The organism is Lacisediminihabitans sp. H27-G8 (assembly GCF_046156175.1).
Classification (GTDB): domain Bacteria; phylum Actinomycetota; class Actinomycetes; order Actinomycetales; family Microbacteriaceae; genus Lacisediminihabitans.
In genome coordinates, this window is sequence record NZ_JAYLVL010000001.1 from 228,267 (window position 1) to 458,952 (window position 230,686).

A 230,686-nucleotide genomic window follows, 5' to 3' on the forward strand; every position below is an offset into this window, starting at 1 on the left:
TCGATGCCGCGCAGGGCGGCCCTGGCCATGAAGGTCTCGGCTGTGCCGGTACGGGAGAGGATGATTCCCGAATCGGTCACCGTCACCGTGGAACGCGCGCGGAATCCGAGGCCAGCGACGGCGACCCGGTTGAGTTCGTCGTCGGCCATGGTCGTGGCGACGTAGAACGCCTCGGCGGTGAACAGTTCGGTGCCGGGATCGGCGGGAACGGCATCCGGTCGGGGCAGATGGGCTTGCCGCTTCTGGCGGCCTCGCCACCCGATCACCATGCCAGCGAGTGCCAGCACGATGACGGCGATCACGATAGCCGTGGAGGTCGTCCTATCCATTGCGGGCTCCCGCCTGGTCGAACGCGCGGGCCGCCGCCGCGACCGCCTCTGCCTCGACCAGTTCGCCGTCGAGCACTGTGGCGTAGCCGCGGTGAACCGTGGTCACGACCCGTCCGGGAAGGGTCGTCGAGAGGTAGGGCGAGTTGAGCCCCTTGCCCCGGAGCTGCGTGGTCTCGAAGACGCGGCTCACGCTCGGATCGTAAAGGGTGAAGGATGCCGGGGCGCCCACCGCGATTCCCCGCTCGTAACCCTCGAGCTGCCCGATCGCCGCCGGCGTGCGGGAGAACACCCTGGCGACATCGGCCCAGTCCAGCAGCCCGGTATCGACGACGGAGGCCTGCACCACACTGAGGGCGGACTCGAGTCCCACCATCCCGAAGGCGGCTGCCTCCCACTCGCAGTCCTTCGCCTCGACCGGGTGCGGCGCGTGGTCGGTCGCGACGATGTCGATGGTGCCGTCGGCGAGCCCCTCGCGCACGGCGCGCACATCCTCGTCCCGGCGCAGCGGGGGGTTCACCTTGTAGCGCGAGTCGTAGCTCGCCACCAGTTGCTCGGTGAGCAGCAGGTGATGCGGTGTGACCTCGGCTGTCACGTCGATGCCCCGCGCCTTCGCCCAGCGCACGACCTCGACCGATCCCGCGGTGGACAGGTGGCACACGTGCAGACGAGCACCCACGTGCTGGGCGAGGAGCACATCGCGGGCGATGATCGCCTCCTCGGCCACGGCCGGCCAGCCGGCCAGCCCCAGTTCGCCGGAGAGCGTGCCCTCGTTCATCTGGGCTCCCTCGGTGAGGCGGGGCTCCTGGGCGTGCTGGGCGATCACTCCCCCGAAGGTCTTCACGTATTCGAGCGCGCGCCGCATCAGCAGCGGGTCGGAGACGCACTTGCCATCGTCGGAGAACACCCGTACGCGGGCGCGGCTGTTCGCCATCGCCCCGATCTCGCTGAGCTGTTGGCCTTCGAGGCCGCGGGTGACGGCACCGATCGGGCGCACCGTCACGTAGCCGTGGCGGTCACCGAGGGACATCACCTGCTCGACGACACCGGCGGTATCGGCGACCGGTGAGGTGTTCGCCATCGCATGAACTGCCGTGAATCCGCCGATCGCGGCAGCGCGCGAGCCGCTCAGCACGGTCTCGCTCTGCTCGAACCCGGGCTCGCGCAAGTGGGTGTGCAGGTCGACGAGGCCGGGGAGGGCGATCAGGCCGGCTCCGTCGATGAGGCGATCCGCCGAGGCGAAGATCGCCCGGCCGAGCTCGGCGATGTGCCCGTCGCGAACCAGGATGTCGGTGCTCGTGCCGTCTACGAGAGTCGCCGCCCTCACCAGGATGGTCTCGGTCATTGCTTTCCTCCCTCGCCGGACAGCGTGAGATAGAGCACGGCCATCCGGATCGACACCCCGTTGGCGACCTGTTCGAGCACGGTGGAGCGCGGCGAGTCGGCGGCGCCCGCCGAGATCTCCAGCCCTCGATTCATCGGTCCGGGATGCATCACCATCGTATCGGCGGCCAGCATGGCGAGCCGCGCGTCGTCGAGGCCCCAGATGCGCGAATACTCCCGCGCACTCGGGAAGTAGGCGGCGTTCATCCGCTCGCCCTGGATGCGCAGCATCATCACCACGTCGGGCCGCGATCGGAGAGCGAGGTCGAGGTCGTAGAGCACGGCGACCGGCCAGTTCTCGACCCCGATCGGCAGCAGGGTGGCTGGCGCGACGAAGGTGACGCTCGCCCCGAGGGCGGTCAGCAGCCAGGCATTCGAGCGCGCGACCCGCGAGTGGAGGATGTCGCCGACGATCGTCACGGTGACCCCGTCGAGATCGCGCCCCCGCGATCCGGTGCCGTGGAGTCGGCGGCGGATCGTGAACGCGTCGAGCAGCGCCTGGGTCGGATGCTCGTGGGTGCCGTCGCCGGCGTTGATCACCGGGGCGTCGATCCAGCCGGAGTCCGCCAGCACCCGCGGGGCCCCGGAAGACCCGTGGCGGATGACGACGGCATCCGCTCCGATCGCGGCGAGAGTCTGCGCGGTGTCCTTGAGGCTCTCCCCCTTCGACACGCTCGATCCCTTTGCGCTGAAGTTGATCACGTCGGCGGAGAGTCGCTTGGCCGCCGCTTCGAACGAGATCCGCGTGCGCGTGGAGTCCTCGAAGAACAGGTTCACCACCGTCTTGCCGCGAAGGGCAGGCAGCTTGCGAACCTCACGGTCCGCGACCTCCGCCATGTCCTCTGCAACGTCGAGGATGGTGATCGCCTCCTCGCGGGACAGGTCGCGCGTGCTCAGCAGATGCCTCATGCGATGGCCTCTTCGATGGAGACGAACTCGTCACCGTCGATCTCCTGCAGATGCACGTTGATGCGCTCATTCTGGGAGGACGGCAGGTTCTTGCCCACGAAATCGGGGCGGATCGGCAGCTCGCGATGACCGCGGTCGATGAGCGTGGCGAGCCTCACGATCGCCGGCCTGCCGATGCCGCCGAGGGCATCGAGTGCGGCACGGATCGTGCGACCGGAATAGAGCACATCGTCGATGAGAACCACCGTCGTCCCGTCGATCCCGCCGGCGGGCACCTGGGTGGGCGAGGGAACACGGGTGGGGTTTCGACCGAGATCGTCGCGGAACATGGTGACATCGAGCGCCCCGGTCGGCACCGGCGTGCCGGAGATGTCGGCGAGCAGCTGGCCGATGCGGGTGGCGAGCACCACTCCACGCGTGGGGATGCCAAGGATGACGAGGTTGTCCGGTCCCCGGTTGGACTCGAGGATCTCGTGGGAGATCCGAGTCAACGCCCGGGTGATGTCAGCGTGCTGCAGCACTGTGCGTGCGGGCAATCCGACCTCCTTCCCCGCCTCTCTGGACGGAATTTAAGGATGGCTATTGGTGACGACTATACCGCGCGCCGCGATCGTCGGCGAAACCGTGGAGTCGCACCAGGCGCGGGCACGGCGCGATTCAGGGGCGGTTCAGGCGCGGGTTTGGGCAATGCGACCCAGCAGGCCGTTCACAAAGCCGGCGGAGTCCTCGGTGCTGAGGGACTTCGCCGCCTCGACGGCCTCGGAGATCGCCACGCTGTCGGGGATCTCGTCGTTGAAGAGCAGCTCCCAGATGCCGATGCGCACGATCGCGCGGTCGGTGACGGGCATCCGGTTGATGGTCCAGCCCTGCGCGTAGGTCTCGATGAGCTCGTCGATCTCGTCGCCGTGCTCGCCGATCCCCTCGACGATGGTGCGGGCGTAGACCCAGGAGTTCCAGCGGTCGGGTTCGCTCTTCGCCCGGTCCGCCTCGAGAGCGATCGCCGCGTTCAGTGAGATCTCGCGGAGGTCTGCGCCGTACAACAGGTCGATCGCGCGCTTTCGCGCCTTGGTTCGGGCTCCCACTAGTTGACGCGACCGAGGTAGCTGCCGTCGCGGGTGTCGACCTTGACCTTCGTGCCCTGCTCGAGGAACAGCGGAACCTGGATCTGGTATCCGGTCTCGACGGTCGCCGGCTTCGTGCCGCCGGTGGAACGGTCGCCCTGAAGGCCGGGCTCCGTGTAGGTGATCTCGAGAGTGACGGATGCCGGCAGCTCGACGTAGAGCGGGTCGCCGTTGTGCAGCGCGATGGTCACGTTCTGGTTCTCGAGCATGAAGTTGGCAGCATCCCCCACCTGCGGAGCGGTGAGGGTGATCTGGTCGTAGTTGCCGACATCCATGAAGACGTAGTTCTCGCCGTCGGCGTAGAGGTACTGGAACTCCGAGCGGTCGACCGTCTCGGTCTCGATCTTCGCTCCCGCGTTGAACGTTCGATCGACGACCTTGCCGCTCATGACGTTCTTCACCTTGGTGCGCACGAAGGCGCCGCCCTTGCCCGGCTTCACGTGCTGGAAGTCGATAACGGTCCAGAGCTGGCCGTCCATGTTGAGAACGACGCCGTTCCTGATGTCAGCGGTTGAGGCCATGACTGTAAATCCGTTCGATCTGGAGATGAGAATATTCAGCGCTCGCGCGCGGGGAAACCAGCTAGTGAGTCTACCGTCTAGCCGAGTTTGCGGTTGATCGCGTCGAGAGCGAGCAGGTAGGAGTCGAATCCGAATCCGGCGATCACCCCCGTCGCGACCCCCGAGATCACGCTGGTGTGGCGGAATTCCTCACGGGCATGGGGGTTGGAGAGGTGTACCTCCACGAGGATCAGGCCGGCCTTGGTCACCAGTGCAGCGGCATCTCGCAGCGCGTAGGAATAGTGCGTGAAGGCGGCCGGATTGAGGATGACCGGGCTCGCCGTGTCCACGGCCTCGTACAGCCAGCCGATCAGTTCGGCCTCGTCGTTGGTCTGCCGCAGGTCGATCGCGTGGCCGGGAGGAGCCTCCCGATCGAGCGCGATTCGCAGGTCCTCGAGGGTTCCGCTGCCGTAGACATCCGGTTCGCGGCTACCGAGACGGCCGAGGTTCGGGCCGTTGAGAACGAGGATGCTGACCATGGCGTCGAGCCTAGCGGTCACGGTCTGGTGCCCGTGGCTGGCTCAGGTGTCGCGCGGGCGAAGCCAGTGAGGCTCCCACAGCGGAGATTCCCCCGTGGACGCGGCGGGTCGGGAGCATGCCGCGGCGTGTCCTCCCCGGCATCCGCCGGTGGACCGGCGCCCCGCAGGCCAGAATGAGGCCATGGGATTTGAACCAGATGGATTCTCGACTTCTTTCGGAGTTCTCTCCGGGCTCGTCGTCGGGGTGGTGATCGTCGGTTTCGTGGTCATCATCGCCCTGACCATCCGCAATGCGGCTCGCGTGCGCAATTCGGGGCACGATCCGCTGAGCCTGCAGACCGACCTGGCCGTGAAGCTGCTCGACAGTGAGGCGCTCACACCGGCGAAATCGCTCGAGAGTCGCCTGCTCGAACTGGATGCGCTGCTCACGAAAGGCGCGATCACCTCGGACGAGCACGCCGCGGCCCGCGCACGGTTGCTCGGCGGCTGAGCGTTCGACCCCGTTCCGGGTCATCGCGCCCACTCCGGGCGGGCGTGCCGGCCCAGAGTGTCCGAACTCGCCCGTTTTGCGGGTGACCACGCAGCCGGGCTGCACCCGAGCCGAGCTACGAGCCGATCTCCTGGTAGGCCGCGAAGAGCAGGCTCTCGTCGGGACCGGTGAGTACCGTCGGCTTGGCGACGTCATCGAGCACGATGAACCGCAACAGCGAGCCACGAGCCTTCTTGTCGCGTTTCATCACGGAGAGCAGCGTCTGCCAGCGTCCCGCGGAGTACGAGATCGGCAGCTGGAGGGACGTGAGGATGCTGCGGTGCCGGTCGACGACGGCATCCGGCAGTCGTCCGGTGAGCCGGGCCAGCTCAGCGGCGTAGACCATGCCGATGGCGACCGCCGCACCGTGCCGCCACTGGAACCGCTCCGCGTACTCGACGGCATGCCCGAGGGTGTGGCCGTAGTTGAGGATCTCGCGCAGTCCGTTCTCTTTGAAGTCCTGCCCCACCACTCGCGCCTTGAGTCCGATCGACAGCTCCACCATGCGACGGAACTCATCGGAGGCGGAGTTCGTGGCGACATCCACGTCTCGTTCGATGATGTCGAGAATCTCCGGCTCACCGATGAAGCCGCATTTGACCACCTCGCCGAACCCGGCGAGGATCTCCATCTGGCTGAGTCCCTGGAGGGTGTCGAGGTCGACGACGACTCCGGCCGGGGCGTGGAACGCCCCCACGAGGTTCTTCCCCTCGTTGGTGTTGATCCCGGTCTTGCCGCCGATGGAGGCATCCACCATCCCGAGCAGTGTCGTCGGCACATTGATCAGGCGGATGCCGCGCAGCCAGGTGGCCGCCACGAAACCCGCGAGGTCGGTGACCGCTCCCCCGCCGAAACCGATCACGACGTCGGTGCGGGTGAAGTCGGACTGGCCCATCACCTGCCAGCAGAATGCGGCGACCTCCACGCGCTTTCCGGTCTCGGCATCCGGAATCTCGGCGAGGAGCACCTCGAAGTCCGCGCTCAGCGTCTCCCGCAGGCGCTCGGCCCGCGCGCCGAGGGTGGCCGGATGCACGATCAGCACCTTCCGCGCGTCCGGACCGATCAGGGCCGGGAGGGAGGAGAGGATGTCGCGACCGACGGTGACCTCATAGGAGTCGACCCCGGGGACGGTGATGGTGGTGGTGGAGCTCATGGTGCCTTCTCTTCTGCGACGTCGGTGGGGGTCTCCTCAGAGATCCAGGTGGCGATCTCGGCCGCGATGTGGTCGATCGGGCGCTCCGAGGTGTCCCAGGTGCGGGTGGCGAGGCGTTCGTAGATCTCGCGCCGGGAAGCGACGAGCTCAGACCAGGTGTCGATTCCGCTGATCAGCGGACGACCGGTGCCGAGGATGCGCGCCGCGACCGCATCGGGACTCACCGTGATGAGCGCGACGCGGTGGGCGAGCAGATCGCGCTGGGTCACCGGGTCGATGATCGCCCCACCGCCGAGCGCGACCACCGCGCGTTCCCCCAAGGCCTTCGTCACCTCTGCGCGCTCGAGGGCCCGGTAGTGCTTCTCGCCGTGTTCGCTGAAAATCTGGGCGATCGGGCCGTTACCCGCCACGATGCGACGGTCGGTGTCGACGAAGGGCGCCCCGAGGATGCGCGCGATCCGCTTGCCGAGCCGCGTCTTACCCGCGGCCGGCGGCCCGATCAAGACGAGATAGGGTCGGCCCGGTTCGGGAGTCCGGTTGATCACGAGCCGAGGAGGAGGTTCGACTCCGGAGTCGTCGAGAGATTGGCCGGGATCGCCGCCAGGTAGCCGTCCCTGTTGCGTTTCGTCTCGGCCACGGAGTCGCCGCCGAACTTCTCGAGCACAGCGTTGGCGAGCACCAGCGCGACCATCGCCTCGGCGACGACGCCGGCGGCCGGAACCGCGCAGACGTCCGAACGCTGGTGATGTGCCTCCCCGGCGGCCGAGGTGGCGACGTCGACGGTTCGAAGAGCGTGCGGCACCGTCGAGATCGGCTTCATGGCCGCTCGAACCCGCAACACCGTTCCCGTGCTCATGCCCCCTTCGGTGCCGCCGGCGCGGTCAGTGGAGCGACTGATGCCGTCCGCGGTCTGGAAGAGCTCGTCATGCGCCTCTGAGCCGCGTCGCGCGGCCGTGAGGAAGCCGTCGCCCAGTTCGACGCCCTTGATCGCCTGGATGCCCATGAGAGCGGCCGCGAGCTGGGAGTCGAGTCGTCGGTCCCAGTGCGTGTAGGAACCAAGGCCCGGCGGCAGGCCGTAGGCCAGTACCTCGACAACGCCGCCGAGAGTGTCGCCGTCTTCGTGCGCGGCGTCGACCTCAGCCACCATCCGCACGGAGGTCTCCGGGTCGAAGCAGCGCAGCGGATCCGCGTCGAGAGCCGCGACATCGGCGAATCCGGGAAGGGCGGAGCCTTCCGGAACGCGCGTCGCGCCGATCGAGAGGGTGTGGGAGACGAGTCGGATCCCGAGCTCGCCCAGGAAGGACCTGGCCACCGCACCGAGCGCGACCCGTGCCGCGGTCTCGCGTGCACTCGCCCGTTCGAGCACGTTCCGCGACTCGTCGAAACCGTACTTCTGCATGCCGACCAGGTCGGCGTGTCCGGGCCTCGGACGGGTGAGCGGCGCCCCGCGGCCCTTCGGCAGCGAATCGAGGTCCACCGGCTCTGCGCTCATCACATCGACCCAGCGCGGCCATTCCGTGTTGCCGATCCGCAGAGCGACGGGGCTGCCCATCGAGAGTCCGAAGCGGATGCCGCCACTGATCGTGAGCGCATCCTGTTCGAACTTCTGTCGGGCGCCTCGGCCATAGCCGAGCGTGCGACGGTGCAGATCCTCCTGGATCGCCGCCATCGAGACCGGCACTCCCGCCGGCAGGCCCTCGAGGATCGCGATCAATTCGGGACCGTGCGATTCCCCTGCGGTCAACCATCGAAGCATAGGAGAATCCTCCCACAGGCGCGGCCGAGTCCCGGTCAGACGCCGACTGCCTCGCGCATCGCCGCAAGCACCGCTGCCTCTCGGGGCAGGATGTGGTCGGGCCGCCCGCCGACGAAGATGCGCACCTGAAGCAGTGCCTGGTTGATGAGCATCTCGATCCCGGGGATCACCCGTCCGCCCGCCTCGAGCCAGCTCGCGGCGAGAGCCGAGGGCCACGGGTCGTAAGCCACGTCGAAGAGCACCGAGGATGCCCGAACGGTGCTGTCGAAGCGATAGTCGTGATGCGCGCCGCCGGGCAGTGTGCTGATCACGGCATCCGGCAGTATGCCGTCATCGACGCCGTCGGGACGGGCGGCGTGCACATCGATACCGAGCTCCTCACCGAGGTCGAACAGCGCGATGAGCTTCGGTGCCGAGCGGGCGGAGACGACGACCCGTCGCGCGCCGAGCTGGGCCACGGCGACGAGGGCGGATGCCGCGGTCGCGCCGGCCCCGAGTATCCGCACGCTGGTGAGGCGCTCAACGCCGGCATCCCGAAAGGCCTCGAGGATGCCGAAGACGTCCGTGTTGAATCCGTGGAGGGAATGACCGTGCACAACCTCGCGGAACAGCACGGTGTTCGCTCCCCCGGTGAGTTCGGCGAAACTGTCGGCATCGGTAAGCAGGGGCATCACGTCGCGTTTGAGTGGCATGGTCAGGGACAGCCCGCGCCAGTCGGCCCCGCAGGCTCCGATGAAGGCGGAGAGCCCGGCGGATGTCACCTCGATGGCCTCATACTCCCAGTCGAGCCCGAGCACCGCATAGGCGGCCCGATGCAGGGCCGGCGACCGGGAATGCGAGATCGGGGATCCCAGCACAGCGAGTCTCGTCAATCGCAGCCCCCTGGATTCGCCTTCAACCAGGCACCGAGCTGCGCGTTCGCGGCCTGGTGCTGGGCGAAGGTGTCGGAGAAAGCGGTCTCTCCGGTCGAGCAGTTGACCACCACGAAGTACAACCAGCTTCCCGGCGTGGGATGCAGGGTCGCGTCGATCGCCTTGTCGCCGGGGTTGGAGATCGGGCCGACCGGCAGACCGGGATTGGCGTAGGTGTTGTAGGGATTGCTCTTGTCGGCGCGCTGGGCGGCAGTGGTCTCGATGCTGGACGACCCGGCCCCGTAGGCCACGGTGGCGTCCGACTGCAGGTTCATCCCCTTGGCGATGCGGTTGTCCCACACCTGCGCCACCTTCGGGAAGTCGGCGACCGGTCCGCCCTCCTTCTGGGTGAGAGCCGCGAGGGTGAGCACGCGATGTCGGTCCGCCGGGGCCACGCCAGCGGCATCCAATCGCTTGAACATCTCCGTCACGAAGACCTGCAGGATCTGGTGCGCCGTCTGGCCGGGCTCCAGGATGTAGGTCGCCGGAAAGAGGTAGCCCTCGAGGCTCGGAGCCGCGGCGGGAAGACCGAAGGACTTGTAGTCAGCGGCAGCGGCCTCCAGCTGCGCCTGGGTGACTCCCGTGCTCTCGCTGAGATTCGCGAGCCGCGCGATGACGCCCTTCACCGTGACGCCCTCGGGAAACGAGACGCGGGTGGAGACCTTATTGGCCGGATCCACGAGTGCCGCGAGTGCCGCCTTTGCGCTCATGTGACTCTTCAGCTGGTAGCTGCCGGGGATGAAAGTCACCGGGGGCTGCTGCACGAGCAGCAGTTTGTAGAACGCGGTCGAGGTCTTCGTGATCCCCTTCGCGGCGAGAGTCTTCGCGACATCCCCGCCGATCTGCCCGTTCTCGATCGTCACGACGACCTTGCCGGTGCCACCACCGGTGTAGTCGATGGGCGGTTCGATCCCGAGCACCTTCTGGATCTGCGGCTGGAAGTTCACCCAGACGGCGGTAGACACGACCCCGAGCACCACAACGATCGAGAGCAGGACCCAGAGCCAGGCGAGGCTGCGTCGGGGCTTCTTGCGCGGTGCGAGACCGTAGTCGTCGACCCGCGCTTGTCGCGAGGAGCGGTCGCGGCGTGCAGCGGGTTGCCGCTGGTCACCGCCGCGCGGCGCTGCCTGTTCGCGGGCCTCCCGACGGCTCCGCGGAGCGGCGGGGGGGACCTCGGCTCCGGTCGGCGAGGGTTGCGACGAGAAGATCTCGTCCCAGCTTGGCTCATCGGCCACGGTTACCGTCCTTCGTGCGGGACGACGACCACACCCGGCAGGCGTCCGCCGGTGCGCTCGGCGTCGAGGGCATGTTGCAAAATTATCACGGCGGCAACCTGGTCGATCACGGGCCGTGAGGTGCGGGAGTTGCGCCCGGATGCCCGCAGCGCGCGCGTCGCCGACACCGTCGAGAGCCGCTCGTCGACCATCCGTACCGGGATGTCGCCGGCCGCGGCCACACGCTGGGCGAAGTCACGGGCATCCTGGGTCGAAGCCGAGTCGCCGCCCGAGAGAGCGAGGGGCAATCCGATCACGATCTCCACCACGGATCGTTCGCTCGCCTCGACCATGATGGCCGCGATGTCACCGTCGCCGCGCGGCACCGTGCTCACCGGGGTGGCGATCATCCCGTTCGGGTCGCTCGATGCGACACCGATGCGCACTTTCCCCACGTCGATGCCGAGACGAACGCCCGTTCGCACCGCTACCTCGGAAGTCCGGCCGCGATGGCGTCGAGGGCGGTCGCGATCTCGGCGAGGTTCGAGCCGCCGCCCTGGGCCAGATCGTCCTTGCCGCCGCCGCCACCACCGAGGATGCCCGCGGCTGTCTTCGCGAGCGCGCCGGCCTTCGCGCCGAGGGCACGTGCCGCCTCGTTCGTCGCGACGATCACCGCTGGCTTGCCCGCGACATCTGCCGCGAGTGCCACGACGGCTGCGTCGCTCCCGAGTCGACTGCGCACCGTGGTGACCAGCAGACGGAGATCGTCGGACGATGTCAGGGCACCGACGTCCGTGATCACGGCGGTCACGGCACCCACTCGGCTCGCCGTGGCGAGCAGTGCGGGCACACGCTCGGTGAGGGCCGCCTGCTCGAACTCGGCGATGCGCTTCTCCGCGCTCTTCAGGCTCGCGAGCAACTCCGAGATGCGGGTCGACACCTGGTCACGCGGCGTCTTGAGGGTAGAAGTCAGCTCATTGACAATCGCGCGCTCGGTTGCGAGATCACGGAATGCCTCGCGACCGACCAGGGACTCGATGCGGCGATTGCTCGACCCGACGGAGGCTTCGCTGATCACGTTGATCAGGCCGATCTCCGCGCTCCGAGCCACGTGAGTGCCGGCGCACAGCTCGAGCGACCAAGGGCCGCCGATCTCGACGACCCGCACCTCCTCGCCGTACTTCTCGCCGAACAGGGCCATGGCACCGAGCGCACGCGCCTCGTCGAGGGGCAGGATCCGGGTCGTCACCTCGAGGTTCTGTCGCACGGCATTGTTGGCGATGTCTTCGATCTCGGTGCGGGTCTCGAGCGAGAGCGGCTTACTCCAGTTGAAGTCGAGACGCATGTACCCCGCGCGGTTGTCGGATCCGGCCTGGTGGGCATCCGGGCCGAGCACCTCCCGCAGGGCAGCGTGGATCAGATGGGTCGCGGAGTGCGCCTGGGTCGCGCCGCGTCGATAATCGCGATCGACGACGCTCGTCGCCGCCTCCCCCACGCCGACCTCACCGCTGCGCACCTGCACCCGGTGACTGACGAGTCCCTTGACCGGCCGCTGCACATCGAGCACTTCGAGATCGAAACCGGTGCCGACGATGCTTCCGGCATCCGCTTCCTGGCCACCGGACTCCGGGTAGAGCGAGGTCTCGGCGAGGATCACCTCGGCGATGTCGCCGGCGACGGCTTTCGGCACCGACACTCCGTCGACGATGAGGCCGAGGATGGTGCTGTCCGTGTCGAGGTGGTCATAGCCGGTGAAGATGGTCTCTCCCTGCGCGCGGAACGCGCTGTACACCGAGAGGTCGGCCAGCAGTGTCTTTTTCGCCTTGGCATCCGCCTTTGCCATGGTGCGCTGCTCGAGCATGAGGGCGTCGAAGGCGTCGCGGTCGACGCTGAGGCCCGCCTCCTCCGCCATCTCGAGGGTGAGGTCGATCGGGAATCCGAAGGTGTCGTGCAACAGGAACGCGGTGTCACCGGCGAGCTGCTTCGATCCGGCCCCCTGCGTCTTCGTCACCGCGAGGTCGAGGATGCTCGTGCCGCTCGCCAGCGTGCGGAGGAAGGTCTCCTCCTCGGCCGTCGCGAGGTTGCGGATGCGGTCGTAATCGGTCTCGACCTCCGGGTAAGCCGCCTTCATCGCATCCTTCGAGGCCGAGAAGAGCTCGGTGAAGGTCGGCGCATCCACGCCGAGCAGACGCATCGACCGCACGGTGCGGCGGAGGAGACGGCGCAGGATGTACCCGCGCCCCTCGTTCGACGGCGTGATGCCGTCGGACATGAGCATGAGCGCGGACCGCACATGGTCGGCGACGATGCGCATGCGCACGTCGTCGTCGTGCACCGCACCGTAGCGACGCCCGGAGAGGGTCGCGGCGAGGTCGAGGACCGGGCGCACCTGGTCGATCTCGTACATGTTCTCGACGCCTTGCTTGAGGAAGGCGACACGCTCGAGGCCCATGCCGGTGTCGATGTTCTTCTTGGGCAGGTCGCCGAGGATCTCGAAGTTCTTGCCAGAGCCTGGTCCGCGCAGGTACTGCATGAAGACCAGGTTCCAGATCTCGACGTAGCGGTCGTCATCCGTCGCCGGCCCCCCGTCGATGCCGTACGCGGGCCCGCGGTCGAAGAAGATCTCGGAGCATGGCCCTGCCGGGCCGGGCTGGCCGGTCGACCAGTAGTTCGTGTCCATGTCGAGCCGCTGGATGCGCTCCTCCGGCAGCCCGGCGATCTTCTTCCAGAGGCCGAATGCCTCGTCGTCGTCCTTGTAGACCGTGACCCAGAGGTCCTTCTCCTGGAACCCGTAGCCGCCATCCGCTTCGGAGCTCGTCAGCAGGTCCCAGGCGTAGGTGATCGCCTGTTCCTTGAAGTAGTCGCCGAAGGAGAAGTTGCCGTTCATCTGGAAGAAGGTGCCGTGCCTGGGCGTCTTGCCCACTTCCTCGATGTCGAGGGTTCGAATGCACTTCTGCACACTCGTGGCGCGGGGATATGGCGGGGGCACCAGTCCGGTGAGGTACGGCACGAACGGCACCATCCCGGCCACCGTGAACAGCAGCGTGGGGTCGTCACTGACGAGGGAGGCGGAGGGGACCACGGTGTGGCCACGCTCGGCGAAGAAGTCGAGCCAACGGCCCCGGATGTCAGCGGTCTGCATGGTGTCCTGAAGTCAGGGCGTGCCCGTCCGGGCCGCCGAGGGTGGTGAGAGAGGTCTGGTTCAGCGGGCGGTGAATTCGGAGAACGCGTCGCCGGCATCGCCGACGGCCGCCCGAAGCTCGGCTTCGCGTTCCTTGTAGCCGTCCACGACGGCGTTCGAGAATTCGTGAGCGCGACTGTCGACGTCTTCGAAGAACCGCTTTCCCTCGGGGGTCTTGTTGATCTGGTGGGCGGCGACGAATCCCAGCCCGACGCCGACGATGAGCCAGAGGATGTTCTTCATGGGTGCTCCCTAGATGAATTGCGGATGCTTCGGGCGCTGCGGATGGATCAGGTCAAGTTTACTTCGCGCGCGATTTCGGCTTCAGTGCACCGAGCGCAACCTTCACCGCTGCCGAGAATCCCGCGAGCTTGATGAGCGGTCCGCCGACCGTCGCCGCCGTCAGGGCGATGAGCGAGGTGATGTTACCGGTGGCCTCCGCGACTCCCTTGGTGATGGTGTCGACCCTGGCGAGTTGCTTATTGGTCTCGGAGATCGTCGTGGTGGCCTCCTCGAGAATCGGGGTGACATTGGTTCCGAGATCACGGATTGCCGTTCCGGCCTCGTCGAAGACGCGGCCGAGCTTCACCAGCGGAATTGCCATGATGCCGACGAGCACCGCGAAGACTCCCGCGGCAATCAGTCCGGCGATATCGCCACCACTCATGGGGTGCACCAATCAGTTGTTTAACGAAGGAGGAGCGGACCATCCGAAGATGATCCGCTCCCACAATACCGGTGGTCGAGTAGGGCGCTCAGCGCCCGTATCGAGACTAGCGAGCCGCGTAGTACTCCACGACGAGCTGAACTTCACAGGTCACGGGAACCTCGGCACGCTTCGGGCGACGCACGAGGCGGGCCTGCAGCTTGTCGATCTCGACCTCGAGGTACGGCGGCGTCTTCGGAAGCACGTCGACGTGACCGCCGGCAGCGGCGACCTGGAACGGCTCCATGCCCTCGCTCTTGGCGTGCACGTGGATGAGCTGTCCCGGCTTGACTCGGAACGACGGACGGTCGACACGCTGGCCGTCGACCAGGATGTGGCGGTGAACGATCATCTGGCGGGCCTGGGCCGTGGTGCGAGCGATGGCGGCACGCACGATGAGGGCGTCGAGACGCATCTCGAGCTGCTCGACCAGGTTCTCACCGGTCAGGCCCGCGGCGCGACGAGCTTCTTCGAACTGGATCTTGAGCTGAGCCTCACGGATGCCGTACTGGGCACGCAGGCGCTGCTTCTCGCGAAGACGAACGGCGTAGTCGCTGTCGGTCTTGCGCTTGGTGCGGCCGTGCTCCCCCGGAGGGTACGGGCGCTTCTCGAGGTACTTGGCGGCCTTCGGCGTGAGCGGGATGCCCAACGCACGCGACAGGCGCGTCTTGCTACGGGTACGTGACTGGGTAGACACGGATTCCTTTCGATTCTCTTCGCCCCATCGATGCGGAACTGCGCCGACAAGGCCCGTGCGTGAGCGCGGACAGATTGGGAAGAGGGTGTGACCCGAGAAATCTCCTCAGGGCCACAGAGAATCCTAACAGAAGACCTGCCGGCCGAGTGGATCCGCGGTCCCGTCACTCCCCGCGGATGATCCGGCGCAGCTTCTCGAGCCGCGCCTTAACTTCCCTCTCGTTGCCGTGCTCGGTGGGGGTGTAGTAGCGGGTGTCACGCAGTTCGTCCGGGAGGTACTGCTGCTGCACGACCCCCAACTCCGAGTCGTGGGAGTATTTGTAGCCCTTGCCGTGCCCGAGCTTCTTCGCCCCGGCGTAATGCGCGTCCCGCAGGTGCTTGGGCACCCGACCGATCTTGCCGGCGCGCACATCGGCGATCGCCGCATCCAGAGCCATGTAGGAGGCGTTGGACTTGGGCGCCGTCGCGAGATAGACGACGGCTTCGGCCAAGGGGATCCGCCCCTCTGGCATGCCGACGTACTGCACCGCGTCGGCAGCCGCCACCGCGATGAGGAGGGCTTGCGGGTCGGCGATCCCGATGTCTTCCGCAGCGCTGATCATCACTCGGCGCGAGATGAACCGCGGATCCTCCCCTGCTTCGATCATTCTGGCGAGATAGTGCAGCGCCGCATCCACATCGGAACCCCGGATCGACTTGATGAAGGCGCTGATCACGTCGTAGTGCTCGTCGCCGTTGCGGTCGTACCGCAGCAGCGCCCGGTCGACGGCCATCGCCACGATGTCTGCGGTCACGACCGGCTTCTCGTCGTCCACGGTGGTCGACGATGCCGACAGCGCTGCGGCCTCGAGGGCCGTGAGGGCGCGCCGGGCATCTCCGGACGCGAGGCGGATGATGAGGGCTCGCGCCTCGTCCTCGAGCACGACCTTGTCGGCGAGCCCGCGCGGATCCACCACGGCGCGGTCCACGAGGGTGGCGAGGTCTTCATCGCTCAGTACCTCGAGGGTCAGCAGCAGCGAACGCGACAGGAGCGGGGAGATCACCGAGAAGGAGGGATTCTCGGTGGTGGCCGCCACCAGGATGACCCATCCGTTTTCCACGCCCGGCAACAGGGCATCCTGTTGCGCCTTGGTGAAACGGTGGATCTCGTCGAGGAAGAGCACTGTCGACACGCCGTACAGGTCGCGTGACGACATGGCCTGCTCCATGACCTCTCGCACATCCTTCACGCCGGCGTTGACGGCCGAGAGCTCCACGAACTTGCGACCGGACGAGTGCGCGATGGCCTGGGCGAGGGTCGTCTTCCCGGTTCCGGGTGGCCCCCAGAGGATGACAGAGGTCGCGCCCTGCTCCCCCGTCTTGTCCGAGGCGAGGCTGACGAGAGGCGAGCCTGGCGTGAGCAGATGGCGCTGGCCCGCGACTTCGTCGAGGCTGCGCGGACGCATCCGCACGGCGAGAGGGGTCGCGCCGGCGCGCAGTCCGATCCGGGCATCCACCATGAAGGCAATGGTAGTTCGCGCCGCCGACCATGATCGGTCGCGGCTGGGCACGCGTCGGCTACAGTGCAGGAGGACATTCCCTGCCGCGACTGCGGCACCGAGCTCGAAGGACCAGCCGTGGCCGCAAGCAAGAACGCCGAGCGGGACGCGCGCGAGGCCCGCGAACGTCTCCGCCGCTACAACGCCCGGCAGTCCGTGCACAGTCTCCAGGTCTCCCGGCGCCGGCGCGACAACGTCGTCGCCATCGTCGGCGTCGTCGTGATCGCAGCCCTCGCCACGCTCACCCAGGTCTTCTACTTCACCGCCGGCCCCGGGATGCCCACGCCGACCGCCTCGGCATCGCCGTCGAGCAGCCCGGCCGCGGGAAAGAACGTTGGCGATGTTCCGGCCAAGACGATCGCGGAGAATCGCACCTGGAAGGGTGACATCAGCCTCAATGATGTGAAGCTGGGAATCTCGCTCGACGGCGCGAAGGCCCCGCAGGCGACTTCGGTCTTCATCGACCTCGCGAAGAAGAACTTCTATACGACGACCGGGGCGTCCTGCCATCGCCTCACGAACGGTGATTCGTTCAAACTCATCCAGTGCGGTTCTGTCGATGGCAAGGGCGCCGGCGATGTGGGCTTCAGCTTCGGACCGCTCGAGAACGTGCCCACCGACGGCGTGTATCCCGCAGGAACCATCGCGATGGCCCGCGGGGACTCCGCCTACTCGCAGAGCAGCCAATTCTTCATCACCTATGCCGACACGAATTTGCCCACCACCACCGGAGGCTACACCATATTCGGAAAGGTCACGAGCGGCCTTCCCGACTTCGTGAGCCGGATCGCCGATGCCGGTGTCACCCCCTCTGCGAGCGGCGCTTCTGATGGCGCTCCCGTCGTTCCGACGAAGATCACGCAACTGACCGTGCAATAGGCTGGTGGTCGGCCATTCCACAGCATGGCCGACAAGCAAAGGTGAGACTTTTGGCGACAGACGAACAGGCTCCATGGGGCCGCGTTGACGAGACCGGCACCGTCTTCGTGCGCGACGGCGAGGGCGAACGCGCGGTGGGACAGTATCCCGACGGCACTGCGGAGGAGGCTCTCGGCTACTTCCAGCGCAAATTCGTCGAGTTGGCGGGCCAGGTGACGCTTCTCGAACAGCGCATCAAGCGCGGCACGGCGGCATCGGATGTCGCGAAGACCATCTCTGCGCTCAAGACCACTGTGGCCTCCGCCAATGCCGTGGGCGACCTGCCCTCTCTCACGAAGCGACTCGACGCGCTGGACGGCGCCGTCAGCGAACTCACCGAGAAGCAGACCGCCGAGACGAAAGCAGCCACCGAGGCGGCTCTCGCCGAACGGGAGGCTCTCGTCGTCGAAGCCGAGAAGCTCGCTGCGCAGGACCCGGCCAAGGCCCAGTGGAAGCAGGTCAGCGCCACCCTCGACGACATCTTCGCGCGCTGGCAGAAGCACCAGGCAGACGGCCCCCGGCTGCCCAAGAACGAGAGCAACGAGCTGTGGAAGCGATTCCGCGCCGCGCGCACCATCATCGAGACGCACCGCAAGGCCTTCTTCGCCGAACTCGATTCCGTGCACAAGGACGCCCGCAACAAGAAGCAGGAGCTCGCCGAGAAGGCGGAGGCCCTCATCCCCAAGGGCCTCGATGGCATCCCGGTCTACCGCACCCTTCTGGACGACTGGAAGGCCGCCGGCCGCGCCGGTAAGAAGTTCGATGATGCCCTGTGGCTGCGCTTCAAGGCGGCCGGAGACGCACTGTATTCGGCGAAGTCCGAGGTCGACGCCAAGGACAACGAGGAATTCAGCGCCAATCTCGAGCTGAAGCTCGCTCTTCTCACCGAGGCCGAGCCGCTCGTGACCGAGACCGATCGGGTGAAAGCGAAAGACGCGCTTCTGTCCATCCAGCGCCAGTGGGATGCCATCGGCAAGGTGCCGCGCGACAAGGTCAAGCCGATCGAGGACCGCTTGCGCAAGGTCGAGACCGCGGTGCGCAAGCTCGACGAGGACCACTGGCAGAAGAGCAATCCCGAGCGGATCGCCCGAGCCGAGGGGCTCGCCGGCCAACTGCAGGATGCCATCGCCAAGCTCGAGGCCGAGCTCGCCGACGCGAAAGCCGGCGGCGACGCCAGGAAGGTCGCGGATGCCGAGGAGGCCCTTGCGGCTCGCAAGGCCTGGCTGAAGGCGATCGGCTAGCGCCCCTCCCTCCGGTCCACGCGCGGGCAGCGACTGTCCACAGATCGGGTTGCGCACCCGATGCGCTCCGATGGCATCCGCAACGATGGCTGGCATGTCCCGCTTGCCGTCCGTACTCTTCCACTCGGATCTCCCCCAGGCAGAACTCCACGCGGCCAAGCTGGACGGTGAGCTCTATCGCGTCGACCAGTGCTTCAGCCCCATCGACGAGATCGAGTCACGCCTTCTGCGGGCGCGCGCCCTGTTCCTGACCATCCCGCCACGACTCATCGTCGAGCAGCGCAGTGCCGCGTGGGTCTACGGCGCGGCCGGATTGCCGACCCGGCACCAATTCTGCGCGGACATCACCGCCCGGGTGCGACCGGCGACCCTGGTTGCGCTGAGCGTTCGTGAGGTGGTGATCGACGACGAGGACCTCGAGCACATCGCGGGACTGGCGGTGACAACGCCGGTGCGCACCGTCGTCGACCTCGCCCGAAACAGCCTCACCTTCGACGACGAAGAACTGGCTGTGATCGGCTCGTTGATGCGGATCGACCGGTTCGGCCTCGAGGAATGCCGCGCCGTTCTCGACCGCCGCCGCAACCTGCCCCACAAGACCCTCGCCGTCGAGAGGATCCGCGAGGCGGCGCGGCGGATCGAGTCGGTTCGACGACCGCGAGAGGGGCTCAGCCCCCGTTGACCCGGTAGACGTCGTAGACCGCGTCGATGCGTCGAACGGCATTGAGCACGGCATCCAGATGCGTCGTGTCACCCATCTCGAAGACGAAGCGACTGAGGGCGAGACGATCACTGGAGGTCGACACCGAAGCCGACAGGATGTTGACATGGCTCTCGGACAGCACCCGGGTCACATCCGAGAGCAGTCCGGCCCGGTCGAGCGCCTCGACCTGGATCTGCACCAGGAAGATGCTCGACGACGTCGGCGCCCATTCCACGTCCACCATGCGCTCGGGCTCGTTGAGGAGCGAGGCGACATTGTGGCAATCGGTCTTGTGCACCGAGACTCCGGAACCCCGGGTGACGAATCCGACGATGTCGTCGCCCGGCACCGGCGTGCAGCACTTCGCGAGCTTCACCAGGATGTCGGGAGCTCCGCGCACGAGCACGCCGGAGTCGCTGTTGCGCAACTGCTTGCTGCGCCCCTTTGTGGGGAACGGGATCTCGGCGTCTTCGGTCTCCGCCTCGGTGTGCAAGGTGCCGAGCACCTTCTCGATCACCGACTGGGTGGAGACGTGTCCCTCCCCCACGGCGGCGTAGAGCGCCGAGATGTCTTCGTAACGCATCTGGGCCGCGACCTCGTTGAACGAGTCCTGGTTCATCAGCTTCTGGAGCGGCAGATTCTGCTTGCGCATGGCGCGCGCGATCGCATCCTTGCCCTGCTCGATCGCCTCGTCGCGCCGCTCCTTGGTGAACCACTGCTTGATCTTGTTCCGCGCGCGGGGACTCTTGACGAAGTTGAGCCAGCCCTGGCTCGGTCCGGCATCCGGGCTCTTCGAGGTGAAGATCTCGACGACATCACCGGAGTTGAGCGTGCTCTCGAGGGGCACCAGCCGGCCATTGACCTTGGAGCCCATGGTGCGGTGACCGACTTCGGTGTGCACGGCATAGGCGAAGTCGACCGGGGTTGCGCCCGCGGGAAGGCCGATGACCTTCCCCTGCGGGGTGAAGACGTAGACCTCCTTCGCGCCGATCTCGAAGCGCAACGAGTCGAGGAATTCGTTGGGGTCGGCGGTCTCGGCCTGCCAGTCGGTGATGTGGGCGAGCCACGCCATGTCGCCGTCGTCGCTCGTCTCGCTCGACGAGCCCTTGCCGTTGACGCGCTCCTTGTACTTCCAGTGCGCCGCGACACCGAACTCCGCGCGCTGGTGCATCTCATCGGTGCGGATCTGGATCTCCACCGCACGGCCCTTCGGCCCGATCACTGTGGTGTGAAGCGATTGGTACAGGTTGAACTTGGGGGTCGCGATGTAGTCCTTGAAGCGACCGGGGATGGGGTTCCACCGCGCGTGGATCGACCCGAGGACCGCATAACAGTCGCGAACCGATCCCACGAGCACCCGGATGCCGACCAGGTCGTAGATCTCGTCGAATTCACGGCCGCGCACGATCATCTTCTGGTAAATCGAGTAGTACTGCTTGGGCCGACCGACGACCTTGCCCTTGATCTTCGAGGCTTTGAGGTCGTCCTTGACCGCGTCGATCACCTGTTGCACGAACTCTTCACGCTGGGGAGTGCGCTGCTTGACCAGGTTCTCGATCTCGATGTACAGCTTCGGGTAGAGCACCGCGAAGGAGAGGTCTTCCAGCTCCCACTTGATGGTCTGGATCCCGAGCCGGTGCGCGAGCGGGGCGTAGATCTCCAGAGTCTCCTGGGCCTTGCGGGTGGCGGACTCCGCCGGCACGAAACCCCAGGTGCGGGCGTTGTGCAGCCGGTCGGCGAGCTTGATGACGAGAACGCGGATGTCCTTGGACATCGCGACGACCATCTTGCGCACGGTCTCCGCCTGCGCGCTGTCGCCGTACTTGAGCTTGTCGAGCTTGGTGACGCCGTCCACCAGCATCGCGATCTCGTCGCCGAAATCCCGTCGCAGCAGGTCGAGCGAATAGTCGGTGTCTTCGACGGTGTCGTGCAACAGGGCGGCCGCAAGGGTCTTGGGGCCGATGCCGAGGTCGGCCAGAATCTGGGCGACCGCGACCGGATGCGTGATGTACGGCTCGCCACTGCGGCGCTTCTGGCCGCGGTGGGCGCGCTCGGCGGCGACGTAGGCGCGCTCGATGATGCTCACGTCGGCTTTCGGATGGTGCATCCGCGCCGTCTTGATCAGGCGGTCGACCGCCCCGGTGGGCTGGGCCTTGGAGAAGATGCGCGGCAGAAGCGTGCGGAGCGAGCCGGTGGCGGGACCGTTCGAACCCGGGGTGGGAGGCGCAGAGGGACCGGATGTCGTCGTATCAACCATCAGCGTTCCTCCTGCAGCAAAACTATCACCGCGCGGATGCTGCACTTCGCAGGTTCGCTCACGGCACGATGCTCCGGCTGCGCGACGGGGTCACTCGACGCGAGCCGCGTCCGTTCCCTCTGAGACCAAGGGTCCATCGGCGGCCGACCACGCGAGCATGCCGCCGGAGACGTTCACCGCATCCACTCCGGACTGAGCCAGCGCGGTCGCCGCACGCTGCGAACGCCCACCGGAGAGGCACACGACGAGCACCTGCTGATCTGTGGGCACTTCCGCGAGGCGCGCTCCGAGTTCTGACAGGGGCACGAGGTGGGCGGATGGCGCGTGGCCGCGGTCCCACTCGTCCTGCTCCCGCACGTCGAGCAACCAGGTGCCGCCTTCGCTCAGCGTGATCGCTTCGCTCGCGGTGACTGACGGTACGGCCATGGTCTGCCCTTTCGATGATTTCGGCTATTTGACGGTGGCGATGCTGGCTTCGCGCACCGCGAGGGTGCGCTTGTCTCGCTTCTTGATGGCTTCCTCACCGCTGCGCAGCTGGGCATACAGCGGTGCGGCGATGAAGATCGTCGAGTAGGTGCCGACGATGATGCCGATGAAGAGGGCGAGCGAGATGTCCTTCAGCGTGCCGGCGCCGAGCACGAACGCGCCGATGAAGAGGATCGAGCCAACGGGCAGGATCGCGACCACCGAGGTGTTGATCGAGCGAACGAGGGTCTGGTTCACCGCGAGGTTGACGGACTCTGCGAAGGTGCGACGCGACTCCGCGCCATCCTCGCCCGTGTTCTCCCGGATCTTGTCGAAGACCACGACGGTGTCGTAGAGCGAATAGCCGAGGATGGTGAGGAAGCCGATCACCGCCGCGGGGGTTACTTCGATATGGAACACCCCGTACACACCGGCGACGATAACCAGGTCATGCAGGAGCGCGGTGATGGCCGCGACCGACATCTTCCACGTGCGGAAGTAGAGCGCCATCACGATCGCCGCGAGAATGACGAAGACGATGAGGCCGGTGAGGGCCTGCTTCGTGATGTCCTGCCCCCAGGTGGCGCCGATGAAGGAGGTCGTCACCTCGGAATCCTTGATGTTATAGGCCTTCGCGAGGGCCTGCTGGATGGCGACACTCTGCGAACTCGTGAGCTGGTCGGTCTGAACGCGCACCGACGAGTCCGTACCCACGAGCGTCACCCGGGGATTGGAACCCGGCTCGACCGCGAGCACGGTGTCCTGGGCGAGGGTCTGTGCCTTGGTCGAATCGAGGCCAGCCGAGCTCGCGATCTGGAACTGGGAGCCGCCGAGGAACTCGATGCCGAAGAGGAATCCACCCCGCAAGATCGGCACGATGATCACGATCAGGATAAGGAGTGCGGAGATCCCGTACCAGATCTTGCGCTTGCCGATGATGTCGTACGAGCGCTTGCCCGTGTAGAGGTCGTTTCCGAACTGCGAGAAGCTGGCCATCAGGAATCCTTCCCGTCGGTTTTCGTAGAGGAAGTGCTCGACCCGGGCTTCTTCGCAGTCGCGGCGGGCTTCTTGGTACCGGGCTTGGTCGCTTCGAGCTCAGCGGCCTTGCGTTCGGCGATGGTCTGGCGCTTCTGTGCCTCTTTGCTGACCGAAGCCTGCTTGATGGCGGACACCGCGGTCGGCTCGCGGAAGGTCGCGCGTCCGCGATAGACCGCGCCGAGCGCGCGCGGGTCGAGTCCGCTGAACCGGTGACCCTCACTGAAGTACTTGCGACGGGAGATCAACTGCAGGATCGGGTGGGTGAAGAGGGCGACCACCACCAGGTCGACGAGGGTCGTGAGGCCGAGTGTCAACGCGAAGCCCTTCACGTTTCCGACCGCGAGGATGAAGAGGATCGCGGCGGCGAGGAAGTTGACGGTGTCCGACGCGATGATCGTGCGGATGGCGCGCTTCCAACCCGCCTCCACCGCCGACTCGAGCGCACGACCGTCTCGCAACTCGTCGCGTATTCGCTCGAAGTAGACGATGAAGGAGTCAGCGGTGATACCGATCGCCACGATGAGACCGGCGACTCCGGCCAGCGACAGTCGATAGCCCTGCCGCCACGAGAGCAGGTCGACGATGAGGAAGGTGATGGTCGCGGCGACGACGAGGGACGCGACAGTCACCAGACCGAGGGTGCGGTACTGCAGCAGCGAGTACAGCACCACGAGCACGAGGCCGATGAGACCGGCGAGCAGTCCGCTCCGCAGCTGGCTGGTACCGAGGGTGGCCGAGATGCTGTCATTGCTCTGCACCTTGAAGCCGATGGGTAGTGCGCCGAACTTGAGCTGGTCCGCCAGGGTCTTGGACGACTCCTGGGTGAATGACCCGGTGATCTGCGGCTTGCCGTTGCTGATCACTGCGTTCGTCGTCGGCGCCGAGATCACGCGACCGTCGAGGACGATGGCGAACTGGTTGCGAACGCCCGTGAGCGCGTTCAACCGTGTCGTCACCTTTGCGAACTCGTCGGTTCCCTTGCCGTTGAAGATGATGTTGACCGCCCACTGGCCGGTGCTGATTCCCTGGCTGTTCGAATTGAGACCGTTGGTCGCATCGGAGATCGTCTCCCCCGCGACCTCGACCGGGCCGAGGATGTACTTGGACTGCTGGCGGCCCGCTTGCGCGACATCGCAGGTGATGAGCGGTTTGTCGGCGGGAGCGACGTTGGTCTTGGCCGCCTCGACCTTGTTGCAGGTGAAGTCGTCGAACTGCTTCTGCAGGGCGGGCGTCACGTAGGACAGATCGCTGCCGTTCGTCGGGCTCGCGGTCGGCGTCGACTGAAGCGGGGCTTCCGAGGCGCCGGGGGTGGGAGTGGGCGTCGGGGTGCCGACCGCACTCGTGGCCGCGGCATCCGAGACCAGCACGGCCCGGAACTCGAGCTTCGCGGAGGATTCGATTCGATTGATGGTGGCCTGGTCCGGGGTGCCCGGAAGGGACACCACGACATTGGACGACCCCTGCGTGTTGATCTCCGACTCTGACACCCCGCTCGCGTCGATGCGCTGGCGGATGATCGCCACGGCCTGGTCGAGCTGCTCGGTCGTGGGATTGGCGGCGCCGTTGGCCACCTGCGGCGTGAGGATGATCTGCGTGCCGCCCTCGAGGTCGAGGGCGAGCTTCGGAAGCCAGGAGCCTCCCGCGAAGATGGCGGCGTACCCGTTGAGGCCCGCGAGCCCCGCAACGATGATCAGCAGCCAGGTCAGCGACCTCAGGGCCTTCTTGACCGGGGTCGTTCTTGCCACGGGAGACTCAGCTTTCTACGCGCGCGACCCGGATCAACGACCGGGCACACAGGAGGCTCGCGCACAGGTCATGCGCGAGCACACATCAGGTTAGTGGTTAGTTGTCGGTCTTCTTGGGTGCTGCCTTGCGCACGGGCTCCGTCGCCTCCGGCTCGACGCGCTCACCGAATTCGGGGTCTCCCACGACGATGGCGTTGTCTTCGTTCAGCTGGACCGAATCGGCAGCGTCATCGCTCTCCGATGCTTCCGGTGTCTCGTCCTCGACGGCCTTGAGGATCGTCTGGCGGTGGATCTTCAGCACCGTGCCCGGAGTCGTCTCGATGAGGGCCATGTTGGTGTCTTCATCGATCGAGAGGATCGTGCCGTAGAGGCCGTAGTTCGTCATGATCTCGACGCCGGGCGCGATCGCCGCCTGGCGGGCGGCGGTCTCCTTCGCACGCTTACGAGAGGTGCGGAACTGGAAGAAGACGAACACCGCGAGCGCGACAGCGATGAGAATGAGTGTGGGATCCATGGGGAAAGAGCCTTTCAGGGGCGTGTTGAGAACACGGGGAGTCTAACCCTGCGCACTGTGACCAGCTTCCGATTATAGGTCATCACCGAACAGCGCCGACTCGACGCGGGGGATGCCGAAGTGCGCCCAGGCCTGCTTCGTCGCGACTCTCCCGCGGGGGGTGCGCGTGATCAGTCCAATACGCACGAGAAACGGTTCGACCACTGATTCGATCGTCTCCGCCTCCTCCCCCACCGACACGGCGAGGGTGTTGAGACCCACCGGTCCACCGTCGAATCGGGTGAGGATGATATCCATCACTGCCCGGTCGAGCCGATCGAGACCGAGGGCGTCGACGTCGTAGAGCTCGAGGGCAGCGTGCACGGCCTCGATGCCTGCCGTGCCGCGCACGAGCGAGTAGTCCCGCACCCTGCGCAACAGCCGGTTCGCGATCCTGGGGGTGCCCCGACAACGGCCGGCGATCTCGGCGAGGGCCTCCCGCTCCATCCGCAGGTCGAGTAGGGATGCCGCGCGGGTGAGCACCTGCTCCAGCTCCGCCTCCGAGTAGAACTCGAGGTGGGCCGTGAATCCGAACCGGTCTCGTAGCGGGTTGGGCAGCATCCCCGAGCGTGTCGTCGCACCGACCAGCGTGAACGGCGCGAGGTCGAGCGGGATGGAGGTCGCTCCCGCTCCCTTGCCCACCATGATGTCGATGCGGAAGTCCTCCATCGCGAGGTAGAGCATCTCCTCCGCGGAGCGCGCCATGCGATGGATCTCGTCGATGAAGAGGATCTCCCCCGGCACGAGTGAGGAGAGCACTGCGGCGAGGTCTCCGGCGTGCTGGATGGCCGGTCCGCTGGACATGCGCAGGGGGCGACCGCTCTCCTCGGCCACGATCATCGCGAGGGTCGTCTTACCGAGCCCGGGTGGACCGGCGAGAAGGATGTGGTCCGGGGTGCGATTCTGCAGGGTCGCCGCCTGCAACAGCAGCTGCAGTTGCGCCCGCACCTTGGCCTGGCCGACGAACTCTGCGAGGGTGCGGGGGCGCAGGGCTCCCTCGAAGGCGAGCTCGGCATCCGACTCCAGGGTCGGCCTCACGATAGCGACGGAGGGATCATCCATCATCGGGTGCCCACCTTCTGCGGGCCGAGCTGGGTGAGCGCGAGTCGAAGGACCGTCGCGACCGATGACGATTCGGCGGCGGATGCTCCGGCTAGCGCGTCATCGACCGCTTGTGCGGCGATCCTCTCCGACCAGCCGAGGCCCACGAGCGCAACGAGCACGCTGTCACCGACGGATGTCGCCGACGGGGCTGTTCTCGCGGCCGGGGACGGGGCGATCTGCATCTTGCCGGCGAGGGAGAGCACGATGAGCTTGGCTGTCTTCGGGCCGATCCCGGAGACCTTGCGGAACGCGGAATCGTCTTCGGTCGCGACGGCGGAGGCCACCTGGCCCGGGGTGAGGACGGCGAGCACCCCCATGGCAGACTTCGGTCCCACGCCCGTGACGCCACGAAGGAGGTCGAAGACCGCTAGTTCATCCGAGTCGACGAAACCGAAAAGGGAGAGATCGTCCTCTCGCACGATGAGAGCGGTGCGCACCAGCGCCTCGACGCCGACCCTCAGGCTGAGGGCGTGCTGGGGGGTCACGGTGACGGCAAGACCGACCCCGCCGACCTCGATGACCGCCGTGGTTCCGGTGACGCCGAGCACTGTGCCGCGCACCGAGGAGATCATGATCCCAGCCTACGTTTGGGGGCCGACTTCGAGGCGGAGCGCTCCGCGGCGAGCCATGTCTCCTGCGCCTTGGTGAGCGATCCGCCGGGAACGGCGACGGTCGCGCCACGCTTCCAGGCATGGCAGATGGCGATGGCGAGGGCATCCGAGGCATCCGCGGGCTTCGGCAGCTCATCCAAACCCAGCACCTTCGCCACCATGGTCGCGACCTGCTTCTTGTCGGCCGAACCGTAGCCCGTTATGGCGGACTTCACCTCCGACGGCGTGTGGAGCCCGACCGCGAGTCCGCGCTTGGCGGCGAGGTGCAGGGCAACCCCGCTGATCTGAGCGACACCCATGACCGTGCTGAGGTTCTGCTGCGCGAAGACCCGTTCGATCGCCACAGCCTGCGGCCTGTGCAGGTCGAGCAGGCGCTCGATCTCGTCGCCGACCAGCAGAAGGCGCTGCTCGAGGGGCAACTCGGTGCCGCTTCGGATCACGACCACGTCGACGAGGGTCGCCCGCCGTGTCGGGGTGACATCGACGATGCCGACGCCGCACCGGGTGAGCCCCGGGTCGATGCCGAGCACGCGGATGGTGGCGCCATTGGGTGCGACCACCGGGGAGCTACTCCTCGTCGTCGAGCTCGGCCTGCACGTCGGCCGGCACGTCGAAGTTGCCGTAGACGTTCTGTACGTCGTCGTTGTCGTCCAAGGCGTCGATGAGGCGATAGATCTTGCGCGCCGTCTCCGCGTCGACCTCGATCGTCACCCCGGGCACGAACTCGACATCGGCGGAGTCGTATTCGATGCCGGCATCCTGCAACGCGGTGCGCGCGGCGACCATGTCGTGCGGTTCGGTGATGATTTCGAAACCGGCGCCACGGTCGTTGACCTCTTCTGCGCCGGCATCGAGCACGGCGGCGAGGATGTCGTCCTCGCTCACGCCATCAGTCTTGGTGACGGAGACGACACCCTTGCGACTGAAGTTGTAGGCGACGCTGCCCGGATCACCCATGGTGCCGCCGTTGCGGGTCATCACGGTGCGCACATCAGCCGCCGCGCGGTTCTTGTTGTCGGTGAGGCACTCGATCAGCAGGGCGACGCCGCCCGCCGCGTAGCCCTCGTACATGATGGTCTGGTAGTCGACGGCTTCGCCGAGCTGGCCCGATCCGCGCTTGACCGCCGAGTCGATGTTCGAGTTCGGTACAGAGGTCTTCTTCGCCTTCTGGATGGCGTCGACGAGCGTCGGGTTGCCGGCGAGGTCTGCACCCCCGAGCTTGGCGGCGACTTCGATGTTCTTGATGAGTTTGGCGAACGACTTGGCACGGCGAGAGTCTTTGATCGCCTTCTGGTGCTTGGTGGTTGCCCATTTGGAGTGGCCTGACATGCTGAACATTCTATCCAGCGCTGGGATGCGGGCCGGGACACTCTTGATCCGGATGCCCAGCGCGCCTAGCCTCGCTGCATGTGCCGAAACATCCACACTCTCCACAATTTCGAGCCTGCCGCCAATGACGACGAAGTTCGGGCCGCGGCGCTGCAATACGTACGCAAGATCAGCGGCTCGACCAAGCCGGCGAAGGTCAACCAGGACGCCTTCGATCTGGCGGTACACGAGATCGCCCACATCACGCAGCACCTGCTCGAGGACCTGGTTGCGACAGCTCCCCCGAAGGATCGCGAGATCGAGGCCGCGAAGGCTCGCGAACGCAACGCGAAGAGGTTCGCGACCGCCTGAGCCGGGGCTCGTCCACGCCAGCAGGGCCACCGCCAGCGCCCTGCGGCCTGCGGCCCTGCGCCCTGCGCCGTGCGCCCTGCACCCAGCGCCCTGCGGCCCTGCGCACTTCGCCCTGCGGCCCCGCGGCCCTGCGCCCCTGCGCACTGCGCCCCGCGGCCCCGCGGCCCTGCGCCCTGCGCCTTGCGCCCCGCGCCACGCGCCTTGCGCCCCGCGCCACGCGCCTTGCGCCCCGCGCGGCGCAGTGGCGCTCCTGCGCAGGTCGCCTGCGTTCCGACATGCGTCACACCGGGCCCTCGCGGACACACCGGGCCGGCGTGCCGGCCCGGTTTGTCCGGAACCGCCCGGATTGGGGGAAACGTGCCTTGCGGACCCGGCGCACCCAAACGCCAACGCCTCCAGCTGGTCCGCGCGCACCCGATCGAGGAAGCACTCGTGAAGCAGGTTGTCGCGTCCGCGTAACCCACGTGCACTCCGCCGAACTGCCATTTTCTGCGCCAAAAGGCGCTCGTTGGGACAGAATCTGGCATCTCGAAGCGTGGTATTTCCCAAAGCGCCGCACAATGCACAGAGCGTGCTGGCTGGGGTTGCGCGCGCCTGCGAAGCCCACCTCGCCCGCCTGCGAAGCCCACCCGCGCTCCTGCGCAGGTCACTCGCACTCCTGCAAGCGCCATCCGCGCTCCTGCGCAGGTCACTCGCGCCGCTGTAAGCGCCACCCGCGCTCCTGCAAGCGTCATTCGCACTCCTGTGCGCGCCATCCGCGCTCCTGCAAGCGCCATCCGCGCGCCTGCAAGGGTCACACCGGGCCGTCGCGGACACACCGGGCCGGCGCGCCGGCCCGCCCCGTCCGAAGCCGCCCGGATTGCCGGGAACCGGCCCTAGCGGACCCCGCGCACCCGATCGAGGAAGTACTCGTGGAAGCGGGTATCGCCCGTCATCTCGGGGTGGAACGAGGTTCCGAGCAGGTTGCCCTGCTCGACCGCCACCACACGACCGTCCTCGAGAGTCGCCAATGCCACGACCGACTCCCCCACCCGCTCGACCACCGGCGCGCGAATGAACACCGCGTTCACCGGCGGATCTCCGAGGACGGGGATCGACAGGTCCGTCTCGAAGGAGTCGCGCTGCGATCCGAAGGCATTCCGACGCACCGAGATGTCGAATCCGCCGAGGCTCTGCTGTCCGGCGATCGCGTCCAGCACCCGGTCGGCGAGCATGATCAGCCCGGCGCAGGTGCCGTAGACCGGCAGGCCCGCACGGATGGCGTCCTTGAGGGGATCCGCGAGTCCGAACATGCGCGACAGCTTGTCCATCACGCTCGACTCGCCGCCCGGGATCACGAGGCCGCCCACTAGGGCGAGCTCTTCCGGGCGGCGGATCGCACGAGCATCCGCTCCGAGCGATTGGAGCACCGCGATGTGTTCGCGGAAATCGCCCTGGAGCGCGAGGACTCCGACTATCGGGGTCTGGCTACCAGCCACGTTCGGCGAGGCGGTGCGGAGCGGGAAGGTCTGACACGTTGATTCCCACCATCGCTTCACCGAGGCCGCGCGATGCGGCCGCCACTACCGAGGGGTCGTCGAAGAAGGTGGTCGCCTTCACGATGGCGGCGGCACGGGCTTCGGGGTTGCCCGACTTGAAGACGCCGGAGCCGACGAAGACGCCGTCGGCGCCGAGCTGCATCATCATCGCGGCATCCGCGGGGGTGGCCACGCCACCGGCGGTGAACAGCACGACCGGGAGCTTGCCGGTGCGAGCGATCTCCAGCACGAGCTCGTAGGGCGCCTGCAGCTCCTTGGCCGCGACGTAGAGCTCGTCGTGGGTCTTCGCCGCGAGGGCGCGAATCTCAGAGGTGATGGTGCGGATGTGCTTCGTGGCCTCGGAGACGTCGCCGGTGCCGGCTTCTCCCTTCGAGCGGATCATCGCGGCGCCCTCGTTGATGCGGCGGAGCGCCTCACCGAGGTTCGTCGCTCCACAGACGAAGGGAACCGTGAACGGCCACTTGTCGATGTGGTTCACGTAGTCCGCCGGCGAAAGCACTTCGGACTCGTCGATGTAATCCACGTTGAGGGTCTGCAGGATCTGCGCCTCGACGAAGTGGCCGATGCGCGCCTTCGCCATGACGGGGATCGAGACCTCGGCGATGATCGAGTCGATGAGGTCGGGATCGCTCATGCGGGCGACTCCACCCTGGGAGCGGATGTCCGCGGGAACGCGCTCGAGCGCCATGACCGCGACGGCCCCGGCGTCCTCTGCGATACGGGCCTGCTCTGCGGTGACGACATCCATGATGACGCCTCCCTTGAGCATCTCGGCGAGCCCGCGCTTCACGCGGCTCGAGCCAAGGTTTTCGGTGCTGCTGCTGCTGGTGGTGATGTCGGTCACTTCTCGCCTCTCTGATACTTCGCAGGTGCCGCGAAGCGACCCCATTCTAAGCCGGGGATACTGAGCGTTGCCGTGGGTTACGGGCGCGGCCAGGCCGCGGCGACCTCGGCGCGCACATCGCCGAGAAGTCGGGGCATGGCTTTGGTGCCCGCGATGATCGGGAAGAAGTTCGAATCCTGCGCCCACCGGGGCACGATGTGCTGGTGGAGGTGTTCGGCGATTCCCGCACCGGCGATGCCGCCCTGGTTCATGCCGATGTTGAATCCATCGCAGTTGGCGGTGGCACGCAACACCCGCATCGCGATCTGGGTGAGTGCCGCCATCTCGGTGACCTCCTCCTCGGTCGCATCGTCATAGCTCGCGACGTGCCGGTACGGGCACACCAAGAGGTGACCGGCGTTGTAGGGGAAGAGGTTGAGAAGCACGAAGCAGGTCTTCCCGCGCGCCACGATGAGGGCCTTCTCGTCGCTCATCGACGGCGCGACGCAGAACGGGCACTCGTCTTTGTGCGGTTGCGGTCCAGCCTTGATGTAGACGAGACGGTGAGGGGTCCACAGTCGTTGGAAGGCGTCGGGGACCGCGGCGAAATCCTCCGCTGACTCGATCTCGATGCCCTCGAATTCCTCGGGGCCGTAGCTGCCGGGCACCTCAGACCTGTGCCCGGGTCGCTATCGCCGTGGTGATCCTCTCGATCGCTTCCGCGATCGGCACGCCGTTGTCCTGGTGGCCGTCCCGATAGCGAAAGCTGACGGCGCCGGCGGCGCGATCCTCTTCACCGGCGATCAGCTGGAACGGCACCTTCAACTTGGTGTGGGTGCGGATCTTCTTCGGCATCCGGTCATTCGAGTCGTCGAGCTCTGCTCGCACTCCGGCCTCCCGCAACTGCCGGATGACGTCACCGAGGTACTCCTCGTACTGCTCCGCCACCGGGATGCCGACCACCTGCACCGGCGACAGCCAGACCGGGAAGGCGCCGGCATAGTGTTCGAGCAGGATGGCGAAGAAGCGTTCGATCGAGCCGAGGAGGGCACGGTGGATCATCACCGGCTGCTGACGGGTGCCATCGGCAGCCGTGTACTCCAGCCCGAAACGTTCCGGCTGGTTGAAGTCGAGCTGCACCGTGGAGAGTTGCCAGGTGCGCCCGATCGCGTCCCGAGCCTGCACGGAGATCTTGGGGCCGTAGAAGGCCGCGCCGCCGTGGTCGATCACGAATTCAAGTCCGGATTCGGTGGCGACCTGGCGGAGGGTCTCCGTCGCGTCGTCCCACGCCTGATCGGTGCCGACGGACTTCTCGGGGTCGCGGGTGGACAGCTCGAGGTAGAAGTCGTCGAGACCGTAGCCGCGCAGGGTCTCGAAGACGAAGTCGAGCTGGCTGGAGATCTCGCCCTTCACCTGCTCCGGCGTGACGTAGATGTGCGCGTCATCCTGGGTGAGTCCGCGCACGCGAGTCAGGCCCGACAGTGTCCCGCTCTTCTCGTAGCGGTAGACGGTGCCGAACTCCGCCAGGCGAAGGGGAAGCTCGCGGTAGCTGCGTCCCCGTGCGCGGAAGATCAGGTTGTGGAACGGGCAGTTCATGGGCTTGAGGTAGTAATCCTGGCCCTGGCGGGTGACGTGACCCTCGTCATCCACCTCTTCGTCGAGATGCATCGCCGGGAACATGCCGTCCTTGTACCACTGCAGGTGCCCGCTGGTCTCGAACAGGCTGCCCTTGGTGATGTGGGGTGAGTAGACCTGCTCGTAGCCGTTGGCGATGAGCCGGTCGCGCATGTAGTTCTCGATCTCGGCCCGGATGATTCCGCCCTTGGGGTGGAACACGGCGAGGCCGGATCCGATCTCCTCGGGGAAGGAGAACAGGTCGAGTTCGGCACCGAGCTTGCGATGATCGCGCTTGGCCGCCTCCTCCTGCCGCGTGAGGTACGCGCGCAGGTCGTCCTTCGTTGCCCAGGCAGTTCCGTAGACGCGCTGGAGTTGCTTGTTCTTCTCGGAGCCTCGCCAGTAGGCCGCGGCGCTCCGTGTCAGGGCGTAGCCATTGCCGATCATGCGGGTGCTCGGCAGGTGCGGACCGCGGCACAGGTCTTTCCAGACCGTCTCCCCGGTTCGCGGGTCGACGTTGTCGTAGATGGTGAGTTCCGCACCGCCGACCTCGACGGCTTCGTTGTCGTCGGTGCCGCCGGCGCCCTCCGTCGGATGCCCCTTGAGACCGATGAGTTCGAGCTTGTATGGCTCGTTCGCGAGCTCGGCCCGAGCTTCCTCCTCGGTGACGACCCGTCGAACGAACCGCTGGCCCGCCTTGATGATGCGTTCCATGACCTTGTCGATGGCCTTGAGGTCTTCCGGGGTCAGCGGGGTCTCGACATCGAAGTCGTAGTAGAAGCCGTCGGTGATGGGCGGCCCGATGCCGAGCTTGGCCTCCGGGTTGATCGACTGAAGCGCCTGAGCGGCCACGTGGGCGGCGGAATGGCGCAGGATGCTGAGCCCGTCCGGGGACGAGAGCAGCACCGGTTCGACGATCTCGCCCTCGCTGACGGATGCCGCGAGATCACGCAGTTCCCCTCCGACCCGCATCGCAACGACCTGGCGATCGGTAAAGAGCTCGAACCCGGTGGTCGCCTCCGCCGCCGTGATCGACTCGAGGATGGGCTCGTTGCCGGCGGGCGAATCTGACACGACGGATGTCTCCTTGGGTTGGACAGAGTCTGCGCCGAGGGGCGCGACAGGGGTGTCTCAACTTTAGCGTCGTGCGGTGGCGGGGCCCGGTCAGCTCAGGAAGATGCGCCGTCCCCGGCTGCGGCGCTTGACGGCCCGGGCTATCGCCGCGGCGATATCCGCCGAAGCGACGGCAGCGAACTCCACCGGCGACGCGATGACGGCGGCGATGCGTTCCGCTCGGGCCGCATCCGGAATCCGCGAGGTGGCCACGAGAACCGTTCCGTTGGACTGATCTCGCACCGGAAACCAGTTCTCGGAGAGATAGACCTCGTCGGGCCACTGGTCTACGAGGTCGTGGTCCACGTGGGTGCGGGCGAGATTGAGCACCGGGAGGTTCCAGGCGCGCGCGAGCACCGATCGCAGCGCTACGGGATCCAGGGCTCCCTGCGAGACGAGCAAAGCGTCGACCGCGGTTCCGGAGAGCGCACTGTCGACCGAAGCCCGGGCGAGTTGCTTCGCCGAAACCAGGCCAGAGGCAACAAGAAGATCCGCAAAAGCGGCGCGCTCGGCGAAGGAGTCGTCGCTTTCCGGGTTCATGTACCCCAGTTTCGCGAAACCTGTACCCAATCGCCATTCCCCACTAGGTGGGACAGAACGACCTGTCATTGTGATGGAGCGTTAAATGCGTAAGGCCCCGAATCGAAATTCAGGGCCAGCGCTCGCTTTGCCGAGACCAGAGCATATCGACGATAACCGCTGTTCAGTACTTCCTGTTCAAGCGGTGTTGGCGGCAGCAGATTGCCCCGATTCCAGTCCCATTTCCGCTTTACAGAAGCAGTTCAGGTCGCACCACTTCGTTTCTGATGATTTTTGCTAGTTCGTCAACGTCGGGGTTGAAACCACTAGTTCGACGTATCTCTTTGCGAACAGCATCAAGTACAGGATCCGTGAGCAGAACGTCCGAGAGGGACTTCGGCGCAGTGGCAGCTTTCCGCTTCCAAAGCTCATCGATCGTTCCCCGCTTCAGAGCTTGCCGATGGAGGTAGAGCAAGCCATCGATCTTCTTCGCGATCGGCTCCTCACCCAAGATGTCGACTTCTAGCGCGAGATGAGTCGCCACCTGTTGACCAGTCTTGGCGTACACGTGATAACCCTGCCAAACCTGCCCATTGGTCAGCATGATCCACTCAAGGCCTTCCTTCACCGCGTAGGTCTCGACCTGGCGAAGGTGCCGAACATTGAGTTTCTGAGCCGCCCGCTTCACCTCGATAAAGGCAACCAACTGCTTATCGATCCGGACACCGTAGTCTGCGAACTCACCCCTGACTGCGAATTCAGTGGTCAAGTCGTCGAACTTGTCGTAACCCAATCCTTCGCAGAGGAAGTCAGTGACCAAAAGCCGGGTGTCGCCTTCATTGGCGTCTCGACTCACGATGTCCTGAAGCGGCTTGCTGAACCTTCGGATTGCCGATCGGATCGAATCCCGCGCATCTTGCTCCCATTTGGGAGCAGTAGATTTTTTTGCAACCGCAGCGTCAGACAACAATTCCTCCTCCGGCGCGCCATCCGCCCCTCGGGCCGAGCCTATCGCCCAACTTTTGATCCCAGTGCTCAAAAGCCGCCCATTGCATTCGACCCATGAAATGCCCATACAAAACAAAACCCCCGAAATCACGAAGATTCCGGGGGTTTTTCTGTGAGCGATACTGGGATCGAACCAGCGACCTCTTCCGTGTCAGGGAAGCGCGCTACCGCTGCGCCAATCGCTCAAACATGTGTGAAGTTATCTTTGCCCTTCGAGGTGGCGACGGGATTTGAACCCGTGTGGACGGCTTTGCAGGCCGCTGCCTCGCCTCTCGGCCACGCCACCGTGCATGACACTTTCGAGTCACATACAGTGAAAACTACTTCACTCGAGCGGATGACGAGATTCGAACTCGCGACCCTCACCTTGGCAAGGTGATGCGCTACCACTGCGCCACATCCGCACTGCTCGCATTTCTGCGTGCGTCCATGACTCTAGCCGATGCCCGGTGTCTCGCCAAACCGTGTGACGGAACGGCGTGGCGTCGTGAACGGTCGCCGGATATGGCAGGATTGGCGAGTCAGGGCGATTGGCGCAGTTGGTAGCGCGCTTCGTTCACACCGAAGAGGTCATCGGTTCGAGTCCGGTATCGCCCACAATATTTCCTGGCCGTGCAACAACGCCTGGCAGCCCGAACCTGCCACGCTCGGGTGCAGTTATCGGTTGCGCTCCGCTGAACTGGGTGAGAACCCCCGGTGAGAACAGCACGGAATCCGGCGCCCGGTCCGTGATCCCCGGCAGTCCCGCTGCGGCAAGCAGGGCGTCGTCGAGTTGGACGAGTTCCGCCGTGAAGAGCGGCCATGCACTGTGTCGATTCGCCTGCACCGCGGTCTTTCCGCCCCGCCCGACGAACAGCCGCCAGCGTGCGGTCAGAAAGTCGGCGAGCGGGTCATCCACCACTGGGACGCCGGATGCCCGGCTCACGATCCTCGTGCTCGGGCCGCCGCCGCCGATGCGCTTGCTCGCATAGCGATACTCCTGCCCCTCGCTTCCGAAGTCAGCGGATGCCCAGTAGTACGGGAGTCCGAAGACCGCGCGTGCGGCGACGACAGCGGCAAGCCGCGATGCTTCGAGGGAGGCGAAGACGACGCCGCGACGACCGAATTCGTCCACCCCGTAGAGGCGCACGTTGACCTCGGTGAAGGTGCCGAAGTACGGGACGGACGGCCCTCCGAAGAATGCCGAGCCGACCATCCGAAACGGAATGAGCCCGACCCAGGAGCTGCCGTCGAAGATGTCGGGAACGATGCCGGGCGGGAGTAGCGGCGCTACGACTGCGGCATCCACTCTCCAGTGCAGGAAGGTGAGATCGGCCCAGAACTGCTGGAGCACCGGGCGCCCCGGAAGAATCGGCGCTGTCTGCGAGATCGACTCCACGAGTGCCAGCTTATGCTTGCCCCATGTCGAGTCTTGCCAGTCGCCTCATGCCCGCCGTCATGACTCTCCGGGGATCGAAGCGGATTTTCTCCTCCGCCGATGCCATGAAGCGCAAACTTGCCCGTCAGGCCGCCGGACGAGCGCCGAATTCGCGCCCCCCGGCTCGACTGGCGAAGACCGTGGACATCCGCGAGCTCAGCATCGACGGCTGGACGGTCTACGAGATCAGTCCGAAGGGAAAGACGCCTCCGCGCCGCGCCCTCTACCTCCACGGCGGATGCTACGTGTTCGAGATCGCCCTCCAGCACTGGCTGTTCGTGGCCAGGCTCGCCGTGGAGACCGACACCCGATTCCTCGTGCCGATCTATCCGCTGGCACCTGCTGAGACTGCTGACACCATCGTGCCGAAGGCCACGGCTCTGGCGTCCGCCCTCATCGACGAGGTCGGCGCGCGTAACACCAGTATTCTGGGCGATTCGGCCGGAGGGGGTATGGCCCTCGCGGTGGCGATGCAACTGCGCGACCGGGGCATCGAGGCCCCCCACAGCACGGTGCTGATCTCACCCTGGCTCGACATCACGGGCACCGATCCGCAGCTCGCGGTGATCGCGCCCCATGACCCGTGGCTCGCAGTGCCCGGTTCGCATTTCGCCGGGGGCGTCTATCGCGGGCCGCTTTCCGAGACGGATCCCCGGGTCAGCCCGATCTACGGAGAGCTCAGTGGGCTCGGCTCGCTCACGATGTTCAGCGGCACCCGGGACATCCTCAATGCGGATGCCACGAGGTTCCTGTCCCTCGCGGATGCCGCGGGGCTCACCGTGGACTACCACGAGGTGCCGGAGATGATCCACGTGTTCCCGATCCTGCCGATCCCCGAAGGCACCGCCGCCCGGGCGGTCGTCGCCCGGTCGATGGTCGACTAGCGAGCGCTAGACCTCCGGCGACGAGTCGGCGGAGTCCGGGGACGGCCATCGGCGGGAGAGCCATCCCAGCACGGCGCCCACCGCTCCCCCACCCGCCACCGCTAGCAGGACGATCGTGAGCTGCCCGAAGGCGAGCTCGGGCTGGCCCGTGTAGATGTAGCCGATATGGGTGCCGAACGCGCCGAGCAGCACCGCGCTGATCGCGGCGCCAAGGGCGAGTGCCGTGGCTGGCCAAGTGCGCACTCGCTGCGGCAGGAGCCCGATGACGGCCCCGACGATCACCCCGATCGCGGCGGCGAGCGGTGCCGTAACGAACGCACAGGCGGGCACCACTGCAGCCATGCCGGCCAGGAGGCCGACGACGATCCCCGATGACGTCGTGCGGCCGAATCGCAGACGCTCGACGAGGGATGCCGAAACGGCAGCCAGCGCGGGCATCACGAGCGCGCTCACCGCGATCACCGGCACCATGTCGTCGGCCGCGAGCTCGAGCCCGACCACCCAGCCCACTCCGGCGATCCAGGCCAGGACCGCGGGGATGAGCACGCGCCATCCACTCATCCGGGCGGGTGCAGGGATCCGTGCGGGTACAGCAGCGACCTGTGCACGCCCGCGAACCAGGGCCGTGCCGAGAGCGACAGCGCCGCCACCGACCAGGGTCGGCACGCCTCCCCCCAGGTCGATCACTCCCAGCTGGGTTCCGAAGGGGTCGAAGCTCGTGGCAAACACCGTCCACGACAGCGGCAGGAAGACGAGCGCGGTGGAGACGGCGGCCAGACCCAGCCTGCGGGGCGTGGAGTGCGACCGCAGAAGCGAGGTCGACAGCGTGGCGAAGAGCGCCCCCAGCGCGGCGAGTGGCCCGATCAGGAGAAGCGGCAGCACCAGCAGCTGCAGGAAGCACGCCAGAGCGACGATTGCGCCTCCGACCCCGGCGATGAGCACGGTGCGGGCCCAATCCACCGCAGCAAAACGGTTCTCGACGACGGCGAGAAGTGCGGTCACGGCGAGGATCGACACGATGGCCAGTGCGCTGAAGCCCAGGCTCACAGCATCCATTCGACGCCTTTCGCATCGGGCGCCCCGGTGGCGTCGTCGCAGCCAAGACTAGGGGCAGCCAAGACCAGGGGCAGCCAAGACCAGGGGCAGCTAAGTCCATGGGCACCCAGAACCACGGGCACACAGAACAGGGCGCCGTCCCGAAGGACGACGCCCTGTTTCTTAGACCGGGTTAGACCGTCTCGAGGGCGTAGCCCTCCTCACCGTGGACGATGGTGTCGACGCCGGCGACCTCATCTTCGTTGGTGATGCGGAAGCCCATGGTCTTCTGGATGACCGTGCCGATGATCCAGGCGAGTCCGAAGGAGTAGATCCCGATTCCGAAACCGGCCAGAGCCTGAACGCCGAGCTGCTTGAAGCTGCCGGTGTCGATGAGGCCGATGCCGCTACCGAAGATGCCGATGTAGAGCGTGCCGAGCAGTCCACCGACGAGGTGGATGCCCACGACATCGAGTGAGTCGTCGAACCCGAGCTTGAACTTCAGGTCGATCGCGAGGGCACAGACGGCGCCGGCGAGGATGCCGAGCACGATCGCCCATCCGGGGGTGAGGATGTTACAGGCCGGGGTGATCGCGACGAGTCCGGCGACCGCACCGGAGGCGGCACCGATCGAGGTGGGCTTACCGTCCTTGACACGCTCGACGATCAGCCAGCCGAGAATAGCGGCGGCGGGGGCGGCGAGGGTGTTGATCCAGGCGATCGCAGCGACGCCGTCGACGGCAGCCTCGGAGCCGGCGTTGAAGCCGAACCAGCCGAACCACAGCAGCGCGGCACCGAGCAGCGTCAGCGGCACGTTGTGTGGCTTGGACATACCCTTCTGGAATCCGACGCGCTTGCCGAGTACGAGTGCGAGCGCGAGACCCGCAGCACCGGCGTTGATGTGCACCGCGGTACCGCCGGCGAAGTCGTTGACTCCGAGGACGTGCGGCGCCCAGCCGTCGGTGAGGTTGAACACCCAGTAGGCGACCGGGAAGTAGACCAGGGTGGCCCAGACTCCGGCGAAGACCATCCACGGGCCGAACTTCGCGCGGTCGGCGATAGCTCCCGAGATGAGGGCGACGGTGATGATGGCGAACGTGGCCTGGAAGCCGGCGAAGGCGAGCCCCGGAAGGTCTCCCGTCATCGCGCCGTCCTTGCCGATGCCCACCAGCTTGCCGAGCCCGAAGAGGCCAGAGGGGTTACCGAGCCAGCCGCTGATGAGCGGCGGCCCGAAGGAGAGGCCGTAGCCGTAGAGCACCCACAGCACGCCGATGAGGCCCATAGCGCCGAAGCTCATCATCATCATGCTGATGACGCTCTTCGCGCGCACCATCCCTCCGTAGAAGAACGCGACCCCGGGGGTCATGATGAGCACGAGAGCCGCTGCTACGAGAAGCCAGAGCGAGTTCAGGTTGGATGTTATGCCGTCAGTCGTGGCATTTGTAAGGACCGACAATGCGACCATGGGTGGGGTTGCCTCTCTCTATAACCGAAGGACTCCCGCGTGGCATTTCGCTCAGGGCCTGGAATCAGGCTGCGATTCGGGATCCGCCTCGGGGATGGGGCAAGTTTGGTGGGCCGATATTTCCACGAGCGTGTCCCCGTGTTTCTCCGTTGTTACGCACTGAGCGTCAATGTAAACATCGTGTTTCCGAAGCCTTAGCGCCGGGATGGAAGGGAGAGAGCCGCCCTCGCGACTCTCCCTCGTAGACTTCTGGAAATCCGATCGGGGGCACGATGACATTTCTCCGGAGCGAGCGCTACGCCGCCTTTCTGCTTCTCGGTGCCGCGATTCTCGGTGTCATCCTCGCCAATTCCGCGCTGGGTCCCGGCTTGCAGGGCCTGCGCGACCAGCATCTGCCCGTGCCCTGGCTCGGCCTGGATCTCTCCGTCGGTCACTGGGTTACTGACGGTCTTCTCGCCGTCTTCTTCTTCCTCGCGGCCATCGAACTCAAGCACGAACTCACCCATGGGGAGCTCGACAGTGCCGGGAAGGCCCTGGTCCCCACCTTCGCCGCGGTCGGAGGCGTCATCGTGCCGGCGGCGATCTTCCTCGTCATGGTTCCGGACCGCGAGCTCTCCCACGGCTGGCCGATCCCCACAGCAACGGACATCGCCTTCGCGCTCGGAGCACTGGCGCTCGTGGGTCGAGCGCTCCCCTCCCGCATCCGCGCCCTTCTGCTGGCTCTCGCGGTGATCGACGACCTGATCGCGATCCTGATCATCGCGTTCTTCTTCACTGACGACCTCCTGCCGCTGCCCCTGATCGCCGCCGTGCCGGTGATCCTGGTCTTCGGTTGGCTGAGCAGGCGAGTGCGATCGGCACCGATCGTCGCCGTGCTGATCATGCTCGGAATCGCCGCCTGGGTGCTGGTGTACCTCTCGGGCATCCACGCCACGATCGCCGGAGTCGCTCTCGGACTCGTCATGGCGGGCAAGAGCGCCGCGCGCACCCGGCACGCGCTCGAGCCCTGGAGCAATGGGATCATCCTTCCGGTGTTCGCCTTCGTCGCCGCACTCGTCGTGCTTCCCACGGTGGGCATCGGCGAACTCAGCCCGGTGTTCTGGGCCATCCTCGTAGCACTGCCGATCGGCAAGCTCGTCGGCATCACCGCCGGGGCCCTCGTGGCCAACCGGCTCGCTTCCGCACGTCACCGCGTGCCCTTCGGCGACATCACCGCGGTGGCCGGCCTCGGTGGCATCGGCTTCACGGTGTCGCTGCTCATGAACGAACTCGCCTATGCGAAGCAGCCCGATGTCGTGGTGGAGGGCACCCTCGCGGTGCTCATCGCCTCCGTCCTCGCGGCGGTCGTCGGCGTTATCCTCACCGCGATCCGCGCGCGGCACTACCGCTCGGTCGACGCGGCCTGACCGGCTGCTCGACAACGGGCGGGGGAAAGCCGGATCAGACCTGCCCGGCGGTCAAGGCGATGAGGCGCGACGCTGCCCGGAGATACTTCTTGCGGTACCCACCGGCGAGCATGTCCTCGTCGAAGACCTGGTCGATCGGGGTGCCGGTCGCGACAATGCGAACCTGGGCGTCGTAGAGACGGTCGACGAAGGCGACGAGGCGCAGGGCATCCGTCTGGTTGGAGAGCGGATGCACGTCGGTCAGCGCGATCGCGTCCACACCGTCGACCATGCGCACATACCGGGACGGATGCACCGTGGAGAGCAGGCGGATCACGGTGTCGAAACCGTCGACCGTCACCACCCCGGACAGCGTGTGGAGCGCGGCCGCGAGGTCGGAGTCGGCGGTGGTGGTGGCATGGCCCTCCATGTCGCGGCGACGATAGTCGAGCCCGTCGATGCGGAGGGTGGTGAAACGTGCGGCCAGCGCATCGATCTCGCGAAGGAAGTCCTGGGCGGCGAACCGCCCCTCGCCGAGCGCGTTGGGAGGGGTGTTCGAGGTCGCGGCGATGCGGGATCCGGAGGCGACGAGCTCCGAGAGCAGTCGCGACATCAACCGGGTGTCCCCCGGGTCGTCGAGTTCGAACTCGTCGATGCAGACGAGGGTCGCTCCCTTCAGCTGCGCGACCGCGCCGGCGTAGCCGAGGGCCCCCACCAGGGCCGTGTACTCGATGAAGGTGCCGAAGTATTTGCGACCGGGTGCGAGGTGCCAGAGGGCCGCGAGAAGGTGGGTCTTGCCGACTCCGAATCCGCCGTCGAGGTACACCCCGGGCAATTCGACCGGAGCCTTGCGCCGGGAAAAGAGACCGCCGCCACCCTTGGCGGAGAATCCGTGGGCGAAGTTCCTGATCGCCGCCACCGCACCGCCCTGCGAGGGATAGTCGCGGTCGGGCCGGTAGGAATCGAGCGTCGCCGTCTCGAACTGGCGCGGAGGCACCAGATGCTGCACCATCTCCGCGGCAGTGATCGAGGAGTCGCGGTCCACGAGGCTGCCTCGGGATATCACCTGTTCGGCGGTCACGTGTCGAAAGGCCCTTACGCTTGCGGAGGAGATGTGTCGAAGTCTTACGGAAACGACATGTCGTTCAGGTCGAGTGCGTAGATTCGATAACGGTCAGTTACGAGCCTAGCTCCCTGTCCACAGGCAAATCGCCGCCCCAGAGGGCGCAAACCGGAGGTACCAGATGACCGTCGCGGTCGACCCATCACCCACGTTCACGGAGTTCGCTCATCCCGGTCGTCTCGTCAGCACCGACTGGCTTCGCGCCAACCTCGGCACGCCGGGCCTCGTCGTCGTCGAATCGGATGAAGACGTGCTGTTGTACGAGACCGGGCACATTCCCGGCTCGGTCAAGATCGACTGGCATACCGACCTCAACGACCCGGTCGAACGCGACTACATCGACGGAGCACGGTTTGCCGCTCTCGTCGGCTCCAAGGGCATCGCTCGTGACAGCACTGTCGTCATCTATGGCGACAAGAACAACTGGTGGGCCGCCTACGCCCTCTGGGTGTTCTCCCTGTTCGGCCACGAAGACGTGCGGCTGCTCGACGGCGGCCGTGCCAAATGGGAGGCCGAGGGCGGAGAGTACGTCACCGAGACCTCGAAACCGACCGCGGTCGACTATCCCGTCGTGGACCGGGATGACTCGGTCATCCGTGCCTATAAGGACGATGTCCTCGCGCACTTCGGCAACCCGCTCATCGACGTGCGTTCACCCGAGGAATTCAGCGGAGAGCGCACCACCGCCCCGGCCTACCCCGAAGAGGGCGCCCTTCGCGCCGGCCACATCCCGAGCGCCCAGAATGTGCCGTGGGGCAAGGCTGTCGCGGAGGACGGCACGTTCCGCGCCCTGCCAGAGCTCGACGCGATCTATCGCACCGGCGCCGGCCTCGCCGACGGCGACGATGTGATCGCATACTGCCGCATCGGCGAACGCTCCGCCCACACCTGGTTCGTGCTCACCCACCTCCTCGGCTTCGAGGGAGTGCGCAACTACGACGGATCCTGGACGGAATGGGGATCGGCGGTTCGGGTACCGATCGTCAGGGGCTCGGAGCCCGGACCGGTGCCGATCCGCTGACAGCCGGCTGCACTCCGGCGGATGGAATACTGGAGTCCTATGACCACCAGCGCACTACCCGAGTCCCTCGCCCAGATCCGCGAGGATTTCCTCGAGCTCGACCAGGCCGATCGGCTCATCCTGTTGCTCGAATTCGCCAATGAACTGCCGGAGCTGCCTCCGCGCTACGCCGACCACCCCGACCTGCTCGAGCGGGTCGTGGAATGCCAGTCGCCCGTGTTCATCTTCGTCGAGGTAGAGGACGGCGGGATCGTGCAGCTGCACGCGACCGCGCCGAAAGAGGCTCCGACGACCCGGGGCTTCGCATCCATCCTCGCCCAGGGGCTCTCGGGACTCACCGCCCAGCAGGTGCTCGATGTGCCCGACGACTTCCCCCACACCATCGGACTCACCGAGGCCGTCAGCCTGCTGCGTATCCGCGGGATGACAGCGATGCTCGCCCGCACCAAGCGCCAGGTGCGCGAGAGGCTCGCCGCGTGATCGTGAGACGGCTGTTCCCGGAGGCCGGCCCGGCGATAGAAATCGAATCGCCGGATGCGCGGGCCAGTCTCGGCGAACTCTATGCGCTCGCGGGAGCCGAAACCCTGCGCATCAACCTCGTCGCGAGCGTCAGCGGCAGTGCCGCCGGCCGGGACGACACCTCGGAGACGCTGACCAATCGAGCGGATCGCAAGATCCTCGGTGTCATCCGGCGCGACAGCGATGTGGTGCTGGTCGGGGCCGCAAGCGTTCGAGCCGAGGGCTACCAACTGCCCCGCACCGCGCCGCTCGCCATCGTCACGAGCACGGGGGATCTCGGTGGGCACCGGCTCACCGTCGCCCCCGACCGGTTCACTCCGCTCGTGCTGTGTCCGGCCGCGGTCGCCGAGACCGCCAAGGCCGCACTGCCCTCGGCGGAAATCGTCGTCGTTCCGGATGCCGCGGGGCGCATGTCCGCCGTCGACATCGTGTCGGCCCTCCGTGCGCGCGGACTGCACCGGATCGTCTGCGAGGGTGGGCCTTCGCTCGCGGCGCAGATGCTCGGGGCCGGTCTCGTCGACGAGCTCTGCCTGTCCACGAGCCCCGCCGTTGGCGGGGTGTCGCTCCCCCTGCTCGGGACCGCCCCCATCGCCCCCCATCGGCTGGAGCTCACGCAGCTGCTCGTGGATGACACCAGCACGCTCTACGCGCGCTGGCGGGTGCTGGACTGAGGGCTCGCTCTACAGCGGCGCCGTGCGCAGCCAGTGGGCGATCGCGTCATTCCAGCGTGCGCGGTCGAAGTTCCACAGCTTCGTGTGGCCGGCGATAGTGAATCGCTCGTAGCTGACGATGTCCGGGCGGGCCGCCGCAAGGGCGAGCGAGGCTGTCGAGGGGATGAATCCGTCGTCATCGCTGTGCATGAGCAGAATGGGCACGTGCAGGTCGGCGGAGCGACGGACGAAGTCGAGCCGGGGCAGGTCGATCGGCACGTGCTGGCCGGTGAGCCGCCCAGCCCACTTGAGCCCCAGCAGCGCGATCACTCCCGTGCGAATCGGGTTCGGCAGTCCGAGCAGCTCGCCCTGGAAGCGCAGCGCAGTGACCCAGTCGATCACCGGCGAGTCCAGCACGATGCCCCGCACGACCCCCGCGAGCTCGGAACGGGTGAGGGTCTGCAGCACCGTCGCCCCTCCCATCGACCAGCCCATGAGCACGACATCCGTTGCACCGTGATCGATTGCGTACCGGAGGGCAGCCTCCACGTCGTGCCACTCCGTGTCGCCGAGGCCATACCGCCCATCCAGGCTCGGCGGGGCGTCCTCGTCGTTGCGGTAGGAGACCAGAAGCGAGGTGTAGCCGGCGGCCCGGAACACCGGGACCGCCCTCAGAGTCTCTTCGCGGCGCACCGCCCGGCCGTGAACCTCGATCACCCAATGCGTGCTCGGTCCCTCCGCCGGCACGAGCCAGGCGGGAGCGAGCCCGAGCTCCGTGGGGATGTCCACATTCTGGAACGGGAAGCCGAGGTCGGCGGGTCCGGTGTAGAACCACCCGCTGAACCGGCCACGACGTGCGTGAGCCAGATCCCCCCGGTCCACCGCGAGCAGTCGGCGGATGACGGTCTCCGGTGTCTCCGCGACGATGTCCCCGACCCGCGCGTGGCCTCCCCCGTCGGCGAAGAAGAGGCTGTACTCGCCCGGAAGGCGGGAATCCGCGGTCGACGACAGCGTGATCAGGTCTCCGGCGCCATCCACCGAGAGGATGCGGGTGTCCTCCGGTCGCCGCTTCGGAGGCGTGACGACCGTGCGCGCGACCACCAGCGTCACGCCGGCCACGGTCAGGGCCGCGATCGACCCAACGGCGCCCAGTGAAGCGACGACGACAGCACGCCACGGAAATGCTTTGACGGCGTGCCTTCGGGAATCTGCCACAGGGGAACTTTAGTCTTCACTCGTGCCCGAAAACGCCGCAGGTCAACCGGAGCCGGCCGCGTTCCGCGCCGCGCTCGATGCAGTCCGCCGGGCTTCGCTCCGTTCGGAGCTCGTGCTCACCGAGATTCCCTCCCCCTGTGGGGATCTCGCGCCGTACAGTGTCGCGCTCGCCGCGGATGTCACCCCGGCCCGGCACAACTCGGACTCCGATCTCGGCACCGGCCGATTCATCCTCCTCTACGACCCCTCCGCCCCCGAAGCGTGGGGCGGCGTATTCCGGGTCGTCTGTTACGCGCAGGCTCCGCTCGAGAGCGACATCGGCCTCGATCCCTTCCTCGCGGATGTCACGTGGTCCTGGCTCGTCGATGCGCTCGAAGCGCGCGGCGCGCAATACACGGCGGAATCGGGCACCGCCACCCGCATCATTTCCACCGGCTTCGGCGAACTCGCCGCGCAGGGGGACGGGGCGCAAATCGAGCTTCGCGCGTCCTGGACTCCCCTCGACGCCCACGACATCACCTCACATGTGGAAGGCTGGGGTGAATTGCTGTGCATGCTGGCGGGACTGCCGCCGGCTGTCGAAGGAGTGAGTGTGCTAGCGGCCCGCAGAGATCGGACGTGAGCGACACCGCAAGAGAACCGGTGTTTCTCGACGGTACGGAGCATCAGGGCCGTGCCGAAGCGCCAGTGAGCGTGCCCGAAGCCGCGCCTCCCGTCGAATCCGACGCCGGAGCCCGGGTCGAACCGGAACAGGCCCCCCACGTCGAAGTGCACGTCATCGAGTCCCGTGAGGAGTATCTCGAAGCCGTTGCGGCCATTGTGGCTGGCCACGGTCCGATCGCCATCGATGCCGAGCGGGCTTCGGGCTTCCGGTACTCCCAGCGCGCGTACCTCATCCAGATCTTCCGCCGCGGTTCCGGCGTCTTCCTCTTCGATCCGCCGGCCATCGGGTCCTTCGCGGAACTCGACGCGGCCATCCGTGACGAGGAATGGATCCTGCACGCCGCGAGCCAGGACCTCGCGTGCCTGCGCGAGGTGGGGCTCGACCCCACCCGCATCTTCGACACAGAGCTCGGCGCTCGCCTCGCCGGCCTCCCCCGGGTCGGGCTCGGCACTGTCGTCGAAGACCTCCTCGGCATCCACCTGGCCAAAGAGCACTCGGCGGCGGACTGGTCGACACGACCACTGCCCCAGTCCTGGCTGGTCTACGCGGCGCTCGATGTCGAGTTGCTCCCCGACCTCAGGGACGCGATGGCCGCCCTCCTCGAGACCGCCGGCAAATCCGACATCGCCGAGCAGGAATTCGAAGCCGTGCTCGCCCGCGAAGCAAAGGTGGTCACCGGTGACGCGTGGCGGCGCCTCTCCGGACTGCACACGGTGCGCGGGGCCCGAAACCTCGCCGTCGCCCGCGAACTCTGGGAGGCCCGCGACGCCTTCGCCCGCGAGATCGACACCGCCCCCGGACGACTCGTTCCGGATGCTTCGCTCATCGCCGCAGCGAAGGCGATGCCGGAGTCCCGCCACGGACTCGCATCCCTGCGCGAATTCAACGGTCGCGCGAGCCGCTCGGAGCTTCCGCGCTGGTGGGCCGCGATCGAAGCAGGACGCGCCACTGAAGATCTGCCCGCGCTCCGGGTCGCGAGCGAGGCGATACCGCCGCCGCGGGTGTGGAGCGACCGGAACCCCGTAGCCGACAAACGGTTGAAGTCCGCTCGCGCCGCGATCGCCGTGGTCTCGGCCGAGGTCGATATCCCCGTCGAGAATCTGCTGACTCCGGAGCTGCTCCGACGTCTCGCCTGGACTCCTCCCGAGCCACTCGAACTCGAAAGCGTCACGTCAGCCCTGGCCGGCTTGGGCGCGCGCGCCTGGCAGGTTGACGCTATCGCACAGGTGATCCTCGATGCCTTTGTCGATGCCAGCCAAACGATCGAACCGGGCGTCGAGACCGCTTCGTAGGAACAGTCAAACGATTCTCGACGCGATTTTCGCCGGTTTAGGCTTTTTCCCGTTACCTATGAGCGAAAAGAGGCACTGTGGCCGAGAGACATGAAGTCGTGTTCGTCGATGGGGTTCGCACCCCGTTCGGACGCGCCGGCGAAAAGGGAATGTACTGGAACACCCGAGCAGACGACCTGGTCGTCAAGGCCATGGTCGGCCTCCTCGAGCGCAACCCCGATGTGCCCCACGACCGGATCGACGAGGTCGCCATCGCCGCGACCACGCAGCAGGGCGATCAGGGCCTGACCCTCGGCCGCACGGCCGCGCTCCTCGCGGGCCTGCCGAAGTCGGTGCCTGGTTTCGCCATCGACCGCATGTGCGCCGGGGCGATGACCTCGGTCACCACGCTGGCCGGAGGCATCGCGTTCGGAGCCTACGACCTCGCCCTCGCTGGCGGCGTCGAGCACATGGGCCGTCATCCGATGGGCTTCGGAGCGGATCCCAACCCACGCTTCCTCTCGGAGAAGCTCGTGAGCGGAGAGGCCCTCAACATGGGCTCCACCGCCGAGCGCATCCACGACCGTTTTCCCCAGCTCACCAAGGAGCGCTCCGACCGCTTCGCCCTGGCGAGCCAGCAGAAGGCGGCCGCGGCCTACGACAATGGCAAGCTGCAGCCCGACCTGATCCCGGTGTCCGTGCGCTCCGAGTCCGGTTGGGGTCTCGCCACCCGCGACGAGGCGCTGCGTCCGGAGACGACCCTCGAGGGGCTCGCCGGACTGAAGACACCGTTCCGCCCGCACGGGCGCGTCACGGCCGGCAATGCGTCCGGTCTGAACGACGGTGCGACCATCAGCCTTCTGGCGAGCGAGTCCGCCGCGAAGGAACTCGGTCTCACCGCGAAGATGAAGCTCGTGAGCTTCGCCTTCGCCGGCGTCGAGCCGGAGATCATGGGCATCGGACCGGTGCCATCCACCGAGAAGGCCCTGAAGAAGGCCGGACTGTCGATCACCGACATCGGCCTCTTCGAGCTGAACGAGGCGTTCGCTGTGCAGGTGCTGTCGCTGCTCGATCACTTCGGCATCGCCGATGACGACCCCCGTGTCAATCAGTGGGGTGGCGCGATCGCCATGGGTCATCCGCTCGCCTCCTCCGGCGTGCGCCTGATGATCCAGCTCGCCGCGCAGTTCAAGGAGCGCCCGGACGTGCGCTACGGCCTGACCGCGATGTGCGTCGGCCTCGGCCAGGGCGGATCCGTCATCTGGGAGAACCCGTACTTCGACGGAAAGAAGAAGAAGAAATGACCGACGTCGCAACGCAGAGCCGTTTCGCTGAACTCATCGCGGCATCCGACGATGAGGTGGTCACCCACTCCTACGTTCGGGACATCCCGATCTCCGGCGGCCGCACTCTCGCCCTCGTCACTCTCGACAACGGGCGTGACCACACCCGTCCCACCACGCTTGGCCCTGTCACGCTGGTCGAGTTCGCGTCGACTCTCGACACGCTGAAGGAACGCGCGTCCCGCGGGGAGATCGCCGGTGTCGCCGTCACCGGAAAGCCCTTCTTCCTCGCTGCCGGCGCCGACCTCTCCAAGGTGGGCGCGATCACGAGCCGGGCCGTCGGAAAGCAGATGGCCGAGCTCGGCCACTACGCCCTCGGCAAGCTGAACGGCATCGGTGTGCCGAGCTTCGTGTTCATCAACGGGCTCGCGCTCGGCGGTGGCCTCGAGATCGGACTCAACGCGGACTACCGCACCGTCGACCGCAACACTCCGGGTGTGGCTCTTCCCGAGGTCTTCCTCGGCATCATCCCCGGCTGGGGTGGGGCCTGGCTGCTGCCGAACCTCATCGGCATCGAGAACGCGCTCAAGGTGGTCATCGAGAACCCCCTGAAGAACAACCGGATGCTCAAGGGGCAAGAGGTCTTCGACCTCGGTATCGCGGATGCCATCTTCGACTCGGTGTCGTTCCTCGAGCACTCCATAGCGTGGGCCGACGGCGTGATCTCCGGAACCACCACCGTGAAGCGCGCGAACACCCCCGGCAAGATCGAACGCGCCGTGAAGTGGGACATCGCCATCGGGGTCGCCACCAAGATGCTCGAGAACCGCATCGGCCGGGTCGCGAAGTCTCCGTACAAGGCTCTCGAGCTGCTCAAGGCTGCGAAGAACACCGACCGGGCCACCGGTTTCGCCGCGGAGGATGAGGCTCTCGCCGAACTCATCTCCGGCGACCAGTTCAAGGCCAGCATTTACGCATTCAACCTGGTGCAGAAGCGCACCAAGCGTCCGGCGGGAGCGCCAGACAAGGCTCTGGCGAAGCCGGTGACCCAGGTCGGTGTGATCGGCGCTGGCCTCATGGCCAGCCAGTTCGCGCTGCTCTTCGTGCGCCGCCTCAAGGTGCCCGTGGTGATCACCGATCTCGACCAGGCACGGGTCGACAAGGGTGTGGCCTACATCCATGACGAGATCGACGCGCTCCTGGGCAAGAAGCGCATCTCGCCGGATGAGGCGAACCGCCTCAAGGCGCTCGTCACCGGTACCACCGACAAGGCCGACTTCGCCGCCTGCGACTGGGTGATCGAGGCCGTTTTCGAGGAGCTCGGAGTCAAGCAGGCCGTCTTCGCCGATGTGGAGCAGTACATCTCCGAGACCGCCGTGCTCGCCACCAACACCTCCTCACTCTCGGTCGAGCAGATCGGTGCCGACCTGAAGCATCCGGAACGCCTCGTGGGCTTCCACTTCTTCAACCCGGTGGCCGTGATGCCTCTCGTGGAGGTCGTCAAGACCCCGCAGACGGATGATGCGACGCTGTCCACCGCGATGGTGACCGCCGCAAAGCTCTTCAAGAACGCGGTGATCACGACGGACACTCCCGGCTTCGTGGTCAACCGCATTCTCGCGAAGGTGCTCGGCGAGGCGATGCACGCGGTCGACACCGGCACTCCGTTCGAGGTCGTCGAGGAGTCGACCAAACCGTTCGGCCTTCCGATGACCCCATTCGAGTTGCTCGAGCTCGTCGGCCTCAAGGTGGGGGCGCACGTGCTCGACACCCACCACGCGGCGTTCCCCGAGCGGTTCTTCGAGAGCGAGAACCTGCACAAACTCGCCGAACTCGGTCACATCTTCGAACGCGATTCCAAGGGGAAGGTCACCGGAATCGACAAGAAGGCACGCGCCATCGTTGCCGGGGGCACGACGCCGATGACGGCTGAGGAACTCCGCACCCGCCTCGAGGACGGTCTGGCGGACGAGGTACACCGCATGCTCGAGAGCCACGTCGTCGAAGCGGCGGAGGACATCGACCTCTGCCTGATCCTCGGCGCGGGTTATCCGTTCCAGATGGGTGGGGTCACTCCGTACCTCGACCGGGTCGGTGCCTCCGAGCGGGTCTTCAACGACACCTTCCATCACCCGGTGTTGCGCGGAGTCTCGTAGCGCCTGCCCTCTGGTTCGAGGTCCCTGCAGCCGTCGGGTGGGTCCGGCGTGGTGGTAATCACGCCGAGCCTCCCCGACGAACGCAGGGTTCCGGAGCACCGAGTCCCGCCGGGGAGACCCCGTGGGTTCGGTGGCTACCGGTTGAGTGGGCTCATGTCGGCGTAGCGATCCCCCACCGGAGCCGCGACGGCATCGAGCACCGCGAGCTGTGCCGTTGACAGCACGAGAGCATCCGCCGCCACATTCTCCTCCAGGTAGGGGATGCGCTTCGTTCCGGGGATCGGCGCGATGTCGTCCCCCTGCGCGAGAAGCCAGGCGAGCGCGACCTGGCCGGGCTTGGCACCCAGTTCCGCAGCCACGGCATCCGCCTGCTCCACGATGCGGATGTTCGCCTCGAGGTTGTCACCCTGGAATCTCGGATTGGATTTGCGGAAGTCGCTGTCTTCGAGCTGGTCGAGAGAGCGGATGGTGCCGGTGAGGAATCCCCGGCCGAGCGGCGAATACGGCACGAAGCCGATGCCCAGCTCCCGCACAACGGGCAGGATCTCGACCTCCACATCGCGCGACCAGAGCGAGTACTCGGTCTGCAGGGCCGTGACCGGATGGACCGCGTGCGCGCGACGGATCGTGTCTGGCGCCGCCTCGGAGAGTCCGTAGCCGCGGATCTTGCCCTCGGCGATGAGCTGCGCCAGCGCGCCGACGGTCTCCTCGACCGGGGTATCCGGATCCATGCGGTGCTGGTAGTAGAGGTCGATGTAATCGGTTCCCAGCCGGGACAGCGAACCTTCGACCGAGAGTCGAATGTTTTCCGCGCTTCCGTCGAGGCCACGGGTGCCATCCCCGCGGTGCAGGATCGTGCCGAACTTGGTGGCGATCACCACCCTGTCCCGGCGCCCGGCGAAGGCCTCACCGAGAAGGGACTCATTCGTGTATGGGCCGTAGATCTCGGCGGTGTCGAAGAAGGTGACGCCGAGGTCGAGTGCCCGATGAATCGTCGCGATTGCGCCGGCGTCGTCCTGGCCTGCGCCGCTGTAGAACGCCGACATGCCCATGCAGCCGAGTCCGATGCGGGAGACCTCGAGTGCGGTGGGGCCGAGGGTGATGTGTTTCATTCCGTGGGGGTCCTTCCCTGGTAGGTCGCGATCTTGAAGTCGATCGCGGCCAGGCTTTCGGTCATCACGGCGAGTTGCGCCGTGACGGAGATCCGGTGCAGGAGCAACAGCTCGAGCCGGTCGGGAACTGTCGATTCGCCCTCGCGGGCGAGATCGACGTATTGGCGCAGCCGGGCGATCGGTAGACCCGTCGAACGGAGCTTGGTGAGGAATCCCACCCAGCGCACGTCCGCGTCGTTGTATCTCCGGTGCGTGGAAGACGCCCGAACGATCGGCCTGAGCATCAGCCCGGCACGCTCGTAAGAGCGCAGTGCGTGCGCCGACAACCCGGTGAGTTCGGCGACCTGGGAGATCGAGTAGCTGGGAGCCGTCAACGTCATAGACCAAGGCTAGAACTTAGAGTGCACTCTCAGTCAAACCCGCGCCTGCTCGAGGGTCAGGAGCGATCCGAACCGAGCGAGCGTTCTTCGTGAGCGTCGTCGGCGAGCGGACGAGCGACCGGGATCTTGCTGCCGAGAACCTGTTCGACGACATCGCGGGCGATCTGCTGCGGTGTCAGGCCGGCCTCTTCGAGAATCTCGGCCCGCGACCCGTGTTCGAGGAATTCGTCGGGTAGGCCGAGTTCGGTGAGAGCGGTGTCGACGCCGGCGGCCCGCAGCTCCTGGCGGATGCGCGTGCCGATTCCTCCGACTCGGATGCCGTCCTCGATGGTCACGACGAGTCGATGCTCGGCAGCCAAGGAGATCACGCTCTTCGGCACGGGTACCACCCACCGTGGATCGACAACGGTTGCGCCGATCCCCTGGTCGGCCAGTCTCTCGGCGACCGCGAGGCCGATCTCCGCCATCGGGCCCACCGTGACGATCAGCACATCCTTGCGGGACGCTTCACTCAGCACCTCGACACCGTCGGGAAGGCGTCGCGCGGCGGCGATCTCGTTGCCGACGCTGCCCTTGGAGAACCGCACGACCGTGGGAGCATCGGTCACCGCGACGGCCTCGCCGAGTTCCTCCCGCAGTCTGGTGGCGTCCCGCGGCGCACTCAGGCGGATGTGCGGCACGACCTGCAGGATCGCCAGGTCCCAGATGCCATGATGACTCGGCCCGTCCGGTCCGGTGACCCCGGCACGATCGAGCACGAAGGTGACGCCTGCCTTGTGCAGCGCGACATCCATCAGGACCTGGTCGAATGCCCGGTTGATGAACGTCGCATACAACGCCACCACGGGATGCAATCCGCCGAAGGCGAGCCCCGCGGCCGAGGTGACCGCATGCTGCTCGGCGATTCCCACGTCGAAGACGCGTTGTGGATACTTCGCGGCGAAGGGCTGAAGGCCGGTGGGTCGCAACATCGCGGCAGTGATTCCGACGATGGTCGGGTTGCTGTCGGCAAGCACCACGAGCTCCTCGGCGAAGACCGAGGTCCAGGACTGCTTGTCCGAGGCTCCGATCGGCTCGCCGGTCTCCGGGTCGATGTGCCCGACAGCATGGAACTGGTCGGCGGCATCGAGCACGGCGGGCTCGAAACCCTTGCCCTTCTGGGTGATCGCGTGCACGATCACCGGGGCGCCGTAGTTCTTGGCCTGGGTGAGGGCCTCCTCCATGGCATGGAGGTCGTGGCCATGGATCGGTCCGATGTACTTGATGTCGAGGTTGGAGTAGAGCGCCTCGTTGTTGGAGAAGCGGCTCAGGAAGCCGTGGGTGCCGCCACGGATGCCCCGGTACAGGGCCCGTCCGGGGCCACCGAAGAGATCGAAGAAGCGGCGACTGGAGGCATAGAGGCTGCGGTAGGAGCGCCGGGTGCGCACGTCGTTGAGGAAGCGCGCCATCCCCCCGATGGTCGGGGCATAGGAGCGCCCGTTGTCGTTGACGACGATCACGAGGTTGCGGGAATTGTCGTCGCTGATGTTGTTGAGGGCTTCCCAGGTCATGCCGCCGGTCAGTGCGCCGTCGCCGACGATCGCGACGACATGACGATCCTTCTGGCCGGTCATCTGGAAGGCACGGGAGATGCCGTCCGCCCAGCTCAGGGAGCTGGAGGCGTGCGACGACTCCACGATGTCGTGGACGGATTCTGACCGCTGCGGATACCCGGCGAGTCCCCCACGCTCACGCAGGCGGCTGAAATCCTGTCGACCGGTGAGAAGTTTGTGCACATAGGACTGGTGCCCGGTGTCGAACACGATCGCATCGTTCGGCGAGTCGAAGACCCGGTGCACCGCCATGGTCAGTTCGACTACACCGAGGTTGGGGCCGAGATGACCACCGGTCTTCGAGACCTCCTTGACCAGGAACTCCCGGATCTCGGCAGCAAGCGCGACGAGTTGCTCCTGCGAGAGCCGGTCCAGGTCTCGGGGTCCATGGATACTCTGCAGAAGGCTCACGACAGCAGCCTAAACCAGCGATCTCAGAACGAACTGGAGGATGCCGCCGTTGCGGTAATAGTCAGCCTCACCGGGAGTATCGATGCGAACCACCGCGTCGAACTCGACGGTCTGCTTGCCCGGCGCGGAATGCTCGGTCGGTGCAGCGGTCACGTGCACCGTCTTCGGCGTGGTTCCCTCGTTCAGCTCTTCGAGCCCCGAGATGTTGACGATCTCGGTGCCGTCGAGTCCGAGGCTCGCCCAGCTCTCCCCGGCGGGGAATTGCAGGGGAACGACCCCCATGCCGATCAGGTTGGACCGGTGAATGCGCTCGAAGCTCTCCACGATGACCGCCTTGACACCGAGAAGGCTCGTGCCCTTCGCTGCCCAGTCCCGCGACGAGCCGGAGCCGTACTCCTTGCCACCGAAGATCACGAGCGGGGTGCCGGCGGACTGGTAGTTCTGGCTCGCGTCGTAGATGAACGCCTGCGGGGCATCCGCCTGGGTGAAGTCACGGGTGAATCCACCCTCCACGTTGTCCAGGAGCTGGTTGCGCAGGCGGATGTTCGCGAAGGTACCGCGGATCATCACCTCGTGGTTGCCGCGGCGCGAACCGTAGGAGTTGAAGTCCTTCCGGTCGACGCCGAGGTCGGCGAGATACTGTCCCGCCGGGCTGTCGGCCTTGATGTTGCCGGCCGGGCTGATGTGGTCGGTCGTGACCGAGTCACCGAGCTTCGCGAGCACACGGGCACCGGTGATGTCGCTCACCGGAGTGGTCTCGAGCGTCATGCCATCGAAGTACGGGGGCTTGCGAACGTAGGTGGACTCGCTGTCCCATTCGAACACCTCGCTGTCCGGCGTCGGGAGTGAGCGCCAGCGCTCGTCACCGTCGAAGACCTCGCCGTATTCCTTGGTGAACATGGCGGTGTCGATGGACGAGTCGATGGTGGACTGCACCTCCGCGGCATCCGGCCAGATGTCCTTCAGGTATACCTCCGCGCCATCGCTCCCCGTGCCGAGCGAGTCGGTCTCGAAGTCGAAGTTCATGGACCCGGCCAGTGCGTAGGCGATGACCAGCGGCGGGCTCGCGAGATAGTTCATCTTCACGTCGGGGCTGATGCGACCCTCGAAGTTGCGGTTGCCCGAGAGCACAGCGGTGACCGCGAGGTCGTTCTTGTTGATCGCGTCGGTGACCTCTTCGATCAGGGGGCCGGTGTTGCCGATGCAGACCGTGCAGCCGTAGCCGACCGTGTAGAAGCCGAGGGCCTCGAGGTCGTCGGTCAGTCCAGCCTTCGCGTAGTAGTCCGTGACCACCTTGGAACCGGGCGCGAGAGTCGTCTTGACCCACGGCTTGGAGGTGAGTCCCCTGCGCACGGCATTGCGGGCCAGGAGGCCGGCCGCGAGCATGACGGAGGGGTTCGAGGTGTTGGTGCAGGAGGTGATCGCCGCGACGGCCACCGCCCCGTGGTCGAGCGTGTAGGCGAGGCCGGACTTGGTGTGGACGTCCGTCGGGCGGGACACCGACGACGGCGCGTGGCTGACGTGGGTGTGACGGTGCTTGTTGAGGTCGTCTTCCGGCTGGTTGCTCGGCGGGTCCGATGCCGGGAACGACTCGGAGATGCCCAGGTCGACCAGGTCGTGCTCGACATCCGCGTAGCTCGTCAGGTCCTTCGCGAACTGGGCCTTGGCCGAGGAGAGCACGACGCGGTCCTGTGGCCGCTTCGGCCCGGCGATCGAGGGCACGACAGTCGTGAGGTCTAGCTCGAGGTATTCGCTGAAGGTGGGCTCGGAGTCGGCGTCGTGCCAGAGCGTCTGGAGCTTGGCATAGGCCTCGACCAGGGCGACCTGCTCCTCGCTGCGGCCGGTGAGGCGAAGGTAGTCCAGAGTGACGTCATCGATCGGGAACATCGCGGCGGTCGAACCGAATTCGGGGCTCATGTTGCCGATGGTGGCGCGGTTGGCCAGCGGTACGGCGGCGACTCCGGCTCCGTAGAACTCGACGAACTTGCCGACCACGCCGTGCTTGCGCAGCTGCTCGGTGATCGTGAGCACCACATCCGTCGCGGTGACGCCGGTGGGGATGACGCCGGTGAGCTTGAAACCGACCACCTTGGGGATGAGCATGGAGACGGGCTGGCCGAGCATGGCCGCCTCGGCCTCGATCCCGCCGACTCCCCAGCCAAGAACACCGAGCCCGTTGACCATCGTGGTGTGCGAGTCGGTGCCGACGCAGGTGTCGGGGTAGGCCTGCAGAACGCCGTCCACCGTGCGAGTCATGGTGACGCGCGCCAGGTACTCGATGTTGACCTGGTGAACGATTCCGGTGCCCGGGGGCACGACCTTGAAGTCGTCGAAGGCGGTCTGGCCCCAGCGAAGGAACTGATAGCGCTCCCCGTTGCGCTCGTATTCGATCTCGACGTTGCGCTCGAGCGCGTTCTCCGAACCGAACAGGTCGGCGATCACGGAGTGGTCGATCACGAGCTCGGCGGGGGCGAGGGGGTTGATCTTCTTCGGGTCTCCCCCGAGGGCGGAGACAGCCTCGCGCATGGTGGCCAGGTCGACGATGCACGGAACACCGGTGAAGTCCTGCATGATCACGCGGGCCGGGGTGAACTGGATCTCGGTGTCGGGTTCGGCGGTGGGAACCCACGAGCCGAGGGCCTCGATCTGCGACTTGGTCACGTTCGCGCCGTCTTCGGTGCGCAGGAGGTTCTCGAGCAGCACCTTGAGGCTGTACGGCAGCTTCTCGTACCCGGGCACCCGATCGACCCGGAAGATCTCGTAGTCAGTAGAACCGACCGTCAGGGTGTCCTTCGAACCGAAGCTGTTGACCTGCGACATTGCGCGACTCCCTTGCTGAGCTGTACGAGGTGTGATCTCTTGACGAGACATCCGCTGTCATCCTGAACCTCGACCGGCGACCATGCCAGCAAGGTAAGCCTAAGTCTCTCCCGGCTCGGACGACAGCTAAAGTATCTTGACGTCAAGATACTTTAGCATGCCGATCAGTCGCTGCTCGGTCGGGATGAGCTCGCATAGACAGCGCGCACGAGAAGCCACGTCACCCACAGCATCCCCGCATAGAGAGGGATGCCGAGAAGCAGTTTCACGCCGGCGAGCCACTCCGCCTCCTTGGCGAGGTAGAGCGGCACTTCGACGGCAAGCCGGAGGGCGAAGAGACCGGCCCACAGCCACGTCGTGAGGTAGAGCACCCGGCGTTTCGCCTTCTGTTCACGCCACTGGGTGGTCTCGTTGGTGAGGAACCCGACGATGACGCCGATGAGTGGCCACCGCACGAGGATGCTGAGGAGAAGCACGCTCAGACTCGCGATGTTGATGATGATGCCCGGGATGAAGTTCGCCTCGGCGCGACCCGAGATGAGGGCGAGGACGGCCGAGATGGCGATGCCCGCGATGCCAGCGAAGGCCTGGGTGATCGGGGTGCGGGTGACCAGCCTGACCACCACGAAGAGCACGGCAAGCGCCACCGGAACCAACACCGACAGTGCCACGTTCTTCGTCGCGGCATAGAGCACGAGGAATGCGAGTCCGGGCAGGATCGACTCGACGAGGCCCCGGACGCCACCCACCGCTTTCAGCAGCGATCCCGCTGTCGGGACTTCGCCCGGGGCGACCTGGCCGAGACCGGTCTTGCGCATCGCATCCGCGAACGCCTCCCGAAAGCCCGGTTCGGGCGCCTTTTCGTCGGCCACCCGGCTAGACGCCCGGTGTCGACGGCATGTCGTCCGCCGGAGCCGCGGTCTTCGGCATGTGGAGGGGGATGAGGTCGCGCGGCGGCATCGGCGTCTTACCGCGCACCACGACGACACTGCGGAAGAGCTCCTCGATCTTCGAGGCAGCCTCCTGGTCGACCGCGCCGTCACCGGCGATCACGCCTCTCAGGAACCAGCGGGGACCGTCGACCCCGATGAATCGTGCCAACCGGGTGGAATCCGGCTGTCCCGGTGTCGTCGCCGGAATCTCCGCGAGCAACTCCGGACCGAAGGGTCCGACCGAGAGGCGGGTCGTGCCGCCCTGCTTCGCGATCTGCTCGGCGATCTGGTCGCGGATCTCGTGCCAGAGACCCGACGTGCGTGGAGCCGCGAAAGGCTGAACCTGCAGGGTGGAACCGGCGTAGTCCAGGCCGACCGCGACCACCCGCTGGCTGCCCTCCTCCACCTCGAGGCGCAACTGCAGGCCCTCGCGCGGGAGGATCTTCACTCCCCCGAGATCGACGTAGGGGCGAACCGGGTTCGCCTCTGATTCGTCGAGCGGTCCCTCGGTCTCCCGATCGGCAGGGGCGGACTTCAGCTGCTCGTCCGGAGCACTCGCCTCGGTGACGTCGCTCGGCTGGATCTCGCCGGAGGGCGGATTGGTGTCGCTCACAGGAGCTCTCCTTGTTGGTCGTGATGGGGTGAATCGCTGTCAGACGTCGCATAGCCGGTCGATCCGAACCCGGATTCGCCGCGGTGGCTGCCCGGGAGGGTTGAGACGGGGATGAATCGCGCCCGGCTCACCGGCATGATCACCAGCTGGGCGATCCGGTCGCCGACCGCGACAGAGTACGGCACCGAGCTGTCGGTATTCAGAAGGGTGACGCTGATCTCCCCGCGGTAGCCGGCATCCACCGTGCCCGGGCTGTTGACGATCGTTATCCCGTGCCGCGACGCGAGCCCGCTGCGGGGCACCACGAAGGCGACGTAGCCGTCGGGTAGCGCAATCGAAACGCCGGTTGCGACTGTCGCGCGCTGGCCTGGATCGAGCTGCACGGCTTCCGCTGCCGTGAGGTCGGCGCCGGCGTCACCAGGATGCGAGTAGCTGGGCACCCGGTCGGCGACGATCAGTACTTCAACGCTTTGAGCCACGTCACGAGGGTAGTGCAGAACGCCCACGGGGTTGGAGCACGGCAAAGTCTGATCGAATAGGGGCTATGACGCAGAACCCGCCAGGCGGACCCTCAACCCTCACGAAGCTCTATAGCGAGCGCATCTGGCCATCGGCCTGGGTATTCGTATCGACGGCTCTGGTCATTCCTGCCAGCCTGCTCGTGTTTCTGCCGATCAACCTCTTCGCCGGGGTGATCGTGGCCATCGTGCTGTACGCCACCGTGGTTCTCGTGCTGGTGGCGACATCCCCCCTCATCGAGGTCTTGCCCGGCGAACTCGTGGCCGGTCGCGCGCGGGTGCCGGTGCACCTCATCGCGGGGGTAACGGCATTCCGGGGCGAGGAAGCGACTCTGCAGCGCGGTCGGTTGCTCGACGCGCGGGCGTGGCTCCTCATCCGCGGCTGGGTCGCCCCGGTCGTGAAGATCGACCTCGCCGATGCGAGCGACCCGACCCCATATTGGATCGTGTCCACTCGCACCCCCGATGCCCTGGTCGCCGCGATCGACACGGCCCGCGCCGTCTAGCTCGGCGCGGACAGGATCAGGCCGCGCACTCCTGGCAGATCGGACCGAGCTTCTCTTCGTGGTCGAGCTGCGAGCGGTGCTTCACGAGGAAGCAGTTGACGCAGGTGAATTCGTCGGCCTGCGGAGGCAGCACAACGACATCGAGGTCGAGGTCTGAGAGGTCTGCACCGGGCAGCTCGAAACCCCCGGGATTGTCGGCGTCATCGACGTCGACCACACCGGACATCTTGTCCGGGACGCGCTCTTTGAGAGCCTCGATCGACTCGGAGTCGTCGTCGGTCTTTCGAGGTGCGTCGTAGTCGGTTGCCATGCCCATCCAGTTCTTGAAAATATCGATTGGTCTCAATCGGCGGCCATAGTTTGCATCATTAGTTTGCGAATAGCAAACCACTGCCAAATGACCGTGAATCCGACTTCTGTGCAACTTGCGGCACGCCCGGGATATTCCCGGGATTTGGGGATGGGGCGTGCGACTCTAGAGGCGAAGAAGTGACCGCGAGAGGCGTTCAGCATGCAAGACCTGAGAGTCATCGGAGTGGAGAACGGCGCACTCCTCGTCGCATCCGACGAAGGTACCAAGTACCGCATCGCCATAGACGAAGTACTGCAGTCCAGACTGCGCCAGGCGATCCCCGACCCGGGATCGGGGCGCAAGCTCGCGCCGCGGGAGATCCAGGCCCACATCCGGTCCGGGATGTCGGCGCAGGACGTGGCGGCCATCACCGGCGTCCCGCTCGACTACATCCAGAAATTCGAGGGACCTGTGCTCGCCGAGCGCGAGTTCGTTGTGAACTCGGCACTCGGCGTGCCCGTGCACACCGCGATGGAGACAGATCCGCTCGGTGGCGGCTCGACCTTCGGCACGGTCATCCGCGAACGGCTCTACGACCTCGGCGCTATCGACGAGCGGTGGGCGAGCTGGAAAGAGGTCGGCGGGGGTTGGGTCGTGAAACTCGCCTTCAGCGCGGAGCAGATCGAGCGGGATGCCCGCTGGCGTTTCGATCCGAAGAAGGCCGCGCTCTCCCCGCTCAACAACGAAGCCATCACGCTCTCCCAGCAGGGGGATGCCTCCGGTGCTCTGGTTCCCCGCCTGCGTGCCGTCGGGGACGAAGAGCGCCAGCCCGATCAGTCCCGTTTCGACAGCGGTGCGTTCACCAGTGAAGAGCTCTCTCAGCAGGAGCCCGGGCGCTCGCGCCTCGAGGCAGTGCCCTACGGACGCCTTGACGATGCGCCGGCCGCCGTATCGGATGCCGCGATCAACCGTGCCCCGGTCGCCGACGAGTCCGAATCGAACCAGACGGCCGACCTCCTCGAGGCCCTGCGCCGCCGCCGTGGCGAACGCGAGTCCGCGGGATTCGGCGATGAGGCGATCGCTGCGGACTCGAAGTCCGCTCATCCCTCGACCGGCACGATCCGTCTCGTGGACATACCCCTTGATGTCTTCGGCGACGAGAACGACGACCGGCCGGGCAACACGGCCCCCCAGCCGAATGTCTTCCAGCCCCGCGCGTCGTCACGCAAGGGAAGGGCTTCCATGCCCAGCTGGGATGAGATCGTCTTCGGGGCGCGCTCGGACGACGACCTGTAACCGTCCTGCAACTCGGTGCCGCGCGAACCCCGGGTCTCGATACGCTCGCCGGCGCTCACCACTCGACCACCGGATGGTCAGCGCGCGAATGCCCCGAAGCGCAGGAGCGGAACGGAGAGCTCGTCAGCCGACCACGACCCGTGCTGTCCCACCATGTTCCGGCCCGTGTTGCCGGTGACCCTCGAGTCGTAATAGGCGATGCCCTTGCGAGCGGCCACGATGATGTCGCCGATGCGCGGTGCCACCTCGGCATCGACCGCGGCGCCGAACCACCCCGAATCGATCGCCTCGGAGCGAGAGACGATCCACGATCGGGGACCCTCGATCTCACGCCAGGCAGCCAGCACCGACGCCCGGAGTGCTTCTGAAGCATCGGGCTCGAAATGGAGTTGCAGCGCCCGCGGCTCCCCCGCGACGAACCGGACGCCGTCGATCAGGCGCGATTCCGAATCGAACAGTACCTGCGAGCTCGCCGGCACGTCGAGCACACCGTGATCTGCGGTCAGGAGCATTCCCTCCCCCGCCCGGAGCGTCGGCGCGAACGCGCGCACCTCGCTGTCGAGCTCCTCGAGGGCCGTCGTCCACTGCGCGGACTGCCAGCCCCAAGCATGACCGGCCTGGTCCAGCTCGGGCACGTACAGGTAGATCAGTCCCCGATCGATCTCGTCGAGAGTACGCCGAGCCTCCTCGAAACGGTCCGACATCGTCGCGCCGCTTCGGTACTCGGCACCGCGCAGCACCGCCCGCGTGAAGCCGGACGATCGATAGCGCTCTGTGCCGATCGCGAAGCTGGGGATGCCGGCATCCCGCGCCTTCTCGAAGAGGGTCGGCACCCGCTGCCAGGTGGCCGGATCCAGCCGGGCATCCCATCCGCTGAGCTGGTTGACGACGCGGTCGTTCGCCGCGTCGAGCACGCTGTAACCGACGAGCCCGTGGACACCCGCCGCTTCGCCGGTGGTGAGGGTTGCCAACGCCGAAGCGGTGGTCGACGGGAACCGCGCGCCGATGATGGACCCGGCAGTGAGCAACGGCGCCAGGGTTCGCGCATGCCCGTGCCGTGCAGTGAGCGCGGATGCTCCGAGCCCGTCGACGAGCAGCACGATCGCCTTCTCCACCGGTGGCAACGTCAAGCGATTCGCCTCATGGGTGATGGCCTGAAGAGAACTTGGCACGACATCGGCAAGGCTAAACCGGTGCGTTTTGGTGGCCGGTAGCATGGGGGCAATCCTATGACTACTCCCGAAATCCCTCCTGCGCAGCCCAGCGGGGAACGCATCGACACCGTCGACGTCTCCACCGAGATGGAGGGGTCGTTCCTCGAGTACGCCTACTCCGTGATCTACTCTCGAGCCCTCCCCGACGCCCGCGACGGGCTCAAGCCGGTTCAGCGCCGAATCCTGTACCAGATGACCGAGATGGGCCTGCGCCCCGACCGCGGTCACGTCAAGTCCGCTCGCGTCACCGGTGAGGTGATGGGCAAGCTGCATCCGCATGGCGACGCGTCGATCTACGATGCGATGGTGCGGCTCGCCCAGAGCTTCATCCTGCGTGTGCCCCTCATCGACGGCCACGGCAACTTCGGCACGCTCGATGACGGCCCGGCGGCCCCCCGCTACACCGAAGCCCGCCTCACCGCCGCCGCGATGGCCATGACGGAGGACCTCGACGAAGACGTCGTGGACTTCGTGCCGAACTACGACAACCAACTGACCCAGCCGGAGGTGCTGCCGTCGGCGTTCCCCAACCTGCTAGTGAACGGGGCCTCCGGCATCGCCGTGGGGATGGCCACGAACATGGCGCCTCACAACCTCATCGAGGTCATCGGCGCGGCCCGTCATCTGATCGCGCATCCGGATGCCTCCCTCGACGACCTGATGTCGTTCGTGCCCGGCCCCGATCTGCCCACCGGCGGAACCATCATCGGGCTCGCCGGCATCCGGGACGCCTACGAGACCGGACGGGGCAGTTTCCGCACCCGCGCACGCGTCGCGGTCGAGAACATCACCGCGCGAAAAGCCGGCCTCATCATCACCGAACTTCCGTACATGGTCGGTGCCGAGAAGGTGATCGAGAAGATCAAGGACGGCGTCAACTCCAAAAAGCTCAACGGCATCTCGGATGTCACCGACCTCACCGACCGCAAGCACGGCCTGCGGCTCGTGGTCGGCATCAAGACCGGCTTCAGCCCCGACGCGGTGCTCGAACAGCTCTTCCGTTTCACGCCGCTCGAAGACTCGTTCAATATCAACAACGTCGCTCTCGTCGACGGTGGCCCGAAGACCCTCGGCCTTCGTGAGCTGTTGCAGGTCTACATCGACCACCGCATCTCGGTGGTCACGCGCCGCAGCCAGTATCGACTCGCGCGCAAGAGGGAACGCCTGCATCTCGTCGAGGGCCTGCTCGTCGCGATTCTCGACATCGACGAGGTGATCCAGGTGATCCGGGCGAGCGATGACACGGAACAGGCCCGCGTGCGCCTGATGGACGTCTTCGACCTCAGCCAGATCCAGGCCGAATACATCCTCGAACTGCGGCTTCGCCGCCTCACCAAGTTCTCCCGCATCGAACTCGAAGCGGAGCGCGACCAGCTGCTCGCCGAAATCGCTGCGCTCGAGCAACTGCTCACCGGTCCGCAGCGGGTGCGTCAGCTGGTCTCCGACGAGCTCGAGGAGGTGGCGGAGCGCTTCGGCACCCCCCGCCGCACCCTGCTCACCGAGGCGCGACCCCCGGTGGGCACGACCGTCGCCGCCCGGGCCGCCGCGGCCGTGCTCGAGATCGCCGACACGCCCTGCCGGGTGTTCCTGTCGACGACCGGTCGGGCCATCCGGGTCGATCTGCGGGATGTCGCCTCCGAGCTGCCGGAGCGTGCAGCCCGACGGACCAAGCACGATGCGATCCTGTCGTCCATCGTCACGACCAGCCGATCGGAGATCGGTGCGGTCACCTCGCTCGGACGGCTCATCCGTCTCACGCCCGTCGACCTTCCCGTCGTTCCCGAGAACTCCATCCAGCTCGCCGCCGGGGTGCGAATCTCCGACTACCTCGCGATCGATGCGAAGAAGGAGCGTGTCCTCGCGCTGGTGTCGCTCACGTCTTCCGACGCGATCGCCATCGGCACCCGGCAGGGCGTAGTGAAGCGGCTCACACCCGGAGACTGGGCGAACCGACCAGAGTTCGAGATCATCTCCCTCAAGCCGGGAGATTCGGTCGTGGGAGCGCGGCAGTCTGCCGACACCGACGAATTGCTCTTTGTGACCTCCGAAGCCCAGCTGCTGCATTTCCCTGCCGCGAGCGTGCGGCCACAGGGCCGTTCCGCCGGCGGAATGGCGGGCATCAACCTCGGCGCAAAGGCCTCGGTCATCTTCTTCGGAGCCGTCGACCCCGGGTCAGACGTCGTCGTCACCACAGTTTCGAGCAGTAGCGCCACGATCGCCGGCATGGAGGCGGGACGCGCGAAGGTCTCCGCCCTGTCCGAATTCCCCGGCAAAGGCCGCGCGACCGGCGGTGTGCGCGCGCATTCGTTCCTCAAGGGCGAAGACCAGCTCGCAGTGGCCTGGGCCGGTATCGCTCCCCCGCTCGCCGTCGGTGCGGATGGCGCGGTGCGCTCTTTGCCCGAGGGGGGAGCCAAGCGCGACGCATCCGGAACCCTGCTCGACGGCCTCGTCGGCTCGATCGGCAGCCCGATCCGCTGAGATCGGCCCCCTCAGCTCGAGCAAGGTCGAGCGTGAGATGCCCGGCGGCCTGCCTCCGCGCCCCCGGGTGACACGCGCCCGAAGGTGCGGGCGCGGGCGTCACTCGCGCTCGCGGGCGCTCGCCTCAGACGTCGATGCGTTCGCGGGACAGTCCGTCGGAACCGGCGATGATGAAGTCCTTGCGCGGGGCCACATCGTTTCCCATGAGCAGCTCGAACACGCGCTCGGCATTCACTGCGTCGGTGATCTGCACTCGCCGCAGGGTGCGGTGGTGCCGGTCCATCGTGGTGGTCGCCAACTGGTCGGCATCCATTTCACCGAGCCCCTTATAGCGCTGGATGGGATCCTGGTAGCGCTTGTTGGTCTTCTTGAGCCCCGCGAGCACGCCATTGAGTTCCTGCTCCGAGTAGGTGTAGATCGTCTCGTTCGGCTTCGTGCCGGGATTCATCACGATCACCCGGTGCAGCGGGGGGACCGCCGCATACACCCGCCCGTCCCTGATCATGTCGGGCATGTAGCGGAAGAACAACGTGAGAAGCAGGGTGCGGATGTGAGCACCGTCGACATCAGCATCGCTCATGATGATCACCTTGCCGTACCGCGCGGTCGCGAGGTCGAAGCTTCGGCCGGAACCGGCACCGATCACCTGGATGATCGAGGCGCATTCGGCGTTCCCCAGCATGTCGGACACCGATGCCTTCTGCACGTTGAGGATCTTGCCGCGGATGGGCAGGAGCGCCTGATACTCGCTGTCACGGGCGAGCTTGGCCGTCCCGAGTGCCGAGTCGCCCTCGACGATGAACAGCTCGCTGTTGGCGACATCCGAGCTCCGGCAGTCCACGAGCTTGGCCGGAAGGGACGAGTTCTCGAGCGCGTTCTTGCGGCGCTGAGTCTCCTTGTGCGCCCGCGCCGAGATGCGGGACTTCATCTCCGCGACGATCTTGTCGAGCACCAGAGCCGACTGGGTCTTGTCGTCGCGCTTGGGTGAACCGAATCTCTCGGCCATGGTCTTGGCCACCACGGCAGCCACGATGTTGCGCACGGCCGGAGTTCCGAGGATCTCCTTGGTCTGCCCTTCGAACTGCGGCTCCGGAAGCCGCACCGTCAAGACCGCCGTGAGCCCCGCGAGGATGTCGTCCTTCTCGATCTTCTCCGTGCTGTTCGCGCCCGTGCCGACCTTGAGCCGGCGCGCATTCTGCTCGACCTGTGAGCGCAGGAACTTGAGCATCCCGGCCTCGAAGCCGGCCTGGTGGGTGCCGCCCTTCGGCGTCGCGATGATGTTCACGTAGCTGCGGAAGACCGTTTCGTAACCCGTGCCCCAGCGCAGCGCGATATCGACTTCGCACTCGCGCTCGAGTTCGGTAGCGACCATGTGCCCCTTGTCGTCGAGCACGGGAACGGTCTCGCTGAAGGTGCCGGTGCCCGACATCCGCCATGTCTCCGTGAGGGCGGTGTCGGGAGCGAGGAAGTCGACGTACTCGCCGATCCCGCCGTCGAAGCGGAAGAGTTCGGTGCTCGGCTCTTCGCCGCGCTCGTCGGTGATGGAAATGCCGAGTCCGCGCACGAGAAACGCAGTCTGTCGGGCGCGGGTCGAGAGCTCGTCGGTCTGGAAGGTTGTGCCCCGGCTGAAGATCTGCGGATCCGCCCAGTACCGGATCCGAGTTCCGGTCACGCCGCGCGCGACCTTGCCCACGACTCTCAGCTCGCTCTTGTTCTCGAACGGGGTGAACACCGCATCGGCCCGCGGGCCGTCCGCAGAGTCCGCGAAGGTCCCCGGCTCCCCCCGGTGGAAAGACATCGCCCAGGTCTTGCCGTCGCGGTCGACTTCGACGTCGAGTCGCTCCGACAGCGCATTGACGACGGATGCCCCCACGCCGTGCAGTCCCCCGGAAGCTGCATACGATCCACTGCCGAATTTGCCGCCGGCGTGGAGCTTCGTGAATACGACCTCGACGCCGGAGAGTCCGGTCTTCGGCTCGATATCGACCGGGATGCCACGCGCGCGGTCCCGAACCTCGACGCTGTTGTCTGAGTGGAGCACAACGCTGATCTCGTCGCCGTTGCCACCGAGCGCTTCGTCGACGGAATTGTCGATGATCTCCCACAGGCAGTGCATGAGCCCACGGGAATCTGTGGATCCGATGTACATTCCTGGGCGCTTCCGCACGGCCTCGAGGCCCTCGAGCACCGAGAGGTGCCGCGCAGAATAGTCCGAACTCGCCACGTAAATCTCCTTCGCGGCGCCGCCGGCATCGCCTGAACGGGAATGGATGCTGGCCGGGCCGGGTTAAACACTAATGACCAACGTCACCGTCCCCGACGTGCGACACCCCCAGCACTGGGTGGTACGCGTTCAGCGAAATACACGGGTTTTGTCGTCACGATGTAACACGCCCGTGTTTGGATAGGGACAACGAATTATTGATAGGAAACCGGAGGAGCAACTCATGACTCAGATTGCACCCACCACGACCGCAGTGAACGAACTCGACTCGAGCCACCAGCTCACTGCCTCGGACCGCTGCGACAGCTGCGGCGCACAGGCGTACATCCGTGTCGCCATCGGTTCCAGCGAACTGCTGTTCTGCGCCCACCACGGCAAGAAGTACCAGGAGAAGCTCGCGACAGTCGCCAGTGACTGGCACGACGAGTCAGACCGACTGCTCCAAGACAACCGCGCCTAAGCGACAACCGCTCCCCCTCTGATTTCAGACAGCGCCCTCGGCTCCGGCCGGGGGCGCTGTGCTGTCTGCGCGGTGCTGTCTGCACGGTGCTGTCTGCACGGTGCTGTCTGCGCTGTGCTGTCTGCGCGTTGCTCCCTGTGCGGTGCCGATAGCGCTGTCCCGACTGCGCTCTGCCGTCCGCGTCGTGCTGACTGCGCCGGTGCCCTCAGCTCGCTCGGCGGGTGGGACTCACTCGAAGAACCGGCGCCGGATTCGCGGACTCAGTCGCGTCACGATCTCTTCGCCGATCGTGCCGAGCTCGTCGGCCCATTCCTGCAGCGTCGGCTCGCCGTCCGCGCCACTGCCGAAGAGCACAGCAGTGTCACCGGGTCGCACCATCGCCTCCCCCGTGTCGACCACGAGGCTGTCGATGTGCACCGCGACGATCTCGTGGAGGCGACCATCGATGGAGAGTTGCAGAACCCCGGCCGCTGCGCTCGGGATGCCGTCACCGAAGCCGATGCCGACGGTCGCGAGTCCGCCACGCACGGCGATCACGGGGGCCGTCAGGGTCATCACCGGTTCCAGCCACAGCGATGACGGAGTGACGCCGCCACCCGGGGAGATGCCGTAGGAGAACGCCCCGATCCGCACCAGGTCGAACCGCGCATCGGCCCTCGCGAACGCGGCTGCGCTCGCCGCGAGATGGCGGACGGCGAAGCGCGCGCCGAGCCCCTCGGCCACGGCGACCGCCGTGGTGAAACGTTCGATGGCGATCGAGTCGTCGTCTTCCGAGGCCTCGGCGATGTGGGTCCAGGCTCCGACGAGCTCGACGCGATCGGACAGTTCGATGGCTCGCGCCACGAGTCCGGGCCATTCGTGGACGCTCGCGCCGTTGCGGTGGAGGCCGGTGTCGATCTTGAGGTGCACCCGCGCTCGCAGGGAGGCGCCAGCATCCGCTATCGCCTCGAGCTGGCCGATCGTCGACACGCCGAGATCCAGTTCGGCTTCGATCGCCGCCGCGTAGTCCTCCCCTGGACCGAGCAGCCAGGTGAACACCGCCACGTCGCGCGGGATGCCGTTCTCGCGCAGTACCAGTCCGGTCTCGATGTCGAGGGAGCCGATCCATCCGAGCCCCGCCTCTACCGCAGCGCGCGCAACCGGCACGAGACCGTGGCCGTAGGCATCCGCCTTGACCACGGCCATCAGCGCGGCCGGTGCGACCCGCTCGCCGAGCCGCGCGAGGTTGCGACGATAGGCAGAGAGATCGACCGTCGCCGTCGGCACCGTCGTCGGATCGGACGACGCCATCAGTACACCCGCGGCAGGTGACTGCCGAACACGGAGACGATCTCGGCAGAAGGACGCCCGAGGCTGCCTGCCCAGTCCCGGACTGCCGGTTCACCCGCACCAGGGTCGCCGAAGACCACGGCTTCGTCGCCGATCGCGGCCGAGTCTTCTCCGAGGTCGAGCACCAGCGCGTTCATGGCAACGCGCCCCACGATGCGCCGCGCCACACCCCCGAGAAGGAGGGATCCCACGTTGCTGGCGATGCGGTCGAGGCCGTCGGCGTAGCCGATGCCGACCAGCGCCAGGTTCGTCCGAACACTCGCTGTCCAGGTGTAGCCATAGGACACGCTCTCGCCCGCATCGATGGTCTTCGTTCCGACGACGAGCGCGCTCACTCGCATCGCCGACCGCAGTTCGGGATCGGACGAGAGGCCGTACAGCGCGACCCCCGCGGAGACGAAGTCGCTGTGCGCGTCGGCGGATGCGGCGAAGTCGAGGTCCCGGACGAAGGCGCCACCGTCCAGGGCGGCGTCGATCACCGCGGTGAGGCCATGCCCATAGGCATCCGCCCTCACATCGGCCACCAGCACTCGAGAACCAGCCCCGCGCGCGAGCACGGCGGCATTGTCACGGATCGCCGAGAGGTCGATGCTCGCGCTATGAATGCGTGAACCGGGCAGCGTCATCACCTCTCGCACCGTAACCAAGGTCCTGGCGAACCTAGATCCTCGAGAATACGTGCTTCGCGTGGGAGATGATCACTTCTCGGGCCCGCGTGGCGTAGAGCTCGAGGCTCTCGTTTCCCGCGGAAGAGGTTGCGGGTAGGCCGCGACGCTCCGTCACCGAGGCGATGATCGCGTCGGTGAGAAGGGGGTTGAGGGGCAGCACGGGGCCGCCGACCTGGGTGCCGATCGCACTACCGTCGAGCACGCCCTCGACAGATCCCTCCCCGTTGCCCGTGCCCGCCTCGAGAATCCCGAGCGGCTTGGCACCGGAATCCAGCGTCCAGCGCGAAGCATTGTCTTCGAAGCCGACGATCTGGCCGAATGGAGAGTCGACGATGACATAGCCGACGGAGCGGGTGGCGACGCGGGTCGCTCTCAGCGGGAGGATGCCGAGCCCCTCGAGGGAACCGCCGTCGAGGAGAGAGATCGAGTGGCCGAGCAGCTCCGCCCCGGAGCCGTAGGCGAAGACCGGTACTCCGCTTTCGCGTAGCGCCCGCAGCCGGTCTCCGTTTGTCAGCAGGTCGGAGTGGATGTTGCGCATCGCCGAGAGCGGACCGTTGCCCACGACGACGAGATCCACGTCCGTCGGCAGTTCGGATTCCACTTCGTGCGCGACAACGGTGACCGAGTGTCCGGCGTGCTCGAGTCGCTTTGTCAATGCCATTACATTGCCGCGATCTCCGGCCACGCCGAGTTCATCCGGGTAGAGCTGCACGATCGTCAGGGCGCTCATCGCTGGTTCTCCAGTTCGAGGAAACCGATCTGCTTGCGCGCGAGCATCATGATCTCGTAGTTCACGATCCAGGTCTTCAACCCGGTCGACGGACGGGGCAGGGCGCGCATGATGTCGATCGCCTTCTTCAGGTCGGGTTCGACCACTCCGATGGTGATCCCTTCGTGTTCGAGGCGCAGCGCGATCTGCCAAGCCTTTGCCCCCGTGATGACATCCACGTGATCCAGAGCGGCGAAGTCGATGTCGTAGATCCAGGAGATATCGGGCGTGCCCTCATCGATGGCCAGGAGCACCTGCTCGGGCGGCTCCGGAAGGGCATCGAGGTTCAGTTGCAGGCTCGCGGCATTCTTGAACATCACGAATTCGACCTGCTCGTTCACGCCATCACGGTTGGTGAAGTCGAGCAGCTCGCCACGCCCGTAGGCCGGCTTCATCGCCGCGAACGCAGCGGCCGAGGATGCCCCGTCGAAGCGCTCTCCGAGGATGACCGCCGCCGTGGCCAGCGCCGCTGCGGCATCGATGGCGTAGTGGAGACCTTTCGCGGGAAGGGTCACGTCGACGCTGGTGCCATCGACGGTGATCGTGGCGCCCGCGCGGTCGGTGGCCACCAACTCGGCCAGGGCTCGATGGGATTCCGCCTGCACCGCCTGGTCGCGGTAGTCCTTCGCATTGAACAGCCCGTGCGGGGCACGCGCGATGACTTCGGCGGAGGCTCCGAAGTAGGTGATGTCGGGCGCGGTAGTCGAATCACCGTCGACGTAGCGGCGGGCGATCTTCGACAGGTACGGATCTTCGCGGTTCGTCACGATGTGCAACCCCGCCTGCTGGGCGGTATCCAGCATCATGTCGGCGACACGCTCGGTCTCGTAAAAGCGATAGAGCTGGTCAACCTGCGTGTTCAGCACGAGCACCGTCGACGGCGGCACGGCCGCGGCGAACTCGAGGGCGAAGGCCTCATCGACCTCCAGCACGCCGATGTCCGCATCCACCCGTCCGAGCACGCTCGACTCCGCGAGGATCGACGACGCGATTCCCTGGGGGAGGTTCGCCCCGGAGGGATTGGTGAACACGGTGAGTCCGTGCCCCCGCAGTACCTCGGTCAGCATGTGGGTGGTCGTGGACTTGCCGTTGCTGCCCAGGACGTAGACGATGCCGTAGCGGAACTGGCCCGTGACATCCCGCAGGAAATGCGGCGCCAGCTTCGTGGTGACGTATCCCGGAAACGCGGATCCGCCGCCGCGCAGCTTTGCCAAGGCGCGCACAGCCTTGCCTGCCACCACGGGAAAGAAGTACCTGAGGCCGCGGAGCCCGTCTGTTTTCTGCTCGCTCACCACGCGGTTTACTCGAGGTAGTCGCGAAGAGACTGCGACCGCGACGGGTGGCGCAGTTTCGCCATCGTCTTCGACTCGATCTGGCGGATGCGCTCGCGCGTCACGCCGAACGTGTCACCGATCTGGTCGAGGGTCTTCGGCATTCCATCGCCGAGGCCGAAACGCATGCGGATCACGCCGGCCTCGCGCTCGGAGAGCGAATCGAGAAGGGACTCGAGCTGCTTCTGGAGCATGGTGAAGCCGACGGCATCCGCCGGCACGACAGCTTCGGTGTCTTCGATGAGGTCACCGAACTCGCTGTCGCCATCCTCGCCGAGCGGGGTGTGCAGCGAGATGGGCTCGCGCCCGTACTTCTGCACCTCGATGACCTTTTCCGGAGTCATGTCGAGCTCGCGGCTCAACTCCTCCGGGGTGGGCTCGCGACCGAGATCCTGCAGCATCTGGCGCTGCACGCGGGCGAGCTTGTTGATGACCTCGACCATGTGCACCGGGATACGGATGGTGCGGGCCTGGTCGGCCATCGCTCGCGTGATCGCCTGGCGGATCCACCAGGTCGCGTAGGTGGAGAACTTGAAGCCCTTGGTGTAGTCGAACTTCTCGACGGCACGGATCAGCCCGAGGTTGCCCTCCTGGATGAGGTCGAGGAACTGCATTCCGCGCCCCGTGTAACGCTTTGCGAGCGAGACGACGAGTCGGAGGTTCGCGCCGAGCAGGTGGCTCTTGGCGCGCTGTCCGTCCTTGGCCACCCAGGTGAGCTCACGTCCGAGCTGCGACTTGAGTTCCGCCGGAGTCATGTCGGCGAGCTTGTCCTCGGCAAAGAGCCCCGCCTCGATGCGCATGGCGAGCTCGACCTCTTCGGCCGCGTTGAGAAGAGCGACCTTTCCGATCTGCTTCAGGTAGTCCTTGACCGGGTCGGCGGTGGCACCGGTGATCGCCGAGGAGTAGACCGGAACTTCGTCTTCGTCGTCGACGAGAGACAACACGAGGGCACCGGAGGGCAGGACCTCTACCGTCTTGTCCTCCTTCTCCTCGTCGGAATCCTCAGCGGTCTCTTCTTTCGCGTCATCGTCCTTGCTGTCATCGACCACGACGACGACTTCCGCCTCGGTGTCGGCCTCGTCGTCGGGGCCGTCTTCCTCATCGGAGTTCGCAGCCTTGGCGCCGCGCTTGGCCGGTGCCTTCTTGGCCGGTGCCTTGGCTGCTGCCGGCGCCTTGGAGGCTGCCGCCTTCTTAGCGGGGGCTGCCTTCTTCACGGGCGTGGACTTCACGGGCGCGGCCGCGGCATCCGAGAGGTCGGCACTGACCCCTTCGGTGACATCGGGTTCCGCTACCGCGGTGGTTTTGGTTCGGGTGGCCATCGGGACACCTTTCACTAGTAGTTCTTCAGGCGTTACACGCCCATCGCTGGTAGAACGACCCTCGCTCGGCACACCATGGTCGCCGGGTTTTTCGGGCAGCACTAAGACCCATGTCAAGTCCTGATCTTTCACGCAGCGGTGCTGCAGAGCAATCACGAGGACCTGAACGGGCCTTACGTCAATTATTGCACGGATTCACAATGACCCTTGCCAACTCGGCCAAATCGCTATATAACGGCCGTCAGTCGGCTCGGTGTCTCCAGAACCTCACCAGTGAAACCCACAATGGGGCCACCGCTATTCCCTCCTCGGCGTGGAGCTTCACCCGGGTCCGCTTCCGCGCGCGCACGAGAAACAGCATCCCCGTGCCGATGACGAGGTACTGCACGAGCAGGGCGATCCGGAAGGAATCCCAGGCGAATACGTCGCCGGCGGCTCCCCCCGTCACGCGCACCGTGTGCTCGATATCCAGCACGAGCCCGATCAAATACATCATCACGAAACTCGCCAGGAAACCGCCGACGTTGACGACACCGTTTGCCGAACCGAGGCTTCGCATCGGGTTGAAGGTGCGGGCGAAGTCGAATCCGATCAGAGATCCGGGCCCGCCGATTCCGAGCACCACCACGAGCGTGACGACCAGCCAGAACGGCGGATGTCCCGGCCAGAGCAGCACTGTCGTCCAGGTGACCCCGATCATCACCACGATGGCGATGACCAGGTTGGACCGCCGAAGGGGGAAGCGTGCGGTGAGGATGCCGAGGATCGGTCCGCTCACGACTCCCGCGACCACGATCAGCGTGAGGAGAGCAGAGGCCGTGCTCGGCGAGTAGCCGAGTCCCGCGGTGAGCAGGGGGAAGCCCCACAGCAGGGAGAAGACCGTGCCGGACGACTGGGTGACGAAGTGCGACCAGAAGCCCAGTTGGGTGCCCGGGCGAGCCAATGACTCCCGCAACTGATGTACCGCGGCGCGCCAGCTCGCGGCCCCACTATCGGGGGCTGTGGCATCAGATAGCGGTCTCGTCGGGTTTCCGTTGGAGAGTAGGACGACCACGAGCACGGAGGCGATGAGGGAGAGCGCCGCCGCCGAAAGGAAAGCGGGTTGCCAGCCCAGCCGGTGCAGGAGAAGCGACAGCGGTATGGCCGAGAGCACCTGGCCGAGTTGGCCGATGTTCCCCGTCCACTGGGACACCTGCGGAAGGATGCGCCCGCGAAACCACGAGGCGAGCAACCGGATGACGGAGATGAAGGTCAGGGCGTCGCCGGCACCGACCAGGATGCGCCCCAGAATCGCGATGCCGATGGATGGGGCGAGGGCGAGGGTGGCCTGCCCGGCGAACATGAGCACGGCGCCAGCCGCGATCAGCACCTTCGGTCCCACCCGGTCGAGGAGCACTCCGGTGGGGATCTGGAGGGCCGCATAGACGATCAACTGCACGACCGCGAGGCTGGACAGCGCGGAGGCCGACACATCGAAGCGATGAGCCGCCTCGATGCCGGACACCCCGAGCGAGGTGCGCTGCATCACGGCGATCACGTACGCGAAGAGTGCGACTCCCCAGATGAGCCAGGAGCGCCGCGAATTCACCTGTCAACTGTAGCTCGGACCGACGAACCGCCCCCAGCGGCTAGCCGGGTGGGCCGCCAGCGAGGACGTCACCGCTCTGGCGGATGGCTCAGAGGGAGAACGGCTCCGGCTCTTCGCCGTTGCGTCGAGCGGCCAGGAAGTTCTCCAGCTCTGCCGCAATCTCATCCGCCGACGGGAGCTCGCCGTCCACATCGGTGAGGGGAGACCGCAACGGGTTGCCCTCCATGTAGGAATCGTGGCGTTCCTCGAGAGTGCCGACCAGTCGCGCGAGCTCGGGGTTCGATTCCACCTGGCTGTCGATCTTGGTCAGGAAGTCCCGGCCCTCTTCGCGGAGGGCATCGGTGGGGAAGATCAGCCCGGTGGCCGCGCTGATCGATTCGAGAGCCTTCACCGCCGCATCCGGAAATTCCGTATCGGCGAGGTAGTGCGGAATGAGCAGGACGAAACCCGCTGTCGGGTGCGTCTGCTGCTGCAACCGGTATTCGACCAAATGGAGGGCGTTCGCCGGCACCTGCGTGCGCGGTTTCCAGATGGACATCGCGTCGATGAGTTCCGTGCGGTTGCCGCTGACGGTCACCCCGATCGGACGGGTGTGCGGAACCGGCATGGGGATCGCATGGACCCAGGTCGTGGTCTTCACCTTGAAACGGGCGATGAGGTGCATCACCGCGTCGCTGAAGCGCTCCCACTGGAAGTCGGGTTCGAATCCGGTGAGGAACAGGAACGGCTGGCCGATCTCATCAGTCGCCAGAGAGAGCGTCAGACGCGGCGGTCGGTAGTCGGCCAGATGATCCTGGTCGAAGTAGATGGTGGGGCGGCGGGCGCGGTAGTCGAGCAGGATGTCGGCGTCGAATGTCGCCACTTCGCGGTGGTCGACGGTGTCGAGCAGGTATTCGCTCAACTGGGTGACGGCGGCTCCGGCATCCGCAAAGCCTGTGAGGCCGGCCACGAGATCGAGCCCCTCCGGCACGTCGATGACGGCCGGATTCAGTTCGTAGAGACCCTCGGGATTTTGCATTGTTTAACTCTAATCGCGGTCGTTACCGCACACTCCCGTCCCGTTGGTGCCGAGAGCGAACAGGCGACGACGACGCCGGCACAGCCCGCTGCCGGTGGCGCGGATACGATGGCGCAATGACCGTGCCCTCTCTCTCCCTTTCCGCCGCCTCCCTTCTCTCGCTCACCGCCGACGTGCTCGTGCTGGGGGTGCGGGCGACGGATGACGGGCCTCTCCTCGCCTCGGATGACGCAGCATTCGCCGACCTCGCGGCGAGCATCGACGGCATCGGAGTCACCGGTGGTGTCGACGAATTGGTGCGGGTGCCGGCGGCGATCGGCAGCGCCCGAAGCATCGCGCTCGTCGGCCTCGGCACGTCGGCGCCCACCGAAGACTCCCTGCGTTACGCAGCCGGAACGGCATCCCGTCGGCTCACCGGCGTGACCTCGCTGGTGATCGCACTGCCGACCCAGTCGTCGGCCGAGGTGCTCGCGGTGCTGGAAGGGGCCGCGATCGGCGCCTATTCCTACACGGCCTACCGGTCATCGACCCTCGAGAAGAGGAAGCTCCCGGCAACGGAGATCACCATCGCCACGGCGATCGCAACCGATGACGAGCTCGTCTCGCGCGCCGCTATCGTGGCGGCTGCCATCCACTCGGTGCGAGATCTCGTCAACGCACCCCCCTCGGACCTCTATCCCGAGAGCTTTGCCGACGCCGTACTCGAGCTCGCCGAAGACCTGCCCGTCGAGGTGGAGGTGCTCGCGGAGGACGAACTCCTCGCCGGAGACTTCGGGGGGATCCTCGGAGTCGGCCAGGGATCCACACGCGGACCGCGACTGGTGAAGATCAGCTACTCCCCCACCACCGCGAGTTCCCACCTCGCTCTTATCGGTAAGGGCATCACCTTCGATACCGGAGGGCTGTCCCTCAAGCCGCCGGCAGGCATGGTGGGGATGAAGTACGACATGGCCGGCGCAGCGACGGTCATGGCTGCGGTCTTCGCCGCGGCACGGCTCGGTCTCGACATCCGTCTCACCGCGTGGTTGTGCCTTGCGGAGAACATGCCGTCGGGATCGGCAATCCGTCCGAACGACGTGCTGCGCATGAAGGGCGGTACCACCGTCGAGGTGCTCAACACCGATGCCGAAGGCCGCCTCGTCATGGCCGATGGTCTCGTCGCCGCGAGCGAGGAGTTCCCGGATGCGATCATCGACGTCGCAACGCTCACCGGTGCCCAGCGCGTCGCGCTCGGCGATCGCTATTCCGGCGTAATGGGTGATGACGCTCTCGTCGGCCGGGTCGCCGCGACAGCCCGCGCCGTCGGCGAGCAGCTCTGGCCGATGCCACTCCCGGGCGAGCTCCGCGCCCTGCTCAAGTCCGATGTCGCGGACATCGCGAACGCAAAGATCGGCAACACCGCCGCGGGCATGCTCCTCGCCGGGGTATTCCTGCAGGAATTCGTCGGTCCGCAGGCGGATTCCACGGCGGGCCGCATCCCCTGGGCTCATATCGACATCGCTGGACCGGCCCACAATGCCGGGGGCGGATACGGATACATCGGCACCGGCCCGAGCGGCGTTGCTGTGCGAACTCTGATCGCGCTGGCTGAGGAGATTTCGCTCGCGTAGTAAGGTCTTTGTGGCCCGAAAATAATCGGGCCACGCGGTCCGTGGCCCGTCAATGGCCGGGACACACGCACACCTCACAAAGAAACCCAAGGGAGTCGCCGGGTGCCTGAGCAGAACTTCGACATCGTCATCCTCGGAGCGGGAAGCGGCGGATACGCCGCAGCGCTGCGAGCAAGCCAACTGGGGTTCTCCGTAGCCCTCGTCGAAAAGGGAAAAGTGGGCGGTACCTGCCTGCACGTGGGGTGTATCCCCACGAAGGCGCTGCTGCACTCGGCCGAAGTCGCCGACGTCACGCGTGAATCCGCGAAGTACGGGGTCACCTCGTCCTTCGAGGGAATCGACATCGCCGCCGTGACCGCATACCGCGAGGGAATCGTCGCGAGCAAATACAAGGGTCTCCAGGGACTGATCAAGGCCCGCGGAATCACCGTGATCGAGGGCGAGGGTCGCCTCACCGCGGCCAACACCGTCACCGTCGGCGAGCACACCCTCGTCGGCAAGAACGTGATTCTCGCCACCGGGTCCTACTCCCGATCGCTCCCGGGCCTCGAAATCGGCGGACGCGTCATCACCTCTGAGCAGGCACTCGAACTCGACTTCGTGCCGAAGAAGGTGCTCGTGCTCGGCGGCGGTGTGATCGGCGTCGAGTTCTCCAGCGTCTGGAAGTCGTGGGGCACAGACGTTCAGATCATCGAAGCGCTGCCGCACCTCGTACCCAATGAGGATGAGTCCATCAGCAAGCAGTTCGAGCGCGCATTCCGCAAGCGCGGCATCAACTTCAGCCTCGGTATCCGCTTCCAGAGCGTCACCCAGAACGACGACGGCGTCGTCGTCACGCTCGAAGACGGACAGACCTTCGAGGCCGAACTCCTGCTCGTCGCCGTCGGCCGTGGACCGGCGACAGCCAACCTCGGATACGAAGAGGTCGGCGTGACGATGGACCGGGGATTCGTCATCACGAACGAACGACTCCTCACGAGCGTTCCGAACGTGTACGCCGTCGGAGACATCGTGCCCGGCCTCCAGCTCGCGCACCGCGGATTCCAGCAGGGCATCTTCGTCGCCGAGGAGATCGCGGGGCTGAACCCGATCGTGATCGAGGACATCAACATCCCGAAGGTCACCTACTCCGACCCGGAGGTCGCGTCCGTGGGACTCTCCGAGGTAAAGGCCCAGGAGAAGTACGGGGCCGACAAGGTCACCACCTACGACTACAACCTCGCCGGAAACGGCAAGAGCCACATCATCGGCACCGCCGGATCGATCAAGGTCGTGCGGGTGAACGACGGCCCGGTCGTCGGAATGCACATGATCGGTGCCCGCGTCGGGGAACTCATCGGGGAGGCCCAGCTCGTCGTGAACTGGGAGGCCTACCCCGAGGACCTCGCGCCGCTGCTCCACGCGCACCCCACGCAGGACGAAGCTCTCGGCGAGGCATTCCTCGCACTGGCCGGAAAACCGCTCCACGCGATGTAGGCGTCGCGCCAAGAGGCGCGTCGTCATCGAACTAAGCTAAACAAACAGAACTGGTCTAAAGGAGCATCACTGATGAGCGAATCCGTCAACCTCCCGGCACTCGGAGAGAGTGTCACCGAGGGCACGGTGACCCGCTGGTTGAAGAACGTGGGCGACCGCGTCGAGGTGGACGAGCCGCTGCTCGAAGTCTCGACCGACAAGGTCGACACGGAGATCCCGTCGCCCATCGCCGGCGTGATCGAAGCCATCCTGGTGGCGGAGGACGAGACCGTCGAGGTCGGCACCCCCCTCGTGACTATCGGAGACGGATCCGGATCATCGGATGCGACCCCGGAGGCACCCGCGGAGGCTGCCCCGGTCGCCGTCACGCCGGCACCGCCGGAGGACGCTCAGCCAGTCTCAGAAGTGCAGCCAGAGCCCGTCGCAGCAGCGGCACCCGAGCAGATCTCGGCTCCGCCGCAGGCACCCGCAGCACCGCAGGCCCCTCCCGCTCCGGAGCCCGCCGCTGCCCAGCCGGCAGAGGCGCCGGCCGCTGAGGCGCCGGCCGCAGAGGTACCTTCCGCCGATGCTCCCGCTCCGGGAGAAGAGGCACCCGCCGCGGCTTCCGCCCCGGCACCTGCCGACGCCGTCGACCCGGCTCCGGCTGTGGAAGCTGCGGCTGTGGAAGCACCGGCTGCGGAAGCACCGGCTCCCGCGCCTGTCGCAGCTCCCGCGCCTGTCGCAGCTCCCGCGCCTGTCGCAGCTCCTGCGCCCGCCGCAGCTCCGGCAACCGCCGCAGCGCCCGCACCCGCGGCTGCTCCCTCGGTGGATGCCAACCCGGGTTACGTCACTCCCCTCGTGCGCAAGCTGGCAAACGAGAAGGGAATCGACCTCTCGACGATCGCCGGCTCCGGAGTCGGCGGACGGATCCGCAAGGAAGACGTGCTCACCGCGACCTCGGCCCTAACGGACTCTGCGGAGGCCCCGGCTGCGGCTGCTCCCGCCGTTGCCGCAGCGGCACTGGAGACCTCCCCCTTGCGTGGCACGAGCGTTCCCATGTCTCGACTCCGCAAGGTCATCGCAGAGCGTGCCGTCATCTCGATGCAGTCCTCTGCGCAGCTCACTTCGGTGGTGGAGGTGGATGTCACCCTCGTCGCGAACTTCCGCGATTCGGTGAAGGCGGAGTTCCTCTCGAAGACCGGCCAGAAGCTGTCCTTCCTGCCGTTCTTCGCGCTCGCCGCAGCGGAAGCCCTCAAGGCGTTCCCGATCATCAACGCCACGATCGACGGCGACACGATCGTCTACCCGCCCCAGGAGAACATCTCGATCGCGGTCGACACCGAGCGCGGGCTTCTGACGCCGGTGATCCGGGATGCCGGGTCTCTCGATCTCGCCGGTCTCGCCGCGCAGATCGCGGACCTCGCCGCCCGCACCCGCGACAACAAGCTGAAGCCCGATGAGCTGGCCGGCGGCACCTTCACGTTGACGAACACCGGTTCACGCGGAGCGTTGTTCGACACCCCGATCGTGTTCCTGCCCCAGTCCGCGATCCTCGGCACCGGAATCGTCGCGAAGAAGCCGGTCGTCGTCTCGAGTGGTGGACTTGACGCGATCGCGATTCGCTCCACGGTCTACCTCGCCCTGTCCTATGACCACCGGATCGTGGATGGTGCGGACGCCGCGCGCTTCCTCGTTGCCGTGAAGAATCGCCTCGAAGGCGGCGACTTCGCCGGAAATCTCGGGTACTGAGAAATCTCGCTTACGGGAGGATCCGGGCCGTAGGGGTCTCTCGCTCTCATTAACCGAGCGCGAGATCCCTGATCCGCCATCCGGCCTCGCTTCTCACCAGCAGAAGCGGGGCCGGATTCTTCGTACTCACTGCAGAACCATCGGTGGCGAGTAGCTGGATGATCGCCGAATCGCCCAGCTGCTGGATGAGGTGCGGGGTGAATCCCTCGAGGGTCGCCTCAGTCGGCAGGCTGCCTCCGTTCTTGAGACGACGGACGAGGTCCCGGTCCGCCTCGATCACCGCTGAGCCCGCCTGGTCGACCGAGTCCAAGCAGGGAACAGATCTCGTCACGAAGCATTTCGACCGCGCGGTGAGAAGCGCGCGGGCGGCGGCGAGGGGGTCCTCCCCCTCGATGGCCGATCTCGCCGGCGCCGGAGACGCGGCGAGAGGGGGCCCGGGTGGCGGCCCGGACACCGTCGGCGCGGGGCGATCCGCTGTGGGCGAATTCGATGCGGGCGCCGGCGCCGGATCCGGCGTGGGCGAGGTCGGCGTGGGCGAGGTCGGTGATGACTGGGAGACCTCCGGTGTCGCCCCCGGTCTCCCTGCCGCGGTCTCGGAATGTGCAGCCGGAATCACAGTCAGGGCGACGACCAGCGCGCCGACCCCGGCTCCCCCGACGATCCAGACGGGAACCCGAACCGGCGCGAGGAGAGTGACCAGTCGCGCTCGCAGCTGCGCCAGCGGGTGGATGTCCGTGACCTCGACGGCACTGGCCCAATTGGGCAGAATCTCCCGGCTCACGGCCAGATCCTCCGCGGGTGCCTCGCTCTGGGGAATCGGACGGACAACCGGACGGATCGACGGCTGCAGCGGCACCGAGACCGGTGACTCCTCGTCGAAGCGGATCGGCAGCGCCGGCGCGAGCGCGAAGAGCAGGTCGATCATCCCCGATAGCGCTTCCTCACCCGGAGGCGGCCCTTCCAGCTCCCGCCGGATCGCGGAAATGGCGGCGGCAGACGCTCCCGGCTCCAGCCGATCGAGCACCGAGCCGACCAGGATTCGAATCCCCTGCCGATCGGCGACCGCGCCAGCATCCTCGTCGAGTTCGGCCGGGGTCATACTCGGAGCATCTCCCTCTGTCGGAAACTCCCCGATGAGCGCGACCGAGCCGAATTTCGCCAGCACCGGAGCGCCACTATCGTCGAACAACACCGACGAAAGCGCTACGTCCCGATGCGCGACTCCGACCCGGTGCAGTTCCTTCACCGCCTCGACGAGGGGCACGAGAATGCTCACCGCCTCCCCCGGTTCGAGGGTGCCACGCAGAGCGAGCAGCCGGCTGAGGGTGCCGGAGTCGAGCCGGGGCAGGATGAGGCACGGTCGGCCATCCGGTCCGGTTGCGAGGTCCTTCAGCTCCAGGAGGTGCCGGGAGGATGCCCGGGCCATAGCCTCTATCTCGCGATCGATGCTCCCATCGTCGGTCTGCGGCCGGTAGATCTTGATCGCCGCGATCCGATCGCCGTCGGGAGGCTCCCGGCTTCCCGCGTGCCCGAGGTGGATCTCCGCGCGCGTCCCCGCACCGAGCTTGCGCACGAGTCGATAGCCGCCGACGGTCTCCATGCTGCGAGTATCGAGCCCAAGAGGCATCCGTTGGCGCGCTTCGGCCCGGGCTGTGGCCAGGTGCCTCCGCTTCGCCAGTGTGAGGGAGCAGAGCCCGACGGTCAGGCCGTATCCTTGTGTCATGGCACGCACCCAGAATTCGGCCCCCAAACCTGCGAAAGAGCCCGGTCGTCTCAAGCAGATGTACCAGGTCTTCCAGATGACCCGTCGCTACGACTCGAACGCGATCTGGTGGTTCCTGCTCGCTTTCCTCGCCCCGATACTCGTCGGCATCGTCGCCGGATTCCTCATCTCCGGTGTCGATAACGTCTTCGGATTCGTGCTGTGGATCATCGCCGGTGTTCTCGGTGGAGTGCTGCTCTTCCTCATCGTGCTCGGGCGCCTCGCGGAGCGCGCTGCCTACTCGCAGATAGAGGGACAGGCGGGTGCCGTCGGCGCTGTGCTCAAGAGCTCCCTCCGCCGCGGCTGGACCGCCAGCGAGATGCCCGTCGCAGTGAGTCCCAAGACCCAGGATGCCGTCTACCGGGCCGTCGGCAACGGCGGTGTCGTGCTGATCGGCGAGGGTCCGAAGAGTCGCACCCAGAAGATGCTTGATGAGGAACGTCGCCGTGTCACCCGCATCCTGCCGAACGTGAGCGTGCACTTCCTGCACGTGGGGCCGGATGCCGATGCGGTGCCGCTGCACAAGCTCGCGGGCCGCATGGCGCGATTCAAGCGCTCGTTGAACAAGTCCGAGATCTACGCGGTGAGCAACCGGCTCGCCTCCCTCGGCAAGAACCAGCTTCCGATCCCCAAGGGCGTCGATCCGATGCGGGCTCGCGCCCCCCGCCCGCGCTAGTCAGCGCTCTTCCCGCAGCGGCGGCAGGCTAGCGCCGCACCAGGACGGTGCCGGCGAGCCGGTCGTGCAGGCCGCGACGATCCCGGTCGGCGATGAGCGCCGGCACGAGCAGGGACAGCAGCACCGTGCGCACGATCGGGCGCCAGACCCCGATCCATCCGGATGCCAGGGGCACGACGCGCATGCCGAGCAGAAGGTGCCCGATGCTGCCGCTGAGCAGCACAAGGAAGACGATCTGCAGCACCGCGAAGACCGCGAGGCTGGCCCAGCGGTCGTAGTTGAAGAACGCGTAGGAGACCAAGGCCCCCAGCGCCACGTCGATGGCGAAGGCCGCGAGACGGCGACCGAACCGGGCGATCGAGCGCGGCCCGGTGGCGGGAAGACCGAAATGCCGGCCGGGCCAATCGCTGGACTGGGCGGATGTTCGGGGCTCTGCCATACCGAAGATCCTACGTTCGTCGGCTCGACGTAACATGCACGAAACAATAGCGACACCGTGGCGAAACTCCCTTCGTCTAGCGTCACAGTTGGCTGCGTTTGCCGCCGTACCCAGTTCCAAACCCCATTGGAGTCAAGTCACATGTTCAGTGATTCTTCAGAGGTGCTCAAGTTCATCAAGGCCGAGAACGTCAAGTTCCTTGATATCCGCTTCACCGATCTCCCCGGTGTGCAGCAGCACTTCAACATCCCCGCCTCGACCGTCGACGAAGAGTTCTTCTCGGTCGGACAGCTCTTCGACGGCTCGTCGATCCGCGGCTTCGCGTCGATTCACGAATCCGACATGCAGCTCATCCCCGACGTGACCACCGCGTACGTCGATCCCTTCCGCGTCGAGAAGACGCTCATCATGATCTTCGACATCTACAACCCGCGAAACGGCGAGATCTACGCCCGCGACCCGCGCCAGGTTGCCAAGAAGGCCGAGAAGTACCTCGCCTCCACAGGAATCGCCGACACCGCATTCTTCGCACCGGAGGCCGAGTTCTACATCTTCGACGACGTGCGTTACGACGTCCGCCAGAACTCCAGCTCCTACTTCGTCGACTCCGAAGAGGGCGCCTGGAACTCGGGCCGCGTCGAAGAGGGCGGCAACCTCGCCAACAAGACGCCGTACAAGGGCGGCTACTTCCCGGTGAGCCCCGTCGACAAGCAGGCCGACCTCCGCGACGACATCAGCCTCAAGCTGATCGACGCCGGACTCATCCTCGAGCGCGCCCACCACGAGGTCGGCACCGGAGGCCAGGCGGAGATCAACTACCGCTTCGACACGATGGTGCACGCGGCCGACGACATCCTCAAGTTCAAGTACATCGTCAAGAACACGGCGCTCGAATGGGGCAAGGTCGCGACCTTCATGCCCAAGCCGCTGTTCGGCGACAACGGATCGGGCATGCACACCCACCAGTCGCTGTGGAGTGACGGCACCCCGCTGTTCTACGACGAGAAGGGCTACGGCGGACTCAGCGACATCGCGCGCTGGTACATCGGCGGACTGCTCAAGCACGCTCCGGCGGTGCTCGCGTTCACGAACCCGACGCTCAACTCCTACCGTCGACTGATCCCCGGATTCGAAGCACCGGTCAACCTGGTCTACTCGGCCGGCAACCGTTCGGCCTCGATCCGCATCCCGATCACGGGCACCAACCCGAAGGCGAAGCGCATCGAGTTCCGTGCACCGGATGCCTCCGGCAACCCGTATCTCGCCTTCGCCGCGCAGCTCATGGCGGGCCTCGACGGCATCAAGAACCGCATCGAGCCGCACGAGCCCGTGGACAAGGACCTGTACGAGCTTCCCCCCGAGGAGGCGAAGAACATCCCGCAGGTTCCCGCGTCCCTCGAGGAGGCCCTGCGCGCACTCGAAGCCGACAACGAGTTCCTCACCGCCGGCAACGTGTTCACGCCCGACCTGATCCAGACCTGGATCTCGTACAAGCGTTCCGCGGAGATCATCCCGGCCGCCCAGCGTCCGACGCCGTTCGAGTACGAGCTGTACTTCAGCGTCTGATCCACCTCTCGACCAAGAGCCGCATCCCTTCGGGGGTGCGGCTCTTCTGGGTTAGCCCGCAAACCAGCCAGTGTCACGATGTCGGCCGTGGTCATCCGCCGCCGAACGGCAGCGGCCCCTCCGTCGCAAACTGCTCAGTCCCGGGGTCTCTTGCGACAGTCATTGACGGATGGGCGGCGCTCGCCACCGCCATCCGCCAGACGTTGCGCCCGCAATGCCGCCTGCCTGACTTTGCGCCCGCAGTGCCGCCCGCCAGACTCTGCTCCCGCCGCGCCGCCAGCCGTCAGAAACTGCTCCGACAGGCGCCCCAAGCAACGATCTCCGACGGGTGAGCGCTCCTGCCTACGGCCGGACGGAGCAAGTCGCCCGGCTCCGGGCACCTCCGGCCGTGATGCGCTCTGCCCGTCGCAAACTGCTCAGCTGCCGGGTCTTCGCGACTGTCATAGACGGCTGAACGGCACTCGAGGGCAGCAGATCCGCGGGATGCGGATGAACGGCACCCAAGAGCACCAGAGCCGGGGAAGACGGATGAGCTGCACCCGAGGGCAGCAGAGCAGAGGAAGCCGAATACTCGGCACCCAGTGATAGGTGGATCAGGGAGGATGCATACGCGACGGCCCACACGACAAAGCCTCCCCGGGCACAGCGCACCACAGTGGACGACCCCGGGAAACGGCAGCAGGGCCACACCGATGCCGGCGCGGCCCTGCTGATCCCCGGATCGCGCGGTTCTAGCGCGCTCCGACGAGTCTTCGGCCCGAGCCGAGTACGAGCGGTGGCGAGTAGGCCAGCAGCGGAGCGGGCGCCGTTCCGAGACCGGTGAGCGTCCAGCCGGCGGTTCGCCATTCATGCGCATCGAGGCAGTTGCGGGCGTCGATGATGACGGGCGTCGTCACGAGATCCACCAGATCGCGCGGATCGGTCTCCTTGAACTCGTTCCACTCCGTGAGAACGAGAAGGGCGTCGGAGTTCGTCGCCGCTTCCGCGATCGACTCGGCGTAGATCAGGGTCGGGAACATCTTCTGCGCCGTCTCGTTCGCTTCGGGATCGTAGACGACCACCTGGGCGCCGCGCAGGTGCAGAGCAGCGGCCACGTTGAGCGCCGGGGAATCGCGCACGTCATCCGTGAGCGGCTTGAAGGCCGCGCCCAGTACACCGATGCGACGGTTGAGCACGGATCCGCCACAGGCCTCGATCGCCATGTCGATCACGCGCTGGCGCTGAGCCATGTTGATCTCGTCCACCTGCTGGAGGAGCGACGCCGCCTTCATAGCACCGAGCTCACTCGAGCGATGGATGAGCGCACGAATGTCCTTCGGCAGGCATCCGCCGCCGAATCCGAGGCCGGCGTTGAGGAACTGCCGTCCGATGCGCACATCGTGGCCGAGGGCATCCGCGAGCACGTTGACGTCGGCTCCCGCTGCATCGCACACCTCAGCGATGGCGTTGATGAAGGAGATCTTGGTGGCGAGGAACGCGTTCGCGCTGACCTTCACCAGTTCCGCCGTCGGCAGGTCGCAGACGATGACCGGGGTACCGGTGGCGATCGGAATGGCGTAGACCTCGCGCATGAGGGCTTCAGAGGCGTCGCTGGTGCCGCCGAGCACGATGCGGTCTGGCGTGAGTGTGTCGTCGACAGCCTTGCCCTCGCGGAGGAACTCGGGGTTCCAGATGATCTCGGTCTCGATGCCCTCCGGCACATGCTCCAGGATCATGTCCCGCAGTGCCTGCCCGGTGCCGACGGGCACCGTCGACTTACCGACGATCAGGCCGTTGTGCGTGAGGTTCTTGGCAACCTGCCTCGTGGCCTCCTGCACGTAGTTGAGGTTCGCCGCATTGCTTCCGCGCTGCTGTGGGGTGCCGACGCAGATGAAGTGGACATCCGACAGCGCCGTGGCCTCGGCGATGTCCGTGGTGAAACGAAGTCGTCCGCTTTCGACATGCTTGCGGATGAGTTCCGGCAGACCGGGCTCGAAGAAGGGAACACGCCCTTCGCTGAGGGCCTGGGCCTTGGCCGGGTCGTTGTCGACACCGATCACTTCGAAGCCCATTTCGGCCATGGCGGCCGCATGCGTCGCACCGAGGTATCCGGTGCCGACGACGCTGATTCGAGGCGCGGTGGTGCGCGAGGCGTTGAGGCTGGTGTCGACGAAGACCTGGTCGACAGGTGTTGCATCTCCGAGCGGGTTCTGCTTCTTCATGATGTCCTCCTGGTGGTGGTGATGGACGCCGTCCGATGGGGATGGTGGCTGGTGGGGTGTGCGGATCACTGGTCGGTTGGTCATTGAGGGCTGAGGTCGAATCGTCCGCCGGGCAGCGCGAGGCCCGCGGTGAAGGCGGCGAGGCTGTCCGGCCTCGAGTCGATCCGCCAGTCGTTGGTTGCCAGCTCCCCCTCGGTGTACGAGGTGACGGCGAGGTTGAACCAGGAGAACCCGATGATGTCCTGGTTCTCCGGCTTCGCCAGCGCCTGGAAGAGGCTCGAGATCCAGGCCGCCTTGTGGCCGCCGACTTCGGATGCCCCGATCTCGGCCAGCAGGATCGGCTTGTCGGTGATCCGCCTCAGTTCCTTGAGGCTCGGGGTGAAGGTGTAGTCGAAGGTGAAGTTGTTGTCCGGCTTGTAGGCGGGGCGCAGGTAGCCGGAGAGTCCAACGACATCCACGTAGGCAGATCCCGGGTAGAGCGAATCGAGGTAGGCCGGGGCCTTGTGCGTCGCCGGGAGGTTGTTGATCACGTTCGGCGCCCAGATCCAGGCGACGAGGCTGTTCGCGCCCTCCTCCTGGAAGATGTCGTGAACGTGTTGCCACATCTTGACGTAGTCCCCGGGGCGGTTGCCGTTGATGGCCGTGCCCTTGGCGTCGTCTTCGGACCACGGATACCAGACGCCGTTCATCTCATGGTCGAGACGGATGCCGAGGGGAAGACCGGAGGCGACGATGTCCTTGGCGTACTGGTGCAGGTACGCGTCGAAGTTGCCCGGCACGCCGGTGGCGGGATCACCGATGATCTTGGGGAGCGAGTAATCCGGTTCCTCGACGGCGTCATTGGCGGCGCCGATCGGACGGGACTCCCACGTGAGGATCGGGAGCGTGTTGCGCTTCCAGGACGCCTTTACGACATCCGCCCGGAACGTCTGGTCCCAACCGCCGAAATAGCCGACCGCATTCGGCTGGCTGCCGATCTTCTTCGCCGTGGCGTCGAAGGATGCGAAGTTGAACGGTGCCTGCTCTGTGTACATGCCGAAGTAGCGGGAGGTCGGGTTGATGATCTCCGCTTTGGACGGTGCGGTCACGACCGCGCCGGCCGCGTTGGTGCTCGACGGTTTGCGGGTGATCGGCTTCGCCCGTGCTGCCATGGTGGTCTTTGCTGCCGCAGCGGCATCCAGGGCGCCCTGGGCGCTGTAGAGCTGCTGCTGGATCGACGCCAACTGGGCCTTCGTCGCGCTGAGGTTGCCCTTGCTTCCGCTCAGCTGCTTCTGGAGGGCGATGACCTGGCTGAGCAGTGAATTGCGCTCGGCAACGATTTTGGCGGTAGCGATGTCCGCCCGAGTGACGGATGCCGCTGCCTGGGTCACCGGGTTGGCCGGCGAGTTCCAGACGATCACACTCGTGGCCACGAGCCCGAGCACGAGGACGGCGGCGCCGGCTGCGGTGAACCGTGCGCGGGTGCTCGAGAGCGCCCACCAGGTTCCCGGTCGACTGAGGTTGCTGCGCTTAAGAAATGACAATGAAATACGCCTCCACAGCGAAGATGGTGAGTCCGATCACGTACGGCCACGCGGCCTTGGGATTGAGGCGCCGGCGGCGCTGGGCCCGAGGCGCTGAAGGCCTGACCCTGGTTCCGATCCGTGGCGATGCCTCGAGCAGCGCCGTCGAGTGGTTGCCGGCCGACATCGGCCCGAATCCGATCGGGGCCTGGTCGGAACCGTGATCGACTCGGGGGCGCTCATCAACCGACAGGGACTCGACGATCGTGTCGTTCGACGATCCGCCCGCATACGCCCCGGCCCGAGTACCCCAGCCGCTGGCGTGACCCATCCGGAAGAAGCCGATGAGTCGGATGGGCATGAGGAACGCGGTCGAGACGATGATGAACACGGGAAGGCGGAAGAAGTCGCTCGGCTTCTCCGAGAGGTGACGCAATTGCCGGATGGCCATGCTGAGCACCGAGGACAACACCATGAGGCCGACGACGAGCGCGATACCGCTCTGGACGCCGTACTCCTTGAGGATGCCCTCATAGAAGTTGTAGCCCTGGCCGGTGAAGCTGCGGAAGATCCAGCCGCCGATGACTCCGGCGAGCAGGAAGGGGAGCACGATGTCCATGACGAAGAACAGGGCGAGCACAGGGGCGTGCCCGAGCATCCAGGGCAGCATCCGCAGGGTGTTGTACTGGCTGCCACGAGCCCAGCGCAGCTGCTGCTTGAAGAGCTTCTTGATCTGGAGCGGAGCATCCGTATAGACCAGCGAGGTGTACTGGTACACGGTGCGGTAGCCCTCCTTGAGCGTGAGGTTGGTGAGGGTGCGGTCGTCGCTGACCTCGAGGAAGACGCCCATGAACTGTTCGCTCATGAAGCGCTCCATGACCCGCACCATGATCGAACGGCGGAACGCGATCGTGCGTCCGGGAAGGCAGCCGACCTGCCCGAGAACACTCTGCGCCGGCATGGAGTACAGGGCGCGGGAGTTCTCCAGCCAGTCCGCCCACCGGGTGATCCAGCTGCGCTCCGGCTCGAGAATCCGCTGGCGCGTCGTCGCGCCTCCGACGGATGCGTCGGCGAACGGCTTCACGAGCTCCGAGAGGGTGTTGTCGGTCCAGACGGTGTCGGAATCGACCAGCACCGTGATGTCGCCGGTGGAAAGCTCCGTGCCGATCTTCACGGCGTTGCGTTTGCCGGGAATCGGGGTGTGGACCCACCGCACCAGGGGCCGGAACTCGTCGGAGATCGCTTCGAGGGTCGGGTTCCGTGCGCCATTGATCACGACGATGATCTCGCCGGGCCGCTGCTCCACCATGCGGCCGAGCACATCACGAAAGAGATCCTCCGGCTCGTCGAGCACGGGAACGATGACGCTGGTCGTTCCGGTGAAGGTTCCGGTGAAGGGTTTGTAGCGGCTGGAGATCACGAGCTTGATCACCCAGAGGGCCCAGATCAGTGCGGAGTAGACCGCGAAGGTGTAAATCTCCGGGTGTCCGTCAATCATGTGACGGATCTGGAGGATGAAGATGAACACGAGATTCCCCGATCGTTTGCGGTGGTGGACTGTCCGCAACATTGAGGAACTGGCGAGCTATTTTTTCGGGGTAGTTGAATTATTGACAGACGTTTCAAGCAGAAGCAAACGGGCAGAACAGGGTCGAAGTGGATATCGCGGTGCCCTCCCTTTTTTGTCACCCGATTCGTGTCAGCACTTCGGCCGACGTGGTGCCTGACCCCCAAACGGTGGACACCGGCCTCGTTTTCGGAACGCCTGGTGCGCGCGGCCAGGGCTCCTCGCGGCGGTATGAAAACAGCAGGTCAAACGCGCTATCGTGCACACTGGCGCGACAAGGAAAACCAGGAAGTCGGCGGCGGGCCCTGCGAGTGCCCGCGCGGGGGGACAGAACGCCCCCTCCCCGAAAGGGGTACAGATATTCGCCGCGACGGGGGACGCTGAAAATCGATGAAATTAGTCCGAACGTTTACCGGTTGGAAACATCCCGGATGCCCGGCGCGAGCCGCGGCGATTCAGCCGGTGGTCGGTCCGGGCACTTTCTCGACGCCGTAAAACCGCTTCTCGAAGACCGCTCGAGCCAGTCGGGTCAGTCGCAGGTAGTCCTCTTCCAGCTGGGTCGCCGAGCCCGGCGGATACTCGAGCAGTCGAGCGACGCCGTCGAGCTGCTGGCGGTCCGTGGGCAGCACATCAGTGGTCCGGGTCATCCAGAGCACCATCGCCGACCGCACCCGGGAGGCGAAGATCCAGGCATCCCGCAACTTCGTGGCATCGCTGGTCGTCACGAACCCCTCGGTGCGGGCGACCTCGAGTGCCGAGAGCGTGGAGGTGGTTCTGAGGCCCGGCACCCTTGCGCCCTTCTGCAACTGGATGAGCTGCACGAACCACTCAACGTCGCTGAGCGAGCCGCGACCGAGCTTGAGATGCCGGGCGGGATCCGCCGCCTGAGGGAGCCGCTCCGACTCGACCCGGGCCTTGATGCGTTTAACCTCCCGCACGTCGTTCTCCGAGATGGAGGGGGGAAAACGCACACCGTCGGCGAGGGACTCGAAATCGGCGAGCAGCGCGGGGTCCCCCACGGCACCACGAGCACGAAGCAGGGCCTGCGCCTCCCAGGTGAGCGACCAGCGGGCGTAGTACGCCCGATAGGAGTCGAGCGATCGAACGACCGGCCCGTTCTTGCCCTCCGGTCGCAGGTCGATATCGAGGTCGAAGGGCAATCGCAGGTCTTCGGTGTGGCGGTTGAGCTCGCTGACGAGTTGCTTTGCCCGCGCGGCGGCCTCCTCGTCCGTGGCACCGGTGGCGCGATACACGAAGAGCACATCGGCGTCGGATCCGAATCCCAGCTCCTGGCCGCCATAGCGTCCCATTGCGACGATTCCGAACTCGATGCCGTCGTCCTTGGGTCGCACGGCGTCGAGTATTCCCGTGAGGAACGCCGTCGTCACGTCGGAGAGGGCCTTGCCGAGCTCCTCCACGTGCACGAGACCGAGGATGGCGCCGATGGCGAGTCGCAGCACTTCACGGCGGCGCAGAGTGCGCAGCGCGAGCGCAGCGGCCGCGATGTCGTCATGCCTCGCGAGGGTGGATGCCGTTTCGTCGAGCAGTGCCGCGAGCGAGCGTGGGGCGAGCTCCTCCTCCCGGTCGAACCAGGCGGCCGCCTCCGGGATGCGCTCGAGCAGCACTCCGACGAATCTGGCGGAGGACAGCACGCTGGTGAGGCGTTTGGCCGCGCCGGAGGAGTCGCGCAGCATTCGCAGGAACCAGTAGGACTCGCCGAGGTCGTCGCTGAGTCGCCGGAAGGCAAGGAGACCGTAGTCGGGGTCGGCGCCGTCAGCGAACCATTGGAGCATCACCGGCAGCAGGTGGCGCTGAATCGCGGCGCGACGAGACACTCCCCCGGTGAGCGCACCGATGTGCGCCAGTGCGCCCTTCGGATCGCGGAATCCGATCGCCGCGAGCCGCGCGACGGCCTGTTCGCTGCTCAATGCGAGGCCCTCATCGGGGAGGGCTGCAACCGCCGAGAGCAAGGGACGATAGAACAACCGCTCGTGGAGGTTTCGAACCTCGTGCTTCGTGCGGTTCCACTGCTCGGTCAGGTCGCCGGCACCGGACGCGATACCGCTCGCGCGGGCGAGGATCCTCACGGCGTCAGGATCGCTCGGCATCAGGTGCGTTCGCCGGAGCTGAACCAGCTGGAGTCGGTGTTCGAGCAACCGGAGAAAACGGTAGTCGCGCGAGAATTCCGCTGCCTCGACGCGCCCGATGTAGCCCTGTTCGGCGAGGGCGACCAGGGCGGGGAGGGTGGCACGTTGGCGAACCAGTTCGTCGGTCTGGCCGTGCACGAGTTGGAGTAGCTGGATGGTGAACTCCACGTCACGCAAGCCGCCCGGCCCCAGCTTGAGCTGGTAGTCGAGTTCGGCGCTCGGGATGTTGTCGGTCACCCGCTCCCGCATGCGCTGCACCCCCTCGACGAAGTTCTCGCGTGAGGCGCTCGACCACACCTTCGGTGCGACCGCGTCGACATAGCGCGCCCCGAGTTCGTCATCCCCGGCAAGGGGCCGGGCCTTGAGGAGCGCCTGGAACTCCCAACTCTTCGCCCAGCGGTCGTAGTAGGCGATGTGGGAGTCGAGGGTGCGCACGAGGGCGCCATCCTTGCCCTCCGGTCGCAGGTTGGCATCCACCTCCCACAGCGCGGGCTCCCGCGAGTAGTCGTGGATGCCCCTCATGGTCGCCATGGCCAGACGGGTCGCGATCTCGACCGCGCGGGAGTCGGTCACCTCATCGGAGCCCTCGGCGACGAAGATCACGTCGACATCGCTCACGTAGTTGAGTTCCCGGGCGCCGGCCTTTCCCATGCCGATGATCGACAGACGGGTCGCCGCGACCTCCCCAGCGGGAAACCGTACGGTGGCGCGCGCCACCAGCAGCGCGGCGTCGAGAGCCGCCGCCGCCAGGTCGGCGAGTGCCGCCGCCACACTGTCGAGACTGTCGAGCGGATGCGCCTGTCCGAGATCCCACGCGGCGAGTTGCGTCACGTGGCGGCGATAACGCACCCGAAGTGCATCCCACGACGCCTCCTCGTTCGTCGCGTCGATCGAGGCGACCGACTCCGCCAGGTCGAGTCGATACGCCTCCGGGGTGAGCGGGCGGGCGAACGGCACCGTAAGCACCGAGAGCTCCTCCGGATGGCGCAACAGGAAGTCCGCGAGACCGGCCGAGGCTCCGAGCACACGGACCAGCCGATCGGCCGCGGAGATATCGCAGAGCACCGCTCTGGTCTCGGTCGGAGCCTGCCGTGCGAGCGTCGTGAGGAAGCGCAGAGCGCTGTCGGGATCCGCGGCATGGGCGAACAGGGGAAGGAGTCCTGTCGCGCTCAGGTCGCCGGCGTCTTCGCCGCCGAGGAGTTCATCCAGCTCGGCGAGCCGCACCACGGCGGGGTCGAGTTCAGCGAACCCGATCCTCGCGAGGTCGGTCAGGATGGATTGTTCGCGCGCCATTGCCGTCGAGTCCTAAACCCCAGATCCGGGATGCCGTTACAGCATCTCCAGGTTGCTCTTGAGCTCGTAGGGGGTGACCTGCGCGCGATACTCGCGCCATTCCTGGCGCTTGTTGAGGAGCACGAAGTTGAAGACCTGCTCGCCGAGGGTTTGAGCCACCAGCTCCGACTCCTCCATGAGTGAGACGGCGTGATCCAGGCTCGCGGGAAGCTGGCTGTAGCCGAGCGCCCGACGCTCGGCATCCGAGAGCTCCCACACGTTGTCTTCGGCTTCGGCGGGGAGCTCGTAGCCCTCTTCGATGCCCTTGAGCCCCGCAGCGAGCAGCAGCGAGAAGGCGAGATACGGGTTCGCCGCAGAGTCGATGGCACGGTACTCCACCCGTGCGCTCTGACCCTTGTTCGGCTTGTACAACGGCACTCGCACGAGGGCGGAGCGGTTGTTGTGCCCCCAGGTAACGAAGCTCGGAGCCTCCCCGAGCTTGTTCTGGGACGATCCGCCCCAGAGCCGCTTGTAGGAGTTGACGAACTGGTTGGTCACAGCAGTGATCTCCGGCGCGTGGCGCAGAAGGCCAGCGATGAAGTGGCGCCCGATCTTGGAGAGCTGGTACTGCCCGGCGCCGTCATAGAACGCGTTTGTATCCCCCTCGAAGAGCGACATGTGAGTGTGCATCCCCGACCCTGGCTCGCCCGAGAGCGGCTTCGGCATGAACGTGGCGTAGACGCCCTGCTCGATGGCCACCTCCTTGATCACGGTGCGGAAGGTCATGATGTTGTCGGCGGTGGTGAGTGCGTCCGCATAGCGGAGGTCGATCTCGTTCTGGCCCGGGCCGGCCTCGTGGTGGCTGAACTCCACCGAGATGCCGAGGTCTTCGAGCATCCGCACCGAACGGCGACGGAAATCGTGCGCTGTGCCTCCCGGCACGTTGTCGAAGTAGCCGGCGCGGTCGACGGGCTGTGGGCCCTCCTCGCCGAACTGCGAGCTCTTGAGCAGGTAGAACTCGATCTCGGGGTGCGTGTAGAAGGTGAATCCCCGCTCCGCTGCGGTCGCGAGCGTGCGCTTCAGCACGTTGCGCGGGTCCGCGACGGCCGGCTGACCATCGGGCGTCATGATGTCGCAGAACATGCGGGCTGTTGGGTCGATCTCTCCACGCCACGGCAGGATCTGGAACGTCGCCGGATCCGGATGCGCGAGCACGTCGGCCTCGTAGGAGCGGGTGAGGCCCTCGATCGCCGAGCCGTCGAATCCGAGGCCCTCGGCGAAGGCGCCCTCGACCTCCGCGGGAGCGATCGCGACGGACTTGAGAGTACCGACGACATCCGTGAACCAGAGGCGGATGAACTTGACGCCGCGTTCTTCGATGGTGCGGAGAACGAAGTCGCGCTGCTTGTCCATGGGCTCCTCTTGTTGCTCGTTCCGGGGCGATTCCTCCCCGGCTATTAGGCTAGTGGCTATGCCCCGACTCCGCTTGGCGCTTGGCCAAACCAACCCCATCGTCGGCGATCTGGTCGGCAATTCCGAACAGATTCTCGACGCCGCCCGTCGCGCCTCAGCCCAGGGGGCAGACCTGCTCGCTGTCGGGGAGATGGCGATCAGCGGCTACCCCATCGAAGACCTTGCGTCGAGGCCGAGCTTCCTCGCCGACTGCCACGACGCGGTGCAGAACCTCGCCAAAGAGTTGCAGGATGCCGGTCTGGGCGATCTCGCCGTGATCGTCGGGCATCCGGATGGCCCCTTCGAGCCGCGTCTGCTCGGCACGAGCAACGCGCCGACCGCGATCGCACAGAACTGCGCGAGCGTGATCCAGCACGGGCACGTGACCGCCCGTTACGCCAAGCACCACCTTCCCAACTACTCGGTGTTCGACGAGTACCGCATCTTCATCCCGGGCGACGAGCTTCTGGTGCTGCGGATCAAGGGTGTGGATGTCGCGGTGATCGTCTGCGAGGACCTCTGGCGCGACGGGGGTCCGGTCGGCCGGGTTCTCGATGCCGACGCCGGTCTGCTCGTGGTGATCAACGCCTCGCCGTTCGAACGTGACAAGGACGAGGTTCGCCTGCCGCTGGTCACCCGTCGGGCGGTCGAGACCAACACCACCGTCGCGTACGTCAATATCGTCGGCGGGCAGGACGACCTGGTCTTCGACGGCGACAGCGTGGTGGTGGATGGCGCGGGTACCATCCTCGCGCGCGCGCCCCAGTTCGCCGAGCACCTGCTCGTCGTCGACCTCGAGGTCTCCCCCGCGGCGGACTTCTCGTCGGCGGCGGGCGCAGAACTCCCCCGAAACGTCAAGCGGGTCACCCTCGCCGACGGACCGGACCAGAAGCCGCCCCTTGATGCGGACCTCGCCACCCTCCCGGATGATCGCGAACAGGTGTGGAACGCCCTCGTGCTCGGCCTCCGCGACTACGTGGGCAAGAACGGCTTCCGCTCGGTGATCCTCGGGTTGTCCGGCGGCATCGACTCCGCGGTCTGCGCGGCGATCGCCGCCGACGCGCTCGGCGCTGACCGGGTCTGGGGCGTCAGCATGCCGAGTCGCTACAGCTCCGACCACTCGCGCTCCGACGCCGACGATCTGGCCGACAACATCGGGTTGCACTACTCGACCGAAGCCATCGCCGACCTCGTGCTGCCGATCGAGACCCAGCTGAAACTCACCGGCACCGCCGCCGAGAACGTGCAGGCGCGCATCCGCGGCATCATCCTGATGGGGCTGTCGAACCTCGATGGCCATCTCGTGCTCACCACGGGAAACAAGACCGAGCTCTCGGTGGGGTACTCCACCATCTACGGCGACTCCGCCGGCGGGTTCGCTCCCATCAAAGACGTGCCGAAGATGCTCGTCTGGGAGTTGGCCCGGTGGCGCAATGATGCCGCGACCGAGCGCGGCGAGGTTCCCCCGATCCCCGCGAATTCGATCGACAAGCCACCGAGTGCCGAGTTGCGTCCCGACCAGACGGACCAGGATTCCCTTCCTCCCTACGAAGTTCTCGACGCCATCCTCGACGCCTACATCACCCGCGCGCTCGGCCGGGAGGATGTCATCGCTCTCGGCTTCGACGAGGAGACCGTCGACTTCGTGACGAAGCTGGTCGACCACTCCGAGTGGAAGCGCCGACAGGGCGCCATCGGCCCCAAGATCAGTCACATGGCCTTCGGTCGCGATCGCCGGCTGCCGATCACGTACCGACCGACCCTCTAGCGGCCCGAGGCTAGGATTGCGCGCATGACCGACCCCACCGCTGCGGCGACCCAGGCGAACCTCAAGAGAGTGCGAACGCGACACTTCCAGAGCGCGAAAGAGAACGGTGTGAAGATCACCGGCCTCACGAGCTACGACCAGCTCACGGCATCCATCTTCGACGCGGCGGGGATCGACTTCCTGCTCGTGGGCGACTCCGCCGGCAACAACGTGCTCGGTTACGAGACCACTCTGCCCGTGACCGTGGAGGACCTCATCCCGCTCACGCGGGCGGTCGCCGGGGCGGTGACCCGGGCCTTCGTCGTCGCCGACATGCCGTTCGGCTCCTACGAGACCGGGCCGGACGAGGCGCTGCACACGGCGTTCCGGTTCATGAAGGAGACGCACGCGCATGCCGTGAAGTTCGAGGGCGGGGTGCGCAGCGCAGAGCAGATCCGCCGCATCGTCTCCGCGGGAATCCCCGTGATGGGTCACATCGGTTTCACCCCCCAGAGCGAGCACGGTCTCGGGGGCCACATCATCCAGGGGCGCGGCGAAGGGGCCGAACAGCTCCTCGCCGACGCCCACGCCGTGGAGGACGCAGGAGCTTTCGCCGTCGTGCTCGAGATGGTGCCCTCCCTCATCGCGAAGCAGGTCACCGAGGAGTTGCGCATCCCCACCATCGGGGTCGGGGCCGGCCCGCATGTGGATGGCCAGCTTCTAGTCTGGACGGACTGGGCCGGCCTCACCGTCGGCCGCATCCCCAAGTTCGTCAAGCGCTATGCGAACCTCAGCGGCGTTCTGACGGATGCCGCGAAGGAATACATCGCGGATGTCGCGGGCGGCGAGTACCCGGCCGCGGAGCACGAGTACACGGACTAGGGGCAACGGCTGCGGGTGCTGGCCAGGGACCCTGGCTGGGATTCCTGGCCGGGGTTGCCAGCTGCGTGCCTGGCAGGGGTGATAAACGGGGACCGTGCCGCGCCACTCGCTCCACTCTCCCTCCGCTACCGCCCTCTTCGCGCCAGTGTGTGACACGCGCGCCCGGAATTCTGGGCGCACGTGTCACCCCCGTGCGCCAGGGGTGCGTCAGTCGTTCTTCGCGTCTTCCTCTGCCCACTTGCGGGCGCGTTCGGCGATGATCTCGGGAGCCCGGGCGGCATCCTCCCGGGTGTCGAACGGTCCGTCCAGCTCCGAAGCAAGCGACTGCTTGCCCTCCTCCACCTCGTGGGTGCGGGTGTTGTAATACCACTGCGTCATGAATGACTCCTTGCTCGCCACTAAAATTACTCCCATGCCCAAGGATTCCAATGGCCACCTGGTTGCGGGGCGCGTCTCTCCCGCTCGTTTCGTGCCGAGGCACATCGTGCGTCCCGAATACGTCTGGAAAGCCGCACCCTCCCGATTCACCGGGTCGGACATCTACGACGCGGAGGCGGTCGGCCGCATCCGCGAATCGGGCCGGATCGCGGCGGATGCGATCGCCCTCGTCGGCGAACACGTGCGAGCCGGAATCACCACAGACGAACTGGATGTCATCGGCCACGACTACATGGTGGCCAACGACTCCTACCCCTCGACTCTCGGCTACCGCGGCTTCCCCAAATCGCTCTGCAGTTCGGTGAACGAGGTGATCTGCCATGGCATCCCCGATGACACCGTGCTCGAAGACGGTGACATCGTGAACATCGACATCACCGCATTCAAGAACGGCGTGCACGGCGACAGCAACCAGACCTTCATCGTCGGTCAGGCGGCACCGCAGGTGGCTGAGCTGGTCGAACGCACGCGCGAGTCGCTCAACAGAGGCATCAAGGCTGTGGCGCCCGGCCGGGAGATCAATGTCATCGGACGCGCCATCGAGTCCTACGCGCGCCGTTTCGACTACGGCGTCGTCAGGGACTTCACCGGCCACGGCGTCGGGGAGGCATTTCACTCCGGCCTGATCATTCCCCACTACGACGCCGCCCCCTCCTATGCCACGGAGATAGAAGTGGGTATGGTCTTCACGATCGAGCCGATGCTCACCCTCGGGGGCATCGAATGGGAGATGTGGGAAGACGACTGGACCGTCGTCACCAAAGACCGCAGCATCACCGCCCAGTTCGAGCACACCATGGTCGTGACCGAGCGCGGCGCGGAAGTACTGACACTCCCCTGAGCTGCTTCCGGCAGAACAATCTATGAAGAGAATGGCAAGATGGCTTCCAAAGCAGTAGGCATCGATATCGGCGGCACCGGCATCAAGGGGGCCATCGTCGACGTCGCGACGGGCAAGCTCCTCAGCGATCGGGTCAAGCTGCCCACTCCGGAGGGCGGAGAGCCGGATGACATCGTCCTGACAGTGCTCGAGGTGCTGAAGAAGCTCGGCTCGCCCGAGAAGAAGCTGCCGATGGGACTGTGCTTTCCCGCCGTCGTGGTGAAGGGGCGCACCCTCTCGGCCGCCAACGTCTCGAAGAAGTGGATCGGCCTCGAAGCGGAGACCCTCTTCGAGAAGGGACTCGACCGCGACATCACCTTCGTGAACGACGCGGATGCGGCGGGCTACGCCGAGGCACTGTACGGGGCCGCGGAGAAGCAGAAGGGCCTCGTGATCCTGACCACACTCGGCACTGGCATCGGAACCGCCCTCATCTACAAGGGAGTGCTCATCCCGAATGCCGAGCTCGGCCACCTGCAGCTCGAGGGGGTCGACTGGGAGACCAGGGCTGCCTACTCGGCGAAGGAACGCGAGAACCTGAGCTGGGAACAGTGGGCCGAACGACTGCAGAAGTACTACGACATGCTCGTGGCTCTCTTCCACCCCGACCTGTTCATCGTAGGTGGTGGGGTGTCGAAGGAGCACAAGGACTTCCTGCCGCTGCTGAAGCTCGACACCCCGATCGTGCCCGCCGTGCTGCGCAACAATGCCGGCATCCTCGGAGCTGCCGCCCTGGCCTCCGGAAAGTAGCTCTCCCAACGACCCGGCGTAAGGCTTCGCCTTCGCGGCGTTAGGGATCCGTTAGTTCCGCGAAGGTGCCACCCCGGCGGGTGTGGAATTCCTGAGTGGCATCGTGTCTATCTGGACGCGATGCCGCTGCGTGCCCCATGGCCGCAGCCTGCGCTCTTTTCGGAGGAATCCATGCTCGATCTCATTTATGTGATCGGCGTTGTCGGCCTGTTCGCCCTCATCGCCCTCGTCGCCCGGGGGGTCGAGAAACTGTGATCTTCTTCACAGTGCTCAGCCTCGTCCTCGGCGTGGCAGCACTCGTCTATCTCGTTTTCGCCCTCGTGAAGCCGGAGCGATTCTGATGAACAACACCTGGCTCTTCATCCTGCAGGCGGCGACCATCGTCCTGGTCCTCGCCCTGATCTACCGCCCCCTGGGCGACTACATGGCTCAGGTCTACTCGACCCCCAAGAACATGCGCGTCGAGCGCGGCTTCTACCGGCTCATCGGCGTCAATCCCGCGTCGGAACAGACTTGGCCGGTCTACCTCCGCAGCGTGCTCGCCTTCTCCGCAATCGGCGTGCTCGCGGTCTACCTGCTCCAACGCATCCAGGAGATCCTGCCCTACTCGCTCGGCTTGCCGGCGGTGGAGCAGTCGCTGGCCTGGAACACCGCCATCTCGTTCGTGACCAATACCAACTGGCAGTCGTACTCGCCAGAGCTCACCATGGGTTACACGGTTCAGCTGGTCGGGCTCGCGGTTCAGAACTTCGTCTCCGCCGCAGTCGGAATCGCCGTGGCCGTCGCCCTCATCCGCGGGCTCGCCTCTCGAAAGTCCACGACGATCGGCAACTTCTGGGTGGATCTCACCCGCGGTGTCGTGCGGATTCTGCTTCCGCTCTCGGTCATCGCCGCCATCGTGTTGATCTTCAGCGGAGTCATCCAGAACTTCGCGGGCTTCCAGCACATCACGACCCTGACCGGAAGCACCCAGACGATCCCGGGTGGTCCGGTGGCGTCACAGGAGGCGATCAAGGAGCTCGGTACGAACGGTGGCGGATTCTTCAACGCCAACTCCTCTCATCCCTTCGAGAACCCCACCGGGTGGTCGAGCCTGTTCGAGATCGTGCTCCTGCTCGCGATTCCGTTCTCCCTCCCCCGCACCTTCGGACGCATGGTGGGCGACAACCGGCAGGGCTACGCGATCCTCTCGGCCATGGGCCTGATCTGGGTCGTCTCGGCGGCCCTGCTCACTCTTCTGGAGAGCGTCGGCAGCGGCACGGCCAGTCAGCTGGCCGGAGGGGCGATGGAGGGCAAGGAGGTGCGATTCGGAATCGTCGGATCGAGCCTATTCGCCACCTCCTCAACGCTCACCTCGACCGGCGCAGTCAACTCCATGCACGACAGCTTCACCTCCCTCGGCGGTGGGCTGATCATGGTGAACATGATGCTCGGCGAGGTGGCTCCCGGCGGAGTGGGATCCGGCCTCTACGGCATCCTCGTGATGGCCATCGTCGCGGTCTTCGTCGCCGGCCTGATGATCGGGCGCACACCCGAATATCTCGGCAAGAAGATCGGTTCGCGCGAAGTGAAACTCGCGAGCATCTACATCCTGATCACGCCGACTCTGGTGCTGGCCGGAACCGCGCTGAGCTTCGCGATACCGGCGGTGCAGAAATCCGTCGTCGGCACCTCGATGGCCAATACCGGGCTGCACGGATACTCGGAAGTGCTCTATGCCTTCACCTCCGCGGCGAACAACAACGGTTCGGCCTTCGCCGGTCTCACCGCGAGCACCCCGTGGTTCGATACGGCTCTCGGAGTGGCGATGCTGCTCGGCAGGTTCCTGCCGATCGTGTTCGTGCTCGCCCTCGCCGGCTCTTTCGCCGCCCAGGACAAGATCCCGACCACCTCCGGCACCCTCCCCACCCATCGGCCGCAGTTCATCGGCCTGCTCGTCGGCACGATCGTCATCGTGTCCGCCCTCACCTACCTCCCCGTACTTGCGCTCGGCCCGCTCGCAGAAGGACTGAAGTAACAATCATGACCACAACCCTCATCACTCCCACCGGTAGCGACTCGCCGTCGCAGAAGCAGGGGCGAAAGCAGGCCTCCGCATTCAGCGCCGGCCAGCTCGTCAAGAGCATCCCGGATGCCCTGCGCAAACTGGATCCGCGCCTCCTGTGGCGCAACCCGGTCATGTTCGTCGTCGAGATCGGCGCCGCCCTCACTACCCTCCTCGCGATCGCAACGCCGTTCCTCGGTGCGTCTGCGCAGACCACGTCCTCCCCGACCTCACTCGCCTTCATCTGGTCGATCGCGGTCTGGCTGTGGCTCACCACTCTGTTCGCCAACATGGCGGAGGCGGTGGCCGAGGGTCGCGGTAAAGCCCAGGCCAAGAGCCTGCGTGACAGCCGCACCAGCACCATGGCCGAGCGGGTGCGTGCCTACGACGAGACCGGTGATCCCGGCGCCGAGCGCGCGGAGTTCGAAAAGATCGCCTCTGCCGAACTCACTCTCGGCGACACCGTCGTTGTCGTCGCGGGAGAGCCGATCCCCGGCGACGGCGACATCATCTGGGGTATCGCCTCGGTGGATGAATCCGCGATAACCGGCGAATCCGCCCCGGTCGTTCGCGAGTCCGGTGGTGACCGCAGCGCGGTCACCGGCGGCACCCGGGTGCTCTCCGACCGCATCGTCGTGCGCATCACGTCGAAGCCGGGCGAGACCTTCGTCGACCGCATGATCAAGCTGGTCGAGGGCGCCTCACGGCAGAAGACTCCCAACGAGATCGCGCTCAACATCCTGCTCGCGAGCCTCACCATCATCTTCGTGGTGGTCGTGCTCATCATCAATCCGATCGCCCAGTACTCGAACGCCTCACAGAGCCTTCCCGTGCTCGTCGCCCTTCTGGTCTGTCTCATCCCGACCACTATCGGTGCCCTGCTCTCCGCGATCGGCATCGCCGGCATGGACCGGCTCGTGCAGCACAACGTGCTCGCCATGTCCGGCCGCGCCGTCGAGGCCGCCGGCGACGTGACGACCCTGCTTCTCGACAAGACCGGCACGATCACCTACGGCAACCGTCGGGCCGCGGAATTCGCGACACTCTCCGGAGTGGACGCCGAGACACTCGCGACGGTCGCGGCAGCCTCGTCTCTCAGCGACCCGACCCCGGAGGGCAAGTCGATCCTCGACCTCGCCACCGAGCAGGGCTTCGCCTACCCGACCACTGTCGACGGCACCGTCGTCCCGTTCACCGCGCAGACCCGCATGAGCGGGGTCGACTACGCCGATGGCAGCCAGGTTCGCAAGGGCGCCGGGTCCATGGTGAGCGCCTGGGTCGCGGAATCAAGCACCCTCACGCCTGCCCAGCAGACTGAACTCGACAGCGTGGTCACGCGCATCTCCGAGGCCGGCGGCACGCCGCTGGTCGTCGCGCGGCGCACCTCCGCGGGTGAGGCATCCGTTCTCGGTGTCGTCTACCTCAAAGACGTCGTGAAGACCGGCCTTGCCGAGCGCTTCGCCGATCTGCGTCGCATGGGCATCCGCACGGTGATGATCACCGGAGACAACCCCCTTACCGCCAAGGCGATTGCAGCAGAGGCCGGGGTCGATGACTTTCTCGCGGAGGCGACCCCGGAAGACAAGATGGAGTTGATCAAGAAGGAGCAGGCCGGCGGCAACCTCGTGGCGATGACCGGGGACGGCACCAACGACGCCCCGGCCCTCGCCCAGGCGGATGTCGGCGTCGCGATGAACACGGGAACCTCCGCGGCCAAAGAGGCGGGCAACATGGTGGATCTCGACTCCGACCCCACCAAGCTCATCGACATCGTGGGCATCGGCAAGCAACTATTGATCACCCGTGGATCGCTCACGACCTTCTCGATCGCGAACGACGTCGCCAAGTACTTCGCCATCATCCCGGCGATGTTCGTGGCGAGCTACCCCGGACTCGCGGCGCTCAACTTCATGCAGCTGCACTCCTCGGCGTCCGCCATCCTCTCCGCCGTCGTCTTCAACGCGCTCATCATCATCGTGTTGATCCCCCTGTCCCTTCGCGGAGTGACCTACCGGCCGGGCAGCGTGTCCAGTGTGCTCGGACGCAACCTGCTCATCTACGGAGTCGGTGGACTGATCGCGCCCTTCATCGGCATCAAGCTGATCGACCTCGTCATCTCCCTCATCCCGGGCTTCTAAGCCCCCCTCGCCGACAAACTAAATCACAAAGGACATATCTCATGAGCCAACTCCGCGGCGCACCCCGCCAATACTGGGTCGCTCTTCGCGCCATGGTGGTCTTCACCATCGCTCTCGGCATCGTCTATCCGCTCGTCATCACGGTGGTCGGCCTTGTCGCTCCGTCGCAGGCGAACGGATCGCTCGCCTCGGTCGACGGCAAGACCGTTGGATCGAGCCTCATCGGCCAGTCCTTCGCCGACAAGAAGGGCAACGCCCTCCCGCAGTGGTTCCAGTCGCGCCCCTCGGCAGCCGGAGACGGCTACGACGGCGGAGCCTCCAGCGGCACCAACCAGGGCACCGAGAGTGAGACACTGATCACGGCGATCAAGGAACGGAAGGCAGCCATTGCGAAGAGCGACGGAGTTGATCCGGCTTCGATCCCGGCCGACGCTCTCACGGCCTCCGCGTCGGGCCTCGACCCGCACATCAGCCCGACCTATGCCCGCGAGCAGATCTCGCGGGTGGCCGCAGCACGCAACCTCTCCGAAGCCCAGGTCACGAAGCTTGTCGACGCTGCGGTCACCGGCCGCGTGCTCGGCTACATCGGCGAACCAACGGTCAACGTGCTCGAGCTCAATATCGCTCTCGCCAAGCTCGACCCGAGCGACTGAGACGGTCGGTTAAGTGACCAGAGGCATCCTGCAGGTCTATCTCGGCGCGGCTCCCGGAGTCGGCAAGACCTTCAGCATGCTCGAGGAGGGGCGGCGACTCCTCGACGCCGACCTCGATGTGGTCGTCGGACTCGTCGAGACGCACGGCCGAGCCGAGACGGCCCGACTCACCGAGGGGCTCGAGCTGTTTCCGCGCCGCAGCGTCGGACATCGCGGGGTGACCCTCGACGAACTCGACCTCGACGGCCTCATCGCCCGCCACCCGGACTGGGCTCTCGTCGATGAACTCGCGCACACGAACGCCCCAGGCAGCGCGCACGAGAAGCGCTGGCAGGACGTGCAGGACCTCCTGGATGCCGGCATCAACGTGATCTCGACGGTGAACATCCAGCACATCGAGTCGCTCAACGACGTGGTTCAGTCCATCACCGGGGTCACCCAGCGCGAGACGATTCCCGACTCCGTGCTGCGATCCGCCGACCAGATAGAGGTGGTGGACCTCACGCCGGAGGCGCTGCGCACCCGACTCGCGGGCGGTCACATCTATCCCGCCGGCACCATCGACGCGGCGCTCAGCAACTATTTCCGCCTCGGCAACCTCACAGCCCTGCGCGAACTCGCCCTCCTCTGGTTGGCGGACGAGGTGGATGTCGCGCTCCAGGCATACCGCAACGAGCACGGCATCCGTGGCAAGTGGGAGGCCCGGGAGCGCGTCGTCGTCGCCCTGCCCGGGGGAACGGAGGGAGAGACCCTCATCCGCCGGGGTGCTCGCATAGCGGCCCGAACAAGCGGAGGGCAGCTGCTGGCCGTCCACGTCTCGAGCTCGGATGGTCTCGCGGAGTCTGATCCCGGGGCTCTCGACACCCAACGCTCCCTCGTCGAACGTCTGGGCGGCACCTATCACCAGGTGATCGGTGACAACACTCCCACGGCTCTTGTGGACTTCGCCCGTGGCGTCAACGCCACCCAGCTCGTCATCGGCGTGAGCCGCCGAAGCCGCCTCACCACCTTCCTCACGGGGCAGGGAATCGGCCAGACCGTCATCCGGGCATCCGGTGACATCGATGTGCACATCGTTTCCCACGCCTCTGCCGGCACTCTGCAGCTGCCGACCACGGGTGGCGCGCTCACGGTGCGCCGCCGAGCCGTGGGCTTCGCCCTCGCCCTGATCGGGCTCCCCCTGCTCACCTGGATCCTCAGCGGGTTCCGAAGTAGCGAGTCCCTCCCCAGCGATGTGCTGGCATTCCAACTGCTCGTGGTGGTGGTGGCGCTCATCGGCGGCATCTGGCCCGCCGTCACGGCGGCGGTGATCGCCGGGCTGCTGCTCGACTTCTTCTTCGTCAACCCGCTCTACACCGTCACGATCGCCGACCCCCTGCACCTTCTCGCCCTGGTGATCTTCCTGGTGATTGCGGTGCTGGTCAGCCTGGTCGTCGACCAGGCCGCAAGCCGCAGCCGGTCAGCGAAACGCTCGGCGGCCGAGGCCGAGACGCTCGCCACCGTCGCCGGCAGCATCATCCGTGGCGAGAACGCCGTCGAAGCCCTGGCCAACCGCATGCTCGAGATCTTCGGCATGGCGAGCGTGATCGTGAGCTACGACGGTGAGCGACTCTTCGAGGCCGGAGCCTCGACGGCCACCGGTGACGAGAAACGTACAGTCGTCGAGCTCGGAGACAACGGCAGCGTCGTGCTCACCGGGCGCGATCTGCAGGCCTCGGACCGGCGCATCCTCAACGCCTTCGTCTCGCAGATCGAGGCCGCGCTGGTGCAGCAGGAACTGCGCACCGCCGCCAGCGGCATCCGCCCGCTCGAGGAGGCCGACCGCCTGCGCACGGCGCTGCTCGCGGCAGTCGGCCATGACCTGCGCACCCCTCTCTCCTCGGCGACCGCGGCGGTGTCGAGCCTTCGGAGCACGGATGTCTCCTGGAGCGACCGTGATCGGGACGACCTGCTGCAGACCGCAGAGGTGTCCCTCCACCGCCTCGCCGACCTGGTCAACGACCTGCTCGACGCCAGCCGGCTTCAGGCCGGAGTGCTGCCGATTTCGTTGGGGAGGGTGGGCCTCGACGAGATCGTGCCCCTCGCCCTCGACGAGCTGAGGGTGCCGCTCGACCGGGTGCGGGTGGATGTCTCTGCCGAACTTCCCGAGGCCCTCTGCGACGCGGTGCTTCTACAGCGCGTGATCGTCAATCTCGTCGCGAATGCCTTGCGCTACTCCCCCGCCGACGCTCCACTCTTCATCACGGCCAGCAGCTTCGGGGAGCGGCTCGAATTGCGCGTGATCGACCGGGGTCCCGGCATCCCGCCGGCGAAACTGGCCGAAGCCTTCCAGCCGTTCCAGCGACTGGGAGACACGGACAACACCACCGGGGTCGGGCTCGGGCTCGCGCTCTCCAATGGATTCATGGAGGCGATGGGAGGCAGCCTCGAGGCAGAGGATACCCCCGGCGGTGGGCTCACAATGGTCGTGACGTTGCCGACGAGTGAGCAGCTCCCGTCCCAGGAGCGCTCGGACGAAATTCCGCTGAGGCAGGAGTCGTGATGCGCATCCTGGTGGTGGACGACGATGCCCAGATCCTCAAAGCGCTGCGTATCAACCTCGCGGCTCGCGGCTACGAGGTATTCCTCGCCCAGTCGGGACCGGATGCCCTTGATGTCGCCGCCCGCGTCAAGCCCGAGCTTGTGGTGCTCGATCTCGGCCTGCCCGGCTTCAGCGGCATTCGGGTGATCGAGGGTTTGCGTGGCTGGACGGAGGTTCCGATCCTCGTCGTGAGCGGACGCACGGATTCCGCCGACAAGGTCGACGCGCTCGATGCGGGGGCGGATGACTACGTCACGAAGCCGTTCGCAATCGACGAGTTGCTCGCCCGCATCCGAGCCCTCAGTCGACGCTCGCCTGCCGAGCCGGAGCAGCCGGTGGTGACATTCGGCGATGTGACGGTGGACCTCGCCGCGCATGCCGTATCGAAAGCCGGCTCCGGGCCGGTGAAGCTCACCCCGACCGAGTGGCACATTCTCGAAGTCCTGGTGCGCAATCCGGATCGCCTGGTGACGAAGCACTTGCTCTTGACCACGGTGTGGGGTCCGGCCTACGAGAAAGAAGATGGCTACCTGCGGCTCTACCTCGGGCAACTTCGCAAGAAGCTGGAGCCGGAGCCCTCGCGCCCGAGGTATCTGCTCACGGAGCCCGGAATGGGCTACCGGTTCGCGCCCGGAGCCTAGCGGTTTCGGTTGGCGCCCGGGCGACACCGACGCTGCGCTGTCACAATCTCCTCCCGCTGTGTGGGCGACCCCGCCGCCGTACGCGTCGCTAGTGACCCCAACTTCGCTGTGAACCGCCATTTAGCTGGGGACGGGGAGCTATATCTAGTTGGCAGTGTCCTGACATACGGCCCGAATCTCATCCGTTGCGGCCCTGGTCGAGAGGCCAGGAACACGTGTCAAGCGCTGGGCCCGACCTGTTCCATTCGACCGCGCACGCGTGGCGCCCCCTGGTCGACCCCGTCGAGGCGCTCACGCTGTCCGCCCCTGCGACACGCTTCGCCGGACTCACCAGAGCGGATGACGCATCGGTCCGCACTATTCCCGGGAGCGCGGCCCGCCACGCTCCCGGGGTCGTGACGGGGTTGCCCGCCAAGTGCATCAGCGCCGCCTCTCGACACGTGCCGCCTCCCCACACGTGCCGAGTCTCAAAAAGTACCGCCGCCCCACACGTGCCACCTCACTGCAGGCGAACGCGCCCGCCCCTCCTTGCCCGCCGAGAGGGATCCACCCAGGGCGGCGGAATGAAGTAGGGGATCCCCTGGCGAACCTCGATCTCCCATCCATCGTTATGCACGAGGTGGTGATGGAACGAACACAGCAGTACCCCGTTGTCGAGATTCGACTTTCCGCCGCGGGTCCACCAGAGGATGTGGTGTGCCTCGGCATACGACGGCGGACACGGGCAGCCGCCTACCGCACACCCGCCGTCTCGCTCCGCGAGAGCGATCTTCTGAGCACGAGTGAAGAGTCGTTTGGCGCGTCCCAGGTCGAGGACCTCGCTCTCTCGGCCCAATACAAGGGGGATGATTTCGGCCTCGGCAGCGAGACGCCGCGCGGCAGAGGCCGAAAGGGACGTTCCTGAGCCGTCGAGTTCGGCGACACCGGTTGCGGTCAGCAGGCAATCGAGACTCATCCGCACAACGAGCGTGAACGCCGGCAAGTCACCGCCCGGAGAATCGCAGGTGGCCGCGTGATGGAACACCTACTCGGCCGCATCCGATCGTAGCTGGGGCAGGATCCGGTCGTCGGGCATCGCGTCGGGTTCGCGTGCCTGGCGGAGCTGATCGCTCACGATGGCGTCGATGCCCGCTTTGACGAGACCACCGACCTCCGGCGGCATGAGCCAGTCGAGCCTCACCATGCCCTCCGGGGTCGCGAAGATTGTCAGGGATCGACGGGTGCGGTGAAGTTCATCCCTTGGTTCTGCTCCGTCTTGGTCCAGCCGGTCACGCACCTGCCTGGCGAGTACCTGCACCTCCCGAACAGTGAATCCCTCACAGTGTTCGACAAGGGTCTTCTCCGCGACGAGGCGACTCTCGTCGGAGCACGCCTTCGCCGCGGACTCCAGCTCGCGGACGATTACTGCTGCGGCATCCAGCCCGATCCCGAGCTCCGCTATCGCCCGCGCGACGAACGGAAAGCGCGCCGGAAGCGGAGAGCCGTCGAGAGCAGATCCCTGCCGCGTCGCCAGTCCGACTGCGCACAGACGGATCGCCTCACCGACCGGGATGTCCCAGACCTTCGCAAGAAAGCCGCCCGGATTAGAGAAACCGGCACGCCGAGCGATTCCGTCCGCACCGAGCGTCTCGCGAGACCGGTGCGCCAACTCTCCGGCGGCTCGGATGCGTCTGGCATCCAGCACACGCTGCTCCTCACGCAGGGCCGCGACAGACTCGATCACCTCACTGTCCGTGAGCTGGGTGAGCCGTGCGAGAGTTTCCATGGGCCTACTCTCCACGGCACCACCGACACTCGAATGTAGCTGCTGACCTCCATTTTACTTAGTAGGCGGGCGATCCAACCACTGACCTGGGGAGGAGTAGACCCGCGCACTCGAGCCCGAACGAGATGCGCCGAGCACACTGCGCAGGCGACAGAATGGACCCATGCACTCCCGCCACGTGAGCGTCAGCATCCACCGTCCCGCAGCCGAGGTCTCCGAGTTCGCCGTCGACCCGACGAATCCGAAGGCTCTGCTGGAGGGCCGGTGAGCACGGAAGATCGGGCAGAGCCAAGCACCCCCGCAGACCTGCTGCCCCTGGTCGACCACCTCCACTCCCGGCTGAGCGTGACGGGGATGCGACAGATCATCGGTATCGCCGGAGCACCCGGAACGGGCAAGTCCACGCTCGCCCGGCGCCTTGCGGAGAGCCTCGGCGCGGCCCGCTGCGTCGTCGTACCGATGGACGGCTTTCACCTGGCCACCACCATCATCGAGGGCACTCCCCTTCGCGATCGCCGGGGAGCGATCGATACCTTCGATGTCGGCGGCTACCTCTCGCTTCTCCATCGTCTTCGCGATCGTGACGAGCCGGTGGTCTATGCGCCCACGTACCGACGCGGTCTCGAAGAGCCGATAGCCGCGTCGATCGCCGTTTCGCGCGACATCGACATCGTGATCACCGAGGGCAACTACCTCCTCTCGGCAGAGCCGGGCTGGCGAAGCATCCGGGACATAGTCGACGAGATCTGGTTCGTCGATACGCCGAGGGAGCTGCGGATGGCGCGACTCATCGATCGCCACATCGCCTCCGGCATGAGCCGAGAGGCCGCCACGGCCTGGGCGACGGGTCCGGATGAGGCCAACGCGCGCGCCATCGAGTTGACCCGGCACCTCGCCGACCGCCAGATCGAGGGAACCTAGCCACGGAGGCGGGTGGTGAATGGGCCGGCTATTACGCCGGGTTCTGTCCCGACACATCCGAAAACGTGTCATCGACGGCCATCTATCTACGATGTACGTTGCCGCACACCTCTAGCGGTCTACCCGGAAACTGGACGAGCCGCCCGTAACGCTTCCTGTTCGACCTTGCTCCGGGCGAGGTTTACCTAGCCGACCCGATCACGCGGGCCGCTGGTGGTCTCTTACACCACCGTTTCACCCTTACCGCCTGGTCGAAACCAGGTGGCGGTCTGCTTTCTGTTGCACTTTCTCGCGGGTTGCCCCGGGTGGGAATTACCCACCGCCCTGCTCTGTGGAGCCCGGACGTTCCTCGGTATCCCCGAGGGGATAACGCGACCGTCTTGCCGACCCATTCGAATGGACAGCCTAGCCGAGTGGGGCTAGAGCCCGGACTCCCCCGTGCGCACGAGGATCGCGCTGCTCTCCGGGCAGATCAACACGTCGTCCGGAGCGGCGGCACGGATCGCCGCCATATCGAACTCATTGAGCTTGAGGCCGCTCGCCTCCGATACGCCACCGCGGAGCAGCGATGCACCCTGGCCGTACCGGGCACGCTGGCGCTCGTAGAGCGCAAGGAGCTCTTCGGGCACTTTGCCCGCGATAGTCGAGCGATTGGCTGCGGCATGAGTGCGTTCGCTGGTGATGGTACCGAGCGACTCCTCCTTCTCGGCCACCACTCCCGCGATCGTGGCCTGCAGCGCGTCGTGCCTGGCACGGAGCTCCCGCATGGCGGCTTCGAGACCATCGACCCGCTCCATCACCCCGAGTTCGATCTCCTCGAGTTCGAGCTGGCGGCGCGTGAGGCCGGCGAGCTCGCTCTCGAGGCCCGCTACATCCTTGACCGATGAGGATGCCTGAAGGCGCTCGGTGTCGCGCTTGATCCGTGCTTCGACCACCGCTACGTCGGACTCGATGCGACCGAGCTCACGCTGGGCGTCCTCCAGCGCGCCGGTCGCACTGAGGGTCTCGACTCTCAGTGCCGTCGACTCGCTCTCCAGCCCCGCGATCACGGCGAGTTGCGGCAGCTTCTTCGCCCGGTGATCGAGCTGCTGGATGCGCGTATCGAGAGCCTGCAATTCGAGCAGGTGGGCCTGGTCGTTCGGGCTGGCCTTCAGTGCCATGGGTGCCTCATTCGGTTGGTCATTGGACGATCGTGAAATCCCAGGGGTCGGTGCGGAGGTCGCTCACGGTGACCGTGACGCCGGCAAGCGCGGCGCGCAACTCCTCGGCGGCGACATCCAGCCAGAGCCATTCGCTCGCCCAGTGCGAGACGTCGACGAGCGCCGGCCCGGAGCCGACCTTCGCGTTCTCGCGCGACTCGGACGCGGGATGATGCCGCAGATCCGAGGTGATGTAGACATCGGATGCGAGCACCGCAGCCTCACCGAGAAGCGAGTCCCCCGCCCCGCCGCAGAGGGCTACGGTTTCGATCACGCGATCGTAGTCTCCGGAGACGCGGATGCCCGACGCGGTTGCGGGCAGGATCTCCGCGAGCTGGCGCGCCAGTCGGCCGAGCGTGCTCGGCTCCGGGAGACGGCCGACCCGTCCGATGCCACGGGATGCTGTGGCTCCGGAGGTGATTGGGAGCGTGTCGAGAAGGCCGAGATGGGAGGCAAGGACGGCGGAGGTGCCGCTCTCGACGACATCCGCGTTGGTGTGCGCCGCGACGAGCGCACAACCGCCGCGGATCAGCCGGGCGAGCACGACGCCCTTGTACCTGTCCTCCGCGACGGAGGTGACCCCGCGCAACAGGAGCGGATGATGCACGAGCAGCAGATCGGCGCCGGCGGCGACGGCCTCGTCGGCCACGTCCGGCACCGCGTCGACGGCGAGGTGAATCGAGGTGACGACCGCGCGTGGATCACCCGACAGCAGCCCGGCAGCGTCCCAGCCTTCCGCCCCGGCGATCGGCCAGAGGCGTTCGACGACGGCGCAGACATCCGCCACGGTCACAGTTGCCGTGTCGGCATCGGCGGAGTGAGGCATCCGCCCATTGTAGTTTCGGAGCGGGCCGCCGGTTGCGCCACGCGATCAGGGGCGCGACGCCTGACGTCGCTCCTGGCGACGGATGGTGGAGATACCGGCCACCAAAGGGGTGAGCACCCCGAGCGCCAGAGACACGAGAACGCCCGCATCCGTCGAGCCGAGAGCACTCGACAGACGAACCCCGGCCGCGCGGAAGAGGTAGCCCTGCCAGCCGAGACCGGTCAGCGAGGCCGAGGTGAGTCCCCATCCGATGACGGATGCGACCACCAGCATCGAGAGGTTGAGCCAGTTCACGTCGCGGTAGATTCCGCCGCGGGCCAGGAGTGACTTCGTGTCGAAACGCCGACGGCGCAGGATCATCTCGGCCGAGAAGATGCCCGCCCAGGCGGCGACCGGCACGGCGAGCGTGGTGGCGAGATCGCGGAACACGGTCACGACATTGCTCACGGTGAAGCCGAGGGCGATCGCGACGGCGAACACCAGGATTCCCACGATCACGGTCGCCCAGCTCCTGGTGACCTTCAGGCCGAGAGCACCGAGAGCGAAACCCCCGGAGTAGATGCTCAGGATGACCCCCGACAGCAGGCTGAGCGAGATCGCCGCGATCAGCGGCAGCGGGTACCAGCCCGGAAGGAGGCTCGCGATGGTGTCGATCGGACTGCTGCCGAGGCCCTTCGCGATCGCGGGATCGGACGCCGCGAGGATCGCTCCGTAGGCGATCAGCAGGAAAGAGGGAACCGTCGTACCGAACGATGCCCAGAGCATCGCCGCTCCACCGGATGAACTGGGGCGCTGGTACCGGGCGAGGTCTCCGCTGCTGTTGGCCCAGACCAGCCCGACGAAACTGAACACGAGCACGATACCGGTCACGACCAGGATCACGGGGCCGTCCCCCACGGTGAGCGCAGCGGAGATGTCGACGGCCGGCCAGGTGATGACGAGGAGAGCGACGATGAGCCCCGCAGAGAGGATGCCGAGTACCAGCTGGATGCGCGCGAACAGCGCATAGCCGAAGAACGCCACGATGAGCGCGAGGAGGAATCCCGCTGCCATCACGATCACCATCAGCTGCAACTCGGTGAGGGTGCCGTCAAAGCCGGAGCGGACGAGGATGCGCGCGGTTGCCGCCGCGATGATCCAGAGGAGTACGGCACCCCAGAACAGACGACTCAGCAGGGCGATCGCGGCCGGAAGAATGTTGCCGAGGTGGCCGAATGTCGCTCGCGAGACCACCATCACCGGCTGCCCGCTCCACTTGCCGGCGAGCGTGCCGAGGCCGAGCGGCAGGAACGAGATCGCCACCCCGATGAAGGCGGCGACCACAGCCTGGCGAAGGCTCATGCCGAGGGAGAAGATCGCCGCACCGAAGGCGAGACTGATCACCGAGGAGTTCGCGGCGAACCAGAGCCAGAAGAGGCGCGATGCTCGACCAACGCGCTGGTCTAACGGCGTCGGCTGCGAGCCGCTGGCCTCCGGGGTGAACACCCGCGCACCCACCGTCTGTCGCTCGATGACCGCTATGGCGGCGGATTGAAGGAAGGGATTCATCGTGCCCGGCGCACGGAGGCCGTCGTCGCCGGGGAGTTCGGTGGCTGAAGTCGCCTGCACCCCGACCGGGTCCTGCGCCCCGACCTGGTCCTGCGTCGACAGCCCGGCGACCGCATCCGCCGATTGCGGCGCGAATCGCGCGGGCAACCCGGCCGGAGAGTGGGCGGGCTGAATCGCCGCATTCGGCACGAAACCGGGGGGGATGACCGTGGGCACTGCCGTGTAGGGCTGCGGCTCGATGAGCTCGTAGACGGGGGGCTCGGCCGCGGCCGAAACGACAGGCGCGGCGGTTACCGCTTGTGGCGCGGCAGTTACCGATTGTGGCGAGACAGTCGCGACGGGTGATGTATCGCCGAAATCGGGATCGGGATCAGGCGCGGCCGGCGCCCGCGGAAAATCCGGCGCCGAAGGCACCTCCGGCACCGGAATCGTGTCATCGTTCACGACGGCCAGCCCTACCGGATCCGGGGAGGACGCGGGATGCGGCGCGGGCGCCGGATCCGGCGAGAACTCGGAACCCTGCGCGGGCGCCGGATCCGGCGAGAACTCGGGACCCTGTGCGGGCTGCGGATCCTGCGAGAACTCGGAACCCTGCGCGGGCGCCGGATCCTGCGAGAACTCGGGACCCTGTGCGGGCTCGGTATCCCCCGGGGGCATTGGCGCCGCGGGGGCGAGGGGCGCGCGCCGGGCCGTCTCCTCCCGTGCGGATTCGGCCCGGGCACGCGCGTGCTCCGCGTCACGGATCGAGCGACGAGTCGGAAGCACGTCCACTGGGGGTAGGACAAGGGCTGCGTCGACAGGGGGCGCCCCGGCGGCCGGCTGCTCGACAACCGGCTGCTCGACAACCGTTTCCTCTACGCCCGATTGATCGACGCCCGTTTCCTCAGCAATCGGCGAGTCGAAAACGACCGGCTCGCCCGAGGGCGCCGGAAAATTCGACAGATCGAGGGCCGGATGGGGCGTGATGGTCAGGGGGGCTGCAGGCTCGTTCACCGGCAGTGGCCCCGGCACTGTTACCCGAAGTGGTTCGTCATGTTCGCGTGGGGCCGCCGGGCCGGTGTACACCGCACGCGCCATGGGCGGCGGCCGGGGAGTGCTCACGGCCGGCGTCGTGGGGGGCGGCATGATCGTGATGCTCCCGGTCAGTCCGAGCCGCACCGCTTCATCCGACATCGCCGCTGCGAGAGCGTCGTCGTCATAGTGCTCGAAACCGTCGCTCGCCCCGGCCGGCTCGACCGGGCTGTCGGGCTCGGCCGCCGCGCCGGCGAAGGCCTCAGTGTCCATGCCCAGTTTCCATGCCCAGAATGATACGGGTTCGGTGTCAATTGTCCGGATGACGGGCCGCAGACATCACGGTAACTCCCGCAAGGACGAGCGCGAGTCCGATCCAGCCGACGATCGCGAGGCGCTCCCCCACCACCACGACGGCGAGCAGCGTTGCCACAAGCGGCTCGAGCAAGGTGATGGTGGTGGCCGAGCTGCTGCGGAGCGTCACGAGCGCGAAGCCGAACAGCAGGTATGCCACGAGCATCGGGCCGATGGCGAGGTAGGCGGAGATTCCGACACTGAGTGCGCTGTTGAGGATGGGTGCACCGGTGAGGATGAGCACCGGGAGTAGTCCGATGGAGCCGAGCCCGAACATCCCTCCCATGACTCCCCGGGAGGGCAGCCCGAGACCGATGGCCCGGGAGGACGCGTAGGTGTACAGGGCATAGGCGATGCCGGCGAGAAGGCCGAGCAGCACTCCCGGGAGGGGGTTTGCCGCGCCGTGGTCGCCCCGGGTCGAGCCGCCCGAAGCGAGCAGGGCGATCCCGGCCACTGCCGTCACGGTGCACGCGATCCAGACCAGTCCCGGTCGACGGCGCTCCCAGAGCCACTCGAAGAATGCGGCGAACACCGGGCCCGAGCCGAGCGCGACGACATTGCCGATCGCGACCCCGGCCAGATTCATCGCCGCATAGAAGGCGAGTGGATAGACCACGACACCGATCGATCCGACGAGCAGCCACCGCAGGGCGGCCCGATCACGCACCGCGGAGACTGATGACCGCAGCGAGACGACGAACAGCAGAACCCCGCCCACTCCCATCGTCGCCGAGCCGACGGCCAACGGGCTCACTTCGGCGGGAAGGAAACTCGCCACCGTGCCGGTGGTGCCCCAGAGAATGGACGCGGGGATCAGTGCGACGACGCCGGGGTTCACCCGAGCCTGCGCCCCGCTCATACTCACGACAACACATTCTAAGGGCCGGGTACGCCCCATCGGCTCCTCAGGCGCCAGCCCCCGACGGGGAAAACGCCTCGGAGGCGATGACCGAATGGAGTCGCTTGTCAACACCTTCCTTAATTGATTTCAGAATGGCGGTGACGTAGTAGCGTTCAATTCAGACTTGAGGACGACGATCCTCGATTCACCGTGATAACAGGAGAACCAGCGTGGGAAAGTTGCTCTACGGCCAGACCATCGAGGTCGTCTTCGACGATCGCGTCCTTGCCCACCTTCAGCTCGTGATCGGGCTCAAACTCCGTCGTGACGAGAGCTTCTTCTTCTCGTGGAGAGATGAGCAGAGCGTGGGCGACGGGCGCAGTGTGATCTGGCTCGATCCATCCATCCCGCTGGTCTTCCGCTACAGCGGTGGCCGCATGCCCAAGATCAACCGCGAGTGGCTCGAAGCCCTCACGATCTCCTCCAACAGTGCGCAGGGCCTCCAGCTCACCGAGGAAGTCGGTGCCCTCGGAAAGACCTCGGAAGAATGACCGGGGCCGGTCGGGACGACGACGCCGACGACGCCGAAGCAGAGGTCTCGAAGACTCCCCCGAGCGACGACCTCAGCTTCGAAGAGGCCATCGACGAGCAGGAAGACGCCGAGCCGCAAAGGTAGCGTTCGCTTGTTTCGCGCCGGTTGAGACTTCAGGCCAGGTAGGAATGCAGGTCCTCGCTGCGCAGGCGCTTGAGGCTGCGGGTCTCCAACTGGCGTACGCGCTCCCGGGTGATGCCGTACAGCTCCCCCACCTCATCGAGGGTCAGAGCCTGGCGGCCCTCCAGGCCGAACCGCAGGCGGAGCACCGTGGCATCTCGAGGCGGCAGCGCGTCCAGCTTGCGCCGGATGTCGTCATGCCGAAGATCGAGCTCGACCGACTCGTGCGGTTCCGGAGTGTCGGTGTCTTCGATGAGGTCTCCGAGCTCGGTGGTGCCGTCGTCGCCGATCGGGATGCCGAACGAGATGGTGTCGTGATCGGACTTCGCCAGCTTGATCACCTCGGCCACAGTCACCTGTGCGGAGTCTGCGACCTCTTCGATGGTCGGCGTGCGGCCGAGTTCGTTCATGAGGTCGCGGCGCACTCGATCCAGCTTGTCCATCTTCTCGACGGTGTGCACCGGGATGCGGATGATGCGGCTCGAGTCGGCGATGCCCCGCAGGATGGACTGGCGGATCCACCACGTGGCGTAGGTGGAGAACTTGTTTCCGATCGCGTAGTCGAACTTCTCCACGGCCCGCACCAGGCCGAGATTGCCCTCCTGGATGACGTCCATGATCGGCAGGCCGCGGCCCGCATACCGCTTGGCGATACTCACCACAAGGCGGAGGTTTGCGCAAACGAACTGTTGGTACGCCGCGTCGCCGTCGCGGGAGAGCCACAGCAGTTCGCGCTTCGCTTTGCCATCGAATTCCGGATGCTGGGCGAGGCGTTCTCCGGCGAGGACACCCACCTCGATGCGACGGGCGAGACTCACTTCCTCGTCTGCGGTGAGGAGCTGCGCACGCCCGATGCGCTGAAGATAGTCGCGAAGAGGATCGATGGAAACCTGCGCCGCACCTCGGGGGGATTCGAGGGTGGACTCTTCGTTCTCATAGGCGCTGATCGTCATGACTTGACCCCTTTATTGGTTACATTCAGCGTATGGGACTGCAGAATTTCGAGCCCAGGGCTTGACACTGACTGGCCGGAGGCGCTACCACTCGATCGATCAGTCGCACCCAGCTTTCCGACCGTCACGCAGGCCGCTCTGGTAGCGTCAACGCTGTTTCTCCGGGCACGTCCTGGTCGGTCCCGGTGAAGACGCCCCCTATGACCATTCCCCGCCAGCCTCTCCCCTCTCGACGCGCCGCACTGCGGCCGCGCCGACCGTCGCGAGCCCCGAGGCGGTCGCGACTCGCCGTGGGAGCATCCCTCGGTGCGCTCTCGCTGATCGCCGTCTTCGCGATCGCGCCGCCCGCAACACCGGATGCGGCCGGCCAGCTCGCGGTCTACATCTCGGAACATCCGCAGACCCTCCGCGTCTCGGATCGCGTTTCACTGCAGGACGGTTCCCGCGACGGCTATTCGGCCACTGCGGGAGTCGAATCCCTGGCGGCCAGCGGCACCAACTACTCCTGGGCGAAGCTCGTGATGCTCTCCGGCGGCTGGCCGCAATCCGAGGCGAATGTCACCGTGATGGTGCGCTGGATGCGCCAGGAGAACGGCACCGCAAGCTGGTGGAACCGCAACAACCCGCTGAACAACGGGTACGGCTCCGGCGGCGGAAGCGGACTGGGAAGCTACGACACCCTGGTGACCGCCGCCCAGAAGGCCGCTCAAAACTTGCAGCGCAACCCATCGTTCGCCACGATCGTCGCCGCTTTCGCCGTGTCCGCCCCCACCAACATCACCGAACAGGCGATCTGGGCCTCCCCCTGGGCCTCAAGCCACTATGGCAACGGATCGCGCTGGCACACCTCCTCGGTTCCGGAGGTTGCGGCACCAGCAAGCGCCTGGTGAACTCGGCCTACGACGAAGGCCCCGGTCTCCCGACCGGGGCCTTCATTCAGAGTGGTGCGGCGATCAGGCTTCGCTCATCGCCGTCTTCTCGGCCTGGCCCTTTGCCGCATAGTAGGCCGCGCGCGCCGCGATGCGACGGGCCTGCTCGGCCTGGCCGGCATCCAGCACGTCCTGGGGCACCTCGACGTTCGGCACGCGGCTCACACCGTTGTGCTTCTCGATGTAGGCGTCGAGCTCGGGGCCGGACTCCCACGACGTGATGAGGCAGTAGCGGGGCTCGGTGCCGACATGGGTGGCGGCGTGCCAGAGGCGCTGGGTGTCGATGATCAGCTGCGCACCGGCGGGCAGGGCGATGCGGTATTCGACGCTCGGGTCGGTGCGGTTCTCGCGCAGCACGAAATAGCTGTCTTTGTCGTCGGTGAGGTTGAAGAATCCGCGAACGACCCAGCCGGTGCCATCCGGGTTGAGACGGTTGTTGTCGTCCTGGTGCAGGTTGTAGAGGGTGTCTGAGTACTCGTTCGGCTGCAGCTCGATCACGCGGCAACGACCGACGTTCGCGCCCGGCTCCTGCGCCCGACGCACGAGATTCGGCGCCTTCTCGACCTGGGACGGGATCCAGACGCCGTCCTTGTCGGTGCGCGGCGGCTTGTGGTTCCAGAACCCGTTGACCTCGATTTCGCCCTTCGCGCTGGCGAGGGGGGCGAACTGGGTCTCCCCGGACGACTTCCAGTCGACGTACTCGATATCGCGCCACTCCTGCGGGTCGAGTTCTTGGTTATAGCGGTCGAGGACGACGTAGCCGGTCTCTTCGAGCGCGGCGGATTTGATGTAACCCATGATGCGAATCATGACCTTTCGTAAGGGGCCAGCACGTTTTAACAGGCCCAACTTAGGTAAGCCTAACATTCGACGCCCTGTCAGCCTCGAGCCCCGCCGAGGTGCGAATAAACTGGGCGCAACCATGGGTACTGCCACGAATATCGAAGCCACCGCTGTCAATACGATCGCCTGGCTCTCCGCCGAGCACACCACCATCGTCGTACCGGTGTACCAACGCCAGTACCGCTGGGATATCGGCGCCTGCGAACAATTGCTCACCGACATCCGAGCGGTGGCCGACTCCGACGATCGGCACATGCATTTCATCGGGTCGATCCTGTCTTCGGCGAGCACCGAGGGCAGCGCAGCCGAACTCGTGCTGATCGACGGCCAGCAGCGAATCACGACGCTCATGCTGCTGGTCGCGGCACTGCACCACAGTGTGCTGAACGACCCGACGCTCTCCGCAGACCCCTCGCTCTCCGCCGATCTCGAGAGAGTGCTCGTGCGGGACGCACAGCGCGAGCGCACCAAACTCCGTCCGCACCGCGCCTGGGCCGCGACCTTCGAGAGCGTCATCCTCGACCGGCGGCTGGACGATGCCGACCCTCGCGACTCCCGCTTCGACGACAACTACGCGTTCTTCCGCAGCCAGGTGCCCGCGTCGGAGGTCGCGCTCATCTGGAGCGGCCTGCAGCGCCTCGAACACGTCGCCATCACTCTCGGGGAGGATGCGAACGCCCAACAGATCTTCGAGAGCCTCAACTCCACCGGCGAGCCCCTGCGTGATCACGAGCTGATTCACAATTACGTGTTGATGGGCCTGTCGCACTCGGAGCAGAGCGAAATCGAAGACTCGTTCTGGGTGCCGATCGAGCACAACACCGGCGATGCCATAGCCGGCTTCTGGCGGCACTATCTGGTGATGACGACCGGGCGCGAGGTCGACACGACGGGCGGCCGCGGTGTCTATGACGCCTTCCGGCAGCGCTTCCCCCGCCTCGATCTCGATGCCCTTCGCGCGCACGCCGCGGAGTGGAGGGAGTACTCCGAGATCTACCGGATCCTGCTCCAACCGGCGCTGGCCGGCGATGCCGAACTCACCCGCCAGCTCGAATTCACCAACACCTTCGGCCGAGGGATGTACCCGCTGGTGATGCGCGCGTACCGGGACCACCTGAACGGCGGGCCGGGCACGACCCTCGTGGCCACCCTGGAACTGGTGCAATCTCTCCTCCTTCGGCGCACGATCGTCGGCCTGGACAACGACAGGCTGGTCGGGCGACTGTGTCGGGCCGGAGAGGCCGGTACGGACGCTCTTGCCAACGCCATCGCCCGGATCACCCCATCCGACGCCCGGGTTCGTGTGGCGCTCAAGTACGGAGACCTTCCGCACGCGGGCTACGTTCTCGCGCGTTTGGCCGGTGTCGACGGCTCGCTCGACCTGGATGTCGATCACGTCTTTCCGCTCGCTCCCGCCGACAGCTGGAGCGGAGACGGCATCCGCGAATGGGCGGAATACAGCGATGACGAGCAGAACAGCCATCGCGCTCTGGCGCAGACCCTCGGCAACCTTGCGCTGCTGGAGGCGCCGTTGGCGGAGCGGGCGCTGGACGCATCCTTCCCCGCAAAACGGCACCTGTTCGCGCGGAGCGCGATCCCGCAGACCCGCACCCTCGCCGACGGTCAGGCCTGGGGAACCGCCGCCATCGGCGAGCGAACAGCAAGACTGACCATCGATTTCCTCACCATCTGGGCCCGCCCGACGGCCGCAGGCATCGACGACGACGGCCTCACCCCGATCCTCGACGCACAACGCCGTCGCGGATGGCCGCGCGGCTGGCAGCGTGAGTTCGAGTACGTGGAGTACCGCGGAGAGCACTGGGAGGTCTACGACGTCAAGGCTCTCTTCAATCGCATCTTCAAGCGCCTCTGGGCGGATGCTCGGGCCGATGTCGTCGCCTTCAGCACCCGTCGCGGCGGCCCGATCTTCGATGCCCAGGCGTGGAACGGCCAGTGGGACGCGCTGGACGAGTCCAACTTCCTTTACATGGGCTGGGACTCGAAGTACATGCTCACCGCCGTGCAGGGGGTGCTCGAGGAGTCGGACATCGCCTCCGAGGTGTTCGTCAAGTACTCCTACATCGGGGATGCGATGTGAGGAGTGTCATCACTCTTGTTCTCGCGGTTTCGCTGTCACTGTCACTGTCACTGTCGCTCTCGGTCGCCGATCCCGCCCACGGAGCATCCCTCTCCGGAGGAGAGCAGCAGAGCACGCACGGACTCGAGTACGTCGCGCTGGGAGACTCCTTCTCATCGGGACTCGGACTCCCGGACCCGGTCAGCGACTCGCCGTCGTTCTGCCACCGGTCCGCCATCAACTTCCCCCACCGGGTGGCCCGGACGCTGGGATTGACGCTGAAGGATGCGACCTGCGCGGGCGCCACCACCTCGAACGTGATCTCGTCCCCACTGAAATACGGCAAGGGCAGCTCGCCGCCACAGAGCGGTTCGCTCAGTTCCCGCACAGCAGTGGTCACCATCACCATCGGAGGCAACGACCTCGGTTTCGTCGATGCGACCAAATCGTGCGTCGCGCTCGGACGTGAGGGGCCGCTGCTTCTCGCCAAGGCACCCGATTGTCGATCCCTCTTCGTCCACGACGGTGCCGATGAGCTGTCACAGCGGATCGATTCCGCGGTGGTGCACGGCACGGACGCCTACCCGAGCGGCCTGGAGAAGACCTTTGCGACCATCGCGAAGAAAGCGCCTCATGCTCGGGTCTTCGTCATCGGTTATCCGACGATCATGCCCGATCCCTCACACATCCCCGCCGGGGGCTGCTTCAACGCCAGACTCACCGGCACCGATCTCGCGGATGCTCACGCCGAGAACATCTTCCCGTTCACCGACACCGACACGAGATACCTCAATTCCATCGAGCAGAAACTCGATGCCGCGACCGGTACTGCGGCTCGTGCCGCAGGCTTCACCTACATCTCGCTGCTCCACAGCACGGCAGCGAACAGCGCGTGCGCCCCCGTGAAGGAACGGTTCCTCAACGGCGTCTCCATCGATCGCAGTTCCTCGGGCTCGGTGGTTCTCCGAGCCGGTAGCCTGCATCCCGACGATCTCGGAACGGCCTTCCTGGCGGATACCGTCGCACCAGAGATCGCCGCGGCGTTCCCCGCGAAGACCTCGAAGGCTCCCACCCCGGCAGCCTTCCCGGGGGCGCCGCTCTGGATCAGCGCGGCCGGAGTGCTCGTTCTCTCCCTGGCACTCATCGTGTTCGTGGGCCGGCGCAGACGACGGCGCACCACGCCGATGTCCTGACGGCATTCCGAGAGACAGCGACGTCGAAAAGTACCCGACACTTTTAGTGGTGGGCCCTACCGGGCTCGAACCGATGACATCCACGGTGTAAACGTGGCGCTCTACCAACTGAGCTAAAGGCCCGCAGTGCACGCCCGCGAGGGCGGCTGCGACGAATCAATATCGTACAGGCATCCGGCTCGGCCGCGAACAGCGGAAGATGCTGCGCACTCCGGGGTTCGGAGCGGGAAGAGGCTCAGACAGTCACCGGGGAGAGTTCGGCAAGAGCCTCACGGTAGGCCGCGATCGAGCGCGCCTCACCCGGTGCCGTGACGAAGCTCGCGCGGATGATGCCGTTCACGTCGATGAGGAAGCTCGCTCGATTCGCGAAGCCCTTTTCGGGCAGGAAGACCCCGTATTCCTTCGCGACGCCTCCGTGCGGCCAGAAGTCGGCCAGCAGGTTGAAGTCGTAACCATCAGCTTCGGCGAAGGCGCGAAGGGTGGCCTTCGAGTCGACGGAAACCCCGAGGAGTTCGATGCTCTTATCGCTGAAGAGCGAGAGGTTGTCTCTCAACTCGCAGAGCTCGCTCGTGCAGGTGCTCGAGAACGCGAGAGGGAAGAAGACCAGCGCGACCGGCTTCTTGTGCCGGAAGTCGCTCAGCCTGACGTGCTCCCCGAATTGGTTGGGGAGTTCGAAGTCGGGGGCCAGGGTGTCGTTTTCCAGAGCCATGTGAAGTTCCTATTCTCCGGAAGATATGAACATCCGGTAAACACGATTGGCAAGCATACGCCCGGTGAGGGTGGAGTCCTAAGGCGCAGGCTGCTCGATCGTGACGCTGTAGGTGAACTTGCGGCTCCCATCCGGCTCGAGCACGAACTGGTGTGGTTTCTCGCTGTACTCACCGGAGAAGCCCTGGGCGGCCGTCATGCCGAACCACGGTTCGATGCAGACGAACTCCCCCGGCGCCTTCGACCAGACTCCGAGGATCGGGAAATCGGGGAACGAGACGACGATGCAGGGTGCTCCCGGTGCCGAGTAACGCACCGACCGACTGGCCAGTTGGTCGAAGATGACCGCGTCTGCGACGAACAGTGCATCGTCGAGCGCGAGGGTGTCGCCCACCACGGGCGTCGGCTGCGAGTCGACCAACGCGAGCCCGTCCACGATGCGGCGGATGGGAGCAGGTTCCGGCTTCGCGAACTCGATCACGTGGGTGTCCCGAGCGATGCCCTCCACCAGTGGCCAGACGAAGGCGGGGTGCTCCCCGAGCGATGCCGAGAATGGCACGCTGTCGGTGTTCGTGACAGTCGTCGTGACAGTGAGCGTCGCCTCCGACACCGAATAGAGAACTGCGAGACGGAAACGGAAGGGGAACTTCTCCCTCGTCTCCGGCGAATCGACGAGCGTGAACAGAATCGAGCGCCCATCGGCATCCGATGCCTCGAAGCTCTGGTCGCGGGCGAAGCCGTGTTGTCCGATCGGGTAGCTCACGCCCTCGTAGTGCAAGATCCCGCCCGGCATCTGCCCGATGATGGGGAACAGGATGGGCGCGCGCCGCTTCCAGACGGACCGCCCCTGCCAGAGCAACTCCCGGCCGGCTCTGTCGACAAGGGACGACAGCTCGGCTCCCACCTCGTCGATGGTGATCCGGAGGCTGCCGCTGTCGATCGTGTGGAGGACCATGGCTGAGACGCTACCCGTGCTGGGCAAGTCCGCACCATGCGCAGGACGCGTCGCCAGCGAGAACTAGACTCGATACGGCCCTTCATCCCGGCGACGGTCGCAACCCGATCGTCACCGCCAGGGTCACGGATTGTCCACGGAAAAGATGCGAGGTCGACGTTGACGGTAAACGACCAGGACCCCTACTCGGTGAATCACACCGACCAGGACCCTGAGGAAACTGCGGAATGGCAGGAGTCCCTCGATGCGCTGGTGGCAGCGCAGGGCCATGAACGCGGGCGGGAGATCATCCTCAGCCTGCTGAAGCGGTCGAAGGAGCTCCACCTCGGAGTGCCGATGGTTCCGACCACCGACTACCTCAACACGATCGCTCCCGAGAACGAGCCCGAATTCCCGGGGGACGAAGACCTCGAGCGCCGGTACCGCGCCTGGCTGCGCTGGAACGCCGCCATCATGGTGCACCGCGCCCAGCGCCCCGGCATCTCCGTCGGTGGTCACATCTCCACCTACGCCGGCTCTGCGACACTCTACGAGGTCGGCAGCAACCACTTCTTCCGCGGCCAGGATCACGCCGGCGGCGGTGACCAGGTCTTCTACCAGGGTCACGCTTCCCCCGGCATGTACGCCCGCGCCTTCCTCGAGGGGCGCCTCTCGACCGACCAGCTCGACGGATTCCGCCAGGAGAAGTCGCACCAGGGCGGCGGACTCTCGTCCTACCCGCATCCTCGTCTCATGCCGGACTTCTGGCAGTTCCCCACGGTGTCGATGGGCCTCGGGCCGATCAACGCGATCTACCAGGCGCAGTCGAACAAGTACCTCACCAACCGCGGGATCAAGGATGCCTCCGACCAGCAGGTCTGGGCGTTCCTCGGCGACGGCGAGATGGACGAGGTGGAGAGCCGCGGTGCCCTCCAGCTCGCGGCGAACGACGGCCTCGACAACCTCAACTTCGTGATCAACTGCAACCTCCAGCGCCTCGATGGCCCGGTGCGGGGTAACGGCAAGATCATCCAGGAGCTCGAGAGCTTCTTCCGCGGTGCCGGCTGGAACGTCATCAAGGTGATCTGGGGCCGCGAGTGGGACGAACTCCTCGCCCGCGACTCGGAGGGCGCGCTCCGCGACCTGATGAACCGCACCCCTGACGGCGACTACCAGACCTACAAGGCCGAGAGCGGCGCCTACGTGCGCGAGAACTTCTTCGGCCGCGACCCGCGCACCCTGGAGATGGTCAAGGACTACACCGACGACCAGGTCTGGGGACTCAAGCGCGGCGGGCACGACTACCGCAAGGTCTACGCGGCCTTCAAGGCGGCCTCAGAGCACAAGGGCCAGCCCACCGTGATCCTCACCAAGACGGTGAAGGGCTACGGCCTCGGCCCGTCGTTCGAGGGGCGCAACGCGACCCACCAGATGAAGAAGCTCACCCTCGACAACCTCAAGCAGTTCCGCGACGCGATGCGCATCCCGATCACGGATGCCGTTCTCGAGGAGAACCCGTACCTGCCGCCCTACTACCACCCGGGTGAGGACGACGAAGCGATCCAGTACATCCGCGAACGCCGCACAGAGCTCGGGGGGTACCTCCCCGAGCGCCGTACGCGGCACGTGCCGCTGAGCCTTCCGGACGACTCCGCCTACGCGATCGCCAAGAAGAGCTCCGGCAAGCAGGAGATCGCCACCACCATGGCCTTCGCCCGACTGCTGAAGGATCTGCTCAAGTCCAAGGACTTCGGTCACCGCATCGTGCCGATCATCCCGGATGAGGCGCGCACCTTCGGCATGGACGCCTACTTCCCCACCGCCAAGATCTACAACCCCAGCGGGCAGCAGTACACCTCCGTGGACCGCGAGCAGCTGCTCGCCTACAAGGAGAGCCCCCAGGGCCAGATCGTGCACGTCGGCATCAACGAGGCGGGGGGCTTCGCGGCCTTCACCGCGGCAGGAACGTCCTACGCCACCCACGGCGAGCCGCTGATCCCCGTTTACGTCTTCTACTCGATGTTCGGCTTCCAGCGCACCGGTGACGCGATGTGGGCTGCCGGAGACCAGATGGCACGCGGATTCATCGTGGGTGCCACCGCCGGCCGCACGACCCTCACCGGTGAAGGTCTGCAGCATGCCGACGGCCATTCCATCCTGCTCGCCTCGACGAACCCGGCGGTCGTGGCCTACGACGCCGCCTACGGTTACGAACTCGGCCATATCGTCAAGGACGGTCTCGACCGCATGTATGGGGGCACTCATCCGCACCCGAACGTCATGTACTACCTCACCGTGTACAACGAGCCGATCATCCAACCGGCCGAACCGGAAGACCTCGACGTCGACGGACTGCTCAAGGGCATCTACCGTCTGAACGCGAGTACCGTTCAGGGACCGAAGGCACAGTTGCTCGCCTCCGGTGTCGCCGTGCCGTGGGCTCTCGAGGCCCAACAGCTGTTGGCGGAGGACTGGGGCGTGTCAGCGGATGTCTGGTCCGTCACCTCCTGGACGGAACTGCGTCGCGACGGCCTTGCCGCCGAGGAGCAGAATTTCCTCAATCCCAACTCTGAGAAGCGCGTGCCCTATGTGACGCAGAAGCTCTCCGGAGCCGAGGGACCGTTCGTCGCGGTCACGGACTTCATGCACGCGGTGCCGGACCAGATCCGTCCCTTCGTCCCCGGAGATTTCGCCACCCTCGGTGCTGATGACTTCGGATTCTCGGACACCCGAGCTGCGGCCCGTCGCTTCTTCAAGATCGATGGTCCGTCGCTGGTCGTGCGCACGCTGGAGTCTCTCGTCGCGCAGGGCAAACTGCACCCGGGCATCCCGCAGCAGGCGATCGAACGCTACCGTCTGCACGATGTGACCGCGGGCACCACGGGCACGGCGGGCGGCGAGAGCTAGCCCGACGCTCGCGACGACATGGCACCTGCGGTCAAGACAAAGGAACAGACGCTCGCCTGGCTGAGGGCGATATCCGGCGAGCTCGCCACGGCGACCCTCAAACGACTCGACGACACGCTCTCCTGGTACGGCGAAATGCCGCCGGGGCGGCGGTCGGCGGTCGGGCTGGTCGCTCAGGCGGGAATCACCTCCTTCATCCACTGGTACGACGACCCCACCTCGACCCCATGGATCGCGGCGGATGTCTTCGGCGCGGCTCCCCGTGAGTTGCTTCGCTCCGTGAGTCTCACGCAGACCCTCCAGCTCATCCGCGTGACCGTCGAAGTGGTGGAAGACCGCGTCAAGGGCGCCGACGAGACCGTGCGGGAGGCGATCCTGCTCTACTCCCGGGAGATCGCTTTCGCGGCGGCGGATGTCTACGCCCGTGCGGCCGAGGCTCGCGGGTTGTGGGATGCACGGCTCGAAGCTCTCGTCGTCGACTCGATCCTGAGCGGGGAGTACGACGACGAACTGCCGTCGCGAATCGCCGCGCTCGGGTGGCATGGGCATGGCGAGGTCTCCGTTCTCGTCGGCACCGCGCCGAAGATGCTCGACGTCGACATGCTGCGCCGAACCGCGAGACACCTCGATGCCGACGTGCTGATCGGCGTGCAGGGAAGCCGGCTCGTCCTCGTGATCGGGCGCGCTCATCCCACTCCCCAGGACGATGAGCCCGCGGACGCGACCCTGACTCCCTTTCTCGAGATCGCATCGGCGCTGGAGCCGGGTTTCGGCGACGGTAACCTGGTACTCGGCCACCAGGTTCCCTCCCTGGTCGAAGCATCCCGCAGTGCCAAGGCGGCGCTCGCCGGATTCGCGGTCGCCCGGTCCTGGCGCAACGCCCCCCGACCCACTCTCGCCGATGACCTGCTTCCCGAACGGGCACTCGCCGGGGACGCCCTCGCCCGGGCCACGCTCATCAACCGCATCTACAAACCGCTGCAGGCGCACTCCACCGAGCTCCTCGCCACTCTCTGGTGCTACCTGGACAACGGTCGGTCTCTCGAGGCCACGGCACGCGAGTTGTTCGTTCACCCCAACACTGTGCGGTACCGCCTCAAACGGGTCTCCGAGGTGATCGGATGGGATGCCACGGGCGCCCGGGAGTCCCTCATCCTGCAGGCGGCTCTCATCATCGGATCGATCGCCGAGCCGGACGGTCCGCTGCGCCGCCGCTAGCGGCCGTGCGGAACGCTGGCGCGCCGCCCACGCCCACGGGCGAAAACGGACACTCCGGTCCGGCGTGCCGGCCCGTGCGGGCCGCAATCGCCCGCTGTGAGCGCACCGCACCCCGGCCGGAGAACCTGCCGAGGACGCCGGTAGTCCGGGTCACAGTCTGCCGCCGACCCATCAGGATTGTGGGATCGACCCAAGCTGCGCGGTATTTCTTAGTGACGGTCTACAACCCGGGAAGTGCTCGAGCACGGCAGACTGGACTGATGATCGTCGTCGTCTGTCCCGGCCAGGGTTCTCAAACTCCGGGCTTCCTCTCCCCCTGGCTGGCTGAACCACGGTTCGCCGATCACCTCACCGCGCTCTCGGATGCCGCGGGCATCGACCTCGCCGCGCATGGCACCACCTCCGACGCCGACACGATCCGCGACACCGCCGTCGCCCAGCCGCTCATCGTCGCCGCCGGCCTCCTCACTCTCGCCGCGCTGCTCGAGGGGCGCCGCGACAAGATCGGCGGAGTCGCCGGGCATTCGGTCGGCGAGGTCACCGCCGCCGCCGCCGCCGGCATCCTCAGTGAGACGGATGCGATGACGCTCGTGCGCGAGCGGGGATCCGCCATGGCCGGCGCCGCGGCCCTCGAACCCACCGGCATGAGCGCGGTCATCGGCGCAGCGGAAGACGAACTGCTCGCGAAGCTCGCGGAGCTGGGGCTCGAACCGGCGAACTTCAATGGCGGGGGCCAGATCGTGGTCGCGGGAGCCCTCGATGCACTAGCGGCTCTCAAGGAAGCGCCGCCCACCGGGGCGCGGGTGATTCCCCTTCAGGTCGCGGGGGCATTCCACACCAGGTATATGTCGCCGGCGGTCGCCCACCTGTCGACCGTGGCTGCGGGAATTGAGACGCACGATCCGAGCCTCACCATCTGGACCAACCACGATGGATCGGCAATCGCGAACGGTGCCTCGTTCATCGAGCTGCTCGTCGGGCAGGTTTCCTCCCCTGTACGGTGGGACAAGACAATGGACGCGTTCGCGGCCGCTGGCGTCACCGGCCTGATCGAGATCGCGCCGGCCGGCGCCCTGGTCGGCTTGGCGAAACGCGGCCTCAAAGGAGTGCCAACGGTGGCCGTCAAGACTCCGGACGACCTCTCTGCCGCATTCGACCTGATCGACGGGAAGTCATGAGCCACCCCATCCTGAACCAGACCCACGGTGCGCAATTCACCCGTATCTACAGCTACGGCGCGGCGCGCGGCGACCGTGTCGTGCCCAACGAAGAATTGATCGGCCCGATCGATTCGAGCGACGAGTGGATCCAGCAACGCACGGGAATCGTCACCCGCACACGCGCCTCAGCCGGCATCCTCGCGGTCGACCTCGCCACGGATGCCGCTCGGGAGGCGATCGAGAAGTCCGGCGTCGCCGCCGACCAGATCGACCTTGTGATCATCGCGACGATCAGTAACGTGCAGCAGACCCCCTCCATGGCCGCGGTCGTCGCGGATCGCGTCGGCTCCAACCCGGCAGCGGCCTACGACACCAATGCCGCCTGTGCCGGATTCAGCTACGCCGTCACCCAGGCCGATGCCCTCATCCGCACGGGTGCCGCGCACTACGCCTTGGTGATCGGCGCAGAGAAGCTCAGCGATGTGGTCGACCCGACGGATCGCTCCATCTCGTTCCTGCTCGGTGACGGTGCAGGTGCCGTGGTGATCGGCCCGAGCGAGACTCCCGGCATCGCTCCGGCGGTCTGGGGCTCTGATGGTTCCAAGGCGGATGCGGTGGGCATGAACTCCACCCTCACCGCCTTCCGCGACGGAACTGCCGAGTGGCCCACCCTCCGCCAGGAGGGCCAGACCGTCTTCCGCTGGGCCGTCTGGGACATGGCCAAGGTCGCCAAGCAGGCCCTGGAGGCCGCGGGAATCACCTCGGCCGACCTCGCGGCATTCATCCCCCACCAGGCCAACATGCGCATCATCGACGAGTTCGCCAAGCAGCTCAAGCTGCCCGAATCGGTGATGATCGCCCGCGACATCGCCACGACCGGCAACACCTCGGCCGCGTCGATCCCTCTCGCCACCCACCGGCTGCTCGCCGAGCATCCCGAACTCAGCGGCGGACTCGCGCTGCAGATCGGATTCGGCGCCGGGCTGGTCTTCGGAGCCCAGGTCGTTGTGCTCCCGTAAGATAATCAACGGTCAAACGACACCCCCAAGGAGATAACACAATGGCATTGTCCACCGAAGAAGTACTGGCCGGTCTCGCCGAGCTCATCAACGACGAAACCGGCATCGCCACCGACTCGGTCGAGCTGGGCAAGTCGTTCACCGACGACCTCGACATCGACTCGATCTCGATGATGACGATCGTCGTCAACGCGGAAGAGAAGTTCGACGTGAAGATCCCGGACGAAGAGGTCAAGAACCTCAAGACCGTCGGTGACGCCGTGAGCTTCATCGTCGCCGCCCAGGACTAAGTACCACCCAGCACGGAAATCGGGCCCGCTGGGCCCACCAACGCGGCTGGCCAGCCCACGCTCTTCGCTGGGCTGGCCGCGCCCGTCGGACGACGCCATCCGCGTCTATTCACCAGAGAGTTGCCGCCATGACCAAGAAGATCGTCGTCACCGGAATCGGTGCTATTTCGCCGATCGGAGCCACCGCGCCCGATACCTGGGCCGCACTCCTCGCCGGCGCCTCCGGTGGCCGCAGCCTCGAATACGACTGGGTCGAGAAGTACGACCTTCCCGTGACATTCGCTGCCGAGTCCATCGTGCGGCCCGAAGAGTTCCTCGAGCGCCAGGAAGCCAAGCGCCTCGACCCCTCCGCCCAGCTCGCTCTCGTCTCCGCCCGTGAGGCGTGGAAGGATGCCGGCTCGCCCGAGGTCGCCCCCGAGCGCCTCGGAGTGGACTACGCGACGGGCATCGGCGGACTGTGGACCCTCCTGAACGGCTGGGACACCCTGCGCGAAAAGGGACCACGCCGCGTGCTTCCGATGACCGTTCCGATGCTCATGCCCAATGCGGCATCCGCGGCGATCAGCATGGACCTCGACGCGCGCGCCTTCGCCCGCACCGACGTCTCCGCGTGTGCCTCCAGCACCGAGTCCATCGCCAATGCGTACGACCATTTGCAGGCGGGCCTCGCCGACGTCATCGTCGCGGGCGGAACCGAATCCGTGATCCATCCCTTCACCATTTCGGCCTTCGCCGGCATGCAGGCGCTCTCGAAGCGCAACGACGACCCCGCGACGGCCTCGCGGCCCTACGACAGTGCCCGCGACGGATTCGTCATGGGCGAGGGTGCGGCGACCATCGTCATGGAGACCGAGGAGCACGCTCTGGCCAGGGGAGCCCGGATCTACGCCGAGATCGCGGGAGGTGGGGTCACGAGCGACTCGTACCACATCACGGCGCCCGATCCCGAGGGCCGTGGGGCCGCCAGAGCCGTCTATGCGGCGCTCGAGCAGGCCGGCGCCACGCCGGATGAGGTCGTTCACATCAACGCGCACGCCACCAGCACTCCGGTCGGCGACATCGCGGAATACAAGGCGCTGCTCTCCGTGTTCGGCGACCGACTGGGCCAGATCCCCGTCTCGGCCACTAAAGGCGCGACCGGCCACCTGCTCGGCGGCACCGGTGCGCTCGAGGCGATCTTCACGATCCTCGCGATCCGTGACCGCACCGCGCCTCCCACGATCAACCTGACAGACCAGGATCCGGAGATCCCACTCGATGTCGTCACGAGCCCCCGCTCGCTCGGCGACGGTCCCTTGCTCGCCATCAGCAACTCGTTCGGCTTCGGCGGTCACAACGCCGTGCTGGCCTTCCGGAGCGTATGACCGGCGCGCCAGGCGGCCCGCTGAAGATCGCCATCGTCAGCGACTACTACTTCGACTATGTCGGGGGCGCCCAGACCTCGATGCGCCAGCAGAAGCTCGCACTCGAGGACGCCGGGCACACCGTGATCGTCGTCTCGCCGGCCCGTGGCTTCCGGGGAGCGCGCTACCAGCGATCCGCCGACGGCCTCCTGGTGAAGCCGCTGTTCCGGCTGCCCGTGCTCGATCTCGCGGTCATCCCCAACAACGCCCGCAGCGTGGCCGCACTCGAGCGGTACCTGCGCTCCGAGAAGGCGGACGTGGTGCACGTCCAAACAGAATTCGGGCTTGCGCACGTGGTCGATGCTGCAGCGGCCAACATGGGGATCCCGCTCGTCCATACGGTGCACAGCTTCTACTGGGCGAGCGAGGGACCGCCGCAGGCATCCGTCGCCTGGTTCATCCGCTGGGCTCTCCAGCTGGTGATCGGCGAGAAGATCCCGAACATCCTGTTCACTCCGCGCAAGACCGACAACCTGCTGCGCAATCTCGTGCTCGCCATGGCCCGTCGTGCGAAGCAGGTGGTGTCGCCCTCGAAACACCAGGCGGAAGACCTCGCCGCCGCCGGCGTCACCGGCACCATCTCGGTGATCCCCAACCCGATCGCGACGTCGGATGTCGCGTCCAACGCCCTCACGATCGAACAGGCGCGCCACCCGAGCTTCCTCTGGGTCGCCCGCTGCGAGCCGGTCAAGCGTCCGCTGCACTTCGCGAGGGCCGTCATCGCGGCCCTGGCGCGCACCGACAACGGCTTCACCGTGGACTTCGTCGGAGAGGGCTCAGACCTTCCCGCGCTGAAGAAACTGGCCGCGAACCATCCGGAAATGCGGGTGCAGGGTGCCCTCCCGCATGACGAGGTGCTTGCGCTGATGGATGCCTCGGCCGCCATCGCCCTCACCTCGCTGGGATTCGATAACCAGCCGATGACCATCGCCGAAGCCGTGAGCCGGGAGCGCGGCGTGTTGTACTGCGATCCGAAGCTCAAGGAGGGGCTGAGCAACTCGGGCTATCTGTCGGAGTCTGCGGATGATGCGGGCCTGGCCGATGCTCTCGTGGCGCTCGTCGAAGACCCCTCCTTGCTCGTCGGGCTCTCGAAGGGTGCCCTCGTCGATCGCGAGCTGTTCTCGCCGACGAACTACGTGGAGCGCATCGTCGAGGTCTACCGCCGGTAGTGCCATCAGCCAGCCGGCGAATCGCCTGGCTGGTTTCCACTCGGCTCTCTGCTCGGCTCCGGGCTAGGACTGGCCGGAGCGGAAGATCTGTGTCGCTTCCCGAACCGCGTAGAAGACGATGACGAAACCGGCCACCGGATCCGCCCACCACCACCCCAGGAGGAGGTCGAGGCTGATTCCGAGGAGCACGGCGACGGCGAGCATTCCGTCGACGAAGGTCACGCGGCCCTCCGTGAGCAGCACGGGGTTGCCGAGGGCGCGACCGGTTCGCCCCTTCGCCGTCGCGAGGCTGAACATGACGACGGCCGTCACGGCGGTCCAGACGATCCCCCCGACACCGGGCGATGCACGGTGACCGGTTACCAGCGCCGCGACGGACTGGGTGAGCAGATACGCGGCCAACAGCACGAATGCGATCCCGATCAGCCGCAGCGCGCGCCTCTGCCGGGCTTCACCCGTGCCCGACAGCTCCCACAGCACGACCGTGGACGCGCCGATCTCGATGAGACTGTCCAGCCCGAACCCGGCCAGCGCTACCGAGGACGCCTTCGCCGCGAGAACAGTGAGTACGGCCACCCCGGTGACGTTCCAGGCGAGCGTCGCCCATTCGAGACGTCTTCCCCGGCGCAGAAGACGGGTGCCCGCGTCTGAAAGCGGGGAAGGCAAGCGATTCGTCCCGCGAGCGATCGGCCGGCTCAGCCGACCTTGTGCAGCCAGACGACCTGGTTGGTGTCGCTGGAGTGACGGAATGCCTCGAGCTCGTCATCCCAGGCCTGGCCGAGGGCGAGACGGAGCTCACGGTGCAGCTCGAAGGCATCCGAGCCGGCGATCTCCATGGCGTAGCGCACCCGGTCTTCCGGGATCACCACGTTGCCCGCGGTGTCGGTCTGGGCGAAGAAGATTCCGAGGTCGGGCGTGTGCATCCAGCGACCGCCGTCGCTGCCGGGAGAGGAGTCCTCGGTCACCTCGAAGCGCAGGTGTTCCCAGCCGCGGAGGGCGGAGGCGATGGCAGCGCCGGTGCCCTGTGCGCCTTCCCAATAGAACTCGGTGCGCATGGAGCCCTTGAGCACCCGCTGCTCTTCCCACTGGAAGTTCACGGCGCGATCTATCGCTCCCCCTGCGGCCCACTCGATGTGCGGGCACAGTGCTCGTGGAGAGGAGTGCACGAAGAGAACACCCCGCGCCATTGCGACACTGGTATTGGTTAGTGCAGCCACGATAACTCCATTCCGTTGAGGTGCGACTTCCCCATCGACCTCGGAATGTTCCGTGCTGCGCTATTCAGTTACACGGCAAGCCGTTTCGCCCATTATCGCCGAAGACTCCGGTAAATAACAACTGTGTAATTGCCGAGTGCTCCGGCGAATATATACTCAGCATGGTTTTGATTGGCCAGAGGAGGCGTGGATGTCGGTACGGGACGGCCTTCTCGCCGTGTTATCCCTCGGCGAGGGGTACGGCCTGCAGCTCCATTCCGAGCTCGCTACCCGCGCCCCGCACCGTCGTGCGGTCAACGTCGGCCAGATCTACAGCACACTGGAACGGCTCGCCCGGACGGGACTCGTCGAGCCCGCCGGCACATCCGTCGACTCACTTCCCCTCTATCGCCTCACCGAGACCGGTCGGGTGGCCGCGAACGGCTGGATGACCGAGCCGGTGATCGAAGGCCTTCCCGAGTGGACCGAGATGCTCGATCAGGTGCTCGTGACGAGCTCCATCGACCCGGTGGCAGCCAAGACCGTCGCAGAGAGCTACCGTCGCTGGTGGGAGCGCGATCTCGTCGCGACTCGGTCCACCGCCGAACCGCAATTCGCGGATGCCCGGCTCGCCCTCGTCGCACGCGAGGCGCAGGCCGTGGCCGCGGTCGCCTGGCTCGGTTCCGCGATCGCCGCGCTTGCCGATTTCGACTCCTTCCGCCCCCTGTCGGACGCACGGCCGAAGCGGGGACGGCGCGCCAAGCCCTGAGCTACTTGGCGGCCCCGTAATCATCCACGATGGCAACCGTGAGCGGGAAGGTCACCGGCAGGGCGCCGAAGAGCAGCCGACCGGCATCCTCCGCGGCCGTTCGAATGGCCGCCTCGACGGCAGCCACTCGGTCTGTCGGGGTATGGACCACCACTTCGTCGTGCATGAAGAACACCAGGTGGGGCGCTTCGGTGAGCCACAATCCGCCGGCCCCGTCGTGAAGGGCGCGACGCAGGTTGGCCATCCAACAGAGGGCCCACTCCGCGGCGGTCCCCTGCACGATGAAGTTGCGGGTGAATCGACCCCAGCTGCGCGCCTGCCCGCGCGCTCGACCCGCGTCAGCTTCTGTGGCGGTCTCGCCGTAGGCATCCGCCTGGGTGGCGCGCCAGGCCGGTCCCGGCGGTGGTGAGCTGCGGCCGAGGCGGGTCGTCACGACCTCACCGCGCTCACCGGCACGGGCGGCCTCTTCGACCATGCCGATTGCCCGGGGGTACGCCCTGGCCAGCCGGGGCATGAGGCGCCCCCCTTCCCCGGAGGTTGCGCCGTACATCGCGCCGAGCATCGCGACCTTGGCCTCGTCCCGGGTCTCGACAGCACCGCTGGCGACGATGCCCGCATAGAGGTCACCGGCACTTCCCGCCTCTGCCATGCCGCGATCGCCCGAGAGCGCGGCGAGGATCCGCGGCTCGAGCTGGGAGGCATCCGCGACCACGAATTTCCAGCCCGGATCGGCGACCACAGCGCCGCGGATCTGCTTCGGAAGCTGCAGCGCCCCGCCGCCGCCCGTGCTCGCCCAGCGTCCGGTGACGACTCCCCCGGGTACGTACTCGGGGTGGAATCGGCCATTTCGTACGTTCGTGTCGAGCCAGTGCCATCCGTTGGCCGTCAGCAGTCGCGCCATCTTCTTGTACTCGAGCAGCGGTTCGATGGCCGGATGCGTGAGCTTCTTGAGCTCCCACGACCTTGTCGACGTGACCATGAGCCCCGCGACGGCGAGGGCCTTGAGCAGTTCGGAGGGTGAATCGGGATTGAGGGTGGGGGCCTCCAGCGCCTGTCGCAGCCGCTGCAGCGTCGCGTCGAGACGCGCGGGCCGCTGGCCGGGCGCCGGGCGCGGTCCGAGATGGCTCTCGAGGATGTCATTGTGGATGTCGCCGCGCCAGGGCAGCCCGGCGTGCATCATCTCCGCCGCGACAAGAGCTCCGGCCGACTCTGCCGCGAGCAGCAGTCCGATCCGTGCCGGGTCATCGGCACCAGCGATCGCGGCGCGCTGCGCGGCGAACTCCGCGAGGGTGTCCTCCCCGGCGTCGCGCTCTGGAGCCTCATCCCAGTCGAACAGGGTGTGCTCCGCCGGCCGGTCGCTCCGGTCGAGTGCACCACGGTCCCAGGACGACAGCGGTGCTGTCGCTAGCGCCGACCCGGCCGTCAGGGACGAATTGCGCAGAATGGCGTGGGACAACCGCAAGTCGACGCACCGCTCGACGCGGACGCCGGCGGCGAGCAGAGGCGGATACCAGCGGGCGGTGTCATCCCACACCCACCGCGGATGCCGCCGCTCGAGGTCTGCGACACTCGCGGCCAACGAGTCGAGGGCAACATCCTGCCTGGCACCGTCGACAGCGCCGTCAGCCGTCAACCGCTGAAGGGCGATCCCTTCCGGCGAGGACAATACGGCGACGAACACGACTCCATTCTGACGGGTGCTACAGACGCCCCGGTCTCACACGAACGGCGTCGCGGTCTCCATCAGGCGGGAGCGGATCATGAACCGCACGCCCTCGGGAGACTCCACGGAGAAGCCGCTTCCCCTGCCCTTGACTACGTCGACCGTGAGGAAGGTGTGGCTCCAGTATTCGAACTGCTCGGCGGACATCCAGAAGTCGATGACCTGGGGTTCGCCACCTTCCGGGGCGATGTCGAGTCGTCCGAGGAGGACGTCCTGGTCGGAGGTGAGGAAGTCGCCCGCGGGAAAGCACATGGGGCTCGAGCCGTCGCAGCATCCGCCGGACTGATGGATCATGAGCGGCCCGTACTGGTCCCAGAGCTTGCGGAGAAGATCAACGGTCACGGGCAGGAACTCGACCCGTGGAATGGTCTCGCCGGGAACGGTGACCGTTGCGGTGACCACTCCGGTGCTTTCGACGACAGACATCGGTGTCCTTTCGATCTGGTTTCAGTATGCGCCCGAAACCGGTGATCGAGCCTGTCAGAGTGCCGACAGGCTCGATCACCGGGGTGATGCGGGTTTAGAAGAAGCCCAGCTTGTTCTCGTCGTACGAGACGAGGAGGTTCTTCGTCTGCTGGTAGTGGTCGAGCGCCAAGCGGCTGTTCTCGCGGCCGATGCCCGAGCTCTTGTAGCCACCGAAGGCAGCGCCCGCGGGGTAGGCGTGGTAGTTGTTGACCCACACCCGACCGGCCTGGATGTCGCGGCCGGCCCGGTAGGCGGTGTTGCCATTGCGCGACCACACGCCCGCTCCGAGACCATAGAGCGTGTCGTTGGCGATCGAGATGGCATCGTCGTAGCCGTCGAAGCTCGTCACCGCGAGCACCGGTCCGAAGATCTCCTCCTGGAAGAGGCGCATCTTGTTGTGGCCCTCGAAGATGGTCGGCTGCACGTAGTAGCCCTCGCTGAGGTCGCCCCCGAGGTCCGCACGCTCGCCGCCGAGCAGGAGCTTTGCGCCCTCCTGCTTTCCGATGTCGATGTAGCTCAGGATCTTCTCGAGCTGGTCGTTCGATGCCTGGGCGCCGACCATCGTGTCGGTGTCGAGCGGGTTGCCCTGCACCGCGAGCGAGGTGCGCTTCACCGCGTCGCCGAGGAACTTGTCGTAGATCGGCTTCTCGATGAGGGCGCGGCTCGGAGCCGTGCAGACCTCTCCCTGGTTGAACGCGAAGAGGGCGAAGCCCTCCTGAGCCTTGTCGTAGAACGCGTCATCGGCATCCGCGACGTCCTTGAAGAAGACGTTCGGGCTCTTGCCACCGAGTTCGAGGGTCGCCGGGATGATGTTCGCACTCGCGTACTGCAGGATCAGCCGGCCGGTCGTGGTCTCACCGGTGAAGGCGATCTTGCGGATGCGCGGGCTCGACGCGAGCGGCTTGCCCGCCTCGACACCGAATCCGTTGACCACGTTGACCACTCCGGCGGGAAGGATGTCGCCGATCAGTTCCATCAGCACGAGGATCGATGCGGGCGTCTGCTCGGCCGGCTTCAGCACGATGGCGTTGCCTGCCGCAAGAGCGGGAGCGAGCTTCCAGACGGCCATGAGGATGGGGAAGTTCCACGGGATGATCTGGCCGACCACACCGAGCGGCTCGTGGTAGTGGTAGGCCGTCATGCCGTTGTCCATCTCCGCGAAGCTGCCCTCCTGGGCACGGATCGCGGCGGCGAAGTAACGGAAGTGATCCGCGGCCAGCGGGATGTCGGCGTTGAGCGTCTCGCGGATGGCCTTGCCGTTGTCCCAGGTCTCGGCGAGGGCGAGAATCTCCGTGTTGGCGTCGATCACGTCGGCGATGCGGTTGAGCACTGCCGCCCGCTCGGTGGCACTGGTCTTGCCCCAGGCCGGCGCGGCCTTGTGCGCCGCGTCGAGGGCCGCCTCGATGTCTTCGGCGGTGCCTCTGGCGACCTCGCAGAACGGCTTTCCGTTGACGGGTGAGATGTCTTCGAAGTACTGCCCCTTAACCGGCTTCACCCACTCGCCCCCGATCCAGTGCTCATAGCGGGGCTTGTAGCTGAATTTCGCATCCGGTGTACCCGGGGCCGCGTAAACGGTCATTGCAACTCCTATCGACGACTCTGTCAAAAGAACCCAATGGGCTCCGTTGCAGGTTAAGAGCGCCGAGGTTGCGGGGAGGTTGCGACTTGTTGCAAGCCGAGTTCTGCTTCGATGCGTTCGAGTCGCGCGACGACCGCGGCGCGCTTCGGCGACTTCGGCGGGAGCATCCGGAGGCAGGCCCTCCAGACCTCCGCGTCGTAGGCGGCCTCGTCGGTGCGTGCATAGGCGAGGAGCGTCTCGGCCGAGGCGTCGGTGAGCAACGCGTCACGCAGACGCTGGCTCAGCTCCTGGCGCAGCTCCGCGATACCCGGGGCCGACGAGGTCGGAAGCAGCGCGCCCGAGTAGGCCCCGAGCGCTACACGGTGGGCACCGCGGTCGAGGAACGCGAGCACCCGGTGGGCGTCCAGGTCCAGCCGCGCCGGCAGCCGATAGGGGCGGGAAAGCGGCACGAGCGACTCGTCGATGCGCTCGAGCACCTTGCGCAGTCGCACCATCTCGGCGCGCAGGGTGACGATCGATCCCTCGCGCTCGTAGACCAGCCCGGCGAGGCGGTCGACGGAGAGACCCTCCGGATGCCACGCGAGCAGGGTGAGGATCTCGGAGTGGCGCGTGCTCAACTCGATGGACCGGCCCCCGACGGTGATTCGACCGACATCGCTGCCGAGCACTGACAGCACGGGCGGCGTGATCGCCCGGGGAGCAGCAAGGACTGTCGAGGAGCGACGCGGGCGCGAACTCAGCTCGTCCAGCCGACGGATGCGCATCTCCGACTCGACGGCCGCCACAGCGGCCTCCAACAGGGGAAGGGTCGCCGGGGCCACGGCATCCGCTCCCCCGGTGATGTCGATGACCCCCAGGATGCGGCCGGAGGCGGGATCGTGCACCGGCACGGCCGTGCAACTCCACGGGTGGACGATGCGATTGAAGTGTTCCGCGCCCTGGATCTGGATGCCGTGGTCGAGCGTGAGTGCCGTGCCGGGCGCGCTCGTGCCGACCGCGCGCTCCGACCAGTCGGCACCCTCGACGAAGAGCATGCCCTCCGCCTTGCGGCGGAGCGCCCGATCCCCGTCGATCCAGAGCAGTCGACCGGCTTCGTCGCCGATCGCGACGATCAACCCCGCATCGAAGGTATGCCGGATGAGCAGGCCGTGGATGGTCGGAAGCGCCAGCGCCATGGGGTGCGCGCTGCGATATTCGTGCAGGTCGTCTTCGTCGAAGTCGATGGCCGCTCCGAGGTGATCGGGGTCGAGCTCGAGTTGCAGCGAACGCTGCCAGGACTCCTGCACGAGCCGACGCACGCCGCTCACGGCCGTTCGCGTCGCGATCACGGAATCGTGGGCCGACGCGAGTCGCTGTCGCTCGGAGCTGTCGGTGGGGCGCGCGACTATCCAGGGGCTGGTCATGGCACCTCCGATCAGCATTGGTCGAGTGGCGCAATCCTAGTGGGAGCCGACGCGCGCCAGCCGTGAAACGACTCCGCACGGGCTGCCCGTGACGCGCGGGTCCGGGCGAGTTGGGATCAGCAGTAGTCGGGCGTCAAGGACGGTGCCGTGAACGATTTGACTGTGCCGTCGGCGTTCACCCCCACCAGCGCTCCCCAGAAGACTCCCGCTTCGCCAGCTACCGGTGTCGCGTCGTAGGTGAAATATTGATTTCCCTCGCCCTGGCCGGCGATCGCACCCGACGACGCCTTGAGACTGTCCGCGGACATCCCGACGGTAGTGCCGTCAGACGACTCGAGTGATAGAGATCGGCCGACCTTCGGCGCGGTGAGCTCTACCGAGAAGGCCCGCTCGGCGCGGAATGGACCGCTGTTCAGGGGGACGAGCGACAGCCCGTTCCAGTCGTACTTGTCGTGGTCGAAACTGCAGATGTCCTCCGCGACGTGCGTGACCGTCGGCTCGCTACCGATCACCGTGGTCAGGCTCGCTCTCGCCGCCATCACGTCCTCGGAGAACGGGATGCTGGAGAGGAGAGCCCCATCGGCTGACTCGACGGCAAGCCCGTCTCCCGAGATGACGATCCGGGATGCCACGGGAACCTGCGTCGATGACGCGCTCGGACTCGGTGATGAAACGGGCTCGGCTGGCGATGTCGCACATCCCGCCAGCCCGAGGCTCAGTACGAGGGCAGCGGTGAACGCTTTAACGATAGTTGCTCGGTTTGGCACCATGAGAAGAGGCTATGCGCCCACGCCGCGAAGTCCCAACGGACCGCGTACCGATCAGATAACGAGCCGTACCCTCTCAGTTTCGTCCCGATCGGCAGTCGGCACCGACACGCGATCACTCGTGAAGCAGCGACCCGTCCTTCTTCAGCACGTTCTTCTCGCCGGCCTCGATCGGCACGGTGAAACGGTTCTGCTTCGGCGGCATCGGGCAGTTGAAGGCGTAGCTGAAGGCACAGGGAGGAAGGACTGCGCGGTTGAAGTCGAGGGTGATCGTGCCATCCGCATTCGGAGCGACGAAGAGGAAGCGCCCGACGCTGTAGGTGCTGTCGCCGCTGGTGGCGTCGGAGAAGACGAGCTGGAGCGCGCGGCCGGCCTTGAACGCGGCGAGGTTGTAGTCGATGCCGTCCTTCGAGAAGGTGATCTCGCCGGGGACAGCCAGGTCGCGGGTCTTGCCGTCGTCCTTGAGGTGCTCGAAACCGACTGTCGTGCCATCCGGCAGTTCCCTGAAGGTGCCGGTGACCACCCAGTCCGGGTCGTAGTCGAACGCGTCGATGGAGCCGAACTCCTGGATGCCCTCGGAGTCGGCGTCCCAGACCCGGAGCGCGTAAGTGCCCTCCTCGCTGGCGATGACGAAGCCGCTCACGTGCTCGCTGAACACGATCTCACTCGGGGTGTCGGCATCCTTGCCGCGCACGATCGCCTCGCCGTCCACCAGCACCCCGTCGACGGTGATGCCGTCGGATGCCGCGGCGGTGAGCCTGAGGCCCGACTCGCCCTTCGACAGCGGTGCCCAGCTGCCGGGCACCCCCCAGATGGTCTGCTCGGAGTCGATCCACTGGGTGTTCACGAGTGCGAGGCTGCCCTTGGGCTGCACCACCGAGAGTTCGCGACGACCGTGGTAGGTCGCGAGCGCCTCCGCCGGCGTCGGGGCAGTGGGAGTTGATGTGGTGGTGTCGGTCATGGTTCCATCCTTGCTGAAGTCACTCGGAGTAACGACCGGTGACACTCGCGCATTCCCGGCGGCCCCCGGGAGCGGACATGAAAAAACCGGCCCCGCACGAGTGCGGGACCGGTTAGTTCGGAGTATCAGCTGCGATGGGCGATGCCCACAGCATGCGAGAGGCCTTATCCGTGAGGAAGGACACCCACAGCGCCTATTCGGCGCACGAAGCTGCATCCAGTTCGGCCACTACGGCCGGAAGACTTGCGTCTTAGAGCGGGCGAATGTTCTCGGCCTGGGGTCCCTTGGGGCCCTGGGCGAGGTCGAATTCGACCTTCTGGTTCTCGTCAAGCGACTTGTAGCCGCTCGAGGCGATCGCCGAGTAGTGTGCGAACACGTCCGGGCTTCCGTCGTCCGGGGCGATGAATCCAAAGCCCTTTTCAGCGTTGAACCACTTCACTGTTCCTAGTGCCATAATTTTTCTCCTTCAGGAGTCTTCGCGTGGACCCGACTTTCGGACCCACTCGTCGCGGTGTTCATCGTCCGCTCCCGAAAGAGACATGGCACCCATCGCGCTGGTTATTACTATCCAGAGCGGCAAGCTCCAAGCATTCAAGATGTGCGAGGTACTGCAACTGCATGGCCAACTGTAGTGCACGTACCTCGTTTTGGGCACCCGTGTGACAAGAACGGGCCACATTGGCCCCGAGTTCTCCTCATCACGACGCCCTTTCGACGCGTCTCGAGCACCAGTACAGTGACGGAAGGTCCGTCACTTTTTCGACCACGCTCCTGCAGGCTCCCGGCATGAAGGCCACCGGTCTTCCGGTGCCCGACGACGCGGTGGAGGCGCTCGGGTCGTCCCGCAAACCGGCGGTGACCGTCACGATCGGGGACTATTCCTACCGGAGCACCGTGTCGTCGCGATCGGGCGGCTACATGCTGCCGTTCAGCTCCGCCCACCGCGACGCGACGGGATTGTCCGCGGGCGACGAGGTGACCGTGACCCTCGAGCTCGACGAATCTCCCCGCGAGATCGAACTGCCGTCGGATCTCGCCGCGGCGCTCTCCGACCGCGCACGGAACGCGTTCGACGCCCTCTCCGCCTCGCGACGAGGCGCCTTCGTGCAGCAGGTCGAGTCGGCCAAAGCTGCCGATACCCGCGCGCGTCGGATAGCGACCATCGCGGCGCAACTCGACGAGTAGGAGACGTCCGCCTGGCGGAAGGTCAGACCTTGGAGCGGCTGCCCCCGCGCCTGATGTACCCGACGATCGCCGTGACAACGAAGAGCACGATGCCGATGACGGCGAGCCAGAAGAGTCCCTTGATGACGAAACCCAGGATGGCGAGCACGAGCCAGATGACGAGCAGGAGAATAATGAAACCGATCATGGTTTCGACGGTACTCCCTGTTCGCGTGGGATGAGTCCACCTCCGGGAAGTCGAGGGTGGGATCGGTGGTCGCGACCATACTGGAGCCATGTCCACGGCATCCCCGGTCCTCTCACAGAGGGAACTGCTCGGTCGCCGGCTCGCCGCGCAACAGGTGACGACCACGGCGGGCGGCCCGGCCACCGTCACCGACACCGTGCGACGGATGTTCGCCATCCAGTCCCAGGATTTCGGCCAATCCCTCTGGGGCATCGGGCTGCGAACGCCGGGGGCACGCCGTTCCGATGTGCTCCGCGCGATGGCCGAGGGCTCGGTCGTGCGGTCCTCGTCGCTGAGGGGGACCCTCATGATGGTCGCTGCGGAAGACCTGCGCGACATCCTCGCCGTCTCCGGGGAGCGCACCATCGCGTCCGCGCGCACCCGCCAGCGCCAGCTCGAACTCGATGAGGCGACGATGAGCCGGGCGCGTGAGGTGATCGAAGGGGCGATCGCCGGGCGGAATGCGCTTGGCCGGGATGCCGTGCTGCACGAACTCGAGGATGCGGGCATCCGTACCGGTTCCCAGCGCGGATACCACATCCTCTGGCTCCTCGCCGAACGGGGCATCGTCTGCTGGGGCCCGCCGAGCGGCAGCCAGCAGGGACTCGTCCTCGTCGAGGAATGGATCGCGCCGACGGCGCGCCTCGACCGTGACGAACTGCTCGCCCGGTTCGTTCTCCGCTATCTCATCGGGCACGGCCCGGCGACCGTCGCCAACCTCGCCTGGTGGGCGCGGCTCACTCTCGCGGATGTGCGACGTGGCATCGCCGCCGCCGGCGATGCGGTGTGCGAAGTCACCGTCGGAGGCATCATCCACTGGATGGCGGCCGCCTCCCCCGCTCCCCCAGCCCTTCGGGCGGATGCCCTCGCCCTGCCCGGATTCGACGAGTATCTTCTCGGCTATTCGGATCGATCCGCCGCGTTGCCGCCGGAACACTTCGAGAAGATCGTGCCCGGCGGCAACGGGATCTTCCTTCCGATAATCGTGGCGGCCGGCCGGGTGATCGGCACCTGGCGCCGAACGTCCACACGGGGGATGGCCGGGATCGTGCCCGAGCCCTTCGGGGCGCTCACCTCGGCCCAGTCCCGCACCTTCGAGGCTGCGGCGGAACGCTACCGCGAGTTCACCGCGACCTGAGGTGCGGATGAGTCGTCAGGCCCGACAGGTCAGTCGAACGCCACCTCGCAGCCGACGCACCACCAGTCACCGTCGCGGCGATCGAGCGCGCCGCCGCACAGCGGGCATTCCGGATTGTTCGACATCACTCCCCCACCCCTCAGTAGAGCTCGAGGTCACCGGTGTCGGGAGCCGAGGGCTCGAGATCCCTCCCCGGGATCGGCGCGCCATGGGCGTGGAGGCTCGTGGCGCCGAGCTGAGTCGCGCGCTCACGAAGTGCAGCGGCCGCAGCCACGGTGTCGGGCTCGGCAAGGGTCGTCTCGACCGGTGAGGTGATGAGTTCACTCGAGGGGCCGATCACGAGGTTGACCGAGACGACCCGCCCATCCGGCAGCACGCTCGGTAGTGTGACCACCTCGGCCACGCCGCTCATCGCGGCCGAGGCCGCGAAGTCGAGCAATGCCGCAGCCCCGTCGTCACTGGTGATGAACGACTCTCCCCCATACGCAACACGTTTCATGCCTCTACCGTGCTCCTGATCAAAGCGAAAAAGGAGGACGTTGCGCGAATACGGAGGAAGGCGTAATAAGTAGCGGCACGCCTTCCCCAAAACAGGGCGTTATCGAGCGTCGATCAGCGCCTCGTCATGATCCAGGCGAGGAGATAGCTGCGCGAGTTGCCGTCGTCGATGAACTTCTCCGGAAGGTCACGCGCGGTGGCGAGGGCGGATTTCGCTTGGTCGGCACCACCGAGCGCGGCGTACATCAGAAGGTAGTCCCCGAATTGCTTGTTGTAGTCGCCGGAGGTGGCCTCGCTCACACTCTTCGCGATGCGCTTCGGGTCTCCACCGAGGTATCCGCTGGCCGGGCTCATCGGGATGAGCTGGATGCCGAGCTTGGCATTCGCGTCCGCGCTGAACCAGGTGGAGTAGTCCCGCTTGCCGCCCCAGTTGAGCGCGACTACGGAGTGTGTGTAGTCGGCGTAGACCGGGTCGGAGGTGTCGAAATCGGTCCAGTAGGAGCGGGCGGATGCCGCCTCACTCGCGAGCATCCACGAGGCTTCCTTCTTCAGCGCGCTGTTGTCGCTCACCGAACCCCAGAGGGCGAGGCCGTTCCAGGCGTTCACCGCCTCGGAGCTGGACTCGAGGTTGTTGCCGTCGGCGAACGGCGAGTAGCCCGAGGCCCAGGAGTGGCCGGCGTAGGCATCGAACCCCCGGCGATCCGGGAAATACTTCGAGTCTCCGCTCGAGGCCAGGTCCGCGGCGAGAAGGTTCATCACCGGGGAGATCTTTGTGCGCAGGGCCGGGTCATGGGATACAGCGACACTCGCTGCGTAGAGGAAGTACCCGTAGTGGAAGTTGTGGTCGTTGAACTGGTCGGAGCCGAAGGACGCGGGCAGTCCGATGATCCCCTTCGTCTTCGGGTCGTAGACGAAACAGCGCTCCGCGTTGCTCTTGCAGCGCGTGGGGTCGGTCCACTCGCCCAGAGCTTCGCTGAGCTTGGCACTGACAGTCTTCGCCGCCGAGGTGTCGCCCAGCTGGTCGGCGAGCATCAGGAGGTTGGCGAGACGGTAGAGCGCCTTACCCCCGAAGTAGGTGTCGGCCGGGAGGGCGGCGGTCTGCGCGACGTCCTGGGTGACAGCGGTGGTGAGATCCTTCTTCTGTACCGCGTCGAGTGATCCGAGGTCGAGGGTGTCGGATGATTTCACCGTCGGGCTGGTCCAGGAGAGGCTCTTCTCGGCACAGAGCTTCATAGTGCCGTAGATGGAGGGGAAGCTGCCGAGGGTGCAGGCCGGAGTGGTCATCGACTTCTGCTGGTGCGGCAGGGTGGCGATGAGCGTGTCTGTGGTTGTGGCCGTCGAGTACTCGAGTGTGGTCGACGCCGTGGAGGCACCGCTCGTGTAGTCGAGTTTCACAGCGGTTACGGGCACCGCGTGTGCGGCCACGGCCGACAGCGTGCCGTCGGTGGGCACGGGGAACCAGGTTGCGGTCGCCCCTTCCGCGAGGCTGACACCGGAGCCGTCCTTCGACAGCGACCCCGCCGTGCGGAGGCCATAGGTGGTCTTTCCGACCTTGGCCGAATAGACGCCCTTGCCGGCCGGGCTGAACTTCTGGCCGAGTTTCAGCGTGAGCTTCTTGGCGGCGGTGAAGCTCACGAGGGGTGACCCCTCGGCGATGACCGTCGAGCCGAGTGTGCTGCCGGACTCGGACTTATGCGCGATGGTGACCGAGGCGTCGTCATAGGCGGTGATCTCGCTGCTGCGCGCGCCGGCGTCGATGGTGACACTCGGGGTGTTGCCGCCCGTGATGGTGTCGGGGGTGGTGGTGACTTCCGGCAGCCCGAAGGTGAACCCGGTGTCGGTGAGACCGAACGACAGGGGAAGCGGGAAGACGGGGAGCGGATGCTCACCGAAGACCAGTCCGGAGAACCAGCGGTTCGTCGGGGGTGCGAGTCCGTGGGCGAGCCGTGTCACGGGAACCTCGCCCACCGTGTTCTGCGGGAGCTTCGCGATCGTCGCGCCGATGGTGCTGTCGGACAGCACCCCGGCCGATGCCGAACCGGAGCTTCCGCCCGCGTCGGTTCCCGGGCCGCTGCAGGCGGCGACGAGGGAGACGATCACGCCGACGGCGAGGAGGCCGGTGGCGCGGGTGAGTGTGGAGTTCTTCATTAGATTCCGATCTGCTCGAGGAGCGAGAAGAATGAATCCTTCACTCCGGCGAGCGGTCCATCGTCGCGGAAGTGCAGGATCGCGGTCACCGGGGTGCCCGGTTCGACGAGGCCGTCGTTGCTGCCGGCGACCAGGTCCTTGCTCGTGACCTTGATCTCGGCATCCGCCTCGCCTCCCACCGTCTGCACCTTGACGTCGGAGACGACGCCCGTGATGCGCTTGTGGTTGGGCAGGACGATGTCGACGCGCCCCTTCTTCTCGATGCGGGCGAAGTCGTAGGAGTCCACCCGGAACTTGGCGAGCGCGAAGAGCGGCCCGGTGCGGTCGATGGTGGCGAGCGGCTGCCCGGCACCGACGAGCCCGCCGACCTGTGCCTTCACGCTCGAGACGATGCCGGGTTCGGTGGCGGTGAGGGTGAGGGTGCCGTCGGTGGAGGTCGTGTAGGCGGTGCTGACCGGCGAGGTCTTCGGCGACGAGAGGTCACGCAGCAGGGTTGCGCTCTGGATGGTCATGAGCGGGTCGCCCTTCTTCACCCGGTCGCCGGCCTTCACTGATTCGGCGACGACGGTGCCCGAGTAGTCGGATCCGACGGAGTAGGAGATCGCGTCGAGTGACGCGGATCCGCTCGCCACCTGGTTCTCCCGCTGGTTGAGCACGAGGGTTGCGCCAGCCACGATGGCCAGCACGAGCATCAGTCCACCGAGGAGGCGGAATCGGTTTCCCCAGGTCATCGGGACACCATTCCTTTCGAGTTGAAGACTTCAGCGGTCGCGGCCTGGTGGGGCGTCGCGACGCGGTGCACCGGGATGGCGCGGGTGGTGGGGCGAGCGGACGAACGCGGCACGCGGGCGAACCCGGCGTGCAGTTCCGGGCGAGCGGGCACGGTGACTCGTGCGAGGTGCGATTCCTTGAGGGCGGCCCCGATGAACACGGCGAATACGAGCGTGCTGGTGAGGTTCCAGGCCGTGGCGAGGGTGATCGAACCGTGCCCGACATCCTTCGTGACCGCGACCACCGAGGTGAGCAGCAGGAAGGCGAACATGAGCACCTGCGGGATCATGAAGTTGAACGGCGACACCCGCTTGCCGGCAGCACCGGTGACGTGCCATTTCTGCTCACGACCGGAGAACACATTCACGAAGGCGCGGATATAGATCGGGAACGACACCGTCGCCATCACGAGCGTTGCGGGCCGGAACGACCCCATGGTGTTGAAGGCGAGCAAGATCTGCAGGCCGTAGAAGCCGAGGTAGAACAGCAGCCAGGTGAGCCAGGTGACGGTGAGGTTCACCGGGCGCAGGTCGAAGTAGATCTCGAGCGGGGGCACCATAAGCAGGAGCAACGGGGTGATCCCCACGAGGTAGTGGGTGGCCGTGACGGTGTATTGGAGCCGCTGGTCCATCGTGAGGCGGTGGCGCGGGTTCAGCGGGTTGTGGCGCATCAGGATCTCGAAGCCACCGGATGCCCAGCGCAACTGCTGCTTCGTGTAGTCCTCGACGGTCTCCGGGGCATCCCCGACGGCGAGCGTCACCGGGATGTACACCGAACGCCAGCCCTTCTCGTGAAGCATGAGGGAGGTCCAGACATCCTCCGACTTGGAGTCGGTGAACATCCCCCCGATGTCGTTGATGGCCTCGCGGCGGAAGATCACGTTGGTGCCGACACAGAACGCGGCGTTGAAGCGGTTGCGACCCGGCTGGATGAAGCGGTAGAAGACCGACTGCATGAAGCCGGCGCCGCTCGAGACGAGGTTCTTCATGTTGCCGTAGGTCTGCGGCGTCTGCACGAAGGCCACGTTGCTGTCGATGAAGAAGGGCACGGTCTCGTAGAGGAAGTCTTCTTTCGGCACGAAGTCCGCATCGAAGATGGCGTAGAACTGGCCACTGCTGATCGAGAGCGCGTGGTTCACGTTGCCGGCCTTCGCGCCGTTGTTGCTGAGGCGGCGCACGTAGCGCGCCCCGAGCTCCGCGGCCAGGTCGCGCACCGCATCCGAACCGCCGTCATCGAGGATCCAGGTGACGTGCTCGCCGCGCATCGCGATGGCCGCGGTGGCCGTGCGACGGATGGTGACGACGCTCTCCCCGTAGACGGTGATGAAGACGTCGATGCCGATGCGCGCGTCTTCGAGGAAGACTCCCCATCGCTCGGGGTGCGCGTCGGTGCCCTCCTCTTCGATCGATGCGGCGTCGAAAAGTCGCTCCTGCGAGTGGTGGAAGCCGAAGTCGCGGGGGTCGATGCCCCCGGAGAGGATCGTCCACATCGAGACGAGCGCCTGGGTCACGAGTACGACCTCGGCGGTGATGACCAGGGTGTACGGCAGCCAGTCCCCGCGGTTGGCGGGGTTGAGCAGGAAGAACGTATAGGCGAGAACACCGACCGTGGCGATGAGAACGAAGAGCACGAGGGTCGGCGAGTTCGCGGCGCCGTTCTCGACGGCGCGCGGTAGCGGCGTGTGCTCGCTGCGGCGTTCACCGCGAAACGGTTTTTCCTTCCAAAGTTGACTCATAGTGCTGTTCTCCATTCCTCAGGGCGCGCGGGAACGCGTGGCGGCAGCAGGCTGCCTGGGGGCGACGACGATGGCCTTTGCAGAGGGGCACCATGCCCGGCGTGCAAATAGAAATGGCACTCTCTACGAGTGCGGGCCGCGTGACCGTCAGGTCCTCTGGGGGCGTCGCTCTCGGATTGTGCCTGTTCCAGAGTAGACACCCGACGGGGCGGATGTCCCGCAATATGAGAGCTTTGTAATCAAGCGAGCCGTCAGGAGACCCGTGTCCCGTGCCAATTCCGGCGTCGGGAGTTCAGCTCAAATCACGCAGGCGAGCAGCGACACCTCGGCTCCCGGCGTCCCGGCGTTCGTAGGTCACCGAAACAACCAGCAGTACAGCGCCGGCAGTTGCCAGCGTTATCCACCAGGGCGCTGCGCTGATCGAATGCCCGACCTGCACCGCGAAGACCGTGATGTTCTCGAGCGGAAGAACAATGATGCCGAGGATGAACGGAGCCCCCAGCTTGCGCAGCGACCCGATCAGGATCGCAGCCAACGCCAGTGCGATCACGAGGATCGCGCGCAACGTCTGCGGATCCGTTCCGGTTGCGACGGTCGACGGCAGGATCGAGACGATGATGCCCGGTGCCAGGAGTCGCCACGAACCGGTGTAGCCCACCGGCCAGGCGTTCAGACTCCTTCGAACAGGAGGCGTCTGACGTCGCATCGCGAGCACGCCGACGATGAGCAGGGCGAAGCCGAGCACGAGGGAGAACGCCTCTACACGCAACTGCCGTTCGCTCCAGCCCGCCACCGCGGTGCACCAGCCGAGCACGAACAGGAACCAGACCGGTGGCAGAGAGACGGGGCGCGACTGCGCGCGTACGGTGGTCGTGACCATGACGGCCAAGAGCCCGACGGCAAGCACCCAGAGCGTCCAGATCGAGAACCAGTCGTTCCGCACTGCGGAGATCGGGCCGAGAACCAGATAGACGAAAGCCGGCGCGTAGACCCAGCGGGATGCGCGGAGACGGCCCGACAGAGCCATCTGATCCGATTTGGCGACCCTCAGAAGCAGTGCGCCCGCGATGCCGGCGAGGGCGGCCGAGGCTGCACTGAAGGCCAGCGCGGCGAGCATCACCGGTCTGACTGCGACCAGATCCATCGACCAGCCCAGCCGGATTGCCTCCACCGCGCCCGCGGAGGCCGCGACCATCCCGAAAAGGAGAGTGGGAGTCCGGAGTGTGCCAAGCCTCATCAGCATTGGTCGGTCCGAGCGACGGGAGAGAATCCCCCCGGCCATGACTAGCACGGCAGAACCCGAGAGCAGGACAACCACTCTCCACGAAAGACCCGAGCCCGAGCCGGCAAGAAGAAAAAGCGTGGGAATCACGGCAAAAGCGAGGCCAATGGAATACAGGCGGGAACCCGGCAGCTTCCGGCCCACCGAGAGTGCACCGACGACCACCGCGGCGAGGGCCGGGGGCAGGATGTACGGCTCGGGGATGGCAACGCCGACGAGGGCCCAGAAGCACCAGAGGGCGCCCGTCCAGCTGGCCCCGGCGACGGCCCAGGCATAGCGCCGCCCGGTCGTGATGGCCGTGACCGCGGCGCCGAAACCGATGATCAACAACACGAGCAAGGACGTCCCCAGCCCGGCCGCGGCACGCACCAGTGCGACCACCACCGCGAGAGCACCGGTGACCAGTGCGGAGACCTCGATCCACCGCGTCACCGCGCGGACGTCCACGTCGGGCAGTCCGCGCCGCAGTAACCACGATCCGATCGCACCGGAGCTCGGCAGCACGCAGGCCACGATGAGGGCGATGACGGGCAGGGTGATCGGTGAGGCGCTCACGACGATCAGTTGCGCACCGAGGCACACCACCACGACGGACAGAGTCGGCACGAGCAACGCCGCGGCAAATGCTCGCAGGATTCTGCTCACGCCCGGGCGACGGGTGACCACGAGGGTGAGTGCGAGAGCGAAGGTGACTCCCGTTGAAAGGGCGGTCCACCCGCTTCGGACGAAGAGCACCGAGGCGATGCCGATGAGGAACGGCACGGCGGTGACGGCCAGGATCGAGAGCCAGAAAGCCGCGCCCAGTCGGCGAACGAGAGTGACGGCAAGCGCGAAGAGCGACGCAACGGATGTCGTCAGGCAGAGCACCGGGATGGTGTCGAGGCCGGCAAGGGCCAGGGCGTGCGCGACCACGACAAGCGCGAAGGCGAATCCGGTTGCGGAGTGCACCCAGCGGAACCTGGAGGGGACAGTTCGTGCGACCGCGAGCACGAGGAAGACGGCGCACGCGTCACCCACGATGCTGAAGGGGTTTGAGCTCCAGGCCATCGCACCGGCGAGCACCAGCGCGAGGTGGGCACCGACGACGATCGGCGTTCGAAGGACCAGCGGACTCGACCGGACCCTGTGGACTCGAGTGACGAGCACGCTCAGCGTGAGCGCGATCCCCAGCGCGACGATCACTCTGCCGACGCCCGGTAGCCCCGTCCAGGCACTCGCCGCGAGGATCGACAGAATGGCCGCCCAGAGGGCGACGGCCAGGGCGCGTCTCGCGAGTGCACCATCGAACGGGGTCGAGTCGTCCACCGCGACCCGTCGTTGGATGAGGGACAGGGCGAGCGATCCCGCACTGGCGGCGGCGACTCCGAGGATCGCGGTACCGCCATCCGTGGCGTCCCCGAGTGGATCGAGTGCCGAAAAGAGCTGCGCACCGGCGAAGGCGGCGGCGGGCACGGCACACAGCAGTGCGACGAACCAGCCACCGAGGAGGAGCGGCGGGCGGCGGATGGTGGTCCGAGCCGGAGTGGCGTCCGCGAGTGCGAAACCGGCAAGCGCCGCGACGCCGACCGCTCCGGCGAGCGGGACAAGCGCGATCTGCCACCGGAGGTCGACGGCGTCGAGCGCCAGGGGAAGGATGCTGGTCGCTGTCACGAACAGCGCCCCGGCGACGAGGCTCCCGAACACGGCGAACTGGTTGCGTGTATTCAGGGCGGCTACCACCGCCAGGACGCCGATGACCGCCGCGGACTGCACGACGCCGGGGCTCGCGGAGAGCTGGACGAGCACGATCGTGCCGAAGCCGAGTTGGATCAGTGTCGCCGTCAATCGATCCACCGCGAGTGGTGCGGCGAAACGTGTGCGGAGCCGACGAATCACTTCGTGCACCCCGAGAGCGAACACAGCGGCGGCGACATGCCCGAGCGTGGCTGCCCAGATCCCTCCGGCGGCGTATCCGAAGAACGCCGGCGTCACGGCGATACCGACCAGCCCGATCCACAGCCAGGTCCTGATCCGCGCGCGCGACGCGAAGAAGACCATGATGACCGAGGCCACCACGGTCGCGCCACCTACGATCGCCCATCCACTGATTCCTGGCCCGGCGAGGGTCGAGAGTGCCCACACGTCGAGCACCAGGAACACCATTCCGAGCGCTCCGACGGCTTCGGCCGAGAACTGGAGCTTGGCCCGGGCGAGAAGCCAGGCACCGCCGAGGAAGAGCAGTGTGACAGAGCCGACGATCGCGGTGCGGGTGCCGAAATTCGTGAGGTCGGGATTGAGGAACGTGAACACGATCGCGGCGATAGCGAAGAGTGCGGCACCCACGACCGCAAGAACCGACTGCACGCTGACCTGCGATCCCGATGCGACGACCGGATCGGGCGTCACCCGCGGCTCAGGATCGGCCGCCACGACCCCGGGTCTCGACACGGGTCTCGACACGGGTCGTGACGCAGGTCGCACACTGGTGAGCGTGTCGATGAGGTACTGCCGCGCGATGATGGCCTCCGCCGCCCTCACGGATGCCTCCTGCACCTGAGACGCGATCGGTGAAGTCAAGTCGGCCTGGCAGTTCCGGCACGAGTCCGGACTGTCGAGCACACTGTCGCAGCGCGGGCACAGTGCCTGGCCGACGAGATACCGGGCGGTCTGAGTACTCCACGATGCGGCCACGAGCGTCAGCCTAGGTGCGGGAGGGCCGCCGCGACTGCTGTGTCCAGGAACTGGGGCGCCGCGGAAAGATGGGGCGCTCATCGGCGAATAGGCTCCCCCAGCGCCGAAGGGACTGCTGATGGCCCACGTTCAGACCGTCACGCGGGCATCCGGCAAGACCGCTTACGTGGTCAAGTGGAGAGACAACGGTGCATTCCGGCAAAGGACGTTCACTGTCGCGCGGCAGGCGGAGAGATTCGCTGAAAACGTCGAGACTGACCTATCCGAAGGCAAGTCCACCGCTCCCCTAGTGAAGAACTCGAAGACGTTCCGACAGGTCGCGGAGGACTCGCTCGCCGCAGCCAAGCCCCGGCTGAAACCGCGCACATACGAAGGGCTCGTCCAGATTTACGCCCGGCAGGTGTTCCCCACGCTCGGCAGCAAGCGCATCGGCGCGATCACTAATTCGGATATTGAGAAGTGGATTGCGAAGCTCACCGAGACGAAGACCGTCCGCACGAAGGAGCCTCTGCACCCGTCCACCATCAAGCACGCGTTCGTGTCCGCTAACAAGGTGTTCCGCTACGCCATCAAGCACCGGCTCATATCTCACAATCCCGCGACGGGAACAGACTTGCCGAAGGTGCAGCACGCGCAGCGATTCTCCCCGGTGTTCCTCTCCCCTGCCGAGGTTGAGCGCCTAGCGACCAAGCTTGACGCCAGCGCACCGGACGGACTGTTCGTTCGGCTGGCGAGCTATACGGGGCTGCGTGCAGCGGAGATCATAGCGTTGCAGATTCGCGACGTGAACTTGATGCGTCGGCAGATCGAGGTTAAGCGCACGCTCGTACGGACCAAGGACGGCTGGGGGGAGGACTCTCCCAAGTCCGAGAAGTCGATCCGGTCGGTGCCGTTGCGCCGCTCCCTCGCTGCACTCCTGCAGGAGTACATCGCGCAGCACCCGCACCGCGCCAATCCGCAGGCCAGCTTGTGGCCGGGACGCAACTACGGCGGATACGGCGAGTGGCGCGGGGCGCTCGACTGGGACAAGCTCATGGACTACGAAAGCTTCTACCGTCGCCGCTTCCGTCCGGCAGCGGCCAAGATCGGCCAGCCCGATCTGCGCTTTCACGACCTGCGACACACCGCTGCAAGCCTGTTTGTGGCCTCGGGAATGCCGCTGGCCCGTGTTGCTGCAGCCCTCGGGCACGCCGACACAGCGACCACGTACAAGGTCTATCTCGGATTCTTCCCCGACGACTTCTCGGCAGACATGGATCGTCTCGACGCGTACATCGGGGCCACGATCTATGCGCAGCCGCTACTCCATAAGCCGGTAGTAATCGCGAACGGCTAGGTGCAGCCGCACCACTTCGTCTTCTGCAAGTGGCGAGCAGTGAGCAATCGGACCGCGAAGTAAGTTCAGGCTCGAAATGACCTTCTCGAGCCCTCGCTTGCTGTTGAAGGTAGACCCAAAAATATCCCAATTCGACTTGATGATCTCGCCAAGCTCCCCGAATGTTGTGTAGTCGATTGGGTGAGATGACCGGAGAGTGACGCCGTTGTCCTGTTCACGCTTCTTGTTCTGTGCAACGGTTGTGCGTATGTTCTCGGGCGCGTGCTCGTCCCACCAAGCTTCCCCGAAACCTTCTGCGAGCTGAGACTCCACCATGTCGCGAATCGAGTTTTCCAGGCAGTAGAAGATTTGGTAATAGCGAGCCATTTCAGAAGCTTGCGTTCGCAACTCCGCTGGGAATTGAAGATAATAGCCCTCGTTCTCGACCACCTCTTCCTCTGCCTCGACTGTCGCAATCGGATCGATGGCGTACTTTGACGCGATGTCATCCAACTCCACGGTGAGCAGCTGACGACTCATGTGCATCAGTTGCAGGCGATCAGACTCGGCACTCAAAGCAAGTGCTCCTTTAGGCTCTTGAAGATCGCGTTGAAGACCGCTATGTCATTGGTGTTCGGCAAGTTGATATTGATGGTGTAGCCGAAACGCAGCTTCCCAAGATCGCTCTGGAAATCGTCGTCGCCTGAGCCGCCTGAATCACTTCCGGAGCCGCCTCCGTCGCCACTCTGTTCATCGTCGGCGGCGTTCGAATTGTCCGGCGTGATGTTGAAGTCCGCATACTTCTTGAGGGCTTCGAACGTGCCGATGATTCCCCGAAACGTACTCGAAGTGTCCTCCAGGCCCGTAATTTCTTTGACCAGTCCTTCGAGCTTCTTCTTCTCCATCCGCTCGGCGAACTCGTTCCTCTTGTACAGGGGCGCGAAAGCGATCTTCATGGCCGCAGCCATTGCCGCTTTGGATTCCTCTTCGCTGCCTCGAAATCGGTTGTACAGCGCGGACGGCGTTCCGTCCGAATTGATGAGACCTAACCTCTTGGCCAGAGGAATGAACGGCTTTGCGCTTCCACCGGAGAAGCCCAGGACGGTTCCGAGGAAGTCCTGTGAGAACCGATCGGGAGTACGGGCCTCTTTGATCTTGTCGAGAATCTTCGGGATCAATCCCGTGGAATTCATGTAGGGCATGGACTCGGCCATGAACGTCTCCTGTCTGGACTGGGGTCCAGATTGTCCTCCAAACGGCGGACAGACAGAGGCGACACGCCGAGAATCCCTCAATCGGAGTGCGCGCGGAGTGCATGCCCGAATTCTGAGGGCGGTCGACGGCCCGAAATCCCATACGAACATTGGTGGGGCGGACGGGACTTGAACCCGTGACCGACGGATTATGAGTCCGCTGCTCTAACCAGCTGAGCTACCGCCCCGCAGCGCTCCAACGGAACGGTGCGACACCACGATACAGGCTGGTGCGCCCACGATCGTGAGGCGAGCGTCGCTAGCTGACCTGCTCGTCGAGCGACGCATCCGTCACGGGATCGGTGACCTTCTCGCCGCGGTAGAGCTGCTCGAAGATGGAGAGGGTGCGCTGGATGTCGTGGGCCGCGATGTAGCGCAGGCTCGCTTCCTTCATGGTGCGCAGTTCCGCATCGGGCAGGCTCAGCACGCGGCTCAGCTTGTCGGCGAGATCCTTCGCGTCACCGGGGTTGAAGAGGTAGCCGTTCTCGCCCTCGTGCACCAGGTGGGGCAGCGCCATCGCGTTGGCGGCGACGATCGGGAGCCCCGACGCCATCGCCTCCATGGTCGCGATGCTCTGCAGCTCGGCGATCGAGGGCATGGCGAAGACTGTGGCGCGGGTGAGGGCGGCGCGCAACTGCTCATCCGTCACGTAGCCCGTGAAGGTGACGCGCTTGTCGATGGAGAGCTCGCGGGTCAGCTGCTTGAGCTGGTTCATCTGGTCGCCGCCACCGACGATCTCGAGCTGGACATCCAGGGACGGATCGATCTGCGCGATCGCCCTCATGAGCACGTCGAGGTGCTTCTCGCCCGAGACCCGCCCGACGAAGATGACACGGTTCTCGGTGCGCGGCTCGAAACTTGCCGAGTAGAGGGCCGCGTCGATGCCACAGGAGATGGCGTGGACGTGCTCGAGGTTCGTCTCGGACTCGAGGAAGTCGGCGGCCTTGCGGCTGGGCGACGTCACCTCTTCGCAGTAGGCGAAGGTGGTGGAGGCATCCTTCCACGCGGCGCGGATGGCCCATTTGCGCGCGAAGTGCGGGAGGCGCGTGTGATCGATGAGGTTCTCGGGCATGAAGTGGTTGGTGCCGATCACGCGGATGCCACGTTTGGCGGCCTGCCGGGCGAGGCCGCGGCCCACGACGATGTGCGACTGGATGTGCACGACATCCGGCTTGACCTCGTCGAGGATGCGAGCGGCGTGCGCCTGACTGCGCCAGGGAAGCACGAACCGCAGCCAGTCGTGCGGGTACCAGCGCCAGGAGTAGACGCGATGCACCACGAACTCGGCACCGTCGTGCTTCTCGAGGAACGCGCCGGTGGTGCGGTTGAAGGCTGGAGCCTCGACGTGCACGGTGTGGCCGCGCTCGGTGAGTCCGGCGGCGAGACGGGAGCCGAAGTTGGCGGCACCGTTGACGTCCGGGGGGAAGGTGTCGGCGCCGATCAGGATGCGAAGGGGTGCCTTCGCGTCCTGGGGGGAGTCGTGCGGGGTGTCGGACAAAGTCTTAAGCATCCCTTGCAGTTGAAACCATCGATTACAGCCTAGCGGCGGCTTCGGGCTGTCGCTTGGACAGCTGCACCACACCGTACACGGCGAGAGCACCGGCGACGACAAAGGCGAGGATCGCGTACCAGGGCGCGCCGGACGCCTCCTGCAGCACGATGATGCCGATCGAGACCGCGACGATCGGGTCGATGACGGTGAGGCCGGCGATCACGAGATCGGGCGGACCGGAGCTGTACGCGGTCTGCACGAAGTAGCCGCCGAGCACCGTGGCGGCGAGAAGCGCGACGACGCAGGCGATCGTGAGCCACTCGAATCCCTGGGCGCCGTTGAGGATGATCGTGTGCACCCGGTCGATGACGACCTTGGCGAGGGTCGCGACGAAACCGTAGAGCACGCCGGCGCCGACGATGTAGATCAGGGGTCCGAACTTCTTGCGCAGGAAGGCGAAACCCAGCGCGAATGCGATGGTGACGACACCGAGAAGGATCAGCACGGTCACGAGCTCCGTCTGGGTGATCTCCTTCGACCGGGCGAAGATGGTGGCGAAGGTCACGAAGAGTCCGACGCCCCCGACGCAGAAGATGATGGGGCGGATGGCATCCTGCTTCAGCTTCACTCCGGACACCCGGGCGTTGACGATGGCCGTGATGATGAGGGCGATCGCGCCGAGCGGCTGGACCACGATGAGCGGCGCGAAGATGAGCGCGGTGAGCTGGAAGGCAACAGCGAGCCCGAGCATCAGGGTGCCGATGACCCACGACGGTCGGCGAAGGAGCAGGAGAAGCTGGCCGAGGTTGAGGCCCGCGGTCGATGAGGCCTCGGTGAGGCTGTCGACCTTGTTGACACCGCGATGCTGGAACTGGGCACCGAGGGCGAGGAAGACGGCACCGACCAGGGCGATCGGGATTCCCAGCGCCTGGTACGGGGTGATGGAGATCTGGTCCGAAATGGCACTGAGGTCTGGCGTCACGGCACGACCCTACCCGCTGGCCCTCCGATATTCTTGGCGAATGGCCGTCCTCCCGATTCAAATCACGGGCAATCCCGTGCTCCACACCCGAGCGTCCGAAGTGACGTCGTTCGACGCCTCGCTTTCTGCGCTCGTCGCCGACATGTTCGACACGATGGAGGCCGCGCCGGGCGTCGGGCTCGCGGCTCCGCAGGTGGACGTGCCCCTTCGACTCTTCGTCTACAACTGGACGGATGACGACGACACACTCTGGCGCGGCGTGGCCATCAACCCCACCCTGTGGGTGAGCCCGGTGCCGATCGGCGCGGCGGACGAGGAAGACGAGTCCGAGGGGTGCCTCTCGGTTCCCGGCGAGCGGTACCCGCTCCGACGGTCGGAACTGGCCATCCTCAGTGCTGTCGATCTGGACCAGAAGCCGTTCGAGGTCCGGGCGGAGGGATGGCTCGCCCGCATCTTCCAGCACGAATACGACCACCTCGAGGGCGTGCTCTACGTGGATCGCCTCGACCATGCCGCGGGCAAAGCGGCCGCAAAGGCCGTCAAGAAGAGCGGTTGGGGCGAGCCGGGGCTGAGCTGGATGCCGGGAGTCGACGACCTCGAAGGGTGAGGACGGCGCGTCGGACCCTGTGATCCGGCAGCCACGGTTCTCCGAGGCGGCTGTGATCGCGGCGATCCAGGTGGACGGGTGGCGAGATACCTACGGCCACCTTCTGCCCCCGGAGTTCTATGGCGACGCCGCCCTTCGTCGGCGCGTTGCCATGTGGACGAAGATCCTCGGCGGCGAGGCTATTCCCGACCGGCTGTTCGTCGCTGAGTCATCGAGCCGCATCCAGGGATTCGCCTTTGTCGGCGACAGTCTCGACGCTCTTCCCGCTCGTCCGCTGTGCCTCTACATGATCTATGTCCGCAGTGAGCACCATGGCACGGGCATCGGTCAAGCCCTTCTCGAGGCCGCGGCCAGGGAGGATCCCCTGCAGCTCTGGATGGCAAAGGACAACCCGCGGGCGTATGCGTTCTACCGGCGAAACGGATTCGTTTTCGAAGGAACGGAACGAGTCGACAGTGCGGCGAACGATCTCGAGGAGATCGAACTCGTCCGGTGACGCGGTGCGACGGCGTGCGGGGGTTGGCGCGCGCGGGTGGGGTGTTGCGCGGGTAGGGTGTCGCGCGGGTAGGGTTTCGCGGGTTGCGGCTCGCGGGTGGGGTGTCGCGCGGGTCGGGTGTCGCGCGGGTGGGGTGTCGCGCGGGTGGGGTGTCTCGCGGGTTGGGTCTCGCGCGCCCCGATGCTCGTTTCTGCGTCGGGGCTCTTTTGTCGCCCCCGTCCGCGCGGCCTCTCCTCCACAGCGATGTGCCCGACGGATTATCCCCAGATTTGACAAAGCTCTTCAAATCTGTGTTCGAGTCTGGGAGAATGAATGCATGGCAAGTAACGAAGTTGTGTTCGACGAGTCTCTGGGTGGGGACTTCGATTCGTCGCTAGCCGGCGCGCGCCGGGCGGTGGGCTTCGTAGCCGAATGCGCTCGGTCGGTCGACACTCTTTCCGACCCCGATCTTCTTCGCATCCAGCGCGAACTCTCGGACCTCGCCCGTGAACTCGGCGCGAGCGCTGCAGTGGTGGCCGGCGAGATCGGTCACCGTTCGCGGCGGGAGCTCGGCTTTTCGGGACTCGCCCAGAGGGAGGGGTTCCGCACGCCGGAGGCCCTCGTGCGGCATGAGACCGGGTCCACCGCGCGCAACGCCTCCGCACTCGTCCAGGCGGGCACGATGGCCCGGGAATCCGCTGCGCCCGAGACCTCTTCGAGCGCCGAGCCATGGTTCCGGGAGGTCGGCGCCGCCGTTGCCGTTGGTTGCATCTCGGTGGACGCCGCCCGCGCGATCCGCGTCGGGCTCGGTGCGCCATCCGAAGGCTCTGGTGCTGTGACAGCAGATGCCCTGTCCGATGCCGCCCACCTGCTCGTGATCGAGGCGACAATCGTCGACGCGGACGAATTGCTGCGTCTGGCCCGCCGCCTGAGGGACGATCTGGACGACACTGGTATCGCGGATCGCGAGCGGGCCGCCTTCGAAGAGCGGTCGGTACGCCGCACCCGGCGTCCCAATGGTCTCTCGAGATACATCATCGACCCGGACATCGAGTCCGCGGCTTTCTGGGACGACGTCTACGACACCCTCACCTCTCCCCGCCGAGGAGGCGTCCGATTCGTCGACGACGCCGACAGGGAGTGGGCAGCAGCGATCTCCACGGACGAGCGCACCACCGACCAGTACGTGCACGACGCGTTCACCCAGCTGCTACGAATCGCGGTGGGAGCAGAGACGGGTGAGAGCCGACGGATAATGGGAGCTCGACAGCCCTCGGTGCGAGTGCTGGTGACGCGCACCGCGCTCGAGGCGGGGCACGGCCACGGCCGGATCGAAGGATGCGACATCCCGATCTCAATCGAGACCGTCGAGCGCATCGCCTGCGAGTCCGGCACGGTTCAGCTCGACTTTGACGAAGCCGGGCGCCCCCTCGACCTGGGCCGGGAACAGCGGCTGTATTCGAAGAGACAGCGGATCGCCCTGGCTGCGGCACAGGGCGGATGCTTGTTCGGGGACTGCGATCGGCCTCCCAGTTGGTGCGAGGCCCACCACTCCAGACGCTGGAAGCGAGATCAGGGCGAGACGAACATCCTCGATGGGGTGCTTCTGTGCCGCTATCACCATCTGCTCGTGCATAACAACGGTTGGGAGATTGTTCGGGATGACACGGGGTTCTGGCTCATTCCTCCTCGAAATGTCGATCCGGAACAACGGCCGCGGCCCATGCCATCGAAGAGTGCCGCCCTTCGCGACCTGAGGGTGCTCAGCGCCTAGTCGGGGGGCTAATCAGGGTGGCTGGTCAGGGTGGCTGGTCAGAGGGGGCAAGTCAGGGTGGCTGGTCACAGTGGCTGGTCAGGGTGGCTGGTCACACCTAGAAGACCGCGCGGATGAGGGCGGCTGTCGCCGCGGCCGCTATCACCACCACGATGAAGGGAACTCGCAGCGCGAGCAACAGTGCGGCCACCGCAATGGCGGGGAGGCGTGCATCGAAGACGATACGGGAGCCTGAGCCGAGAGTCTGCACCGCGATCAGGGCCGCAAGCAGTGCGACGGTCAGGAGGTTGGCGATGCGGGCGGGAGCCGGCTTCTCGAGGAACGATGCCGGCACGAGGTATCCGGCTACCTTCAGGGACAGGCACGCCAGCGAAGCGGTGATCACGATGAGCCAAAGCGTCATGATGGGCCACCTGTCAGGCGAGGGTGCCGGCCCACCGGGGACGCCGATTGAAGAACGTTACAGCTCATGTCGGAATCCCCGGGGGTTCGGGCTGGGGATTCCGACTGCCGAACCAGTTCAATCCCCCCACTATCACGGCGACGATTCCCGCCACGAGCACAGGTAGGCCCGGGATCAGCACCGGCGTGGTCACCGTGGCGATCACGGCGGCGGCGGTCGCCACGGCGACCGTCTGCAGTTGGCGCAGGCGGGGCCAGAGCAGTCCGAGGAAGGCAGCGGCTGCGGCCGCATCCAGTCCGTACATTCGGACATCGCCGAGGGCGTTGCCGATGAGGGCACCGATGAGCGAGGTGAGATTCCAGCCGACGAATACCGAGACGGCGGTGACCCAGAAGCCGATCCGCTGGGTTCGCAGTGTTGATTGGGTCGTGGCGACGGCGGTGGACTCATCGATAGTCACCCAGGCCGCTGCCAACCGGCGCCAGCGACCGCTGCCCACGATCGGAGCGACACGGATTCCGTAGATCCCGTTGCGGATGCCCAGGATCGCGGCGCTCGCGATCGCGGCCGGCCCCGCGGCCACTCCCCCGGTGGCGATGACCCCCACCAGGGCGAACTGCGAGCCGCCGGTGAACATGAGGAGGCTCATCACGCAGGTCTGCCAGACGTCGAGCCCGGCGGCGACGGCGAGGGCTCCGTAGGAGATGCCGTAGGCCGCGGCGGAAAGACCGACGGCGACACCCTTGCGGGCCACGGCCCGATCTTCGCCGCTCCAGGAAGTGGCTGCGGCGGATCCGGACTCTCGTGCTGGATCGTCGTCGGAGGGAACCGGCTCAGTCCTGGCCATCGCGCAGATTCACGCCGTGCACGCCGTTGTCGTAGCGAATCGAGGGGAACACCGCAGACACCGTGAAGCCGACACCGGGCAGCATGTTCGCGGTGAGGATGCCACGGTACAAAGCCGCACGCTCCCGCATCTCGCTCATTCCGGGTCCGACGACCACCTCGGTCAACGCATCGAGGTCGTCCTGGAAGGTGTAGGTGCGACTCTGCGCGAGTTTGTCGGGGTCGAGTCCCTCGCGGCGGGCAGCGGCGCGCACACCATCGTCGTCGATCACGACCTGCAGGCCCTCGTCGGTCCACGTGGAGCTGACGCGCACCTGGGTGCCGATGCCGCCATACTTCAGCGCATTGGACAGGGCCTCCTGCACGATACGGAAGACCGCGAGCTGCGGACCGTCGCCGAGCACGAAGGGCTCGCCGTTCTCCACGACCGTGATCTCCAGCCCGGCGTCCCGCATCACATCGAAGAGCTCGAGAGTCATGTCGGAGCGGGGCTCTGGCAGGGATTCGTCGACCGATCCGCCCACAACGGTCATCACGCGACGGAGGTCGGCGAGAGTCGATCGGGCCGCCTCGGCGATGGTGGCGGAGGCGCGCACCGCGGCTCCGGCATCCGAGGTCGCCGCGTACTGGGCGCCGTCCGCCTGGCTCACGATCGTGGAGACCGAATGGATCGCCACCTCGTGGAGTTCGCGCACGATGCGCAGCTTTCCCAGTTGCTCTTGCAGGGATGCTTCGAGGTCGAGGTTGTCGCGCTCGGCATCGACGCGGGCGAAATACTGGCGGCGGCGACCGCGTGCGGCGCGGATCCAGAGCACCAGCAACACCACCGTGAGAACGAGGAAAACCGCGGATGTCGCGGTGAGCAGGATCATCACCAGCATCGAATGCTGCTGCAGCCAGGTATTCACTCGGGTCTCCTCGGGCTGACAACATCGGGTCTGACAACGACGTGCTGTCTCTCCGAGGTTATCGCGAACCGGGATCGGCGCGCTGCCGTCCCGGTCCGCGGGTGCCGGGCCTACTTGGCCGGCGGCTGCGGCCAGGAGTTCGCCCGCAGCACCTCGAGACGTGCGCGGTAGTCATTCTCGTCGATGTCGCCCTGGGCGAATCGCTCGGCAAGGGTCGACTCCGCCGACCGGGACGGGCTGCCCCAGTGACCCCACTGGGCGCCGCCGAAGCCGGGGTGACCGTATCCGCCGCCCTGGGCGAACCAGGCGCGACGGCGACGTCGAGCGATCGAGAAGACGACCGCGAAGAGCGCGACCCAGAAGAGCGGGATGAGCAGGAAGAAAAGCCCGAAGCCGCCGACCCAGGGGCCGACGAAATGGGCCGCGGGGCCCGCGAGGGCGAGTGTTGCGAGCACGATATATCCGTTTCTGTGAGCGTTCCGGTGGCGAGAGCCGGTGGAACCGTTGAACACAACACTCGTCGCGAAGCCGAATCGGCGAATCTGCTCGGCGGATGCTTTCGGCTACTGCGCCGGGAGCACGCCCTGCTACTCCTGGTACCCCGCCCGGACGAGTCCGGTCTCGTAGGCGACGACGACGAGCTGCACCCGGTCTCTCGCGAGCAGCTTCGACATGATGCGCGACACGTGGGTCTTGGCGGTGAGCGGGCTGAGGAAGAGCTTTCGACCGATCTCGTCGTTCGTGAGCCCATGGCCGACCAGGCCGAGTACCTCCCGTTCACGTTCGGTCAGGGTCGCGAGCTGCGAGGTATCCGGCGCCTCTTTGAGGGATCCGGCGACCCGCTCGAGCAGGCGCTTCGTGACACCGGGCGACAACAGCGCGTCGCCGCCGGCCACCACCCGCACCGCGCGGATAAGCTCCTCCGGCTCGGTGTCCTTGACCAGGAAGCCGCTCGCCCCCGCGCGGATCGCCTGGGCAACGTACTCGTCGAGCTCGAAGGTGGTGACGATCACGATGTGGGTGCCGGCGAGAGCGGGATTGGCCACGATCTGCTCGGTCGCCCACAGGCCGTCCCCGTCGGGCATCCGGATGTCCATGAGAACGACATCGGGCTTCTCGCGGGCGACGAGAGCCACCGCTTCGGCGCCGGTGCCGGCCTCGCCCACCACGTCGAGGTCACTCTCCGCCTCGAGCAGTGACCGGAAGCCGCCCCGGATGAGTTGCTGGTCGTCGGCGATGGCGACGCGGATCATGGGGTGCCCTTCGGCGAAGGTCCACCGCGGGGGGCGGACGGGATGTCGGGCGCGCTGCTGTAGCTCGCCCCGGCTGCTGACTGGGGGATTCTGGCGGAGACTCGGAAGCCCCCGCCTTCGACGGGAGCGGCACTCAGACTGCCGCCGAGGAGTTCGGCCCGCTCGTGCATACCGAGCAGACCACGGCCCCCGGTGTCCTGACGTGGTGGGCTTCCGGTGCCGTTGTCGACGATCTCGAGCACGTAGAAACCACCCTCTTCCCGGGCGGTCACGGTCACCGTGGTCGCCTTGGCATGACGGAGCACATTCGTCAGCGACTCCTGCGCGATGCGGTAAAGCGCGAGCTGGGTGCCTGCGCTCGGGACGGTCTCGATCGTGTTGCGCACATCGACGGCGACGCCCTGGGAGGCGATCGAAGCGGCGAGGCCGCCGAGACGGGAGAGATCGGGCTCCGGCACCAGCGGCGCGCTGGGATCCGCTCCTCCTTCGGCACGAAGGATGCCGAGCACCGAGCGCACTTCGTCGAGGGCCGTCTTACTGGACTCCTTGATGCTCGCCAGGGCCGCCTTGGCCTTCTCCGGCTGTTTGTCCATGAGATGAAGCCCCACACCGGCCTGGACGTTGATCTGGCTGAGGGAATGCGCGAGCACATCGTGAAGCTCACGGGCGATCCGCACCCGCTCGGCCTGCACCTCGGACTGCTTGCGTTCGGCGATCCGGCGGGAAATCTCCGCATACTGCTCCCGGCGCGTTCGCACGCTCTCCCCCACACCGAGCACGATGAGAATTCCGAGCGTCACGGCCGCGATTCGCGGGGGCGAGACATCGAGACCGGCGAGCAGCGATATGGCGAGGGCGAGGAGCCAGGCCGCCGACACCGAAATCCAGGCCCAGCTTCGGGCGCCCCGCACCACAGCGGACACGATGGCGAAGGCGAGGGCCAGGTAGGGCGGATGGTCGGAGCTGCGGAACAGCAGCAGGTCGGCGCCTCCCGCGGCGGCCGCGATGGCCACGACCGGACCCGGGAAGCGACGGGCGGCGAGCAGGGCGAGAGGACCGATGAGAGCGAGCCCGAGCCCGATCAGGAGCATCCTCGGGTCTGTCCAGACTGCGGTGCGAACAAGGCCGTTACCCGGGCGCACACTGAAGAAAACCGCCGGCACCTGCACGAACAGCGAAAAGAGCACCGGAAAGATCAGCCGCATCCTGCGCGCGCCGGCGGAATTCTGGCGCCGGGCGCGACTGGCCTCCATCTCCTGCCAGGGCTCGTGCCAGGATTCGAAATTCCGATCGGTGAAACGACCACCTCGGCGCTCGGTCCAGCCCGCGCTGTCGAAACGACCGTGGAAGGGCATGGATCGATCGTAGTTGCGGCTCTCGCCCGGGACATCCGCTGCCGGATGGCCGGCGGCTACTCCCCCGGGAGTAGTGGCGGACCGGCATCCGCCGCTTAAGCAACGAATGCCGCAGGGGGTGGAGCCCCGTGCGGCAATCGAGCTCCCCGACTTGGACTCGAACCAAGAACCGCCGCATTAACAGTGCGATGCTCTGCCAATTGAGCTATCGAGGATTGCTGAAACAGCTTGACCACTTTACCAAAGGTACGCGTTGCACCAAATCGTGCGGTGCAATCCCCCGGGCAACTCGTGCTCGACGCTGAATCGACGTGTCTACAGTACCGGCAGCAGGAAGGTCGGCGATGCAACCTCCATCGGCGAGCCGAGCGGATGAGGGATGCCGGTCACCGGATCGATGCGGAATGCGGCCACCGTCGACGACAACTGGTTCGCCACCAGAAGCACGTCGCCGTCGATGACGCAGAGGTGTCGTGGGCAGTCGCCGTCGCTGGAGACCGTCGCGACCGGACTGAGGTCTCCGGCGCGGATCACGGCGATGCGATTTGACCCGCGCAACCCCGTGTAGAGAAACCGGGCGGACGCGTCGGTCGCGAGTCCCGCGGCATGATCTCCATCGACCCAGTCTTCGGTGATCGTTGCCGCCTCGAGCACCTGACCCCTGCCATCGAGGGCGAAAAGGGTGCCCTGCAGCTCTCCGAGCAGGATCGTCCGACCCGCCAGGCGCACCAGGTCCCGCGGCCCGGTGCCCGGCGGAAGCGCCACGGATGCCGTGCGCACGAGCCTGCCGTTCTCGACCGCGTGCACGTGCACCCGGTCGGCGCCGAGATCCGCGCTGAGCACGGTCGATCCCTGCACGAGGGTCGAGTGGGCATGCGGCCGCTCCTGCGCCGGATTGGGTCCACTGCCCTGCGACGACAGGGTCTGGATCGACCCGCCGATGCGGCCGCCGGGCAGGAGCGGGAAGACATCGATGGATCCGTCGAGGTAGTTCGACACGAACAGGCGATCGAGCGTGACGCTCACGTGACAGGGGAAACCGCCGCTGGTCGGTTGGCCTCCGAGCGATCGGAGAGAGCCCTGACTCCGACGGAACGCCTCGATGCGGCCGGCCGGGCCGGAGCCGTACTCGTCGGTCGCGTAGACCAGACCATCGGGGCCGGAGGCGAGGAACGAAGGGGACGAGGTCGGCGTCGTTTCGAGCAATTCCAGCCGCGCGTCATCCCCGTGCCAGCGCAGCAGCGAGATGCCCTTCGCGTCTCCCATGGTGGCGGTGTAGCCGCCCACCAGCAGGTCGGTCGTGGTCAATAGCCGGCCTTCGGATCAACGACTCCGACGAAACGGCCGTCGCCCACGAAGGCGGCGACGTTCTCGCGAATCCTCTCAGCGAGCAGCGGCATCGTCATCTCCGGGGTATCCGCACTGTGCGGTGTGATGAGGATGTGCGGAGCGGTCCAGAGCGGATGCCCGTCCGGCAGCGGCTCCGGGTCGGTGACGTCGAGGCCGGCGCCCGCGATCTCCCCGCGACGGAGCGCATCGACCAGGGCATCCGTGTCGACGAGATCGCCCCTGGCGATGTTCACGAGCACGGCGCTGTTCTTCATCGCCGCGAACGCCGGGGCGCCGAACAGGTGGCGGGTGCCCGCGGTGGATGCCGCGGCGATGACCACCACATCGGCATCCGGCAGCGCCTGTGCCAGCCCGTCGACGGTGATGGTCCGTCGGGCACCGGCGACACGGTCCGTGGTGCGCCGCACGATGGTTACGCTCACGCCGAAGGGCGCGAGGAGTCGAAGCAGCTCCCTCGCAACGCCGCCGGCACCCACGATCAGCACCGAGAGTCCGTAGAGAGAGCGTCCGATCTTGGGACCGGTCGGCCAGCCGGTGGCTCTCACCCGCTCGGGGATCACCCGCAGCAGAGCGAGCACGAGGGTGAGCGCATGTTCGGCGACGGGTTGCGAGTAGGCACCCTTCGCGCTGGTCCAGAGGGGAAACGGGCGATCGGCGTGTGCGCGCAGGAGCTCGGCGAATACGTCGACACCGGCGTAGGGAAGCTGCACCCAGTCGATCGAGGGGTACGAATCCAGGGTGGACCTGAGCGCTGCCGCACCGCCGTAGGACAGCCAGATGAGCCCGCGGGTCTGCGGGCCGAGATCGACGAGCTCGCCTCCGCCTGCGGCGACCGCCCGGGCGAAGACGTCTTCCGCCGCGGAGAGGGTCGCCGAGGCCGGAACGATGCTGACCGGCCCGGCTGCCGGACGCCGATCGTCGCCGAGAACGCGCCCGGCATCGGCCGTCACGCTGCGGTGCTGGCTCACGCGCGCTCGGAGGGTGAGCCGGTGGGCCGCGACTTCTTCGGGCGGGGAGCCGGGCGCGCATCCGCCGTCGCCTGCACGGCCCGCTGCAACCAGTCCCGGTCTTCGAGAAGCTCGCCGGGCACGGAGCGATAGTTCTTTGCGCCGGGATACGGCGGCGCGGGAACCGTGCGCTCGAACAGCGCGGCTTCGGCGTCGGTCGGGGTGAGAAAGAGAGTGTCGTCGCAGATGAAACCGACGACTTTCTCATCACAGTAGATGGCGTGCTCCCCGAACATCGTGCGGGTGCGGATGTTCAGGTCGCCGAGCTGGTCTTCGATGAACCGAACCGTGTCCGGGTTGTTAGCCATGAAACTTCTCCGTCTTGGCACTGCCGAGCGCGGCGCGCGAGCGAGCCAATCCCTTGAGGTACTCGTTCTCCGGGGCGGTCGTGAGCGTGTCGAGGTCCCCGAGCCCGACCAAGATGCCCTTCTGCATCACCGCGAGTTTCGGAGCGATGCGGGAGAGGACTGCGAGGTCGCTGCTCACCACGATCGCGGTGAGACCACGGTCGCGATGAAGGTCTCGCAGGGTGTCGAGCACGCCGTCGCGCACGCTCGCGTCCACTCCGCGGGTCGGCTCGTCGGCCACGAGCAGTGTCGGCTCCAGAACTATCGCGCGGGCAAGGGCCACCCTCTGCCGTTGGCCGCTGCTCAGTTGGTAGGGCAGCCGGTTCATCAGGCTGAGCGGCAGGCGCACAGCGTCGATGACCGTCGCCACGGCATCCGAGGCTTCCCGCACGCTGAATCGGCGATCGCGTTGGTAGATCGGCTCGGCGACGTTCTCGGCGACGGTCAACAGCGGGCTGAGCCGCTCCGCCGCATCCTGCCGCAGAAAGCCGACCTGCAGCGTCAGTCGATCACGGGCACGGCGTCCCACATGGCGCAGGCGGGTGCCGTGCACCTCGAGCTGACCACCGCAGATCCTCGGCATGGCGTCCCCACCGCGCCCGGCGAGGCCCGCGATTGCGAGTGCGAGCGTGGACTTGCCCGATCCCGACTCCCCCACAATGCCCAGCATCTCGCCAGCGGCGATCTCGAGGGTGACCCCGCGCACAGCGAGATACGGCCGGGCATGATTCGAGCGGTAGACCATCGAGACATCCCGGGCGGCCACCACAAGGCCTGTCGAATTCGCTGCGCTCACGGTCAGTCCGCGGCTCGGAGCATCCGAAGTTCTTCGCGTCGCTTCGCCTGCTCTGCCGGGTTCGGCACGGGCAACGAGGCGAGCAGACGCTTGGTGTACGGATGCTTCGGCGCTCCGAGCACCTCGGCTCCGGTGCCTTCCTCCACGAGTTCACCGTGGTACAGAACCGCGATACGGTCGGCGAGGATGTCGACGACGGCGAGATCGTGACTGATGAACAGAGCCGCGAAGCCGAACTCTCTCTGCAGCTCCGCGAAGAGTTCGAGCACGCGGGCCTGCACCGAGACGTCGAGAGCGCTGGTGGGCTCATCGGCGATGAGCAACTTCGGCTGAAGCGCGAGGGCGCGGGCGAGGGAGGCGCGCTGGCGCTGGCCACCACTCAGCTCGTGCGGATAGCGGTCGCCGAAAGCGCGGGGAAGCTGCACCGCTTCGAGCAGCTCATCGACCCGCGCGCGGGCGGAACGGGCATCAGGAGCGCGACCCTGCACGATGAGGGGCTCGGCGACGCACTCGGCGATGGTGAGCAGCGGGTTGAAACTGGTCGCCGGGTCCTGGAAGACGAACCCGATGTCACTGCGCAGGGGGCGGAATTTGCGTTCCTTCACCCCGAGCATCTCCTGGCCGAGCACGGTCAGCGAGCCGCCGGTGATGCGGGTGAGGCCTCCGATGGCGCGACCGATGGTGGTCTTGCCCGATCCGCTCTCGCCCACGAGTCCGAGCACCTCGCGCGCACCGATCTCGAAGCTCACTCCGTTGACCGCGCGGAATCCGGAGCGACCGAAACGACCGGGGTATTCGATCTCGAGCGCTGTCGCGACAACGAGTGGGGGTTCGGTCGCGGCGAGGGCTCGCTCTGCCGCCCGCTCCTGGGTCTTCACGGTGCCCGAACCGAGATAGGGAACGGCCGCAAGCAGTCTCTTCGTGTATTCGTGCTGCGGGTTGCCGAACAGGCTCGTGGCATCCGCTTCCTCAACGACCTTGCCCTGATACATCACCGCGACCCGGTCGGCCAGGTCGGCGACGACGCCCATGTTGTGGGTGATGAGCACGATCGCGGTATCGAATTCGTCGCGGCAGCGGCGCAGAAGGTCGAGGATCTCCGCCTGCACCGTCACGTCGAGCGCCGTGGTGGGCTCGTCGGCCACGATCAGCTCTGGATCGAGCACGAGAGCCATGGCGATCACCACACGCTGCTTCTGCCCGCCCGAGAACTGGTGCGGGTAGTAATCGACCCGTTCCTCTGGATCGGGGATTCCCACCTTGCCGAGGATCTCGATGGCCTTGGCCTTCGCCTCGGCGCGAGAGTACTTGCCGTGTGCTCGCAGGCCCTCGGCGATCTGCCAGCCCACGGTATAGACGGGGTTCAGTGCGGTCGACGGCTCCTGGAACACCATGGCGGCGCTCGTTCCGCGAATCTCCCTCAGGCGGCTGTGGCTGACGGTGACGACGTTGTCGTTGCCGAGCAGCACGACACCGGATGCCGTCGCCGTCTCGGGAAGGAGCCCCAGGATCGTCTTGGCGGTCACGGTCTTGCCACTGCCGCTCTCGCCGACGATGGCGAGCACCTCTCCGGCATTCACCGAAAGGGTCACCCCGTCGACGGCCCGCACATCGCCGCCGTCCGTGGCAAAGGTGACGGAGAGGTCGGTGATTCCCACGGCCTGCTGGCCGCGCACGAGACTGCTCATGAGCGTGCCTCCAGTTCTGAGGAGTCGAGTTCCAGGTCGCCGACGACATCCGTGCTCGCCTCCGGAGCGCTGTCTCCGGTTGGACCGAGTGCGGGCAACGTGCCTGCGGCCCGGCGCCGAGTGCGCAGGCGCGGATCTGCGAGGTCGTTGAGGCTCTCCCCCACGAGGGTCATGCCGAGAACGGCGAGCACGATCGCCAGGCCGGGGAAGACAGAGGTCCACCAGATTCCGCTGGTGACGTCGGAGATCGACTTGTTGAGGTCGTAGCCCCATTCGGCGGCGGAAGTCGGTTCGATACCGAAACCGAGGAAGCCGAGCCCGGCAAGGGTGAGGATCGCCTCGGAGGCGTTGAGGGTGAAGATGAGCGGAAGGGTGCGGGTGGCATTTCGCAGGATGTGCCGGAACATGATGCGTCCGGAGGACGCGCCGAGGACCTTCGCAGACTCGACGAACGCTTCAGCTTTGATGCGCACCGTCTCGGCCCGGATCACCCTGAAGTACTGCGGGATGAACACGACGGTGATCGAAATCGCGGCCGCGAAGACACCCCCGATGAGTTGTGACTTGCCCCCGGTGATGACGATCGACATGACGATCGCGAGCAGCAGTGTCGGGAATGCGTAGACCGCGTCGCAGACGACAACGAGCACGCGGTCGAGCCAGCCTCCGAGGTAGCCGGAGACCACTCCGAGGAGGACCCCGGCGAAGATCGACAGGATGATCGCGACCACGATCACGAACAGCGCGGTCTGCGATCCCCAGATCACTCGAGAGAGCACGTCGTACCCTCCGACGGTGGTTCCGAGGAGATGAGTCGAGGAGGGCGGATTCTGGGCGCCGAAGTTGCCGTTCGCGTCGGTGAGCTGCGAGAAGCCGTAGGGCGCCAGAATCGGTGCGAAGAGCGCGGTGAGAAGGAAGATCACGACGATCGTCAGGCCGGCGACGAGCATGCCGCGCTGGAGACCGACGCTCTGGCGCACCTGGTGCACTATCGGGATGCGCGCCCAGAGGGGACGCTTCACGGGCGGTGCGTCGCGGTGTTCGGCGGTGTTCACACTCATGATCAGTACCTCACTCGGGGATCGATGAGAGCGGCGATGACGTCGACTATGAAGTTCGTGACCGCCACGACGACTGCGAGGAGCGCCACGATCCCCTGCACAGCGACGAAGTCACGGGCGGCGAGATACTGCGCAAGCTGGAACCCGAGGCCCTTCCACTCGAAGGTGGTCTCGGTGAGCACCGCACCGCCGAGCAGCAGCGCGATCTGGAGACCGATGACCGTGATGATCGGGATGAGCGCGGGCTTATAGGCGTGCTTGCGCACCAGCCGATACTCGCTGACCCCCCGGGACCGGGCGGCGTCGACGTAGTCCGCCGAGAGCGTGCCGATCACGTTGGTGCGCACCAGCCGGAGGAAGATCCCGGCGGTCAGGAGCCCGAGGGCGATTCCCGGCAGGACGGCGTGGCTGAGGACATCCGCGAGGTCGGCCGGGTTTCCGGTCTGGATCGCGTCGATCAGGTAGATGCCGGTGGGGTGCGGAAGCAGCTCGATATCGAGTTCCGTGCCGGTCGACGCCCGGCCGGAGACGGGGAGCACCCCGAGCCAGACCGAGAAGACGAGCTTGAGCAGCAGTCCGGCGAAGAACACCGGTGTCGCGTAGCAGAGGATCGCGAAGACGCGGAGTATCGCATCCGGCCACTTGTCGCGGCAGTAGGCGGCGAGCATCCCGAGCGGGATCCCCACGATGAAAGCCACGATGAGGGCGTAGAACGCTAGCTCAAGGGTCGCCCCGCCGTAGGTGAGCAACACCTTCGTGACCGGCTGGTTGTCACTGATCGTCGTGCCGAAGTTGCCGGTGAAGATCTGCCCGAGGTATTCGAAATATTGCACGAGGATCGGACGGTCATAGCCAGCCGCGTGGATACGCTCCTGCAGCTGGGCTGCGCTCAGCCGACCACCGAGGGCGGCGGTGATCGGGTCACCGATCGTGCGCATCAGGATGAAGACCATCGTGACCAGGATGAAAACGGTCGGGATGATCAGCAGCAGCCGCACGATGATGTAGCGGCCGATCTGGTTGCCGCCGGCGGCCCCTCTCTTTCGAGAACCCACCCGGCTCGTGCCCGGAGGCGGCGGCGCTGCCTCTGCCGGAATCACGGTTGTCGTCATGGTCACCAATCTGCGCTGCGGGTCATCGTGCCGCCAAGAAGAACCGGGGGCGACCCGCTTTCGCGAGCCACCCCCGGCCACGGCTACCAAAAGGTTAGCCGGTACTGATCACTGCCGTGACAGCGGTACCCTCCGCTCGTTACTTCGAGAGCGTGCCGAAACGGAACTTGAAGGACGCGTCGAGAGTGACTCCCGACACCTTCTTGCCGGCGACCGCGACCTGGGCGCCCTGCAGCAGCGGCACCGTGGACAGGTCGGCTGCAACCTTGTCCTGGATGGTCTCGATGTCCTTCGTGCGCTTGGCCTTGTCGGTCTCCACAGCCTGTGCCTTGATCAGCGAATCGACCTCGGAGTTGCTGTAGTGGTTTCCGAGGAAGTGGCCCTCGGCGAAGAAGGGCGACAGGTAGTTGTCGGCGTCCGAGTAGTCGGGGAACCAGCCGAGCTGGTACTCCGGGTACACGTCCTTCGTGCGGTCCTTCGAGTAGGTGACCCACTCGGTGGACTGCAGGTTCACCGTGAAGAGTCCGCCCTTTTCGAGCTGGCTCTTGACGAGCGCATACTCGTCACCCGAAGAGGCACCGTAGTGGTCCGGGTTGTACTGGAGGTTCAGCGCGACGGGGGCGGTGATGCCAGCAGCGGTCAGGGTCGACTTGGCCTTAGCGCCGTCCGGGCCCCCGTTGCCATCGCCGTACAGGCCCTTGAGTGCCGTGTTGGCACCGGTGAGGCCGGCAGGGACGTAGGAGTACAGCGGCAGGTAGGTGCCCTTGTAGACCTGGTCGGCGATCGCCTGGCGGTCGACGAGGTCGGCGACGGCCTGGCGAACGGCAAGCGCCTTCGCAGCATCCGCACCGTCGGCCTTTGCACCGAAGGGCTGGGTGTCGAAGTTGAAGACGATGTAGCGGATCTCGCCGCCGGGGCCGGTCGTCACCTTGACTGCCGAATCCTTCTTGAGGTCGGCGATGTCGGTGGCAGAGAGGCTGCGCGACGCGACGTCGATGCCGCCCTTCTGCACGTCGAGCTTCATGTTCGACTGGTCGGTGTAGTACTTGAGGTTGACCGTCGGAGTCTTGGGCGCGCCGAGCATGCCCTTGTAGTCCGCGAACGCCTTGAACTGCACGAGCTGGTTGAACTTGTAGCTACCGATCGTGTACTGCCCGGCGAAGGCCTTGCCCTTGATGATGTCGTCATCACTTGTGACCTTGTCGGCAGAGAATACCTGCTCGTCCACGATCGGCGCGGCTGGGCTCGATAGGATCTGGGGCCAGATCTGGTCGTTGGCTGCCTTGAGCGTGAAGACGACGGTCGTCGCATCCGGTGCCGCGGTGCTCACCAGGTTGGCGAGAAGCGTGGACGGGCCGTTCTCATCGGCGATCTTCAGCTGGCGGTCGAAGGAGAACTTGACGTCGGAGGAGGTGAGCTTGTCGCCGTTGGCGAAAGTCAGACCCTTCTTGAGCACGACGGTGTACTCGGTCGGGGACGTGAACGTGGCCGACTCCGCGATGTCGGGCTGGACCTCTGAAGTGCCCGGCTTCGAGTTGAGCAGGAAGGGATACACCTGGTTCATGACAGCGAACGAGCCGTTGTCGTACGAACCGGCGGGGTCCAGCGAGGTCACCTTGTCGGTGGTGCCGACGGTGATCGACGTCGCGCCCGACGAGGTGTTATTCGAGCCTCCGCCCGCGGAGCACCCCGCGAGGGTGAGCGCCGCGATTGCGGTGCCCCCGAGAACGGCAAGCGATCGCTTGCGGAACGTGGATGCGGATGTCATATCCGTTACGCCTCTCTGTTGGAAAAGACCATGGTGAACCCGCGCCGAAACGACGGATGTCCAGGCTGTATGAGTCCTTCGTACCACTCGGGGACTCCCCGCGACCAATCGCAGACGACCAAAACGACGAATGTTTATGCATCTGCAACACACGGCGTGCCGCCGACGAGCGTGATGCTATTCGCTGCGGAGCGCGCGGCGTTCGGCTTCGATTCGCACGAGTTCCACCTGCAGCGCGCGGTATTTCTCGGGCTCTGCCGCGGCATCCGTGCGCTGGGACTGGCCGAGCAGCTCGGCCTTTCGCCGCAGCAGGTCGCGGGCGATCAGGTCGGTGGTGACGGCCTGGCAGTACAGGGTGAGCTCACGCCCCTCGCGTTCCGGTAGCGGGGCGAGGCCGAGCTCCTTGACGAGCATCGCGAAGGGTGCCGGCACCTCGTCGATGACCCTGGCGAGCCATTCGGCGGAGTCGAAAAGGTCCATGCTCGCCATCACCCCGTCGCGGACGACCGCAAGGGAGGGGTTCGCGAATGCGACCTGGCTCGCACGCTCGACTAGCCCGCGGCCGATGAGCGTCGGCTGCTGCAGGATGGCCATGAGGGCATCACGTTCCAGCCGGGTCGAGGGATCGATCGGGAGGTTCACCAGAGAAGGTCCCTGCTCGAGCACCGGGGCCGCCGCTTCCGGCTCGCCGAAACCGCGCACCTCGCGGGGGATCTCGGGGGTGCGGGCACGAGCAGCGCTCACGGCACGTCCCACCTCGTCCGGGTCCATGCCGAGCCAGCCGGCAAGGTTGCGCACATACCCCACGTTGAGCGCCTGGTCGCGGATGCCGGCGACGACGGGAGCGGATGCCCTGAGCGCCGCCACCCGGCCCTCCACCGTGTCGAGATTGTGCCCGGCGAGCACCCGGCGGATCATGAACTCGAACATGGGCTTCTTGGACTGCACCAGTCTGCGCACGGCATCGTCGCCGCGCTCGAGGCGAAGATCGCAGGGGTCGAGACCGTCGGGGGCGACGGCCACGAAGGTCTGCGCGGCGAAGCGCTGTTCCTCGGTGAAGGCGCGGCTCGCCGCCTTCTGGCCAGCCTCATCCGGGTCGAAGGTGAAGACCACCTCGCCGGTGCCGGTCGTATCGGAGTTCTCCACGTCGCCGAGCACGCGACGCACCACCTTGATGTGGTCGACACCGAAGGCCGTGCCGCAGGTGGCGACGGCGGTGGTGACTCCGGCGAGGTGACAGGCCATCACGTCGGTATAGCCCTCGACGACTACGACCTGCCGGCCACGGGAGATGTCGCGTTTGGCGAGATCGAGCCCGTAGAGCACCTGGGACTTGTGATAGACGGCCGTCTCGGGAGTGTTGAGGTACTTGGGACCCTGGTCGTCATCCAGCAGCTTGCGGGCACCGAAACCGAGCGTCTGCCCGGTCACGTCACGGATGGGCCAGACCAGTCGCCCACGGAACCGGTCGTAGGTGCCGCGGTCACCCTGCCCGACGAGACCGGAGGCGACGAGTTCGGCCTCGGTGTAGCCGAGCGTCTTGAGGTGTTTGGTGAGCCCGGTCTTCGGTGCGAAGCCGACGCCGAAGCGCTCGGCAGCGGAGGGGTCGAACCCGCGTTTACCCAGGAAAACCCGGGCGGGCTCAGCATCCGGAGTGACCAACTGCGACACGAAGTACTCGGCAGCAGACTGGTTTGCGGCGAGGATTCGGGCACGATTGCCATGGTCGCTGTTGGCCTGGCCGCCGTCTTCGTAGTGGAGCTCGTAGCCCACCCGCGCGGCCATCCGCTCCACAGCCTCTGTGAAGCTCGTGTGATCCATCTTCTGCAGGAAACTGAAGACGTCGCCGTCCTCGCCGCAGCCGAAGCAGTGGTAGCGGCCGACCTGCGGTCGCACGTGGAAGCTGGGGCTTCGCTCGTCATGGAAAGGGCACAAGCCTTTGAGCGAGCCGACTCCCGCACCCTTGAGCGTGACGTAATCGCCGACGATATCGGCGATGTTGATGCGCGAACGCACCTCGTCGATATCGTTTCGTCGAATGAGGCCGGGCACCTGATGATTCTACTGAGCGCCGCTGACCACGATCTGGCCGTCGCCGGGCCGGTGCGGACGCGCGCGATCAGCCGACGATGCGCTCGTGCCAGGCCATCGCGGACTGGTCGGTGAGCGAGGCCACCTGGTCGACGACCGCTCGCTTGCGGCCGGCATCCGTCGTGGCTGCCCTCCAGTCCGCCGCGAATCCGGGGTCGAGGGATGATCCGCCCCGGGCGAGCAGCGTCGTGGCGAGCTCGGTGAGCACTTCGCGCTGTTGCGTGTAGATGGGCTGCCGGGTGTTCTTGGACATGACGAAGGCTGCGACGATGCCCTTCAGCACCGCGATCTCCGCTCGGATCTCCCGTGGCACGATGATGTCCGCCCCGAAACGGATGAGGCTCCCGCCATCCTGGGTGCGTGTCGCCTGGACTGCGGCGGCCGCGAATCGCCCGATCAGCTGGCTGGTGAGGTTCTTGAGCCGGCCCTGCGCCTGCCGGCTGCCATCCCAGTCCTCGAGCCAGACGTCGAGGGAGTCGAGTCGATCGAAGGCCTCGATGAGCTCATCGTGGTCGAGCTCTCCACCGATCCACGCGAACATCGAATCGACGAGAGCATCGTGGTTGACCCTCGCGCCGAGGGCCTTCACGTCGATGTACCCGCTGACGACGGCATCCTCGAAGTCGTGAACGGAGTAGGCGATGTCGTCGGAGAGGTCCATCACCTGGGCTTCGATGCAGAGACGACGCTCCGGGGCTCCGTCACGCAGCCAGTGGAATGCCTCGACGTCGTCGGAATAGAAGCCGAATTTGGCCCGACCGCTGGGATCACCAACCGAGGAGCTCTCCGGCCACGGATACTTGCAGCTCGCGTCGAGGCTCGCCCGGGTGAGGTTGAGACCGTAGGAGCGGCCGTCCGCTCCGAAGACCTTCGGCTCGATGCGGGTCAGCAGCCGGAGGGTCTGCGCGTTGCCCTCGAATCCGCCGATGTCGATGGCCCAGGTGTTGAGGGCACGCTCGCCGTTGTGCCCGAAGGGCGGATGACCGAGGTCGTGCGCGAGGCAGGCCGTGTCGACCACATCCGGGTCCAGCCCGAGGCTCGTCGCGAGTTCGCGACCGACCTGCGCGACCTCGAGGGAATGAGTGAGCCGATTCCTGGCGAAGTCGAGGCCGGCTGCCGGGCTCAGCACCTGGGTCTTGGCCGCGAGACGCCGGAGCGCACTGGAATGCAGGAGGCGCGCCCGGTCCCGGGCGAAGTCGCTGCGTCGGCTCGAATGCTCCTCCGGATACCAACGAGCGGTGTCGTGGTCCGAGTAGGTCTCAACCACCGCTGTTATGGATCTCTGCTTCGGCGACCTCTGCGCGCTGGGTATCGGCAAGCTCGCGGCTGTCGAGCCATCCGTTGGGCAGCGACGTGCGCTTCGGGGTTCCGGCGCGGCCGCGCGGGCCCTCGGCATCGGCGCCGGGGTACGGGAGGCTCCAGTCGAGGCGACCGAGCAGGTCGTCCATCTGCTGCAGGCTTTCCACCGTCGCGAGCGAGGAGCGGATGTCGCCGCCCACCGGGTAGCCCTTGAAGTACCAGCCGATGTGCTTACGGATGTCGCGGCAGGCGTGATCCTCGTCGCCATCGAAGAAGTCCATCAGGAGTTCGGTGTGGCGGCGCAGGGTCTCGGCGACGATGCCGAGCGAAGGCTGGGGAATCTCCGACTCGCCGGCGAACGCCGAGGCGAGCTCGCCGAAGAGCCACGGGCGCCCGAGGCAGCCACGGCCGACCACGACCCCGTCGCATCCGGTCTCGTCCATCATGCGGATCGCGTCCGCGCCCGACCAGATGTCACCGTTGCCGAGAATGGGAACACCGGAGATCGTCTCCTTGAGCGTCGCGATCGCCGACCAGTCGGCATGGCCGCTGTAGAACTCGGACGCGGTGCGGGCATGAAGCGCGATGCTCGCTACCCCGGCACCCTCGGCGATGCGGCCCGCTTCGAGGTAGGTGAGGTGGCTGGAGTCGATGCCCTTGCGCATCTTGATCGTGAGCGGGAGGTCCCCGGCGGCCTTCACCGCGCCCTCGACGATCTCCTGGAAGAGGTCGAGCTTCCATGGCAGAGCGGCTCCCCCGCCCTTGCGGGTGACCTTGGGCACCGGGCATCCGAAGTTCAGGTCGATGTGGTCGGCGCGGTCTTCCGCTACCAGCATGGTGACCGCTTCGGACACGGTCTTCGGGTCGACACCGTAGAGCTGGATGCTGCGGGTCGTCTCCGATTCGTGGTGCTTGATGAGGCGCATGGAGCCCTCGGTGCGCTCGACGAGGGCGCGGCTGGTGATCATCTCCGAGACGTAGAGACCGGCGCCGAACTCGCGGCAGAGCCGACGGAACGCGGTGTTGGTGATGCCGGCCATCGGGGCGAGCACGACCGGCACAGAGAGCGCGAGAGGCCCGATCTGTAGGCTCTTCTCTACGCTCTTGTGGGGAGCGGCTGTCATGGTCATCCCCCAATTCTCTCAGGCAAAGGTGAACCCGACGTGACTGCCCCCACCGGACGAGCACGAGTGCTGGCGGATGCCACGGCTCGCGGCCTCGAAATCGAGGTGGTCGAGCGGCCCGCCGCCGACTCCCTCGAGCAGGCAGCGGTCTTGCTGGGAATCGAGGCGCGGCAGATCGTCAAGTCGCTCGTGGTGCGTCGGCACACGCCGGACGGAGCGCCCCGCGAATATCTGTTCGCGCTGATCCCGGGCGATCGGCAGATCTCCTGGCCGAAGCTGCGGGCTGCGGTCGGGGTCAACAAACTCTCTCTGCCCTCCCCCGAGCTGGCGCTCGAGGCGACCGGATTTGAGCGCGGCACCATCACGCCGCTCGGCAGTTCCACCACGTGGCCCGTCTTCGCCGACGTCTCGATGGTCGGCGGGCGGGTCGCCATGGGGGCAGGAGAGGCAGGCTACAGCGCGTTCGTGGAGGCCGATGACCTCCTGAGGACCTACGGCGCGACAGTCGCCGACATCACCGCCTAGCCGATCCACCCGCCCGCGTCTCACTTTCTCCGCCCAACCGTCACTGACGGTCGTCTGCGCTCTCCGAAACAGCAGTTTGTGACGGTTGACCGCGGTCGACGGCGACCCGAATGGGGGGCTCGCGAGCTTCGCTCACCTCTCTTTAGACTCGGGAGGTTCCCAGCGAAAGGCAGTTCCGTGTCCGAGACAGAGACTATGGCAGGCGGGCCGGCGGCAGGCTGGTATCCCGATCCCGCGGGGTCCGGTGCACTTCGCTGGTGGTCGGGCGCCTCCTGGACAGAGCATTTCGCTCCGGTGCCTGAGCAACCTGCGCCCATCGGCGACGCAGTCTCTTCACCCGAGCGAGTCGGAGGCCTCTTCGATCCCATCGCTCCCCAGGTCCTCGAGGCGGCACCGCCGGCATATGCGGTTCAGCCACCTCACCCGAGCGCCAATACCTGGGGTGTGTGGCTTATCGCAAGCGTTGCCGCAGTTGCGGTCGGAGTGCGGACAGCCTCAGCCTCGCTGCTCCCCGTGGCTTCCCCCGTCGTGCCCCTGGTGACCTTTTTCGCGCTCTTGGCGCTGGTGGCCTGCCTCGCGATCTGGGACAGAAGGGTGCTGCGGGCCCGGGGACTCAGAGCCGCCTCCGCGTGGTGGATACTGCTGCTTCCTCCCATCGCTTATTTCGTGGCGCGCCGGGTTGCTCTGAAGAAACAGGGCATCCGAGCGAACGCTCCCGGCAACGTCTATGTGCTGACGATCTTCGCCGCGGCAGCACTCACTTCCGTCGCGCTCGCGCCGATGGCCCTAGCCCGGATGGATGCCGCGTCGCTGCGCCTGCTCGAGCAGCAGGCATCCGCCGAACTTCAACGACAGACTGCGGTGTCGTGGACGGTCACCTGTCCGGACGGAGCGCCGGTGACGATCGTCGGGTCGAGCTTCGACTGTGCCGCTATCGACGCCACGGGACGGGCGGTGCGATTCACCGCGCACGTGCTGCACCCCCGAGAGTTCTCGGTCGATCCTGCTGTGCTGCAATAGATCCTCGATAGGGCGGCTTTGGACCAGAATTCACGCGGATAAAGCCACGGGAACCCGTTACACCAGGTCTTCGTCGAGACGACGGTTCACCACTGCCTGCTCGTGGTGGTCGGGAATCGCACAGGAGTCTCCCTCGCAGGCCGCCGCGGTCGGATCGCCCACCAGGGTGAGGGGGATCGTCAGTGGCCTGGTCACGGCATCCGTCACTGGATGGCCTCTCGTTCGGTTCGTACCTGTTCGAGCACGTTAGCGAAGGTCGTCGCATCCTGTGCTCCCGACACCCCGTACTTGCCGTCGATGACGAAGAAGGGCACGCCCTGGATGCCGTACTCGATCGCCTGGGCGACGTCAGCCTTCACGTCGGGAAGATAGGTCTCGTCCGTGAGCACGCGCACGACCTCTGCACGGTCGAGGCCGATTTCGGCCGCGAGGTCGGCGAGGTCTTCGATGCGACCCACGTGTCGACCGTCGACGAAGTACGCCTTCAGCAACCGCTCTTTCATGTCCAGCTGCCGGTCCACCGACTTGGCGTAGTGGATGAGCTCGTGCGCCTTAACCGTGTTGGTCTGGTGCACGTGGTCGTAGTCGTAGTCCAGCCCGACAGAGGCCGCGATGCCGGTGACGTTGGCGAGCATCTCGGTCACCTGCTGCACCGGGATCCCTTTGCGCTGGCTGAGATAGTCGACCGGGCTGCCGTCGAAGTCAACGGGGGTGTCGGGAGCGAGCTCGAACGAGTGGTACTCCACCTCGACATCGCCTCCGAAGGCGGCGGCTACCGCCTCGAACTTTCTCTTGCCGATGTAGCACCAGGGGCACTGCACATCCGACCAGATATCGACTTTGATGGGGCTAAGGGTTCTGTCACTCACCCTCGGTGCAACGCCCCGGCCTGGCGCGTATTCCCCAGCGAGAGCACAAATGAGCCCCCGGGTACCCATACCCGGGGGCTCAAAGCCATTGCTGGCAACACAGGCAGAGACGGTCGTCCCGAACGCCCGACCTCCGGCCAATTCCGAAGATACGGGCAGACAGGACCGTCTCCCGAATCAGACGCGCCGATGGAAGACCCGGATTTTTGAAAACTGGTGCTACGCGCCGACCAGCTGCTCCGCGAGGTAGGCCACGACACGGTCGAGCGAGATGCGTTCCTGCGCCATCGAATCCCGTTCGCGAACCGTCACGGCATTGTCTTCGAGGGTGTCGAAGTCGATGGTGATGCAGAACGGCGTGCCGATTTCATCCTGGCGCCGGTAGCGACGACCGATGGCACCGGCGTCGTCGAACTCGATGTTCCAGTACTTGCGCAGGTCGGCCGCAAGCGACCGCGCGACCGGCGACAGCTGCTCATTTCGGGACAGCGGGAGAACCGCTACCTTGACCGGGGAGAGGCGCCGATCGAGACGCAACACCGTGCGTTTGTCCACCCCGCCCTTCGTGTTCGGGGCCTCATCCTCGTGGTACGCGTCGGCCAGGAAGGCCATGAGCGCCCGAGTGAGGCCGAATGCCGGCTCGATGACGAATGGGATCCACCGCTCGTTCTTGGTCTGGTCGAAGTACGACAGGTCGACCCCGGAGCCCTCCGAATGGGTCTTGAGGTCGAAGTCCGTGCGGTTGGCGACGCCCATGAGCTCGCCCCATTCGCTGCCCGCGAACCGGAACCGATACTCGAGGTCGACGGTGCGCTTCGAGTAGTGCGACAGCTTCTCCTGCGGGTGCTCGAAGCGGCGGATGTTGTCGGAGCTGATGCCGAGGTCGGCGAACCACGCCTCGCAGGCGTCGATCCAGTATTCGAACCACTCGTCGTCGGTGCCGGGCTCGACGAAGAATTCCATCTCCATCTGCTCGAACTCGCGCGTGCGGAAGATGAAGTTGCCGGGCGTGATCTCGTTGCGGAAGCTCTTGCCCACCTGCGCTATGCCGAAGGGCGGCTTCAGGCGCGAAGTCGCGAGCACGTTGGCGAAGTTGGTGAAGATGCCCTGGGCGGTCTCGGGGCGCAGGTAGTGCAGCCCCTCCTCGTTGTCGACGGGGCCGAGGAAGGTCTTGAGAAGGCCGGAGAAGTTCTGGGGCTCGGTCCACGAACCCGGCTGCCCGGTCTCGGGATCCTTGATGTCCGCGAGGCCATTGACCGGGGGGTGGCCGTGCTTCTCCTCGTAGGCCTCGAGCAGGTGATCCGCGCGGTAGCGCTTGTGGGTGTGTAGCGACTCCACAAGGGGGTCGCTGAAGACCTCGACGTGGCCGGAGACCTCCCAGACGCGCTTGGGGAGGATGACCGCGGAGTCGAGCCCCACGATGTCGTCCCGGCCCTGCACCATGAACTGCCACCACTGGCGTTTGATGTTCTCTTTGAGGGCCGTGCCGAGAGGCCCGTAGTCCCAGGCGGAACGCGAACCCCCGTAGATCTCTCCCGATTGGAAGACGAAACCCCGGCGCTTGGCGAGATTGATGACGGGATCGAGCGGGGAGGCGTTGGCCACGAAGAACTCCAAAGGTCAGCCGCGCTGGGTGCGCGGTCGCAGGGCAAGCCCCAATCCTAGTTTGTGCCGCCAGCGCCGATCGCGGCCACTGCGAGGGTCACCTCGCGCGCGACGCGACCCAGTTCCTCGGCTCCGAGCGCTTCGGTGAAACTGAACCGGACGGCGGTCTGCGCGACCTCCGGGCTGATCCCCACGGCGAGAAGCACGGCGGAGGGCTCATCGCTCCCGGCGGCGCAGGCCGACCCGCTCGAGCAGACTATGCCCCGCCGCTCGAGTTCCAGGACTATCGATTCGCCGCTCGTCCCGGCGAAGGTGAAGGAGGCGTTGCCTGCCAGCCGGGAGCCTGCGGAGCCGGTGAGTCGTGCGCTCGGAACGGCGGCGAGGATGTCGCGGATGAGCCCGTCCCGCGCCTCAGCGAGACTGGCGGCCCTCGCGCGCGACAGTTCCGCCAGCTCGAGAGCGACCGCGAGTCCGACGGCGCCGGCCACATTCTCGGTGCCCGACCTTCGGCCGCGCTCCTGCCCTCCGCCGTGGACGAGGGGTTCGACGGCGATCCGGGATGCCAGGAAGACCGCGCCGATCCCCTTCGGCGCGCCGAACTTGTGACCGGAGATGCTGAGCGCATCCACCCCGAGCGCGCGCACGTGGAGCGGGAGGGATCCGGGAGCCTGCACCGCATCGGTGTGCACGGCCGCGCCGACCGCATGAGCGGCCAGCGCAAGGGAGGAGATCGGTTGAACGGTGCCGATCTCGTTGTTGGCGTACATGACGCTGGCGAGGGTGGTGTCCGCACGGAGCGCGGCGCTGAACTCTGGCAGCCCGACCAGCCCGTCACCGTCCACGGCGAGGCGCGTGATCTCGAAGCCGTGGAACCGCTCGAGGTAGGCGCAACTCTCGAGCACTGCAGGATGCTCGATCGCGCTCGTGACGATGTGGCGGCCGCGCGGGTTGGCGAGAGCGATTCCGATGACCGCGAGGTTCGCCCCCTCGGTGCCACCCGAGGTGAACACGACCTCGGAGGGCCGACAGCCGAAGACCGCCGCCACCCGGGATCGGGCCTCCGCGAGCGCTGCCGCGGCGGATACCCCGGCCTCGTTATGGCTCGAAGGGTTGCCGTACTCCGCGGTGAGGAGGGGCCACATCGCCTCGAGGACCTCCCGGCGAACGCTGGTCGTCGCCGCGGAGTCGAGGTAGATCACGGCCGGTCGACCGCGATGTCGAGACCGAGATCCAGGGAGCGCACGCTGTGGGTCAGAGCCCCGACCGAGATGATGTCCACCCCGGTTCGGGCGATCGCCGCGACGGTGTCGAGCGTGACCGAGCCGCTGGCCTCGATGATCGCCCGGCCGTCGATGAGGGCGACTCCCTCGCGCAACTGCTCGACGCTGAAATTGTCGAGCATGATCGTGTCGACTCCGGCGGAGAGCACCGCCTCGACCTGGTCGAGGCGATCCACCTCCACCTCGAGATGCACGGTGTGCCCGAGGCGGCTGCGCACCTCGCGGAGTGCCTCTGTGAGGTCGCGCCCGCCCGCGGTGAGCACGGCGAGGTGGTTGTCCTTGGCCATCACCGCGTCGGAGAGGGAGAATCGGTGATTGAATCCGCCACCACAGCGCACCGCATGGCGTTCGAAGGCCCGGAGGCCGGGCGTGGTCTTGCGGGTGTCGACGATGCGAGCGGCGGTGCCGGACGTCTCTGCGACATAGCGGGCGGTGAGAGTGGCGATCCCGGACATCCGCTGCACGAAGTTGAGACCGATGCGCTCCGCCTGCAGTACGGCGCGCGCGGATCCCGTGACCTCGGCGAGCACAGCGCCCGTCTCGAAGGCGCCACCCTCCCCCAGCATCCCGTCGACCCGGATGCGGGCATCGGTGAGCCGCATCGCCGCCCTGAAGACCTCTCCCCCGCTGAAGACCCCCTGCTCACGCGCGACGAGACGAGCCGTGGCGGTGGCACCCTCGGGGATGAGGGATTCCGACGTGATGTCGCCCCAGGGCGCGTCTTCGGCGAGCGCCATCCGCACGACCGGTTCGATCTGGTTAGACGAGAGCATGACTGGTGTCCTTCGCTGGTGCGAGTGCCGACTGGAGCGGGGTGGCCCGCACCCGGGAGTGCCGGGCGAAGCGTTCATCGGGGTGAGGAAAGTCGTCGCGGTAGTGGGCTCCCCTCGATTCGCGACGGTCGAGCGCCGCATCGACGAGGAGGCGGGCGAGATCGAGCAGGTTGCGGTCTTCGAGGGCTGCGAAGGAGTCGCCGGCCGGCGCACGCCAGCCGCCCAAGCGAGAGCGTGCATGCTGCAGCCCCTCTGCCGTGCGGAATAGTCCGGCGTCTGCCCAGAGCAGAGCCTGCAACTCGGCGCGCTCGAAGGGTTCACCAGGCGAAGTGGCCGGCGAGTGGAGAACAGTGTCAGCAGCCGGATCATCCTCTGGCCAGGGAAGGCCGAGGGAGTCCACGGACCGCCAAGCGAAGACGAGCGACTCCAGCAGCGAGTTGGATGCGAGCCGATTGGCCCCATGCACTCCGGTGCTCGCCACCTCTCCCACGGCGTAGAGACCGGGCAGCGTGCTGCGTCCCCAGAGGTCGGTCTCGATGCCGCCCATCCAATAGTGCGCCGCCGGGGTGACCGGGATCGGTTGCCGCGACCAGTCGAACCCGTGAGCGCGGCAGACCCGGTCGATGCCCGGGAAGCGCTCGGCGAGAAATGGGCCACCGAGGCTGGTGGCGTCGAGCAGCACCGGTGTCCCGCCCTGCGCGGCCATCTGGCGGGCGATGCCGCGGGCCACGACGTCTCGGGGAGCGAGTTCGGCATCCGGATGCCAGTCCGCCATGAACCGGCGGCCGGCAGCGTCGAGCAGCAGCGCACCCTCGCCGCGCACCGCTTCGGACACCAGGAAGTTGCCGGGCACGGCGAGCGAGGTGGGATGAAACTGGTAGAACTCCATATCGGCGAGACGAGCCCCCGCGCGGAACGCTGCGGCGGCGCCGTCACCGGTGGCGACCGCGGGATTGGTGGTGTGGGAGTAGAGCTGGCCTGCTCCCCCGCTCGCCAGGATCACGGCATCCGCTTCGAGACGGGACACCGAGCCGGCGGCATCGACCATCTCGACTCCGCAGACCCGCCCATCGGTGACCAGCAGGTCGCGCACGAAGGTGAATTCGAGGATGCGCACGCCAGAGGAGCGCACGGCCCGCACCAGCGCGCACTCTATGCCCGCTCCGGTGGCATCACCACCGGCGTGCAGGATGCGCGCGCGGGAATGCGCCGCCTCGCGGCCTCGCGAGAGGACACCATGCTCCCGATCGAACTCGACACCGAGCGCCAGCAGGTCCCGGATGCGCTCCGGCCCCTCGGCGCAGAGGATCTCGACCGCCTCGCGCGAATTGAGACCAGCGCCCGACGCCAGCGTGTCCTCGACGTGGGAGGTGATGCTGTCGTCGGGGAACATCACCGCAGCGATGCCGCCCTGGGCGTAGCGGGTATTGCTCTCCCCCAGCTCCGCCTTGGTGAGGAGGGTGACCTCGTGGGTGCGCTCGGCACGCAACGCCGCGACGAGCCCGGCGATCCCGGTACCGACGACGATCACCACTGGCCTGGTCACCGTCAGTCCCCGATCACGTCGGCCGAGGCGACGGGCGCGCCGGGCTGGGCCGCGAGCATGCGCTCGAGGGCGACGCGGGCGGGCGCGGCGACCTGTTCGGGCACCGTGATCCGGTTGAGCACCTCTCCCCGTACGAGCGCCTCGAGCACCCAGGCGAGATAGCCGGGGTGGATGCGGTACATCGTCGAACACGGGCAGACGACGGGGTCGAGGCTGAAGATCGTGTGCTGCGGATACTGGGCCGCAAGCCGGTTGACCATGTTGATCTCCGTGCCGATCGCAAAGGTGGTTGGCTCGGTCGCGGCAGCGATCGCCTTGCCGATGAAGTCGGTGGACCCGGCGGCGTCCGCGGCGTCCACGACCTCCATCGGGCACTCCGGGTGCACGAGCACGGTCACTCCGGGGAAGTCGGCTCGCGCTTTGTCGATCTGGGCGACGCTGAAGCGCTTGTGCACGGAGCAGAATCCGTGCCACAGGATGACGCGGGCATCCGCAAGCGACGCCTCGCTGTTGCCCCCGAAGGGCTTCCGCGGATTCCACATCGGCATGAGTTCGAGCGGCACGCCCATCGCCTTCGCGGTGTTGCGTCCCAGGTGCTGGTCGGGGAAGAAGAGCACCCGCTGGCCGCGAGCGAAGGCCCACTCGAGCACGGTCGCCGCGTTGGAGGAGGTGCAGACGATGCCGCCGTGGTCCCCGCAGAAGCCCTTGAGAGCCGCAGAGGAATTCATGTAGGTGACCGGGATCACTGGCACTCGGCCCTCGGCATCCGGCTCGGTGCCGTAAAGCTCGGTGAGCTGCTCCCAGCACTCCTCCACCGAGTCGATGTCGGCCATGTCGGCCATGGAGCACCCGGCTGCGAGATTCGGCAGGATCACCGACTGGTGCGGGCCCGCGAGGATGTCGGCGGTCTCGGCCATGAAGTGCACGCCGCAGAACACGATCGCCTCCGCAGCCGGCGTGGAGCGGGCGGCGTTCGCGAGTTGGAACGAGTCGCCCACGAAATCGGCGAACTGCACAACCTCATCCCGTTGGTAGAAGTGTCCGAGCACGACGACCCGGTCGCCGAGCGTCTCCTTGGCTGCTCGGATGCGATCGGCGAGCTGGTCCCGCGATGCAGTGCGGTACTCCTCGGGCAGCTGCCCCTGGCGCGGGCTCCCCACCGGGATGACATCACCCATCGACGAGCCCGGTCCGTAGCTCGGCTCGGGCTGCCGGTCGAACACCCAGGGACCCTCGGCGAGGTCCGGGCTGCAGACGGCCCCCTCGACCGCTCCGGCGCGGATGAGCTGGATGGTGGTGTCGACAGATGACACGGTGTCTCCCTGGTTGTCGAGGCGTGATGCGGCTAGGAACGAGCAAGCGGTCCGCGGTCGGTGAGTTCGACCGCGCCGTTGTAGCGATAGAGCTTCGGCGGTCGATGGCGCCCGCCCGAGAGATGTTCGCCGGTGGCGATGATGGCCGGAGAGGACTCCATCTGGCGACGGAAGTTCGCCGGATCGAGTGCCCGGCGCAGCACGGCCTCGTGCACGTTCCGTAGCTCGGCGAGGGTGAAGGTCTCGCCGAGGAAGGCATGGGCGATGCGGCTGTATTCCACCTTCGTGCGCAGCCGCCAGAGGGCATAGTCGACGATGGCGTTGTGGTCGAAGGCGAGCAGCGGGAGCTCGTCCGCCGGAAACCAGCGCACGTTCTCTCCCACCGCGGCGAGCTGCGCCTCTTCCGAGCGCACGAGCGCCCAGTAGACGATGGAGACGACGCGGTCACCCGGGGAGCGCTCGATCTCGCCGAACGCGTAGAGCTGCTCCAGGTAGGTCGGGCTGAGGGCCGTCGTGTCGAGAAGGTGACGCCCGGCGGCTCTTTCCAGGCCCTCGCTCGGATCGATCGGACCTCCCGGCAAGGCCCACCGGCCGGCGAAGGGCTCCCGGATGCGGCGGACGAGAGGCAGCCTCAGTGACGCCGCCTCGCCCTCGTTGTCGGCCTTGAGCGCGAAGATCACCGTGGAGACCGCGAGCGAGACCGGCGCCGCGTCGCGCTGGGGCGTGCTGTCGTCCATGATCACCTCGCCATCCGCCCAGTAACAGTCATCCTGACTCTAACATGGCGGATTCGGGTCACTCGTGAGGGCATCGGGCTGAATGGGGCGATGTCCGCCTCCGATCCCCGCGGGTATCGCGTCATCGCCCCGGCGGGCAGTGCTCCATCGCCCCGGTGGGTACGAAGACTCGGCCGGTGTCAGCGTCCGTCGCCGAAGACGAACCAAGAAGCGCGATCGCGGGGCCCGTGGAGAGAGTCTCTATCCCTCTCCTCGCTCCGCGGAGACCGGCGCAGAGCGCCCAGCAGCCCTGCTTCTCTGTCCACAACGATGCTGGAGACACGGCGGATCAGCCCGCCGCCCCCGATCGTTGCGCGCGACAGGGCCGGTCACCCGCCCAGTCGGGCCGATCAGGGCCGCAGTGCTGCGACGACCGCCGCGACATCCGCCTCGTCGTTCCACAGGTGGAAGGCTGCGCGAAGGCGACCGGCACGCCCCGAGGCCTTGATGCCCGCGGCGACGAGTTTGTGCAGGTCCGCGGCATCCGGATCCGCCCAGGTCACTATCGCCTGGTGCTGCTGCGGAATGCCGAGCCCATCGCAGAGCAGGTCGCCGAGGCCGCTGCTGTACGCCCAGACTTCGGCGATATCGAGCTGGGAGAACATGCGGATGGCGGGCTCCGCTCCCACCCAGGCCGGCCAGGCCGGCGAGACGTCGAACGCTCGCGCGTCCGTCGCAAGCACCATGTGCGGTCCATAGCAGGACTGCCAGACCTGGTCCCCCGCGTACCAGCCCGCCTGCAGCGGTCGCAGCTGGGCCTGGAAGCGGTCACTCAGGGTGAGGAATGCGACTCCGCGCGGGGCACATAGCCACTTGTAGCTGTGGCACACGGTCGCATCGAAGAGCGATGCATCCACCGGGTGCACCCCGGCCGACTGGGTCGTGTCGCAGAAGGTGTGGGCGTCGTGGGCGGCCGCCGCAGCGACGATGGCTGCGACATCCGCCACCACTCCCGTGGACGACTGGATGTGGGAGAACACGACGAGCCAGGTGTCATCGCTGATGGAGTTCGCGAGGTCGGCGAGCGACACGGTGCGCAGCCGGATACCGGGCTGCTGCATGAGGGGAAACACAATCGAAGAGAAATCCCCGTCGACACTCAGTACCTCGGCCCCGTCGGGAACGGCCGCCGCGACGAGGCTCGTGATGACCGAGGTCTGCGAGCCCGTTGCGACCCGATCCGGCGTCACGCCGACGAGCCGGGCATATGAACGACGCGTGCGTTCGACTATGGCGTCGTAGTCCATCGGATCACGACGAGCGGCGCCCCAGAGGTCAAGGTCGGCCTTCTGGGCTGCGACCGTCTCGCGGGTCGGGATGCCGATCGAAGCGACGGCAAGGAAGCCACTGGATGGCTCGAAGCTCGCCCGAGCCTGCTGGAGTTCGGGCGAAAGGGCGGGTCGCGTCGCAGTGGTCATGCGTCCAGCATGCCGCGGCACTATTCATGCGACAAGAGCATACTTTCGATAGAACCAATAACATCGGGTTATGACTCTCGTCTTCGACCCTCAGCTCGACCTGCAGACGATCCGGATCGTGCGCGCGATCGCCGACAGCGGCACGATAACCGGTGCGGCGCGACTGCTCGGCTACAGCCAGCCCGCGGTGAGCCAGCATGTGCAACGCGCAGAGGCTCGTCTCAACCTCCCGTTGGTGACGAGGGTCGGGCGCTCGGTCCGCCTCACCGAGGCCGGGACGGTGCTCGCCCGTCACGCCCTCACGATCGCCTCGGCGCTCGAGGCGGCATCCGGCGACCTCGCCGACCTCGCCGGACTTCGCACGGGATCGGTGCGCCTCGCCGCCTTCCCCACTGCGTCATCCACCATCGTGCCGCGGCTGCTTGCCTCCATGGCCCTGCAGCATCCCGGCCTGCGGGTGAACTACGTGGAGGCCCAGCCTCCCGAGGCCGTTGCGATGTTGCGGGAAGGCAGCATCGACCTCGCGATCACCTTCAGCTACCCCGGCGACAGGTCAGACCCCCACGTCGACAGCGCGAACGGGCTCGGCGCGGAGACCCTCTTCACCGAAGACACCGTCGTGGTGCTCAGCTCCGGTCATCCGCTGGCCGACCAGCCGGTGGTGGACCTCGCCGGGCTCTCCGACGAACGATGGATCGCCGGATGCCCGCGCTGCCGCGGCCACCTCCTCGCCGTCTGCGAACTCGCCGGCTTCGCCCCGGCTATCGCTTTCGAGACCGACAACGCCAGTGCCGTGATCAACATGGTGGCCAGTGGCCTCGGTGTGGCGATGCTTCCGCGTCTCGCATTGGTGGCCGCAGCGCTGCCCCCCGGGGCCGTGATCCGTTCGCACACGCCGGCCAGCGCCCGCAGCATCCACCTCATCGCCAACGAAGGTGCGAGGCGGGTGCCGAGTCTCGCGGCGACCAGCCGTGTACTCCACGAACTCGACGGCAACGACTGGGGGCTCGTGACCGTGTGAGGTCAGCGGGTGAAGCCGTGCACGCCTTCGATGATGCGCAGGGTCTCCAGCGCGTCCCGCGGGTCGACCGGCGGCACCGCGCCATCCCGGATGGCTGCGGCTGCCCCCCGGTAGAACGCGGCATAGTCACCAGCCTCGGTGGGTACCTTCGTGAGAGGGAAGTCCTCCGAACCCGTGATTCCGATCGTGCCCCAACTATCCTCCGACGCGATTCCGAAGCCCGGGTCCGTCGGGGATCCCCCCGCACCGAGCGCGGGCTCCTGGCCGTCGAGGCCGTAGATCGTGAAGGCGGATCGATCGCCGAGCACGCGGAAGCGCGGACCGTTCTGCCCGGCGAAACGGCTGATGGTGAGGTGGGAGCGTGTGCCGGAGGAGTGAAGCAGGGAGATGAATGCCTCGTCGTCGCTCACGCCACCCGCTCTCAGGATCGAGAGTTCGGCATCCGCGATGGTGGCCGGCCCGAAGAGGTGCAGAGCCTGGTCGATCAGATGGCTTCCGAGGTCGAAGGTGATCCCCGCGCCCTGCGCGCTGGTCGAGGTGTCCTGCCAGCGGTCGCGCAGGCCGGGAGACCAGCGCTCGAAGGTGGACTCGAAGCGGTGCACTGTGCCGAGCGCGCCCTCTGCGAGGAGCTTCTGCAGGGTGAGGAAGTCGCCGTCCCAGCGGCGGTTCTGGAACACCATCAGCGGTCGTGCGGCGGCCTCGGCCGCGGCGATGAGCTGCTCGGCCTCGGCGACGGATGCCGCAAAGGGCTTGTCGACGACGACGGCGGATCCGGCGGCCAGAGCCGCGAGTCCCTGCTCGAGGTGGGCGTGACCCGGCGAGGCGAGCACCACCAGGTCGAGACCCCGCGCCACGAGCTCGGAAGGGGTGTCGACGGTCTCGATGGTCGGATGCTGCGAGCGGGCCACAGTCTGCCGTCCGGCATGACTCGTGGCGACGACGTCGAGCGAGAAACGCGGATTCGCCGCGATGAAGGGGGCGTGGAAGACCCGGCCGGAGAGCCCATAGCCGATGATGCCGGTGCGGATAGGGGCGGAGTCGGGTGCGCTCAGATCGGGGGTGCTCATGAGGCCAGAATATCGATTCGCCGCACCGGGGCCCGCGCAAGACCGGTATGACCGGCGAGGGATGCCCTTTCCCGCACGGCGAGAGAGTGCCATTCTCGCCAGCCGGCGACTATCGAGGGCGATGGTGCTGTCCGCACAGCGCAGACTGGACGGATGCTCTCCTTCCGCGATCCCCTGCGGCGGCCGGCCCGCGTGGTGGTCGCCGGCGTGAGCGGGGTCGGCAAGTCGACGCTCGCCGGGCGGTCTGCGGTCTCCCGCGACCTCACCTAAAGCAGAGGGCCTGCGTGGGGCTGCTGTACAGCTCAGACCGAAGGGGCGTCCACCGCACCGCCGAAGCGACGGGTGCGCTGCGCGTAGAGCACGATCGCCTCCCACAGTTGCTCGCGGGTGAAATCCGGCCAGAGCGTGTCGAGGAACACCATCTCGGCATAGGCACTCTGCCAGAGCATGAAGTTGCTCGTGCGCTGCTCGCCCGAGCTGCGCACGAAGAGGTCGACATCCGGCAGGTCGGGGGCATAGAGCCGCTTCTGGATGGTCTTCTCGCTGATGCCCGAAGGTTTGAGCCGTCCGTCGGCGACGTCGTCGGCGATCGCACGAACGGCATCCGCGATCTCGGTACGGCCGCCGTAGTTGACGCACATGGTGAGGGTGAGCACCGAATTGCCGGCCGTCAGTCTTTCGGCGAACTGCAGCTCGTCGATGACGGATGCCCAGAGCCTGGGCTTGCGTCCGGCCCAGCGCACCCGAACGCCCCAGTCATTCAGCTGGTCGCGGCGGCGGTGCAGTACGTCGCGGTTGAAGCCCATGAGAAAGCGCACCTCGTCGGGAGACCGCTTCCAGTTCTCGGTCGAAAAGGCGTACACGCTGAGGTGCTTCACCCCGATCTGGATGGCGCCGGCGACGACGTCGAGCAGCGAGGCCTCCCCCGCCTTGTGGCCCTCCACCCGCGTGAGGCCCTTGCTGTTCGCCCAGCGACCGTTGCCGTCCATCACGATGGCGACGTGCTCGGGCACCGCGTTCTTCGGCAGCTTCGGCGGGTAGAGGCCGGTCCAATCGATCGGCTTGAAGTCGACGGCGTCGCGGTGGGTCTTCGGCTTGCTCACGAGGCCTCGATCCGGGAGACGATCGGGGTCTCGATACGCTCACTGGCACGGGTCGCGCGATCGACATGCTCGAGAGAACGCAACCCGCGGTCGAGATGGAACTGGGTGTAGGCGGCGACGATACCGCTCGCCTGCGAGCGGGTGCGGTCGTCCGCATCATCCGCCGTCTCCCACTCTCCGGTGAGCAGCGAGGAGAGCAGCAGCAGGGTCTTCGCGTCGAGGCGGGGAGCGCCGGGCGGTGCAACGGCATCCGCGACGACTCCACCGAGCTGCACGACGAACGCGGAATGCGGTCCGGGGGCTCCGGTGACCGAACAGTCGTCGAAGCTCGGCGACCAGCCGGCGATCGACAGGGCTCGAAGCAGATACGAGTCGAGGGTGAGGCTCGCCCCATGTTCGTGCCGGGCGAGGGACCGGAGGGCGCCCACGAGCAGCAGGTACTGCTGCAGGCTCGGCTCGCCCTCGGTGAGTTTGTCGGCGGTCTCCACCATCGCGCTCGCGGCCGTGTAGCTGCCGTAGTCCGCGGTGATGTCGGCGCCGTATGACCCTACCGATTCGGCCTGCGTGATGATGTCGAGACTGCGACCCTCATAGAGCTGCACGTCGGCCACCATGAACGGTTCGAGACGGGCCCCGAACTTTGAGGCGGTGCGGCGCACCCCCTTGGCCACAGCGCGAACCTTGCCGTGCTGTCGCGTGAGCATGGTGACGATGCGATCGGCCTCACCCAGCTTGTGGGTGCGCAGCACGACGGCTTCGTCACGGTAGAGAGGCATCCGCCAATTATCGTCGTCCCGGCTGGGCGAACCAGCGTGCCGTGCCGTGGTAACAATGACTGTGAACGCCAGCCCCCTCATCATCCCCCTCTGGGCGGATCTCCTCGCGATCGCCGTCGGCGGAGTGCAGGGAGCGATGTTCGCCGCACAATTTCGCGATCGTCGACTCGATCTGCTCGGTGTCGCGCTCATCGGCATCGCCGCGGGCACCGGCGGCGGACTCTTTCGCGACCTGCTGCTCAACCAGGTGCCGGTGGCTCTTCGGCTGAACTGGTACCTCATCGTGGCCGTCGGCGCTGCTCTGCTCGGAATGCTTCTCGAGCGCCTGTTCCAGCGCCTCGGCCGAGTCATCACGGGACTCGACGCCCTCACGATCGGACTCTTCTGCGCCATCGGCACGACCAAGGCGCTCACGCTCGGCCTGCCCGAGATCCCTTCGATCTTCGTCGGGGTGCTCTCGGCCGTGGGGGGTTCCATCCTTCGTGACCTGCTGCTCAACCTGCCGATCGCGCTGATGCACGTCGGATCGCTCTATGCCATCGCTGCGGTCGCGGGCGCCGGAACCCTTGTCACCCTCGTCGCGCTCGAAGTCCCGATGTTCGTCGCCGCCGTGGTGTGCGTCGCCGTGACCTTCGGGGTCCGAGTGCTCGCGGTTCTCTTCAAGTGGAGCCTTCCGGAGCAGCGACGGCTGGAGCGGATGCCTAGATGGCGGCGACGCTCCGCGCGCCGCTGAACGCGACGACTGCCCGGTCGATGAGTCGACTCAAGAGCTCGGTATAGCTCACGCCGACGGCCTGCCACATGCGTGGATACTGACTGAACGCCGTGAGCCCCGGCAGGGTGTTGACCTCGTTGAGGGTGATCGTGCCGTCGGCCCCGAGGAAGAAGTCAACTCGGGCGAGCCCCTCGCAGTCGAGGGTGCGGAAGGCAAGCGCTGCGAGCTCGACGAGTCGGGTGCTCGCGGCCTCCGGGATCTGCGCCGGTACCTCCAGTGTGGCCCCGCCACCGGCCGTGTACTTGGCCGTGTAGTCGAAGAACGTCGTGGAATCCTCGGTGAGGATACGCAGAGGAGCGCCGACTTCGAGGCTCCCGTCGAGCTGCTGAAGCACCCCCAGATCCACCTCGTCACCGACGATCGTCTTCTGCACGAGCGCGGTCGAATCGTGCTGCAATGCGAGCGCCACGGCAGCGGCCATCCCTCCGGCGGATTCCACCCGGCTCGCCCCGACACTCGAACCGGAGCGATTCGGTTTGACGAACACCGGAAACCCGAGTGCTTCGGCGAGAGCAACCGCATCTCCGGCCGTCGCCGCCATCACTGACTTGGTCGGGATGGTGGGAATGCCGGCGAGCTCGAGCAGGCGCTGGGCGAGGAGCTTGTCCATGGCGAGCGCACTCGCGAGCACGCCGCAGCCCACATAGGGAATGCGGGCGAGTTCGAGGAGACCCTGAACCGTGCCATCCTCTCCGAAGCGGCCGTGCAGCGCGGGAAAGGCGATGTCGATGCCGTCGAGATCGGGAAAGCGGGTTCCGCCGGTCGCCTCGGCGAGGGCATCCACCGACTCGAGACGATGCCAGCCTCCGTCGCGGTCGATGCCGATGAGCACCGGCTCGAAACGCTCGGGGTCGAGGTGGGATGCCACGCTCCGCGCGGAATTGCACGACACCTCGTGCTCGTTGTTCGCCCCGCCGAAGACGATGCCGATGCGCTTCACGAAAAAGTCCTTTGGGTCTTGTTGGTATGACGCCTGGCCATGCGGCCACCGAGGCCGGTGAGTATCTCGTGGGCGATCGTACCGGTTACGGTCGCCCACTCCTGGGCATCCGGTTCGCCGTCGCTCGGCGAACCGAGCAACACCACTTCGTCGCCGAGGGCCACCTCGGCGTCTCCGACATCGACGACGAGCTGGTCCATGGAGATCGCTCCGACGACGGGATGACGCACGCCGCCGATCACGACCTCCCCGCCGTGTGAGAGGTCGCGGGGAATGCCATCGCCATAGCCCACCGGTACGAGCACGAGCGTGGTGTCCGCCGAGGAGACCCAGGCGTGGTTGTAGCTGACCCCCGTGCCGGCGGCCACGCGCTTCAGCTGGGTGACGCGCGACACCACCCGCATCGCCGGCTCGAGGGCGTGCGTGAGCCCCACCACGGTTTCGATTCCGTAGAGGGCAGCACCGCAGCGCACAAGGTCGAACCAGGTGTCGGGATGCTCGAGGGCACCGGCAGAATTCGCCAGGTGCAGGACGCCGGGCGCGAGACCGAGCTCGCGGGCACGAGCGACCCCTCGTTCGAAGGCTTTCACCTGGTAGGCCGTCGAACCGGGTTCCGCGTCCGCGGCGAGGGCGAGGTGCGACCAGATCCCCGTGACGTGCACGGTGGAGGATGCGAGCGCGGCCGAGATGAGGGCGTCCCAGGCGTATTCGGGAGCACCGCCCCGCGACATCCCCGTGTCGAGTTCCAGGTGGACATCGGCGGCATCCCCGAGGGCTGCGATGGCCTCGAGCGTCTCGACATTGGCGCAGGAGATGGTCACACCGGCGCTCACGGCCGCGCGAAGGTCGCACCAGGGATCGGCGAGCCAGCAGAGGATCGGCGCGGCGATTCCCGCGGATCGCACCGCCAGGGCTTCGTCCACCGTCGCGACACCGAGCCACGTCGCCCCGGCCTCGAGTGCGGTGGTCGCGACCTCGATGACGCCGTGGCCGAAGCCATCCGCCTTCACAACGGCGAGGATCGGGGTTCCGGTGATGTCGCGGATGCGACCGATATTGCGGGCGATCGCGCCGAGATCGACGATCCGGGTGGCGAGCGGGCCGGAGTTCGGGTGCTCCAGCGAGGTCATGCTCCCAGAATACCGACGGGCGTCCGCCTGCCCGGAACGCGCCGCGGTGGGGCACAATGTGCATCATGAGGACGATCCTGGTCACCGGCGGAACCGCGCAACTGGGGCGACCGACGGTCAGCGCGCTCCAGGAGGCCGGCCACGTCGTGCGCGTGCTCAGTCGGTCCCACTCGGCTGGCACGCTATCGGGCGACCTCCTCACCGGACGAGGCCTCGGTCGAGCCCTCTCGGGAGTCGAGACGGTCGTGCACCTCGCCAGCACAGGTTCCGCCCAGGACGTCGCGGCCACCACGCTTCTCAGCGCCTTCGCCCGGTCGGCCGGGGTGGAGCATGTCGTCTTCATGTCGATAGTCGGCATCGACGACATCCCCCTGCCCTACTACCGCGCCAAGCGGGAGGCGGAAGGGGTGATCGTCGCTTCGGGCATCCCCCACACCGTCCTGCGCGCGACGCAGTTCCACTCCTTCGTCGAGAGCCTGTTCACTGCGCAACGCCGCATTCTCCCGGTGACGCTCGTGCCCCGATTCTCGTTCCAGGCGATTTCCGTGCACGATGTCGCGGCGCGGCTCGTGGAGCTCGTTGCGGCGGGTCCTGCCGGCCGCGTGCCCGACATCGGCGGCCCGCAGGTGCTCACCGGCCACGAACTCGCGACCCGCTGGAAGCTCGCCGCCGGATCGCGCCGGCCCCTGGTTCCCCTGCGAATCTCCGGGCGCACGGTTGCCGCCTTCGCCGCGGGGGCCGACCTCGTGCCCGGGCCACCCTTCGGCCAGGGAACCTTCGAGGAGCACCTCGCCGCTCGCTACCCTCTGGCGCGGTCCGAGAGCTCGAGGTGACCCTCCTGCCGCTCGGGGTCCGGGTCGACCCCGTGGCCCCCAGAAACGTCCCCCCTGACCGGGACCGAAGCACCCCGGAGTGACGCGCGCACCCGAACGGAACGGCGCGCGTGTCACTCGGGGCGCAGAGGTCGAGAAACCCCGAGTGACGAGCGCACCCGCACGACTTAGACGGAGGCCAACTCCCGATCGCCGGACTCCTCGCGCACTGCCCGGTTGACGGCCGAGACGACCGCCTTGAGGGATGCCGTGGAGATATCGGCGTCGATGCCGACGCCCCAGAGACGCACGCCGTTCACATTCAGTTCGACATAGGCCGCAGCGAGAGCATCCCCACCGCCGCTGAGCGCATGCTCGACGTAGTCGTAGAGCTTGACCTCGACGCCCTGCTCGGTGAGCACGTTGAGGAAGGCCGCGATCGGACCGTTGCCGGTGGTGTCAGTCGTCACGAACTGCTCGCCGACCCGCAGCTCGGTGTGCAGCGAGACAGTTCCGGACATGTCGCTCTGCGTGCGCGTCGAGGCGAGCTCGAACTGGCCCCACTTGTCCTCCGCCGCGGAGGCCGGCAGGTACTCGTCCTGGAAGATCTCCCAGATCTCGGCGCTCGTGACCTCGCCACCCTCGGCATCCGTCTTGGCCTGCACGACACCGGAGAACTCGATCTGGAGCTTGCGCGGAAGGTCGAGGGCGTGGTCGTTCTTGAGCAGGTAGGCGACGCCGCCCTTGCCCGACTGCGAGTTGACCCGGATGACGGCTTCGTAGCTGCGCCCGAGGTCCTTGGGATCGATCGGCAGGTACGGCACCGCCCAGACGAGCTCGTCAACGGTGACGCCCTTGTCGGCGGCATCCGCGGCCATGGCCTCGAATCCCTTCTTGATCGCGTCCTGGTGCGACCCGCTGAATGCCGTGTAGACCAGGTCGCCGGCCCAGGGGTGACGCTCGGGAACGGGCAGTTGGTTCACGTACTCCACCGTGCGCTTGACCTCGTCTAGATCGCTGAAGTCGATCTGCGGGTCGATGCCCTGGGTGAACAGGTTGATTCCGAGCGCCACAATGTCGACGTTGCCGGTGCGCTCGCCGTTGCCGAAGAGACAGCCCTCGATGCGGTCCGCGCCGGCGAGATAGCCGAGCTCGGCCGCGGCCACCGCGGTTCCACGGTCGTTGTGCGGGTGCAGCGAGAGGATGATGTTCTCGCGCTGGTCGAGGCGGCGCGACATCCACTCGATAGAGTCCGCATAGACGTTGGGAGTCGCCATCTCCACCGTCGCCGGCAGGTTGATGATGACCTTGCGCTCGGGAGTGGGTTCGAAGATCGCGATGACCTTGTTGCAGACCTCGAGAGCGAATTCGAGCTCGGTGCCCGTGTAGCTCTCCGGCGAGTACTCGTAGAAGATCTCGGTGCCCGCGGTGATCGACTCCGCCGCTTTGCAGAGGCGGGCCCCCTCGAGGGCGATGTCGATGATGCCCTGTTTGTCGGTGCGGAACACCACGTCGCGCTGCAGCACGCTCGTGGAGTTGTAGAGATGCACGATGGCCCGCTTCGCCCCGATGAGCGACTCGTAGGTGCGGTTGATCAGCGCCTCGCGCGCCTGGGTGAGCACCTGGATCGTCACGTCATCCGGAATCAGGTCGTCCTCGATGAGGCTGCGCACGAAGTCGAAGTCCGTCTGGGATGCCGAGGGGAAGCCGACCTCGATCTCCTTGTAGCCCATGCGAACCAGCAGCTCGAACATGATGCGCTTGCGCTCGGGACTCATCGGATCGATGAGCGCCTGGTTTCCGTCACGCAGGTCGACAGCGCACCAGCGCGGGGCGACCGTGATGCGCTTGGACGGCCAGGTGCGGTCCGGCAGGTCGACGGTGAGGGTCTCGTGATACGGGCGGTACTTGTGGATCGGCATTGCAGAAGCCGACTGTGTGTTCTTCATTGTCTCGCTCTTTCGCTTGGTCTGAGATGGTCAGCCAACGGCGCTGTTGCAGCACCAGTCTCCGCGACGAGGGAGGCCTGGGTTAGGACTCGTCGCGGCAGCTAAGAAGGAGCAGGCCGAACAGCACAATTCCGAGGATAGCACCGCGCGCACCGGCAATCCTCTAGCCGCGTCCCCGCAGAAACCGCACAGTCTGCGAAACACTCAGAGAGGGCAGGTAGGCCCGCCCGAGAGCAGCGCCGATCGCCGGGAGGGCGAGGGGATCGGGGTAGGCCATGAGCATCGCCTTCAACTCTGGCTTGAACTTCTGTTTGAAGGTGAAGAGGGATTGGAATCCGTAGACCGGTTCGAGGCTGCGGGCGAGGAAGGCCAGGAGGCGATCCGTGCCGTCGGATGCCTCCGACGCAGACTCCCGACGCGCGAGCGGCGCGGCAGACAGACTCATGAACTCGATTCCCCGCTGCTGCATGAGCAGAGCGGCGGAGGCGATGAGGAACTCCATCACCCCGTTCATGCTGCCGGGACGGCGCCGCATGAAGTCCAGCGTCCAGCCGATGATCTCGCCCTCGCGATACGTGGGCATCCAGCTCGTCACGGCTTCGACGACGTCATCGTCCCCGACGGCCAGCAACACCGCGACATCCGGATCGCGCAGCTCGTCCAGGCCGCCGAGGGTGAAGCCGAGCTCCGGCAGCTTCTTGTCGGCGACCCAGGATTCGGAGATCGCCTCGATCTGGGCGCTGTGGGCGATCGAGAGCTTTGCCCAGCTGGTCCAGACCGCGTGTACTCCGAGGCGCTCGGCGCGGTTGATCGAGGAACGCACGTCCTGCCAGCTCTTGCCCTGGGTCGAGAAGGTGGCGGGATGCACGATGGTCTCCTCCGCGACCACCATCGTCGACCAGCCCATCGCCTGGAACTGCGGCTGGAACTCGTTGTCCACGCTGTAGAACACCGGGGTCCATCCGTTGTCGTCGCAGAAGACCGCGAACTGCCGCACCGCCTCGGCGGCGAACTCGCCACGGCCGAGCGGGCCCCCGGTGGTGAGCGCGACTCCGGAGACCACCCGGTACGCCACTGCGGCGTGACCGTCGGCACTGAACCAGTAATCGTTGCCGTCCCACAGGGCCATATGGCCGATGGAGCCGCCGCCCTCGAGCAGCAGTAGGCGCGCACGATCACGCTCGGCGAAGCTGTAGCGGTTGCGATCGGAGAAGAAGAGCGGGAGTGTCGCCGCGATGAACACCAACCAGAAGGCCGGCCCGATCCCCTGGTACAGGATGCGGGTGAACGGCGCCACGGGGATGAACGGCACCGTCTCGAGGCGAAGGAAGCCGACGGGCACGAAACGGTCCGGCAGGTCGAGAAGGAGCTGAAGCAGGCTCGGCGCGGGACGGAACTGCAGGCGATCCAACCATCCCCCACCGAGGTAGAGACCGCAGAGCACCACGAAGGTGCCCACCACAGTGAGGATGAACCGCACCATCGACCGACGCGGGATCCGCACGGTGAAGTGGCGCAGGTTGACGGCGATGAGCGCGGCGATCACGAGCGGCACGAGCACCGAGACGGCCAAGCGGGCCACGGGCTCGAGCCCCGAGGCGTAGTCGGAGACGACCTCGTCGCTTCCCGACGCCGGGAGGAACCCGTAGTAGAACGCGGCGACGAGGGCCAGGAACAGGTTGACAGCGATCGCGATGAGGGCGGCGCTTCGACGCCCCCTCAGCATGCCGAGAGCGGCGACGATCAGCACGATGAGCGGCAGCGGCGCGAGCAGGACGGTGCCGGGGCCATTGATGCTGGCGAGAGCGAGCTGGAGGTGGCATCCGGGTGAGGTCGCGTGACCGAGGCAATGGTGGATCACGGTCTGCATGCGTGGCAACTGGTCGCGGAACAGCATGCCGAGCGGATGCAGCGGACCATACCGCGCTGGCGTGAAGATACTCACGAACGGCCCGGCCGCGGTGATCATCAGCAGCACTGCCGTAAGGCTCCGCGCTTCGTAGTGCGAACTGCGTGCCCACCGGGCGGACGGATGGGTGCGCGCCAGCACCATCCCCAGCCCGAGACCGGCGAGGGCGGCGATGATTCGGAAGAGGTCGGAGGGCTGCCCCGAATACAGGAACACGATGGTGAGCGCCGCGAACCCGAGCACACGCACGCGTCGGCGCCACAGCGGGCCGGCGAAGGCGCTGGCCGTGAGAATCGTGCCCGAAATCGCGGTGAACGGATCGAAGACGACGAACTCCTGGATCCGAACGGCCCAGACCTCCCGCGCGAGCAGGCCTGCCGCCTGCAGAAGTGTTCCGATTCCCGCGCCGACATACGCGGTGACGATGAACGCCAGGAGGGTGCGCCACCATCCCATCAGTCGTTCGGCAGCCCCGACGAGGATGACAAGCGCCGCGATGGACACCAGGAGTTCGAACCACCCTGAGGCGAAGAGCACCGAGGTGATGGGCGAGAACAGGCTGTGCGCCTGGAGAAACGCGTCGAGACCGGTTCCGACCAATGGCCTGAGTCCGGCTCTGGGCCCGCGAAGCAGCGAACCGGTGACGAAGGCGAGCACGAGCATGAGACCCGCGATCGAGATACTCACCCGTCGCTCAGTGATAAAGCGCCTCATCAGAGTCCCCAGCGCGCGGCGAGGATCGGAATACCCTGGCGCAGCGCGAACTGCACAGTATGCCAGTCGTGCGCGGTACCCGGGGACTGCTCGTAGTGCACGGTCATGCCGGCGGCCCGAGCCGCGTTCGAGACGGTCACGGCTGCCGCTCCGTATCGCGTGTCGTTCTGGCCGACGAAGAAGACCCCGAGCGTGTCGGTATAGGGAGCACCGGCGGCGAGAAGGGCGACGGGTGCGGCCGCGGCATAGGCGGCCGGCGATCCGCCGAAGCCCTGGGCGACTGTGACCGCGAGGGAAGTGCGGAACGGCACCAGTTGTCCAGAGATGTCGAAGATGTTGCCGTACAGTCCGTGGAATTTCGCCCCGAGCTGGATGGAGCACGTTCCCCCCTGCGAGAAGCCTCCGATCGCCCAGTCGGCGCGGGCGGGCAGAACGTGCAGGTGATGAGTGATCCAGTTCGGGACATCCTGCGTGAGGTAGGTCTCGGAGTTGCCGAGCGACGAGTCGACACACATCGGATTGAGTTGGGGAGCCCCGAGCTGGTCGGGGATGACCACGATCGGCGCGAGGCCGGCATGCGCTGCCGCGAACTGGTCGAGAATCGCCTCCATCGCGCCGGAGGTGATCAGGTTCGACGGCGCACCCGGCTGGCCCGAGAGCATCTCGATCACCGGAAGTCGCGGCGCACCCGCGACCAGCGCGGCGGGGGGAAGGTAGACCAGCGCGCTGCGGGCGGCGAAGTGCGAGATCGTGGCCGGGATGGTCACGGATCCCACCGTCCCCACCTTCGGCATCCCTGCCGGGGCATGCCAACTCTGCGCCAGCGTCTCGATCACCGTGCTGGCGGGGATCGGGGTGGGAGTAGAGGCCGGAAGGGTGAGTTTGGTGATCGAATTCACCCCGAGCGCCGAGCCGAGGGTCGGGAACTCCGCGACATCCACATTCACCCCGATCGCCCCGGCGAGCGCGAACAGGAAGACGGATGCGCTGCCGAGCACCACGCGCCACGCGCGCGCCCGCCACAGGCCCGCAATCGCGAACCCGATGCCGCCGACACCCAGCGCGAACCAGAGCCGGGTGATCGGGGTGAGGGCCACGCCGAAGCTGTTCCACACGTCACTCACCAGCCAGGCGAGCACGAGTCCGACACCGGCGCCGGCGACACCGCCGATCAGCTGGACGGGCAGCCAGCGACGCACCGGCCGACGGGTCGCCAGCACCACGAGAGCGACGAGGGCGAGCGCATAGACGACGATCGGAAAGGGGCCCGTCTCGAGACGAAGATCGAGCAGTTGTTGCGACATCGGGTTCCCCTCACACACACGCAGCAGTTGCGCACGCTCATTATGGGCACGCCAGCGGGAGCCGAGACTGGCCTTGGTGCCTCCCTGTGAGAGCCCTCAGCAAAACAGGGCGCTTAGCTGGTCGGCGGCTGTGACCGCCGACCAAAACTCACTATTCCACCGCGAGTGCCGCGACCGGTGCGATCCGCGTGGCCCGACGGGACGGGGCCACGGATGCCACCAGCGTGAGCACTGCAGCGGCCACGGCCAGGATCGCGAGAAGCGCGAGCGGTATCGCGGGAAGCACGATGCCCGGCGACCCGGTGATCGAACCGAGCAGCGACTGGGCACCAGCCCAGCCGTAGAAGGTACCGAGGACGAGGCCGACGAGCACGGCCGCGACAGTCAGCTGCGCGCTCTCGGCGAGGATCATCGTGCGCACCTGCCGGGCCGTGAAGCCGAGCGCCCGGAGCAGGCCCAGTTCCCTCGTGCGCTGCAACACGCTCATCGAGAGGTTGTTCACCATCCCGACCGCGGCGATGAGCGCGCTGAATCCCATGAGCACCGAGAAGACGACCACCGTCACCGTGAGAGTCCGGTCGACTCCCTGGTAGACCTCCGGCTGGGCCCTCTGCGCATTCGTGATGATCACCTGATAGCTCTCGACACACACCGCGAACATCGTGACGAGCGTCACCCCGATGACGAGTCCGATCGTGGTACGCGAACTGCGTTCGGGGTAGCGCACCGCGTTCTCCGCAGCGAGCCGTGCCGGTGCGCTGCGTCCGAACATCCGTCCGGTGAGTCTCAGGGCGACCGGCATCACCAGCGGGGAGCCGAGCACCAGCCCGGTGAACGACAAGAGCCCGCCGACCACCCCGACGAGCACCCCGAGAGGACTCACCAGGCCGATCACCATGCCGAGCACGAGCAGAGCGCCACCGAGGGCGAAGAAGACGACGGCCACGACGGAGCGCCCACGACCACCCGCAGCCTCGTCGAGCGACTTCTCCACCGCTCCCCCCGTCGCCTGCATCGGAGATACCTGCAACACCCGGCGAGAGCCGATCCACGACGCGAGCCAGGTCGTGAGCACGACCGCGACGATCGGTAGCGCGATCACCGGGCCGAGATAGCTGTAGGGATGCGAGGGCACGACTCCGGTCGCAACCGACACGCTCACGAGCCCGATCGTGATCGCGGTGCCGAGGACGGCGCCGATCACCGATCCCACCGCGCCGACGACCAGACCCTCGCGGGCCACCGCCCTTCGCTGGTCCGAAGCACTCGATCCGATGAGGCGATAGAGCGCGATAGTGCGCGTTCGCCCGGCGATGATCGTGGCGAAGGTGTTCGCGGTGACGATCGACCCCACATAGACCGCGATGACGATGAAGACCGAAGCGACGACCTGCAACAGGGCCGCGACGGTGGCGCTCGACCCGGTGACACTGTCCGCCGCAAGAACCTGCGCGAGCACGCCGGTGGTCTCCAGCAGGCAGACACCGAAGGCGGAGCTCAGTGCGGCCACGAGTGTGCTCGGAAGCTGCTCCGCGAGGGGACGTCTCATGCTGCCTTCTCCATTGTGAGCATCAGGCGGGAGATCTCTTCGGCCGATGACCGGGCGCGATCGTCGACGACCCGACCGTCGGCGAGAAACAGGATGCGGTCGGCGAAGCTCGCAGCGATCGGGTCGTGGGTGACCATCGCGATGCTCTGCCCGTATTCGGCGCTTGCGGCAGCGAGCAGGGACAACACCTCGCGACCGGTTCGGGAGTCGAGGTTGCCGGTCGGCTCATCGGCGAAGACCAGGTCGGGTCGGGTGCCGAGAGCCCGGGCGATGGCCACACGCTGCTGCTGGCCGCCCGAGAGTTCGTGCGGACGATGCTTCAGGCGGTCGCCGAGCCCGAGCGTGTCGATGAGCCGCTCGATCCAGGCCGATTCGTCGCGGGTGGGGCGACGTCCGTCCAGTTCGAAGGGCAGCAGGATGTTCCCTCGCACGTCGAGCGTCGGCACGAGATTGAAGGCCTGGAAGACGAAGCCGACCCGGCGCCGCCTCAGGATGGTGAGGTCGGAATCCGGAAGGCCGGTGATCTCGGTGTCTCCGAGCCAGGCCTGTCCCGTGGTGGCGGTGTCGAGGCCCGCCATGATGTGCATGAGTGTGGACTTGCCCGATCCGCTCGGCCCCATGATGGCCGTGAACTCGCCGGAGCGGATGCCGATCGAGACGTCGTCGAGCGCGGTGACCGGGTTGGTGGCCGATCCGTAGGACTTGGTGAGGTGGGAGACCCGGGCAACGAGCCCGGCTTCTGAATGATCGAATGACATACTCCGACGCTACGGTCGCGTCTCGCGGCGGGCATCGGGCGCAGGTCTCGGCCCCCGTACATCCAGCGGATGACCTTCCGGGGTGCTGCGGGCCGTCGCCTAGGCGTTGAGCCCGTTCTCGAAAGCGAATACCACCAGTTGCACGCGATCTCGAAGACCCAGCTTGCCGAGGATGCGGCTGATGTGGGTCTTCACCGTGGCCTCGCTCAGGTATTCGCCCGACGCGATCTCGGAGTTGCTCAACCCCCGCGCTGCGAGCTGGAAGATGTCGCGCTCCCGCGCGGTGAGCTGACCGAACGCCGCCGGTGTCTCGGGCTGCGCCCCGGCCGGCGCAAAGTGCTCGAAGAGTTCCCTGGTGGCGGATGCCGCGATCACGGCGTTGCCCGCATGCACGGTGCGGATCGCCGCGAGCAGGAACTCGGGGTCGGCGTCCTTCAGAACGAAACCGCTTGCTCCCCCACGGATCGCCCGGGTGGCGGCCTCGTCGAGATCGAAGGTGGTGAGAACGATGATGCGGGGAAGGCTGCCTCCCCGGGCATCCGCTCTCTTGAGCACCTCGGTGGTGGCCGCGATGCCGTCCATCACGGGCATCCGGATGTCCATCAGGATCACGTCGGGGCGGGTCTCGGCGGCCATCGCCACGGCCTCGAGGCCGTTCCCGGCCTCCCCCACGACTTCGAGATCGGCCTGGGAGTCGATAAGCATCCGCACGCCGGCACGGAAGAGCGATTGGTCGTCGACGAGGCCGACGCGGATGACGCTCACCCCAGCACCGCTTCGAGGCTCAGCGGAATCGTGGCGGTGACGACCCATCGACCTTCGTCGACCCCTGCGGAGAATGAGCCACCGACCAGCACAGTCCGTTCGCGCATTCCCGCGAGACCATGCCCACCGGGGTGGGCTTCGTCGCCAGCGCGCGGGGCGTCGATCGCGCTCGAAATCACCAGCCGGAGCGCATCTGCCTTCCAGGCGAAGATCAGCCGCACCTCGCGTTCGGTGTCGCCGTGGCGTAACGCATTCGTGAGCGCCTCCTGGGTGATGCGATACACGGCGAGCTGTTGCGCTGTGGCGAGTGGCCTCTCCTCGCCGACGGACTCCCGGCTCAGGATGAGACCCGAACTGCGCAGCTGGTCCACGAGCGCATCGAGATCGCCGAGCATCGGCTGCGGTGTCTCGCCCTGGCTGTGCCGCAACTGCCCCAGCAGGATGCGCACGTCGCCGAGGGCTCCCCGCGCGGTCGTGGAGATGGTGGTGAGCGCCAGATCCACCGCCTCCGGATCGGACTCCCGGGCGTAGCGCGCGCCATCCGCCTGGGCGATCACCACCGCGAGAGAGTGAGCGACGACGTCATGCATGTCGCGCGCGATGCGGTTGCGCTCCTGCTCGACGATGACATCCTGTTCGGCCTCGACCTGGGCAGCGCGGCTCTGCCGCGACCGGCGCACCGTTCGGGCGAGCAGTCCGAGCGTCCAGGACAACCCGAGTGCGGCGAGACAGCCGAAGAACAGCAGCAGGCTGCTGGAGAACATCGACGGGTTCGACATCACGTTGCCGAGCAGGTTTCGTCCGCCATTGAAGAGCACCAGGTAGAGCGTTGCGATGACCGAGCCCAGAATCGCGGAGCCGAGCCCGACCCAGCGCAGTACGCGACCGCCGTAGGAGGCCGTGGTGAAGAGAATCGCCAACACCGCGAGGTCGTAGAACTGCGGAGACTCGAGCGAAGACGCCATCTGCAGGATCGCGCCCGCCCAGGCGCCGCCGAGAGCGAGCGCGGGACTCAGCCGGCGAAGCGCGAGAGCCGCAACGAAGATCAGCGCAACGACGAGCGAGGGCAGGACGTTGCCGACGCTCGACAGGCTGGCCACCTGCAGCAGCAGGAACGCAGCCGCAAAAACCACGTCGGCGATGACCTGGTAGCGACTAAGCGTGCGGAACATCCCTCCACCGTAGGCGGCACGCGAGAACTCCGGGCAGATCGCGCCGGAAATCATCCTCGCGATGTACCTGCCGACCAAGAGCCCCTAGAAGCCCAGGCGCCCCAGCTGTTTGGGGTCCCGCTGCCAGTCCTTCGCCACCTTCACTCGGATCGACAGGAACACCTGCTTGCCCACGAGCGGCTCGATCTGGGCGCGGGCGCGGGCTCCGACATCCGCGAGTCTCGAGCCCTGATGACCGATGATGATGCCCTTCTGACTGTCGCGCTCGACGAAGAGGTTCGCGTAGATCTCCACCAGGTCCTTGTCGTCCCGCTCGATGATGTCGTCGATCGTCACGGCAATGGAGTGCGGCAGTTCGTCTTCCACGCCCTCGAGCACGGCCTCCCGCACGAGTTCGCTGATGCGCGCCTCGAGGCCTTCCTCGGTGACTGCATCGGCGGGATAGAGCGCCTCGGAGACCGGGAGCAGCTTGATCAGTTCGGCCGCGAGCGTGTCGAGCTGGATGCGGCTGCTCGCCGACACCGGGATGATCGCCTCCCAGTCGCGCAGCTCCGACACCGCGAGTAGTTGCGCGGCGACCTGCGGCCGGGAGGTGGCGTCGATCTTGGTGACGATCGCCACCTTCTTCGCGCGGGGGAAGGAGTCGAGCTGCTCGTTGATGTAGCGGTCCCCCGGGCCGATCTTCTCGTCGGCCGGCATGCAGAATGCCACGACATCCACGTCGCCGAGTGTCGTCTGCACGATGCTGTTGAGGCGTTCCCCGAGCAGTGTGCGTGGGCGGTGCATGCCTGGTGTGTCCACCAGGATCAGCTGCCCGTTGGCGTAGTGGGCGATGCCCCGGATGGCACGGCGAGTGGTCTGCGGCTTCGACGAGGTGATCGCCACTTTCTCCCCGACGAGCGCATTGGTGAGCGTGGATTTGCCCACGTTCGGACGCCCGACGAAGGACACGAATCCCGCCCGGAACTCCGAGGGGTTGTCATTGTTCAGCGACACGCTCAATCACCGTCTTCTGTTGATGTGGATACTGTGGTCTTCGCCTCTTCGGGCTCCGACTCCCTGGCCCTCGAATCGCTGGGCTTCGATTCCTTCGGCTTCGCGTCCTTGGGCTTCGCTTCCTTCGGCTTCGACTCCTTCGGCTTCGACTCCTTGTGCTCCCGAGGCTTCGGCTCCTTGAGCTCCTTCGGCTTCGCGTCCTTTGGCTTCGATTCCTTCGACTTCGGCGGGTTGAACGCGGCCATGGCATCGCTGAGGGCCTGGTCCCGCTCGACGAGCACCGTGCTCAGCCGCTTGCGCCGTCCCTCCGTGCGCTCGGCGGTGAGGATGAGACCGGAGATGGTCGCGACAGAGCCGGCGAGCGGAAGGCGACCGAGCGCCTTCGTGATCAGCCCGCCGACCGAATCGACGTCATCGTCATCGAGGTCGAGCTCGAACAGCTCCCCGAGTTCGTCGACCGGAAGGCGCGCACTCACCCGGAAGCGGCCGTCGCCCAGATCTTCGATCTCGATCACCTCGTGGTCGTATTCGTCCGAGATGTCGCCGACCAGTTCCTCGATCAGGTCCTCGAGGGTCACGAGACCGGCGATGCCGCCGTATTCGTCGACCACCATCGCGAGATGATTGGATTCGAGCTGCATCTGGCGCAGCGTGTCATCCGCCTTCTTCGACTCGGGAATGAACAGGGCGGGGCGTACGAGCGAGTCGAGAGTCACCGTGTCGAGCCCCTTGGGGCGCTCGTAGCTCAGCCGGGCGACATCCCGCAGGTAGAGCACGCCGATCACTTCGTCGACATCCACCCCGATCACGGGCACCCGGGAGACGCCACGAGAGAGGAAGAGCCCCATCGCCGCGCCGATCGATTCGTCACTGTCGATCGTCACCATGTCGGTACGCGGGATCATCACCTCACGCACGACCGTGTCGCTGAATTCGAAGATGGAGTGGATGAGTTCGCGATCGTCTTCCTCGAGCACGTCGAGCTCTGTGGCCTCATCCACCATGCTCAGCAGCTGCTCCTCCGACGAGAAGGTCGCGGTCCTGCCCGGAGTCACCCGGTTTCCGATCGCGACCAGGGCGGCGGCCACCGGACCGAGGAACAGGCGAATCGCGTGCACCGTCCACGCGCTCACCCGCACCACCGCACGGGCGTGAACCCTTCCGACGCTGCGCGGGCTGGACCCGACGAGCACGAAGGATGCGACGGTCATGATGAACGCGGAGGCGAGCAGCGCCCACCACCATTCGGTGAACACGTAGGCGAACGCGAGCGTGACGAGCACGGCGGCGGTGGTCTCGGCGACCACCCGCATGAAGTTGACGGCGTTCACGTGCGCCCCGACATCCGCCGCTATTGCGACGAGGGATTTCCGGGCGCGTGAGGTCGAGGCGATCTCCAGGAGGTCGGCGCGCGACAACACACTGAGGGCGGCGTCGGCCGCGGCGAGGAGTCCGCCGAAGATCACCAGCAGGGCAGCCACGCTGACGAAGAGCGGAATCATGGCGAGACTACTTCGATCGTCGCTCGGCGAGGGCGAATCCGGCCAGGATCTCGCGCTGGATGCCGAACATCTCCCTTTCCTCGTCCGGTTCGGCGTGATCGAAACCGAGGAGGTGCAGGATGCCGTGGGTGGTCAGCAGCAACATCTCGTCGAGTGGGCTGTGCCCCGCGGTCTCCGCCTGGGAGATAGCGACCTGCGGGCAGAGCACGATGTCGCCGAGGAGGCCGGCCGGAGTCATGGACTCCTCGGTGCCCGGCCGCAGTTCGTCCATCGGGAAGCTGAGCACATCGGTGGGGCCGGGCTCGTCCATCCACTGGAGGTGAAGCTGTTCCATCGCTCCCTCGTCGACGAGCACGATCGCGAGCTCGGCGTCGGGGTGCACGTGCAGGTGGTCGAGCGCATAGATGGACAGTCGCTGCAACGCAACCTCATCCACCGGGATGACCGACTCGTTGTTGATCTCGATGCTCACGATCGACCCCCCTGTTCCCGGTCGAAGCGCTGTGCCTGCCGCTCTGCATCGTACTTGGTGTAGGCGTCGACGATGCGGCCGACGAGGTTGTGGCGCACCACATCCTCGCTGGTCAGGCGCGAGAAATGGATCTCGTCGATCTCGTCGAGCACCCGCGTCACGAGCTGGAGGCCGCTGGCACCGGCCGGCAGGTCCACCTGGGTGATGTCGCCGGTGATCACCATCTTCGAGCCGTGTCCGAGCCGGGTGAGGAACATCTTCATCTGCTCGGGAGTGGTGTTCTGTGCCTCGTCGAGCACGATGAACGCGTTGTTGAGCGTGCGGCCGCGCATGTAGGCGAGGGGGGCGACCTCGATGGTGCCGGCGGCGAGCAGCTTGGGAACGACCTCCGGATCCATCATCTCGTTGAGGGCGTCGTAGAGCGGGCGAAGGTAGGGGTCGATCTTGTCGGTGAGACTGCCGGGCAGGTAGCCGAGGCGTTCACCCGCTTCGACCGCTGGCCGGGTGAGGATGATCCGTTCGACCTCTTTACGCTGCAGCGACTGTACGGCCTTCGCCATCGCGAGATAGGTCTTGCCGGTGCCCGCCGGGCCGATGCCGAAGACGATGGTGTTCTCGTCGATCGCGTCGACGTATTCCTTCTGCCCGAGGGTCTTCGGACGGATGCTCTTGCCCCGGCTGGTGAGGATGGCCTGGCTCAGCAGCTCGGCCGGGCTCACCCGCTGGTCGCTCGCGAGCATCTTCGCGGACTCGGTGACGCTTCTTTCGTCGAGCACATTCTCTCCATGTTCACGGTCGCTGCGCACCATCAGCACCAGCTCCTCTACCAGCCGCGCTGCGGCGGCGACCTGTCGGGCATCGCCGTCCAGGGTGATTTCGTTTCCGCGCACGAGCACGGAGACCTGCGGATACTGCCGCTCGATGGTCCTCAGCAGCCGATCCTGCGGGCCGAGCAGTCGCACCATCGCGACCCCATCGACACGGATGACGACATGCTGCGCGGACCGCTCTTCGGGAGTCGGTGCTGTGAGATCGCTACTGGCCAAGGGTTCCTTCGGTGAGGGTTCCACCGAGAAGGTGGGCGTGAACGTGGAAGATGGTCTGTCCGGCCTGCGCACCGGTGTTGAAGACGAGTCGGTATTGACCGTCGCAGTGCTCGTCCGCGAGTTGCTGCGCCACCGCGACGACCTCCGCGAGAAGTGCAGGGTCCGCTGCGGCCAGTTCGGTGACGTTGGCGAACTCCGCGGTCTTCGGCACCACGAGCAGATGCACGGGCGCCTTGGGGGCGATGTCCCGGAAGGCGATGATCCGCTCGTTCTCGAAGACGATATCCGCCGGGATCTCGCGCGCGGCAATGCGCGAGAAGAGCGAAGGTTCGGCTGTAGTCGACATGTTCCAAGGGTAAACGACGCCGCCGACCCGCGGATGAGCGTTCGCTACCAGCGCCCGATCCGCGCATTGAGCACCGCGACGGCGGCAGGACCCGCGGTGGAGGTGCGCAGGATCGTGCCACCGAGCCGCACGGATGTCGCGCCAGCGGCCTCGAGCCGGGCGAGCTCCGAGGGCGAGATACCGCCCTCGGGCCCGACGACGAGCACCACGTCCCGGTCGTCGGGCTCGAGTGCACTGAGGGCGAGTGGGGCGGTGGGCTCCAGTAGCAGCATCCGTGTGACCTTCGCCAGCGCGACGAGCACGGAGAGGGAGGCGAGATCGCCCACTTCCGGTACCCACGACCGAACCGATTGTTTGCTGGCCTCCCGCACGATCGCGCTCCAGCGGTCGTGCCCCTTGCGCACCTTCGCACCCTCCCATTTGACGATCGAGCGCTGGGCAGACCAGGGGATGACCCCATCGACCCCGAGCTCGGTGGCCTGCTGCACCGCCTGCTCGTCGCGGTCACCCTTCGCGAGCGCCTGGACGAGCCAGATCGCCGGCGAGGCCGGAGGGGTGTCGACGACCGTCGAAACCTCGACCACGAATTCGGTGTGCTCCGCAGAGACCACCGTGCCCGAGATCATCAGGCCCGCTCCGTTGCCGATCGAGATCGACTCGCCCGCGGCGATGCGGCTCACCGTGACGGCGTGCCGCGCCTCCGCTCCCCCGACCGTGATCCGGTCACCGACGGTCGCGGAGGCCAGCTCCTCGCTCAGGTAGAAGTGGGCCATGCGATCAGATGTTGAGGAACCGGTCGCGCAGCTTCTGGAACAGCCCCTGCTGGAAGTGCGTGAGCGTCGGAGCCGCCGCCCTGCGCGTGGTCGCGAACTGCTTGATCAGGTCCTGCTCCTTGTGACTGAGCTTCACCGGGGTCGTCACCTGCACCCCGATCTTGAGGTCACCTCGGCCGCTACCACGCAGGTGGGTCACACCGCGATCCTTGATCGTGATGACCTCGGCGCTCTGGGTGCCGGGCCGGATGTCGACCGCGACCTCGCCGTCGAGCGTCTTGAGCGTCGTCTTGGTGCCGAGGATGGCGTCCGTCATCTGCACTTCGAGGGTGGCGAGGATGTCATCACCGTTGCGGCTGAACACGTCGTGGTGGCGCACCTTGATCTCGAGGTAGAGATCACCGGAAGTGCCACCGGCCGGGCCGACCTCACCCTGGTTGGGCATCTGCAGGCGAAGTCCGGTGTCGACCCCGGCCGGGATGTCTACCGGAATGCTTCGGCGGGCCCGAACGCGACCCTGGCCCTGGCAGGTGGGGCACGGGTTGGGGATCACGGTGCCATAGCCGCGGCACGTGCCGCACGGGCTCGATGTCATCACATTGCCAAGCAGACTGCGCACGGTGCGCTGGATCTGCCCGCTGCCGTGACAGATGTCGCAGGTGACCGGGGTGGTCCCCGGCGCACAGCAGGAGCCGTCGCAGGTCTCGCAGAGCACTGCGGTGTCCACCTCGATGTCGCGGGTCGTGCCGAAGATGATCTCTGCGAGGTCGACCTCCACGCGCACGAGGGCGTCCTGTCCGCGTTCGCGGCGCGAACGTGGCCCGCGGGTCTGCCCGCCGCCGAAGAACGACTCGAAGATGTCGCCGAAGCCGCCGAAGCCCTGCCCACCCTGTCCACCGAAGCCGGTCTGGGGCCCGAGGTCGTACTGCTGGCGCTGCTGCGAGTCGGAGAGCACGTCGTAGGCGTGCGTGACGAGCTTGAACTGCTCCGAGGCATCCGCCCCCGGGTTCACGTCGGGATGCAGTTCCCGCGCGAGGCGACGGTACGCCTTCTTGATCTCATCGGTCGTCGCGCTGCGGTCGACACCGAGTACTTCGTAGTGGTCAGCCAATCAAATTCCCTTTGGTGTTCAGTCCTCGCCGAGCAGGCGGGACAGGTAGCGGGCGACAGCTCTCACGGCCGCGATGTTGTTCGAATAGTCCATGCGGGTGGGGCCGATCACGCCGAGGCGTGACACTTCCCCACCGGAGGTGGCGTAACCGGTGGTCAGCACCGAGGTCTCCCCCAGGCCGAAGGAGGCATTCTCCTTGCCGATCGACACCGAGAAGCCGTTCTGGTCAGGTTCCATCTCGCCGAACAGCCGCAGCAGCGTCACCTGCTCCTCGATCGCCTCGAGAACAGGGTAGATGCTGCCGCTGAAGTCTTCCTCGGTGCGCACCAGGTTCGCGGTTCCGGCCATGACCAGCCGATCGTGGCGGTTGGCGAGGACCTGCTCGATGAGTGCGGAGGCGATGCGGCCGACGGCCGGGGCTTCCGCCGGCGAAAACTGCTCGGGCAGCTGGGCCAGCTTCTCGGCGGCCTCCGCGAGCCCGAGGCCGCCCAGACTGGCATTCAGCCGGGATCCGAGCTGGGAGAGAAAGCCCTCCTCCAGCTCGTCCGAGACGTCGAGCAAGCGCTGCTCCACCCGGCCCGTGTCCGTGATCAGCACGGTCATGACGCGAGACGAGGCGAGGCGGACGAGTTCGACGTGACGGATGCGCGAGCGCGACAGCGAGGGGTACTGCACGAGCGCGACCTGGTTGGTGAGCTGCGACAGCAACCGCACCGTACGCCCGAGCACCTGGTCCAGATCTGCGGATGATCCGAGGAAGGTCTCGATCGCGGTGCGCTGTGCCGGGCTGAGCGGTCGCAGATCGGCTAGCTGGTTCACGAAGACGCGGTAGCCCTTGTCGGTGGGGATGCGACCGGACGAGGTGTGCGGCGCCGCGATGAGCTCTTCCTCTTCCAACAGCGCCATGTCGTTGCGGATGGTGGCTGCCGAGACTCCGAACGAGTGGCGATCCACGATCGACTTGGATCCCACCGGCTCGCGGGATGCGACGTAGTCCTGCACGATGACGCGCAGCACGTCGAGGCCTCGCTCCGACACCATGCTCACCACCCCGCTCTCGCCGCCACTGTTGCTTCACCCTGCCCACACTTGGCACTCGCGTGTTCAGACTGCCAATTGTACCGTGACACACCCCGACGAAGGCATTGCATGCATGGCGAGGAGGGCGCTACCTTATGCATGTGCTCGTGCAGTGCCCTCAGCCGAGGGCCGAGCGAGACACCGCCCGAAGTCTTTCCTTGCCAGCTCGCAGGATCGATCCGCTCACCGAAAGGCTCTGCACATGACCGACCCCCTCTCCACGCCGGCTGCACCGCAACCGGCTGCGCCCCTCACCGAGGCTGAGGACCGCCAGTGGGCGTCGTTCGCACACCTCGGGGGAATCATCGGCTTCCTGCCCTCGCTGATCATCTGGCTCGTCTTCAAGGACCGCGGTCGTTTCACCAACAGCGAAGGCAAAGAGGCCCTGAACTTCCAGATCACGATGGTGGCGGCGTACATCGTCGGATCGATCCTGAGCGTCATCGTCATCGGATTCCTGATCACTCTCGCTGCGGCGATCGTCTCGATCATCTTCTCGATCATCGGCTTCACCAAGGCCAAGGACGGTATCGCGTACCGCTACCCCTTCGCCATCCGCCTCATCAAGTAGTCAACTCCGCAACAAGCCCGGCCGCGCGCGGCCGGGCTTGTGTGTTTAATGGGCGCATGTCAGAAACCACGCCGAACCCCTACCAGACGCCGACGCCATTCAGCCCGAGCGACGAGAAACTCTGGGCGATGCTCGTTCACCTCGGCGGGATCTTCTTCCACTTCCTGCCGGCACTGATCGGCTATCTGGTACTGCGCGACCGCGGTCCGTTCGTTCGCGAACACACCCGCACGGCTCTCAACTTCCAACTCACCGTTCTTCTCGGCTACGTCGTCGGACTGTTCACCCTCTGGCTGTTCGTCGGCGCGATCATCATCCTGGCCGTCGCCGTGCTCGACATCGTGTTCAGCATCATCGCCGCGATCGCCGCCAACCGGGGCGAGTGGTACACCTACCCAGTTGCGGTGAAGTTCATCTCGGCCTAGGGCTACTCGAGCAGCCTTCGCACCACGGCATCGGCGAGCAGGCGTCCCCGCAGGGTCAATACGAGCGAACCACGGACGGCGGATGCCCCGTCCACGAGTCCGTCTCCGATAAGCCCGGCAACGGCGGTGCGTGCACTCGCCGGGAGCTCGGCGATGACCAGTCCCTCCCGAATCCGCGTGCCGAGGAGCACACTCTCCACCCGTCGGGTCTCGTCGTCGAGGGTCTCTCGCCCGGCACCGGGAGACAGACCGGCGCCGATCCTGTCGGCATAGGCCGCGGGATGCTTCACATTCCACCAGCGCACCCCGCCGACATGGCTGTGCGCCCCGGGACCGATCCCCCACCAGTCATGACCCTGCCAGTAGGCGAGGTTGTGCCGCGACCGGTGCTCGGCGAAGTCTCCCGATGACTCGCGCGCCCAGTTGCTCACCTCGTACCAGCCATAGCCGGCGGAACCGAGCAACTCGTCCGCCAGCTCGTACATGTCTGCCTGCAGATCCTCGTCGGGCTGCGTTACTTCGCCGCGCCGGATCTGCCGCGCGAGCTTCGTGCCGTCTTCCACGATGAGCGAATAGGCGGAGAGATGGTCCGGATGCTGGGCGATGGCGTGCTCGAGCGACACTCGCCAATCGTCGAGGGACTCGCCCGGCGTGCCGTAGATGAGATCGAGGCTCACCTCCAGTCCGGCGTCGCGGGCCCACTGCACCACGAGCGGCACCCGCTCGGGGTCGTGAGTGCGCTCGAGAGTCGCGAGCACGTGCGGCACGGCCGACTGCATGCCGAAAGACACGCGGGTGAAACCCGCATCGGCGAGGGAACGGAGGTAGGCGGCATCCACCGAATCGGGGTTCGCCTCGGTCGTGACCTCCGCGCCGTGCGCCAACCCCCAGGTCTGGTCGACCGCCGCCAGCATCGCGGTGAGATCGGTGACCGGCAACATGGTTGGTGTGCCCCCGCCGAAGAAGACGGTGGATGCCTTCCGGCTCGGGAGCCCCGCTCGATCGAGGATGTCCCGGGCGAGTGCGACCTCGGCGATCGCCTGGCCGGCATAGTCCGTGCGCTTGGCTCCGCGCAGTTCGTCGGAGGTGTAGGTGTTGAAGTCGCAGTACCCGCAGCGCACCCGGCAGAACGGCACATGGAGATACACCCCGAAGTTGCGTTCGGCGGCACCGACGGTGACGGATTCGGGCAGCGCGCCATCGGACGGCGCCGGATCGGCGAGCGGTAGCGCGCTCGGCATCAGGCCCCGGTGGTCGGCGAGAGCGCGCCGGACAGTGATTCGAAGTACCGCCGGGTGTAGTAGGCCTGCGAGAAGCGGAGCACCGGGTAGACCAGCCACCAGAACGCATTGGCCGGCCGCGAGAACGCGCTGATCTCCAGCCAGACCGATCCGTCCTCCGTCTGCTCCACGATGAAGGACTCCTCGCCGCTCTCGGGATGCCCGGGAAGGGTGCCGTAGGCGAAACCCCGGCGATTCAACTCGTTCACGACGTAGACCACCCGCGCTGGTGCGGTCACCTGGAACGGTCCGAAGGGGATGCCGAGCACGACAGAGTCGCCCGGCACGATGAACGGGGCGCCGTCGGAACCGAACACGACCTCGTCCCCGGCGACCGTGTCCGCCACCGGCGCACCGGCCTCATCGAAGGCCACGGGCACGTAGGTCTGGTCGCTGACCGCGGCCGGAACATCCGCCACGTCGACACGGAATCCGCTATTGCGCTGGATGCCCCAGGACATCACTTCGGTCCAGGCGTAGTCCCAGCGCGCGTCGCCGTGGCCGATTCTCATGCGCTGACGGAACGGCCGATAGCCCGAGGGTGACTTGGTGAGCAGGTCGGCCGACTGGGTCGCTCCGACGCTCGCGTAGGTGACGGGCCGCTCCCAGAGCGGCAGCTTCGCAGGCATCTAACGAAACCGGATCGTCGAGGCGGCTGAAGCGGGCATGGCGCAATTCTATCGGCGCCACGCCCGTCGACGTGCCCCGGGAGGACAGTCGTCTAGCCGATCGAGCCGCTCCGGACTCGCCCGGCGAGCTGGTCGGCATCCAGCGCGAACAGGTCCCGCGCTCCCCCGGTGGCTGCGCCGAAGAGTCCCGCCGCCTGCGGAAGCAGCTGCTCGGCATAGAAGCGAGCGAGCACCAGCTGGGTGTCGGCGAGGTCCTCGTCGCCGGTGGCCTCGCCGGCGAGAGCCGAGCGCGCCATCAGCCAGCCTCCGACGGTGAGTCCCCACATGCGGAGGTACGGGGACGAGCCGGCGAGCACGGCGTTCGGGTCGGACTGGCCGGTGCGCAGCATCCATCCGGTCGCCGCCTCGAGGGAGTCGAGCTGGGTGCGGAGCTGCACCCGGATCGTCTCGAAGGCGTCCCCGGCGTCGGCGAGTTCTGTGTCGATCTCGCGCATGGTCGCGATGAATTCGAGGAAGGATGCCCCACTCCGCACCGCGAGCTTCCGGCCGACGAGGTCCGCGGCCTGGATGCCGTTGGTGCCCTCGTAGATCGGAGTGATGCGGACGTCGCGGAAGTGCTGGGCCGCGCCGGTCTCCTCGATGTACCCCATGCCGCCGTAGACCTGCAGGGCGAGCGAGGTGAGCTCGACACCGAGGTCCGTGCCGAAGGACTTGCTGATCGGAGTGAGCAGGCCAACGATCTCGGATGCGCGCACCCGGGCCGCCTCGTCGGTGGAGTGGGTGCTGAGGTCGATCTGCACTGCGTTGAACAGTACGAGACGGCGGAGGGCCGAGAGATACGCCTTCTGGGTCATCAGCATGCGGCGCACGTCGGGGAAGTCAATGATGGGCGAATCGACGGTGGCTCCGATCGCCTTGCCCTGGGTGCGGTCCTGCGCGTAGGCGAGTGAGCCCTGGTAGGCGCGCTCCCCGATGGACAGGCCCTGGGTGCCGACAGAGAGCCGGGCGCTGTTCATCATGACGAACATGATGCGCATGCCGAGGTTCTCTTCGCCGATAAGGTATCCCGTCGCATTCTCGTAGGAGAGCACGCAGGTCGGGGCACCGTGGATGCCGAGCTTGTGCTCGATCGAGAGGCAGCTGACGCCGTTGTGCTCGCCGAGCGAACCGTCCTCGTGCACGGGGAACTTGGGCACGATGAAGCAGGAGATCCCGCGGGTGCCGGCCGGGGCTCCCGGGGTACGCGCGAGCACGAGGTGCACGATCTGCTCGGAGAGGTCGTGCTCGCCGTAGGTGATGTAGATCTTCTGTCCCGTGATCGCATAAGTGCCGTCGCCGTTGGGAACGGCGCGGGTGGTGAGCGCCCCGACATCCGACCCCGCCTGCGGTTCGGTGAGGTTCATCGTGCCGGTCCACTCACCGCTGATCATCTTGGGCAGGTAGGTGTTCTTCTGCGCGTCGTCTCCGTAGTGCAGGAGGGCGTCGATGGCTCCCTGCGTGAGCAGGGGACAGAGCGCGAAGGCCATGTTCGACGAGCCGAGCATCTCCTGGATGGCGAGGCCGACGGACCACGGGAAGCCGCCACCGTCGAACTCCTCGGGGAACGGCACGCTGCCCCACCCGGCATCGACGTACTGGCGATAGGCGGACTTGAAGGCCGCCGGAGTGCGGACAGAGCCGTCGGGATCGCGCTGCGCGCCCTCGACATCCCCGGGCTGGTTGGTGGGAGCAACGACCTTCACCATGAAGTCGCCGCAGTCTTCCAACAGGCCGACGACGGTGTCGAGATCGGCGTGCTCATAGCCGGGAAGTGCGGCAACCTGCGGATACCCCACCACGTGCTCGAGGACGAAGGCAAGATCGGACACGGGGGGACGGTAATCGCTCATGTTCGCAGCGTACTGCGCCCGTCGTCATTCGGTCACGAACGCTGTGCCGACTCACAAAGGAGCCTCTCCTGTCGCCCTCTTTGTTGTCATTGGTCTCGTGTCGGGGATCACCACGTTCGCTCGGCCCAGCGGCCAATCTGCCGGGTTGCGTTTCGCCCGTCGAGGTCCATCGGCCCGGGCCACCACTAGTGCGAAATGCAGGACCGGTTGTTGCCAGTTGGATAGTTGGGTCCCACTATTCAATATTCCTCACAGCGCTTCCTGCATTTCGAAACGTAGCGAGAGGGGCGAAGAATATGCTCCTCACGTGCTCAGTAACGACGAGATTGAGAAAGTACGGCGCGAGTACACAGCGCCGTTCTACCTGAAGTTCAGGCGTGATGGGCTTTCACTTGCCCCCAAAATCGTCGAGCTCGCCCACGCTGCATCGGAAGCCCAAGTGCTGTTCATGCTGGAGACCGAGGAGTGGCGTTCTCGCAAGATGGGAGCATTGTTCGCGCTTGCGCGGAAAGCGCCATCGATTCACAAGGCAGTGCTGCGCAGCCTTGAGACCTCACAAGGCACGCTCACAGCGCCTGAGCTGTCCTCAGCCGCAATAGTCCTTCACGGGAACGAGGCTCTCCCTTCGCTCGTGATGTACGAGTCGAACGCCATAGCAAGAAACCTTGGAGGCTTCGACATCACTGCTGCAGCGATTCACCATCTAGGCGGCGAGCCCATGGCAGGGGACGCGGAAGCAGGCGGTGAATCGTTCGGACGGCTGCTTCGTATGGGCACGTTCATCCACGAATCCTGAGGGCCTACAGCGCTACTTCTCTTTCTTGGTCTCCGTGTCGCCACTGAGCGCCGCGATGAACGCCTCTTGCGGAACCTCGACGCGACCCACCATCTTCATGCGCTTCTTGCCCTCCTTCTGCTTCTCGAGGAGCTTGCGCTTGCGGGTGATGTCACCGCCGTAGCACTTGGCAAGCACGTCTTTGCGCATAGCGCTGATCGACTCACGGGCGATGATCCGAGCGCCGATGGCGGCCTGGATCGGCACCTCGAACTGCTGCCGCGGGATCAGCTTCTTGAGCCGCTCCGTCATGAGCACGCCGTAGGCGTAGGCCTTGTCGCGGTGCACGATGGCGCTGAAGGCATCCACCGCCTCGCCCTGCAGCAGGATGTCGACCTTCACGAGATCCGCATCCTGGTCGCCGGTCGGTTCGTAATCGAGGCTCGCGTAGCCGGCCGTGCGGCTCTTCAGCTGGTCGAAGAAGTCGAACACGATCTCGCCGAGCGGCATCGTGTAGTGCAACTCGACCCGGTCTTCTCCCACGTATTCCATGCCCTGCATGGTGCCGCGACGGCCCTGGCAGAGTTCCATCACGGTGCCGACGAAATCCTTCGGGGTGAGGATGGATGCCTTCACCACGGGTTCACTCACCGAGGCGATCTTTCCGCCAGGGAACTCGCTCGGGTTGGTGACCGTTACGGTCTTCTTGTCGTCGGTCGTGACCTGGTAGATCACGCTCGGTGCCGTTGCGATGAGGTCTAGGCCGAACTCACGTTCGAGCCGTTCCGTGACGATCTCGAGGTGCAGCAGTCCGAGGAATCCGCAGCGGAAGCCGAAACCGAGCGCGACGGAGGTCTCGGGCTCGTAGACCAGCGCGGCATCCGAGAGCTTGAGCTTGTCGAGGGCCTCGCGCAGCACCGGATAGTCCGAGCCGTCGATCGGGTAGATGCCGGAGAAGACCATGGGCATCGGCTCCGAATAGCCCTTGAGGGCGACGGTCGCTGGCTTCATGAAGCTCGTCACGGTGTCACCCACCTTGCTGAGTCGCACGTCTTTGACGCCGGTGATGAGGTAGCCGACCTCGCCGACGCCGAGTCCCTTGGTCGGGGTCGGCTCGGGAGCGCTGACACCGATCTCGAGCACCTCGTGGGCGCTCTTGGTGCTCATCATCATGATCTTCTCGCGCGGCTTCAGTGCCCCGTCGATCATGCGCACGTACGTGATGACTCCGCGGTAGGCGTCATAGACGGAGTCGAAGATCATCGCGCGCGCGGGCGCGGTCGGGTCGCCCACCGGCGGCGGGATGAGGCGGGTCGCGCGGTCGAGCAGCTCCGGCACGCCGACACCGGTCTTGCCGGAGACGAGCAGGATGTCCTCCGGCTTGCAGCCGAGCAGGCCGACGATCTCCTTGATGTACTTCTCCGGGTCGGCGGCCGGGAGGTCGATCTTGTTGAGCACCGGGATGATCGTGAGGTCGTTGTCGAGCGCGAGGTAGAGGTTGGCGAGGGTCTGGGCCTCGATGCCCTGCGCGGCATCCACCAGCAGAATCGCCCCCTCGCAGGCCGCAAGCGAGCGAGAGACCTCGTAGGTGAAGTCCACGTGGCCGGGGGTGTCGATCATGTTCAGCGCGTAGGTCTGGCCGTCGAGCTCCCACGGCATCCGCACGGCCTGGCTCTTGATGGTGATTCCGCGTTCGCGCTCGATGTCCATGCGGTCGAGGTACTGGGCACGCATGTCCCGGTCGCTCACGACGCCGGTGATCTGCAGCATCCGGTCCGCCAGCGTGGACTTGCCGTGGTCGATGTGGGCGATGATGCAGAAGTTGCGGATGAAGGCGGGGTCGGTCGAAGCCGGCTCGAGGGCCTTCAATGCTCTGGGGCTCACGCAAATCCTTCGTATCAGTACCGTGGGGTCGCACAATTCTCCCACGACGCGCGTCGACCGGGATGCGGGCGCCGGTCGGCGTGCGCTCGTTACTGTCCGAAGAACGCCGCGAAGACTCCCAGTGGACCAAGGAATGCGAGACCGAACGCCAGCGCGAGCACCGGAAGCGCGAGGGACACCGCTCCGACGATGATGCCCCAGGTACTGAAGTTGCGACCTGCAGGTTCACGGTTGAGCCCGATCGAACCGACGACGATAGCGGCGATCGGAACGATCAGCGTGTAACCGAAAGCGATCGAGGCGATCGCGAGCACGAGGCTGATGATCCCGAGGCTTCGGGATGGGTCGGCTGCTGTGGCCGGAACGGCCTGTTCCTGCGTGGGCGCCGGGGTGGTGTCGATGGACGGGGTGGTGTCGATGGTCGGGGTGGTGTCGATGGACGGGGTGGTCATGTTCTCTCCAGGGGTGATCGGTGTCACTTCAGGCTAGAAAACAGCGGATCCGGCGACCATGGGGCTAACCCCCGGGTTGCTCGCGGCCAATCCCTACGGTGCCGGCAGTCGCCCGAGCCCCTCGAGCAGCACGGCCTGGTCGGCAGCGAGCGACACCCGGATCCAGCCCTCTCCGGACCGCCCGAAAGCACTGCCCGGCGCGACCGCGACCCGGTCGTGGAGCAGAAAGTGTTCGGCCCAGGCAGCGACGTCACCGCCACTCGCGTGCGAGACATCCACCCATAGGTAGAAGGCGCCGCCGGGCCGCTGGTAACGGATGCCGCGGGAGTCGAGCAGCGCGCACGCCGCCTCGAGGTTGGCGCGATAGTGCTCGCGCGAGTCGGCCACGTGCTGGTGATCGCCGGTGATCGCGGCGACCGCGGCGTATTGGTCCGGCATCCCGACACAGCTGATCGATGCCTCCTGAACCGTTCGCATGACGGCGGCGAGACCGGGCGGGGTAACGAGATAGCCGATGCGAGCCCCCGTCATCGCGTAGGTCTTGGAGAGGGAGAAGACGCTGAACACCCGATCATCGGTATCGAGGCTGGCGATGCTGACATGCGGGGCGCTGTAGGTGAAATATTCGTAGACCTCGTCGCTGAGTACCCAGAGGTCGTGGCGGCGGGCGAATTCGAGAAGCGTGCGCAACTGACTCTCGTCGAACACGACACCGAGCGGATTCGACGGGGAGTTGATGATGATGACACGGGTGCGGTCCGTCACGAGTCGCTCGAGTTCGTCGAGATCGGGAGCGAAACCGTGCTCCGGGCGCAGGGAGTATGGCACCGGTACGGCCTCGAGCAGCCGGGCGTTCATGGTGAACGTGGTGTAGCCGGGATCGGGCACGAGCACCTCGTCACCGGTGGAGAGCAGGAGGCGCATCGCCTGGAACAGCCCCTGCGTGGCGCCGAGGGTCACCCAGACGCGCTCGACATCCACCTCGATGCCGTTCTCCCGGGCCAACTTCTCCACGATGGCAGCTCTCAGCGGTGGGATGCCGCCGTTTGCGGAGTAGCTCGTGAGGTCGTCGCGCCACGCCTGTGCCCCCGCCGCGAGGATGTGCGCGGCAACCGCGCGGTCCGGCTCCCCCACCGCGAGGGAGATCACATCGTCCAGCTCGAGGGCGATCTCGAAGATGCGCCGGATGCCGGACGGTGGAACGGCGGCGATGTGCGGGGAGAGTGACGGCATACTGTCAGGCTATTACCCCAGCCGGAGCCGTTAGCATCGTGAAATGCCCACCCCCGTCGTGCTCGTCCACGGCCTCCGCGGCTCGAGCGCCGAGTGGTCGGTGCTGCGCGACATCCTCGAGGCTCATGGGCATGCCGTTGTGGCGGTCGATCTTCCCGGCCACGGGACTCGCATCGGCGAACCCTTCTCCATCGGCGAGTCCCTGGTGACCGTTGCGGATGCCGCGCGCTCCCTCGGCACCGCGCCGGTGTTCGTCGTCGGCCGGGGGCTCGGCGGTCATCTCGCCGTGGAGTGCGGGTCCCTGATCGGCACGGTCGGCGGTGTCGTCGCCATCGGCTGTGGCACCTAGGCGCTCAGCTGGGTTCTCGACAGCTACCGCATCGCCTCGACCACGACCCACCACATGCTTCCCGACAGCGGCGCGGCAGTGAGCAGTGCGGCATCCTCCACCTTCGTGCGGGCCGGATCCTCCGGCGGTGTCGCCCCCTCCGAGCACTTCGCCGACACCCTCCGCCAGCTCGACGCTCTCGAGACCGGTGCCGCGCTTTCGCGACTGCAGGTGCCGGTGTGGCTGCTCAACGGACAGTTCGACCGGTTCCGGATGCAGGAGCGCGCCTTCCTGTCCGCTGCGGCCGATCACCGGCTCGTGCGACAGCGCGGGGTGCGCCTAGCCGCCCGTTTCCGCCGCCCGATGGACACTGCTCGCCTCCTGCTGGGAATCCTCGATGGGCGCCACCCGACACGCTCCCGCGCCGCGTTGCCGGATCGCTGACGCACTGGTATCGTTGATGGTTGGCTTGCGCGAGACATTTGGTACCCGAATGGTTTCGCGAATCGCAGCCCGGATCCCCCAGCACTGGAACCGGTTCGCGGCTGCCCTCAACCGTTCGAACCACAGAGAAAGTTAGACATTGGCAAACATCAAGTCGCAGATCAAGCGCATCGGAACCAACAAGAAGTCCCAGGACCGCAACAAGGCCGTGAAGAGCGAGGTCAAGACCGCCGTGCGTACCGCGCGTGAGGCCATCGTCGCCGGCGACGCCGCCAAGGCCGCCACCGCGCTCGCGCTCGCGTCGAAGAAGCTCGACAAGGCCGCAAGCAAGGGCGTCATCCACAAGAACCAGGCCGCGAACCGCAAGTCGGCCATCGCCAAGCAGGTCGCTGCACTCTAAGCGTTTTCGTCAGAAGCCCGTCACCGTTCGCGGTGGCGGGTTTTTTGCGTGCCTGCTAGGAGGTGCCGCGGGTGCTGATCACGCCGACGAGACGCTCGAGCACGAAGACCGGATCGCGACCGGCACCCTTGATCGCGGCATCCGTCTCGGCGAGCAGTTCGATGCACCGGCCGAGGCCGCGATCGTCCCACCCCTGCAGGTCCCGACGGGCGCGATCCACCTGCCAGGGCGCGAGTCCGAACTGCTGGGCGAGCTGGCCGGATCCTCCGCGTGCGCCGGAGATCTTCGCCATGGTGCGCAACTTGCTGGCGAAGGCGGCGAGGATCGGCACCGGGTCGGCACCGGAGGCGAGGGCGTGGCGAAGCAGGATGAGCGCCTCACCGCGACGGCCCGCGATCGCGACATCCGCGACCCGGAAAGCGTTGGTCTCGACCCTGCCCGAGTAGTACTTCTCGACTGTTACTTCGGTGATCTCCTCGCTCGCGTCGGCCATCAGCTGCTGGCAGGCGGCCGCGAGCTCGGCGAGATCGTCTGAGAAGGCCCCGGTGAGCGCGCGCAGGGCACCGCTCGTGATGCGGCGGTTCTCGATCGCGAACTCCGCCGCAGCGAAGTCGAGCTTCTCGGAGTCTTTCTTGAGTTCGGTGCAGACGATCTCGATACCGTTGCCGAGCCCGCCGCGGATGGCGTCGAGCAGCTTCTTGCCCCGAACTCCGCCGGCGTGCCGCAGCACGACATAGGTGTCATCGGCCGGTGACTCCAGGTACTGGAGCGTCTCGGCGATGAAGGCATCAGTGCACTTCTCTACGCCGGTGACCCGGATCAGGCGCGGCTCGCCGAACAGCGAGGGACTGGCCATGGTGATGAGCTCACCCGGTCCGTAGGCATCCGCTTCGAGGTCGCTGATCTCGAGGCTCGGATCTTCCGCCTTGAGGATCTCGCGCAGCATGCGGATGGCGCGTTCGGCGAGAAAATCCTCCGTGCCGGAGACGAGCACGACATTCGCCGGTCGCACACGGTCCCAGCCCAGCTGCGGGATCGACACCACAACCTTCCCTGCCGGAGATGCGGATTTCGGTGCTGCCCTGCCTGCCACTGCCCTGCCTGCCACTGCGCTCCCTGAACTTCTTCGCCCTGAAGGGCTGTCGGCCCCAGTTTATTGCGACCCCACCGACGCTCGGACCGACTAGCGAGACGCCGACTGGCGAGAGCCCGACACCTGAGAAGCCGACACCAGAAGGGCCGTCTAGCGAGAGGTCGCCTTCCCTTCCGGCATCGGATGCTCAGTCCAGACGGTCACGCCCCCTCCCGGGGCCGGCGCCAACAGTGCCATCCCCTCGAGGTCCGTGCGGGTCGCAACAGTGCCACTGTCGGCGAGGATGCCGAGCAGTCTGTCGGTCGGATGCCCGTAGCCGTTGTCGAGGCCCACGCCGATCACTCCCACAGTCGCGTGCAGCGCCGCGTAGAGCTTCGGGTTCTGGTCGCCCGAACCGTGGTGCGCCACCTTCACGACATCCACCGGACCGATGCGATTGGCCGCCATCATCAGGGCCTGTGGTCGATCGCCGAGGTCGCCGAGAAACAGAGACGAGAGGCATCCAGACGCGCACTCCCCGAGCCCGGTGAACCGCAGTGTCACGCTGGCGTCGTTGCCGGGTTCGACCGAGCCCAGCCGGGCCCGTGGCCACAAAACCTCCCACCCGAGCTCGCCCAACCGGCCCGTGAGTCCCTGGCTCACCTGGCTGACGGCGGCCCCGTGCTGCGCGAGCTGCGCGCCGATGCCCGATGCCGGAGATCCGTCGGTCGGGCCGGTCATCGCCCGGGTGACGCGCCCGAACACGGCGGCGGTACCGCCAACATGATCAAAGTCCCAGTGGGTGAGCAGCAGAAGGTCGATGCGGGAGATGCCGAGTTCGTCGAGGCAACGCCGTAACAGCTTCGGATCGCGACCCGTGTCGATGAGAGCGATCTGCCCTTGGCTGCGAACGAGCACCGCATCGCCCTGGCCGACGTCGCAGGCCGCGATCTGCCAGTTCTCGGGTCTCGAGAGACGCTGCCTCAGCGAATCACCCGCCGCGATACCTCCAGCCGCAACCAACACCAGGGCGAGCGCGATCACCGCGAACCTGCGCCACAGACGACCGGGCGGCGCAAGCACGACCACGAGGAGTAACGCAGTGATGACCGCGATGGAGGCGAGCCCGGGAGTGCCCTGCACCCAGGGAAGCGACCCGCCCGGCAGGCCGCTGAAAAAAGTTGCGACGGAGGCGATCCAGGCCGCCGGCAGCCACGCGATCGCCGCGACGAGGTTCCCGACAGCAGGCAACACCGGAAGCAGCACACAGGCGATCAATCCGAGCACGGTGGCAACCGGAGCGGCGGGCTCGGCGAGCACATTGGCGAACACGCCGTAGGTGGGAATGCTCGGGTTGAGCAGGATGAGCACCGGTTGGCACGCCAGCTGTGCGGCGAGCGGGATGGAGAGCACCGCCGCGAGCCAGAGCGGTATCCAACGCGACATCAGCCGCGTGAGCGGTCCGGAGAGGGTCAGCAGTCCACCGGTGGCGAGCACGGAGAGGATGAAGCCATAGCTGTGGGAGAGCCACGGATCGGTCGCCAGCAGGATGAGACTCGCGAGCGCCAGGATCGGGATGCCGCGAACCGGACGTCCCCGGGCGAGTGCCGCGAGCACCAGAGCCGCCATCACCGCGGCCCGCAGCACGCTCGGCTCGGGGGTGACCAGCACCACGAAGCCCACGAGGATCACCACCGACAGGCCGATCCGCCAGCCCCGCGGTAGACCGATCGACGCACCACCGAGCATGACCAGAGCGATCACGACAGCACAATTGGCGCCGGAGACGGCCGTCAGGTGACTGA

Annotated in this window: 209 protein-coding genes, 7 tRNA genes, 1 other RNA gene and 2 pseudogenes (2 of these 219 only partly in view); 67 read left to right on the forward strand and 152 right to left on the reverse strand. The window is 66.5% G+C overall.

From position 1 onward, the window contains the following. From VLI63_RS01060 to VLI63_RS01090, 7 genes are all read right to left on the reverse strand, one after another. Positions 1-329 carry the 5' portion of a hypothetical protein gene (locus tag VLI63_RS01060; RefSeq protein ID WP_409155051.1) on the reverse strand. Its footprint begins 187 nt before the window's first position, so only the first 329 of its 516 coding nucleotides appear in the window; it begins with the start codon at positions 327-329; its stop codon lies beyond the left edge, outside the window. After that, positions 322-1,671: a dihydroorotase gene (locus VLI63_RS01065; protein ID WP_409155052.1), complete on the reverse strand. Its 1,350-nt coding sequence runs from the start codon at positions 1,669-1,671 to the stop codon at positions 322-324. Before VLI63_RS01065 ends, VLI63_RS01060 begins: the two co-directional genes overlap by 8 nt. Next, the gene (locus VLI63_RS01070; protein WP_409155053.1) at positions 1,668-2,618 is read right to left on the reverse strand and encodes an aspartate carbamoyltransferase catalytic subunit; all 951 of its coding nucleotides are present in this window, start codon (positions 2,616-2,618) and stop codon (positions 1,668-1,670) included. Before VLI63_RS01070 ends, VLI63_RS01065 begins: the two co-directional genes overlap by 4 nt. After that, the gene (gene pyrR / locus VLI63_RS01075; RefSeq protein ID WP_409155054.1) at positions 2,615-3,154 is read right to left on the reverse strand and encodes a bifunctional pyr operon transcriptional regulator/uracil phosphoribosyltransferase PyrR; all 540 of its coding nucleotides are present in this window, start codon (positions 3,152-3,154) and stop codon (positions 2,615-2,617) included. The genes VLI63_RS01070 and pyrR overlap by 4 nt, the downstream gene beginning before the upstream one ends. A 132-nt stretch (positions 3,155-3,286) precedes the next feature. Further along, entirely contained in the window at positions 3,287-3,700 is a 414-nt protein-coding gene (gene nusB, locus VLI63_RS01080) for a transcription antitermination factor NusB (RefSeq protein WP_185200667.1), read from the reverse strand. Beyond that, a complete protein-coding gene (efp, locus tag VLI63_RS01085; protein WP_185200668.1) occupies positions 3,700-4,260 on the reverse strand; it encodes an elongation factor P in 561 nt (186 codons plus the stop codon). The genes nusB and efp overlap by 1 nt, the downstream gene beginning before the upstream one ends. Before the next feature lie 77 nt (positions 4,261-4,337). Next, complete coding sequence (locus VLI63_RS01090; RefSeq protein WP_354575405.1) at positions 4,338-4,778, reverse strand: type II 3-dehydroquinate dehydratase; 441 nt, start codon at positions 4,776-4,778, stop codon at positions 4,338-4,340. Positions 4,779-4,959: 181 nt separating this feature from the next. On the opposite strand from VLI63_RS01090, the gene VLI63_RS01095 reads away from it, so the two are divergent. Beyond that, on the forward strand, positions 4,960-5,268 hold the full coding sequence (locus tag VLI63_RS01095) for a hypothetical protein (protein ID WP_409155055.1): 309 nt from the start codon (positions 4,960-4,962) through the stop codon (positions 5,266-5,268). Positions 5,269-5,383: 115 nt separating this feature from the next. Here the strand turns inward: VLI63_RS01095 and aroB are convergent, their stop codons facing one another. The 11 genes from aroB to VLI63_RS01150 form a co-directional block, all read right to left on the reverse strand. Beyond that, positions 5,384-6,460 carry a 3-dehydroquinate synthase gene (gene aroB, locus VLI63_RS01100; protein WP_409155056.1) on the reverse strand — a complete coding sequence of 359 codons (1,077 nt, stop codon included), beginning with the start codon at positions 6,458-6,460 and terminating at the stop codon, positions 5,384-5,386. Next, a complete protein-coding gene (locus VLI63_RS01105) occupies positions 6,457-6,963 on the reverse strand; it encodes a shikimate kinase (RefSeq protein WP_409155057.1) in 507 nt (168 codons plus the stop codon). Before VLI63_RS01105 ends, aroB begins: the two co-directional genes overlap by 4 nt. 38 nt (positions 6,964-7,001) lie before the next feature. After that, entirely contained in the window at positions 7,002-8,216 is a 1,215-nt protein-coding gene (aroC, locus tag VLI63_RS01110) for a chorismate synthase (protein ID WP_409155058.1), read from the reverse strand. A 35-nt stretch (positions 8,217-8,251) separates the two neighbouring features. Next, on the reverse strand, positions 8,252-9,088 hold the full coding sequence (locus VLI63_RS01115; RefSeq protein ID WP_409155059.1) for a shikimate dehydrogenase: 837 nt from the start codon (positions 9,086-9,088) through the stop codon (positions 8,252-8,254). After that, complete coding sequence (mltG, locus tag VLI63_RS01120) at positions 9,085-10,362, reverse strand: endolytic transglycosylase MltG (RefSeq protein ID WP_409155060.1); 1,278 nt, start codon at positions 10,360-10,362, stop codon at positions 9,085-9,087. The genes VLI63_RS01115 and mltG overlap by 4 nt, the downstream gene beginning before the upstream one ends. 2 nt (positions 10,363-10,364) lie before the next feature. Continuing rightward, positions 10,365-10,826 (reverse strand): Holliday junction resolvase RuvX, encoded by a 462-nt coding sequence (gene ruvX, locus VLI63_RS01125; protein ID WP_409155061.1) that lies wholly within the window; start codon positions 10,824-10,826, stop codon positions 10,365-10,367. 2 nt (positions 10,827-10,828) lie between these two features. Continuing rightward, positions 10,829-13,483 (reverse strand): alanine--tRNA ligase, encoded by a 2,655-nt coding sequence (gene alaS / locus VLI63_RS01130; protein WP_409155062.1) that lies wholly within the window; start codon positions 13,481-13,483, stop codon positions 10,829-10,831. Between the two features lie 60 nt (positions 13,484-13,543). After that, positions 13,544-13,765 carry a hypothetical protein gene (locus tag VLI63_RS01135; RefSeq protein WP_409155063.1) on the reverse strand — a complete coding sequence of 74 codons (222 nt, stop codon included), beginning with the start codon at positions 13,763-13,765 and terminating at the stop codon, positions 13,544-13,546. A gap of 58 nt (positions 13,766-13,823) precedes the next feature. After that, on the reverse strand, positions 13,824-14,189 hold the full coding sequence (locus VLI63_RS01140; RefSeq protein WP_409155064.1) for a DUF948 domain-containing protein: 366 nt from the start codon (positions 14,187-14,189) through the stop codon (positions 13,824-13,826). 106 nt (positions 14,190-14,295) lie between these two features. Then, complete coding sequence (rpsD, locus tag VLI63_RS01145; RefSeq protein ID WP_185200678.1) at positions 14,296-14,925, reverse strand: 30S ribosomal protein S4; 630 nt, start codon at positions 14,923-14,925, stop codon at positions 14,296-14,298. Positions 14,926-15,088: 163 nt separating this feature from the next. Continuing rightward, positions 15,089-16,423 (reverse strand): replication-associated recombination protein A, encoded by a 1,335-nt coding sequence (locus VLI63_RS01150; RefSeq protein WP_409155065.1) that lies wholly within the window; start codon positions 16,421-16,423, stop codon positions 15,089-15,091. Between the two features lie 117 nt (positions 16,424-16,540). Between VLI63_RS01150 and VLI63_RS01155 the strand changes: the two genes are divergently transcribed. The 3 genes from VLI63_RS01155 (at position 16,541) to VLI63_RS01165 (ending at position 19,303) form a co-directional block, all read left to right on the forward strand. Beyond that, positions 16,541-17,341 carry a peptidylprolyl isomerase gene (locus VLI63_RS01155; protein ID WP_409155066.1) on the forward strand — a complete coding sequence of 267 codons (801 nt, stop codon included), beginning with the start codon at positions 16,541-16,543 and terminating at the stop codon, positions 17,339-17,341. 50 nt (positions 17,342-17,391) lie between these two features. Then, on the forward strand, positions 17,392-18,621 hold the full coding sequence (locus VLI63_RS01160; RefSeq protein ID WP_409155067.1) for a DUF349 domain-containing protein: 1,230 nt from the start codon (positions 17,392-17,394) through the stop codon (positions 18,619-18,621). A 94-nt stretch (positions 18,622-18,715) separates the two neighbouring features. Next, positions 18,716-19,303 carry a hypothetical protein gene (locus VLI63_RS01165; protein ID WP_409155068.1) on the forward strand — a complete coding sequence of 196 codons (588 nt, stop codon included), beginning with the start codon at positions 18,716-18,718 and terminating at the stop codon, positions 19,301-19,303. Here the strand turns inward: VLI63_RS01165 and VLI63_RS01170 are convergent. The 9 genes from VLI63_RS01170 to VLI63_RS01210 form a co-directional block, all read right to left on the reverse strand. Then, positions 19,290-21,581 (reverse strand): RelA/SpoT family protein, encoded by a 2,292-nt coding sequence (locus tag VLI63_RS01170; RefSeq protein ID WP_409155069.1) that lies wholly within the window; start codon positions 21,579-21,581, stop codon positions 19,290-19,292. The two genes, VLI63_RS01165 and VLI63_RS01170, sit on opposite strands and share 14 nt — an antisense overlap. Before the next feature lie 90 nt (positions 21,582-21,671). After that, positions 21,672-22,007 (reverse strand): rhodanese-like domain-containing protein, encoded by a 336-nt coding sequence (locus VLI63_RS01175; RefSeq protein ID WP_409155070.1) that lies wholly within the window; start codon positions 22,005-22,007, stop codon positions 21,672-21,674. 24 nt (positions 22,008-22,031) lie between these two features. Further along, positions 22,032-23,042, reverse strand: a complete 1,011-nt coding sequence (secF, locus tag VLI63_RS01180) for a protein translocase subunit SecF (RefSeq protein ID WP_409155071.1) — start codon at positions 23,040-23,042, stop codon at positions 22,032-22,034. Next, complete coding sequence (gene secD, locus VLI63_RS01185; RefSeq protein ID WP_409155072.1) at positions 23,042-24,829, reverse strand: protein translocase subunit SecD; 1,788 nt, start codon at positions 24,827-24,829, stop codon at positions 23,042-23,044. Before secD ends, secF begins: the two co-directional genes overlap by 1 nt. 97 nt (positions 24,830-24,926) lie before the next feature. Continuing rightward, positions 24,927-25,343: a preprotein translocase subunit YajC gene (gene yajC, locus VLI63_RS01190; RefSeq protein ID WP_409155073.1), complete on the reverse strand. Its 417-nt coding sequence runs from the start codon at positions 25,341-25,343 to the stop codon at positions 24,927-24,929. A gap of 72 nt (positions 25,344-25,415) precedes the next feature. Then, a complete protein-coding gene (ruvB, locus tag VLI63_RS01195; RefSeq protein WP_409155074.1) occupies positions 25,416-26,447 on the reverse strand; it encodes a Holliday junction branch migration DNA helicase RuvB in 1,032 nt (343 codons plus the stop codon). Then, positions 26,444-27,058, reverse strand: coding sequence for a Holliday junction branch migration protein RuvA (ruvA, locus tag VLI63_RS01200; RefSeq protein WP_409155075.1), 615 nt, complete (start codon positions 27,056-27,058; stop codon positions 26,444-26,446). Before ruvA ends, ruvB begins: the two co-directional genes overlap by 4 nt. After that, positions 27,055-27,633, reverse strand: a complete 579-nt coding sequence (gene ruvC, locus VLI63_RS01205) for a crossover junction endodeoxyribonuclease RuvC (protein WP_409155753.1) — start codon at positions 27,631-27,633, stop codon at positions 27,055-27,057. Before ruvC ends, ruvA begins: the two co-directional genes overlap by 4 nt. A 31-nt stretch (positions 27,634-27,664) precedes the next feature. Then, positions 27,665-28,426, reverse strand: coding sequence for a YebC/PmpR family DNA-binding transcriptional regulator (locus VLI63_RS01210; RefSeq protein WP_409155076.1), 762 nt, complete (start codon positions 28,424-28,426; stop codon positions 27,665-27,667). A gap of 78 nt (positions 28,427-28,504) precedes the next feature. Here VLI63_RS01210 and VLI63_RS01215 point away from each other — a divergent pair, with 78 nt between their 5' ends. Beyond that, positions 28,505-28,777: a DUF2277 domain-containing protein gene (locus tag VLI63_RS01215; RefSeq protein ID WP_409155077.1), complete on the forward strand. Its 273-nt coding sequence runs from the start codon at positions 28,505-28,507 to the stop codon at positions 28,775-28,777. Between the two features lie 875 nt (positions 28,778-29,652). Here VLI63_RS01215 and pdxT read toward each other — a convergent pair. From pdxT to VLI63_RS01260, 9 genes are all read right to left on the reverse strand, one after another. Continuing rightward, the gene (gene pdxT, locus VLI63_RS01220) at positions 29,653-30,255 is read right to left on the reverse strand and encodes a pyridoxal 5'-phosphate synthase glutaminase subunit PdxT (protein ID WP_409155078.1); all 603 of its coding nucleotides are present in this window, start codon (positions 30,253-30,255) and stop codon (positions 29,653-29,655) included. Further along, the gene (gene pdxS, locus VLI63_RS01225; RefSeq protein ID WP_409155754.1) at positions 30,245-31,150 is read right to left on the reverse strand and encodes a pyridoxal 5'-phosphate synthase lyase subunit PdxS; all 906 of its coding nucleotides are present in this window, start codon (positions 31,148-31,150) and stop codon (positions 30,245-30,247) included. Before pdxS ends, pdxT begins: the two co-directional genes overlap by 11 nt. 86 nt (positions 31,151-31,236) lie before the next feature. Beyond that, positions 31,237-31,770 carry an HIT family protein gene (locus VLI63_RS01230; RefSeq protein ID WP_409155755.1) on the reverse strand — a complete coding sequence of 178 codons (534 nt, stop codon included), beginning with the start codon at positions 31,768-31,770 and terminating at the stop codon, positions 31,237-31,239. 37 nt (positions 31,771-31,807) lie between these two features. Continuing rightward, entirely contained in the window at positions 31,808-33,724 is a 1,917-nt protein-coding gene (thrS, locus tag VLI63_RS01235) for a threonine--tRNA ligase (RefSeq protein ID WP_409155756.1), read from the reverse strand. A gap of 192 nt (positions 33,725-33,916) precedes the next feature. Next, positions 33,917-34,405 carry a hypothetical protein gene (locus VLI63_RS01240; protein WP_409155079.1) on the reverse strand — a complete coding sequence of 163 codons (489 nt, stop codon included), beginning with the start codon at positions 34,403-34,405 and terminating at the stop codon, positions 33,917-33,919. Positions 34,406-34,634: 229 nt separating this feature from the next. Further along, positions 34,635-35,351 (reverse strand): hypothetical protein, encoded by a 717-nt coding sequence (locus tag VLI63_RS01245; RefSeq protein ID WP_409155080.1) that lies wholly within the window; start codon positions 35,349-35,351, stop codon positions 34,635-34,637. Between the two features lie 154 nt (positions 35,352-35,505). Further along, positions 35,506-35,577, reverse strand: a tRNA-Val gene (locus VLI63_RS01250). Positions 35,578-35,607: 30 nt separating this feature from the next. After that, positions 35,608-35,678: transfer RNA gene (locus VLI63_RS01255), tRNA-Cys, on the reverse strand. Between the two features lie 46 nt (positions 35,679-35,724). After that, positions 35,725-35,796, reverse strand: a tRNA-Gly gene (locus VLI63_RS01260). Positions 35,797-35,916: 120 nt separating this feature from the next. On the opposite strand from VLI63_RS01260, the gene VLI63_RS01265 reads away from it, so the two are divergent. Continuing rightward, positions 35,917-35,989: transfer RNA gene (locus VLI63_RS01265), tRNA-Val, on the forward strand. Here VLI63_RS01265 and VLI63_RS01270 read toward each other — a convergent pair. Then, positions 35,949-36,770, reverse strand: a complete 822-nt coding sequence (locus VLI63_RS01270; RefSeq protein ID WP_409155757.1) for a YqjF family protein — start codon at positions 36,768-36,770, stop codon at positions 35,949-35,951. The two genes, VLI63_RS01265 and VLI63_RS01270, sit on opposite strands and share 41 nt — an antisense overlap. Before the next feature lie 23 nt (positions 36,771-36,793). Here VLI63_RS01270 and VLI63_RS01275 point away from each other — a divergent pair, with 23 nt between their 5' ends. After that, a complete protein-coding gene (locus VLI63_RS01275; RefSeq protein WP_409155081.1) occupies positions 36,794-37,693 on the forward strand; it encodes an alpha/beta hydrolase fold domain-containing protein in 900 nt (299 codons plus the stop codon). A gap of 6 nt (positions 37,694-37,699) precedes the next feature. On the opposite strand, the gene VLI63_RS01280 is transcribed toward VLI63_RS01275, so the two are convergent. Together VLI63_RS01280 and VLI63_RS01285 are read right to left on the reverse strand one after the other, a co-directional pair. Beyond that, the gene (locus VLI63_RS01280; protein ID WP_409155082.1) at positions 37,700-38,749 is read right to left on the reverse strand and encodes a hypothetical protein; all 1,050 of its coding nucleotides are present in this window, start codon (positions 38,747-38,749) and stop codon (positions 37,700-37,702) included. Positions 38,750-38,921: 172 nt separating this feature from the next. Then, the gene (locus tag VLI63_RS01285) at positions 38,922-40,193 is read right to left on the reverse strand and encodes an ammonium transporter (RefSeq protein WP_409155083.1); all 1,272 of its coding nucleotides are present in this window, start codon (positions 40,191-40,193) and stop codon (positions 38,922-38,924) included. A 272-nt stretch (positions 40,194-40,465) separates the two neighbouring features. On the opposite strand from VLI63_RS01285, the gene VLI63_RS01290 reads away from it, so the two are divergent. Next, complete coding sequence (locus tag VLI63_RS01290; RefSeq protein ID WP_409155084.1) at positions 40,466-41,599, forward strand: Na+/H+ antiporter NhaA; 1,134 nt, start codon at positions 40,466-40,468, stop codon at positions 41,597-41,599. 34 nt (positions 41,600-41,633) lie between these two features. Here VLI63_RS01290 and zapE read toward each other — a convergent pair whose 3' ends face one another. After that, entirely contained in the window at positions 41,634-42,659 is a 1,026-nt protein-coding gene (zapE, locus tag VLI63_RS01295; RefSeq protein ID WP_409155085.1) for a cell division protein ZapE, read from the reverse strand. A 163-nt stretch (positions 42,660-42,822) separates the two neighbouring features. Here zapE and VLI63_RS01300 point away from each other — a divergent pair, with 163 nt between their 5' ends. From VLI63_RS01300 to VLI63_RS01310, 3 genes are read left to right on the forward strand one after another with little or no spacing between them, the layout of a single operon-like run. After that, positions 42,823-43,722 carry a sulfurtransferase gene (locus VLI63_RS01300; protein WP_409155086.1) on the forward strand — a complete coding sequence of 300 codons (900 nt, stop codon included), beginning with the start codon at positions 42,823-42,825 and terminating at the stop codon, positions 43,720-43,722. A gap of 39 nt (positions 43,723-43,761) precedes the next feature. Further along, on the forward strand, positions 43,762-44,202 hold the full coding sequence (locus VLI63_RS01305; protein WP_409155087.1) for a SufE family protein: 441 nt from the start codon (positions 43,762-43,764) through the stop codon (positions 44,200-44,202). Next, positions 44,199-44,912, forward strand: a complete 714-nt coding sequence (locus VLI63_RS01310) for a dihydrofolate reductase family protein (RefSeq protein ID WP_409155088.1) — start codon at positions 44,199-44,201, stop codon at positions 44,910-44,912. Before VLI63_RS01305 ends, VLI63_RS01310 begins: the two co-directional genes overlap by 4 nt. A gap of 9 nt (positions 44,913-44,921) precedes the next feature. On the opposite strand, the gene VLI63_RS01315 is transcribed toward VLI63_RS01310, so the two are convergent. Further along, positions 44,922-46,106, reverse strand: a complete 1,185-nt coding sequence (locus VLI63_RS01315) for an alpha/beta hydrolase family protein (protein WP_409155089.1) — start codon at positions 46,104-46,106, stop codon at positions 44,922-44,924. 22 nt (positions 46,107-46,128) lie between these two features. Here VLI63_RS01315 and VLI63_RS01320 point away from each other — a divergent pair, with 22 nt between their 5' ends. From VLI63_RS01320 to VLI63_RS01335, 4 genes are all read left to right on the forward strand, one after another. Further along, entirely contained in the window at positions 46,129-46,728 is a 600-nt protein-coding gene (locus VLI63_RS01320) for a DUF3000 domain-containing protein (RefSeq protein ID WP_409155090.1), read from the forward strand. A gap of 146 nt (positions 46,729-46,874) precedes the next feature. After that, on the forward strand, positions 46,875-48,062 hold the full coding sequence (locus VLI63_RS01325; RefSeq protein WP_409155758.1) for an HRDC domain-containing protein: 1,188 nt from the start codon (positions 46,875-46,877) through the stop codon (positions 48,060-48,062). A 77-nt stretch (positions 48,063-48,139) separates the two neighbouring features. Beyond that, complete coding sequence (locus VLI63_RS01330; RefSeq protein WP_409155091.1) at positions 48,140-49,345, forward strand: thiolase family protein; 1,206 nt, start codon at positions 48,140-48,142, stop codon at positions 49,343-49,345. After that, positions 49,342-51,480, forward strand: coding sequence for a 3-hydroxyacyl-CoA dehydrogenase NAD-binding domain-containing protein (locus VLI63_RS01335; protein WP_409155092.1), 2,139 nt, complete (start codon positions 49,342-49,344; stop codon positions 51,478-51,480). Before VLI63_RS01330 ends, VLI63_RS01335 begins: the two co-directional genes overlap by 4 nt. Positions 51,481-51,614: 134 nt before the next feature. On the opposite strand, the gene VLI63_RS01340 is transcribed toward VLI63_RS01335, so the two are convergent. The 7 genes from VLI63_RS01340 to dut form a co-directional block, all read right to left on the reverse strand. Next, positions 51,615-52,592, reverse strand: coding sequence for an aldo/keto reductase (locus tag VLI63_RS01340; protein WP_409155093.1), 978 nt, complete (start codon positions 52,590-52,592; stop codon positions 51,615-51,617). Beyond that, entirely contained in the window at positions 52,589-52,972 is a 384-nt protein-coding gene (locus VLI63_RS01345; protein WP_409155094.1) for a MerR family transcriptional regulator, read from the reverse strand. The genes VLI63_RS01340 and VLI63_RS01345 overlap by 4 nt, the downstream gene beginning before the upstream one ends. Positions 52,973-53,028: 56 nt before the next feature. Continuing rightward, positions 53,029-54,975, reverse strand: coding sequence for a 1-deoxy-D-xylulose-5-phosphate synthase (gene dxs, locus VLI63_RS01350; protein WP_409155095.1), 1,947 nt, complete (start codon positions 54,973-54,975; stop codon positions 53,029-53,031). 9 nt (positions 54,976-54,984) lie between these two features. Beyond that, positions 54,985-57,795 (reverse strand): aconitate hydratase AcnA, encoded by a 2,811-nt coding sequence (acnA, locus tag VLI63_RS01355; protein ID WP_409155096.1) that lies wholly within the window; start codon positions 57,793-57,795, stop codon positions 54,985-54,987. A 164-nt stretch (positions 57,796-57,959) separates the two neighbouring features. Continuing rightward, positions 57,960-58,667, reverse strand: coding sequence for a DUF3159 domain-containing protein (locus VLI63_RS01360; protein WP_409155097.1), 708 nt, complete (start codon positions 58,665-58,667; stop codon positions 57,960-57,962). A gap of 4 nt (positions 58,668-58,671) precedes the next feature. Beyond that, positions 58,672-59,310, reverse strand: a complete 639-nt coding sequence (locus VLI63_RS01365; protein ID WP_409155759.1) for a DUF3710 domain-containing protein — start codon at positions 59,308-59,310, stop codon at positions 58,672-58,674. A gap of 26 nt (positions 59,311-59,336) precedes the next feature. Beyond that, a complete protein-coding gene (dut, locus tag VLI63_RS01370; RefSeq protein ID WP_409155098.1) occupies positions 59,337-59,819 on the reverse strand; it encodes a dUTP diphosphatase in 483 nt (160 codons plus the stop codon). A 65-nt stretch (positions 59,820-59,884) separates the two neighbouring features. On the opposite strand from dut, the gene VLI63_RS01375 reads away from it, so the two are divergent. Beyond that, complete coding sequence (locus tag VLI63_RS01375) at positions 59,885-60,364, forward strand: DUF3093 domain-containing protein (protein ID WP_409155099.1); 480 nt, start codon at positions 59,885-59,887, stop codon at positions 60,362-60,364. A gap of 16 nt (positions 60,365-60,380) precedes the next feature. On the opposite strand, the gene VLI63_RS01380 is transcribed toward VLI63_RS01375, so the two are convergent. Continuing rightward, positions 60,381-60,674, reverse strand: coding sequence for a DUF4193 domain-containing protein (locus VLI63_RS01380; RefSeq protein WP_147782392.1), 294 nt, complete (start codon positions 60,672-60,674; stop codon positions 60,381-60,383). A gap of 201 nt (positions 60,675-60,875) precedes the next feature. On the opposite strand from VLI63_RS01380, the gene sepH reads away from it, so the two are divergent. Further along, complete coding sequence (sepH, locus tag VLI63_RS01385; protein ID WP_409155100.1) at positions 60,876-61,952, forward strand: septation protein SepH; 1,077 nt, start codon at positions 60,876-60,878, stop codon at positions 61,950-61,952. Between the two features lie 77 nt (positions 61,953-62,029). On the opposite strand, the gene VLI63_RS01390 is transcribed toward sepH, so the two are convergent. After that, positions 62,030-63,124 (reverse strand): alkaline phosphatase family protein, encoded by a 1,095-nt coding sequence (locus VLI63_RS01390; RefSeq protein WP_409155101.1) that lies wholly within the window; start codon positions 63,122-63,124, stop codon positions 62,030-62,032. Positions 63,125-63,181: 57 nt separating this feature from the next. Here VLI63_RS01390 and VLI63_RS01395 point away from each other — a divergent pair, with 57 nt between their 5' ends. Beyond that, on the forward strand, positions 63,182-65,644 hold the full coding sequence (locus VLI63_RS01395) for a DNA topoisomerase (ATP-hydrolyzing) subunit A (protein WP_409155102.1): 2,463 nt from the start codon (positions 63,182-63,184) through the stop codon (positions 65,642-65,644). 124 nt (positions 65,645-65,768) lie between these two features. Here VLI63_RS01395 and VLI63_RS01400 read toward each other — a convergent pair whose 3' ends face one another. Beyond that, on the reverse strand, positions 65,769-67,868 hold the full coding sequence (locus VLI63_RS01400) for a type IIA DNA topoisomerase subunit B (RefSeq protein ID WP_409155103.1): 2,100 nt from the start codon (positions 67,866-67,868) through the stop codon (positions 65,769-65,771). Positions 67,869-68,091: 223 nt separating this feature from the next. Between VLI63_RS01400 and VLI63_RS01405 the strand changes: the two genes are divergently transcribed. Beyond that, positions 68,092-68,328 (forward strand): hypothetical protein, encoded by a 237-nt coding sequence (locus tag VLI63_RS01405; protein ID WP_409155104.1) that lies wholly within the window; start codon positions 68,092-68,094, stop codon positions 68,326-68,328. A gap of 228 nt (positions 68,329-68,556) precedes the next feature. Here the strand turns inward: VLI63_RS01405 and VLI63_RS01410 are convergent, their stop codons facing one another. The 7 genes from VLI63_RS01410 to VLI63_RS01440 all read right to left on the reverse strand — a co-directional run bounded on the left by VLI63_RS01410 (position 68,557) and on the right by VLI63_RS01440 (position 76,350). Further along, positions 68,557-69,618, reverse strand: coding sequence for an alanine racemase (locus VLI63_RS01410; RefSeq protein WP_409155105.1), 1,062 nt, complete (start codon positions 69,616-69,618; stop codon positions 68,557-68,559). After that, entirely contained in the window at positions 69,618-70,283 is a 666-nt protein-coding gene (locus tag VLI63_RS01415) for an alanine racemase (RefSeq protein WP_409155760.1), read from the reverse strand. The genes VLI63_RS01410 and VLI63_RS01415 overlap by 1 nt, the downstream gene beginning before the upstream one ends. Positions 70,284-70,317: 34 nt before the next feature. Then, a complete protein-coding gene (locus tag VLI63_RS01420) occupies positions 70,318-71,055 on the reverse strand; it encodes a type 1 glutamine amidotransferase (RefSeq protein ID WP_409155106.1) in 738 nt (245 codons plus the stop codon). After that, positions 71,052-72,386 carry a MurT ligase domain-containing protein gene (locus VLI63_RS01425; protein WP_409155107.1) on the reverse strand — a complete coding sequence of 445 codons (1,335 nt, stop codon included), beginning with the start codon at positions 72,384-72,386 and terminating at the stop codon, positions 71,052-71,054. Before VLI63_RS01425 ends, VLI63_RS01420 begins: the two co-directional genes overlap by 4 nt. Before the next feature lie 8 nt (positions 72,387-72,394). Then, a complete protein-coding gene (locus VLI63_RS01430; RefSeq protein ID WP_409155108.1) occupies positions 72,395-73,744 on the reverse strand; it encodes an RNA polymerase sigma factor in 1,350 nt (449 codons plus the stop codon). A 241-nt stretch (positions 73,745-73,985) separates the two neighbouring features. Next, complete coding sequence (locus VLI63_RS01435; protein WP_409155109.1) at positions 73,986-75,332, reverse strand: MFS transporter; 1,347 nt, start codon at positions 75,330-75,332, stop codon at positions 73,986-73,988. 88 nt (positions 75,333-75,420) lie between these two features. Further along, on the reverse strand, positions 75,421-76,350 hold the full coding sequence (locus VLI63_RS01440; RefSeq protein WP_409155110.1) for a proteasome assembly chaperone family protein: 930 nt from the start codon (positions 76,348-76,350) through the stop codon (positions 75,421-75,423). Between the two features lie 116 nt (positions 76,351-76,466). Here VLI63_RS01440 and VLI63_RS01445 point away from each other — a divergent pair, with 116 nt between their 5' ends. The 3 genes from VLI63_RS01445 (at position 76,467) to sucB (ending at position 81,164) form a co-directional block, all read left to right on the forward strand. After that, the gene (locus tag VLI63_RS01445) at positions 76,467-77,960 is read left to right on the forward strand and encodes a leucyl aminopeptidase (RefSeq protein ID WP_409155111.1); all 1,494 of its coding nucleotides are present in this window, start codon (positions 76,467-76,469) and stop codon (positions 77,958-77,960) included. 102 nt (positions 77,961-78,062) lie between these two features. After that, positions 78,063-79,436: a dihydrolipoyl dehydrogenase gene (gene lpdA, locus VLI63_RS01450; protein WP_409155112.1), complete on the forward strand. Its 1,374-nt coding sequence runs from the start codon at positions 78,063-78,065 to the stop codon at positions 79,434-79,436. 72 nt (positions 79,437-79,508) lie between these two features. Further along, positions 79,509-81,164 (forward strand): 2-oxoglutarate dehydrogenase, E2 component, dihydrolipoamide succinyltransferase, encoded by a 1,656-nt coding sequence (gene sucB, locus VLI63_RS01455; protein ID WP_409155113.1) that lies wholly within the window; start codon positions 79,509-79,511, stop codon positions 81,162-81,164. A 49-nt stretch (positions 81,165-81,213) separates the two neighbouring features. On the opposite strand, the gene VLI63_RS01460 is transcribed toward sucB, so the two are convergent. Continuing rightward, the gene (locus tag VLI63_RS01460; protein WP_409155114.1) at positions 81,214-82,887 is read right to left on the reverse strand and encodes a protein kinase domain-containing protein; all 1,674 of its coding nucleotides are present in this window, start codon (positions 82,885-82,887) and stop codon (positions 81,214-81,216) included. Between VLI63_RS01460 and VLI63_RS01465 the strand changes: the two genes are divergently transcribed. Continuing rightward, positions 82,886-83,602, forward strand: a complete 717-nt coding sequence (locus VLI63_RS01465) for a DUF4191 domain-containing protein (RefSeq protein ID WP_185200741.1) — start codon at positions 82,886-82,888, stop codon at positions 83,600-83,602. The two genes, VLI63_RS01460 and VLI63_RS01465, sit on opposite strands and share 2 nt — an antisense overlap. 28 nt (positions 83,603-83,630) lie before the next feature. On the opposite strand, the gene VLI63_RS01470 is transcribed toward VLI63_RS01465, so the two are convergent. Further along, positions 83,631-84,041 (reverse strand): RDD family protein, encoded by a 411-nt coding sequence (locus VLI63_RS01470; RefSeq protein WP_409155115.1) that lies wholly within the window; start codon positions 84,039-84,041, stop codon positions 83,631-83,633. Positions 84,042-84,182: 141 nt separating this feature from the next. Between VLI63_RS01470 and glnA the strand changes: the two genes are divergently transcribed. Continuing rightward, a complete protein-coding gene (gene glnA / locus VLI63_RS01475; protein WP_185200743.1) occupies positions 84,183-85,607 on the forward strand; it encodes a type I glutamate--ammonia ligase in 1,425 nt (474 codons plus the stop codon). A gap of 731 nt (positions 85,608-86,338) precedes the next feature. Here the strand turns inward: glnA and VLI63_RS01480 are convergent. From VLI63_RS01480 to VLI63_RS01500, 5 genes are all read right to left on the reverse strand, one after another. Next, positions 86,339-87,808 carry a UDP-glucose dehydrogenase family protein gene (locus VLI63_RS01480; RefSeq protein ID WP_409155116.1) on the reverse strand — a complete coding sequence of 490 codons (1,470 nt, stop codon included), beginning with the start codon at positions 87,806-87,808 and terminating at the stop codon, positions 86,339-86,341. An 80-nt stretch (positions 87,809-87,888) separates the two neighbouring features. Then, on the reverse strand, positions 87,889-89,331 hold the full coding sequence (locus tag VLI63_RS01485; protein WP_409155117.1) for a glycoside hydrolase family 26 protein: 1,443 nt from the start codon (positions 89,329-89,331) through the stop codon (positions 87,889-87,891). Then, positions 89,318-90,838 (reverse strand): glycosyltransferase family 2 protein, encoded by a 1,521-nt coding sequence (locus tag VLI63_RS01490; RefSeq protein WP_409155118.1) that lies wholly within the window; start codon positions 90,836-90,838, stop codon positions 89,318-89,320. The genes VLI63_RS01485 and VLI63_RS01490 overlap by 14 nt, the downstream gene beginning before the upstream one ends. A gap of 494 nt (positions 90,839-91,332) precedes the next feature. After that, positions 91,333-94,317 (reverse strand): bifunctional [glutamine synthetase] adenylyltransferase/[glutamine synthetase]-adenylyl-L-tyrosine phosphorylase, encoded by a 2,985-nt coding sequence (locus tag VLI63_RS01495; RefSeq protein ID WP_409155119.1) that lies wholly within the window; start codon positions 94,315-94,317, stop codon positions 91,333-91,335. Positions 94,318-94,353: 36 nt separating this feature from the next. Beyond that, a complete protein-coding gene (locus VLI63_RS01500) occupies positions 94,354-95,709 on the reverse strand; it encodes a glutamine synthetase family protein (protein ID WP_354576370.1) in 1,356 nt (451 codons plus the stop codon). Positions 95,710-95,767: 58 nt separating this feature from the next. Here VLI63_RS01500 and VLI63_RS01505 point away from each other — a divergent pair, with 58 nt between their 5' ends. Together VLI63_RS01505 and panB are read left to right on the forward strand one after the other, a co-directional pair. Next, positions 95,768-97,516, forward strand: a complete 1,749-nt coding sequence (locus VLI63_RS01505) for an NAD+ synthase (protein WP_409155120.1) — start codon at positions 95,768-95,770, stop codon at positions 97,514-97,516. A gap of 24 nt (positions 97,517-97,540) precedes the next feature. Next, positions 97,541-98,377 carry a 3-methyl-2-oxobutanoate hydroxymethyltransferase gene (gene panB, locus VLI63_RS01510; RefSeq protein WP_409155121.1) on the forward strand — a complete coding sequence of 279 codons (837 nt, stop codon included), beginning with the start codon at positions 97,541-97,543 and terminating at the stop codon, positions 98,375-98,377. A gap of 207 nt (positions 98,378-98,584) precedes the next feature. On the opposite strand, the gene VLI63_RS01515 is transcribed toward panB, so the two are convergent. Beyond that, on the reverse strand, positions 98,585-98,755 hold the full coding sequence (locus VLI63_RS01515) for a methionine aminopeptidase (RefSeq protein WP_354576367.1): 171 nt from the start codon (positions 98,753-98,755) through the stop codon (positions 98,585-98,587). Between the two features lie 34 nt (positions 98,756-98,789). Here VLI63_RS01515 and map point away from each other — a divergent pair, with 34 nt between their 5' ends. The 9 genes from map to VLI63_RS01560 all read left to right on the forward strand — a co-directional run bounded on the left by map (position 98,790) and on the right by VLI63_RS01560 (position 108,502). After that, entirely contained in the window at positions 98,790-99,656 is an 867-nt protein-coding gene (gene map, locus VLI63_RS01520; protein WP_409155122.1) for a type I methionyl aminopeptidase, read from the forward strand. Between the two features lie 39 nt (positions 99,657-99,695). Then, entirely contained in the window at positions 99,696-100,445 is a 750-nt protein-coding gene (ppgK, locus tag VLI63_RS01525) for a polyphosphate--glucose phosphotransferase (RefSeq protein WP_409155123.1), read from the forward strand. Positions 100,446-100,565: 120 nt separating this feature from the next. Continuing rightward, on the forward strand, positions 100,566-100,700 hold the full coding sequence (locus VLI63_RS01530; RefSeq protein WP_409155124.1) for a hypothetical protein: 135 nt from the start codon (positions 100,566-100,568) through the stop codon (positions 100,698-100,700). Further along, on the forward strand, positions 100,697-100,786 hold the full coding sequence (gene kdpF / locus VLI63_RS01535) for a K(+)-transporting ATPase subunit F (RefSeq protein ID WP_185200755.1): 90 nt from the start codon (positions 100,697-100,699) through the stop codon (positions 100,784-100,786). Before VLI63_RS01530 ends, kdpF begins: the two co-directional genes overlap by 4 nt. After that, complete coding sequence (gene kdpA / locus VLI63_RS01540; RefSeq protein WP_409155125.1) at positions 100,786-102,462, forward strand: potassium-transporting ATPase subunit KdpA; 1,677 nt, start codon at positions 100,786-100,788, stop codon at positions 102,460-102,462. Before kdpF ends, kdpA begins: the two co-directional genes overlap by 1 nt. Positions 102,463-102,467: 5 nt before the next feature. Next, entirely contained in the window at positions 102,468-104,627 is a 2,160-nt protein-coding gene (kdpB, locus tag VLI63_RS01545; protein WP_409155126.1) for a potassium-transporting ATPase subunit KdpB, read from the forward strand. Between the two features lie 41 nt (positions 104,628-104,668). Then, positions 104,669-105,280, forward strand: coding sequence for a potassium-transporting ATPase subunit KdpC (gene kdpC, locus VLI63_RS01550; protein WP_409155127.1), 612 nt, complete (start codon positions 104,669-104,671; stop codon positions 105,278-105,280). 13 nt (positions 105,281-105,293) lie between these two features. Continuing rightward, a complete protein-coding gene (locus VLI63_RS01555) occupies positions 105,294-107,822 on the forward strand; it encodes an ATP-binding protein (protein ID WP_409155128.1) in 2,529 nt (842 codons plus the stop codon). After that, positions 107,822-108,502 (forward strand): response regulator, encoded by a 681-nt coding sequence (locus VLI63_RS01560; RefSeq protein ID WP_354576398.1) that lies wholly within the window; start codon positions 107,822-107,824, stop codon positions 108,500-108,502. The genes VLI63_RS01555 and VLI63_RS01560 overlap by 1 nt, the downstream gene beginning before the upstream one ends. Positions 108,503-109,001: 499 nt before the next feature. Here VLI63_RS01560 and VLI63_RS01565 read toward each other — a convergent pair. Further along, positions 109,002-110,267: pseudogene (locus VLI63_RS01565) on the reverse strand (DUF222 domain-containing protein). A 264-nt stretch (positions 110,268-110,531) separates the two neighbouring features. Between VLI63_RS01565 and VLI63_RS01570 the strand changes: the two are divergent. Then, complete coding sequence (locus tag VLI63_RS01570; protein ID WP_409155129.1) at positions 110,532-111,188, forward strand: nucleoside/nucleotide kinase family protein; 657 nt, start codon at positions 110,532-110,534, stop codon at positions 111,186-111,188. Positions 111,189-111,204: 16 nt separating this feature from the next. Here the strand turns inward: VLI63_RS01570 and rnpB are convergent. The 5 genes from rnpB to VLI63_RS01595 all read right to left on the reverse strand — a co-directional run bounded on the left by rnpB (position 111,205) and on the right by VLI63_RS01595 (position 116,985). Continuing rightward, an RNA gene (gene rnpB, locus VLI63_RS01575) (RNase P RNA component class A) lies at positions 111,205-111,579 on the reverse strand. Positions 111,580-111,607: 28 nt separating this feature from the next. After that, the gene (locus tag VLI63_RS01580; protein WP_409155131.1) at positions 111,608-112,348 is read right to left on the reverse strand and encodes a zinc ribbon domain-containing protein; all 741 of its coding nucleotides are present in this window, start codon (positions 112,346-112,348) and stop codon (positions 111,608-111,610) included. Positions 112,349-112,367: 19 nt separating this feature from the next. Further along, positions 112,368-113,213 (reverse strand): Nif3-like dinuclear metal center hexameric protein, encoded by an 846-nt coding sequence (locus tag VLI63_RS01585; RefSeq protein ID WP_409155133.1) that lies wholly within the window; start codon positions 113,211-113,213, stop codon positions 112,368-112,370. A gap of 45 nt (positions 113,214-113,258) precedes the next feature. Continuing rightward, entirely contained in the window at positions 113,259-116,045 is a 2,787-nt protein-coding gene (locus VLI63_RS01590; RefSeq protein WP_409155135.1) for a cytosine permease, read from the reverse strand. Between the two features lie 37 nt (positions 116,046-116,082). Beyond that, on the reverse strand, positions 116,083-116,985 hold the full coding sequence (locus tag VLI63_RS01595) for a DMT family transporter (protein WP_409155761.1): 903 nt from the start codon (positions 116,983-116,985) through the stop codon (positions 116,083-116,085). Between the two features lie 212 nt (positions 116,986-117,197). Here VLI63_RS01595 and VLI63_RS01600 point away from each other — a divergent pair, with 212 nt between their 5' ends. After that, positions 117,198-117,518: an ATP-dependent DNA ligase gene (locus VLI63_RS01600; protein ID WP_185200762.1), complete on the forward strand. Its 321-nt coding sequence runs from the start codon at positions 117,198-117,200 to the stop codon at positions 117,516-117,518. Then, on the forward strand, positions 117,515-117,643 hold the full coding sequence (locus VLI63_RS01605) for a hypothetical protein (protein WP_409155137.1): 129 nt from the start codon (positions 117,515-117,517) through the stop codon (positions 117,641-117,643). Before VLI63_RS01600 ends, VLI63_RS01605 begins: the two co-directional genes overlap by 4 nt. A 29-nt stretch (positions 117,644-117,672) precedes the next feature. Here the strand turns inward: VLI63_RS01605 and VLI63_RS01610 are convergent, their stop codons facing one another. Beyond that, positions 117,673-118,632 (reverse strand): RNA polymerase sigma factor RpoD/SigA, encoded by a 960-nt coding sequence (locus VLI63_RS01610; RefSeq protein ID WP_185200763.1) that lies wholly within the window; start codon positions 118,630-118,632, stop codon positions 117,673-117,675. Positions 118,633-118,832: 200 nt separating this feature from the next. Between VLI63_RS01610 and VLI63_RS01615 the strand changes: the two genes are divergently transcribed. Next, positions 118,833-119,522, forward strand: a complete 690-nt coding sequence (locus VLI63_RS01615) for a hypothetical protein (RefSeq protein WP_409155138.1) — start codon at positions 118,833-118,835, stop codon at positions 119,520-119,522. A 63-nt stretch (positions 119,523-119,585) separates the two neighbouring features. On the opposite strand, the gene VLI63_RS01620 is transcribed toward VLI63_RS01615, so the two are convergent. Then, entirely contained in the window at positions 119,586-120,359 is a 774-nt protein-coding gene (locus VLI63_RS01620) for a hypothetical protein (RefSeq protein ID WP_409155140.1), read from the reverse strand. Positions 120,360-120,483: 124 nt separating this feature from the next. On the opposite strand from VLI63_RS01620, the gene VLI63_RS01625 reads away from it, so the two are divergent. Then, the gene (locus tag VLI63_RS01625; protein ID WP_409155141.1) at positions 120,484-122,502 is read left to right on the forward strand and encodes a DUF262 domain-containing protein; all 2,019 of its coding nucleotides are present in this window, start codon (positions 120,484-120,486) and stop codon (positions 122,500-122,502) included. Then, the gene (locus tag VLI63_RS01630) at positions 122,499-123,674 is read left to right on the forward strand and encodes an SGNH/GDSL hydrolase family protein (protein WP_409155143.1); all 1,176 of its coding nucleotides are present in this window, start codon (positions 122,499-122,501) and stop codon (positions 123,672-123,674) included. The genes VLI63_RS01625 and VLI63_RS01630 overlap by 4 nt, the downstream gene beginning before the upstream one ends. 47 nt (positions 123,675-123,721) lie before the next feature. On the opposite strand, the gene VLI63_RS01635 is transcribed toward VLI63_RS01630, so the two are convergent. From VLI63_RS01635 to VLI63_RS01645, 3 genes are all read right to left on the reverse strand, one after another. Next, a tRNA-Val gene (locus VLI63_RS01635) sits at positions 123,722-123,797 on the reverse strand. Between the two features lie 112 nt (positions 123,798-123,909). Next, a complete protein-coding gene (locus VLI63_RS01640; protein WP_354575803.1) occupies positions 123,910-124,383 on the reverse strand; it encodes a peroxiredoxin in 474 nt (157 codons plus the stop codon). A 78-nt stretch (positions 124,384-124,461) separates the two neighbouring features. Further along, the gene (locus VLI63_RS01645) at positions 124,462-125,337 is read right to left on the reverse strand and encodes an aldose 1-epimerase family protein (protein ID WP_409155144.1); all 876 of its coding nucleotides are present in this window, start codon (positions 125,335-125,337) and stop codon (positions 124,462-124,464) included. Positions 125,338-125,496: 159 nt separating this feature from the next. On the opposite strand from VLI63_RS01645, the gene aceE reads away from it, so the two are divergent. The 7 genes from aceE to VLI63_RS01680 all read left to right on the forward strand — a co-directional run bounded on the left by aceE (position 125,497) and on the right by VLI63_RS01680 (position 134,482). Next, positions 125,497-128,223, forward strand: a complete 2,727-nt coding sequence (gene aceE, locus VLI63_RS01650; protein WP_409155146.1) for a pyruvate dehydrogenase (acetyl-transferring), homodimeric type — start codon at positions 125,497-125,499, stop codon at positions 128,221-128,223. Between the two features lie 18 nt (positions 128,224-128,241). Next, positions 128,242-129,441, forward strand: a complete 1,200-nt coding sequence (locus VLI63_RS01655) for a PucR family transcriptional regulator (protein WP_409155148.1) — start codon at positions 128,242-128,244, stop codon at positions 129,439-129,441. 260 nt (positions 129,442-129,701) lie between these two features. Further along, positions 129,702-130,619, forward strand: a complete 918-nt coding sequence (locus VLI63_RS01660) for an ACP S-malonyltransferase (protein ID WP_409155150.1) — start codon at positions 129,702-129,704, stop codon at positions 130,617-130,619. Continuing rightward, complete coding sequence (locus VLI63_RS01665; protein ID WP_409155151.1) at positions 130,616-131,620, forward strand: beta-ketoacyl-ACP synthase III; 1,005 nt, start codon at positions 130,616-130,618, stop codon at positions 131,618-131,620. Before VLI63_RS01660 ends, VLI63_RS01665 begins: the two co-directional genes overlap by 4 nt. Before the next feature lie 41 nt (positions 131,621-131,661). Next, entirely contained in the window at positions 131,662-131,910 is a 249-nt protein-coding gene (locus VLI63_RS01670) for an acyl carrier protein (RefSeq protein ID WP_185200773.1), read from the forward strand. A gap of 128 nt (positions 131,911-132,038) precedes the next feature. Next, positions 132,039-133,274 carry a beta-ketoacyl-[acyl-carrier-protein] synthase family protein gene (locus VLI63_RS01675; RefSeq protein WP_409155153.1) on the forward strand — a complete coding sequence of 412 codons (1,236 nt, stop codon included), beginning with the start codon at positions 132,039-132,041 and terminating at the stop codon, positions 133,272-133,274. Continuing rightward, on the forward strand, positions 133,271-134,482 hold the full coding sequence (locus VLI63_RS01680; RefSeq protein WP_409155154.1) for a glycosyltransferase family 4 protein: 1,212 nt from the start codon (positions 133,271-133,273) through the stop codon (positions 134,480-134,482). The genes VLI63_RS01675 and VLI63_RS01680 overlap by 4 nt, the downstream gene beginning before the upstream one ends. Positions 134,483-134,545: 63 nt before the next feature. Here the strand turns inward: VLI63_RS01680 and VLI63_RS01685 are convergent, their stop codons facing one another. Continuing rightward, positions 134,546-135,148, reverse strand: coding sequence for a cation transporter (locus tag VLI63_RS01685; protein WP_409155156.1), 603 nt, complete (start codon positions 135,146-135,148; stop codon positions 134,546-134,548). Between the two features lie 29 nt (positions 135,149-135,177). Continuing rightward, entirely contained in the window at positions 135,178-135,669 is a 492-nt protein-coding gene (locus VLI63_RS01690) for a DUF3145 domain-containing protein (protein ID WP_185204076.1), read from the reverse strand. A 220-nt stretch (positions 135,670-135,889) separates the two neighbouring features. Between VLI63_RS01690 and VLI63_RS01695 the strand changes: the two genes are divergently transcribed. After that, a complete protein-coding gene (locus VLI63_RS01695) occupies positions 135,890-136,447 on the forward strand; it encodes a PadR family transcriptional regulator (protein ID WP_409155157.1) in 558 nt (185 codons plus the stop codon). A 1-nt stretch (position 136,448) separates the two neighbouring features. Here the strand turns inward: VLI63_RS01695 and VLI63_RS01700 are convergent, their stop codons facing one another. The 7 genes from VLI63_RS01700 to VLI63_RS01730 all read right to left on the reverse strand — a co-directional run bounded on the left by VLI63_RS01700 (position 136,449) and on the right by VLI63_RS01730 (position 143,799). Then, positions 136,449-138,128 (reverse strand): bifunctional 3'-5' exonuclease/DNA polymerase, encoded by a 1,680-nt coding sequence (locus VLI63_RS01700; RefSeq protein ID WP_409155158.1) that lies wholly within the window; start codon positions 138,126-138,128, stop codon positions 136,449-136,451. Between the two features lie 36 nt (positions 138,129-138,164). Further along, positions 138,165-138,596, reverse strand: a complete 432-nt coding sequence (locus tag VLI63_RS01705) for a DUF779 domain-containing protein (protein ID WP_409155160.1) — start codon at positions 138,594-138,596, stop codon at positions 138,165-138,167. A gap of 94 nt (positions 138,597-138,690) precedes the next feature. Beyond that, positions 138,691-140,214 carry an aldehyde dehydrogenase family protein gene (locus VLI63_RS01710; RefSeq protein WP_409155162.1) on the reverse strand — a complete coding sequence of 508 codons (1,524 nt, stop codon included), beginning with the start codon at positions 140,212-140,214 and terminating at the stop codon, positions 138,691-138,693. Between the two features lie 53 nt (positions 140,215-140,267). Continuing rightward, entirely contained in the window at positions 140,268-141,617 is a 1,350-nt protein-coding gene (locus VLI63_RS01715; protein WP_409155163.1) for a GAF domain-containing protein, read from the reverse strand. Between the two features lie 116 nt (positions 141,618-141,733). Continuing rightward, positions 141,734-142,387: a hypothetical protein gene (locus VLI63_RS01720; protein ID WP_409155164.1), complete on the reverse strand. Its 654-nt coding sequence runs from the start codon at positions 142,385-142,387 to the stop codon at positions 141,734-141,736. A 112-nt stretch (positions 142,388-142,499) separates the two neighbouring features. Continuing rightward, positions 142,500-143,345, reverse strand: coding sequence for a DUF1684 domain-containing protein (locus VLI63_RS01725; protein ID WP_409155166.1), 846 nt, complete (start codon positions 143,343-143,345; stop codon positions 142,500-142,502). 250 nt (positions 143,346-143,595) lie between these two features. After that, positions 143,596-143,799 carry a cold-shock protein gene (locus VLI63_RS01730; RefSeq protein ID WP_147784641.1) on the reverse strand — a complete coding sequence of 68 codons (204 nt, stop codon included), beginning with the start codon at positions 143,797-143,799 and terminating at the stop codon, positions 143,596-143,598. Positions 143,800-144,023: 224 nt separating this feature from the next. Between VLI63_RS01730 and VLI63_RS01735 the strand changes: the two genes are divergently transcribed. Beyond that, a complete protein-coding gene (locus VLI63_RS01735; protein WP_409155167.1) occupies positions 144,024-144,530 on the forward strand; it encodes a YdeI/OmpD-associated family protein in 507 nt (168 codons plus the stop codon). 22 nt (positions 144,531-144,552) lie between these two features. On the opposite strand, the gene VLI63_RS01740 is transcribed toward VLI63_RS01735, so the two are convergent. Beyond that, entirely contained in the window at positions 144,553-144,717 is a 165-nt protein-coding gene (locus VLI63_RS01740) for a hypothetical protein (RefSeq protein WP_409155169.1), read from the reverse strand. A gap of 88 nt (positions 144,718-144,805) precedes the next feature. Here VLI63_RS01740 and VLI63_RS01745 point away from each other — a divergent pair, with 88 nt between their 5' ends. Further along, positions 144,806-145,894 carry a winged helix DNA-binding domain-containing protein gene (locus VLI63_RS01745; RefSeq protein WP_409155170.1) on the forward strand — a complete coding sequence of 363 codons (1,089 nt, stop codon included), beginning with the start codon at positions 144,806-144,808 and terminating at the stop codon, positions 145,892-145,894. A 139-nt stretch (positions 145,895-146,033) separates the two neighbouring features. Here VLI63_RS01745 and VLI63_RS01750 read toward each other — a convergent pair whose 3' ends face one another. From VLI63_RS01750 to VLI63_RS01770, 5 genes are all read right to left on the reverse strand, one after another. Further along, complete coding sequence (locus tag VLI63_RS01750) at positions 146,034-146,393, reverse strand: hypothetical protein (RefSeq protein WP_409155172.1); 360 nt, start codon at positions 146,391-146,393, stop codon at positions 146,034-146,036. A gap of 113 nt (positions 146,394-146,506) precedes the next feature. Continuing rightward, a complete protein-coding gene (locus tag VLI63_RS01755; protein ID WP_409155174.1) occupies positions 146,507-148,540 on the reverse strand; it encodes a glycosyl hydrolase in 2,034 nt (677 codons plus the stop codon). Further along, complete coding sequence (locus VLI63_RS01760) at positions 148,540-149,271, reverse strand: HlyD family efflux transporter periplasmic adaptor subunit (protein WP_409155175.1); 732 nt, start codon at positions 149,269-149,271, stop codon at positions 148,540-148,542. The genes VLI63_RS01755 and VLI63_RS01760 overlap by 1 nt, the downstream gene beginning before the upstream one ends. Beyond that, on the reverse strand, positions 149,268-151,046 hold the full coding sequence (locus tag VLI63_RS01765; protein ID WP_409155176.1) for a glycosyltransferase family 2 protein: 1,779 nt from the start codon (positions 151,044-151,046) through the stop codon (positions 149,268-149,270). The genes VLI63_RS01760 and VLI63_RS01765 overlap by 4 nt, the downstream gene beginning before the upstream one ends. Before the next feature lie 292 nt (positions 151,047-151,338). Next, positions 151,339-154,998, reverse strand: a complete 3,660-nt coding sequence (locus tag VLI63_RS01770; protein WP_409155178.1) for an SCO7613 C-terminal domain-containing membrane protein — start codon at positions 154,996-154,998, stop codon at positions 151,339-151,341. 118 nt (positions 154,999-155,116) lie between these two features. Between VLI63_RS01770 and VLI63_RS01775 the strand changes: the two genes are divergently transcribed. Next, entirely contained in the window at positions 155,117-156,334 is a 1,218-nt protein-coding gene (locus tag VLI63_RS01775) for a tyrosine-type recombinase/integrase (protein ID WP_409155180.1), read from the forward strand. Here VLI63_RS01775 and VLI63_RS01780 read toward each other — a convergent pair. From VLI63_RS01780 to VLI63_RS01800, 5 genes are all read right to left on the reverse strand, one after another. Then, positions 156,299-156,889, reverse strand: a complete 591-nt coding sequence (locus tag VLI63_RS01780; RefSeq protein ID WP_409155182.1) for a Swt1 family HEPN domain-containing protein — start codon at positions 156,887-156,889, stop codon at positions 156,299-156,301. The genes VLI63_RS01775 and VLI63_RS01780 overlap by 36 nt on opposite strands. Continuing rightward, a complete protein-coding gene (locus VLI63_RS01785; RefSeq protein ID WP_409155183.1) occupies positions 156,886-157,527 on the reverse strand; it encodes a DUF5343 domain-containing protein in 642 nt (213 codons plus the stop codon). The genes VLI63_RS01780 and VLI63_RS01785 overlap by 4 nt, the downstream gene beginning before the upstream one ends. 150 nt (positions 157,528-157,677) lie before the next feature. After that, a tRNA-Ile gene (locus tag VLI63_RS01790) sits at positions 157,678-157,754 on the reverse strand. A gap of 71 nt (positions 157,755-157,825) precedes the next feature. After that, on the reverse strand, positions 157,826-159,076 hold the full coding sequence (locus VLI63_RS01795) for a glycosyltransferase (protein WP_409155185.1): 1,251 nt from the start codon (positions 159,074-159,076) through the stop codon (positions 157,826-157,828). Between the two features lie 22 nt (positions 159,077-159,098). Continuing rightward, positions 159,099-160,040: a DMT family transporter gene (locus VLI63_RS01800; RefSeq protein ID WP_409155187.1), complete on the reverse strand. Its 942-nt coding sequence runs from the start codon at positions 160,038-160,040 to the stop codon at positions 159,099-159,101. A gap of 40 nt (positions 160,041-160,080) precedes the next feature. Here VLI63_RS01800 and def point away from each other — a divergent pair, with 40 nt between their 5' ends. The 3 genes from def (at position 160,081) to VLI63_RS01815 (ending at position 162,896) form a co-directional block, all read left to right on the forward strand. After that, on the forward strand, positions 160,081-160,647 hold the full coding sequence (def, locus tag VLI63_RS01805; protein ID WP_409155189.1) for a peptide deformylase: 567 nt from the start codon (positions 160,081-160,083) through the stop codon (positions 160,645-160,647). 19 nt (positions 160,648-160,666) lie between these two features. After that, a complete protein-coding gene (locus VLI63_RS01810) occupies positions 160,667-161,143 on the forward strand; it encodes a GNAT family N-acetyltransferase (RefSeq protein ID WP_409155190.1) in 477 nt (158 codons plus the stop codon). Between the two features lie 316 nt (positions 161,144-161,459). After that, entirely contained in the window at positions 161,460-162,896 is a 1,437-nt protein-coding gene (locus VLI63_RS01815) for a DUF222 domain-containing protein (RefSeq protein WP_409155192.1), read from the forward strand. Positions 162,897-162,993: 97 nt separating this feature from the next. Here VLI63_RS01815 and VLI63_RS01820 read toward each other — a convergent pair whose 3' ends face one another. The 18 genes from VLI63_RS01820 to dusB all read right to left on the reverse strand — a co-directional run bounded on the left by VLI63_RS01820 (position 162,994) and on the right by dusB (position 181,310). Further along, positions 162,994-163,299 carry an AzlD domain-containing protein gene (locus VLI63_RS01820; protein WP_409155194.1) on the reverse strand — a complete coding sequence of 102 codons (306 nt, stop codon included), beginning with the start codon at positions 163,297-163,299 and terminating at the stop codon, positions 162,994-162,996. Positions 163,300-163,363: 64 nt separating this feature from the next. Then, positions 163,364-164,146 (reverse strand): AzlC family ABC transporter permease, encoded by a 783-nt coding sequence (locus VLI63_RS01825; RefSeq protein WP_409155196.1) that lies wholly within the window; start codon positions 164,144-164,146, stop codon positions 163,364-163,366. Then, positions 164,133-165,053 (reverse strand): sensor histidine kinase, encoded by a 921-nt coding sequence (locus tag VLI63_RS01830; protein WP_409155197.1) that lies wholly within the window; start codon positions 165,051-165,053, stop codon positions 164,133-164,135. The genes VLI63_RS01825 and VLI63_RS01830 overlap by 14 nt, the downstream gene beginning before the upstream one ends. Before the next feature lie 110 nt (positions 165,054-165,163). Next, positions 165,164-165,508, reverse strand: a complete 345-nt coding sequence (locus tag VLI63_RS01835) for an SHOCT domain-containing protein (RefSeq protein WP_409155198.1) — start codon at positions 165,506-165,508, stop codon at positions 165,164-165,166. 132 nt (positions 165,509-165,640) lie between these two features. Further along, positions 165,641-166,306 carry a response regulator gene (locus tag VLI63_RS01840; protein WP_409155200.1) on the reverse strand — a complete coding sequence of 222 codons (666 nt, stop codon included), beginning with the start codon at positions 166,304-166,306 and terminating at the stop codon, positions 165,641-165,643. Then, complete coding sequence (locus VLI63_RS01845) at positions 166,303-167,661, reverse strand: sensor histidine kinase (RefSeq protein ID WP_409155201.1); 1,359 nt, start codon at positions 167,659-167,661, stop codon at positions 166,303-166,305. Before VLI63_RS01845 ends, VLI63_RS01840 begins: the two co-directional genes overlap by 4 nt. A gap of 142 nt (positions 167,662-167,803) precedes the next feature. Next, a tRNA-Asn gene (locus VLI63_RS01850) sits at positions 167,804-167,876 on the reverse strand. Between the two features lie 100 nt (positions 167,877-167,976). Beyond that, the gene (locus VLI63_RS01855; protein ID WP_409155203.1) at positions 167,977-168,969 is read right to left on the reverse strand and encodes a lactonase family protein; all 993 of its coding nucleotides are present in this window, start codon (positions 168,967-168,969) and stop codon (positions 167,977-167,979) included. Further along, a complete protein-coding gene (locus tag VLI63_RS01860) occupies positions 168,966-169,979 on the reverse strand; it encodes a D-isomer specific 2-hydroxyacid dehydrogenase family protein (protein ID WP_409155205.1) in 1,014 nt (337 codons plus the stop codon). The genes VLI63_RS01855 and VLI63_RS01860 overlap by 4 nt, the downstream gene beginning before the upstream one ends. Beyond that, complete coding sequence (locus VLI63_RS01865) at positions 169,976-170,326, reverse strand: TfoX/Sxy family protein (protein WP_409155206.1); 351 nt, start codon at positions 170,324-170,326, stop codon at positions 169,976-169,978. Before VLI63_RS01865 ends, VLI63_RS01860 begins: the two co-directional genes overlap by 4 nt. Beyond that, positions 170,319-171,161 (reverse strand): ATP-binding cassette domain-containing protein, encoded by an 843-nt coding sequence (locus tag VLI63_RS01870; RefSeq protein ID WP_409155208.1) that lies wholly within the window; start codon positions 171,159-171,161, stop codon positions 170,319-170,321. The genes VLI63_RS01865 and VLI63_RS01870 overlap by 8 nt, the downstream gene beginning before the upstream one ends. A 2-nt stretch (positions 171,162-171,163) precedes the next feature. Continuing rightward, entirely contained in the window at positions 171,164-172,849 is a 1,686-nt protein-coding gene (locus VLI63_RS01875; protein WP_409155210.1) for a dipeptide ABC transporter ATP-binding protein, read from the reverse strand. After that, a complete protein-coding gene (locus VLI63_RS01880) occupies positions 172,846-173,910 on the reverse strand; it encodes an ABC transporter permease (RefSeq protein WP_409155211.1) in 1,065 nt (354 codons plus the stop codon). Before VLI63_RS01880 ends, VLI63_RS01875 begins: the two co-directional genes overlap by 4 nt. 2 nt (positions 173,911-173,912) lie before the next feature. Further along, the gene (locus tag VLI63_RS01885) at positions 173,913-175,022 is read right to left on the reverse strand and encodes an ABC transporter permease (RefSeq protein WP_185200802.1); all 1,110 of its coding nucleotides are present in this window, start codon (positions 175,020-175,022) and stop codon (positions 173,913-173,915) included. 139 nt (positions 175,023-175,161) lie between these two features. After that, entirely contained in the window at positions 175,162-176,790 is a 1,629-nt protein-coding gene (locus VLI63_RS01890) for an ABC transporter substrate-binding protein (RefSeq protein WP_409155212.1), read from the reverse strand. 177 nt (positions 176,791-176,967) lie between these two features. Continuing rightward, positions 176,968-178,842 (reverse strand): DNA primase, encoded by a 1,875-nt coding sequence (dnaG, locus tag VLI63_RS01895; RefSeq protein ID WP_409155214.1) that lies wholly within the window; start codon positions 178,840-178,842, stop codon positions 176,968-176,970. A 67-nt stretch (positions 178,843-178,909) separates the two neighbouring features. Next, positions 178,910-180,148 carry a deoxyguanosinetriphosphate triphosphohydrolase gene (locus VLI63_RS01900; RefSeq protein WP_354575849.1) on the reverse strand — a complete coding sequence of 413 codons (1,239 nt, stop codon included), beginning with the start codon at positions 180,146-180,148 and terminating at the stop codon, positions 178,910-178,912. Then, positions 180,141-181,310, reverse strand: a complete 1,170-nt coding sequence (gene dusB / locus VLI63_RS01905; protein WP_409155216.1) for a tRNA dihydrouridine synthase DusB — start codon at positions 181,308-181,310, stop codon at positions 180,141-180,143. Before dusB ends, VLI63_RS01900 begins: the two co-directional genes overlap by 8 nt. Positions 181,311-181,343: 33 nt before the next feature. Here dusB and VLI63_RS01910 point away from each other — a divergent pair, with 33 nt between their 5' ends. The 3 genes and pseudogenes from VLI63_RS01910 (at position 181,344) to VLI63_RS01920 (ending at position 182,849) form a co-directional block, all read left to right on the forward strand. Beyond that, the gene (locus VLI63_RS01910; RefSeq protein ID WP_354575851.1) at positions 181,344-181,829 is read left to right on the forward strand and encodes a YbaK/EbsC family protein; all 486 of its coding nucleotides are present in this window, start codon (positions 181,344-181,346) and stop codon (positions 181,827-181,829) included. Between the two features lie 195 nt (positions 181,830-182,024). After that, positions 182,025-182,129, forward strand: a pseudogene (locus VLI63_RS01915) (DUF2510 domain-containing protein); the annotation flags it as partial. 213 nt (positions 182,130-182,342) lie between these two features. Beyond that, complete coding sequence (locus VLI63_RS01920) at positions 182,343-182,849, forward strand: hypothetical protein (protein WP_409155775.1); 507 nt, start codon at positions 182,343-182,345, stop codon at positions 182,847-182,849. A gap of 57 nt (positions 182,850-182,906) precedes the next feature. Here the strand turns inward: VLI63_RS01920 and VLI63_RS01925 are convergent, their stop codons facing one another. The 9 genes from VLI63_RS01925 to VLI63_RS01965 form a co-directional block, all read right to left on the reverse strand. Further along, positions 182,907-183,044 (reverse strand): hypothetical protein, encoded by a 138-nt coding sequence (locus VLI63_RS01925; RefSeq protein ID WP_290514965.1) that lies wholly within the window; start codon positions 183,042-183,044, stop codon positions 182,907-182,909. Between the two features lie 8 nt (positions 183,045-183,052). Continuing rightward, positions 183,053-183,718 (reverse strand): DsbA family protein, encoded by a 666-nt coding sequence (locus VLI63_RS01930; protein WP_409155218.1) that lies wholly within the window; start codon positions 183,716-183,718, stop codon positions 183,053-183,055. Between the two features lie 219 nt (positions 183,719-183,937). Continuing rightward, the gene (locus tag VLI63_RS01935) at positions 183,938-185,323 is read right to left on the reverse strand and encodes a glycine--tRNA ligase (protein ID WP_354575853.1); all 1,386 of its coding nucleotides are present in this window, start codon (positions 185,321-185,323) and stop codon (positions 183,938-183,940) included. A 56-nt stretch (positions 185,324-185,379) separates the two neighbouring features. Continuing rightward, the gene (locus tag VLI63_RS01940; protein WP_409155220.1) at positions 185,380-186,522 is read right to left on the reverse strand and encodes a cysteine desulfurase family protein; all 1,143 of its coding nucleotides are present in this window, start codon (positions 186,520-186,522) and stop codon (positions 185,380-185,382) included. Further along, on the reverse strand, positions 186,519-187,376 hold the full coding sequence (gene nadC / locus VLI63_RS01945) for a carboxylating nicotinate-nucleotide diphosphorylase (protein WP_409155222.1): 858 nt from the start codon (positions 187,374-187,376) through the stop codon (positions 186,519-186,521). Before nadC ends, VLI63_RS01940 begins: the two co-directional genes overlap by 4 nt. Continuing rightward, positions 187,363-188,922 carry an L-aspartate oxidase gene (gene nadB, locus VLI63_RS01950; RefSeq protein ID WP_409155223.1) on the reverse strand — a complete coding sequence of 520 codons (1,560 nt, stop codon included), beginning with the start codon at positions 188,920-188,922 and terminating at the stop codon, positions 187,363-187,365. Before nadB ends, nadC begins: the two co-directional genes overlap by 14 nt. Before the next feature lie 2 nt (positions 188,923-188,924). Further along, entirely contained in the window at positions 188,925-190,235 is a 1,311-nt protein-coding gene (gene nadA / locus VLI63_RS01955; RefSeq protein WP_409155224.1) for a quinolinate synthase NadA, read from the reverse strand. 32 nt (positions 190,236-190,267) lie between these two features. Continuing rightward, positions 190,268-190,972: an NUDIX hydrolase gene (locus VLI63_RS01960; protein WP_409155225.1), complete on the reverse strand. Its 705-nt coding sequence runs from the start codon at positions 190,970-190,972 to the stop codon at positions 190,268-190,270. Between the two features lie 389 nt (positions 190,973-191,361). Further along, the gene (locus tag VLI63_RS01965; RefSeq protein ID WP_409155226.1) at positions 191,362-192,429 is read right to left on the reverse strand and encodes an aminotransferase class V-fold PLP-dependent enzyme; all 1,068 of its coding nucleotides are present in this window, start codon (positions 192,427-192,429) and stop codon (positions 191,362-191,364) included. 70 nt (positions 192,430-192,499) lie between these two features. Between VLI63_RS01965 and VLI63_RS01970 the strand changes: the two genes are divergently transcribed. Next, positions 192,500-193,450, forward strand: coding sequence for a LysR substrate-binding domain-containing protein (locus tag VLI63_RS01970; protein WP_409155227.1), 951 nt, complete (start codon positions 192,500-192,502; stop codon positions 193,448-193,450). Between the two features lie 2 nt (positions 193,451-193,452). On the opposite strand, the gene VLI63_RS01975 is transcribed toward VLI63_RS01970, so the two are convergent. The 3 genes from VLI63_RS01975 to recO form a co-directional block, all read right to left on the reverse strand. Beyond that, complete coding sequence (locus VLI63_RS01975; protein WP_409155228.1) at positions 193,453-194,517, reverse strand: Gfo/Idh/MocA family oxidoreductase; 1,065 nt, start codon at positions 194,515-194,517, stop codon at positions 193,453-193,455. Positions 194,518-194,819: 302 nt separating this feature from the next. Further along, entirely contained in the window at positions 194,820-195,620 is an 801-nt protein-coding gene (locus tag VLI63_RS01980; RefSeq protein WP_409155229.1) for an isoprenyl transferase, read from the reverse strand. Continuing rightward, complete coding sequence (gene recO, locus VLI63_RS01985; protein WP_409155230.1) at positions 195,617-196,396, reverse strand: DNA repair protein RecO; 780 nt, start codon at positions 196,394-196,396, stop codon at positions 195,617-195,619. Before recO ends, VLI63_RS01980 begins: the two co-directional genes overlap by 4 nt. A 55-nt stretch (positions 196,397-196,451) precedes the next feature. Here recO and VLI63_RS01990 point away from each other — a divergent pair, with 55 nt between their 5' ends. Continuing rightward, positions 196,452-197,129 (forward strand): trimeric intracellular cation channel family protein, encoded by a 678-nt coding sequence (locus VLI63_RS01990; RefSeq protein ID WP_409155231.1) that lies wholly within the window; start codon positions 196,452-196,454, stop codon positions 197,127-197,129. Here the strand turns inward: VLI63_RS01990 and VLI63_RS01995 are convergent. Both VLI63_RS01995 and alr read right to left on the reverse strand, forming a co-directional pair. Further along, positions 197,098-198,111: a D-alanine--D-alanine ligase family protein gene (locus VLI63_RS01995; RefSeq protein ID WP_409155232.1), complete on the reverse strand. Its 1,014-nt coding sequence runs from the start codon at positions 198,109-198,111 to the stop codon at positions 197,098-197,100. The genes VLI63_RS01990 and VLI63_RS01995 overlap by 32 nt on opposite strands. Continuing rightward, a complete protein-coding gene (gene alr, locus VLI63_RS02000; protein ID WP_409155233.1) occupies positions 198,108-199,241 on the reverse strand; it encodes an alanine racemase in 1,134 nt (377 codons plus the stop codon). The genes VLI63_RS01995 and alr overlap by 4 nt, the downstream gene beginning before the upstream one ends. Before the next feature lie 65 nt (positions 199,242-199,306). On the opposite strand from alr, the gene VLI63_RS02005 reads away from it, so the two are divergent. Continuing rightward, a complete protein-coding gene (locus tag VLI63_RS02005) occupies positions 199,307-200,074 on the forward strand; it encodes an SDR family oxidoreductase (RefSeq protein ID WP_409155234.1) in 768 nt (255 codons plus the stop codon). Between the two features lie 167 nt (positions 200,075-200,241). Here VLI63_RS02005 and leuA read toward each other — a convergent pair whose 3' ends face one another. From leuA to hrcA, 15 genes are all read right to left on the reverse strand, one after another. After that, positions 200,242-202,002 carry a 2-isopropylmalate synthase gene (leuA, locus tag VLI63_RS02010; RefSeq protein ID WP_409155236.1) on the reverse strand — a complete coding sequence of 587 codons (1,761 nt, stop codon included), beginning with the start codon at positions 202,000-202,002 and terminating at the stop codon, positions 200,242-200,244. Positions 202,003-202,165: 163 nt separating this feature from the next. Then, entirely contained in the window at positions 202,166-204,598 is a 2,433-nt protein-coding gene (locus VLI63_RS02015) for a bifunctional lysylphosphatidylglycerol flippase/synthetase MprF (RefSeq protein ID WP_409155237.1), read from the reverse strand. Positions 204,599-204,624: 26 nt separating this feature from the next. Next, positions 204,625-205,929, reverse strand: coding sequence for an alpha/beta hydrolase (locus VLI63_RS02020; protein WP_409155238.1), 1,305 nt, complete (start codon positions 205,927-205,929; stop codon positions 204,625-204,627). Between the two features lie 151 nt (positions 205,930-206,080). Beyond that, a complete protein-coding gene (locus tag VLI63_RS02025; protein WP_409155239.1) occupies positions 206,081-207,478 on the reverse strand; it encodes an FtsX-like permease family protein in 1,398 nt (465 codons plus the stop codon). After that, positions 207,475-208,236: an ABC transporter ATP-binding protein gene (locus VLI63_RS02030; protein WP_409155240.1), complete on the reverse strand. Its 762-nt coding sequence runs from the start codon at positions 208,234-208,236 to the stop codon at positions 207,475-207,477. Before VLI63_RS02030 ends, VLI63_RS02025 begins: the two co-directional genes overlap by 4 nt. Positions 208,237-208,335: 99 nt before the next feature. Continuing rightward, complete coding sequence (locus tag VLI63_RS02035; protein WP_409155241.1) at positions 208,336-209,049, reverse strand: response regulator; 714 nt, start codon at positions 209,047-209,049, stop codon at positions 208,336-208,338. Beyond that, positions 208,998-210,227, reverse strand: a complete 1,230-nt coding sequence (locus VLI63_RS02040; protein WP_409155242.1) for a sensor histidine kinase — start codon at positions 210,225-210,227, stop codon at positions 208,998-209,000. Before VLI63_RS02040 ends, VLI63_RS02035 begins: the two co-directional genes overlap by 52 nt. Before the next feature lie 30 nt (positions 210,228-210,257). Then, positions 210,258-211,169, reverse strand: coding sequence for a GTPase Era (gene era, locus VLI63_RS02045; RefSeq protein ID WP_409155243.1), 912 nt, complete (start codon positions 211,167-211,169; stop codon positions 210,258-210,260). Positions 211,170-211,171: 2 nt separating this feature from the next. Beyond that, positions 211,172-212,671: a CNNM domain-containing protein gene (locus VLI63_RS02050; protein WP_409155244.1), complete on the reverse strand. Its 1,500-nt coding sequence runs from the start codon at positions 212,669-212,671 to the stop codon at positions 211,172-211,174. A 7-nt stretch (positions 212,672-212,678) separates the two neighbouring features. Then, the gene (gene ybeY / locus VLI63_RS02055; RefSeq protein WP_409155245.1) at positions 212,679-213,143 is read right to left on the reverse strand and encodes an rRNA maturation RNase YbeY; all 465 of its coding nucleotides are present in this window, start codon (positions 213,141-213,143) and stop codon (positions 212,679-212,681) included. Continuing rightward, complete coding sequence (locus VLI63_RS02060) at positions 213,140-214,189, reverse strand: PhoH family protein (RefSeq protein ID WP_409155246.1); 1,050 nt, start codon at positions 214,187-214,189, stop codon at positions 213,140-213,142. Before VLI63_RS02060 ends, ybeY begins: the two co-directional genes overlap by 4 nt. Continuing rightward, complete coding sequence (locus VLI63_RS02065; protein WP_409155247.1) at positions 214,179-214,535, reverse strand: HIT domain-containing protein; 357 nt, start codon at positions 214,533-214,535, stop codon at positions 214,179-214,181. The genes VLI63_RS02060 and VLI63_RS02065 overlap by 11 nt, the downstream gene beginning before the upstream one ends. Before the next feature lie 44 nt (positions 214,536-214,579). Continuing rightward, positions 214,580-215,308, reverse strand: a complete 729-nt coding sequence (locus tag VLI63_RS02070) for a 16S rRNA (uracil(1498)-N(3))-methyltransferase (protein WP_409155248.1) — start codon at positions 215,306-215,308, stop codon at positions 214,580-214,582. A gap of 4 nt (positions 215,309-215,312) precedes the next feature. Then, positions 215,313-216,419 carry a molecular chaperone DnaJ gene (dnaJ, locus tag VLI63_RS02075; protein ID WP_409155249.1) on the reverse strand — a complete coding sequence of 369 codons (1,107 nt, stop codon included), beginning with the start codon at positions 216,417-216,419 and terminating at the stop codon, positions 215,313-215,315. A gap of 18 nt (positions 216,420-216,437) precedes the next feature. Beyond that, positions 216,438-217,460 (reverse strand): heat-inducible transcriptional repressor HrcA, encoded by a 1,023-nt coding sequence (gene hrcA / locus VLI63_RS02080; protein WP_354575882.1) that lies wholly within the window; start codon positions 217,458-217,460, stop codon positions 216,438-216,440. 241 nt (positions 217,461-217,701) lie between these two features. On the opposite strand from hrcA, the gene VLI63_RS02085 reads away from it, so the two are divergent. Next, the gene (locus VLI63_RS02085) at positions 217,702-218,070 is read left to right on the forward strand and encodes a DUF4870 domain-containing protein (protein WP_409155250.1); all 369 of its coding nucleotides are present in this window, start codon (positions 217,702-217,704) and stop codon (positions 218,068-218,070) included. A 56-nt stretch (positions 218,071-218,126) separates the two neighbouring features. After that, complete coding sequence (locus tag VLI63_RS02090; RefSeq protein ID WP_185200835.1) at positions 218,127-218,495, forward strand: DUF4870 domain-containing protein; 369 nt, start codon at positions 218,127-218,129, stop codon at positions 218,493-218,495. A 2-nt stretch (positions 218,496-218,497) separates the two neighbouring features. Here VLI63_RS02090 and hemW read toward each other — a convergent pair whose 3' ends face one another. From hemW to VLI63_RS02105, 3 genes are all read right to left on the reverse strand, one after another. Continuing rightward, positions 218,498-219,736 carry a radical SAM family heme chaperone HemW gene (gene hemW, locus VLI63_RS02095; RefSeq protein WP_409155252.1) on the reverse strand — a complete coding sequence of 413 codons (1,239 nt, stop codon included), beginning with the start codon at positions 219,734-219,736 and terminating at the stop codon, positions 218,498-218,500. Next, on the reverse strand, positions 219,736-220,404 hold the full coding sequence (locus VLI63_RS02100; protein WP_409155253.1) for a DUF1990 family protein: 669 nt from the start codon (positions 220,402-220,404) through the stop codon (positions 219,736-219,738). Before VLI63_RS02100 ends, hemW begins: the two co-directional genes overlap by 1 nt. A 92-nt stretch (positions 220,405-220,496) precedes the next feature. Further along, complete coding sequence (locus tag VLI63_RS02105) at positions 220,497-222,293, reverse strand: acyl-CoA dehydrogenase (RefSeq protein WP_409155255.1); 1,797 nt, start codon at positions 222,291-222,293, stop codon at positions 220,497-220,499. Between the two features lie 307 nt (positions 222,294-222,600). Here VLI63_RS02105 and VLI63_RS02110 point away from each other — a divergent pair, with 307 nt between their 5' ends. Further along, positions 222,601-223,089: a hypothetical protein gene (locus VLI63_RS02110; RefSeq protein WP_409155257.1), complete on the forward strand. Its 489-nt coding sequence runs from the start codon at positions 222,601-222,603 to the stop codon at positions 223,087-223,089. 12 nt (positions 223,090-223,101) lie between these two features. On the opposite strand, the gene lepA is transcribed toward VLI63_RS02110, so the two are convergent. The 3 genes from lepA to VLI63_RS02125 form a co-directional block, all read right to left on the reverse strand. Then, positions 223,102-224,952 (reverse strand): translation elongation factor 4, encoded by a 1,851-nt coding sequence (lepA, locus tag VLI63_RS02115; protein WP_409155259.1) that lies wholly within the window; start codon positions 224,950-224,952, stop codon positions 223,102-223,104. An 89-nt stretch (positions 224,953-225,041) separates the two neighbouring features. Beyond that, a complete protein-coding gene (locus VLI63_RS02120; protein ID WP_409155261.1) occupies positions 225,042-225,404 on the reverse strand; it encodes a hypothetical protein in 363 nt (120 codons plus the stop codon). Positions 225,405-225,497: 93 nt separating this feature from the next. Further along, the gene (locus VLI63_RS02125; protein WP_409155262.1) at positions 225,498-226,637 is read right to left on the reverse strand and encodes a pyridoxal phosphate-dependent aminotransferase; all 1,140 of its coding nucleotides are present in this window, start codon (positions 226,635-226,637) and stop codon (positions 225,498-225,500) included. 43 nt (positions 226,638-226,680) lie between these two features. Here VLI63_RS02125 and VLI63_RS02130 point away from each other — a divergent pair, with 43 nt between their 5' ends. From VLI63_RS02130 to rpsT, 3 genes are all read left to right on the forward strand, one after another. Next, positions 226,681-226,986 carry an alpha/beta fold hydrolase gene (locus tag VLI63_RS02130; RefSeq protein ID WP_409155263.1) on the forward strand — a complete coding sequence of 102 codons (306 nt, stop codon included), beginning with the start codon at positions 226,681-226,683 and terminating at the stop codon, positions 226,984-226,986. 54 nt (positions 226,987-227,040) lie between these two features. Then, on the forward strand, positions 227,041-227,409 hold the full coding sequence (locus tag VLI63_RS02135) for a hypothetical protein (protein ID WP_409155264.1): 369 nt from the start codon (positions 227,041-227,043) through the stop codon (positions 227,407-227,409). A gap of 139 nt (positions 227,410-227,548) precedes the next feature. Continuing rightward, the gene (gene rpsT, locus VLI63_RS02140) at positions 227,549-227,809 is read left to right on the forward strand and encodes a 30S ribosomal protein S20 (protein WP_185200841.1); all 261 of its coding nucleotides are present in this window, start codon (positions 227,549-227,551) and stop codon (positions 227,807-227,809) included. A 55-nt stretch (positions 227,810-227,864) separates the two neighbouring features. On the opposite strand, the gene holA is transcribed toward rpsT, so the two are convergent. Together holA and VLI63_RS02150 are read right to left on the reverse strand one after the other, a co-directional pair. After that, positions 227,865-228,854, reverse strand: a complete 990-nt coding sequence (gene holA / locus VLI63_RS02145; protein ID WP_409155266.1) for a DNA polymerase III subunit delta — start codon at positions 228,852-228,854, stop codon at positions 227,865-227,867. A 198-nt stretch (positions 228,855-229,052) separates the two neighbouring features. Continuing rightward, on the reverse strand, positions 229,053-230,686 hold the 3' portion of the coding sequence (locus VLI63_RS02150; protein WP_409155268.1) for a ComEC/Rec2 family competence protein. Its footprint extends 718 nt past the window's final position; only the last 1,634 of its 2,352 coding nucleotides appear in the window; the start codon falls outside the window, past its right edge — the gene reads right to left on this strand; the stop codon is at positions 229,053-229,055.

Excerpts from the sequence above, each read along its gene's own strand:
- sepH (WP_409155100.1), top strand. The coding sequence starts at position 60,876 with ATGCAAGACCTGAGAGTCATCGGAGTGGAGAACGGCGCACTCCTCGTC.
- VLI63_RS01880 (WP_409155211.1), bottom strand. The coding sequence starts at position 173,910 with ATGAGTGTGAACACCGCCGAACACCGCGACGCACCGCCCGTGAAGCGT.
- VLI63_RS01595 (WP_409155761.1), bottom strand. The coding sequence starts at position 116,985 with ATGAGCGGGGCGCAGGCTCGGGTGAACCCCGGCGTCGTCGCACTGATC.
- VLI63_RS01625 (WP_409155141.1), top strand. The coding sequence starts at position 120,484 with ATGGGTACTGCCACGAATATCGAAGCCACCGCTGTCAATACGATCGCC.
- VLI63_RS01670 (WP_185200773.1), top strand. The coding sequence starts at position 131,662 with ATGGCATTGTCCACCGAAGAAGTACTGGCCGGTCTCGCCGAGCTCATC.
- VLI63_RS01300 (WP_409155086.1), top strand. The coding sequence starts at position 42,823 with ATGACCGTCGCGGTCGACCCATCACCCACGTTCACGGAGTTCGCTCAT.
- VLI63_RS01495 (WP_409155119.1), bottom strand. The coding sequence starts at position 94,317 with ATGGCGCGCGAACAATCCATCCTGACCGACCTCGCGAGGATCGGGTTC.
- VLI63_RS01175 (WP_409155070.1), bottom strand. The coding sequence starts at position 22,007 with ATGGCCGTACCGTCAGTCACCGCGAGCGAAGCGATCACGCTGAGCGAA.
- VLI63_RS01990 (WP_409155231.1), top strand. The coding sequence starts at position 196,452 with ATGACTGTGAACGCCAGCCCCCTCATCATCCCCCTCTGGGCGGATCTC.
- VLI63_RS01825 (WP_409155196.1), bottom strand. The coding sequence starts at position 164,146 with ATGGCCAGGACTGAGCCGGTTCCCTCCGACGACGATCCAGCACGAGAG.
- yajC (WP_409155073.1), bottom strand. The coding sequence starts at position 25,343 with ATGGATCCCACACTCATTCTCATCGCTGTCGCGCTCGCGGTGTTCGTC.
- VLI63_RS01620 (WP_409155140.1), bottom strand. The coding sequence starts at position 120,359 with ATGGGTTACATCAAATCCGCCGCGCTCGAAGAGACCGGCTACGTCGTC.
- VLI63_RS02035 (WP_409155241.1), bottom strand. The coding sequence starts at position 209,049 with ATGGGTCGTCACCGCCACGATTCCGCTGAGCCTCGAAGCGGTGCTGGG.
- kdpC (WP_409155127.1), top strand. The coding sequence starts at position 104,669 with ATGAGCCAACTCCGCGGCGCACCCCGCCAATACTGGGTCGCTCTTCGC.
- dusB (WP_409155216.1), bottom strand. The coding sequence starts at position 181,310 with ATGACCATGACAGCCGCTCCCCACAAGAGCGTAGAGAAGAGCCTACAG.
- glnA (WP_185200743.1), top strand. The coding sequence starts at position 84,183 with ATGTTCAGTGATTCTTCAGAGGTGCTCAAGTTCATCAAGGCCGAGAAC.
- VLI63_RS01420 (WP_409155106.1), bottom strand. The coding sequence starts at position 71,055 with ATGAGCGCCCTGACGATCGTGCAGCTCTACCCGGATGAACTCGGCGTG.
- VLI63_RS02085 (WP_409155250.1), top strand. The coding sequence starts at position 217,702 with ATGACCGACCCCCTCTCCACGCCGGCTGCACCGCAACCGGCTGCGCCC.
- VLI63_RS01710 (WP_409155162.1), bottom strand. The coding sequence starts at position 140,214 with ATGACCGTTTACGCGGCCCCGGGTACACCGGATGCGAAATTCAGCTAC.
- VLI63_RS02025 (WP_409155239.1), bottom strand. The coding sequence starts at position 207,478 with ATGAGACGTCCCCTCGCGGAGCAGCTTCCGAGCACACTCGTGGCCGCA.
- VLI63_RS01290 (WP_409155084.1), top strand. The coding sequence starts at position 40,466 with ATGACATTTCTCCGGAGCGAGCGCTACGCCGCCTTTCTGCTTCTCGGT.
- VLI63_RS01215 (WP_409155077.1), top strand. The coding sequence starts at position 28,505 with ATGTGCCGAAACATCCACACTCTCCACAATTTCGAGCCTGCCGCCAAT.
- VLI63_RS01605 (WP_409155137.1), top strand. The coding sequence starts at position 117,515 with ATGACCGGGGCCGGTCGGGACGACGACGCCGACGACGCCGAAGCAGAG.
- VLI63_RS01755 (WP_409155174.1), bottom strand. The coding sequence starts at position 148,540 with ATGAAGAACTCCACACTCACCCGCGCCACCGGCCTCCTCGCCGTCGGC.
- VLI63_RS01590 (WP_409155135.1), bottom strand. The coding sequence starts at position 116,045 with ATGGACACTGAGGCCTTCGCCGGCGCGGCGGCCGAGCCCGACAGCCCG.
- VLI63_RS01765 (WP_409155176.1), bottom strand. The coding sequence starts at position 151,046 with ATGAGTCAACTTTGGAAGGAAAAACCGTTTCGCGGTGAACGCCGCAGC.
- VLI63_RS01335 (WP_409155092.1), top strand. The coding sequence starts at position 49,342 with ATGACCGACGTCGCAACGCAGAGCCGTTTCGCTGAACTCATCGCGGCA.
- VLI63_RS01070 (WP_409155053.1), bottom strand. The coding sequence starts at position 2,618 with ATGAGGCATCTGCTGAGCACGCGCGACCTGTCCCGCGAGGAGGCGATC.
- VLI63_RS01430 (WP_409155108.1), bottom strand. The coding sequence starts at position 73,744 with ATGGCCACCCGAACCAAAACCACCGCGGTAGCGGAACCCGATGTCACC.
- map (WP_409155122.1), top strand. The coding sequence starts at position 98,790 with ATGCCCAAGGATTCCAATGGCCACCTGGTTGCGGGGCGCGTCTCTCCC.
- VLI63_RS02070 (WP_409155248.1), bottom strand. The coding sequence starts at position 215,308 with ATGGCCCACTTCTACCTGAGCGAGGAGCTGGCCTCCGCGACCGTCGGT.
- acnA (WP_409155096.1), bottom strand. The coding sequence starts at position 57,795 with ATGTCGCAGGTCAACAGCTTCGGTTCGAAGGACACCCTGACGGTCGGT.
- VLI63_RS01730 (WP_147784641.1), bottom strand. The coding sequence starts at position 143,799 with ATGGCACTAGGAACAGTGAAGTGGTTCAACGCTGAAAAGGGCTTTGGA.
- VLI63_RS01065 (WP_409155052.1), bottom strand. The coding sequence starts at position 1,671 with ATGACCGAGACCATCCTGGTGAGGGCGGCGACTCTCGTAGACGGCACG.
- VLI63_RS01460 (WP_409155114.1), bottom strand. The coding sequence starts at position 82,887 with ATGACACAAGGATACGGCCTGACCGTCGGGCTCTGCTCCCTCACACTG.
- VLI63_RS01140 (WP_409155064.1), bottom strand. The coding sequence starts at position 14,189 with ATGAGTGGTGGCGATATCGCCGGACTGATTGCCGCGGGAGTCTTCGCG.
- VLI63_RS01505 (WP_409155120.1), top strand. The coding sequence starts at position 95,768 with ATGCCCCGACTCCGCTTGGCGCTTGGCCAAACCAACCCCATCGTCGGC.
- VLI63_RS01170 (WP_409155069.1), bottom strand. The coding sequence starts at position 21,581 with ATGGTTGATACGACGACATCCGGTCCCTCTGCGCCTCCCACCCCGGGT.
- kdpB (WP_409155126.1), top strand. The coding sequence starts at position 102,468 with ATGACCACAACCCTCATCACTCCCACCGGTAGCGACTCGCCGTCGCAG.
- hemW (WP_409155252.1), bottom strand. The coding sequence starts at position 219,736 with ATGCCGAGCGCGCTACCGCTCGCCGATCCGGCGCCGTCCGATGGCGCG.
- VLI63_RS01965 (WP_409155226.1), bottom strand. The coding sequence starts at position 192,429 with ATGACCACTGCGACGCGACCCGCCCTTTCGCCCGAACTCCAGCAGGCT.
- VLI63_RS01395 (WP_409155102.1), top strand. The coding sequence starts at position 63,182 with ATGACTACTCCCGAAATCCCTCCTGCGCAGCCCAGCGGGGAACGCATC.
- VLI63_RS02125 (WP_409155262.1), bottom strand. The coding sequence starts at position 226,637 with ATGCCGTCACTCTCCCCGCACATCGCCGCCGTTCCACCGTCCGGCATC.
- VLI63_RS02090 (WP_185200835.1), top strand. The coding sequence starts at position 218,127 with ATGTCAGAAACCACGCCGAACCCCTACCAGACGCCGACGCCATTCAGC.
- VLI63_RS01715 (WP_409155163.1), bottom strand. The coding sequence starts at position 141,617 with ATGACCAGCCCCTGGATAGTCGCGCGCCCCACCGACAGCTCCGAGCGA.
- VLI63_RS01410 (WP_409155105.1), bottom strand. The coding sequence starts at position 69,618 with ATGGCGTCGTCCGATCCGACGACGGTGCCGACGGCGACGGTCGATCTC.
- VLI63_RS01500 (WP_354576370.1), bottom strand. The coding sequence starts at position 95,709 with ATGGACAAGCAGCGCGACTTCGTTCTCCGCACCATCGAAGAACGCGGC.
- VLI63_RS01680 (WP_409155154.1), top strand. The coding sequence starts at position 133,271 with ATGACCGGCGCGCCAGGCGGCCCGCTGAAGATCGCCATCGTCAGCGAC.
- VLI63_RS01515 (WP_354576367.1), bottom strand. The coding sequence starts at position 98,755 with ATGACGCAGTGGTATTACAACACCCGCACCCACGAGGTGGAGGAGGGC.
- VLI63_RS01305 (WP_409155087.1), top strand. The coding sequence starts at position 43,762 with ATGACCACCAGCGCACTACCCGAGTCCCTCGCCCAGATCCGCGAGGAT.
- VLI63_RS01785 (WP_409155183.1), bottom strand. The coding sequence starts at position 157,527 with ATGGCCGAGTCCATGCCCTACATGAATTCCACGGGATTGATCCCGAAG.
- VLI63_RS01875 (WP_409155210.1), bottom strand. The coding sequence starts at position 172,849 with ATGAGCAGTCTCGTGCGCGGCCAGCAGGCCGTGGGAATCACCGACCTC.
- VLI63_RS01480 (WP_409155116.1), bottom strand. The coding sequence starts at position 87,808 with ATGAAGAAGCAGAACCCGCTCGGAGATGCAACACCTGTCGACCAGGTC.
- def (WP_409155189.1), top strand. The coding sequence starts at position 160,081 with ATGGCCGTCCTCCCGATTCAAATCACGGGCAATCCCGTGCTCCACACC.
- VLI63_RS02005 (WP_409155234.1), top strand. The coding sequence starts at position 199,307 with ATGAGGACGATCCTGGTCACCGGCGGAACCGCGCAACTGGGGCGACCG.
- VLI63_RS01560 (WP_354576398.1), top strand. The coding sequence starts at position 107,822 with ATGCGCATCCTGGTGGTGGACGACGATGCCCAGATCCTCAAAGCGCTG.
- VLI63_RS01340 (WP_409155093.1), bottom strand. The coding sequence starts at position 52,592 with ATGAAACACATCACCCTCGGCCCCACCGCACTCGAGGTCTCCCGCATC.
- kdpA (WP_409155125.1), top strand. The coding sequence starts at position 100,786 with ATGAACAACACCTGGCTCTTCATCCTGCAGGCGGCGACCATCGTCCTG.
- VLI63_RS01445 (WP_409155111.1), top strand. The coding sequence starts at position 76,467 with ATGACCGTGCCCTCTCTCTCCCTTTCCGCCGCCTCCCTTCTCTCGCTC.
- panB (WP_409155121.1), top strand. The coding sequence starts at position 97,541 with ATGACCGACCCCACCGCTGCGGCGACCCAGGCGAACCTCAAGAGAGTG.
- VLI63_RS01645 (WP_409155144.1), bottom strand. The coding sequence starts at position 125,337 with ATGGTCCTCCACACGATCGACAGCGGCAGCCTCCGGATCACCATCGAC.
- VLI63_RS01725 (WP_409155166.1), bottom strand. The coding sequence starts at position 143,345 with ATGACCGACACCACCACATCAACTCCCACTGCCCCGACGCCGGCGGAG.
- VLI63_RS02030 (WP_409155240.1), bottom strand. The coding sequence starts at position 208,236 with ATGTCATTCGATCATTCAGAAGCCGGGCTCGTTGCCCGGGTCTCCCAC.
- VLI63_RS01345 (WP_409155094.1), bottom strand. The coding sequence starts at position 52,972 with ATGACGTTGACGGCTCCCAGCTACTCGATCTCCCAGGTCGCCGAACTC.
- VLI63_RS01750 (WP_409155172.1), bottom strand. The coding sequence starts at position 146,393 with ATGAAACGTGTTGCGTATGGGGGAGAGTCGTTCATCACCAGTGACGAC.
- VLI63_RS01470 (WP_409155115.1), bottom strand. The coding sequence starts at position 84,041 with ATGGCAGAGCCCCGAACATCCGCCCAGTCCAGCGATTGGCCCGGCCGG.
- VLI63_RS01615 (WP_409155138.1), top strand. The coding sequence starts at position 118,833 with ATGACCATTCCCCGCCAGCCTCTCCCCTCTCGACGCGCCGCACTGCGG.
- VLI63_RS01815 (WP_409155192.1), top strand. The coding sequence starts at position 161,460 with ATGGCAAGTAACGAAGTTGTGTTCGACGAGTCTCTGGGTGGGGACTTC.
- alr (WP_409155233.1), bottom strand. The coding sequence starts at position 199,241 with ATGACCTCGCTGGAGCACCCGAACTCCGGCCCGCTCGCCACCCGGATC.
- VLI63_RS01240 (WP_409155079.1), bottom strand. The coding sequence starts at position 34,405 with ATGAACCCGGAAAGCGACGACTCCTTCGCCGAGCGCGCCGCTTTTGCG.
- VLI63_RS01415 (WP_409155760.1), bottom strand. The coding sequence starts at position 70,283 with ATGACGCTGCCCGGTTCACGCATTCATAGCGCGAGCATCGACCTCTCG.
- VLI63_RS02040 (WP_409155242.1), bottom strand. The coding sequence starts at position 210,227 with ATGATTTCCGGCGCGATCTGCCCGGAGTTCTCGCGTGCCGCCTACGGT.
- VLI63_RS01655 (WP_409155148.1), top strand. The coding sequence starts at position 128,242 with ATGGCACCTGCGGTCAAGACAAAGGAACAGACGCTCGCCTGGCTGAGG.
- VLI63_RS02050 (WP_409155244.1), bottom strand. The coding sequence starts at position 212,671 with ATGATTCCGCTCTTCGTCAGCGTGGCTGCCCTGCTGGTGATCTTCGGC.
- nadC (WP_409155222.1), bottom strand. The coding sequence starts at position 187,376 with ATGCTCTCGTCTAACCAGATCGAACCGGTCGTGCGGATGGCGCTCGCC.
- sucB (WP_409155113.1), top strand. The coding sequence starts at position 79,509 with ATGAGCGAATCCGTCAACCTCCCGGCACTCGGAGAGAGTGTCACCGAG.
- VLI63_RS01970 (WP_409155227.1), top strand. The coding sequence starts at position 192,500 with ATGACTCTCGTCTTCGACCCTCAGCTCGACCTGCAGACGATCCGGATC.
- VLI63_RS02120 (WP_409155261.1), bottom strand. The coding sequence starts at position 225,404 with ATGACCACCCCGTCCATCGACACCACCCCGACCATCGACACCACCCCG.
- aroC (WP_409155058.1), bottom strand. The coding sequence starts at position 8,216 with ATGCTTCGATGGTTGACCGCAGGGGAATCGCACGGTCCCGAATTGATC.
- VLI63_RS01975 (WP_409155228.1), bottom strand. The coding sequence starts at position 194,517 with ATGAGCACCCCCGATCTGAGCGCACCCGACTCCGCCCCTATCCGCACC.
- VLI63_RS01845 (WP_409155201.1), bottom strand. The coding sequence starts at position 167,661 with ATGCCCTTCCACGGTCGTTTCGACAGCGCGGGCTGGACCGAGCGCCGA.
- VLI63_RS01885 (WP_185200802.1), bottom strand. The coding sequence starts at position 175,022 with ATGACGACAACCGTGATTCCGGCAGAGGCAGCGCCGCCGCCTCCGGGC.
- VLI63_RS01865 (WP_409155206.1), bottom strand. The coding sequence starts at position 170,326 with ATGGCTAACAACCCGGACACGGTTCGGTTCATCGAAGACCAGCTCGGC.
- VLI63_RS01580 (WP_409155131.1), bottom strand. The coding sequence starts at position 112,348 with ATGGCACTGAAGGCCAGCCCGAACGACCAGGCCCACCTGCTCGAATTG.
- VLI63_RS01375 (WP_409155099.1), top strand. The coding sequence starts at position 59,885 with ATGACGCAGAACCCGCCAGGCGGACCCTCAACCCTCACGAAGCTCTAT.
- VLI63_RS01405 (WP_409155104.1), top strand. The coding sequence starts at position 68,092 with ATGACTCAGATTGCACCCACCACGACCGCAGTGAACGAACTCGACTCG.
- VLI63_RS01135 (WP_409155063.1), bottom strand. The coding sequence starts at position 13,765 with ATGAAGAACATCCTCTGGCTCATCGTCGGCGTCGGGCTGGGATTCGTC.
- VLI63_RS01280 (WP_409155082.1), bottom strand. The coding sequence starts at position 38,749 with ATGGATGCTGTGAGCCTGGGCTTCAGCGCACTGGCCATCGTGTCGATC.
- VLI63_RS01820 (WP_409155194.1), bottom strand. The coding sequence starts at position 163,299 with ATGACGCTTTGGCTCATCGTGATCACCGCTTCGCTGGCGTGCCTGTCC.
- VLI63_RS01720 (WP_409155164.1), bottom strand. The coding sequence starts at position 142,387 with ATGGTGCCAAACCGAGCAACTATCGTTAAAGCGTTCACCGCTGCCCTC.
- VLI63_RS02100 (WP_409155253.1), bottom strand. The coding sequence starts at position 220,404 with ATGCCTGCGAAGCTGCCGCTCTGGGAGCGGCCCGTCACCTACGCGAGC.
- VLI63_RS01960 (WP_409155225.1), bottom strand. The coding sequence starts at position 190,972 with ATGGACGACAGCACGCCCCAGCGCGACGCGGCGCCGGTCTCGCTCGCG.
- VLI63_RS01795 (WP_409155185.1), bottom strand. The coding sequence starts at position 159,076 with ATGCTTAAGACTTTGTCCGACACCCCGCACGACTCCCCCCAGGACGCG.
- VLI63_RS01690 (WP_185204076.1), bottom strand. The coding sequence starts at position 135,669 with ATGGCGCGGGGTGTTCTCTTCGTGCACTCCTCTCCACGAGCACTGTGC.
- VLI63_RS01275 (WP_409155081.1), top strand. The coding sequence starts at position 36,794 with ATGTCGAGTCTTGCCAGTCGCCTCATGCCCGCCGTCATGACTCTCCGG.
- recO (WP_409155230.1), bottom strand. The coding sequence starts at position 196,396 with ATGCCTCTCTACCGTGACGAAGCCGTCGTGCTGCGCACCCACAAGCTG.
- VLI63_RS01695 (WP_409155157.1), top strand. The coding sequence starts at position 135,890 with ATGTCGGTACGGGACGGCCTTCTCGCCGTGTTATCCCTCGGCGAGGGG.
- VLI63_RS02130 (WP_409155263.1), top strand. The coding sequence starts at position 226,681 with ATGCCCACCCCCGTCGTGCTCGTCCACGGCCTCCGCGGCTCGAGCGCC.
- VLI63_RS01090 (WP_354575405.1), bottom strand. The coding sequence starts at position 4,778 with ATGGTCAGCATCCTCGTTCTCAACGGCCCGAACCTCGGCCGTCTCGGT.
- ruvB (WP_409155074.1), bottom strand. The coding sequence starts at position 26,447 with ATGATGGATGATCCCTCCGTCGCTATCGTGAGGCCGACCCTGGAGTCG.
- VLI63_RS01675 (WP_409155153.1), top strand. The coding sequence starts at position 132,039 with ATGACCAAGAAGATCGTCGTCACCGGAATCGGTGCTATTTCGCCGATC.
- alaS (WP_409155062.1), bottom strand. The coding sequence starts at position 13,483 with ATGCAGACCGCTGACATCCGGGGCCGTTGGCTCGACTTCTTCGCCGAG.
- VLI63_RS01165 (WP_409155068.1), top strand. The coding sequence starts at position 18,716 with ATGTCCCGCTTGCCGTCCGTACTCTTCCACTCGGATCTCCCCCAGGCA.
- VLI63_RS01465 (WP_185200741.1), top strand. The coding sequence starts at position 82,886 with ATGGCACGCACCCAGAATTCGGCCCCCAAACCTGCGAAAGAGCCCGGT.
- VLI63_RS01840 (WP_409155200.1), bottom strand. The coding sequence starts at position 166,306 with ATGATCCGCGTCGCCATCGCCGACGACCAGCAACTCATCCGGGGCGGC.
- VLI63_RS01760 (WP_409155175.1), bottom strand. The coding sequence starts at position 149,271 with ATGACCTGGGGAAACCGATTCCGCCTCCTCGGTGGACTGATGCTCGTG.
- thrS (WP_409155756.1), bottom strand. The coding sequence starts at position 33,724 with ATGCGGGTCGGAGGGGAACTGCGTGATCTCGCGGCATCCGTCAGCGAG.
- VLI63_RS02105 (WP_409155255.1), bottom strand. The coding sequence starts at position 222,293 with ATGAGCGATTACCGTCCCCCCGTGTCCGATCTTGCCTTCGTCCTCGAG.
- VLI63_RS01890 (WP_409155212.1), bottom strand. The coding sequence starts at position 176,790 with ATGACATCCGCATCCACGTTCCGCAAGCGATCGCTTGCCGTTCTCGGG.
- VLI63_RS01705 (WP_409155160.1), bottom strand. The coding sequence starts at position 138,596 with ATGTCTGTCGTCGAAAGCACCGGAGTGGTCACCGCAACGGTCACCGTT.
- VLI63_RS01640 (WP_354575803.1), bottom strand. The coding sequence starts at position 124,383 with ATGGCTCTGGAAAACGACACCCTGGCCCCCGACTTCGAACTCCCCAAC.
- leuA (WP_409155236.1), bottom strand. The coding sequence starts at position 202,002 with ATGAAGAACACACAGTCGGCTTCTGCAATGCCGATCCACAAGTACCGC.
- efp (WP_185200668.1), bottom strand. The coding sequence starts at position 4,260 with ATGGCCTCAACCGCTGACATCAGGAACGGCGTCGTTCTCAACATGGAC.
- aroB (WP_409155056.1), bottom strand. The coding sequence starts at position 6,460 with ATGAGCTCCACCACCACCATCACCGTCCCCGGGGTCGACTCCTATGAG.
- secF (WP_409155071.1), bottom strand. The coding sequence starts at position 23,042 with ATGGCCAGCTTCTCGCAGTTCGGAAACGACCTCTACACGGGCAAGCGC.
- VLI63_RS01775 (WP_409155180.1), top strand. The coding sequence starts at position 155,117 with ATGGCCCACGTTCAGACCGTCACGCGGGCATCCGGCAAGACCGCTTAC.
- hrcA (WP_354575882.1), bottom strand. The coding sequence starts at position 217,460 with ATGGTGTCGGAGCGAGGCCTCGACGTGCTGCGCGTCATCGTGCAGGAC.
- VLI63_RS01440 (WP_409155110.1), bottom strand. The coding sequence starts at position 76,350 with ATGCAAAATCCCGAGGGTCTCTACGAACTGAATCCGGCCGTCATCGAC.
- VLI63_RS01610 (WP_185200763.1), bottom strand. The coding sequence starts at position 118,632 with ATGACGATCAGCGCCTATGAGAACGAAGAGTCCACCCTCGAATCCCCC.
- ruvA (WP_409155075.1), bottom strand. The coding sequence starts at position 27,058 with ATGATCTCCTCGGTGCGCGGCACAGTGCTCGGCGTCACCGGAACCACG.
- VLI63_RS01380 (WP_147782392.1), bottom strand. The coding sequence starts at position 60,674 with ATGGCAACCGACTACGACGCACCTCGAAAGACCGACGACGACTCCGAG.
- VLI63_RS01740 (WP_409155169.1), bottom strand. The coding sequence starts at position 144,717 with ATGATCGGTTTCATTATTCTCCTGCTCGTCATCTGGCTCGTGCTCGCC.
- VLI63_RS01585 (WP_409155133.1), bottom strand. The coding sequence starts at position 113,213 with ATGCCTCACTCCGCCGATGCCGACACGGCAACTGTGACCGTGGCGGAT.
- VLI63_RS02065 (WP_409155247.1), bottom strand. The coding sequence starts at position 214,535 with ATGTCGACTACAGCCGAACCTTCGCTCTTCTCGCGCATTGCCGCGCGC.
- VLI63_RS01095 (WP_409155055.1), top strand. The coding sequence starts at position 4,960 with ATGGGATTTGAACCAGATGGATTCTCGACTTCTTTCGGAGTTCTCTCC.
- VLI63_RS01660 (WP_409155150.1), top strand. The coding sequence starts at position 129,702 with ATGATCGTCGTCGTCTGTCCCGGCCAGGGTTCTCAAACTCCGGGCTTC.
- VLI63_RS01150 (WP_409155065.1), bottom strand. The coding sequence starts at position 16,423 with ATGGTGGATGCCCGGATCGGACTGCGCGCCGGCGCGACCCCTCTCGCC.
- ppgK (WP_409155123.1), top strand. The coding sequence starts at position 99,696 with ATGGCTTCCAAAGCAGTAGGCATCGATATCGGCGGCACCGGCATCAAG.
- VLI63_RS01665 (WP_409155151.1), top strand. The coding sequence starts at position 130,616 with ATGAGCCACCCCATCCTGAACCAGACCCACGGTGCGCAATTCACCCGT.
- VLI63_RS01210 (WP_409155076.1), bottom strand. The coding sequence starts at position 28,426 with ATGTCAGGCCACTCCAAATGGGCAACCACCAAGCACCAGAAGGCGATC.
- VLI63_RS01285 (WP_409155083.1), bottom strand. The coding sequence starts at position 40,193 with ATGGTCGCATTGTCGGTCCTTACAAATGCCACGACTGACGGCATAACA.
- VLI63_RS02020 (WP_409155238.1), bottom strand. The coding sequence starts at position 205,929 with ATGTCGCAACAACTGCTCGATCTTCGTCTCGAGACGGGCCCCTTTCCG.
- VLI63_RS02135 (WP_409155264.1), top strand. The coding sequence starts at position 227,041 with ATGCTTCCCGACAGCGGCGCGGCAGTGAGCAGTGCGGCATCCTCCACC.
- VLI63_RS01530 (WP_409155124.1), top strand. The coding sequence starts at position 100,566 with ATGCCGCTGCGTGCCCCATGGCCGCAGCCTGCGCTCTTTTCGGAGGAA.
- VLI63_RS01745 (WP_409155170.1), top strand. The coding sequence starts at position 144,806 with ATGTCCACGGCATCCCCGGTCCTCTCACAGAGGGAACTGCTCGGTCGC.